Source organism: Vreelandella sp. 21 (assembly GCF_050995515.1).
GTDB classification, from domain to species: Bacteria; Pseudomonadota; Gammaproteobacteria; order Pseudomonadales; family Halomonadaceae; genus Vreelandella; species Vreelandella alkaliphila.
In genome coordinates this window covers 2300188-2530873 of the sequence record NZ_CP194673.1, presented here as the reverse complement: position 1 = coordinate 2530873, position 230686 = coordinate 2300188, and the positions used below count along the sequence as shown (strand labels likewise).

The following is a 230686-nucleotide window of genomic DNA, read 5'->3' as shown; positions in this document are numbered from 1 at the left end:
TGGTCAGCGGTGTTAGAGGTTCTGCTGCCGGAAGGGAAACTTCCGAATTTTGGCTTTGCTGGCCCGGCATTGCTGGTGGTAGATGCTTGCTGCCAGCAGTCTGACGACTCTTCTCAGTGTAAAAGCGCGTTAGCTCAGGCGCTCGTGTTTTTAGAAGCACATTATCCAGGCCATGCTGATACCGCGTTAGCCAAGGCGAATGCGTTCAGTTTATCGAAAGAACGGTTAACCCCAGACACAGATCTGGAGCGTTTGGCGGTAATTAATCGCTATTTTCAAGCCCAGGGATTGCAGCCAATTACCTTGGCTGACCCCGAACAGCCGCTGCATTTGTATAATCTAGCGCCTGACTATTCCGATACTGACTTCGGTGGAGGCTTATCAAGCGGTAGTGGAGCTACTCCTCACCATTCACCTCACACCACTCACCCTTTACCCTTCACTCCTCACGTGAGTGTCATTATTCCGCTGTATAACGCGGAACGTACGATTACGATGGCGCTAACTAGCTTGTTTTGCCAACGCGACGTGCGCTTGGAAATTATCGTGGTGGACGATGCTAGCCCCGATAGCAGCGTTGCTAAGGTCGAACAGCTTCAGAACAGTTTGCCGCCAAATATAGAACTGGTGTTGCTGCGTCACTCCCATAATCAAGGGGCTTACGCTGCCCGTAATACGGGTATGGCGGCGGCCACTGCTCCATTTATTACCACCCACGATAGCGATGACTGGTCGCATCCTCAAAAGCTTTCGCTGCAATGCCGGGCGTTAATGGAACAACCAGCCATAAAAGCCTGTTTGTCTCACTGGGTGCGGGTAACTCCTGAGCTTATGTTCCACCGTTGGCGGTTGGATGAGTACGGCTGGGTGTATCCAAACATGTCGTCGCTGATGTTCCGTCGTGAGGTGTTTGAAGCCCTGGGCTATTGGGATGGGGTAAAGGTCAATGCGGATACTGAATGGCGCTGGCGGGTAGAAGCCGCCTTCGGTGCAGGCAGCGTTAGTGACGTGCTGCCAGGCATACCGCTTTCCTTTGGGCTCGCCGATGGTGGTTCGTTAAGCCAGCATGCCTCGTCTCATTTGGTGAGCCAATTCACCGGCGACCGTTTCCGCTATATGCAAGCGGCAGGGCGCTGGCATCAGTCGGCACAGGAGTTGAAACAGGGGTTGAGACAGGGGTTGAGACAGGGGTTGAGACAGGAGCTGAATATGCCTATCGCGCCTACGGAGCGATTATTTACCGCTCCGGCAGGCATGCTTCGAGAGACGGCTCCTCCGAATCCCCCGCCAAGTGAGTTTGAGCTGGTGAGTGAGTCTGGCTTGTTAGATGCGGGCTGGTACCTTACCCGCTATATCGATTTGCAACAGACGCCGGTAGAGCCGTTAAGCCACTACATGGAAAGTGGTGCAGGCGAGGGGCGTGATCCTGGCCCAGGTTTTTCGACCTCTGGTTATATGCGCCGTTATCTGGAGGTTGCAGAAACTAACCTTAATCCGCTGGCTCATTTTCTAAGTGTGGGGCAGGCAAAGGGTTATCAGCCACTGCCCGAATGGCAGGGTAAGCGGACTTTTGCAAACCGGCCTACCGTAATGCTATGTGCTCATCAGGCGGGCAGTACGCTGTTTGGCGCAGAGCGCAGCCTTCTAGATGTGCTGGACGCGATGGGCGAGTTGCGTTGGAACGTGGTGGTGACACTCCCTGAAGCTAACAACGTGGCCTACGAACAGGCATTGCTAACGCGTTGTCGTGCACTGGTCGTAATGCCCTATGGTTGGTGGCAGATGGGCAAACAAGCCGACCAAACAACGGTAGCCCAGTTTGAAGCGCTACTATCTCGCTATAACGTTAAGGCACTGCATGGCAATACGGCGGTGCTGCATGAGCCATACCTCGCGGCAAAGCGTGCAGGTATTCCTTCCCTTGTGCATGTGAGAGAACTGCCTGCCTTCGATGAGAGCTTATGTGCATTGCTCGGGGCGACGCCGGATGAGCTAGTGAACCACGTGCATCAGCTTGCGGATGTCGTCATCGTAAATTCTCAGTGTGTGGCTGAAGCGTTTGCATTGCCTGGCTCGTCTGCGCGTCTTGCGATCGTACCTAACACCATTGATATGTTGCCCTTGCTTGCACTGCCAGACGTTGACTTTACTCAGAAAAGCGGCGTTCGCGTGGGTATGTTGAGCAGTAATGTGGCTAAAAAAGGTTTGAAAGATGTAGAAGCAATGGCGGGTCATTTATCCACCCTGGCCCCAAGGGTTGAAGTAGTGCTATTTGGTGCGCAAACGCCCGCTATTGATGACCTGCTGCGTCGTCAAACTCAAGGCAAAGCGCCTACTAATATACGTTTTGCGGGCTATGTGGAAAATCCTGAGGCAGCCTTGGCTCAGCTGGATATCGTGGTGAACCTATCTCGTTTCCAGGAGTCTTTTGGCCGTACTGTGTTAGAAGCGATGGCCGCGGCTAGGCCTGTTGTGGCGTATGATTGGGGCGCATTGGGTGAGCTTGTCGTTGCTGCTGAAAATGGCGATGCGACTACTGGCATATTAGTTCCCTTTGGTGACTCATTGATGGCTGCCCAGCAGGTGGCGATGTTGGCGAATGATCCTGACCAGTGCAGGCAGCTAGGGCAGTCTGCTCGACACCGTGCACAAGCGTGCTTTAGCGCCACTGAGCTACGCAAGGCTTTAGCCAGCGCCTACGCACTCATCCAGCGCGATGAATTTTCTGATCTGGTATCGAATGACTAGGGGTTTTATTTGAAGCTTGCGATTGCTGCCATTGTTAAAAATGAATTAGACAGCTTGGTTGAGTGGCTGGCGTTCCATCTTGCGGTGGGGGCCAGCCATTTTTTAATGGCTGATAACGACAGTACTGATGGCACGAACGAATTCTTGTCGGTGCTTGCTGAGCAGGGCCTGGTAACACTGATTTCAGTGCCAACAGGAGAGACGCCTCCCCAGTTGCCTGCTTATCAAATGCTTTTAGAAAAATGCCCTAAAGGCATTGATTTAGTTGCTTTTATTGATGCTGATGAGTATTTGTTGCCGAGTCTTGAAGGGCAAACACTATTGGCGTGGCTAGAAGAGCGCTTTATTTCGCCTGACGTTGGCGCGCTAGGCTTGAATTGGGCCTGCTTTGGTTCCAATGGCGCAAAATTCCGTGAGGATGGGTTAGTTATTGAGCGCTTTACTCAGCGAGCTAATCAGGAATTCGGCCCCAATCATCATTTTAAAAGCGTGGTTCGTCCACGCTATGTTAAGCGCTTTGATAACCCTCACTATGCACGTTTAAAGCGTGGTCATTATATTAATAGCCTGGGACAACCCTTAGTCCCACGTGTAAACCAGCAAGGAAAACCGTGGTTTGGGTTAAGTGAGCATGTCACCTGGGAAGGTGCTCGCATTAACCACTATTTAGTGAAATCAGTTGAAGAGTTTGTGTTGGGTAAATCCAAACGGGGCAGTGCCACAACAGCTAACTATCATAAGCAGCGCGACTATTTTATGCGCCATGATCGCAACGATGTTGTGTGTCATTTAGCTGCTGAACTCGCGCCTAAGGTCAAAAAACAAATGAAATGGTTGCAGCAGCTTGCTGATAAAAAGCAAGCCATTAGCGGCTCGGAGACCAACGAGCAGGCTAGTAAAACAGTTCCTACTGAGCCCTCTTCTGGCTCGGAGTTAACCCGCTGGCTGAAACGCCGCCTAAAAGAGTGGTCTTCCACTACCACAAGCGAACATCCACCCATAGAACGCTGGGCGCTGGATTATCCTTCAGAGCAGCGTGGTTCGCGCTTTCAGCCTTCTGGGCGGGTAGTTCAAGGTTGGCTGCTATTGCCGGAAAGTCTCATAGAAATGCATTCACAAGTTCGCATTGTGGCTGAGTGGCAGTCTGCTTTTGAGCTGTGCCATCCCCTTGAGATTGATCGCCCTGACGTCATTAAGAATATTTTTTGTGTGTCGGCGGACGATCACCCCCAGCGCGTATGTGGTTTTCGTTTTACGGTTCCCCCTAAGCTTGGCAGCTTTCGTTTATGGTTGGCACTTGAGGAAGCGCGTTGGCTACTGCAAGAAGTAACGGTTGATACTCAAGACGTGGAATCCGCAGAGCAACTGAAAGTGTTGCAAGGTAAGCAAGGTTGGCTGTTTTTGGATAACGACACTAATGGTAGCGTTGACCAGTTTATGGGGCGTATGCGCCTGACAAAAGCTGGCATACACGGTTGGGATAATTATCTCCATCAGCTTGAAAATGTTGCTGGTGAATTTCCTTGGGCATTGCTAGTGGCGCCTTCTAAAGAAAGCGTTATGGGGGCAAGCTATCACCCACGTGAAGAGGGCGCTTCTGGTCCCATGCATCAGGTGCTTAGTCTTAGTGCTTCTGATGGGGTGGTTTACCCTGTCAAGGAACTGAAAGCCTTGGGGGATGGAGCGTTTATTCCTACTGATACCCATTGGACCCATCAGGGGGCGTTGGCCGCAACGATTGCGCTAGCGGTGAAGCTGGGTGTCGAAAAGAAGGCCTGCATGGCGCTGTTTAAAAAAGATCGTTATAAAAATAGAGCGATGGGCGGTGATCTCGGTAATAAGCTAACCCCTAAGCAGACATCTAGCGTTGATGTGCTGGTTTCTTTTAGTCATTCTCGCTATAAAACCTACGATAACGGCTTGCCCAACTTTGGCCGACTACTGGTTATTGAGTATCCAGAGGCCTTGATGGCAGGCACGTGTTTGATTTTTGGTTCTTCCTCTAGCTACTCGATGTTTAACTATTTATGCCGTGTGTTTCAGCGCATTGTATTTGTGCATAGCGCGGGCAATGTAGATCCTGACCTAGTAAAAGCGGTTGCTCCAGCGTATTTAGCAACTCAGACCAATGCCCGTTTTGTGGTGCAGATACCGACGGTTACCCATAATCTGGATGAGGTGATTCACCAAAAGTGTGCACAGCTGGACGAGAAGGCGTTTGAAGGTGTTCATGAAAAGCGTATCATCGCATCAAATGATTATCTTCAAACCTTGGGGTTGCTGCGCTGGGAACAGATTGCCAGCAGCCATCTTGTGTAAGTGTTGCCTTGGTGGCGGAATGGGTTAAGGATGGCGATGAGGCAACATATTGTCAGTTTAAAAGAAATGATGGCTGCTATTGGAAGGCACAGTGCTGTGCCCTCTTTTTGGCGGCGTAATCCCAGTATTCGTGTGGCCGCTGCACCTGCCTTTAAAAGTGAAGCAGCAGCAAATGTAAATACGCCCGTAAAGGCAAGTACCTACTGTGTTAGTGAAGGAGAAAAGCCTCTTCCCGGCTGGAATATGCTAGAACTGGACGGGCTAGGGGCAGATGCCCATGGCGCGGCCACGATTCTTTTCTATACCCGTAAAGGCATTCTCGAAACATCCGTCTCGCTGCGCCCTGGTAAGACCACTAAGCGAATTCTTTGGGTGCCGCTTGGGGTGAAAAAAATTGCCTTTTCGTTTCTCGCTAGTGAAGCAGCGTTGGCAAACTTAACGGCAGAGTGGGTGTGGTTAACACCTTGGTTCGCCCGAAGCCGCTTGGCGCGACGGTTGATCAATAACCACGTCAGTTATAAAGGCATGAGAACGCGCGACGTTGTGCGGCACTTTCACATTGAATCCGTTGCCCAAGGCCGCAATTGGCGTCGAATTGCCTTGGCGGAATATAACCAAACCCACGCAAAGCAGCATGTGTCTGAAGATTATGCGCGTTGGGTAAGTACCACCGAGAAAGAGACTGTTGAAGATCCTCAATCGATTATTGCGGGCCTGAAAACCGCGCCGCTATTCTCGATTATCATGCCGGTTACGCTGAGTGATTTAGAGCAGGGTGAAGCGCCTTTCATTGCCACCATTAACTCTTTAAAAGCACAAAGTTACTTTTTTTGGGAAGTCTTTATTGTGCTTTCCGCTGAGATCACCGATGCGCAGCGAAAAGCGTTAGAGCGTTATATTCCCACCACTAGCCGTATCAACTTGATCCATAGTTATCATCGCACCTTGGCAAAGTTAGACCATCAAGGGTTCATTCAAACCCAGGGCGATGGGGTCATGCGAATTAGCTGGGGCGACCAGTTAGCGAAGGAAGCATTATGTCAGCTGGCAAAAGCCTGGAATGATCATCCTGAGGCACAGCTGTTTTATAGTGATGAAGATGTACTGGGAGCAGATGGCAAACGCTGCAAGCCAAATTTCAAGCCTGGCTGGAATCCAGATTTGTTGCTTTCGACCAACTACATTGGTCGTGTAGCGCTCTACAAACGGCGGCTGCTGTGGCAACTGGAGTCTGAGCAGACGGATTTGCTGTCTCATCTGACCAGCCGAGCTGCGGTTGATTATGCACTAGCACTCACCTTTATGATGTGGAAAGTGACTCACGGTAACGAAAAGTCGGTGTGTCATTTGCCTGCCATGTTGTATCACCGTAGTGAAGACTTTCCTCATCCGCTTCACCAGCAGGATGCTATTTCGTTGGTCAGCAGCGTATTGAAGCAGCAAGTGGCTAGCGCAAAAGCGGTAGTACACCCTGGTTTGTTGGAAAGCTCAGTGCGAATTGAGTGGCCAATTCCTAATCCCGCGCCGCTAGTGAGCTTGTTAGTGCCTACTCGTAATGGCGTTGATATTTTACGACCGTGTGTGGATGCCATTTTAGAGCGCACCGCCTACACCCATTTTGAACTGCTGATTCTAGACAACCAGAGTGACTGCCCGGAAACCATTGCCTACATGGATGACGTAGCGAAGCGCGACCCGCGTGTTCGTGTATTGCATTGGGATCATCCGTTTAACTATTCAGCGATCAATAATTTTGGCGCGGCGCAGTCCCATGGCAGCATCATTGGGTTGATTAATAATGATGTAGAACCAGTCAATGAGCATTGGTTAACCGAGATGGTAAGTCAGGCCTGCCGCTCTGAAATTGGCTGTGTCGGGGCTAAACTCTACTACCCAAACGGTATGCTGCAGCATGGTGGGGTAATCCTTGGTTTGGGAGACGTAGCAGGCCATGCGCATCGCTTCTTCCCGCGTGAAAGTGATGGTTACGCTGGTCGTTTGAAGTTGGTCCAGAACTTATCTGCGGTGACCGCTGCTTGCTTGCTGCTGCGCAAGAATGTGTTCAATAACGTGGGCGGCTTAAACGAGAAGAAATTAAGCGTTGCCTATAACGATGTTGATTTGTGTTTAAAGGTTAGGCAAGCAGGTTACCGTAACTTGTGGTCTCCGTTTGCTGAACTTTACCACCATGAGTCTATCTCTCGCGGTGCCGACGATACACCTACTAAACGCGCCCGCTGGCTGAGTGAAGTTGCTTATATGCGCCGTACCTGGGGTAAGCACCTAGACAGCGACCCCGCTTACAATCCCAATTTAACGCTTGTGCATGAAGATTTTTCGCTCAAGTGAGGGGGTAGGGTGAGGAGTTACCACACGCGTTGGGTCGTTCTTAGCGATGGTGGCCTGCCGACTGAAGATATCTACTTTCTTGAGTCGGCTGCTCCGGCAATGCGAACTCAGGGTGCAATGATTGAGCGCGCTGTTACTTCGCGCTCTTTTGGTGCGGCTTGGCGTTATGGCCGCTCTTTTTTACATCAGTATGCGGGCGCAAATGTGTTGCTATGCCGCTCGCTGCCGTTGAGCTGGCTGCGCTGGCTAGAACGGCATCGCCAAGCATTTGGCTATATCGGTTATCTAATTGATGATGATATTGGTGCGGCGGCCAACGATCCCACTTTGCCGCCAGCTTACCGAAAGCGTATGGCGCGCGTTGCTAAGCTTCAGCCCCGTTTAATGGCATTAAGCAATGAAGTAATTGCTTGCAGCGCTGTTTTGGCTGAGCGTTTTCGTCCTCATCACCAGTGCGTATCAGTCTTAACGCCGCCTCTTATTGCTACGCTGCCAATAAAGACTCACTTTGAGTCATCTCCTTCATCCTCAGCACCGTGGCGAATTGGTTTCCACGGTACTAGAGCGCACCTGAATGACTTAATGCACATTGCTCCTGCACTGCAGGCTATTCAGCAAACTCGCAACGACACACAGCTTGAGCTGATGCTGGGTAAGCATACGCCAAAGGCCTTGGTAGAATTACCTAATGTTTTGGCACCAGACCCGCTACCTTGGCACGCTTTTCGCAGTTATCAGGCTAAGTGTCAGCTGCACATTGGTCTAGCGCCGTTATTAAACACACCCTTTAATCAGGGCAAGTCATTTATTAAGTTTCTCGATATAGCTGCGATGGGCGGAGTAGGTGTCTATTCTAATCGTTATCCTTATAACGATGTGGTGAGCGACGGGGTCAATGGGCTGTTGGTAGAAGATGTCCCAGAGGCTTGGCAAGCTGCTATTGAGCAGCTACTTAATAATCCAATGGCGACGGCTAAAATGGCGCAGCAGGCCGCAAAAGACGCCAGTGAAATCGGTAATCCGCAGCGTGCACTAAGGTTCTGGCAAGCGCGTGCGGATTAGCCAAATATTAATCAGGGAGCAAATAGAATGGATGCCATCGTTAAGGCGTTTTTTGATGAAACTCCAGATGCCAACATTGCAAAAGAGCGTGTGGCATTTGGAACCTCAGGTCACCGAGGGCGTGCTACCGATCGCACATTTAACGCTGCGCACATTTTTGCGATTACTCAAGCGGTGGTTGATTACCGCTCTGAGGCAGGCTATCAAGGCCCGATGTTCCTTGGCTACGATACTCATGCACTTTCAAAACCCGCATGGGAGTGTGCGTTGCGGGTGCTGGCCGCCAATAAGGTGCCTGTATTCATTGAAAAAGATAATGGTATTACGGCTACACCACTGGTCAGTCGTGCAATTTTGCAGCATAACCAACTCAATCCTCAGGCAGCACCAGACACTGCGTTAGCCGATGGTTTGATTATTACCCCTTCCCATAATCCACCTGAAGATGGCGGTATTAAGTACAACCCGTCGCATGGCGGGCCAGCGGATACCGAAGCAACAAAATGGATTGAGCTTCGCGCCAATGCCTATTTGCTACGTCAGTTATGTGATATTTCACCGGTGCCGTTAGAGCAGGCGCTGGCGCATGCGCAAGCGTATGATTTTACTGCCCACTATGTAGCTCAGCTGGGCGAGGTGGTGGACATGGCTGCTATCCAAAACGCTAACCTCACTCTTGGCGTTGACCCCATGGGTGGAACAGCGCTGCCAGTATGGCAGGCAGTGGCTGAGAACTATGGCTTGAATCTTGAGGTGGTCAATACATCAACAGATGCCAGTTTCGATTTTATGCCGTTGGATCACGACGGTAAGATTCGTATGGATTGCTCTAGCCCTGATGCCATGGCTAACTTGTTAAAGATCAAAGACCGCTTTGATCTCGCTTTTGGCAACGACCCTGACGCTGATCGCCACGGCATTGTGGATGCCAACGGGTTGATGAATCCGAATCACTTTTTAGCGGTGTGCGTGGACTATTTGATTGGCCATCGTCCTGAGTGGGCGGAAACGCTCAACATAGGTAAGACGCTGGTGTCTTCTTCAATGATTGATAGGGTTGTGGCTGCCCATCAACGTGAGCTTTATGAAGTGCCGGTTGGCTTTAAGTGGTTTGTTGAAGGGCTGCACCAGGGATGGCTTGCCTTCGGTGGTGAAGAGAGTGCTGGTGCGAGCTTGTTAACACGCGATGGAAAGGCTTGGTCTACTGATAAAGACGGCATTGCGCTTTGCTTGTTAGCGGCTGAAATTACTGCGGTCACAGGGAAAACGCCCAGTGAGTACTACCGTTCATTAATCGAACGCTTCGGCGAGCCGTTCTACAAGCGCGTCGATACTGCCTGTACAGCTGAAGAAAAAGCAGCTTTTAAGAAGCTTACTGCTGACAGTGTTACGGAAACCACGTTAGCCGGTGACCCGATCACCGCGGTATTGGTTAATGCCCCCGGCAACGGCGCAGCCATTGGTGGTTTGAAGGTAACAACTGATAATGGTTGGTTTGCGGCCCGCCCCAGTGGTACTGAATCGCTCTATAAAGTGTACGCTGAAAGCTTCAAAGGCTCGCAGCATTTGGACGAGTTAATTGAAAGCGCCACCGCGTTGCTTTCTGGTGTGCTAAAGGGTAAGTAGTGGGCGTTGTCGCATGTTACATAGCCTATTGAATGCACTGATGTAGTAGTGCGTGGTAAGCGAAGCGCACCCGCAAAGGCAGCTATCGGAGTACGAGATTGCTACTCTTACTTAACAATTCTTTGTCATCCTATTGTAAACTCTCGCGTTGAATGTGATGAGGGGTGATTTGGCTTGGCTTTTGCCTTGTATATTTGTCAGGTCATCCCTTAATTTATCAAGGAAGACAATATGAACTCACCGCTTTCTAACGTAAATCCACGTGTTTATACACCCGTAAATGAACTGCATGTGCATGCAGAACATCTTTACGCCCAGTCCTTAAGTGATCTTTTAGGTAATGATTCTGCCTGTGCTCAACAGCGTGCCCGTGCATTGGCATTCACCTTCGGTAGCCTGCATATTGATTTCAGCAAGCAGCGTTTAACGACTGAAACCATCGAGCTTTTAACGGCATGGGCAGAAAGCTGTGGGCTAACTGCTAAACGGCAGGCGCTGTTTGCTGGTGAGCAGGTCAATACGTCTGAAAGGCGTGCTGCCCTGCACATGGCTGCAAGGTGGCCAGCTAACGAAGAGCCGCCAGAGGGGATGGAAAGTGCAGCGGCTTTTTGTCAGCACCAGCGTGAGCGTATGTCGGAGATGGTTAAGCGGGTTCATCGTGGTGAGTGGTATGGCGCCACTGGGCAAGCGATCACCGATATTGTGCATATTGGTGTGGGTGGTTCTGACTTGGGACCAAAACTGATCAGTGAAGCGTTAGCAGATCGCCCCAGTAGCATTAAAGTAGACGTGCATTATGTTTCTACGATGGATGGCGCCCAGCTGCTACCCTTAATGGAGAGCTTAAACCCTGCGACTACGCTACTGGTGCTGGCCTCCAAATCCTTCACTACCGCAGATACTCAGTTTAACGTACGTACGGCGCTTGCGTGGTTAAGTCACGCACTAGAGGTAGATGAAGCGACCGTTTGCCGTTACCAGTTGATTGGTGTGTCATCTAAGCCTGAAAAAATGACAGATTTTGGCATTCCAGAAGCGCAGCAGCTGGTGTTCAAAGAGTGGATCGGCGGGCGCTTTTCGCTGTGGTCGCCTATTGGAATAAGCGTGGCGATGCAACTGGGAGTGGAGTACTTCGATGCTCTGTTGGAAGGGGCGCATGCCATGGATAAGCATTTTCTGGAGGCGCCGTTAGCATCAAATTTACCAGTATTGATGGCCTTGGTAGGGGCCTGGAACTCTCAGTTTTTAAACATTCCTACTCATGCGGTGCTTCCTTATGATGGCCGGTTAAAAAGCTTGCCTGCGTACTTGCAGCAGTTGGAAATGGAATCTAACGGTAAGAGCGTTGGTCTAGATGGCCGGTCTGTTACTCATGCCACCTGCCCTATTTTGTGGGGGGATGTAGGGCCGAATGGCCAGCATGCGTTTTACCAACTTTTGCATCAAGGTAGCCATACGGTTAGTGCTGATTTTGTGGCGGTTGCGCAGCGCCCAGTGGCGGCCTGTGAAAAAGTAACCCGTGCACTTGAAGCCCAAGAGCAATTAACTTTAGCTCACTGTTTAGCTCAATCGCAGCTGTTTGCGTTAGGTGATGATGCAATTCCCCTAGCACTTCGCGGTTATATGGCGCAGGGGTATCGCGGTAATCAGCCCAATTCTGTTGTACTGTTAAAGACGCTGGATGCATGGTCGATGGGCGTCTTGTTAGCGCTTTATGAACACAAGGTCTTCGTCCAATCGGTTTTGTGGAATTTAAACCCCTTTGATCAACCTGGGGTGGAGCTTGGCAAGCAGTTAGCAACAAGCCTTTACCAAACGCTGGCAGATGAGCCGGTTGAGCATCAAAATGTAGAAGATCCGAGTACTACTCAGTTGCTACACAAAGTGAATGAGTGGCGTAAGCAACGAAACGATAAAGGAAGTGGTTAATGACTCAAGTGCGCAAAGCGATTATTCCGGTAGCCGGTTTTGGCACACGCCTGCTACCCATCAGCAAGGCGATTCCCAAGGAGATGGTACCCGTTGTGGATCGTCCGCTCATTCAACACGTGGTGGAAGAAGCGCTGGCGGCGGGTATTAATGAAATCATTCTGGTAACTCGGGCTGGGAAATCAGCCATTGAAGATCATTTTGATGCTCACTTTGAACTTGAGCATTCATTAGCCAGTAAAGGCAAGAGTGCGTTGCTGGAGACACTATCGGCCATTTCACCCAAAAAACTCAAAGTGACCAGTGTTCGCCAACCAAATGCAAAAGGCTTGGGCCATGCGATTTTCTGTGCCGCGCACCTGTTAGACAAAGACGAGCCATTTGCCGTCATCCTTCCTGATGTGCTGGTGAAGCCACAAGTTGGCAGTACGGCTTGTGATCTGGGCAGCATGGTAGAGCGTTGGAATACAAATAGCGCTTCGCAAATCATGGTGGAAGCGGTGCCTAAGGAAGACGTTTATCGTTATGGCATTGTGGACTGTGATGAGCCTGCTGCCGGTGAGAGCGCCAACATGCGCGGTGTTGTAGAGAAGCCGACGCCTGAAGAAGCGCCTTCACGCCTTTCGGTTATTGGCCGCTATGTGCTGCCATATCGCATTATGGAGCTGCTGTGTGACCAGCCACCTGGTGCGGGTAATGAAATCCAGCTAACGGATGCCATCGATCGCTTGATGCAGGAAGGTAAAACCGTACAGGCGTTCCGTATGCATGGCCGCACCTTCGATTGTGGTCATATTGAAGGCTGGCTGCAAGCTAACACTACGCTTGCTCGCGAAGCAGGTTATGACGTGTAAGGTCAACGGCCAATAATATTGCTAAAAGAAGCCGCTCAGTTCACCCTGCAGCGGCTTTTTTCTTGCCATTAACACTACTATTCCCACCGTTCTGTCATTCCCGCATGCCCTTAGCGGGAATCCAGTTTGATTCAGGCGTTCGGTGGCCCAGCGGGTAAGGTCAAGGTGGATTCCCGATAACCCCACTCGGGAATGACGGTTGTGTGGGGAGCCGATATTTTGGGGTCGAGAAGAGCCTTGCCGGGATCTCATGCTCTGGTTCGCTTTGGTAGGTAAGACAGAGAGGGGACCGGCGCTAGCCCTCCTGTCTCTACCTTGTGATCTAAAGTGCTGCGCTTATTCTATGAATCCAGGCTAAAAGTACTAGGTTTTTCGCGCTTACTGATAAAGAAAATTAGGTGATAACTATCTTGACACTGGAGGTTGCTAGTTAAAGATATCAATTTAACTAAATTCCAACCTGTATAGTGAAATCTTATTTGATGCTAAGTTATTCATAAAAAATACAACATGTTGTTCGTTTTTTGAGAGATTGTATTATTTTTGTTTGCTGCAATATTTTTATAATATGTGTTTTTTTGATTCTTGAAGGTATAGCTTCATGTTATAGGTTAATAATCTTAATGGGCTTTCAAGTTATGAGTAATGGCCATAAAATGTTCGGACATCAATAAACAATAAACGGGTGTTCTATGAGCAATATTGACTGGGCTATGATAGCCCTGTATTTCCTGCTTATGATTGGCATAGGGGTTTATAGTGCTTTCAGAGTAAAAGATAGCGATGACTTCGCCGTTGCAGGGAATAAAATAATTTGGCCAGTACTTTTCGCTACGCTCTCTGCGTCTTTTTTAGGCGGCGGTTCAAGTATGGGAAGGGCTGGACAGACTTTTAACGATGGATACGTATTTCTCTTTGCAGCGTCTGGATTTACTATTCAAACATTCCTAACCGGTTGGTTAATCGCACCAAAGTTAAAACGCTATCCCGGCGCTCAAACGTTGGGCGATATAATGGAAGTTCATTATGGTGGGTTTGCGCGTTTGCTTAGTGCGGTTTTATCTTTAGTGTTTTGTATAGGCATACTGGGCGCTCAAGCACTTGCCATCGGTACTATCTTCCAAGCAATTCTAGGCATCAGTATTACTGCTGGAATTTTGATCGGTATGTGTATTGTAATGGTCTACTCGGTGGCTGGTGGTATGTGGGCAGTCATTCAGACTGACGTAATTCAGTTCATGCTTCTAGGCATCTTCTTGCCTGTCACGCTCATCATCGGTCTATATCAGATCGGTGGGCCTGCTGAATTAGTCGCAGCTCTACCAGTGGGGCACTTCAGCGTTATAGGTAGTTATGAAATTGCAACATTTATAACAATATTTGTTGCCTTTATGCTCGGTGAGGCGCTTGTTCAGCCCTATGCCCAACGTGCTTTCTGTGCGCCAGATCCTAAAAATGCGCAGAAAGGGTACATGCTCTCAGGTTTGTTTGGTTTACTTTTCTTCACTATTACAGCCACTCTGGGTCTAGTCGCTGTTGTTCTATTCCCAGATATTGCACCAGATCAAGCACTGCCTACATTAGTCAAGAGTATCTTACCTATTGGTGTCACAGGGTTGGTGTTAGCCGCACTATTGGCGGTAGTTATGTCAACGGCCGACTCTTACTTGAACTCAACAGCTGTTGTCTTTGTAAGAGACATATACTCTAAGCATGTAAATACCAAGGCGACCTCTAAACAGCATTTGAAGATTGAGCGTTGGGTTAGCTTGATAGTGGGCGTTGCCGCTACTCTATTCGCCTTAACAGCGACCTCTATCGTAGATGCTCTACTCATGAGCTATGCGCTATGGGCGCCTACCATGATTATTCCTCTTATCGGTGCGGTTCTATTTGACGTAATGAGTAAACGTGCCGCTATTTCAGCCATCGTTCTTGGTGGAGCAACCACAGCACTATGGAATTGGGGGCCATTTCCGCTTCAGGAGTTAACCGGATTTACGCCTCTACTTGCTGGTGTGTCTGTGAACCTAATAGTTTTTGTACTGCTTGCGATTACTGACAAAAAAGTTATTAGTATCAATACTGTTCTGGGGAGTAAGTCATGATTTTGTACTCAGCGGTTATCTACACTTTCAGCGCTCTATGTATTGCTACTTCTTTATATATTGGGATTGTTAGTCTCAAGTTTTATATAGATGATGCAAAAAATATAAAATAAACAATAGTGCGGATGAGCAATGCTTTTCCGCACTGCTTTTGGAAGAATAAAGTTATGGATTATACTGTCATTGTAGTCGGTGCTGGTGTTGTAGGGCTGAGTAGTGCTATTTCACTTGCAAAGATGGGATATGATACTTGCTTAATCGACAAAGGTCTCCCAGGGGCAGACACATCCTATGGCAATGCGGGTATCATCGCTAATTATGCTGTTATGCCATTAATTACCCCCAGCTTGCGAAAAAACTTAGTACCAATGGTGCTTGATAAAAATAGTCCTCTATCTATTCGTTCAAGCTACGCGCTGAAATTATCGAAGTTTGGTAAGTATTTCTTACGTGCTACGAGGCAGCGAGAATGGGAGTCGAGCGGTTACAGTATGGGGTCAATGATGAAGGATGCCTGGAACTGCTGGGAAAACTTGCTCGATGATGCAGGCTGTGCATCTTTAGTAAAGTCGTCTGGCGTTGTCGTTGCATTTGATAAACCCGGCACCTTTCAGGACTTTATGAAAATTGAAGCACAGTACAAAAAAGCTTTTAATATCCCATACTCTATCTTGAGTAGTAACGAAGTAAAGGAGAATGTCATAGGGCTAAGGAGTCATTATAGTGGTGGCGTTTTTTATCCAGACGCTCGCTTTTCTACTGATCCTTATGAATTAAGTAAAAAACTATTTGACCATTATTTATCTATTGGTGGCAGGTTTCAGAAATCTGAAATTGAAACAGTGCGAACGATAGAGGGTGGGCAAGCTGTCACTGCTAAAGGTGGTGAGTTTTGTGCGAAACATGTAGTTCTTGCAACAGGTACCTTTACCGGATACCTGCTAAAAAAAATGGGGATAGATTTGCCCATCGTATCTGAACGCGGCTACCATGCGATTGTTGACGAGCCAATTGAAATATCTCGGCCTGTAGGGCTAGCTAATCATGGTGTTTTTGCTACTCCTATGAATGGGGGCATAAGAATTGCTGGATTATCAGAGTTTGCGTCGCATAATGCGCCGGTGAACAACGATCGAATAACTCAACTTGATAGGATTGCGAAGCGTCACTTAGGAGCAGGTGTTCGCGAACCATGGGTAGGGGCTAGGTCTACCACACCGGATGGTGTTCCCTATGTTGGTGGTTTGCGGCATCACCCTGGGCTTTGGGTCAATACGGGGCATGGTCACTTGGGGTTGACCCTTGCGGCAGTCACGGCTAAGACTCTTACTAACGAGATAAAGTCAGGCTTTAATATGTTAAATCCACTTTCCCCACACCGACACCTTTAGCAGCCCCACAATATGTTAAATCCCCGACAATTAACGTTGTTTCAAGCGATTGCCATGACTGGAAGTATCAGTGGCGCAGCCAGACAGTTGGGTATATCACAGCCTGCAGCGAGTAACATGCTGGGCAGGCTAGAAGAAACGGTTGGTTTTGTATTATTTAAACGAATGAAAGGTAAGCTGGAGATTACTCCTGAGGGGGCGACACTTCTAATTGAGGTGACGCATGCCTTGGATGTGCTGAATACCTTGGAAATTAGGGTTGATCAGCTAGCCAAGTTAGAGTGTGGAATGCTGACAGTAGGAGCGCTAGGTTGGGTGTCCATGGGGGTGTTGCCTTACGTAATTTCCGAATTTATGCGAGAACATCCTGGCATCAATGTTTCGCTCCAAACGCATGCCTCAACGAAAGTTATAGATGCGGTCCTCGCCGGGCATTTTGACATAGGTGTTGTAGAGACGCCGTCGCCAACACCATCGCTAAGAATAACGCCTTTTCAAGTCAATTTGATTGCCGTGTTGCCCAACAAAAGTGATCTTTTTGAATTGGAAACGTTGACGCCGCAGCATCTAAGTGGTCTTCCACTGGTTACATTAGATCGTAGGCATGCAACAACCCAGCGTTTAGTACAAAATTTTAATTTAGTTGGTGCTGAATGTAATATTGTCGCTGAATCACATCTTTTTTCGCCAGCGTTAATCATGTGCCAGGAGGGTGTGGGTATAGCGATTGTCGCTGAGCATACTGCAAAACAGCACCAAATCGAGAGCCATAGGTTAAAGAAGCTGTCGCCATTAATACCATTTCCTATCTCTGTTATTACTGCAAGATACCGACCGCGATCGCGAATCTCTCATGCATTTGAAAGATATCTGATGCAGTATATGGAGAATATTTCTATTCGTTGTTAGTGCTGGACTTGATTGTTGTAAGAGTTTCTATCTACGATAAATGCTATTTTTTGTTTAATTTTTGATGTTGTAGAGAAAGCGTGCGCCTGGTAAAGAATCCTTCTGTTTAATAAATTGCCAAAGTGAAAATTATCTTTCCTAAGTTTCGGTGAATTACTCCAGTGCGGCATTCGATAAAGCCATTTGTAATGGCAATGGTTGGGGCGGTTGCATAGTAATAATAGTATTAGGCTGCCAAACAACCGGAAGCAGCAGATTCAGTTAGATTCGCGGTAATCCCCCTGTAAAATAATCGTGTTGCTTACGTGGCCATGACGCGGGTGCCTCATTCGTTCGTCCCTCGCGAGATTCGTTACGCCGCGCTACGGTAGGTGCCGTAGGCTGATTTAGAGCGGTGTTTGTAGCGCGGTGTAAGCGTCAGCGCACCCGCGGGGGATTTTGGGTTCGAAAAGCGCCTTGGCTAAAAAATAACATCGACAACAATCATATCGGTGTAGGTACCTGCCGGTGGTGTGTTTTGTCCCGGTAGAATGTTGCCTCGGTAAGTGAAGCCCTGGCTTGTTATGCCACTAGGTGTGCCGGGGTTGGTGTCGGCGGAGGAGGAGGGGCGTCGTTCGCTGCCAGTATTGCCCCAGCGGTCGTTGCCGGTAGTGCCTTTGTAAAGTTGGTATTCCAGGTAGTGGCCATTGTTCTCCATGCGGCGGATGTTGGCAGCAGGATGCTGACCATCGCTCAATCCTACTGAGTAGTCGCTGCCTTTTGTGCAGGTAATATCGATGGTTTGCGTTACTGGGTTGAATCCGGCGACCAGTGGGGAGCTTCCGAAGTTCAGGTCGGGTGCTTGAATGGCGCAGTCTGGAGTGACAGTCAGGTTAATGGTGATGGTGTTGGTGCCCGAGCCGGTACGATAGCTGAGACACACAAGTACACCTAGATTACAGATGCGCCAGTTCCAATTGACAGTCAAGGTGTCGGTGTACGTGCCAGCGGCTACATTGGCCGTGGGTTGGGTGCGAAACTCCATGGGGATGTCGACGCTTTGGCCGCCAAGCAGGCCGAGCAGGTCGATGAGTACAGAGTTGAAATAGTTGTAGGTCGTGTTGAGAAAGATCTCTTCATTCTCTGAGGCCAGCGCGAAGATGCGAAAAGGAATGGCATCACCGCTGGTAACATTGACCAGCTCCCCTTGGTTAGCACTAGTGACCGTTGCGCGAATCCATTGGTCAGACACAACCGCGAGCCCTAGTACAGACCCCTGGCAAACAGCACCCGCATTGGGTTGGGCAGATGTGTCGTGTGGTGTATTAGTGATGGCAAAGGAACTGATGTTACCAAAGTTAGCGCTGGTGCTTGGGCTTACCGTGCACGCCCAAGCCGTAGGAGTAATCAATAACAAAACCAGCAATAGAGCTCCGGCCAGCCAGCGGTGATAGCAGCGATGAGTTGTGAGTGGCATTGGTTGGCGCTCCTCTAAGTACAGGGTTTAGGCCCTAGCTGCTGGATATCATCGATGTGGGTATCAATAGATAGGCTGAGCGCGCACGCGCTACCGTCGGGCAGTGTCACTTGTAATTGGTTGTCACTCTGTAGGCCTTCGAGATACGTCAGTCCATCCCAGCCCACCAGCGCGCTTGAACCGTTGTCAGTGATAACACGAGAGCCTAACGGCAGTGGCTCGCCTTGCCTGTCTAGAATGGCCATCGTTGCGGCAATAACACGTTCAACCGGGAAGCGCAGCAGGTAGCCGCTACCTGGGTTTACCGCTACGCGCTGCTCAATTGTTGGGACATTGAGGTTGGCGGAAAGAACCAGTGGGTCGATCTCGTATTTACCAGCGTAGTAGGCACGGGCCCAGGGGACGAGTAGGTGGCCGCTATCACGGGTATGGCCGACTAATTGATTCTCGTAGCGAACCGGCACGCCTGCCTGGCCATCGGTACTGACGACGACAAATCCATCGCGCACGTAATTGGTCGCGAACCACTGATTGTCCATGTATACCAGCGATCCTCTGGCATCGGCATAGCGTGTGTCATTGTCGTCGGTGCCGAAAATGCCACCTCGTAATTCAGTGGAAGCTCCCCGCCAAGCCACTTCAGCCTGACGGTAACTGCTTTCGGTGTCGCGGTGTTCATAGGCGAGGTTCCAGCCCCAGCCGCCTTGTATGGGTGGGGTGTGGGCATATTGGACTCTGCTGGTCATTCCTCCGTTATTGTCTCGGCGTACGCTGGTGCTTAATGTGCCAGGACGGCTGCTTAGTGGCACTGTTATCTGGGCTAGGGTGTTCCAGCCGCCGCCTATCTCACGGTTGGCAGAGAGCGAGAGATGCATGCGATCCCATAGAGAGCGGTTGTACGACAAGTTAAACAGCTGAGTACGGCTATCGTCACCGGTCTGGATGTCAAAGTAGCCGCCAGCAAGCGACCCATGCGTGCCAAGGTTTAAACCCCCGGTAACCTGGGTAACTTTCCGCTGCGTATTTTCGCGTGTCGCGCTGTGAATGTGGCGAGATAGATCGGTGAAACCAGCCTGCTCTACTTGGTGGCGCAGAGCGATGTTAAAGCGGCGGCTCCGGTAGCGGTATCCGGCCGTGTAGGCATTACCGGTGACGCCTTCGCTGCGGCTTTGGCGGTAGGCTGTCTCTAGCGTGCCTAGCTGCCATAAGCCAAACGTGCCGCCAGCGCCTGCAGTGGTTAAATCGTCGCTAGCTTCAGTTTGCAATTCCATGGTGAATTGATTGTTGATGCCGCGCCGATAGCTGCCGGTGGCGGCCATTCCGCTATAGGCAAAATCACGCTGGCCGAAGTGGCGGCGCGGGGCACCTGCACTGAAACTGAAGGTGCTTAAACCGGGTTGTAGCAGTTCGCTGGAAACGTAAAACGGCAGGCTAGTGGAAACTCGTCTTCCCAGGCTATCGGTGGTCACAATGGTGGCTTCGCCAGCGCCGGTGACCATGGGCATATTGGTGACAGTGAAGGGGCCCGGCGCTAGTTCCATTGAGGATTGCTGCGCGCCATCGATGAACAGATCGAGGGTCGTGGGAATCGCTACTTCGCCGCTGAACTCAGGTAGTGGGTGGGTGATGATATCGGGACGAAGGGCAAAGTTTCGAGAAACATGAATGCCGCCAAGACGAACTGCATTTGTCCAACCCAGTGGTCTGGTGATGACGTCTCCTGCGCTGTACTGAAGCATCCGCTGTTGATCGGCGTACTCCCAGCGGGTGTCGAAGCGCCGGTAGCCGTTGTCTTGTCCACTCTCTCCCGTCACTATCTCGCGGTAAATGCCAGAGGTGCTTAGTGTCCCCGCTGCACCAAACAGTCGCGCTTCGTGCCCTAAGCTGGCAAGTGTCGCGCCACCCTGAGTGTCGCTGATATAAGCGTCGTAGTTAAGCAGTGCGCCAGGACTGGTGTTAAGTGCGAATGTCTCGTTTTGAGATAAATTAGTATGAAACTGATGTGGTAGCCAATGGGAAGGTACTTCCAGATATAGCCGTTGGCTGGGGCTGTGATAGCGCGCTTCTAATTCATCTAATTGGCTGATATTAATGATGTTATCTTGACGCTGCAGGTGTTTATTAGGAAGGCCTAGTTGTTGGAGTACCTCACGCTTGATGAACAGTTCGCCATTCTGCTGGGTAACGTGCTCGATACGCTGGGTGGAGCGTTGATTGACGATGATCTCCAGGTGGAGTTCCGAAACTGCCTGGAGATCACCCGCGCGTGGCGGTGGCGGCAATGCCTGGCCGATAGCAGGAAAAGACACCGCCGTTAAAAGTAAAGCGCAACTGCCCAACATGAGCCATGCCGGGAAATGCCAATGGATACGCGGGAGCATGCTGGCGCCTACTCGGCCGAAATGCGATGACTGACTCCCGAAATATGAGCGCGAAGCTCGCCAGTAGGTCTTATGTTTTGGGGTAGTGGCCAGCGTCGTACCTGCCTGGGCAGTACATAGCCAAGCAGCCCGTTGGTGACTTCGTTGCGCTGCCCTGGTTGCTCAAAGGTAACTTGGCTTAGGCGCACATGATGCTGACCCGCGTTGTGTATTTCTAGTTGCGACTGCCCCTCATGTGTTACGAGTCTCCAGGTTAGGCCGGGGTAGGGGATGTTACTGGAGGCGATACGTTCAGGGGGCAGTGCTCCTTCACCATAAACAAACAAGGGTAGAGAGTAGCGCATTTGTAATTGCACAGCGGCACGAGGCGAGCTTTCTCCTCCGCTATTAGGTGCTAGGGCCGGAATTTCGTCAACAATAATGCGATAGGCTTGCTCTTCGCCAATTGGTGAGGGTTCTTGGCGGATCAGGCGCACCATCTGGCGTTCCCCGGGAGCAATTGCCGTCATGGGTGGGCTACCCACAACGCTTTGTTGAGATTGGTATTGATTTTCTCCTCCTACCTGAGACCAAGCAAAAATCCGCACCTGCATATTGACCGTTTCGCTACCTCTGTTTTCCAGCCAAAGTGCACTTGCCTGCTGGTGACTCTCAATAACAGGGTAAATGGGCCAAATCAACAGAGAGTTAGCTGATGAAGGGCCCGCAAGAAGGCTTAGCAGGATGAAAATACCAATGATGTGGCCGAAGCGCTTTTCCAGCATAGATGTTCTCCTAAATCGAGCTTGTGCCCTTCGCTGCGATGTCACCACTCCAGCGTTAGTACGAGTTCGTCGCGGTAACTATCTGCTGGGCGGTTGCCTGGCAGCGTTAACCTGCCCCAGATGGGGAGGGTAATATCATTAGGACTGGTCGTGGTGTCTAAGGTGATGGGCTGGTCAATACCAATCGCGTTCTGTGAAGCGGCATCCTGGTAGAGTTGGTAGGCCAGCGTTTCGCTGCCATTTTCCCGCTTGAGCTGTCGATCACCATCCGGCTGAAGTCCACCATCAATACGCATGCTTAATGAAATTCCTGGTGTACAACTGAGCGTAAAAGACCCGGAGGCAAGCAGCGATACATTACGCGTTTCCTGTGAAAGCGCTGAGGCGGTGCCAAAGGCTAGGCTTCCTAGTGCCCCAACCTGGGTGCCTGCCGGAGGAACTTCGTTATTGATTAGGCAGCCAGGCGTAATGGTAGCTGAAACCATGAACGTGTCGGTGGGAGAGGCCTGCGTTAGCCCCGCCACTATCATCATCGGGGCGATGAGTCTCAAGCGCCGAGCCATTCGAGAAGCTACCAGGACAGCTCAACATTCAGTGTGTCTTCGTAGGTGCCTGCAGGTAGGTTGCCAGGGTCGCCAAAGGCTCTTCCGTAAAGATCGATTGTCTGGGGAGTGCTGGCGAATGCGCTGAGTATGATGGTGTCGTTTACAGCCAGCGCCTCCGTTCGTGCTGTATCTGTGTACAAGGTGTAGCCGACAAATGCCGTTGCGGCAGTATCTTGCATGGCATGGGTAGCAGGTGAGGCTTGGTTATCATGAAGGCCGCTGAGCAGAGTGAAGGTGGGGGTTACTCCAGGTGAGCAGAGCACTGTAATACCACCTCCTCCAGCCACTTGGGCATCTGCCTGATCGAATAGGGCAGAGTGGGTGCCGAATGCCAAGCTGCCGAAGTCGACTGCAGCGCCTTCTTCCCCATTAACTGAACAAGCGTCTTCAAGAGTAATTGAAGCGTCGATGGTTCCGCTAACGGTCTGGGCTTCTAAAGTGGAGTGAGAGAAAGTGAGTGCGGCAATGACAGTGCCTAATCCAGTGATTCGAGAGTAGCTTGTGCGAGAGTAGTTTAAGGTTAGCATAATCAACTCCTTAGAGATTAATTACTTATAGCGTTGCCCGCAGAAAAGAGCATTTTGCTTTATTACCTCAAGGTCTAACTCAAGACCTGACTCAAGACCTGTCTCAAGAACTAAAATGCTCAGTAATATTTGTTAAAGTTCACGCCTATTTTTAAGTTAGCACGTAATACTAAAAAAGCACCGCTGGAGTATTAGGGAATTAAAAAATGGATAGGCGGCATCAACTGTGTTTAAACACTTACTTAAACTGACTTCCAAGCAGCACTGTCGTTTATTTTTCGTTTATTAGTATTTATTAATTGCACCAAAACTGGGCGGAAAAGCTAGCACTTTAGTCTATTTCTGATGTGTTTCTGGCCTATACCGAACCTGCATAGGGTATGCATATATTCGTTGCCGCAGTTAAATACGTCATCGCTCTGGCCAGCAAATCGACGTTTTTAACTATAAAAGGGTGACTGTATATGCCTTATGTTCACGATACGCTGACACGTTTAGCGAAAAGTAGCCCTGCACAAACTGAGTTTTATCAAGCCACTGAGGAAGTGCTTGAGTGTCTTCGCCCATTGTTCGAACGTGCGCCGCATTACCATCAGCACAGTATTATTGAGCGCATTGTTGAGCCGGAGCGTCAGGTTATGTTCCGGGTGAGCTGGGTGGATGATGCTGGTCGTGTACAAGTCAACAAAGGCTATCGCGTGCAATTTAATTCGGCGCTTGGCCCTTATAAAGGCGGTTTGCGTTTTCATCCCAGCGTGACGTCGGGCACCATTAAATTTTTAGGGTTTGAGCAAATCTTCAAAAATGCGTTAACGGGGTTGCCGATTGGCGGTGGTAAGGGCGGCGCTGACTTTGATCCAAAAGGGAAGTCTGACAACGAAATCATGCGTTTCTGTCAGGCATTTATGTCGGAGCTTTATCGTCATATTGGGCCGCATACCGATGTGCCCGCTGGGGACATTGGCGTTGGTGGACGAGAAATTGGTTATCTATTTGGTCAATATAAGCGTTTAACGGGCCGTTACGAGGGCGTGTTGACGGGGAAAGGCCTAAACTGGGGTGGTTCCCTCGGTCGCAAAGAGGCGACTGGCTACGGTGCGGTTTACTTTGCCGAGAACATGCTGGCAGCTAAAGGCGAAGCTTTGCGTGGTAAAACCTGCTTGGTATCTGGCGCGGGTAATGTGGCGATTTATACGATCGAGAAGCTCTATGAACTGGGTGCCAAGCCCGTTACCTGTAGTGATTCCAAGGGGACTATTCACGACCCTAGCGGTATCGATTTAGGCCTGCTAAAACAGTTAAAAGAAGTCCAGCGTGTATCGTTGGAAAGCTATCTGCATGAGCACCCGGAAGCTCACTATATTTCGGCTCGGGATTACCCGCAGGATGGTCACGCGGTTTGGCGTATTGAAGGCGAGGCAGCGTTCCCTTGTGCGACGCAAAACGAGCTGACCGAAGCCGATGCCAAAACACTATTGGCGAATGGCGTTACCTGCGTGAGCGAGGGTGCTAATATGCCTTCCACCAAAGAGGCGGTAGATGTCTTTTTGGAGGCCAAAATTGCCTATGGACCCGGCAAAGCAGCGAATGCAGGTGGCGTGGCGACGAGTCAGTTGGAGATGGCCCAGAACAGCAGTATGGAGCAGTGGCCGTTAGAGAAAGTTGACCAGAAGCTTAAACAGATTATGGCGGATATTCATCGTCAGTGTGCGGATACGGCAAGTGAGTTTGGTGAACCTGACAACCTTGTATTGGGTGCCAATATTGCGGGCTTCCGCAAAGTGGCCGATGCGATGATTGAGCAGGGCGTTATCTAATCGCTTTTATTAGCTAAACCACATACACTGTTGTGACACAGTCCTTTCCCTCTGGGGAAGGGCTGTTTTCGTTGGTGCGTTTTATGCTCACTAACATCACTATTGATTGCTTTCCAAGGAGAGTAGAGATGGGGCAGCGTCCTTCTATTATCATTAATCGTCTTGATGCTGAACGGCTTCAGCGCCTGATTGATAACGCATCTGAAAAAGACATGATGGTGGCGGAGCTACTGGAAGAGGAGTTGGAGCGCGGAGAGGTGCTTGACCCTCAGGATATTCCTGAGGATGTGGTTAGTATGAACAGCCAGATACGCTTTACTGATCTGACCCGCGAGCGTCAGATGATTCGAACGTTGGTGTATCCTCATGCGCTTGAAAGCGTTGAGGATGGAATTTCGGTGATGGCACCAATAGGCGCAGCGTTAATTGGCTTGCGCGTGGGCGATGTCATTGAGTGGCCGCTACCCAACAACACCGAAGTACGCCTACGCATTGATGCGATTTTCTGGCAGCCCGAGCGGGAGAAGCAGTTCCATCGCTAAGTAAGTAGTGACAAGTAAGTAGTGACTACTCTCCGTCCTGGAGGGGAGTGTTTCATTAAAGCTTTCAAGTACGAACTGATGCCTAATGGCGAACGGGTCGCAAAGCGTGCCAGTTCGCCGTGTCCTTATCACGACTGTCCTTAAATTACTGGCCTTATCACTACTGTCCTATCAGCTCCGCTAGCTGTATCGCGGAAATCTTTACCTCGCGAATTGCTCGCTCACTATCCAGGTCATCCATCGCGACGACCCCAACACACGCTTCCATACCACTACGAGACTGGGTAGTCGGGATGTGCGTGGCTACGCCAACCGCGCCGCGTTGAAGCTGTCCCCGCGTAAGGCTATAGCCATCAGCGCGGGCTTGCTTCACCTCTGGGCTGTCCTCTTCCTTTGGTGCTCGTCCTGCCAGGATTGCGATACCAGCCGCGCCTTGTGTTAATGGATGGCGGCTGCCAACGCGATATCCCACACGCAGCATTCCTTCTTCAGGCTCAGCGACCAGCGTCACCATGCACTCTTCCCCTTGGGCTAGAGAAATAAACGCAGTCGCACGTGTTGCTTTGGCCAGGGTTTTTAACAATGGCAGGGCGACCGTATGGAGCTGAGGTTCAAAACGCGAAGCTAGCAAAGTAATGCCTGCGCCTAACCTAAGGGTGCCTCCCTGTGTGCGGGTAAGCAGGGCATGTGACTCGAGCGTAGCGACGATGCGGTAGGCGATAGTCCTGTGGACTTCAAGCTCCTCAGCAAGCTTAGCAATGCTGATACCTTCATTATGCTCGGAGACTATTTTTAAGGCGAGCAGGCCGCGATCAAGCGTTTGAAGCGTGGACGACATCAGTGGAGAACCTCGAACAGACGTTTGCGTATGGACAATGAAGGACCGACAAGTATGGCGCAGTACCTTGGGGCTGCAAACATGTATTGACGGTGCGCGACACTTCATCTATTTTTTGTTTCTATAATAGATAATTATTGTGCGTTAATAGAGACAAAAATAAAACCAACGTCTTGTCGAGCGTTCCCCCTTGGAGACATCATGACCACACCTGCACGCCAACCCGATAAAATGTCAGAAGGCTGCCCTTTTCATCAGCCAGCTTATGCAACTAGCCATGCAACTAGCCATGCAACTAGCCAAGCAACAGTGACATCACCAACGGGGTGCCCCGTCTCGCGTGATGCTGCTGCTTTTGATCCTTTCGGCGCGTCTTACCAGCTCGACCCCGCCGAGGCGCTACGCTGGTCTCGCGAGCAGGAGCCGGTGTTCTTTAGCCCTAAGCTTGGGTATTGGGTCGTGAGCCGCTATGAGGAGGTAAAAGCTGTTTTTCGTGACAATCTGACCTTTTCGCCCGCTATCGCGTTGGAGAAGCTGACGCCAGCGCCACCCGAAGCGGTAAAAATTCTCGAAAGCTACGGCTTTGCAATGCGTCGCACCATGGTCAATGAGGATGAGCCAGACCACATGGAGCGCCGCCGCCTACTGATGGATGCTTTCCTGCCTGAAAATCTCGAGAAGCATGAGGTATGGGTTCGCGAGTTAGCGCGTAGCTATATGGATCATTTCATCGATAAAGGCCGCGCGGATCTGGTGGAGGAGATGTTTCGGGAAATTCCCATGACCGTGGCGCTGCGCTTTCTGGGGGTGCCCAGCGAAGATGCCAAAGAACTTCGCAAATTCTCTGTCGCCCACACGCTCAACACCTGGGGCCGCCCCTCGCCAGAACAGCAGCTGAAGATTGCTGAAGACGTGGGACAATTCTGGCAAACGGCGCAGGCTATTCTCGATCGCATGCGTGAAGAGCCAACGGGTGAGGGGTGGATGTATGATTCGATTCGTATGCACAACCAGCACCCCGCGATTGTGCCTGAGAGTTACCTGCGCTCAATGATGATGGCGATTTTGGTAGCTGCCCATGAGACGACGGCTTTCGCCACCACGAATGCTTTCCGCATCCTGCTATCGAATCGTGCTTCTTGGAATGATATCTGTGAGAACCCGACGCTAATTCCCAGCGCCATTGAGGAGTGTCTCCGTGCCGCTGGCTCTGTGGTGGCTTGGCGCCGTATCGCTACTGAGGATGCTGACGTAGGGGGTGTGACGATCCCCAAAGGTGGCAAACTGTTGTTGGTACAGGCATCGGCTAACCGTGATTCACGACATTTTGAAAACCCTGACGAGTTTGATATATACCGCCATAACTCAGCAGAGCACTTCACCTTTGGTTATGGTGCGCATCAATGTATGGGTAAGAATATTGCCCGCATGGAAATGCGGATTATTCTAGATGAGTTTGTCCGCCGTTTACCCCATATACATCTCATCGAGGACCAAACGTTCGAGTATCTGCCTAATACGTCTTTCCGTGGTCCAACCTCGCTTTGGGTGGAGTGGAATCCTGAGCAGAACCCAGAGCGTCGTAACCGTGCGGTGTTAGAGAACCCGACGCATTTCCATATTGGTGCGCCTATTAAAGAGGATATTTTGCGTCGGGTTGTAGTCGCTGAGGTGGAGCGTGAAGCCGAGGAAGTCGTTCGGGTCGATCTTGTCGATCCCTATGGCCGTGAGTTGCCGGACTGGTCACCTGGCTCACATATCGAGCTAGTCTCAGGCGAATGGCGGCGCTATTACTCGCTGTGTGGAAAGCGCAATGACCAGCATCGTTTGTCTATTGCTATTTTACGTGAGCCTACGGGGCGTGGCGGGTCATTATATTTCCATGAAATGATCAAACCAGGTGACGTGCTGCATATTGCTGGCCCAAAGAACCATTTTCACCTGGATGAGACGGCAGAACGCTATACCTTAATAGCCGGCGGTATTGGTATTACGCCGATTCTTACCATGGCGGATCAACTTAAGGCATTAGGCAAACCTTACACACTCCACTATTGCGGCGCCGGGCGGCAAACCATGGCCTTTTTGGAGCGCGTCGAGCGTGACCACAGCGAAGCGCTAACCGTTCATGCAAGCGATGAGGGCTGTCGGCTTGATATCTCGACCGCACTTAGTAACGTAGCCAAGGGTGACCAGGTCTACTGCTGTGGCCCTGAACGAATGTTAGAGGCGCTCGAGGTATTGGCGCAGAACTGGCCTGAAGGCGTCTTACATGTTGAGCATTTTTCGGCTCGCTCAAACATCCTTGACCCTGAGCAAGAGCATGCCTTCGAGGTAGTGCTTAGCGACTCTAACGTGACACTTCAGGTCGGGAATGATCAGACCTTGCTTGAAGCACTGACGGCGTTTGGTGTGGATGTGCCAAGCGACTGCTGCGAAGGTTTGTGTGGTACCTGTGAAGTCGCTGTTGTCGAGGGGGATATTGATCACCGTGACGTGGTACTCAGCCGTGCTGAGCGGGCTGCCAGTGATCGTATGATGGCCTGCTGTTCGAGAGCTAAGGGGGATCGTCTTGTTCTCGCTCTCTAATGGCTAACAATTAATAATTAACAAGCAACAACTAAAAACTAAAAACATTAAAACGCAGCACCTTGCACGCCAATCCTGTAATAAACGAGAGGAAATTAATAATGAAAAAACTCGCTACACTGACAACGCTTTCTGCCTTGGTGGCATTAGGCACTTTACAACATGCCGCCGCCGCGACTGAATTACAGATTAGTACTTGGGCGGGCCCTAATCACGGCGTTAACACTATTGTTTGGCCAACATGGGGGAGTTGGGTTGAGGAAGCTACCGAAGGGCGCGTCACTGTTAACGTTGTTCACGATATGGGGCCGCCAGGCTCGCAAATGGAATTAATCGCAGATGGCGTTGCCGACGTTACTTGGCTTTTTCATGGGTTAATGCCGGGGCGTTTCGAGCTGACCAAACTGCCCGAGCTACCCACGTTTGAGGATTTCTCGTCCGAGTCTGCGTCGGTGGCTTATTGGCGCACCCATAACGAGTTCCTAGCCGAGGCTAATGAACACCGAGGGGTTGAGGTGATTGGGGTTGGGGTACATGGGCCGGGTGCGCTTTATCTTACCGAAGAAATTGATAGCCTTGATGACCTAGACGGAAAGCGTGTTCGTATCGGTGGCGGCATTATGGCGGACATTTCGAATGCACTTGAGCTTACCGGCGTAGCACTACCCCCCGCTAGCACTTATGAGGCTGCTACACAGGGCGTTATTGACGGCGCAATGCTAACACTTGAAGGGCTCAAAAGTTTTCGTCTAGCGGAAGTGTTGCCCTACACCGTTCAGATGCCAGGTGGTTTTTATCGGGGGAGTTTCTCGCTGGTCATCAACCCTGATACATGGGCCTCGCTTTCTGAAGAAGATCGTGCGGCCATTGAAGACGTGTCGGGAGAAAGACTCTCTCGCTTGTTTGGCTACATGATGGACGTGGTGGATGAGCGTGGCGTCGAGTTTGCGCAACAGCAGGGCAATACGTTTGTGGAACTGCCGGCCGAAGAACTTGAGCGCTTCCAACAAATAGCCGCAGATCTTCCAAGTCAGTGGGAGGCCGGGGCTAAGGAGCGTGGCGTTAACGGTGAAGCCGCGCGAAGCTTCTTCCTGGAACAGCTCGACGTTGTAGATAGTGAAGAAGGATTGAGTGCTGAGGAAGTGGTTGACCAGAGCATGTAATGTATCCCTGCCCGAGGCGCTGTTTTGCCTCGGGCAACGGGTTATTTTTTCTGTAAGTTATCGACAGAGATCTCAACATCCTGTGGGCGTTGTAGCACGTTAAGCAGCACAATAGCGCGCTCTTCGCCTTTGCAACGTTTGAAAACGGCTTCTAAATCTTTGAAGGGGCCGTCGGTGATCGTCACTTTTTCCCCAGCGCAGAAGTAGCTGTGGCTGCCTTCTTGATGATGCGGCTGTGCGCGAAGGGTATCTACCAAGGCATTCGGTACGGCGATGGGCGTGTTGCCAAAGGTGAGTAGGCGCAGCACGCCGCGGGTAGAGCGAATTGGCCGCCAGTTGCTGACGGTCTGATCCAGCCGAATAAACAGGTAGTAGGGGAAAAGTGGCTCGGTCACCAGGGTAAGTTTGCCTTGGCGCTTACGTTTAGCGTTAAGCACTGCATGGAACACCTCATAACCTTGGTTGGTGAGGTGTTCTGCGGCGCGAAATGATTCGCCGCCTTTGCATTGGATTACATACCAGCAGGGGGTAGCCCGCTCTGCTTGGGTTTCGAACTCCTCCATAAATCACCCTTTGGCGTTTGCGAGCAGTAGCGCGAGTGCATCCAGCGTTTGGTCAACATGGTCTTTCGTGTGTTCACAGGAAAGAAAAAAGCGTAGCCGAGCACTTTTTTCAGGAACCGCAGGATACAGAATAGGCTGCACGTTAATGTGCTGTGCAAACAGCGCATGGGAGAGGTGTGCCGCGAGCGGCGAGCTACCCACAATAACGGGTACGACGGCAGAGCCAATGCTATGACCGGTGTCCATTCCCCTAGCTTGCGCCTGCTCCAGGAAGTAGTGCGAAATTGCCTGTAGCTGGGTAACGCGCTCGGTTTCCTGGGGCATTAATTCCAGTACTTTAAGCGATGGCGCGGCCACTTGAGCGGGCATGCCGACGCTGTAAAGAAAACCGGGTGCAAAGTAGCGCAGTGTTTCGACCAGCGCTTTATTGCCTGCGATATAGCCCCCGCAGCCTGATAGCGTTTTGCTCATAGTGCCCATCCATATATCAACATCGGTTGGGTCAATCGCAAAGTGCTCTCGTAAGCCTAGGCCAGTGTCACCCATGACGCCAAACGAATGCGCTTCATCGACCATCAGCCACGCCTGATGACGCTGCTTCAGTTCAATAAAGCGGGGTAGGTCGGGGATATCGCCATCCATGCTGTAAAGCCCTTCAATGACGACAAGAACGCGTTCAAATTGATGGCGATGACGGCTTAACAGAGCGTCTAGCGCGGCGGGATCGTTATGGCTGAAAGATATACGCTTGGCGCCGGAAAGCTGTGCGCCGACTAACGAGCTGTTGTGGATGTACTCGTCGTGAAGCACAAGGTCTTTCGGGCCCAATAGGTAGCCAAGGGTAGACACATTGGTTGCGTGACCGCTGACAAAAACAACCGCGTCTTCAACACCATAGATGTTGGCGATCGCTTGCTCTAGTTCGCCGTGAATAGGTCGTTCACCCGAGACGACGCGACTGGCAGAGACGGAGGTGCCGTAGTGAGCCGCTGCGTCGGATGCCGCTTGAACAACCCGTGGGTCACCGGAGTAACCCAGGTAGTTGTAACTGGCGAAATTAATGCACTCATGTCCATCAATCACGCTGGTAGCACCGGCGAGGCCGTCATGGACTTTAAAGAACGGGTCTATAAGCCCGAGCTGTTTAGCGCCCTGGCGCATCATGACTAGCTGCTGATAACCCGGGTGGGCATCAAATCGTGTAAAGCGCTCGGGAACAGTCTGAGTTGCCTCGGCGCCTGAGATAGCAGTGGCTTGGGTGCTGGTGGCACGGGGCGTTGGGCGCTTGCGTGCCTGTTCCAGCAGCTGTCGTTTCAGTTCAGAGCGCTTTACGGTCATGGTGTCTCGGTGGTAGATGTTGAAGCCGACTCATTGTTGAGCCCGTCCGCCCCGTGGCGAGCGGCCAGAGAGGCTAACGCATCTTGTGGCGCTTCTTCAACATCATTGTCATGCTGATGTAATTTTTGAATCAGCACACCTGCCAGTTTGTTCAGCGTTGACGCTTCACTCAACACCATCACCGGTACTTGCACGTTCAGGCGGTTCTCGATGGCAGTCATCAATTCAACGCCCATGAGCGAGTCAAACCCCATATCGTATACCGAACGGTTGATGTCGATTTTCTCTTCATCAATCAGCAGGATACTGGCTAGTTCTGCGCGCAGTAGGTCGGTAATGGTGCTATGCAGCTCTTCCGGCGAGAGGTCGGCTAGTAGCGCACTGATATCGTCATCGTGGTCAACGCTGCCATCATCATCGCTGGTGCGGGCAATTTCGTTAAACCGTGGTGCCTGGGCGGTGGGTAAGAAGCGTGCTAGTGCGCCCCATTCAAGTTCAAGAACACCAAGGCTTGGCCCAGGCGTCAGCAGCATTTGTTCGAGTACTTTGAGGGCGTCATCAGAGCGCAGCGCAGAACCGCCTAAGCGCTCTTGCAATGCATCTCGTGTACGCGTATTGCGCGCCAGGAAACCGACATCTTCAATGGCCCCCCAGCGTACGCAGGTAGCAGGAAGACCAGCGGCGCGACGGCGGGCAGCAAAGGCTTCTAGCCAGTGGTTGGCGGCAACGTAATTGGCCTGTCCTGGGTTACCAAATAGCGTAGTCGCTGAGGAGTAGAGCACAAAGAAGTCGAGTGGGATGTCTTGGGTGAGAGCATCCAGGTGACGGGCACCGTCAATTTTAGGAGCCAGCACCTTTTGAATACGCTCGGCATCTAAGTTACGAATCAAGCCGTCGTCGATCACTGTGGCGGCATGCACGATGCCACGCAGCGGGCTAAGTTCGCGTTGCACGCGCGCCATAACGCTTGCTAGCGCATCGTAATCGGTAATATCGCAGGCCGCAGCCAGTACTTTCACGCCTTGGGCTTCAAAGGTTGCGATAGCGGCTTGGGCTTCTTCGCTAGCGGGGCCGCTCCGGCTTAGCAGGATAAGCTGACGTGCGCCCTTGCTGACTAACCATTGAGCCGTTTTTAGGCCAAAGCCCCCCAAACCACCGGTCACTAGATAGCTGGCGTCGGCTGCTAGTGTCATAGCGCCGGTGCCTAATAGCTCGTTACGCGGTGGAGCAATAGGCTGTTCGTAGGTGACCACCACTTTGCCGATCTGGCGTGCTTGCTGCATATAACGGAAGGCATCAATCACTTGGTTGTGACTGAACGCCGTGAACGGCAGCGGGCTGAGTGTGCCATCGTTAAATAGCGCCATCATTTCACCGAACAGGCGTTGGGTGAGGGCAGGCTGCACTTTCATCAACTGGTCAGAGTCGATGCCGAAGTAGCTTAAGTTGTTGCGGAACGGACGTAGGCCAATATGAGTGTTTTCATAGAAGTCCCGTTTACCTAATTCCAGGAAGCGACCAAACGGGCGCAATGCGCGGAGGTTTTGGTTAATCGCTTCGCCTGCCAATGAGTTCAGTACGACATCCACGCCTTCGCCTTGCGTGTCCTCTAGGATCTCTTCAGCAAACGTCAACGAGCGGGAGTCGTAAATGCGCTCTTCACCCATAAGGCGCAGGAAGTCGCGCTTCTCTTCAGAGCCAACGGTGGCGTAGATATCGGCGCCCAGCCACTGGGCAATTTGCAGCGCGGCAATACCCACACCGCCAGCGGCACCGTGAATCAGTACTTTCTCACCGGGCTCCAAGCGCGCTAGATGTTTTAGCGCGTAGTACACGGTGAAGAAAGTGGTCGGTATCGTCGCGGCAGCAGCAAAGCTGACGCCTTCCGGCAGGGGCGCGACGGCATTCTGGCTAGCAATGAGACGGTCGCTGAAGCTGGCGGGTCCAAAGCCCACGACCGCCTGACCGGGCGCAACGTGCTGAACATTGGCACCCACCGCGATAATCTCACCCGAGAACTCAAGCCCTAGAGTCGGGCCAGCGAAGCCATTTTCAATCGCTTCATCAGACAGTAAGCCAAGGGTGTACATGACATCGCGGAAGTTGAGACCGGTCGCTTTGACGCGAATTTCAACGTCATCCGCGCCAAGTTCAGGCAGTGGGCGTGGCCGCCACTGCAGCTGACGCAGTTGCCCTGGTAGGGCAAAGCCCAGCGTCATTGCCTGATGAGGCGCAGCGCTTGCCTGCTTGACTGGGTGAGGAGCGGGCAGGGTACGGAGGCGGGTAGCAAACCGCTCGCCTTCAACCGTTATTACCAGCTCGTTTTCGCTATCTGGCGTAGCAAGCGACGCTGCAAAGGCGTTTAACGTCGCATCGCTGGGAACGTTTGGTAGATCGATCAGTGTGACGCTATGGCCAACCGCTTCATTGGCGAGCGAACGACCAAAGCCCCATAGCGCGGCGTCATCGCCTGTACTGGCAGCCTGGGTCGGTAGCCAAAGCGTGACACGGCTGCCTTGGCTTTCCAGCCCGCTTGCTTCTAATGCCAGTGACCACTGCTGTGCCATGTAGCAGCGTTGGGTTTGAGCGGCGGTTGTACAGCCCTTAAGCCCACGCAGATCAATCACATTGAGTGCGGCAGGTACGTCTTCGCGTTCACCTAGCGCTGTATTTAACAGTGCTTGCGGGGTTGCGTCGCTGACGGTTAGCCATGTGTTGGCGGTGCCTAACCGCTCTGCAAGCTGGGCAGCAAGTGCTTCGTGCTCCGCGTCAGAGACAAGCAAATGGTAGGCCTCTGCTGCCGTTTGCGTCAGCGAGTCATTGCTTGCTGCGTATTGGCCATGCAGTAGGTAAGCACCATTCTCTTCCAGCTCAACCGGCGGCGAAACGCTGAGACCTTGTTGTGCTAACCACTCGACAAGGTTGTCTTGTTCTAGGGCGGTTTGGTCGATGCCGGGTGTCGCCAGTAAGTCATCAAGCCAACGGCTCGGGTGAACACCAATCACCATTACCTGAGCGCCTGGCGCAAGCTGGCCTGGCAGCGCTTCAATCAACTGGCGGGTGCGTTCAGGCTGGGTCACGTCCACGCTGATAAACGCCAGCTGGGCTTTCTCTGCAGGGCTAAGCGTTGGCAGTGAATCTTCCAGTGGCTGAATATCCATCAGCGGGAAACGTTCTTGAAGCTGTTCCGCCTGATGGCGAGCCGTGTCGCTGGTGGTGATGGCGCGGTAGTGGTGCGCATCTTTAGAGATAGTCGTATTCGCTAGCTGTTCGAGCAGTCGCTGGCCCAGAGCGGGAGTACAGGGACCTGCTTCTAACAACTGCAGCCGCTGACCGGTGGGCAGCGTGGCTAGCGTGGCTTCCATTAATGCGCCAAGCTCGGCGGCTAACACTTGCCAGCCGTTTTCGCCGATAAGGACGCGATTAATGCCTGCTAGGTGCTCAGTGGTAATGCCTAGGCTTTCAAGGGTGTCGTTGCCGCTGGACAATTGCTCACGGTGTAGCCCTAAGCGACCCACCATATGAATCGGGGCAAAATAGTCGGGGTAATCCTGTACCAGTAACTGCCAAATGGTTTCCGGTGCGAGCTGATCTTCGCCGGCGTTAACATTAACACCAGTAAAGGCTTCGCTAAGGCTATCGAGCAGCGGTGATACTTCTTGGGCATAGCGTTGGCCGGTGCTGGCGGTAAACGCATCGCTTAGCCCAGCCAGCCGGGCGAGTGCACTGCCTGGCAGCGAAAGCGTCGCCGCGTTTAGCGGAGCAGGCGTTAACTCAACATCCAGGTAGCTAAAATGCTGGTGATGAGCGCGGTTTAAGCGAATCGCCTTGAAGCGGGTTTCACTAAGCACGGCCACGGCGTTACCGGCGGCGTCATACAGTTCGAAGTCGGCGGTGAAGGAGTGGGGCGCGCGCTTACCCATTACTGCTCGCGCCAGCACCGGGGCACCGGCTTCAGCGTTCACCTGGATGCGCCCAACACGAACCGGCACAAAGGCTAGCTGGGCTGCAAACTCGTTGTGTTGAGCTAGCAGCGGAATGAACATCTGAAAAGCACTATCCAAAATGCCCGGATGAACGTGCAGCGTATCGAGCTGCGACTGGACACTATCGGATAGGGTAATTTCACCAATGACGCTGTCGCCTTCAATCCAGCCACGGCTAATGGCTTGGAACGCAGGCCCGTAATGCAGTCCGATACGTTCGGCCATCTGCAAGTGCTCGGCCAGGGTATAGTCTGGCGCGCGGCTTGGCAGGCTTGGTGCTTTTTGGTTGAGCAAGAAGCCGCGGCTTTCGCGCATGCGGCGAGCAACGGCATTTAGCTGCCATTCGCTACCGGTGGCTGGCTCGCGGGAGTGGATGGCTAAGCGGCCGTCGTCTGGATCCAGCGTCAAGCGCATGGTGCGCCCATTGGGCCCATCCAACAGTAAGGGAGCGCGAATCTCCAGCTCTTCAATGTCTAAAAGCGGTGTATCTTTCTGCTGCAGGGCTGCTGCTAGCGTAAGTTCCACAAACCCCGCGCCCGGGAAGACTGCGCCTTCGCCAACGACGTGGTCGGCCAGCCATGGCTGGCGCTTGGTATCCAGCTGGCTTTCCCAGGTGTGATCCTGCTGCGCCAATGGGTAGCCAAGTAACGGGTGCTGATAATAGCGGGAAAGCAACCCTTGGCCATCGTTGGTGCCTTGCACCCAAAGTTGGGTGCGTTGCCAGGCGTAGTGTGGCAGCAGGACGCGCTGGCCTTCTACAGGGAAGAAGTGGTGGCTATCGAGGCTTAACCCGCTTAGCAACAATTGGCCGAGGCAGCGGGTTAAACCATCTGCGCCTGACTTATGCCGTTCAATGGTGCCTAGCACTAATCCGCTACGCTCTTGCTGGCGTAAGGAGTCGTTCATATAGCGACGCAGGATGGGGTGCGCGCCGACTTCCACAAATACGTTGTAACCCTGCTCAATAAGCACCGTAGCGGCGTTGTCAAATAGGACGGGTTCACGAATATTGAGCCACCAGTAATGGGCATCCAGCTGTGTGCCTTCACTGATGGTGCCGGTCACGGTGGACACATAAGGAATCTGAGTGGTGCCTGGACGAATGTCAGCCAGGGCTTCCACGACGCCTGTTTTGATACTGTCCATGGCGGGGCTGTGGAAGGCGTAATCCAGTGGCAGGCGCTTTGCAAAGGTGCTCTGCTCGCTAAGGGCTGCCTCAATGGCGCTTAGTTGGTCACGATCACCTGCTAACGTAATGCCTTTGGGACTGTTAATGCCTGCCAGGCTAATGTTGCTAAATTCGGGTTTTTCAAGCCAGGGAGCGATCTCTTCTGCGCTGATAGCGACAGCCGTCATTTCCCCAAGACCACGGGTTTTGCCCTGGTAGAAACTGCGGTAATAAATAACTTTAACGGCGTCTTCTAACGTTAATGCGCCGGATGCCCAGGCGGCAGCAACTTCGCCAACGCTGTGGCCGAATACGGCGGTGGGCACGATACCCTTGGATTTAAGCCATTCGGTTAACGCGACCTGCAGTGCAAACAGGGCGGGTTGAGCGATTTCGGTGCGCTCAAAGCGACCTTCGCTGGACTCTTCCTGGTTACGGCCCGCAAGCTCGTCACGCAGTGAAAAATCACCATGCTTCTGGAACAGGGTATCCACACAATCAATGGCGTCGCTAAACACGGGTTCGCTGTCTAGCAGGTCGTGACCCATGGTTTCCCATTGGCAGCCGTTCCCGTCGTAAACAAACACTGGGCCTCGGGCGTTAGCTAAGCGCTCCAGTGTCACAACGCTGTTGGTTTCACCTTCAGCAAACTGGCTGAGCGCGCTGGCGGCGGCTTCCGATGTTTGGGCGAAACAGAGCGCGCCAAACGTGTGTTGTTCGCGGTGGCTGTTCAGCGTGTGGGCGGTATCATAGAAAGCATGGTCGCTTTCGCGTAGGAAATTAGCTAGGGCACGGGCATTAGCCGCCAGTGCTTCCTGGCTTCGTGCGCTAATACGAACGGGTAGCGCAGCATCGGGCACTTGGCGAGGTGCTGGTGCTTTTTCGGGGGCACTTTCCAGTATGACGTGAGCATTGGCGCCACCAAAACCAAAGGAGTTGACGCCAATGACCAAGCGGCCCTGTTTTTTGAGCGCTTGAGCTTTGGTGACAACGCTAATGTTCCACTCATCAAATTTGATGCGTGGATTAAGATTGCGTATACCAATGGTGGCGGGCACTTCACGGTGCTGCAGGCTGTAAAGCGCTTTAGCAAGCCCGGCAACGCCAGATGCCGTTTCTAAATGGCCGAGATTACTTTTCACTGAGCCAATCAGAAGTGGTGTTTTACGATGCTTGCCGAGTGCTTCGCCGATAGCCCGGGTTTCAATGGGGTCGCCAACGGCGGTGCCGGTGCCGTGAGCTTCAAGGTAGTCGATCTCGTCCGGCGAAATGCCAGCCTGTTCGTAGGCGCGGCGCATTAATTCAATTTGGGCGCTGGGGTTGGGCACCGTAAGGCCAGATTTGTGGCCGTCAGTGTTAACTGCTGAGCCTGCTACCACGGCCAGGATATTATCGCCATCGGCCACGGCTTGATCATAATCTTTTAGCAAAAACAGCCCAGCACCTTCTGAGCGCACGTAACCATTACCGGCTTCATCGAAGACTTGGCAGCGGCCAGTGGGCGAGAGCATGCTGGCCTTAGAAAAAATAATAAAACCATAGGGGTGCAGGTGCAGGCTGATGCCACCTGCTAGCGCCATATTAGTTTCGCCGCTGCGTATCGATTGGCATGCCTGGTGGAATGCCACCATGGAAGATGAGCAGGCGGTATCCAGCGACATGCTGGGGCCATGTAGATCAAAGACGTAAGAGAGCCGGTTAGAGGCGATGCTTGATGTATTGCCTGTCGCGGTCGAGGCATCAATCGCCGACATGTCATCGGCAAGACGATAGGAATAATCAAGGCTGGCGACGCCAAGGAAAACGCCGCATTGGCTACCGCGCAGGGTGCTGGGCACGATGCCCGCGCTTTCCATGGCTTCCCAGGTAAGTTCTAACAGCATGCGCTGTTGCGGATCCATGTTCGCCGCTTCACGGGGCGAAATGCCAAAAAACTCTGCGTCGAATCCGCTTATATCGCCTAGGCTACCCGCGGCAAACGTGACGCTGGTGCCGGGATGGCGTTTGTCGGGATGCAGGAAAGCATCGTGGCTCCAACGGTCGGAGGCCACTTGGGTGACGAGGTCTTTTTCGGCTTGCAGGTCCTGCCAGAACGTTTCAGGTGTGGTGCCGGGGAAACGATGGGCGGCACCGATAATGGCAACGCGTTTAGTCATTCTTGCTCCTGAGGTTCTGGTTCTGCCTTGATCACATCGCTACTTATATCGCGTCCAAACGCCCGTTTAAATAGGTGGACGCCAAGTTCGTTTGCTTCCAGCATGTACGACGCGCGCTCAATTGGCGGCTGGTCGCATAAATTACGATCTACTTCCGTTGACCATATCATGTACGGGGTGCTGCTAGCAGGAGGCGAATAGTGCCTATATGCGGCAGGCAGTATGGGTACGTGGTCACCGTACCAGCCCAGCAGCCCTGGTCTTATAGCAGAGTTTAGCGCTGCTTTAACGCTTCCGAGCATTTTATCTGATTCACCTAAGTGGTGCAGGTAAACGGCCAAATCGCGTAAATGATGCGGTAGTGGCCACGGCGCTGCTGGCAATGTTGACGCTACTCTGGCCTTTTCCGGTGCTTCTAAGTGTAAAGGGCCGTGATTCTCCATGGTAATAACAAACACAAAGAGTGGCCTATTATCGTTATCTTCAAGCAGGCGTCCAACTCTACGTGCAACGGCTTGGTCACCAATATACTGACCATGCTTATCCTGGCTTTCGAATGCGCGAATGTCGATAAACGTCTCAAACCCTAGTTTGGGAATAACGCTGTCACGCATGTAGAAGGTAGCAGGGTAAGGGTGAACACAAACAGTTCGATAGCCTTGGGCTTTGAATGCACTGGCAATGCTGGGCAGTGTGTGGCGCGACAGCGTACGATAAGGATTAAACTGGCGCGGTCCCCAGGTGTCAGGCGCTATGCCAGTTAAAACGGCGCATTCGGTGCGCACAGTGTTTGCGCCCCATGCGGGCACATTCAGCGCTCCCTGCACGACAGCTTCCTGGCAGGTAGCGTCATAATTCGGCAGTAAGTCAGCGGCAATCTCGCTACACCAGGGGCGAGGATCAAAAAACGATTCACTTTGTACCAGCACAACGTTTGGCTTTGCCGCATCGGCTTCTAGCTCAAGGCTATGTTGAGCAAGTGACTGATGTTGAGAAAGTGGCTGAAAGGGCGATGCGTCGGGCGTGGGCGGTTGGGAGTGTGCCAAGGCGATACCATATGCCCAAAGACTAGAAAATAGTCCCAGCTGATCTAGATCCATGACAGGGTTCAATGAGATTGACGGCAGTTTTCGCCACCCCAGCCAAACGAGTAACGCGCCAGCGGCTATCAGCATTAGGCTATTCATTAGAAATACGGTGCCGCCCCATTGGCGAATTAGCGATGGTTCAAAAACCAAAAAGCTACCAATCGCAACCGCACCGGCGCTGCTGGCAGCAATGGCGAGACCAATGCCGAAAAAAGGCACATACAGACGCGGGTGCAAAATAGCATCCCAGAAGTATTCAAAATCATGGCAAATAAAGGGTTCGTTCAACGTGCGTGATTTAGTATTGCTGGACTGCACGACCACGAGTTGCAGCGATAAGATGAAAACAACAGCAAACCAAGGGCGTTGCAGAAGCAGCATAAAGGCGCCAAACAACAGTAACCAGCTACCAAGGTGCAGCGTGTTTGCGGCTATGCCGCGTTTCCAAAACGGTTGTGGGCGAGGGCTCAGCAGTGCCTCGAACAGCACACTACCTAACAAGCCTACTAAAAGTGGGCTAATAAATGTGGATGATAGAAAGAACTCCACGCTACGCGCCCCCGGTATGATTAAAGCCAAGGCGTTTGATGAGCCATTGAGAAATGCCCGCCGGTAGCACGGCCAGCCACCAAGTACCGAAATTCAGCGGGAAGGGAAAACTGATACGGGCGCGGTTAGCGGTGATACCACGTTGTATGGCGTTGGCGGCCCGCTCTGGCGGCCATTCCCAAGGCTTGGGGCCAGGCATGGCATTGCACATGGCGGAAGTGACGTAGCCAGGCATTACCACGGTCACACCAATGCCATGGGGTTCGAGTAAGCCTCTTAGGCCTTCTCCATAGGCTTTGATGCCCGCTTTGCTGGCGCTGTAGCTTGGTGTTGTCGGTAGGCCGTGCCAGCCCGCCAACGAGCTAATAAACACCAATTGACCGCTGCCGCGTGCTTGCATGGCAGGAACCAGCCGCTGGGCCATTGCAATGGGGGCTTTCAAGTTGACATCGAGTAGCGCTTGAACCTCGTCCCACGGTTCTAGCGTGCTTGCGCTTGGATGAGTATTAATGCCCGCGTTGGCAATCACAATATCTGGAACGTGCTCGGCACATAGCGCATCAAGCCATGCGTTGAGTTCGCTTTCGTCGGTCAAGCTGGCTGATGATAGCGACACCTGTGCGCCTTTTTCTCGACACGCCATCGCCAACCCTTCAAGCGCCTGCTGGTTGCGGCCATGTAGCACCAAGTGCGTTGTAGGGGCTGCATAAGCAAGGGCTAGCGCCCCGCCTATTGCACCGGTGGCACCGGTAATCAATACGCAGCGGGGGGCATTAGAAGAGAAAGAGGTCGTTACATCAACGTTCACACCAACGCTCACAGCAACGTCTCCAGTGGTGAAGGGCAAGCTTCTAGTATACCCGCTGCATTGTTCACCGCTAAATCGATACTGGGTTGGCAGTAAAAACCACCATTAATTTGCGTCGTGTACATCACTGTGTTGCGAAAATAGCCAAAGAGCGCTTGGCTAGGCAGCGGCGGTTGGTGCCAAAACTCGTCTAGAGAGCCTTCGTAGGTGAGGCCCGCTAAATTGTAGATGGGGTCGCTGAGCGCAAAGGTAGGGCACTGTTTTTCAAGGGAAACAATGCCGACCGTGCTGTTTACTGTGACGGTGCCCGTGGCGTGTTTCAGCAATGGATTGAGATTGCCTGACTCCAGGTAAACGATGCGCCCATGTAGGCCGTAAAAATCTTCCAGCCTTTTAATGATGTTCGGGTAATTAACCAGCCCCATATCCAGCGGGTGATTTTTTATACACAGCAGCGCATCACTAGGGGCATGTAGCGCAAATGATCCCATCACGTGATCCATCACCTCTTCCATATTGGCATAAGGTGAGTGGTCGCGAATCTGCGCATCGGTGTTGAGCTGCAGCGGCAACATAAAATAAGGCTTTCCGCCTTCTATAAGATTTTTAATCCGCGCTGCATCGCGCTTTTTCCAGTATCGAAGTAAGGTAAAGCGTTTGGCGTAGCCCGCATACTCCACCGGCGCAGTGATGGGTGCATGGTTACGATAGTGGGGAGCCACCAGGGGATTCGCTAACCCCGCTAGGTGATAGCACATGTCGTGAGCGGCACGGATTTTAAAAGACGAGCGAAAGCGAACCGGTGCAGGGAGTTTGGGCAACGCTTTGCCAGTTTCAAAAAACCACTTGGGGTCTCTGGGCAGCAGCGAGTGACCATTAACACCCTCGCGCTCAAGGGTGACCCAGAAAGGGCGAAAGTAGCCTTCTTCAAAGACGTGGGTGCGAATGCCAGCCGCGGATGCTAAGTCAACCGCGGGGCGGTGAATCGGACGCCGGTCACCAAACAGCACCTGATCGGTAATGTCGTAACGTTGCCACAACGACTGGATATAAGCCGGTAGCTCGCTTAGCGGGCCGCGAAACAAATGGTTCTGGCTGTGGGTGCGCTGCCAGTAGACGATATCGCCAGCGTTGAAGTTAACCTTTACCACGCGGTGACCATCGTCGGTTAGCCGACGGGCGAGACGCTGGTAGAAGGGCGAGCAGACGCCTTGGAGAAATAAGAATGCACGCTTTTGCTTCAACTTAATGACTTCCAATGAATAAGTTACGATAGTAGCGATATAGCCGCTGCTTCCATGTAAGCATGTGTTTTTGAGACTTAACTTGTTCTAATTTAGCCTGCTCCAACAAGCCGACTACCGTTTCAGCATTACATAGCTGCCGAGAGCCGGGATCGACATAGCTTGGGTATAGAAGCAGTGTTCCTGCGACTAGGGCATCCAGTGACAGCACCCGGTTGCGTCGCGGGCAGTGCATGGCATCCTGGGTTAGCCCCCAGCCGGCGTAAAATGGAAGGCCATAGGTGCATACTTGGCGTCGACGAAGTAGCGCTTCAAAGCCAGTGAGCGAGCTCATGGTGTGCACTGCATCAACGCGTGCTAACAACACAGTGATATCGATATGGCTGGCGTCGAGATCATACAGGCGTTTGGCGTTGGTATCGAGTGCTCCGATACGCGCACCGGTAATCACGTCAGGGTGGGCTTTGTAAACAATAAAAGCATCGGGGTTGGTGTCCCGTACGGCGTTTAACAGCGCACTATTAGTACTTATTTCTGGCGAACCTGTGGCAATGGACGCATCGCTTTCTACCTGACCAGGCACCAAAATAATGTGCTTGTTGGCGGGTAATTCAATGGCTTCTTTGCCCGGTACATTATATTTGGAAAGCTTCAATGCGACCAACCGTTCGCGCAGTTGTGCCGCTCGCTCTAATAAGTCATCGCTGAAATCGGCAGTATTCAGCAACGTTTCTAGCTCGCTAGGCTGGCTGGGGTCGTAGTATATGCCCTGGCGATCAATGACCAAAGAGAGTGGCTGGGTGAGGTCTACCCCAAGGCCCACGGAGCGTATAAAGCCGTCCTCCATTCGCCATAGTGCCGCTATATGGTCACGGTGGCGGGCTTTAAAATCATCGTTAATACGGCTGGACCACACCAGCAGATTGGGTTTTTCAACATCCGCTGAGAAAGCGGCTGGCAGCTCTTTTTGATAATCAACCTTTGCCGCGGGGCCAAGGAAATGGCCAATGAAGCGCTTCTTCCATGAAGAGAAGCCACAGGCTAACCACTCACCACGCAGGCGCTCTTGCTGGCGCTTTTGGTCGGCAATCAGGGCAATCGTTTCTTCCAGCGTCGCAGCCTTGCCCGTATAGGGGTTGGCGTATCGGGTGTAACGAAGATAGGCGGCGGCAAATACCTCTTCTAAGCGCCGAGAGACTCTTCTACGTGTACAGCTGAGCTGGTCATGGGTTAACCCCCAGCCCGCATAGAAGGGCAGTCCAAAGCAGTGCACTTGTTTGCCCGCCATCAGTGCTTCGAAACCTAACTGGCTGGTGACGACATAAACGGTTTTAACTCGGTCAAACAGTGCCCAGGGGTTAATGTTATCGCTGATGATATGGCAACGAGGGTGATCGTGAGCGTCTGCTAGATGCCCCTGCTTTTTACCTGCGATAACGTCAGGATGTACTTTAATTAGAATATCGGCATCAGGGTGGTTGTTTATAGCGCACGCTAACATTTGCTGAAAACTGTCTGCATCCGCACCACCATGGTGAATAGAAGCATCACCTGCGGTTTGATCCACGACTAATACATTGTTGGTCCCAGATACAGTGCCAGTCCCAAATACGGTGTCAGTTCCAACATTGTCAGTTCCAGCAACGAGGAACGAGTAATCAGGCGCGTGGTTGTATTTCGATAAGCGATAACGCGATAGTTGCTCAATGCAGCGCGTGGCTTGGGCAAGCTCCTCGGCGTCGAACGTGGCATGATTGAGCCAGTTTTCTAAATCACTAGGTCGAGAGGCGTCATAATAGATGCCCGTGTAATCGACGACCATGCTATGAGGCTGATAGCCTTCGACTCCTAGTCCTAAAGAACGAAGAAAGCCATCCTCAAGAGCGACATACGGTAGGCCATGACGAGCGGCATAATTTCGCGCGCCATCACTTGTGGACTTAAGCCCCCAGCCAATAACCGCATTCGGTTTCGAGCTCAGTGGCCTAATGCGTGAAAAATGCGAGTATTCAGGCAAAAAAGAAGCAAGCGCGTTGATCTTGGTAATACCGGGAGATGTATAGCCTGCTATTAGTTTTGCCATGAAAGAGCCGAATTAGTGTCAAAAACAAGCGGAAATATAAACGCAAATAATTAAAGCGGCGAACATACGTGAAAAGGTCTAGCTTATCAATTAAGCCTAAAGTGGTCTTACGGTAAGAGGGCTTCTTGTTACATAATGATACATATCAACAGTACAACCACATTGAATTTCACCAACGCGCACTTTTTCCTCTATTTTGGTAAGTTATCGGTTTATAACGCGATTGGGATAGGCTCATTGGACGCAAAGGTAGCAAACGTTAATAAGAAGGTGGTGATTGGTACGTCTGGTTCCTACCTGCAAAAGATCGATGTTTAGGGAATCGATGCTGAGTAAATCAATCCTCAGCTCCTTAAAAGGCCGGCTGCTGCTGGGGCTTTTGTGTGCGCTGTTGATACTGGCTGGGTTGGTGCTGGGGATGGCGTGGCAGGTGGGAAAAACCATGGTGCAACAAACCAACATGGCCCACTTGCGCTACGAAGCCGACCTGATTGCAGATGAAGTTACTCAGCAGATTGATCTCCGTTTCCAAGCATTAGAGCGGCTCAGTCAAATTCTTGGAAGCTCAGGTGATCCGGCATGGCTTGGCTATGAGCTACGCAAAAACGACGCACTGCTGGCTTGGTTTGACGCGATTGTTGTTAGTGATCGCAATGGGACCATTGTGGCAGATTGGCCAACGGTTGTCGGGCGAGTGGGCCTTGATACAACAGAGCTTGAATATTTTAAAATGCTCAGAGGCACGCGAAGGCCTTACGTTAGCGAGCCGTTTGTGGGCCGGGCAAGCGACATGCCGATGGTATTAGTAAGTGTGCCCCGGCTAGACAGCGATGGGCGGTTCGCGGGCTTTGTCGGAGGCGTGGTTAGTTTAGATAGCAGTGGGTTATTCAACCGCCTTGCAACCATTCGATTAGGTAGTGAAGGCTATGCTGCGGTTTCTACTGCAACTGGCCAAATGTTATATCACCCGAATAGGGCGCTAATTAATAACGATAGCTTCGATGCAACGGCTATCCCGTTGTTGGACTTAGCGCTCGATGGCTGGCAGGGCGATGGCGTTGGTAAGTTGCTTGATGGCCGAGTTGGTCTACAGTCCTATGCACAGGTATGGTCTGCGAACTGGGTGGTAGGGCTTTATCTTCCTCTAAAGCAAGCTCAATTACCGTTATCTGGTTTTATCCATAAGCTATGGTGGATTTGGTGCGTCGCTGCGGTATTAATGATGCCTGTTTTATGGTGGTTGCTGGCACGTATTTTAACGCCATTAAATCTGCTGGAAACGCAAATTGGCGAAGTAGGGCTTGGCCGCCGTTCGGGCGTTGATCTTGCGACCAATATGCAAGAGCTAAAACAAGTGGCCAGTACCTTTAATCGTGTTGAGAATGAGCGTCAGCTGCTAGTAGGTCACCTTCAAGAGCGTGAAGCATTTTTGGATTCGGTGCTCAATGCCTCGCCCCAAGGAATGTTTGTGGCTGACTTTGGCGGCAACATTACCTATATGAACCCCGCGCTATTAGATATCTTGGGTATTGAGCCTGATATGCCTATGGAAGCCTGGCTTGAGCAAATCCATATAGATGATCGTTCCGGCGCGAAAGATATGTGGATGCATAGCTTAAAAACCGGCAATGACTACGTGCGTCAACTGCGCTTTATACGCAGTGACAAAGAGATGCTTTGGCTTGAGATTCACGCCCGTGTGGTCATGCTTTCCCAGGGTGGGAACTCGCTTGGCTTGGTGGGTGTAGTAAAAGACATTACCGAACGGCGTGAGCAGGAAGCGCTTCAACGTTGGGAAGCCGAGCATGATCCATTGACTGGCTTGCTTAACCGCCGTGGTTTTGATCGTCGTCTTGAAGAGGCCTTTGCCGACTTCCGGAAAACCAGTACACCGTCAGCGCTGCTGCTGTTCGACCTTGATCACTTCAAACCCATTAACGATGAAGGTGGACATGCGTTAGGGGACGAAATGCTGCGCCGTATTGCCCAGGTAGTCGCGTGGGAGGTTCGTCGCAGCGACCACGTGGCACGTCAAGGTGGTGACGAATTCGGGGTGTTGCTGCCGAGTTGTACCTTAGGCCAGGCGCAACGCATTGCTGAATCGCTACGCCAAGCGGTGAGCGAAGTGTCGGTTTCCCATGAAGGCAAAGAGTACACCGTGACGTTGAGTATTGGTGTGACCAGCTTTGATGAGAATGACACTAACTACAACGTGGCACTTTCCCGAGCGGATGCCGCCAGTTACGAAGCCAAAGGGCATGGGCGTGACAGTGTGGTGGTCAAACTGCCAAAGGCACTAGACCCAATGTCGTTATTTGAATAACACGTGGTCTTTGGGTTCGCCTTCTATATTGCGTCTCTTATTCATTCCCATTAGTCGACAAACCCAGAGTGACGGTAGAATATAAGCGTCTGCTTATTCGAATGAGAGGGCTTTCGTGAACCTACTTGAGCTATTTTCCCGCACGCTGGATATCACGTTGCCTGTTTTTGCCATGGTGTTCGTCGGTATCGGCTTAAAGCGCCTAAAGTGGATCGACAGAGAATTTGTCTCTACAGCGTCAGCCCTCGTCTTCAAAGCAACGCTCCCCACGCTGATTTTTTTGAGTTTAATAAAAGCCGATCTAAGCGTTGCATTAGATGTGCCGTTGCTGCTGTTTTTTGCCGCCGCGACACTCGGCCAGTTCCTGATCAGTTGGCTATGGGCGAGCTATCGGGTGCCTAAAGCCGACCGCGGTATTTATGTTCAGGGCGCGTTCCGGGGTAACTGCGGCATCGTAGGGTTAGCACTGGCGGCGGGAATGTACGGTAACTACGGGCTTTCTGCCGGTAGCCTGCTGCTTGGCGTGGTGATTGTAATGTATAACGCACTTTCGGTGGTGGCTCTGGCAGCCTACCAACCTGGGCAATCGACAAATTGGCGCAGCCTGTTAAAGCATATCGTCACTAATCCACTGATTATTTCTGTGATCGCCGCGCTGCCATTCACAGCATTTTCGATTCCACTGCCCAGTTGGCTGATTACCTCAGGCGATTACTTCGCCTCGTTAACGTTACCGCTAGCATTGATCTGTGTCGGCGCCACACTCTCGGTTGCCAGCATGCGCAGCGGCAGCCAAATCGCATTAAGCGCCAGTAGTATGAAAATGATTGTGCTGCCGTTGCTTTCCACGCTAGCAGCGTGGGCGGTGGGGTTCTCTGGAGAGCAGCTCGGGCTGTTATTTCTATTTTTCGCCAGCCCAACTGCCGCCGCCAGCTTTGTGATGGTAAAAGCAATTAACGGCAATGTAGCGCTGGCCGCCAATATCATCGCCATAACCACCTTAATGGCCAGCGTCACCGTCACCAGCGGTATCTTTGTGCTGCGCCTGCTAGGATGGATTTAACTGCGCGGTTGGCTGACACTCACCAACACGCTATACTATGCGCCCCATAAGTCCCTGTAGCTCAGTAGGATAGAGCAGCCGCCTCCTAAGCGGCAGGTCGCAGGTTCGACTCCTGCCAGGGACGCCATATCACTCCCCCTAGTCGCTCCTAATCCTTGATATGGGTCGTCTCCGAGCGCGCGTCCATAAAGAGTTCCGACACAATCTTCCAACAGCCGTCGGATTGACGGCCAAGCAGCTTGAGGGAATAGTTGTGACGGGTGGGCAGTAAGTCGCCCTCAATGGTGCGCTGGCCTTCGATCTGAGTGTAGACCTTGACCGCAACGGCATCTCCGCCAATCGTACGGACAGAAATATCAGGCTGCCCGGCCATTGAGTTATCAGAAAAATTCGAATCGGCAAAGAGCTCGTCTAGATAAGAGATAATTGCGTCGCGCCCTGTAATAGTTCGCCCGAATGCATTAGTCCAATCGGCATCTTCGGCATAGATATCGCTCATGCTAGCAGCATCGCGATCTGCAAACCCTTGAAGCTGTGTCATAAGTAGAGTTTCGATGGCTTTTTGATCTGCATCCATGGCTTGCCTCTTTTAGATAGATTGATATTGATAGAGTCACTACCCAAACAGTGACCACGAACATGACCGTCATCATGAGAATGATAGCGTTTAAAAATTGGGTCAAATAGACCATTGTCTCTTCTAATGGTTTCTACGCTGGTATCCGCCAAATGGCTAGTGACCACGGATGGTTACCATACAAGATTGGTAAGCACTTTGAGATGGTGGCTAGATAAAAGTACGAATGACGGTACGAGCGATTGGTACGAATCTGTAATTTTCACTGAGGTATCGATAGTGACAGAGTGCTTTCAACCAGCTTCGTAATCAACTTGCGGATAACAGGCTTGGGTATTGCTCTTGTATGGGATGTCTCCCTACACTAAATAGCCGCTATGAAAAGGTAGACGGCTTTTCGGAGGCAGGGTGGTAGAAAAGCCCTAACGAATGACAAATGGTATGCGGGAGATTTTTATGATCATAGAAAATTATATTTATCAGCATCTTAAGTGATAGGTTGTGATCCTGTTATGGCCATGTCCTCCCGCTTTATTTTTCCTTTGCCATCTATTTCCATTTCGACATTCAGCCTTTCTTGACTGCCCCGGCTCTACCGGTATCAGGTATGCTCTTGGCTTGCCGTTTCTGCTGCACCTGCTAAGGACATTTCTATGCGTTTTTCTACACCGGTTGTTATTACGTCGCTTGTGATGATGTCTTCGTTGCTGCTGCCTACTTCGCTTTTGGCGCAGGATGCCCATATTGGCAGCGTGCGAACGGAGTTTAGGTTGATCGGCCCGAACAGTACGATTGAAGTGGAGCGCTTTGACGACCCAAAAGTACAGGGGATTTCCTGCTATCTTTCCTACTCTCAGGTGGGCGGGATTTCAGGTGCGGTAGGGCTTGCTGAGGAAGCTAGCGAGGCCAGCGTGGCTTGTCGGCAAACGGGAGAGATCGTCTTCGACCCTGACGAGGTAGACGAGCAAGAGGTCGTCTTTAACCAGCGCCGTTCTGCGTTGTTTAAGAATATGCGCGTGGTACGCATGCACGATGCTGAAACCGAAACCTTTGTGTACTTAACTTACAGCACCAAGCTGGTGGATGGTTCGCCAAAGAACGCGATTTCAGCGGTCCATTACGGTGGGTTTTAAGAAGGCTTAGCGGGGGTTCCCCAGCATCTGTGTCCAAAAGGTGGTATAGCGCGAATCAGCATTGCTGGCCTTGGCCATGCCCATTTCGGTGAAGGTGCCATTCATCATATTGCGGCAATGGCCGCGGCTCTCTAACCAGCCGTTTACCACGGCGGCGACAGATGTATGCCCAGCAGCAATATTTTCATCCACGGCTTACCACGTGTAGCCATGTTGATTGGCGCGTTGCTCAATTCCTGCGCCGTTAGCATCGGTATGGCTAGCGTAGTCGTTGTTGGCCATGTTGCTGGCGTGCATATCGGCAGTGGCCTCCAGCACACGCCTTGATCGCTTTTTGTATAAATCCTGCCCGTAGCCTAGCCATCATTTTCGGTGTCATCCAATAGCTCAGTACAAATACCTCAGTACATGTTTTATTGTATATGCTAAAAATATATTTTGACGTTTTTTATAAATGTAGATATTTTTGTTAGTCATTACGGTTGATGCTGCCTATCTGAAAATGAAGAAGCTGGCTCGCTAGTGCTTTCGGAAGTACAGGCAATGGCGTTGTAGCGAGTTCGTGGGAGGCGCGGCCAGCGTTTGAGAGCACGCTCTAATGTCATGGCAAAAAGGAAAACAAGATGAGTGAGTTACCCGATATTTTGATACCTGACGCATTTATTGGCGGAGAGTGGTGCGGTGCTGACAAGCGCTTTGCGGTCACTAATCCGGCAAATGGTGAGCTATTAGCAGAAGTCCCTGACCTGGATGCTGATGGTGCACGAGCAGCGGTTGCCGCAGCGGAGGCAGCAGGGCCGAGCTGGAAAAAGCGTACTGCGAAAGAGCGTGCAACGCTGTTGCGCGCCTGGTTCGACGCCATCATGGCGCACCAGGAAGACCTGGCTCGACTAATGACGTTGGAGCAGGGCAAACCACTGGCAGAATCCCGCGGTGAAGTGGCGTATGGCGCGTCATTTGTCGAGTTTTATGCCGAAGAGACCAAGCGCATGGCCGGTGAAACCTTACCGGGCCATGGTGTCGATAAGCGCATTTTGGTGTTTCGCGAACCGATTGGCGTTGTGGCCGCCGTTACGCCCTGGAACTTCCCGCTGGCAATGATCACCCGTAAGTGCGCCCCCGCTTTAGCGGCAGGCTGTACGGTAGTTATCAAACCTGCAGAAGCAACGCCACTCACGGCGTTGGCGGTGGCGCGCTTGGCTGAGCTTGCTGGCCTGCCCGCTGGGGTGATCAATGTGGTCACGGCTAGCCAGCCTGCACCCATTGGCGAGGTGTTAACCACCGATCCGCGCGTGCGTAAGTTCTCTTTCACAGGCTCAACGCCGGTGGGTAAAAAGCTGCTTGCTCAGTGTGCCGGTACGGTCAAAAAAGTATCGTTGGAATTAGGCGGTAATGCCCCTTTCATCGTGTTTGATGACGCCGATCTAGACGCAGCCGTTGAAGGGGCTGTTGCCTCCAAGTATCGCAATTCTGGCCAGACCTGCGTGTGTACCAACCGTTTCTTGGTTCAGAGTGGCGTTTACGACGCTTTTGTCGAAAAGCTGGCTAAGCGGGTGGCGCAACTGAACGTAGGCAATGGGCTGGATGATGGCGTTATGCAAGGCCCACTGATCAATCAGGCCGCGGTTGAAAAGGTCGAGTCTCACATTGCTGATGCGCTGGAAAAGGGTGGGCGGTTGGTCTGTGGTGGCAAGCCTCACACGTTGGGCGGTACTTTCTTCGAACCCACGATTATTGCTGATGTGACCGACAATATGCGGGTTGCCCGTGAAGAGACGTTTGGTCCTTTAGCGCCTGTGTTCCGTTTCGAGACCGACGAAGAAGCCATTGCCATGGCGAATGCGACTGAGTTCGGGTTGGCAGCTTACTTCTATGCCCGTGACTACCGCAGAATTTGGCACGTAATGGAAGGGCTGGAGTACGGAATGGTTGCGGTTAACGAGGGCATTCTGTCTACCGAGCTAGCGCCCTTTGGTGGGGTGAAAGAGTCTGGGCTGGGCCGTGAAGGTTCACGTCATGGGCTTGATGAGTTTACTGAGTTGAAATACGTCTGTGTTGGCGGCCTATAAGCGATTTTCACTAATTAACTGAGGAATGCAGTAAATGAAGATGAGCAATGCACAGCTGAATGAGCTTAAACAGAAATATGTCGCTAATGGTGCCGCCAGCCCTGCAACGCAATTTGCGGACCGTGCTGAAAACGCGATTATCTGGGATGCGGATGGTAACCGTATTATTGATTTCGCGGGTGGTATTGGCGTGCTTAATATCGGCCATTGCCATCCCAAAGTCGTCGAAGCGGTTAGGGAGCAGTTGGGCCGGGTGATGCACACTTGCCAAACCGTTATTCCTTACGAAGGCTACGTGAAAGTCGCTGAAAAACTCAGTCAGCTCACGCCTGTGCGCGGCCATGGCAAAGTCATGCTGGTTAACTCCGGGGCTGAAGCGCTAGAGAATGCCGTTAAGATTGCGCGTGCCGCCACCGGCAAGAATAACGTGATCTGCTTCGATGGCGGCTACCATGGCCGTACCTTTATGACCATGGCAATGAACGGCAAAGTGGTGCCTTACTCGGCTGATTTCGGCAGCATGCCTGGGAATGTTTTCCGTGCGCCTTACCCCGTTCCGTTCCATGGGGTAAGCGAAGAAGACGCCATCCGCGGTCTTAAAATGACGCTGAAGACCGATGCCAACCCAAGAGATACCGCGGCTATCGTGATCGAGCCTGTGTTGGGTGAAGGCGGGTTCTATCCTGCACCGGCCAGCTTCCTTAAAGCGGTGCGTGAAATTTGCGACGAGCACGGCATGCTGATGATCGTCGATGAAGTTCAGTCTGGCTTTGGTCGTACCGGCAAGTTGTTTGCCATTGAACACAGTGGTGTTGAGCCTGACCTTATGACCATGGCCAAGAGCATGGCTGGTGGCATGCCGATTTCAGCCGTCGTGGGAACGGCTGAGCATATGGATGCGTGTGGCCCTAACTCGCTGGGTGGCACCTACTCAGGCAGTCCGGTTTCTTGTGCTGCCGTTTTAGCGGTGCTTGAAGTATTCGAAGAAGAAAAAATTCTTGAGAAGAGCCAAGCCTTGGGAGAGGTTCTGGGGCAGCGCTTTACCCAGTGGCAGCAACGCTTTGCCTGTGTCGAAAACGTGCGTCACTTAGGTTCGATGGCGGCATTGGATATCGTTGCAGCTGATCAAACGCCCGACCCAGAACTCGCAGCGGCCATGTGCAAACGTGCCCGGGAGAAGGGGCTTATCCTGCTGTCGTGTGGGCTTTACGGTAATACGCTCCGCTTCTTGATGCCGGTCACTATTGAAGACAGCATCCTTGAAGAAGGGTTGGCGATTGTTGAAGAATTGCTAGAAGAGCTTACAGCTTAATATCTAGCGTCTCATTGGTTAGTTAAGCGCCAATAGAAGCTTTTGTAGAGAGCGTTGATAAGAGTATTGATATATAGAGAGTGTTGATAGAAGCCGGTGCAGCTAGTCTGCATCGGCTTTTTATTTCTTGTTGCATTTGTTATTAAATGCGAGTGGGTGAATACGTTCAAACAGGTGTTACAAATTGTGCTATTATTTTGGCCCATTTTGCGAAATGCATACTCATGAATTCATCTTTCTTCCCAGACGAAAAGGCGGATGCCAAGGAAAACTTGGGTATTCGTGCTTACAAGCTACTTAAGATAGATATTATTAAAGGCATTTTTCAGCCTGACGAAAAATTGCGCATGAGTGTGCTTAAAGCGCGCTATGACCTGGGTATTGGTCCTCTGCGAGAAGCACTTTCCCAGCTTGTTGCTGAGCATCTAGTGGTGGCTATTAGCCAGCGTGGCTATCGTGTGGCACCCATGTCGCTCGCTGAGCTTAACGATATATACGATGCCCGGGCGCAGGTTGAAGCGATGATGTTGGGGCTTGCGATAGAGCGTGGCGATGATGCCTGGGAAGCTAATATCTTGGCAAAGTCTTATCAATTAGCAAAGCTGACGGAAATGAGCTCGACAGAAGGGCTGTTAGATATTTGGGATAGACGACATAGTGATTTTCACACCGCGATGGTCGTTGGTTGTAACTCTCCGCATTTGATGAAAGTGCGCGCTGGGCTGTTTGATAAAGTTCAGCGCTACCGCTTTTTGTGGCTTAAGGAAACTGTGTTTTCTGCTCAAGCCCTTGAAGCAAAGCGCCAAGAGCATGCCGCTTTAGTAGACGCCACCCTTGAGCGCCAGAAGGATAAAGCAGTGGTATTGATGCACGAACACTTGATGTCTCCTGTGCCGATTATTGCACAGGTGATGCGCCAACAAAGTGTGGCGTAAGGCAAGGTAAAAGAATGAATCGGAGAAAGAATAAAAGACAAGGCCCTAATCATTAGGGCCTTTTTAGTTTGGTTTCTGTTGATAGTCGTTTGATACGCTTGTTTAGAACAGTAGGTTGGGCAACCACAGCGCAATACTTGGGAATAGTACGATAAGTGCTAAACCCACTATTTGTAGAGCAACATACGGCAGTGCTGAGCGATAGATATCGACGATAGTAATGGACTTTGGTGCGACTGATCGCATATAGAACAGGTTATACCCGAAGGGTGGTGTCAGATAAGCGGACTGCATACTTATAATAAACAGCACCGCAAACCAGGTAGTATCGAACCCTAAGTCACGTACGATTGGCACATAAAGCGGAATCGTGATGAATAGGATCGCAAAGTCATCGAGAAACATGCCCAGTGCAAAAAAGCTAATCAGCATGATGATGATGACGGTATAGGGCGACAGCGAGAAGTCATTAATAAAATCACTGACGATCATACCGGCGCCTAAGCCCATATAGATACGGCTAAAGAATACCGCGGCAATGGCAATCCAGAGCAACATACCGGTTATTTTGGCCGTGCTGAGCATCGCGTAGCGCAGCAGGCTCCAGTTAAGCCGGCCTCTCAGCGCTGCAATCAGCATGGCACCGCCAGCCCCGACTGCAGAGGCTTCGGAAGGCGAGGTCACCCCTCCGATAATGCAGCCCAATACGGCAGTGACCAAAAGGCCAGGGGCAATAACGTGGCGCAAAGACATCAGCTTCTCTTTGGCACTAAAGCGTTCTTCTACTGGCGCAGCGGGGCCTAGAGAAGGGTTGATGCGGCAGCGTATCAATATATAGGCCATGTAAATAGCGGCAAGCATTAGGCCAGGCACTAAGCCAGCAGCAAATAGCTTTCCTACCGATTCACGGGCCAGAAACGCATAAACAATCATTAAGATGCTAGGTGGGATGAGAAAACCTAATGCCCCACCTGCCATGATAGTGCCGGTGACTAGCCGCTTGTGATAGCCCCGCTTGAGCATTGCCGGTAATGCAATGATCCCTAGGCTGACGGTAGCTGCCCCTGAGACTCCCGCCATGGCAGCGATAAGGGCGCAGATCAAAATGGTGCCAATTCCAAGCCCGCCAGGAAGGCTGCCCATCAGCTTATGCATCATCTCGAAAAGATCATCGGTAATACCGGAACGTTCCAGTACCAATCCCATAAAGATGAAGAGCGGGAGGGCCACCAGGAGAAAGTTATCCATGGTGCTGTATGCCGATGAGAGCAAGAAGTCCAAGCCACCAGGGCCAAACATCATGTAGGCACTTCCCATGCCCGATATCATCAACGCCCACGCTAGCGGAGCGCCTATTGCCATTAGGACGATCATGGAGAGAAACATGATCGCCGTAATTATCATGGGGTCTAAATTTAACATAGGGATACCCTTTGCATGGCATATCCACAAGGACGTGCCGGGGTGTGTCTCTTATTTTTCACGGTAAAACCACGTTGAAATAGAGCGAGGGTTAAGCAGCACTCTGTTTAAACAGAGTCGGGCTGTATTTAGTCAGCGTCGCTAATGTCGTCTCGCGGATCATCATAGGGAATGCCAAGTAAACGCACGATGGCCCTCACTAGCTCTGCTACGCTCTGCAGAATTAGCAATCCAACGGCAATTGGAATGGTCGCTTTTATCGGCCAAAGCGCTGGACGCCAAATGCTTCGGTTGGAATACTCACCAATTAGCCAGGAGCGGTGGGCAAATTCCACGGCCATGGTGAAAAATACGCTCAGCACCAAGATACCCAGTGAGAACACAATCACGTCACACAACGCCTGCATGCGGAAGGGTAGCAGGCGATAGATGACATCACTGCGCACGTGGCTTTGGTGGCGTAAGGTATAGCTGCCAGCCAGGATACTCAGCGCACCGAAGAACATCGTCGCTAGTTCGTGCCCCCACACAGTGGGGGCATTGAGTACATAGCGAGCGACTACTTCATAGAGCAGTACACCGATAATACCTAGCGTCAGCCAAGCGGTGACTCGTCCGACCCAGTCGGAAAGCCCATCCTGAAAGCGTAGATATCGGTTGATCTTACTCACTCAATCTTCCTTGCGCTTTGGCGTTGTTAATCAAGATTTCAACGGCTTGGGCATTTCGCTCAGAGCGTGCCGCCTCTTCTTCCCAAATCGGCAAAGATGCTTCGGCTAAGCGTTTTGAATCTTCTGCTGGCAGCGTGGCGAATTCAAACAGCTCACCTTCATCGATGATGCGTTGGTTGCCTTCTTCCAGCCAGTTGTGAACGTCTTCCAGGTACTGAGCCAGCTCATCTACCAAAATTTGCTGCTGCTCTTCGCTCATCCGTTCCCAAGTGCGAGGGTTGATGAACGCGTTTTCTGTCCAGCCTGGGTTGAGTAAGTTGATATCGGTGTAGTAGCCCGCCACTTCATTAATTCGTAGCTGTTCGTACTCAACAGGGCCTCCGTAAATGGCACCGTCGATAACGCCAGTCGAAAGCGCGACGTAGAGTTCTTCACCTGGAATAAAGGCTGTTGGAATATCAAATTTTTCCAGCACCGTTGCAATGGAGCTGGTTGCGCGGATGCGCATGCTGGAAAGATCTTCCAGGCTGGAAACAGGCTCTCGGGTGACTAGACCATAATCGCTACCAAAGCCGCGGCCAATCAGCTTAACGCCTTGCTCTTCGTAAGCTTCTGCGATGAGCTCATCAAGACCTTGGTTGGCAAATATATCGTGTGCTTCTTCAGCGCTTACCCATGCTCCAGGTAGGCCCCCTTCGATTGTGCCGATACCCACCGTGCCAGGCCAGTAACTACCTACACCATGGCCGATATCAATGCTCCCACGGGCAACAGCTTCGACAAACTGGTCGCTGCTGACTAGCTCGCCGCCACGGAAAAATTGAATGTTGATAGTGCCATCACTCGCTTCACTTACCCGTTCCCGCAAATCAGCTGCAATCTGATCCACTTCGGTGCCATAAAACGTGTGCATGCGTAACCGAACGGTATCGGCATAGAGCGCTTGGCTAGCCATGATGGAAGCGGCGATGGACGTCGCTAGAGCGCATTTCACGGATGTTGAGAGCTTCATAAAACCTCTTTGTTGATAGCGTTTAGAGTTATAGAGGGCATCCATGCTTCAGTTTCGAAACCATGTTGCACCCCCAGTTTAATCACACGCATGGTGCTCAGGCTATAAAAAATTTCTATAAAATCGTCTAACATCAACATTTTTACATTACGTTGACTAATAGCTAGCCAAGCCTAATCTGTGTCGATATGTTGATTTTTTATTTTATTTCAGATGGTTAGTGTGTTTTATGGCAAAGATTTTCTATCAGGTGTATTGGCAAAACGTTGATAAACGGTGTAGCCAACAGACCGTTTAGTCTGTTAACGGCCTAAGCTCTCTTTGGAAAAGCACTTGAAACGGCACTTGAAACGGCGCTTGGAAGTTTTGCTAGCTTTAATTAGCTTTGGCGCTTGAATACACGCAGACTTGAATACACGCAAAGTAGAAAAGTAGAAGAGTTGCGCCCCGCCGACAGTCAGAGCAATCAGCGAAAGATCTTTCCTTCTCATCAGGTTATTGCGTCCTAGTGCTGCTTTTTTTAATAAACGCGGCACCCGCTATCGTTAAGAATTGTTTAGTAGAGGTAGTGTGAGCAGTGGGGTCTTAACAATGAAAACGAATCAAGGATCTGATAATGAAATATCCACTAACCCTGTTAGCTGCCGCTGTTGCTGCCACCGTTACTACTACCAGCTATGCGGCGCCGTTGCTGAGCGACCAAGCATTGCTCGTTGATAGCCCAGAACACTTGAGTGCCAATGCCTGGGTAGAAATCTCGCAATCGGCTTTTGAAGGGAACGTGCGCGGTGTTCTGGAATTATTGGGCGAAGAAGCGGAGCTTTGCGCCATTATGAAAGCCGATGCCTACGGTCACGGCATTGCTAATTTAATGCCTTCCGTGATCGCGTTAGGTATTCCTTGTATTGGTGTGGCAAGTAACGAAGAAGCGCGGGTTGTTCGGGCGTCTGGTTTCGATGGGCGTTTAATGCGCGTGCGCAGTGCGACACCAGAAGAAGTGCGCGGTGCCTTCGATTACGGCATGGAAGAGCTATTCGGGGATATAACAGCCGCCCGCCAAGCATCCAGCGATGCAGCTGAGGCGGGGGTAACACTGCGCTATCATTTGGGTCTGAATGCTGGCGGTATGGGGCGCAATGGCATGGCGCTTGATAGTGAAGCAGGACGCCAGGAAGCGTTAGAGCTTCAAGACTTAGCGTCGTTAGAGCTGGTGGGCATCATGACCCACTTTGCCTTTGAGGACGAAGATTTTGTTCGCCAGGGGCTGGAAGCGTTTCACGAGCAAAGTGACTGGTTAATTGAGACGGCTAACCTGGATCGCGAGGCGCTAACGCTTCACGCCGCCAATTCATTTACCACCATGGAAGTGCCTGAAGCTCGCCTTGATATGGTACGCCCGGGTGGCTTGCTGTATGGCGATCTACCCCATTATGAGCAGTTCAAGCCGGTGATGTCGTTTCGCACGCGGGTAGCATCGGTCAACGATTACGCGCAAGGCAGTGGCGTTGGCTACGATAATGTCAGGGTGTTGGAGCGCGATAGCTTATTGGCGAATTTACCTGTTGGCTATTCTGACGGCTACCGCCGTGTTTTCAGTGACGCTGCCTTTGCACTGGTCAACGGTGAGCGAGTGCCGGTCATGGGAAGAGTGTCGATGAACACGACCATGGTCGACGTGACGGATGTCGAGGGAGTGGCAGCGGGTGATGAAGTGGTGCTTTACGGGCTCCAGGGTGACGAGCGAATTACTATTGGTGAACTTGAAGACCTCAATAGCGCGCTACTCGCCGACCTTTACACGGTGTGGGGAAACTCCAACCCGAAGGTGTTGCGTCCAAGCGATAGCGATACAGGTACAGGTAGTGATAGCGAGTAATTATTGCCAATAAAGGTAGTAATGTACTGTGTTTGCTGACGAAGCCACCCCGCTCAACTGAGCGGGGTGGTTTCGTTTTGGGGGATGGTTATTGCGCTGAAAAGCGGGGGTGCGCGTTATAGGATCATGGCGGCTATCCAGCCAAAGGCAATCAGCGGGATATTATAGTGCAAGAAGGTCGGTACAACGCTGTCCCAGATATGGTCGTGCTGGCCGTCGGCATTGAGACCGGCGGTTGGGCCAAGCGTTGAGTCGGAGGCCGGGGAGCCTGCATCGCCCAAGGCGGCTGCGGTGCCTACCAGCGCCACGGTGGCTAGCGGCGAAAAGCCAAAATTCAGCGCAAGGGGTACGTAAAGTGATGCGATGATTGGGATTGTTGAGAAGGACGAGCCGATACCCATGGTAATGAAAAGGCCCACAAGCAGCATAATCAATGCCGCTAATCCCTTGTTATCACCAATTATCTCTGTAGAACTGCTGACCAGCGCTTCAACCTCGCCACTGGCCTGCATCACACTGGCGAAGCCCGCCGCGGTGATCATGATGAACCCAACCAAGGCCATCATACGCATGCCCTCGGTGAAGATACCGTCCTGTTCGTGCCAGCGGAAGACGCCGCTTAAAGAGAGCAGAGCAAAGCCAAAGATCCCCCCCAGCACCATTGAACCGGTGTAGAGCTGAACGGCCACGGTGCCAACCAGTGCTATTGCCAGTACCGCTTTTTGCCAACCTTTTAAATGCTGGGCCGCTTGTGCTGGGGTTTCATCACCCTTGGCCAGGTCTCGGTCTTGGTAGTTACGCCCTTTGCGATAGCTAAACAATACGGCTACGGCAAGGCCCAATGCCATGCCACCAATAGGAATCACCATTGCCATGGGGACCATCTGACGGGTGATCTCCAGTCCAAATTCGGCACCACTTTCATTGAGGTTGGTGAGCAAAATATCGTTCAGAAAGATAGCGCCAAACCCTACTGGTAACAGCATATAGGGGGCGGTAATGCCGAAGGTAATCACGCAGGCGACGAGACGGCGGTCGAGCTGGAGGTGATTCATTAGCTTCAGTAACGGCGGAACCAATACAGGAATGAAAGCAATGTGTACCGGAATAAGGTTCTGAGAACTGACCGCGGCGGCCAATAGGGCGGCCAGCAGGGTATAGGTCACCATACGGCGACTGCTGCCAGAATCATCAACATGAAAACGCGCAATGGCACGGTTTGCCATTACTTCGGTGATGCCCGAGCGTGATAGCGCGACGGCGAAAGCGCCCAGCACGGCATAGGCCAGGGCCACAGTAGCGCCGTTGCCGAGACCGTCGTTAAAGGCATCAAGGATGGCATTGATGGGCATGCCCGCGTAAAGCCCACCCACCAACGTTGCGACGATTAAGGCAAAGACAACGGAAACGCGAGCCAAGCTGAGGCTGACCATCACTAAAATGGCCAAAACGATAGCATTCATGGATAGCTACTCTTGTCGTTGGAATTGAATGCGAGAGTTTCCCGCCACCCCTCGTAGCGGGAAAACGAGTGTCATTTAACGTTGGCTTGGCAGGGTGCCAGGCCGAATAAGCGGGCTCAAAGCTCTGCTTGCCAACAGCTCGCTTGCGGCTTCAATGTCTGGCGCAAAGAAGCGGTCCTGTTCGTAGTGGGTGACATGTTCACGCAGCAACTGCTTGGCTTGTTCCAGCGGTGCAGTGGTGGTTAAGCCGTGGCGCATATCCAGCCCCTGGCAGGCGCCGAGCCATTCAATGGCGAGAATGCCACGCACGTTATCGGCCATTTCCCATAAGCGTTTGCCAGCCGCTGGGGCCATGGAAACATGGTCTTCCTGATTGGCTGAAGTGGGCAGGCTATCCACACTGTGCGGGTGCGCTAGGGCTTTATTTTCACTGGCAAGCGCGGCTGCAGTTACCTGGGCGATCATAAACCCAGAGTTGACGCCGCCTTTCTCGACCAGGAAGGGCGGCAACTGGGACATGTGTTTGTCCATCATCAGCGAGATGCGTCGTTCCGCCAGTGAGCCAATTTCGGCAATCGCCAAGGCTAAGTTATCAGCCGCCATGGCCACCGGCTCGGCATGGAAGTTGCCGCCGGAGATGATGTCGTCGGTGTCTTCAAATACCAGGGGGTTGTCGGATACCGCGTTGATTTCTACGGCCAGTATGTCGGCAACATGGCGAATTTGGGTAAGCGCAGCGCCCATCACCTGCGGCTGGCAGCGCAAGGAGTAAGGGTCTTGCACTTTATCGCAGTTGGCGTGGGAGTTGCCGATGTCGCTGCTCTCGCCGAGTAAATGTCGGTAGGCCGCCGCCGCATCGATCTGGCCACGTTGGCCACGTACTTCATGAATGCGCGCATCGAACGGTGAGCGCGACCCTAGGGTGGCTTCAACTGTCAGTGAGCCGCAAACCGTGGCGGCAGCATAGAGGTCTTCGGCATCGAACAGGCCGCGTAGCGCGTAAGCCGTTGACACCTGGGTGCCATTGAGCAGCGCGAGACCCTCTTTCGGAGCTAGTGCAATCGGGCTAAGACCGGCGACTTTTAGCGCTTCTTCGGCACTGAGCCACTCGCCTTTGTAGCGTGCTTTGCCTTCACCAATCAGTACCACACTCATATGGGCCAGCGGCGCTAAGTCACCAGAGGCACCCACAGAGCCTTTGAGCGGAATATGCGGATACACCTCGGCGTTAATCAATGCGATAAGGGCATCAAGCACTTCACGACGAATACCAGAAAAGCCGCGTGCCAGGCTGTTAACCTTAAGCACCATGATGAGCCTGACCAGGCTGTCGTCCATCGCTGCACCCACGCCGGTGGCATGGGAAAGTACCAGCGAGCGCTGCAGTGCTTCCAGGTCTTCATCGGCGATACGTGTTTGAGCAAGCAGCCCAAACCCGGTGTTAATACCGTAGACCGTGCGGTTTTCCTCGACCACACGATTGACGCAATCGACGCTTTTTTGGATCGCCTCGTCAGCACTGCTAGGCAGGCTGACCGTGACGGGGGATTGAAAGACCTGGCGCGCTTGCGCCAGTGTCATTTTGCCGGGCTGAATATCGAGATGGGTCATTATTAGTGCTCCTTGTAGTTGTTGAATTAGCTCTTCAGCATCGGCAAGTCGAGGCCGTTTTCACGGGCAGATTGTTTGGCAATGTCGTAGCCTGCATCGGCATGTCGCATAACACCAGTACCCGGGTCGTTGCGCAGCACGCGGCCAAGTCGTGCGTGGGCATCATCGGTGCCGTCGGCGACGATAACTACCCCAGAGTGCTGGGAGTAGCCCATGCCGACACCACCACCGTGGTGTAGCGAGACCCAGGTCGCGCCACCGGCGGTGTTAAGCAGGGCATTCAGCAGCGGCCAGTCGGAGACGGCATCGGAGCCATCCATCATCGCCTCGGTCTCGCGGTTGGGGCTAGCCACGGAACCGGAGTCCAGGTGGTCACGGCCAATCACGACGGGTGCTTTAAGCTCTCCGTTTTTGACCATCTCGTTGAAGGCTTGACCAAGACGCGCACGATCTTTCAGGCCGACCCAGCAGATACGCGCCGGAAGGCCTTGGAAACTGATGCGTTCCCGGGCCATATCCAGCCAGTTGTGCAGGTGCGGGTCGTCGGGGATCAGCTCTTTGACTTTTTGATCGGTTTTGTAAATGTCTTCCGGGTCGCCTGATAGCGCGGCCCAGCGGAAGGGGCCAATTCCTTGGCAGAATAAGGGGCGGATATAGGCGGGTACAAAACCAGGGAAGTCGAAGGCATTTTCAACGCCTTCTTCTTGAGCCATTTGGCGAATATTGTTGCCGTAATCGAAAGTGGGCACGCCCATCTTCTGGAAGTCGAGCATGGCTTGTACATGCACTGCCATCGATTGCTTGGCCGCTTTTACGGTGGCTTGTGGTTGTGATTTACCACGTGCCACGTACTCTTCCCAGGTCCAGCCTGCAGGTAAGTAGCCGTGTAGCGGGTCGTGGGCGCTGGTTTGGTCCGTCACCATATCGGGTTTTACGCCGCGTTTGACCAACTCAGGCAGCACATCCGCCGCATTCGCACACAGGCCAATCGAGACGGCTTTGCCTTCAGCGGTATAGCGTTCGATGCGCGCTAACGCATCGTCGAGATCGTCTGCTTGCTCATCTAAATAGCGCGTGCGCAGGCGGAAGTCGATGCTGGTTTGCTGACACTCGATATTCAGCGAGCAGGCACCAGCCAGGGTAGCGGCGAGCGGTTGAGCGCCCCCCATGCCACCCAGGCCTGCAGTGAGAACCCAGCGGCCTGTCAGGTTACCGTCGAAGTGTTGGCGGCCTGCTTCCACAAAGGTTTCGTAGGTGCCTTGGACAATGCCTTGAGAGCCGATGTAAATCCATGAGCCAGCGGTCATTTGGCCGTACATCATTAGGCCTTTACGATCCAGCTCGTTGAAGTGTTCCCAGTTGGCCCAGGCGGGAACCAGGTTGGAGTTGGCAATAAGTACCCGCGGGGCATCTTTATGGGTTTCAAATACGCCTACCGGTTTGCCGGATTGCACCAACAAGGTTTGCGTATCTTCCAGGCGCTGCAGAGTCTCAACGATTTTGTCGTAGCACTCCCAATCACGCGCAGCGCGGCCAATGCCGCCGTACACCACCAAGTCCTCGGGGCGTTCAGCCACGTCAGGGTGGAGGTTGTTCATTAGCATGCGCAGCGGTGCTTCAGTCAGCCAGCTTTTGCAGCTGAGTTGGCTACCGATGGGAGCAGCAATCTTACGGGAAGCGTCGTGACGTTTATCGTTTGGTAACATGATTTGGTTCCTCTGATTTGGCGGTTTTTTGTTAGTTGATTCGTTAATGCAAGGCGCTAGGTGTCGAGCGCTAACTGAAAGACAATCCGTGCTGCCGCGCGGGCAGTACGGCTATCGATATCGTGATCGGGGTTTAGCTCGGCGAGATCAGCTAAGCGGAGCTTGCCGCTGTCGCGAATGGCCTCAAGCAGTGGTTCAATCAGTGCGAGTGAGACGCCGCGAGCGGCGGGAGCACTGACCCCAGGGGCCTCCCCAGCGGGCAGTACATCCAGATCGATGGTCAGATAGAGGTGATCGCAACGCACCATGAAGCGCTCCAGGTCGCGCCGAATGCACTCAAGGTGTGCCGGTTGAAATTCCCGGTCTTCACGAACCATGACGCCGAGTTCTGCTGCGCGACTAAACAGCGCGCGCGTGTTTGCAGCGCGGCTTACGCCTAAGCAGGCGTAGCGAAACGGCCAGCCGCGCTTGGCGCATTCATCAGCAATTTGCGTAAAGGGGGTGCCCGAAGAGCGCACATGAGAGGGATCGCGCAGATCGAAGTGGGCATCAAAATTGATAATGCCGATGCGTGGTGCTTTTTCACCGTTATCAGCGAGATGCTGGGCAAGCCCCAGCCAACTGCCGTAGGCCACCTCATGGCCGCCACCTAGCACAACGGGAAAGTGTTCAGCCTTAAGTAACGCTGCTAATCGGTCGGCGAGGGCTTGTTGGGCGGTTTCTAGGGCATCGCCTTCGCAGCGTACATTTCCCGCATCATAGGCTGGGCCTGTGCGGTGCCACGCCAGCGGTGCCAGCGCTTTACGCAGCGCCGAAGGGCCTTGTGCGGCACCGGTACGTCCCTGGTTTCTGGCTACACCTGCATCGCTTTCAAAACCTAATAAAGCACAGCCCGGCGCTGCCGTTGGGCTGAGCGGTTGGATCTTTTGATGCCAACGCTCACTGTTGGGCTCAGGGTCTGTTCGGCCCGTCCAGAGTGACATGTCGAGTTCAGTGGCAGTGGCTTTACTGTTAATGGCCATGGGTAAGCACCCCTTGGAACATGCGCTGACGAAGGCGGCCTGGTTGTACGGCGTAAGCGAGCTCGGCGGGTGCATCGATATCCCATACACAGAGGTCGGCTTCTGCACCTTCGTGGATGCGCCCTTTGCCCGATAGGCCTAGCGCAGTTGCCCCATGAGCGGTCATGCCCGCCAGTGCCTCTTGGGGAGTCAGGCGGAACAGCGTGCAGGCTAGGTTGAGCATTAGCGTGGGCATAAACAGTGGGGAACTGCCGGGGTTGGCGTCGGTTGCCACCGCCATCGGGACGCCCGCGGTGCGCAGCGCCGCAATCGGCGGTTGTTGCGTTTCACGGAGGGTATGGAAAGCACCTGGCAGGATTACTGCCACACTACCGGCCTCACGCATGGCAGCGATGCCAGTGTCATCCAGGTACTCAATGTGGTCAGCAGATAGTGCTCCGTGGCGCGCGGCCATGGCCGTTCCGCCCAGGTTAGAGAGCTGTTCGGCGTGTGCCTTTATGGGTAGGCCGTGGGCCTCGGCGGCTGCAAACACTCGCTCGCACTGTTCCACCGAGAAAGCGATTTTTTCGCAGAACACATCAACGGCATCAGCCAGGTCTTCAGCCACTGCTGCGGGGATCATTTCCTGGCAGACAAGATCGATATAGCCGTCGCTGTCATCTTTGTATTCTGGGGGGAGGGCATGGGCGCCCAACAGCGTCGTGACGACGTTGACTGGCAGCATCTTGCCGAGACGGCGCGCGACACGCAGCATCTTGAGTTCATCTTTGACAGTAAGCCCGTAGCCAGACTTAATCTCCACGGTGGTAATGCCGTCGGCAATCAGTGCTTCAAGGCGCGGTTTAGCGAGCCTTAGCAGCTCATCTTCACTAGCCTCACGCGTGGCACGAACGGTACTGAGAATGCCGCCACCGCGTTTAGCAATCTCTTCATAGCTAGCCCCTTCAAGCCGCGCTTCAAACTCTTCAGCCCGAGAACCGCCAAATACAAGGTGGGTGTGGCAATCCACAAGACCAGGGGTCATCACACCGCCACTGCCCATCTCTGTGCAGTTATTGGCGAGTTGCTCGTCGAACTCACTCATGGGCGACAAGGTGATGATGTGTGCCCCTTCGGTAATAACGGCCATGCGGTCGGGCAATGTCCGCAAGCCATCGAAGACGCTGATATCGCGCCAGAGGCGACGATCCGTTGCATTCGGCATGAGGAGCTCCTTTCAAAGGCGATGTGCAAAAATTTATTTTCAAATCTTAATGTATATACAATTAAGGTCAATATGAGCCGATTCGTCAAGCTGCTTGTTACAAAATAGAGGGAAGGGTGAAATGCATGAAAAGATGAGGTTTTGTTGTTTTTGGTATTTTAAACAGTTTGTTATGTGTTTTTTGATGTTAATGAAGACTGTTTTTAGTCTGATTCATTAGACTAATGTCTATTTATATTGGCTGGTGGTGCTCTTCAATTGGTGTGTATATGTATATACATTAAGTGTTGAAGATACGTGGAAGGCTCTTTAAACGCTGTTACATAACAAGAGGCATGCTCATGCTCCCTCCCAATACTACAACCCGTCAGCGGCCCAGCGCCGCGCTGATCCTCAAACTGTTTTTGCCAAGTGCGCTGGGGATTTTGATTTTCTTCGTGCCTGTCGAAATTGGCGGTCGCAGCACTATATTGCTCGATCATATGGTGACCGGTGCCCGGAGCTGGCTAGGAGATGCAAGTGGCTTCTATGCGCTGGCGCTGATTGCCGCTGGGGCTGCGTACCCGTTGATTCGAGGCTACTGGAATCGAAACGTTACCGAGCGCATTTTTACCGCACTAAAATTGCTCGGGGTAATGGCTGCCCTGATGGCGCTGACTGGCTGGGGGCCTGCCTTTCTGCATGAGCCAGATATGCTGCCTTTCCTGTTTGAGAAGCTGGTGATTCCCGTTGGTTTGATCGTTCCTATTGGCGCGATTTTCCTGGCCTTGTTGATCAGCTATGGGTTGCTTGAGCTTATTGGCGTGCTGGTTCAACCCGTAATGCGGCCCATTTGGCGAACGCCAGGACGCTCGGCAATCGATGCGGTCGCTTCATTCGTGGGCAGTTACTCTATCGGATTATTGATTACCAACCGGGTGTATCAGGCGGGGCAGTATTCCGCGCGGGAAGCGGCCATTATCGCCACGGGTTTTTCGACTGTCTCGGCGACGTTCATGATTATTGTGGCGCGCACGCTGGATTTAATGGCGGTGTGGAACGCCTATTTTTGGCTAACGTTATTGATCACGTTTATCGTCACGGCTGTCACCGTTCGTTTGCCGCCCTTATCGCGTATAGATGATAGTGCTGAAGACGGGGAACCTACGGCGGTAGCAGGCAAACGCTTGCTAACGGCATGGCATACCGGGTTGGAAGTGGCCGCCCGCGCACCGGCGTTGCATAAAAGTGTCGCAATTAACTTTAAAGAAGGGCTAGTGATGGCGATTAGCATTCTGCCTTCGATCATGTCGGTGGGTTTGCTAGGCTTGCTTGCGGCTAAATACACGCCGCTATTTGAGTGGCTGGGTTGGTTGTTTTACCCCTTTGTGGCCGTGTGGGGCATTGCTGATGCGGCTGCGCTTGCCCAGGCATCCGCTGCTGGCCTTGCCGAAATGTTTTTACCGGCACTGTTAATGGCAGAAGCGGACTTTGTTTCGCGTTTTGCTGCAGGCGTTGTATCAGTATCCGCTGTGCTGTTCTTCTCAGCCTCAATTCCTTGCATTCTTTCTACGAGCATTCCGCTTTCTGTAGGGCGCATGGTGGTGGTGTGGTTTATTCGCGTTGCATTAAGCTTGATGCTCGCCGTACCCACCGGGTATTTGGTACAAGCGCTTATTAGCTAGGTCTTTACCATATAGGTCTTTACCAGCTAAGTTTTTACCATCTAAGTCTTTATGACGCTTGGCGATGCACCGAGGAGCGCAGCTTGTAGCGGTCGCCTGGATGCAGTAAACGGGCATAGCTGATGAGCTGCTCGCCTGACCACGTGCGTCGTACCATACTCAGGCAGGGGGTTGCGGTATCAATAGCAAGCCAATCGGCAGTTTGCTGGTCGACAAGCACAGCTTCAACAGTGTGCTCTACGTCAGTAATCGGGCAGGCCGCTACCAATACTTCATTGGGTGTGTGCAGTGAGAAGTCGCTGGTTAAGTAGTTGGGTACCCAGCGAGGGTTAACATAACGGTTTTCAAGCTGAATAGGTGTGTCGTCTTCCAAATGCACCAGCAGCGTTTGAAACACGCGGCTACCCAAGCGAACGCCTAGCCGCAAAGCGACTTCGTCATCCGCTTCAATGGCTTCACATACCAGTACGTGATTACTGTAATGGTGCCCCCTGAAGCGCACTTCATCGGCAATGTTGTAGACCTCGACCAGCGACGACTCTGCCTTGCGATCTGTCACGAAGGTACCTAACCCAGGCTGGCGTGTAAGGTAGCCTTTTTGGACGAGATCACGAATCGCTTTATTAGCCGTCATTCGGCTTACCCCAAAATCTCGGGCAAGCTGCTCTTCGGGAGGGATCTGGTGGTGTGCTTGCCAGGCACCGCCCTGGATTTTTTCTAACAGGTGCTGCTGTATTTGCAGATAAAGTGGAGGAGCGCTGGTCATGAAGTGCCTTTCAAATGAATCTAATGTCTAACCATCTCCAGTGTACCTTGTGCAAAGGCCCAGGGCATCCTGTTGCTGGTTGGGCGTGTATTATGTACAAGGATTCATTGGCGTTGCCTGATTCGCTTAGTAATCGTCAGCATCGATAAGAAAGCGCTTATTTTAGGAGTTATTTTGCGCCTTAACTATTCTGGATCACTGCCAGAGCGCGTTGGTTTTTTATTATTACCGCGCTTTTCAATGATGGCATTTTTTTCTGCGGTAGAGCCGTTACGAATAGCCAATCGGATCAGCGGCCAAACGCTGTTTGAGTGGACGCTATTTAGTCGTGATGGTGAGCCTGTCACCGCAAGCAATGGTATGACGCTATTAGTCGATCAGTCGATGGGCGAGGGTCTCGACCTGCCATCGTTGGCGGTGTGTAGCGGCTTTGAGCCTGAAGATCATTTAAGCCGAGCGCTCATTTCATGGCTGCATCGGCTTGATCAAGCCGGATGTGCCCTGGGGGGGTTGGACACCGGAGGCTTTATATTAGCCGCCGCTCAGTTATTGAAGGGAGAGCGAATCACCTTGCACTGGGAGAGCTTGCCGGTATTCCGTGAGCGTTTTCCAACGATTGAAACAACCGACGAGTTATTTGAGATCGGGGAGCGACGTTTTTCCTGTGCGGGGGGAGCCGCAGCCATGGACATGGCCTTAGCAGTGATCGCCAGGCGTCACGGAACCAAGCTGGCGGTTGATGTTTCCGAGCAGCTTATTCACGAGCGTTTACGTAGCCGTAGCGATCAGCAGCGAATGTCGCTAGCTCAGCGTTTAGGCACCCACAATCGGCGTTTGGTCGAGGCCGTTGCACTGATGGAGAGGCATCTAGAAGAGCCTCTTCCATTGGCTGATATTGCCCACCGGAGTGGTGTGTCATCTCGCCAGTTACAGCGGCTTTTTGAACAGCACTTGAATGTATCTCCTCGCCAGTGGTATCAGCAACTTCGCTTACGCCGTGCCCAGCGGTTGTTGACGGAGACCGATATGAGCGTACTTGCCATAGGTGTGGCCTGCGGCTTTACTTCTAGTTCGAGCTTTGCCCGTGCGTTCCGTGCACACTATGGCCGCTCACCGATTGAAGCGCGCCAACAAGCAGATAGTTGAGTGTTCTCGGAGTGACTGTCGCTTTGTGTTTAAGTAATGTCGCTTTGTGTCGTTCCTGCTGCGGCTTAGCAGGCAAACTGATGTCGTATATCGATAAAAGAGGACATTACAATGAAGAACGCACACGGTGGTTTAAAGAGTATTTACACGCTTGGCGCCGCAGGACTGGCAGCGCTTGCGATTGCTGGTCCTGCCGCCGCTGAACTTGACGAAGTAAGTTTGGGCGTCCCCCCTTGGCCAGGTGTCACCGTGAAATCTGAAGTGGCAGCGCAACTGATGGAAGCGATGGGCTATCAAACAAGTCAGCGTGATTTGGCCGTAAGCGTTATTCTTGAGGGGCTAGCGCGTAACGATGTGGATGTTTATCTAGGGGGCTGGTACCCGGTGCAAACCGATATGGTTGAGCCACTGGTTGCTGATAATAAAATTGAAAAGCTGGTCTCCAATATCCAGGGGGCGAACTCTGGCCTGGTGGTTCCTCAGTACGTTTACGATGCCGGTGTGACATCGGTGGCCGACCTGGACGCCTACCGTGACCGTTTCGACGGTGATATTCAGGGCATCGAGGCGGGCACCGGGATTAACACGGCCATTCTGGCAGCTATTGATAATGATATTGCAGGCTTAGGAGACTGGCGTCTGCGTGAAAGCTCCACCGCCGCTATGTTGGCGCAGGCAGAGCAAAAGATGGCGGATGAAGAGTGGGTGGCCTTTGTTGGTTGGGAGCCCCATTGGATGAACGTCAGTTTCGACATAGCTTATCTGGATGATGCCGATGAGGCGGGCATTGCCCAAATTGAGAGCACTGTTTGGACTATCGTTCCGGCCAATATGGCTGAAGATGATCCCCAGCTGCATCGTTTTCTTTCACAGTATGTAGTGGATATTGAGGATCAAAACGCGTGGGTGCATGACTACAGCTATGAGGATCGTCCCGCCAACGAGGTAGCGTCTGAGTGGATTAGCGCTAATTTAGACACGGTAGAGACATGGCTGGATGGCGTGACGACTAAAGATGGGCAGCCAGCGATACAGGCGGTACGTTCGACTTACCAGTAACCAATATTTCGTGTTAACCGTTTGTTAAGCGCTTGGCAAAAATCTTGCCAAGCGCTTTGCATTTCAGGCAGGTCCGCGTGGGCATGCAATGCCGCATGAACCATGTTTTTTGCACAGCGATAGCCTACCGGCATACCGTTGTTCCTCCAGTCCGCAATGGCTTTTTCGAGCGGTGCGGTCAAAGGGTCGTGCTCAACTGAAAGAACCTCAATCTGCGTTTCCGGTGGAAGTGTATCGAAGTGGTTCCCAATCCACGGGCAGTAGGGAATGAGTGACAAGACATCATGTCGGCTAAGTAACGGCGCATCGGCCCCCAGCGTTTGCTGGTTTAGTTTGCCGACCGGCGGATAGATAAGTCCTAGGGGCACGCAACGGTGCAGTAAGGGCGCTAAATCTATGGCTATGCGACCGCCAGCGCTGTCACCTACTACTGCGATGGGCTTTATAACCTCAGCGACCTTGAGGCAGTCTTCTAGCATGTTGTGGTAGCCCGCCTCCGGCGCTAAGCGATAGCTGACACTGATAACGTGGCGCTTTAGCTGCTCTGCAAGGCTTGCTGCAACGCCATGATGGCTGTCGATAGACCCCAGGGTAAATCCCCCCCCGTGAATGTATAGCACTTGGCCAGACTCAGCGGATGCAGGGATAAAGTGTCGGAGGGCTACGCTTTCCCAGGTTTCGTCAGTGATTGTCATGCCTGACGGATTAGGCGGCGCAAACGTTTGACATAATTGATCGTAGCGCTGTCGTGCTACTGCAGGAGAGCCATTTTCGATATCTTTTAAGCCCGCATCGAAGCGGGTTATAAAAGCGTTTATGTCCATTAGCGGCTCCACCAGTCAGTCGTTACTGCGTTGGTTTGATGCTGTCTCTCACTGACAGTCAGGCGCTGCCGTTAAGCACGCCTGATGTCATCGGGATGGTTAGGTCAGCGTCTTTTGCGTCGTCCATCGAGCGTCTCGCGGAATAGCGAAAGTAGTACACCTGCGGTCATCACGAGTACAACAACACTTAGCGGTAAGGCAGCAGCAATAAGCGCTGTTTGCAGTGCGTTCAGGCCTCCGGCAACCAACAACACTGCCGCCACCAAACCAATCACCACGCCCCAGAACACTCGGAAGCGTTTAGGCGGTTCATTGTCACCTAATGATAAAATGGTGGTCAGCACTAACGTGCCGGAGTCTGAAGAGGTGACAAACCAGCTCATTAGCAGAAATACCATCATGGCAGAGAGTATCCAGCCAAACGTGCCGCTGCCGACAATGCCATCAGCCGTGGCAAACAGTGCTGAGGGTAGGTTCCAAGCGTTAACCAGCTCAATAATACCGGCGCTACCTGGGCCATTCGTTGCATATAACTCCTGATACATGGCGTTGCCGCCAAAGATGATCAGCCAAACAAAAATGATCAGGGTAGGTACTAACAGAACGCCCAATACAAACTCGCGTAACGTACGTCCTTTAGAAATTCGGGCGATGAAAAGACCGACAAAGGGAGCCCAGGCTAGCCACCAGCCCCAGTAGAAGATTGTCCAACCCTGTTGCCAAGCGGCGGTTCCTTCCTCATCAGCGTACCAAAGTCCCATGGGAATAAAATTGATAGCGTAGTCGAGCATGGTTTCGCCGAACGCCATGATGAGCCACAGCGTGGGGCCTGCAATTAGGAAAATGCTCACGACCACTAGGGACACCCAGATATTCATCTCGGAGATAAGACGAATACCGCCGCGTACGCCGGATACGGCTGAGAGTATTGAGATAACTGAAATACCCGCGATAAGTATTAACTGGGTATTTAGTCCTGGGTCGACACCTATTAGCCGTTCTAAGCCAACGGCCATTTGGCTAACCCCAAGCCCTAGCGAAGTAGCGACGCCAAAGACGCAGCCGAGCACCCCAAGGATATCAAACAGGTGGCCGATAGGGCCGAAGATGCGTTCGCCTATAAAGGGGTAAAGCGCCGAGCGCAGTGCTAGCGGCAACCCTTTTCGATAAGCAAAATACGCCAGCGACATACCGACAATCACATAGATGGCCCAGCCGTGAAGGCCCCAGTGAAAAACGGTAACGCGTAACGCATCGATAGCGCGCTCGTGACCGATGGCGACGGCACCGGCCATATCGGCATGGGGGTTGTTGGGGTAGCCAAACGCACCGGTATCGTCAAGATAAAAGATTGGCTCTGCGACGCCAAAAAACAGGATGCCAATGCCGATACCTGCTGAGAAGAGCATCGAGAACCACGCAAAGTTACTGAACTCTGGGCGGCTGTCGTCAGCGCCAAGCCTTACGCTTCCATAGCGACTGAAGACAATGAAGGCGCAGACCGCTAGTAGCAGCATCACGGTAATCAGGTAATAACCGCTAAACGTGCTCTCAATCCAGGCGCGTGTTGCTCCGAACACGCTGCCAGCTGTATCTGAGCCAAGCCCGGTGAAAAGTACGAAGAGCAGCACTAGGCCGCTAGCACTTAGCGTCATTCCCTTGTGCATGCCTTGGAAGAAACCGCCTTGGGCGAGCTCTGTCACCATGTAGTCTGTACTGAGTTCGGCCTTGGGTGAGTTGTTATGCGAAGGCGGCGTGGATCGATGAGGGGGAGTTGGCGTAGCGATATGCTTGTCCTCTTGGGCCGGACGTCGGGCCGGCAATCCCGGTCAACCGTCCGTGCTGGCGGACGGTTCTCATTATTTTTAGTTTTGCTTTGCTATGTGGTTTTGCTATTCCGTTTTGCCGTGTCGTTATCGCCGTATGGCAATTGTGCGGTTAGCCAGCTCTGGCCATGTTGATGGCGCTGCTAAAGGTAACGCAGAGATGGCTTCCTCAACGGGGGATGGGAAAGGCGCAGGGCGAGCGGTATCGATATCAATGCCCATCAGCATCTGCTCGCTGGTGGCTAGCAGGTTGCCTGCTTCATCATTCAGCTTGAAAAAGACATGCAGGCGCTTGTTATCGCGATCCAGCAGGGTCAGCTCCACGCCGAGTGGCTGTCCTTCATGGGCCTCGCGGCGATAACAAAGATGCGTCTCAAGGGTGTAAATGGTATAGCCATGGCGGGCACGACCGGAGGTGTCCAGGCCGATATGTTCCATGAGTGCTTCTACCGCAAGTGAGAATACTCGGGCATATTCGGCATCGTTCATATGGCCGTTGTAGTCGACCCACTCCGAGGCAACGCGGCTTTGTAAAATAATCATTAAATACGTCCTTCCAAGCCTTCGGCTTCAGGCCAATATTTTTGTACTAAGCCGAGCAGTTCTACCAGAAAGTCATCACGGCGGCGATCCAGCTCGGCCACTGAGCGACCAGCGGCTTGATGCTCGCAGCCTTCTACCACGCGATCAATAAGCTCGTTGGTAAGCTCGGGAGCTTCAAGCTTTGTCCACGGTAGTTTTAACGCTGGACCGAACTGTTCAAGCATATGGCGCATCCCTGACTCGCCACCAGCCAAATGAAAGGTGAGAAAGGTGCCCATTAGTGACCAACGCAAACCACAGCCGTAGACGACGGCGGCATCTATCTCTTCGGTTGTCGCCACGCCATCATTGACTAGGTGCAGCGCCTCACGCCAGAGCGCTTCCATCAGGCGGTCAGCAATATGCCCCTCAATTTCTCGGCGCACGACCAGTGGGCGCATGGCGAGTGCTTGGTATCGCGCATGAGCACGCTCTAACTCGTCAGGCGTGGTGGCTTCTCCGCCAACGAGCTCCACTAGCGGTAGCAGATAGACCGGGTTAAAGGGGTGAGCCACGATAACTCGCCCAGGAGCATTGTGGCAGTCTTGCTGCAAGTCGCTGGGTTTAAAGCCAGATGTGGAAGAGCCGATAATGACGTGCTTTTCCGCAGCTGAATCCAGCGCCGCAAGCATTTCGCGCTTAAGCTCAAGTCGCTCAGGTACGTTTTCCTGAATTAAGTCAGCGCCAATAACCGCCTCTTCTACACTATCGACGAACCGTAAGCGTTTTGGGTTAGCGCTTTCTGCCAAGCCAAGACGCTGTAAAGAGGGCCAGGCATTGTCAATAAAGGCACGCGTGCGATCGGTTGCATTGGGGTCTGGGTCAAAGGCCACGACATCCCAGCCTTGTGCCAAGGCGCGAGCAATCCAGCCATTGCCAATGACGCCGGTTCCTATCACGCTAAGTTGGCGGCTCATACGTCACCTCCCGCGCTGATATTCCCGGTGTGTGGATCGCGTAGGGACAGGTGAGCGCGTGTCTCTGCAGGTGTCATCACTCGGCCACCAAGGTTGTCGATGACAGTGGCGGCTTTCTCAACTAATTGCCCATTAGTCGCCATTACGCCCTTTTTAAGATAAAGATTATCTTCAAGACCGACGCGGGCATGGCCGCCTAGTAGAACCGCCTGAGCCACCATGGGCATCTGATGTCGACCGATGCCGAAAGCTGCCCACTGAGCGTTTTCTGGCAGTTTATTGCGCATGGTCAACATCGTTTCAGTATCGGCTTCAGCGCCCCAGGGAATGCCCAAGCAGAGTTGATAAAGAGGATCGCCATCGATCAGCCCTTCCTGCTGTAGCTGGCGTGCGAACCAAACGTGGCCCAGGTCGAAACATTCAAGCTCTGGTTTGACGCCAGCAGCCTGCACCAGGCGGGCGTGCTCGCGTAGCCAGTCGGCAGGGTTTACGTAGACCATATCGCCAAAGTTGAGGCTGCCGCAGTCTAGGGTGCAGAGTTCGGGCAAAAGCTCACCGACTGGCTCATGGCGTTGGGCGGGCGTTTGAATGTCCGTGCCGGGGCCACCGCGGGTGGGAGCCTGAGCGTCAGGAATCCAATCTCCGCCTCCACCGGCGGTAATGTTCATGACGATATCCACCTCGGCCTCGCGCACACGCTGCATCACCTCACGAAAATGCTCGAGAGAGTGGCTGATGCCGCCGGTTTTAGGGTCACGTACATGAATATGGGCCACGCTGGCACCGGCTTTTGCGGCGGTAATACAGTCGTTCGCGATCTGTTCGGGCGTGATAGGAACATTGGGGTTCTTGCTTGTGGTGTCACCTGCGCCGGTGACAGCACAGGTCAAAATAACGTTGCGGTTCATTGGCCGCTCCTTGACAGTAGCGATGGAAAACGTACTTAAGTATGGCGAGATAGCGAGATAGCGATTGTCATTAAGCGACGCTAGATGCGCATAAAGCGTCGTTGTTAATTAAACGGAGTTAATGCGATGCAACTTAAGGACTACCAGAAGTACGACGCCACCGGTCTTGCTGAACTCATTCGCCGCCGAGACGTCAGCCAGACTGAGGTATTCGACGCGGCGGTGACTGCGATTGAAACGCTTAACCCATCTCTTCATGCGGTGGTTAGAACGCGCTTCGACAAAGCGAAACACGAGCGTGACCAAGTGTCGGCAAACTCGATATTTGCTGGTGTCCCAACGTTAAGTAAAGATCTATTGATGGCATTAGCGGGTGAGCCGCTGGCATTCGGAAGTTCATCATTATCAGCGTGGTGTCCTAAGCAAGATTCGCTGCTTATTCAGCGTGTGCGGATGGCAGGGTTAGTGGTGGTGGGGCAAACGGCCACGCCGGAATTAGGACTAATGGGGATTACAGAACCTAAGGCATTTCCCCACCCGCAAAACCCATCTCGAAAGGGCTATTCCCCAGGCGGCTCAAGCGGAGGTGCAGCAGCGGCGGTCGCTAGCGGAATGGTGCCTATTGCACTGGCAGGCGATGGCGGTGGTTCTATCCGCATTCCTGCCAGTTATTGTGGTTTGTTCGGTTTTAAACCTTCTCGCGGGCGGGTGCCGTTAGCGCCTGCCCACGGTGAAGTCTGGCAGGGCGCGGTGGTCGAGCACGCCATCACCCGTAGCGTGCGCGATAGTGCAGCGTTGCTAGAACAGATTAACGGCATGGCACCTTCTGGCCCTTACCCAGTGCCGCGGGAAACGGGCTATGTGGATGCCTTATCAGCCTCCACTAAGCCGCTACGCATCGCCGTGTCGCTGGGTAATTTTTTAAGTTACGGACTGGATACCCAATTAAGTGCAGATGTGAAAATAGCCGTTGAGAAAGCCGCTAAGGCACTGGCCGACATGGGTCACGAGGTGGAGTGGTGTGACCCACCGGTTGATGGTGATGCCTTGGCCGACAGTTACCTGACGCTCTACCTTGGCCATTTAGCCGCTGACCTTCAGTGGGTAAGCCAGCAAACCGGTGTGCCGGTGCATCGGTTAGCCATTGAGCCGTCTACCCGCGCCGTTGGTAGGCTGGGCGCTAAGCTTTCGGCAAAAGATTACGAGCTAGCAAAGCGCTATTGGCACGAGGCTGCCGAGCAGATGAGCCAGTTCCACCAGCGTTATGATGCTCTGGTATTGCCGGTAGCCGCGGATACTGCTCCCAAAATAGGCGAGCTTTATCCCTCTGCGGCTCGCGAGCGATTAATGTCTCTGTTAGCGGTTCCTGGTGCATCAGCGCTGGCACTGAAAGCGGGGGTGTTAAAGCACCTGGCGGTGGATGCGCTTAGCCGTACCCCGTTTACGCAATTGGCGAATCTTACCGGCCAGCCTGCTATGTCGGTACCTTTCCATGTGGCGGCCAATGGGTTGCCCGTTGGGGTGCAAGTGGTAGGGCGCCTGGGTGAGGATAAGCAACTGCTACAGCTGGCGGCAGATATGGAGCGACATGGTGATTGGCAGTGTCGTGTAGGCCAACATTGCTGAGTTACGTGGTGTAGAGCTTGCGGTGCGGCAGTTAACCGCTCGATAACCCATTCTTACTCTTCAGCATATAAAAGCCCCGCTGAGGTAATTCATCAGCGGGGCTTTTTGGCGCACTACTGGCTAACAATTAGCGAGATGTAGCGGGCACTTCATCACTGGTGAGTGTTGGCTCGGGCACTTGCTCCATTCGCTGGCGCTCTTGGTCAAGAATCGCTAGCGCCTGCTCTGGGGTAACGCGGGAAGCGGTTGTCACTAGACTTACCATCACGCCTGCTACCAGTGCTACAAGCACCGCCGGAATGCTTGGGTTACCCCAGAAGGCTGTCCAGTCGCTATTGGCGATAATCGTTAAAGAGGTCACCGACGCGCAAATTAGCGTGGCAATCGCGCCCTGCCAGTTGTAGCGGGGCCAGAAGCGTCCGAGCATGGCACTCACAAACAGCCCTGAAAGAATTGTCGAGATCATGCGGGTGATGTAGGTGATGACATTATCCGAGGCTAGTGCGAACAGCAGTGCCAGACCAATGGTTGCTACGAGTGCAATACGTGAAAAACGTACTACATTTCGTGCGGAGGGCGTACGGCCCGTTGCCAGCACATACAGGTCACGAATCAGCGTGGAAACGCCGGCAATCGCATCGGAGCTTGCACTCGACATGGTGGCGGAGAGGCCTGCTACCAACAGCAGTAAGCCCAGTCCAAGCGGCATAATTTCAGTGGCTAGAAAAGGGAAGGCGTAGTTGCTGTTTTCTAGCCCAGGATTAAGCGCGTGGGTGGCCATACCAATAATCGCAGGAATGATCGAAAAGCCCAGGTAGAGCGCGCCTGTAATTAAGAACGAACGGCGTACCGAACCCACTGATTTACCTGAATAAATGCGCTGACGAAAAGAGGGTGTTGCCAGTACGCCGATAGCAATAACGGCGGCAAGAGATAGCGCCGGTAGTCCGCCAATCTGACCAATGCCTAGAAAGCTCGTGGCACCCGCATCCATACCCGCCGTAAGCCCTGAGAAGCCGCCAACCTCTACTAGCGCCAGCACTGCCATCAAGATAAAGCCCGCGAACAGTACGACCGCTTGAATAGTGTCAGTCCATATCACCGCGAAATAACCGCCGACCACGCAGTAAATGCCGAAGCCCAGAGCAACCAGAATACGCGCAGTAGTTAGATCAATACCCGCCATCCAAGAGAGATAAAGGCCACCGCCAAGAATATGGGCGCCCAGCCAGCCTATACAGGCAATATAGATAAGTAACGCGACCACATTGCGCACCAGCCGGTTGGCGCCGACGTAATAGGCGAGTTCCTCGCTCATGGTCATAAAACGCAGCTTACGAACGGGGGCAAAACACACGGCGAGTAGTAAAACTCCAATCGCGCCGCCAATGCCATATAGAGCACCTGCCCAGCCGTTGGCGTAACCGAACCCAACGGCACCCATACTTGAACCAGTACCTACCATGGTAGCAACCGTGGTGCCGACGGTAAGAAAGAGCGGTACGCTTCGCCCGCCGAGTAAGAAGTCGTCGCCGCTGCCCCGTTTGTGTCTTGAAACCCACCAGCCAAACACAATCATGGCGACGATGTAGAGCACAAAGGTGGTAAGGAATAGTTGGCTGTTCATGTTAACCTCTTATCGTTGTTGATCCGGCCGTTGCCGCGGCCGGAGGTAGGCAATGGAAGCGATTACCGCAGGGCTTTTATCTGAATCACGCGGTAATCTGGCGCTGTGCCCTTGCCGGGGTACGGCGCTTTTTTTGTGGTAGTTATTTTTAGGTGCTTAGGCGCGATCAGCGCGGAAGCACTTCACGTCAACCTCAACTTTGCAATCCACCACCAAGTCTTGAACGCTGCAGATGCGTGCCGGTGGGTTGTCGCCAAAGACCTCCTTAAACACTTTGTTGAAAGAGCTGAAATAGCGCGCATCGGTGAGCACGGTGGTGACATGTACGACATCTTCAACGCCGTAACCAGCTTCATGCATAATGGCCAGACAGTTGTTGAAGGCGAGGCGAGTCTGCTCAACAATGCCGCCTTCAACGACTTCGCCATCAGTCATGGGGGTTTGGCCGGAGACGTATAGCCAGCCACCTGCCTCTACAGCGCGGGCAAAGGGCAGCTTCTGACCGCCGGTGCCTACGCCGCCTTCGGTGCCGTATCGCGTAATGCTCATGAGGTTTGCTCCTGGTTGGGTTGAAAGGTGGGAATGGATTGCAAAATGCGCTCTGTTCTGCGCAGCATCCTGCCAGCGCGTTGGTCTGAAATTGTGCCCTGGTGATAGGCGATTTTGCCGTTCACTATGACCATTTCGATGCCTCTAGCGGCCGCAATAGGGGTCTCGTAATTGGCTGTATCTTCAAGAGTTTTCAGATCAAAAAGGGTGAGGTCTGCGTAGGCGCCTATGCGGATCACGCCGCGATCTGTTAAGCCAAAATTAGCTGCCGAAAGGCTGGTCATTTTGCGCACCGCTTCGGCCAGCGGCATTAGCTTTAAATCGCGGCTGTAGTGAGCCAGTACACGCGGAAATGCACCCCAGAGGCGCGGGTGAGGGTGCGGGTCGTTCGGTAAACCATCGGAACCGACCATGGAGAGCGGGTGCGCTAACACTTGCTGCATATCCGCTTCACTCATGTTGTGGTAAACCGCCCCCGCCGGCTGTAATTGCTTGGCAGCGTCTAGCAGTGGCACTTCCCATTCGGCGGCGACCTCTTTTAACGGGCGGCGCGCCTGCTCTGGGTGCGGTGTCGACCAAGTAATGGTGATCTCAATCTCATCTGTCACTTGGCCGAGGTCGAGAGTGGAAGAGCCAGCGGTGTAGGGGTAGCAGTCGCAGTGAGCATGCTGATGTTGGGCGGCTGCCTCTAATTTACCCAACGCCTTACCAGCGCCTCCCCAATTACCCGCGCCTGCGCATTTAAGATGCGAGATCACCAGAGGCACCTGGCCACTGCGAGCAGTGGCAAATGCTTCGTCCATGGCATCTAGCAGACCTGCAAACTCATCACGAAGATGGGTTGTATAGACGCCGCCTGATTTCCCAACGGCGGCCACGAGGGGGGCCATTTCGGTGGTCGGCGCGTGTATCGCGTTGCGGTAGGCAAGCCCCGAACTAAGCCCCAATGCACCTTCATCCAACGCTTGGCTTAGCAACGCTTCCATGTTGGCAATTTCTTCTCGATTCGCAGGCCGGGAAAAGCTATCCATTACCTGGCTGCGTAGACTGGTATGCCCCACCAAGGCGGCGACGTTAATACTTGGTGCGGCAGCGTCCACGGCGTTGGCATAGGCGCTGAAGCTTGGATAGCGAAAGTCTTCTAGCTTGCCCAATAAATTCATGGGGTCGGGAACTTCGCTAGCGAGCGTCACGGGACTCGCGCTGATTCCACAGTTGCCCACCACCACCGTCGTTATTCCTTGTGTCAGCTTTGGCAGCATTTCTGGAGTACGAATAACATTGGTGTCGTCGTGAGTGTGGACGTCAATAAAGCCAGGGGCCAGATAGCACTCTTGTGCGTCAATAATGGTGTTGGCGGTGGCGTAGGGCATGTCACCGATGGCGCAGATACGTTCGCCTTGAATAGCCACATCGGCACGAAAATGGGCTGCGCCGGAGCCATCCAATACGTTGGCGTTACGAATCAGCAGGTCGTAAACCATCTTAATCTCCTAGTGGCTGGCGGTTGTCGCCACCGCGATGGTCATCGAGGCTAAGTTTGAGACGGCGTAATTTAGTTCGTGAACGCTCACGGTGGCGCATGGCAAGTTCAAGCGCTAACACGTCGATGACCGCCAGCATGGCGTAGCGGGAAGCTGAAGGGTGATAGATGAAGTCGGTCTCACGCGAGGTAATTGGTAGCACGATGTCGGATGTTTCGGCTAAAGGAGAATTCATAGCGGTGATGGCAATCACTTTTGCGCCGTACTGCTTGGCAATTTGTGCAGACTCCACCATCTCCGGGGTATAGCCAGTGACTGATAGCACAACGATGACGTCATTCGGCTCTAGGGTTGACGCTACCATGCGGGGCAAGAGTGCTTGAGGGTAAGCGCAGATCGCATAGCCCAGTCTCACTAAACGGAACTGAAACTCTTGACAGAGAATGCTGGAACCGCCTCCTGCGCCAAATACCAATATCTGGCGCGCTTGATCTAGCAGTTCAACCGCGCCTGCCACATCGGCCTGGGCGAGCAGGTCACGGTTAAGCGCCAAGGTCTGCGTGGCAATGTCATACACCACGCTTGAACTGTCTTCGGGGGTCGCTTCTTGTATAAAACGACGACCTGCCGCTAAAGCGCGTGTTAAGCGCGTTTTTAAGTCGCGCACATTCGTGCAGCCGATAGCGCGGGCAAATCGGGTGACGCTGGCATCACTTACCCCCGCGCGCTGGGCGATGTCACCGATGCTTGCTTCGGTGACAAACTCAATGTCAGCAAATATCAGCTCGGCGACTTTCTTTTCAGCTTCGCGTAGGGCTGCAAAGTCAGTGGTAATACGTGACAAGATGTCGATTTCTTGGCTCACCGTGGACTCCTAATGGTTGCCTGATTTAGAAAGTATGTTAGTTTCTAACCTGAAGTCAATAGTTGTGAAAATATCTAACATTGATGTTTTTTTACAAAAGAGGAAATGGGCGAATGCAGACAATGCCATTGGTAATGGATAAAGGCGGTGAGGAATTGGGATCAAACCTGCTATCAGGTGTCAGCCTGCCTACTGCCGTGGTGCATGAAGGCCCACTGGCTCATAACGTAGCGTGGATGCAACGATTCGCTGAGGCTCATGGCGCTCACTTGGCGCCCCATGGCAAAACCACCATGACGCCCGCGCTTTTCCATCGACAGCTCCAGGCGGGGGCGTGGGGTATCACGCTTGCCACTGCACCCCAGTGTCGCGCGGCCTTCACCAATGGTGTCACTCGGATATTGATGGCGAACCAACTGGTTGGTCAGGCCAATATGGCCATCATCGCCAGCCTGATTGAGCAGGGCGCGACGTTTTACTGTGTGGTCGATAGTCAGGAAAACGTGCGTCAGCTCGGGCGTTTCTTTGCTGAGCGTGATTTGAATTTGGCGCTACTTATTGAGGTAGGGGTCACTGGGGGGCGTTGCGGCTGCCGCAATAAGCAGCAGATTCTTTCGCTGGCGGAGGCAATTGCTGATGAGCCAGCGCTTTCACTGGTGGGGCTAGAAGGCTATGAAGGTGTGGTTCACGGGGATAACCCCGAAGCGGGTATTCGTGTTTATGCTCAATATCTGGTGGATGTAGCGGTAGAGCTTGAAGCGGCTGGCCGCTTTGCGGAAGAAAACCCGATCGTAACGGCCTCAGGTTCTGCTTGGTATGACGTGATTGCAGAAGTCTTTGAGGGTGCACCGCTGCAGGGTCTATTTACCCCCGTGCTACGGCCTGGGTGTTATGTCGTCCACGATCATGGGCTTTATCGTGAAGCGCAGTCAGCGGTATTAGACCGCCGACCGGATTTACAGCAGGGGCTTGAGCCTGCTCTGGAAGTGTTTGCCCAGGTGCAGTCGCTTCCCGAACCTGGGCTTGCCATTGTGGCGCTCGGTAAGCGTGATATTGGTCATGACCAGTTACCGATTGCCCTGCGTCGTTTCCGGGAAGCAGGTAGCCCCTCGCAGCCATTGCCTGTGACTGGTTGGGAAGTGACGAAAATTATGGATCAGCACACTTTTGTGCGCCTACCCGAAGAAGCTCTGGATGTCGAAGTCGGTGATATCGTCGCGTTTGGCGCCTCTCATCCCTGCTTAACCTTTGATAAATGGCGCCAACTGCTGTTAGTGGATGACCAGTTAAACGTTAAAGAGCGTTTGGCCACCTACTTTTAAAAGAGGCTCTATGATCGCTCGCCGCGACGTCGCTTACGCGGCTAAGCGCGCAATAGCGGCGGGCAGTTCATGGGCGTGTTGAATACCAATGGCACCCTCGGGGGTAACTTCCTCGTTAGGGAAGTGGTTTAGGTGAATGACGTGCATGCCTGCTGCCAACCCTGCTTCCACTCCCACCGCCGCATCATCAATCACCACGCACTGTTGGGGTGAGTGGCCCATTGCGGCGGCGGCTTGGCGATACAGTTCAGGGTTGGGTTTCCAGACGTTTAAGGTATAGGCGCTAAACAGCCTGTCGCCAAAATGGTGGCTTAGCTCGGTGCTTTCCAGCGCACAGCGAATTTTGGGTTCGGGGCCATTAGACACCACCGCTTTGGGGTGGCTGCTTAACTGCTCCAATGCGGCGGGCATACCCGGTATCGCCACCAGCTCAGCACGCATGCGGGTTTCCATACGTGTCCGCATGTCTGCCTCAAGCTGAGAAAGCTTGCTGTTTTCCAATGTCTGAAAACGACGTTCCAGCGTTTGCACGATTGTCAGGAAACGTACCCCGCGAAATTCATCCATATATTGCTGTGCTGAGAAGGGTAGGTGAAATTCGGGAAGGATTTCACCCATCACCTCGGCAAGTAGTACTTCGCTATCCACCAGGGTGCCATCGCAGTCGAACAGTAAGCAGAGAGGTGTAGACGTGGTGTTAACAGCACTCATCGATATGCTTCCTCGTTGACCAGGCTGATAGGGCGTTCACCCTGAAGTGCCAAGCAAATATTATCCACCGCCCGCTGGGCCATGGCGTCGCGGGTTTCATGGGTGGCAGAGCCGATATGCGGCAGTGCGACCACATTGGGCATCTTCGGTAGCGGTGACGAGGAGGGGAGCGGCTCCTGCTCAAATACATCCAGCCCGGCTGCTTGAATAACGCCGTTTTTCAAGGCGTCTATTAACGCGTTTTCGTCGACGACTTTGCCCCGAGCGATATTGATGAAGATGGCGGAGGGCTTCATCAGCGCGAACTCATTCGCACCAAGCAAATGTTCGGTGTCGGCGGTGAGAGGCACGGTAACACAGACGAAATCGGCCTGGGCCAACAGCTCGTTGAGTTCGCGGCGCTGCGCACCCAGCTCCTTTTCAAGGGCAGGCTTGTGCGATGCATTGGAGTAAAGCACCCGCATATCAAAACCCAAAGCTCCGCGCCTGGCGACAGCCTGACCAATACGCCCAAATCCCACCATGCCGAGAGTTTTGCCATGCACATCGCTACCAAATAGTGCGGGGCCAATGCTGGCCTGCCATTTGTCCGCTTTGACCCACTCGGCTAATTCAACTACCCGGCGCGCCGTGGCCATGATCAGGGCAAAGCCTGTATCGGCGGTGGTTTCGGTAAGCACATCAGGCGTGTTACACAGCATAATGCCGCGCTGGGTCAGTTCCTCAACGGGGATGTTGTCATAGCCAACAGAGACGGTCGCGATGACTTTCAAGTTGGGCGCTGCGTCCAGCAACTGAGGGGTGATTGCCAAGCCGGAGCCGATAATGCCATGCGCTTGCGCTAGGTTGGAAAGCACGTCTTGTTGAGTGAGGTCTAATGGTTTGGATAGCCCAACTAACTGGGCGTGCTGTTCAAGTTCCGCCCATTGAGATGAGCTGAGCCGCCCTAGTACGATGACGCTCTTTTTCATGCTGCCTCCTGTCGCTTGGCTGGTGTTTGCGAATGCTAGTGGCTTAGCGTTGTTCTAGCGCCTGCAGCTGTTGGCGGCTAGGTAATCCTTCCATATCGCCCACTACTTGAACGGCCTGGGCGCCCACCAAGTTGCCGCGGTTCAATGCCTGCTGAGGCGTAAGACCATCTAATAAGGCGCTAATCGCGCCCACTGCGAAGCCATCGCCTGCGCCAACGGTATCGACTACTTCAGCGACTGGTTGACCAGGAACCAAATAACTTTCAAGTGAGCCGTTGATGTTGCCGCGATAGTAGCTACCTTCTGGCCCCAGTTTAATAATGACAGCCTTAACACCGCGCGCCAGATAGAAGTCGGCAATTGCTTCAGGCGATTCGCAGCCAGTGAGCAAGCGCCCTTCGGCCAGCCCTGGCAATACCCAATCGGCACGGCTGGCAAGTTCATTTAAGGTAGTGCGCATGACGTTCTCGTTGGGCCAAAGTGACGGACGCAGATTGGGGTCAAAGGAAATGCTTGCCCCATGAGCACGCGCCTGTTTCATTAAATGACGGGTAAGCTGGCAAGCACTTTCAGATAAGGCTGGGGTAATGCCTGTTGCGTGTAGGTGGGTAAGCGCCTGAAAGTCGACATTCTTAGCATCCTCGATAGAGAGATGGCTTGCGGCACTGCCTTGTCTGAAATATTCAACTCGTGGGTCAGCGCCGTCCTGTGCACGCTCTTTAAAGAGCAGCCCTGTGGGGCGCTGTGAGTCAGTGTGAATATGCTGGCTATCGATGTGCTCAGCTTCCAGTGCTTTGCGAATTAATTGGCCGAAACTGTCATTGCCCACTCGACTTAGCCAGCAGACCTGAAAGCCCAGCCTAGAGAGGCCTATCGCGACATTATTATCGGCACCCGCCAAACGGCGATGAAAGTGCTCAATGTCTACAAGAGGGCCGGGGGCATCGGCGACAAACATGGCCATGGCTTCGCCGAAGGTCAGTATTTTGGGTGCAGAATCAGACTGTGTCATAGGGCGTCTCACTCGTTTTGCTGCTGATTGGGAACGATACCATTTCGAGGTGTCAGTTGTACGGAGTCTCGCAACGCTGCAGGTAAGGGCTGTCCTTAGGGGATGGTGCTACCCCGGGCAATTAGCGTTGGTGAGTGTCGGGCTTGCACGGCGAGCTTGCCTGCGTGCTGGGGAAGCTGATTAAGCAGGCAGGCGACGGCGGCTTGACCAATCGCATCGGTTGGCTGGGCAAGGGTGGTGATGCCTGGCGACACGAGTTCACACCACTCCAACTCATCAATGCCTAGTAAGCCGATTGATCCCATCGTGAGGGCAAGGTGCTGAAAGCTGCGCACCATCGCGAGCGTTACGTTGCCATTGGCGCACAATACTGCCTTGGGAGCGCTGGCAGGCCGCTGGGTAAACTCGGTTAATGTTGGTATGGCTGAATGTTCATCTAGGCTGCTTAGCACTAGCGTCTGGTTGTCCAGGCCTAGGGTTTTTACTTGCTGCTTAAATCGTCTCAGCCGTTCTTGTCGAGCGCTGGCATGTTCAGGCGCTTCACTTACATAAAGCACTGAGCGATAGCCTTGTTGGACTAAGTGATCCAGTGCCATATCAATCGCTTGGGTGTTATCGAGCCCAATAACCTCGGCATCGAGCTGGCGAATTTCGCGGTCAAGAAGCACCAACGGAATACCGCTGTGCATTAATGCTTGCAACTGAGATTCAGGTTGCCCCGCCGCATTGATGATCAGGCCTTCCACTTGATAGGCGGCCAGCGATGCTAGTTGCGTTTGTTCTTGCTCTGGGTCGTTATCGGTATTGCACACGATCAGCGAATAGCCGAGGGCTCGTGCGGCCTGCTCTACGCCATGTACAGCGGCAACAGAAAAAGGGTTACGTATATCAGCCACTAGCATACCCAGCAGCCGTGAGCCTCCGCCTTTTAAACCACGCGCCATGAGATTGGGCTGATAGCCCAATGTGTTAGCTGCCTGTTCAATCTGTGACTGGAGCTTGGGGGTTAGCCGTTCGCGCTCTGAACCGAAATAACGTGAGACGCTGGTTTTGGATGTACCCGCTAATTTGGCAACTTCGATGAGGGTGGCCCGAGATGACGGCATAAGTGGCATGTTTCTTAAATAAATGGGAACGTTCCCAAGTTAGCTGTTTTCGATCTGAAAGACAATACTCGTGGTATGGCTTGGCATCGACACTTAACCCTCGTCGTCTCCACTATCGGAGCAAGCCTTCTGCTCTCAGGCAGGTTAAACTACGCGACTTTGAGTCAACGCTTGGCGCCATGCATGCATCCCCTTAATACATCAACAAGTCATATTTCAAACAGCCATATTGCAAAAGGCTATGAGCTAACTCAGGCGGGAGATCGTTATTTCGATGGCCTGGTCGATAAGTTCTCCCGTTCGCTTTACCAAGCGCCCCGTGGCGAGCTGCGACTGGCGATGCTGGATTATTTGCTGCCGCAAATGCTGCGCCTGACAGCACAGCCAGTACTTGATGTTGGTGGTGGTTTAGGACAACTCTCGGGGTGGTTTGCTGAGCGTGGGCACGCGGTCACCATGGCAGAGCCTTCTCAGGATATGTTGGCCCATGCAAACGCATGGCATGACGAGCGACGTGCTGCAGGTGTTTGGCCACCAGAACAGCTTTGCTATCTTGCCGCGCCACTTCAGTTGCTGCCGCAGCAAGCGCCAGGGCCTTGGCCGCTCATCACCTGTCACGCTGTGCTTGAGTGGTTAGGAGAGCCTGAGCAGGCCGTGCAAACGCTTGCTAGTCTGCTTGCCCCTGGTGGGCAGTTAAGTTTGATGGTGTTTAACCGCGATGCGTTGCGCTTTTCCAACGTCATCAAAGGTAACTTAAAAAAAGCGCTTAGCGACCAGCTTGAGGGTAAAGGTAAGCGACAGCGGTTAACGCCTATCTCACCGGTCACCCACGACGAAGTGTGCCAGTGGGCAGCGAATAACGGCCTGCTCATGGATTCCGTTGCCGGGATACGAATTTTTCAGGATTATTTACGCCATCCTTCTGCAGAGGAGAGTGATCAGGCAACGTTGCTGGCGCTCGAAAAGCAGTATTGCCGCCAAGATCCTCACTGGCGGCTAGGACGCTATTTACTTTATACCTTCACCAAACCCGAGGCTTATGTATGAGCGCGCAACTGCCGGCTTGCCAACTTCTTGAACGTTTCTATGGCCAATCGGCTAACTTATGGCCTGTTGCGCCGCCTGCTGATGCCTGGTTGCAAGCCCATTCCACGGCAATGATCAGTGGTGACGTAGCGCTGCGTGAGCAGTGGGTGGCCAGTGGTAAAGCAGCCGCTAGCCCGTTTGATGCACCCTTTATTCAGCAGGCTGGGCAGGTGGTGCTGTTTTGGCCGAAAGCTCATCAGTTGGGAATCTGGTGGCTAACATGGCTATGTCACGTGTTGCCTGAAAATACTCCGCTTGATGTTGTTGGTGAGCACCAGGGAGGCATTAAGCGCGTGCCTAAGATATTGAGTGAGTTGGGCATGCGCTGCGATAAGCTTGATAACGCTCGTCGTTGTTCATTATTTGCCACTCGTACGGTAGCGATGGAGCAGCCGGATAATGCGTGGCAAACCTTTGAAGCGCTGGATTTAAAACTGGTGAGTCATCCTGGCGTCTTTGGTCACGGCAAGGTTGATGAAGGCACGCGTTTAATGCTCGAAAGCATAGAGACTAGCTTGCCCAAAAAGCCGCTCAACGTGCTGGATGTGGGCTGTGGCGACGGCATTATTAGTGCTTGGCTTGCAGCGCGAGGCCATCAGGTCACCGCTGTGGATGTCAGTGCGTTTGCAGTGGAAGCGTGCCGCCGAACGCTAGCAGCTAACCAGCTTAGTGCTCGGGTGCTTGAGAGTGACGTCTATTCAGCGCTTGGGGGAGAGCAGTTTGATCTGATAGTGAGTAACCCTCCATTTCACCAGGAGCGCGAGATTACCTATAGCCCTAGCGCACGCCTTATTTCAGAAGCGCCCAATCATTTATCGGCCAAGGGGCAGCTTGTGTTGGTGGCGAATGCCTTTCTTCCATACCCTGATGTGCTGGAAAGCACCTTCGGTGGTTTTGAGACCTTGGCAGATAATCGGCGCTTTAAAGTGTATCGAGCCGCTAAATAGCAAGCGCCACTGCTGAGACGACTATTTGCGTCTATGCTGCCAATAGTAAGCCGCGTTTCGGCTTTACGTGTAAAGGAGATGGAAATGACAGGAAGCGTTCGTACGACGGCCGTTATTGGCAGTGCGTTGATCTTGGGCGGTTTGCTGGCGCTGGGGCTCGTGTGGGGAGGCAGTTACTTTAAAGGGGCTGCTGAGGTTTGGCAGCAGTCTTCACGCAGTGTCACCGTGCGTGGCTTGGCCGAGCGCGAAGTGGCGGCGGATATGGTGCTATGGCCACTTAACTATACTGTTAATGCCAATTCGCTTTCTGACTTAGAGCAGCAACTCTCCAGCAATGAGCAGTTAATTCGCCAATTTCTGGAGGCCCGTGGTTTCGATATGGGCAACGTCAGCGTAACGCCACCGCGTATTACTGATCAATTTAGCAATATGTATGGTGGCGAACGCCCAGACGAGCGCTATCGCGCTGAGGCTACGTTGCTGCTACGTACTGATAATGTTAGTGGGGTGATAGAGGCGGTGCCCCAAGCCACTGCTTTGGTACGTCAAGGCGTGCTGTTGTCGCCTAGCTATGAATACAGCACTGAGTTTTTGTTTACTGGCCTAGACGCGATTAAGCCTGAAATGATTGCTGAAGCGACTGCTGATGCACGCAATGCAGCCCAGCAGTTTGCCGAAGATTCTGGTAGTGGTGTTGGGGGAATACGCCAAGCGACCCAGGGCTACTTTTCCATTGAAGATCTCGATAGCTATACACCCCATATCAAGCGAATCAGAGTCGTCACTACGGTAGATTACTCGTTAGAAGAGTAGTCCTTACCGCCTCAAGTAGACGGTGATTTCATGCCCGGATAACGGATCGCCGTGATGGTGTAGAACGTCTCGCCATTGGGTGTGAGTACCGTGATATCGTCGTCTACTTCTTTCCCGAGCAGTGCTTTGGCCATGGGAGCATCGATACTGATCCAGCGCTTTTTGGTATCGATTTCGTCGTGGCCAACAATTCTAAGATGAACCTGCTCTCCGCTTTCATCTTCCAAATCTACGTACGCGCCGAAAAAAACCTTGCTGGTGTCAGCGGGCAGACGATCAACAATCTGCAGTTCGTCCAACCGTTTTGTTAGGTAGCCAATACGCGCAATAACGCGGTTTAACTCTTTCTTGTTATAGGTGTAATCGGCATTTTCACTGCGGTCTCCTTGGGCGGCCGCTTCGCCGACTTTGGCCGAAATGGCGGGGCGTTTAACTCGCGATAAATGGTCCAGGACAGCGCGCAGGCGAGCCGCACCCTCTGCTGTGATCAGGTTGCTCTTAGGTTGTTGGCGCGGGTCTTTCGCTGGATCGCGCCAGCGCGTCATATTTCGGCCTTTCATTGCGTTTTTCACCTCCTCAAAGAGCACCAGCTTACGCTAATGGCAGTGTGGTTAACAAAGCGCTTATTTATTGGCGATTCATTCAAACGTTCGTTACATTATGGGTGTGGGTGATTTCAGACCCCAAAACCAAACGTATTACTTGTTAGAAAGCACAAAAATAAACCAGGAGCTTATTATGCGCACACCCCCTTTTTCTCGGTTACTCATTGCAGCGGCGTTAGGCAGCGCCTTAGCGCTAGCCCCATTAAGTGTGTCGGCTTATGAAGGCGACGTATTCTCGCTAAAAAATCGTTGGGAACACACCGTCACTGAGATGCCAGCTAACGAGCGCGAGAGCACGCTTAAAGCGCTGGCCAGTGAGGCTGAGCAACTGGCTAGCCAACACCCTGATCAAGCGGAAGTATTAATCTGGCAAGGCATCGTGCTGGCTTCCTATGCACGTGAACGCGGCGGGCTTGGTGCATTAGGCACCGCGGGCGATGCCCGCGATGTGCTGGAGCGGGCCATTGAAATCGACCCACAAGGCGGCAATGGCTCGGCTTATGTCACGCTAGGAGCGCTATACGACCGCGCCCCAGGCAGGCCTTTAGGCTTTGGCAACAGCGATACCGCTGAGCGCATGTTCCAGCGCGCGCTAGAGATTCGCCCAGACGGTATTGATGTGAACTATTACTACGCGGCGTTCTTGAAAGAAGAAGGCAATACCCAAGCTGCTCGCGAGCATGCCCAGCGCGCGGTGAATGGTACTGCACGCGAGACCCGTCAAGCATCTGATGAAGCACTGCGTCGAGATGCCGAGGTATTACTCGGCGAGCTGTAGGCTGTTAGCCAAGGCGTCTAGCGCTAAGGTTGATAGAAACGCTAAGGTTGATAGAAACGCTAAGGTTGATAGAAACGCTAAGGTTGATAGGCGCATTGGCATTCCCAGTGGTAAGCATTGATAATAGAACGATTGTTAACACTGGGAGTGCTTCATGGCATCTAGCCCTAATTCATTAGTGCCCGATGCGTCAGCGCCGCCTCAGTTAGGCCGAGACGATGTCGAGCTTATTCAGCGAGAGACCCTTTATCAGGGGTTTTTCCGTTTGGAAGCCTTAGAACTGCGTCATCGTCTGTTTGAAGGTGGTTGGAGCGGCACGATGCGGCGTGAGGTGCATAACCGCTTCGACGCTGTTGGTGTGCTGCTTTACGACCCTGCTCGTGACGCGTTAGTACTTGTCGAACAGTTTCGTGCTGGCGCGATTGACGATCCGCTTTCCCCTTGGAAGTTAGAGTTGGTGGCGGGGCTGGCAGATAAAGACGAATCTCTTGAAGATGTTGCCCGCCGCGAAGCCATGGAAGAGTCTGGCTGCCAGGTTGGCGTGCTGACTAAATTACATACTTATTATCCAAGCCCAGGGGCGTGTAACGAGCGCGTGACGCTATTTTGTGGCTTAGTCGATACCCAGGGTATGGGGGGAATCCATGGCCTGGATGATGAGCACGAAGATATCCGTGTTCATGTGGTGACGTTCCCAACAGCATGGGAACTCCTGGAGCAGGGAAGACTCGATAACGCCATGTGTTTGATTGGGCTACATTGGTTAGCGAGCCAGCGCGCTTCGCTGCGTGCTGCTTCTCATCGAGCAGCGACAATGCCAAGCGAATCTGAAAAGGAGTGAACATGGCTAGAACCGCCTATGTCACCGATTTAAAGTCCCTGCAGGGCGAGTGTAGCGCCAACTATATGCGCATGCTTCGTTTGGTAGGTGATATGGAAAGTGGCCAGCGACGTGATATCGCGCTGCATGGCGATGACCAGCATTTCGGCGATTTACATCTTAAGATTCTGGAGCAGGCGCCCTATACCACGATGGTGGAAGTGACCCAGAGTGGGCCGCTAGATGCGGTTATTGAAGGCCCCAGAATGCGTGTCCATCTCTACCATGATGTACGTATGGCAGAAGTGACTGATTTTCAGCGTGAGCGCCACTTTAGTGGTCGCTATCGTTACCCGAATGCCAGAATGCACCAGCCAGATGAGAAGCTGCAACTGAATCGCTTTCTAGGTGAGTGGCTGGCGCATGGCTTAGCCCATGGTCATGCCTATGATATGCCGGAGTTACCCTGATGCGGCTGGTTCAGATTACCGATTCGCACCTGCATGCCGATAAGGCGGCTCGCTCACGGGCGGGAATTCCGTGGCAGCAGTTTGAGCGTGTGCTGGAAGCAGTGATTGCTGAACGGCCCGACATCGTCGTATTTAGCGGAGATGTAAGCCAAGATGAAACGGCTGCCTCTTATGCGTTGGCATGCCAAGCGCTGGCATCATTGCCGTGCCCATGGTTCTGGATTCCTGGCAATCACGATCAGTTGGCATTCATGCAAGCGGAGCACCCGCTGGTGGAGGAAGTCGACCTGGTCCAATGGCGATTATTGCTGTTGGATACCCATGTGGAAGACCATCCGTATGGCGAATTGGGCGCTGAGCGCTTAAACGCACTGGCTGAGCGCCTAGAAGAAGATGATCGCCCTACCTTGATTGTGATGCATCATCCCCCCGTTGATGTGGGCGCTGTGTGGATGGACGCTATTGGCCTTCAAGATCGCGATGCGTTTTGGCAACTGTTAAACCGCCACCCTCAGGTTAAGATCATCCTGTTTGGTCATGCCCACCAAGCCTATGCCCAGTCGCACCGTACCGCGGATGGCAAGATTGACGTGTATGGTTGTCCTGCCATCGCAGACCAGTTCTTACCCGGCGCAGAGCAGTTTGCGATTGATGAAGCGTCTCGACCCGGCTATCGAATCATTGATCTGCATGGCAGTGATTGGCAGACCTGGATTGAGCGTGTCGCCGTATAGTCTGTGCCTGTGATGACACTGTTAGGCAATAAAGATATAAAAAGATAGTTATTAATTCTTTTGGGTTATTATTGACTCGGCGTTACCCTATCCTCAAATAACCGTCTTTCGGCAACGCTACCGTTAGGCGGCAAATAGCGTTTGCACGTGCAAGCACCGTTTTGTGAGGGAGTAGGTAATGAACCAGTTTTCTGCGACGTCGGCGTCCCAGCGTGAGGTGTCTGCCACACCCGACGCGGCACGTTTGACCCATCTAAAGCAGCTAGAAGCTGAATCGATACATATTATCCGGGAAGTCGCCGCTGAGTTTAGTAACCCGGTCATGATGTACTCCATCGGTAAAGACTCCTCGGTAATGCTGCACTTGGCGCGCAAAGCCTTCTACCCGGGGACACCGCCATTCCCGTTGATGCATGTGGACACCACCTGGAAGTTTCGTGAAATGATCGAGTTTCGTAACCGCATGGCAGAAGAAGCGGGGATGGAGCTGATTGTGCATACCAATGAAGAGGGGCGGGCTGCCAATATCAACCCCTTCGACCACGGTAGTGCGAAATATACCGACATCATGAAAACTCAGGCGCTCAAGCAAGCGCTGGATAAGCATGGCTTTGATGCGGCTTTCGGTGGCGCACGGCGTGATGAGGAAGCCTCGCGCGCTAAAGAGCGTGTCTACTCCTTCCGCGATAAATACCACCGCTGGGATCCGAAGAGCCAGCGCCCTGAGCTTTGGAATGTGTATAACGCCAACGTTAACAAGGGCGAGTCAATTCGCGTCTTCCCACTTTCGAATTGGACCGAGCTGGATATCTGGCAGTACATCTATCTTGAGTCGATTCCGATTGTGCCGCTTTACTACGCCGCCAAGCGTCCTGTGGTTGAGCGTGATGGCATGCAGGTTATGGTTGACGATGATCGCTTGCCTTTGGCACCAGGTGAAGTGCCTGAAGAGAAGTTTGTGCGTTTCAGAACGCTGGGCTGTTATCCACTGACCGGTGCGGTGGAATCAACGGCAGCTACACTGCCCGAGATTATTCAAGAGATGCTGTTGACCAAAACCAGTGAGCGTAGTGGCCGTGCCATTGATCGTGACCAGGTCGGTTCGATGGAGAAGAAAAAGCGCGAAGGCTATTTTTAAGGAGTAGGTCTAATGGCTCATCAATCCAATTTAATTGCTGACAATATCGAGCAGTACCTTCACGAGCACGAAAACAAAGACCTGCTGCGCTTTATTACCTGCGGCAGTGTTGATGACGGCAAATCTACGCTGATCGGGCGACTGCTGCACGACTCTAAAATGATCTTTGAAGATCAACTGGCGGCAATTACCCAAGCGTCTAAAACCAGTGGCACTACCGGTGACACAGTTGATTTGGCGCTGTTGGTAGATGGTTTGCAGTCAGAACGAGAACAGGGCATTACCATTGATGTTGCTTATCGCTTTTTTTCCACCGAAAAGCGTAAGTTCATTATTGCTGATACCCCAGGGCATGAGCAGTACACCCGAAATATGGCTACCGGCGCTTCAACGGCCAGCTTAGCAATTATTTTGATCGATGCCCGTTATGGGGTGCAGACTCAAACCCGTCGCCATAGCTTTATTGCCGATTTGCTGGGTATTCAGCACTTGGTGATTGCGGTAAACAAAATGGATTTGGTGGAGTTCTCCGAGCAGCGTTTCAACGAGATTGTTGATGAGTACCGCGCGTTTGCCACCAACCTTAGCGCGCCGGATATTCGCTTTGTACCCATGTCGGCACTCAACGGCGATAATGTCGTCAACCCAAGTGATCAGACGCCTTGGTATTTCGGCACGGATTATGAAGGTAAAACGCTGATTGAGCTGCTGGAAAGTGTCGAAATCAGTCGTGACCAAAACCTCACTGATTTACGTTTGCCGGTACAGTACGTTAATCGCCCGAATCTAGATTTTCGCGGTTATTGCGGCACATTAGCGGCAGGTATTCTGCACCCAGGCCAGGAAGTAAAAGCGCTGCCATCGGGTAAAACGTCACGGGTTGAGCGAATTGTGACGTTTGACGGCGACTTAAGCGCCGCTTATCCAGGCCAAGCAATAACTGTCACCCTGGAAGATGAGATTGATATTTCCCGCGGTGATTGGATTGTCAGTGCCGACGCCGACTTACCGCTTTCTAATGCGTTCATGGCGGATATTGTATGGATGCATGAAGATGCACTGGCGCCGGGAAAACTGTATGACTTTAAGCTCGCCACCCGAGATCTATCTGGGCAGGTAAGTGCCATCGAGTACCAGATTGACGTTAATACACTTGAAAGACATGCCACTGATTCGCTGGGGTTAAACGCGATTGCTCGTTGTGAGGTAGAGTTAACAGCCGCGATTCCAGTGGATGATTATCGAACCAGCCCTGGTACTGGTAGCTTTATCATCATCGACAGACTGACCAACGTAACGGTTGGCGCTGGCATGATTCGCGGAACAGCCGATGCCCGCGAGCAGGTCAGTGGCGCTACTGATTGGGCAGCCTTTGAGCGTGATTTGAACGCGCTGGTGCGTAAGCATTTTCCGCACTGGGAAGCGAAGGATGTGCGCGACTTGCTGCGTTAACAGGTACTGTTAGTAGGTACTGGTAGCAGGTACGTGAGCTGAATCAAAAAGCCGCCTTGGTCATTGAGATCAAGGCGGCTTTTACGTAAGGAGCAGCGCTACTGTGTGTTAGACGAAGACTGCGCGTTAGGGAAAAATAGCTGTTGGCCGTCGACAGTAAAATCGGCAATCGCTTGCTGTCCTTCTTCAGACACCAGCCACTGGTGCCACTGGGCCGCTAAATCATGCTTCAAGTGCGGGTGTCGCTGTTCAGAAAGCAGCAGAGTGCCGTACTGATTAAACAGCGCATCGTCGCCTTCAAATAACAGTGTTAAGTCTTGCGGGTTTTCAAACGCTACCCAAGTCGCGCGGTCAGTGAATGTGTAGGCGTTCATCCCTGCTGCGGTGTTTAGGGTTGGGCCCATACCGCTGCCTAACTCGCGATACCATTCACCTTGAGGGGTCACCTCTGCATCTTCCCATAAACGCAGTTCGGCACGGTTGGTGCCACTATCATCTCCACGGGATGCAAAGGGCGATTCGCTTTCCGCGATACGTGCAAACGCCTCGGCGACGTTGGCACTACTGCTAATGTCTGCAGGGTCATCGCTGGGCCCGACAATCACAAAGTCGTTATACATGACGTCCAGGCGCTCGCTGGCGTAGCCATCGGCGACAAACTGCTCTTCGCCCGCCGTGTCATGCACCAGCAGGCTATCGGCATCTCCTCGGCGGGCAATCTCAAACGCTTGTCCTGTTCCTACAGCGACCACACGCACATCAATGCCAGTGGCATCGGTGAAGGTAGGAATAATCGCGTCAAATAGCCCTGAGTTTTCAGTGGAAGTGGTTGACGCTAAGGTGATGAAATCATCGTTAGCGAGCAGTGAGGCACTCCACGAGAGGCCTACTAATCCTGAGGTTAATAAGCTAGCGGTAGCCAACGTTGTGGTTTTTTTCATAGGGTTTCTCCTGGGGTTACCAAACAAGTTCGCCGCGAATAAAGGCTCCCGCTTGTGTGGAAGCTGGCGTGTCAAAAAAGTGTTGGGCCTGTGTGTGCTCTAGCACTTGACCGCTATACATAAACACCACCTCATCAGCCAGGCGGCGTGCTTGATGCAGGTCGTGGGTCGTCATAATGATGCGGGTGCCGTTCTGGTGAAATTCATTTACCGCATCTTCAACCGCTTTGATAGCAGCAGGGTCTAGAGCAGATGTAGGCTCATCTAAAAACAGCACGGCAGGGTTAAGTAACCAGGCACGAGCAAGCGCAAGGCGCTGCTGTTCGCCGCCGGAGAGCACCCGGGCAGGACGCTTGGCAAGCGCGACTAAGCCAAATTTTTCGAGTGCCTGCAGGGCCATATGTTTGCGCTGCCGACGTGGCACTCCGCTAACTGCCAGGGCATAGGTCAAATTGTCGATTGCCGAGCGGCGCAGTAGCACCGGGCGCTGGAACACCATGGCTTGGGCAGGCGGCTCTTCCTGCCAACTAATGTGGCCACTACTGGGGGTGAGCAGGCCGTGGGCCAAACGCATTAACAGGCTCTTTCCTGCACCGTTGGGACCCATAATAAGTGTGCGCTGGCAGCCTGAGAGTGTCAGCGTGGAGGGGGCGAGTAAACGATGGCCGCGATGCTCAAAACTGACCTGATCAAAATGCAGCGAAGGCACGGTCGTCATAAGAGACTGGGGATAACTAGCTGGTGGAAAAACAGACGCGTTCATCCTAACCGCCTTTTAGCCGTCTCACTGACCGTGTGAGCCAATGCATTAATCAGCGTTACAAGGCTAAGCAGCACTATGCCTAACCCCAGCGCGAGGGGGAGGTTGCCTTTGCTGGTTTCCAACACAATGCTTGTAGTCATTACGCGGGTGACGCCATCGATATTGCCACCGACAATCATCACTGCACCGACTTCAGCGCTAGCGCGGCCAAAGCCTGCGAGTATCACGGTTAAAAGTCCGAAACGTGCGTCCCACAGTAGAGTAGGCATCATCCGTAGCTGCTTCAGGCCAAGAGAGCGCAGCTGTTCGGCATACTCGTTATGCAGTGTCTCTACTTGCTGGCGAGTAAGCGCGGCAATAATCGGGAATACTAAAATGACTTGTGCAATCACCATGGCCGTTGGCGTAAACAGCAGCCCAAACTGACCTAGTGGCCCCGCGCGGGAAAGCAGTAGATAAACACATAGCCCAGCGACCACTGGGGGAAGACCCATGAGCGCGTTAAGCAGCACGATCAACGCGTTGCGGCCAGGGAAGCGCCAAAGAGCCAGCGCTGCGCCCAGTGGTAATGCCAGTGCACTAGCGAGCAGTACTGCAAGCAGCGATACCTGCAGTGACAGCATCACGATATCGATTAGCCCCTGATCCATGCCCAGAATCAAGGCAAACGCTGTGTAAAAGGGGTTCTCACTTGGGGACATTGCTGTTCGCACCCTCATTTTTGTAATTCAGCATCGTTTTAACAACCGACATCATGTGAGTTCAATCATCTTAGGTGCATCCGCTAGCATAATGTACGCAAACTTGATGTAATGCACTTTAGCCTGAAATATATGCAGCTATATGCAGTAAATTGCGAGGCACATGAGCATGTTAAGGGAATTCCTCACCACGGCAGAGGTGGCCGACTACCTGCGCTTAAAAGAGCGAAAGGTGTATGACTTGGTGCGCCAGGGGCAGATACCTTGCAGCCGCGCTACCGGAAAATTGCTCTTTCCTCGTCAGCATATCGATATGTGGGTGCTTAGCCATTTAGAAGGTGACCAAGCGCTGCGTTCGCCGCTGCCGTTGATAGTGGCGGGTAGCCAAGATCCACTGTTGGAGTGGGCGGTTCGCGAAAGCGGTAGTGATTTGGCTTCACTGTGCCACGGCAGTGGCGATGGCCTGCGCCGTTTGATGGAAGGAAAAGCGATGCTGGCGGGTATTCACTTACTCAACTTTGAATCCGGGCGCTATAACGAGCCAGCGGCACTAGGGCTGGGGGGTGTGCGGGACTTAATCGTGCTGCATTGGGCGAAGCGTCAGCAAGGGTTGCTAGTGGCACCAGGAAATCCACTGGGCATTCAAACGCTTAATGATATTTCTCGGCAGAAGGCTACGCTTGCCCACCGTCAGCCTGATGCAGGTGCGGCTCAATTGCTGCGTTGCCTGCTACAGCGGTCAGCGATTGAACCGAATACACTAAATTTGGCAGCTAACGTTTCGTTGAGCGAAGATGATCTGGCCCTTTCCATTGCTCAAGGTGAAGCGGACGTTGGACTTGGGGTCGAAGCAGCAGCCCACCGTCAACACCTACACTTTATACCGCTAATTGAAGAATCATTTGACTTGGTGATGCACCGCCGAAGTTACTTCGAGCCAGCGGTTCAGGCGCTTATCTCATTTACTCGCCAGGAGCGTTTTATCCAGCGGGCGGGGGCATTGCAAGGCTATGACGTGAGCGGCTTGGGAGAAGTGTTGTACAACGCTTAGCAATATGGCTTTTGGCGGTTGAGGGACACCCGCCATTACGCCACACTGGTGACCGTTTAGCTATTTAACAGAGCCATCACAGGAAGTGAACAATGTTGGGAATGACGCAAAATATAGCGGTTGCCGATGACGTGGCTGAGTGTTTTTCGTGTGGGTGCCAATAATGGCGTGGTACCACCAGTGGGCAAGCTTTGCCAAGCGGTTGGCTCACGTGGTGGCACAGCCGATGAAGCGCGACAGCGGTCATGGGGGGATGATGGTGCACCCCTACCGTGGTTATGGTTCCCAGCAAGAGGTGTTTGTGATGGGGCGCGTGTTTCGTCAGGCCGCATTAGGTAGGGCGATACCTCGGCGAGGTATGTTGCGAGACACTGCAGATGTTGCTCGACGTATCTTTCGACGCGGCCTCGCTAATGCCAAAGTGGATATACGCATTGGCGATAATCAGCTGTGTCTAACGACTGACCGCGACGGTTACTTTGACGCTCACTTGCCGATCAGTACTGCGTTACCGGTTGATGTTTCCTGGCATCGTGCCGATATCATGGTTCATGCTGACGGCCACCCGCCAATCCGGACCAGCGTCGAAGTTTACGTGCCGCCTCCCGAAGCAGACCTGTTGGTGATCAGTGATATTGACGACACCGTCATGTTCACTGGTGTCGCTGAAAAGCTCAAAATGCTGTATCGCTTGTTTGTCCGTAAGCCGCATCGACGCACGGCTTTTCCTGGGGTGGCATCGCTTTATCAGGCGCTGTATCGAGGGGAAACTGAGAAAGCTGAACGGCCTATTTTGTATGTTTCCAGAGGGCCTTGGGCAATCTATGAGATGTTGGAAACCTTCTTTCAACTCAATCGCATACCCGTCGGGCCCATTCTGTTTCTACGCGAGTGGGGGATTTCTCTGCGCCGCCCGTGGCCTCGGCGGGCCGAAGCGCACAAGCGTGATTTGATCGACCGCATGTTAGCGCTCTATCACGATATGCCCTGTATTTTGATTGGTGACAGCGGCCAGCACGACCCAGAGGTTTATACCGAGGTGGTGAAGGCATATCCGACGCGAATCAAAGCGATCTATATTCGTCGGGTTGATAAGGATCCTCAACGGGAAGAGGCGATTCAGCGTTTACGGGATGAACTTGCCCATACTGATTGTGAATTAGTACTCGCTGCTGACAGTATTTTGATCGCCGAACATGCCTACTCTAAAGGCGATATTTCTGCCAGAGGGCTGCAGGCTGTGCAGCGGGATGTAGACGCGCATCACCATGACCCTGAATAGTTGCAGGTGAGTGCGCCTATTTTGTGCTCATGGTAAAACTAAACACGGTTTAGCGGGTCGTTAATTTAGGCTCTTAATCAGCGGTGAGTGTGATCATGGTCATTGTGTTAATCGTATTGGCGCTGGCCATTTTTGTTCTGCCTAACTTATGGGCAAAATGGGTGTTGAAACGCCACACCCGTGGACGGGATGACTATCCGGGTACCGGCGCGGAGCTTGCTGAGCATCTGCTACGCCGTTTGGGTGTTGACGGTGTGAAAGTTGAGCGTAGCGAATTTGGTGATCATTACGACCCGGAATCGCGCTGCGTACGTCTCACCCCGGACCACTATGATGGCCGTTCACTGACGGCGGTGACCGTAGCTGCCCACGAGGTCGGGCACGCTATTCAACACCATGAAGGCTACGCGCCTTTGCTAGCCCGAAGTCGTTTGGTTCAAGTAGCGCAAAAGGCAGAAAAGCTGGGCGCTATTTTAATGATGGCCGCACCGTTTCTGTTTGTGCTCACAAGACTGCCCGGTGGGCTGGCAGCGGTTATCGCCATGGCCGTTATTAGTTTTGGCACCGCCGCGCTGGTGCATCTAGTGACGCTGCCCGTTGAGTTCGATGCCAGCTTTAACCGTGCACTGCCACTGCTTAAAGAGTACGTGCCGCCCTATGACATGCCCGGCGCTCGCCATGTGCTTACCGCCTGCGCGTTCACCTACGTTGCTGCTTCGTTAGCCAGCGTGATGAACCTTGGCCGCTGGCTGGTGATTTTGCGGCGTTGAGATTGGCTAGAGCTTGGGAAGCCACGATGAGTAACAAAAAAGCCGCTCAACATTAGAGCGGCTTTTCAGCGTTATGCGTTGGATGCAGACAAATTACTTCTTAATCATCCGGTAACCAGCCAACAATACCAAAGCACCTACAATAGCGGTCACAAAACTTCCAAAGCTAAAGTCACCCATGGTGCCAAGCCCAACCAGTGAGCCAATCCAGCCACCGACAAAGGCGCCAGCAATACCGAGAAGAATGGTAACGATAAGGCCACCTGGATCTTTACCAGGCATAATCACTTTTGCAATAACACCGGCGATAAGACCGAATAGAATCCATGCTAAAAAACCCATCTTTACTCCTCGATGTTCTATTAGTGAGCACGTCATTATGAACTAGGTGATGACTGGCTGTGTAATTAAGAACTGTTTCATTAAGGCCTATACTGCTGAAAATACGACATAACGTATTCGTATTAGTTTCGGTTGGCGATAATCACCGCTCGACGTGGGGCGGGGTAGCCTTCAATGGTGCGGGTTGGGTCGCTGGGGTCGAGGAAATCCGCTAGCGATTGATAGGTCATCCACTCGGTTGAGCGCTGCTCGTCAAGTGTTGTTAGCGCTTCGTCGACCACTCGCACATTGGTAAAACCGCACCGTTCTAGCCAGTGGCATAGCGCTTTTGAAGAGGGCAGGAAGTAAACATTAGGCATCGCGGCGTAGCGTTCGCCGGGTACAAACACGGTTTGCTCATCGCCTTCCACCACTAGTGTTTCTAGCACCAGTTCACCGCCAGGGGCTAACGCCTCTTTTAGTTGCTGCAGATGCTCAAGTGGCGAAGGACGGTGGTAGAGCACGCCCATGGAAAATACCGTATCGAAAAATCCCAGCTTTTCCGGCACATCTTCAATGCCTACCGGTAGAAACTGCGTGCGGCCGCCGTCGGCATTGCCAACGAAGTGGCGCACCGCCTGAAACTGCCAATAAAAGCGTGGTGAAGGATCAATCACAAGCACAAAGGCTGCGCCTTCTCCGGCCATGCGCCAAGCGTGGTAGCCGCTGCCACCGCCAACATCCAATACCTTACGGTACTTTAGCGGCGCGAGATGCGGGGCGACTCTTTGCCATTTCCAGTCGGAGCGCCATTCGGTGTCGATATCAATGCCACCCAAGCGAAAGGGGCCTTTGCGCCAGGGCGACAGTTTGCGCAGCAGGTTAAAACACTGGCGCTTTTGGCTATCACTCAAAGCGACATCAACGCTCACTGTATCGCTGGTAAGATCGACGTGGCGCTCTTCGGGTAGAACAGGTAGTTTGGCAACTGCCTTCTCCCAGGCGGACAGGTCGCCATGGCGCTGGCGATCTAGCCCATTGGCCAGCTGTTCAGGCAGCTTGGCAAGCCAGGGTGTCAGTGCGGCATCCTGGCTGGCTTGATCTAAAAATGCCTGATAAAGCGCGCGATGATCATCGGGTAACAGCGGCACCTTAATCCTCCTTGAAGGCGATCAGCGAGGTAAAGTTCAAGTACTGGAACCAAGTCATTGAGCGAGGAAAGCCCGCTAGGGCTAAGCGGCCATGTAAGGCATCAAGCGTGTCGGGAATCAGCACGTTTTCCAGCGCTGTGCGTTTTTGGCTGATTTCCATATCGCTGTAGCCATTGGCACGCTTGAAGTCATGGTAGCGCTCGACTCGCCATGCGTTATCCCGCTCATCGGCATCGATGGTTTTCTCCGATAAAATCAGTACGCCGCCCGGTTCAAGGGCATCGTAAAGCCGCTTCAGCAGCGCATCGCGATCGGCAGGGGGCAGAAACTGCAGCGTAAAATTAAGAATGATCATGCCGGAAGGTGCATACTCAAGCGTGCGTATGTCGGCCTCCTCGATCTGCATGGCATGGTCTGGGCACTCTTCTGAAAAGGTTTGCTTGGCCCTAGCCACCATGGCGGGTGAAAGATCCACACCGGTATAACGAAAGGCATCGGCGGGAAGTGCACCCGCCAGTGCCAGGCCGGATGCGCCCAGCGAGCAACCTAGGTCGTAAACGTGAGCGCCATGGCGCAAATGGCGTTGGGCAATTAAGCTCAACATGCCGAGGATTTGCCCGTAACCGGGCACTGAACGGCGGATCATATCAGGGAAGCACGCAACGACCTGTTCGTCGAAGGAGAACCTTGCCACCTTATCTAAGGGTGTTGAAAAGATAGCGTCGCGGTAAGATGCATCACTCATGGGCAAGCCAGGATTATTAATGAGACTGCGTAGTTTACGCGCCCTTGATACACCAGAACAGACCTGTTTATAACAGATTCCTGCTGCATGGAATGGCGCCACAGGAGAAGGCATATGGCTTCAGCAACACGCACAACCCCCGATACACTACCCGCATGGCAGACGTTGAAGCATCATGCTGACACGCTACAACAGGTACACTTAAAAAATTTGTTCGGTGATGATGACAGTCGCTGGTTGAACTTCACGCGCCAAGTGGCAGGTTTAACCTTGGATTTATCTAAACAGCGTTGGGATGATGACACCCTTGAACACTTGCTGGCGCTGGCGCATGAGGCGGGAATGCCTGGGGCGATTGATGCGCTGCTAAGCGGAAAGCGTGTCAACGTCAGTGAAAATCGCCCCGCACTACATACAGCTTTACGGTTACCTGCTGATGCCACGCTTGAAGTAGAAGGGGAAGATGTGGTGGCCGCTGTGCATGACAGCCTTGCCCAAATGGAGTGCTTGGTGCAGCGCTTACAGGCGGGGCAGTGGCGTGGTGCAACCGGTAAGCCGATCCGGCATGTGGTGAATTTAGGTGTCGGCGGCTCGGATCTTGGTCCGTTAATGGTCACCCATGCGCTGGCAGATTATCGTCCAAAAGAGGGGCACCCATTGGACGTGCACTTTGCGTCTACCATGGATGGCTCCCAGCTGGCGGATTATCTAAGTCGCTTTAATCCTGAAACAACCTTGTTTGTTTTATCGTCCAAGTCGTTTACCACTATCGACACGCTTTCCAATGCTAATACGGCCAAAGACTGGCTATTAGGAAAGCTTTCTGAGCATGGCGATCTTCCCAATGCCGCACCATTAAGCGCAGAGTTAATTGTTCGCCAGCACTTCATTGGTGTGTCGGCGAGCCCTGAAAAGATGAGTGAGTGGGGTATTTCCTCAGATCACCAACTGATGTTCTGGGACTGGGTCGGCGGGCGTTACTCCTTGTGGGGCACCATCGGCCTCCCGATTGCGCTCGTCGTAGGTATGGATAACTTCCGTGAACTGTTGGCGGGTGCCCATGCAATGGACTGCCACTTCCGTGATGCACCGATGGAAGAGAACCTGCCAGTACTGCTGGGGTTAGCTGGTATCTGGAACGTCAATTTCCTGGATATTCGTGCCCATTCGATACTGCCCTACGACGGACGCTTAGAGTACTTTGCTGCCTATCTTGAACAGCTTGAGATGGAGTCCAACGGTAAGTCGGTGACGCGCCAAGGCCAAGCGGTGAATTATTCAACGTGCCCAGTGCTTTGGGGGCAGCTTGGTCCCAACGCTCAACACGCCTTTTATCAGTTACTTCACCAGGGCACCCAGCCGGTCGTATGTGATTTTATAGCACCGCTGAAGCGCTACGATGAAGTGGAAGACCCGGATACACGTCGCCATCTAAAAGCACAGCACCGCCTAGCGTTGGCGAACTGCTTTGCTCAGTCACGAGTGCTGATGCTGGGGGATGACGCTCTAGAGGATGAAGGCCCTCGCCCAGAGCACAAGCGCTACCGTGGGAACCAGCCCTCTACAACGGTCCTGTTGGATAAGCTAACACCCTTTACGCTAGGGGCACTGATCGCCCTGTATGAGCACAAAGTGTTTGTACAGGCGGTTATTTGGGATATTAATCCGTTTGATCAGTGGGGCGTTGAGCTAGGTAAGAAAATTGCCACTGACACCCAGGCGATCATTGATGGAGGCGGTGATATTTCCCGTATGGATGCTTCCAGCCGCGGCCTGATTGAGGCGTTTTGGGCGGCAGAGCAGGGGTAGCACGCTATTCTGATTTTCATGGCTGGATATACAGCTTTTTGCTTTTCCGCTATCCTGTGCCCTTTTGTAAGCCGCCAAAGACTCGTTTCAATGAGTTTTGTTTCAGTACGCTTTGTTTTAAGTACTTAAGAGCGGCTGCTAGCGCTATTTTTTTAGGAACCGATGTTACATGACCCAGTTTGATGCCTCCCAGTACGGCGCGAGTTCCATCGAAGTCCTGTCAGGGCTCGAGCCGGTGCGTAAGCGTCCCGGTATGTACACCGACACCTCGCGGCCTAACCACCTCGCTCAAGAGGTTATCGATAATAGTGTCGATGAGGCCCTCGCAGGGCATGCATCGGCTATTAGCGTGGTGCTGCATTCCGATGGTGCCATCGAAGTGCAGGATAACGGCCGTGGCATGCCGATCGATTTGCACCCTGAACATGGCGTGTCGGGCGTCGAGCTAATCTTTACCAAGCTCCACTCGGGTGGCAAGTTTTCCTCCTCCAGCTATCGCTTCTCGGGCGGTTTGCATGGGGTTGGCGTGTCGGTGGTTAATGCCTTATCGCGCCGTTTAGATGTTGAAGTTACTCGTAATGGCGCGCGCCATGCCATGGCCTTTGAGTTTGGCGAAAAAGTCGAAGAGCTACACGAAATTGGTAAAGCGGCGAAAAAAGCGACGGGCACTCTCGTGCGTTTTTGGCCAGATGAGAGCTACTTTGACAGCCCAAAGCTCGCCCTTTCAAAGTTAAAGCACTTGTTACGTGCCAAGGCAGTACTGTGTCCTGGACTGGCGGTTACGCTGGTAGAGCCTGATGGCACCAAAACTGAATGGGCCTATGCCGATGGCTTAAAGGACTACCTGGCTGAAGCTACCGATGGCTATGAAGTGGTACCGAATGAACCCTTTGTCGGCCATTTTAGCGACGATGAGCATGGCGTTGACTGGGCGATTCAGTGGTTGCCCGAAGGTGGCGACGCGTTGTTGGAAAGCTACGTAAACCTGATTCCCACGCCTCAGGGCGGCACGCATGTTAATGGCTTCCGTTCAGGTTTGTTGGAAGCGCTGCGGGAGTTCTGTGAATACCGCAGCCTGTTGCCCCGCGGCATTAAGCTAACCGCCGATGATTTATGGGAGCGAGCCTCTTTTGTGCTCTCGGTGAAAATGCTTGATCCCCAGTTTGCCGGGCAGACCAAAGAGCGGCTCTCCTCACGCACGATTGCGGGCTTCGTGTCTGGGGTGTTGAAAGATGCTTTCTCGCTTTGGCTTAACCACCACATTGAACAGGCTGAACAGCTGGCCGAAATGGTGATTAGCGCCGCTCAGCAGCGCCAGAAAAAGTCCAAAAAAGTCGCCCGTAAAAAGGTGACTTCTGGTCCCGCGCTGCCAGGCAAACTCGCCGACTGTTCCGGCCAGGATCCTGCCCTGAGTGAGCTGTTTTTAGTCGAAGGCGACTCGGCCGGTGGTAGCGCCAAACAAGCACGCAACCGTGAAACTCAAGCCATTCTTCCGCTGCGCGGCAAAATCCTCAACACCTGGGAAGTCGATACCCACGATATCTATGGCTCTCAGGAAGTACACGATATCGCCGTGGCGATTGGTGCCGACCCCGGCAGCGCAGATCTTGAAAAACTGCGCTACCACAAAATTTGTATCCTGGCGGATGCGGACTCCGATGGCCTGCACATTGCGACGCTGTTGTGCGCGCTGTTTGTAAAACACTTCCCCAGCCTGGTGGATGCCGGGCATGTGTTTGTCGCCATGCCGCCGCTTTACCGAATCGACTTAGGTAAAGAAGTGCACTATGCCCTGGATGAGAGCGAGAAAGCCGCCATTCTCAAGCAACTGGCGAAAAAGCGTGGCACGCCTAACGTTCAGCGCTTTAAAGGCTTGGGTGAAATGAGCCCGCTACAGCTGCGTGAGACCACTATGTCGGTAGAAACTCGTCGCCTAGTGCAGTTAACGCTGGAAGAGGGCGATGGCACGATGGAAATGATGGATATGTTGCTGGCCAAGAAACGCGCCGGTGACCGCAAAAAATGGCTAGAAGATTACGGCAATCTCGCTGATGTAGAGGTGTAGTTACAGAGATAGAAGCGTCATCAGTCTGGTTTTAATGACTGTTTTTGCGACTGTTTTCGCAACAGTTGCAAAGCCAGTTATAAAGACCGGAGGGGGGAGCCCAATCTGCTAGGCAAACGTTAACAGGCATTATTACAGTGCCATGCTATTTGGCCGATAGTTGAATAGGTAGCTTACATACTAAGACGCGTAAAAAAACGCTCATAGACAGGGGAATAGCTTTGTTCAACACAATCTCTCGGCAGTTAACGTTGTCTGCAGTGGTGCTCACACTACTAATGGCTGTCAGTATTTACGGCGTGATGGCATGGCGTGGTCAGCCGCTGGTGATCGATGCAAGTCAGTCATTGATTGAGCGTACGGGCGGCTCTATCGTGAATGCGCTGAATGGCCAGCTGGCTCGCGTCGAGGGGAATACCTCGAGCTTAGCGGCGTTGGCCGAGTCGCTTCCTCAAGATGAAGCGATTTACCGGCAAGCACTGCCCAATGTGGTCGATGATAACGGCAATATGACAATTGCCGGAGGCGGTATTTGGCCTGAGCCAGACGCATTTTCGCCGGGTGTCGAGCGCTTCAGTTTTTTCTGGGCACGTAATGCTCAGGGAGCGTTGGAGTTTCTGGATGACTACAACGCAAGCACTATTGCGCCATACCACGACGAAGCATGGTATAGCAGTGCTCGCGATGCGACGCCAGGGCAGTGCGTTTGGTCTGCCGCGTACCGCGACCCAGCGACAGGGGTTGCCATGGTGACCTGTAGTGTTCCGTATTATATCGATGACGCTTTTTCCGGAGTCGCCACCATTGATATGCAGCTAGGCGGCGTGGCCGAGTTTCTTGCAGAAAATGGCGGTGGTACAGGCGGTTACGCCTTTGTACTGGATAATGAGCGCAATGTCATTGACCTGCCGGGGGTAGAGCAAGCCTCTGATGAGATGAAAGGTTTAGCTGACGTTGCTCGTGATATGCCTTGGCTCCAGCCCGTTGTTACGGCGATAACTGCTGGCCAGGAACAAGCGAGTGTCGAAAGCGCAGGCGTGTTAGCAGAAGCTGCAGAGGTGCGCCTATTTGATATGCCACGTACGGGGTGGACGCTGGGGTTGGTAACCCCTAGCGAGCAAGTCACGGCTTTGGCACGCACGTTAACACGTGATCTACTGCTATTTATTGTTCCCTTGTTGGCACTCTTACTGGGGCTTGGGTGGTGGGGTGGGCGTATTTTGCTAGCGCAAATACGCAGCACTACGCGCCAAATCGATCAGCTGGGTCAGGATGACTCGAGTCGAGAGCTAACCATCTATCGCGAGGATGAGATTGGCGAACTGCGCCGTGCTGTTAATCGATACTCGGAGAAGCTACAGCGGCTATTTGGTGATGTGCGGAGCGTGGCCGATGCCATCGCCAGCGAGTCCACTGAAATCGCGGCAGGCAATACGGAGCTTTCTAGCCGAACAGAACAACAGGCGGCTTCTCTTCAGGAAACGTCATCAACGATGGAAGAGATGGCGGCTACGGTGAAACGAAACGCTGATAACGCTCAAGAGGCCGACCTACGGGCAAAAGAATCAGCAGATAAAGTAAAGCGTGGCGGCCAACAGGTATCGAGGCTGGCGCAGTCCATGGAAGCGATCAACGAAAGCTCTGTTGAAGTCGCTTCAATTGTTCAAGTAATCGAAAATATTGCTTTTCAAACCAATATATTAGCGCTGAATGCCTCGGTAGAAGCAGCGCGTGCGGGTGAGCACGGAAGAGGCTTTGCAGTGGTTGCCAGTGAAGTACGTGAGCTTGCCTCGCGCAGTGCTGCATCGGCCAGAAATATTAATGGGCTGATCAAAACCACGTCTGAGCAGATCGCGACGGGCAGCGGTTATGCTCAAGAAGCTGAGTCCGCTATGAAAGAGATTGTAGTTGCCATTGAGGAAGTAACGGCACGCATTAGCGAAATCAGCCAAGCTTCCAGCGAACAAACCAATGGCATTGACGAGATTAACAGTGCGGTAACGCAGATGGATACGGTGACCCAGCAGAATGCGGGCTTGGTTAGCCAGGCCGCAGGGGCTGCTAATGAACTGTCGTTACAGGCCCAGCGCTTAAAAGGCTTGCTGGACGAGTTTCACGGCGGTGCGCAAGCGGTATCCCAGGCTCCAGCACTGTCGAATGCATCGCATGAAAAGTATCAATTAACATAGCGTGCCATGCTAAGTGGCCGCGTGTCCGCTTATCAGCCGCCCCGACTGGGGCGGTTTTGTTGTTAAGGTAGGATATGATCGACATGGATATTCAAGTAGCAGAGGGTGACGTCGAACGGCTGTCCCTGCGCGATTACACCGAAAAAGCGTACCTCGACTACTCGATGTACGTCATTTTAGACCGCGCCTTGCCCAATATTGGCGATGGGATGAAACCTGTGCAGCGGCGTATTATTTACGCTATGCGTGAATTGGCGCTGCACGCCAATGCCAAGTACAAAAAGTCGGCGCGTACCGTCGGTGATGTGCTGGGTAAGTTTCACCCCCATGGCGACAGCGCGTGCTATGAAGCAATGGTGCTAATGGCCCAGTCGTTTAGCTATCGCTATCCGCTGGTGGATGGGCAAGGCAACTGGGGTAGTCCTGATGACCCCAAATCCTTTGCTGCCATGCGCTACACCGAAGCCAAGCTGTCTAAGTTTGCAGAAGTGCTGCTCAGCGAGTTAGGCCAGGGCAACGTGGACTGGACCCCCAACTTCGATGGCACGATGCAAGAGCCGGTAGTGCTTCCAGCGCGTTTGCCGCACGTGCTACTCAACGGCGGTACCGGCATCGCGGTTGGGATGGCAACCGATATTCCACCTCACAACGTGACTGAAGTGGTAGAGGCGACCTGTCACCTGTTGCGGAACCCGGAAGCGACCACTGTCGACCTGATGGAATTTGTACCGGCACCCGATTTCCCCACCGATGCCGAAATCATCACGCCGAAAGAAGACCTGCGCAAGCTCTACGAATCAGGCCGCGGTTCGGTCAAACTGCGCGCTCGCTATGTGCGCGAAGAGACCAACATCGTGATTACCGCTGTGCCTTATCAGGTCAGCGGTGCCAAAGTGTTAGAGCAGATCGCCGCGCAAATGCAGGCCAAAAAGCTGCCGATGGTAGCCGACCTGCGTGATGAGTCCACCCATGAAGAGCCTACTCGCCTGGTGATTGAGCCACGCTCTAACCGCGTGGATGTTGAATCGCTGATGGCGCACCTGTTCGCCACCACGGATTTAGAAAAAAATGTGCGGGTGAACATGAACGTGATCGGCCTGGATGGCCGCCCCCGTGTGATGCCGCTACCCGATATGCTGAGCGAGTGGCTGCGCTTTAGGCGAGCGACAGTGCGCCGCCGCTTAGAGCATCGTTTAGGTAAAGTCGAAGACCGTCTGCATATTCTTGAAGGCCTACTGACGGCTTACCTCGACCTTGATGAAGTGATCCGTATTATTCGTGAAGAGGATGAGCCTAAGCCGGCATTGATCGCTGCGTTTGGTCTTTCTGAGCGGCAGGCAGAGGCGATCCTAGAGCTGCGATTGCGCCATCTTGCCAAGCTGGAAGAGATGAAAATTCGCGGCGAGCAGGATGAGCTGGAGAAAGAGCGCAAGTCGCTGCAAGGCTTGCTGGGTAGTGAAGCTAAGCTAACCACGTTAATTGAAAAAGAGATCCGCGCGGCGGGTAAAGAGCATGGTGATGCGCGTCGTTCGCCGCTGGTTGAGCGTAGTGAAGCAAAAGCGCTCTCTGAAGTAGAGTTGTTAGGCGCTGATCCGATTACCGTCGTGTTGTCGGAAAAAGGCTGGATTCGTGCGGCGAAAGGCCATGATATCGATCCGGAAGGGCTCTCCTATAAGGCCGGCGATAGTTTCCAACTGGCGGCTCGTGGTAAAACCAATCAACCCTTGGTGTTACTAGACGACACTGGCCGCGCTTATACCCTAGCGGCACATAACCTGCCTAGTGCCCGAGGCCAGGGTGAACCCGTTACCGGCCGTGTCAACGTATCGGCAGGTGCGCGCATGGCAGGGCTAATGCTGGCGCCGCCCACCAAACGATACGTATTGGCCAGTGATGGTGGTTATGGTTTTGTCGCGCAGCTTGAGGCGCTGACAGGCAAAAATAAAGCCGGTAAAGCGGTACTGAGTGTTCCCAAAGGGTGCAGCGTTATGGCCCCAGTGGAAGTGCCGGAAGGCGAAGGCCATTGGGTTGCATCGGTTTCCAATGAAGGCAGGCTGCTGCTGTTTCCGTTAGATCAACTGCCTGAAATGGCCAAAGGGAAAGGCAATAAAATGCTCGATATTCCCGGCCCGCGTGCGGCTCGACGTGAAGAGTTTGTGCGCGATATTGCCGTTGTGGCAGAGGGTGGTGAACTCATTATTCATGCCGGTAAGCGTAAGCTAACCCTGAAAGCCGACGATCTCGCGTATTATCGTGGTGAACGCGGTAGGCGAGGCAGCAAACTGCCTCGCGGTTTCCAAAAAGTAGATTGTTTAGAGGCAGGGGAGTAAGTCATGGCAACACGTTATTTGATTCGTGCGACCGGGGTTGCACGCCCAGGGCAGTTAGCTGGCCTGGGTAATGCGTTGGCGGCTGGGCGTGCCCGGCTGTTGGATATTAATCAAAGCGTGACGTTTGGCATGCTCTCTTTGGAAATGCTGGTGGGGCTTGATCAGGACAGCGCTTTGGAAGCCGCTCTTAGTGAAGCAGGAGATACGCTAGGCTTAGACGTGCAGGCAATTGCAGTGAGTGGTGACGACTATCAGCGCTGGAGTGAGCAAGCCAGCCAACCAAGACTAATCTTAAGCCTGCTAGCCCCCAAGCTGCCTGCCGGCATATTAGCTGAAGTAGGATCGCTGACCGCAGAGTTTGGTCTCACTGTTGAGCTAATTCACCGTCTTTCAGGCCGCGAAGCGCTTGAAGGTGACTCGCCTGCTAACGGGGCTTGCGTTGAATGTTGGCTCAGAGGCAGTGATGTAGAGCTAGAAGCCCTACGCGAAAAGGCGCTCGCGCTAGGTGCCCAGCATGGTGTCGATATTGCTATTCAAGAAGATACTATCTGGCGTCGGCATCGTCGTTTAGTGTGTTTTGATATGGACTCGACGCTGATCAAGACTGAGGTGATTGACGAGCTCGCTCGCCGCCATGGGGTCGGAGATGAAGTCGCCGACGTGACCGAACGAGCGATGCGTGGCGAGCTGGATTTTCAAGAAAGCTTCCGCGAGCGTATGAGTAAACTAGCCGGTTTAGACGAGTCGGTCTTAAAAGAGATTGCTGCCGAGCTGCCATTAATGGACGGCGTTGAGCGACTAATGGCGAACTTAAAGCGTTTTGGTTACCGCACGGTGATACTGTCTGGGGGCTTTACCTACTTTGCTCGCCATCTTCAGGAAAAGCTCGGTTTTGACGAAATCCACGCCAACGAGCTGGTCATTGAAAATGGCAAAGTGACCGGCGATGTGAAAGAACCGATTGTCGATGCGCAGCGCAAAGCCGACCTTTTAGAGCAAATTGCGTTACGTGAAGGTTTTACCTTAGAGCAGACCATTGCCGTTGGTGATGGTGCCAACGATCTGAAAATGCTGGCAAAAGCGGGGCTCGGTATTGCATTTCGCGCCAAGCCGATGGTTCGCGCACAAGCTCGTCAAGCAATTTCAACGTTGGGAATTGATGCGGTACTGTATTTAATTGGCTATCGGGAAGCAGATTTGATCGACTGACTGATAGCGCTACCAAGTGAACAGGCGGTGCCTTAGCACCGCCTTAGCCCTAGTTGGCAGTATGAGCGTTAACACCGCCATACTCCGCACGCAGGGCTTCTAGCTTAGCGACCTCATTTTCGCTAAGCGATGGTGAGTTCCAAAGTGGCTCACCTTGCGCGTTATTTATCCCCAGTAGCGTTAAGGTTAGCTGTGAATCGCGTGGAATCTGATCATTACCCCAGGGGCCGAAGCGGTTGGGGGCAAGACTCCATTGTGCGGTTTCACCGGGGGCTAGGCCGCCAGCAATAACATAGTAAAACGTTTCATCTACCCACGCTGTTTCGCGTCCTGGGCTGGTCAATACGCCATGTAAAAATAGTTCTGATACCTCTTGGTCAGAACCATTCGTTACCTGAAGATCAATGACAGGTTCGAATGCGCCATAGGGGCTGGTACTGATGTAGTAATCGGCACTTTCAATGCTCAACTGGGCGCGCTGTTGTTGATCGTGTTCGGCCCGCGCTTGTTTGGTTTCTAGACGATCAAGCGTTTGCAGCGCCTGCTCGCGTTCGCGGGCACGGCGTTCGCGCAGCATTTTATCGGCGCGCTCTATAATCTCATCACCCGTTAGGCCATGCATGTAGGCATTCGCTGACTCGGCAATTTCGGCGGCATTCATACGTTGGGCATTGAGTAAATCGATGCCGCTAAACGATGACATGGCAATGATCGTTAATGCTTGATCAAACTCATCGCGCTTGTAGGCGGGGAGTGAGTCGCGCACTTTCTCAACCGAAACTACGGCGGCTGGCATTGAGCTTGTGTCTATTTTGGGGTCTGAGCAACCCGCTATCATCAACGTGGTTAATGACAGTGCCGACAATCTAAGCAGGCTCCACATATAATTACCTCAAAACAGGCTAACAAAACGCAAGGAGCTTACCGGAAAGTGTCGCTTCCCACTACTATCTCGCGTCGTTGACATATAAAAAGCGCTGGCGTTTCAGCCAGCGCTTAGCGATCAAGAACGGCTGTTCCTGCCTTTTAACCATGTCCCTTGTCGGGGTGCGGGACAGGTTTTTCACCGACTTCTTCTGAGCGGAGTTCTACCGGTTTGCCCTGGGTTTTATCTACGTGCTTGAGCTGCATGTGAAGACCCGTTTTGGCGAGCAAGTGAGCGCTAACCGGTGCGGTAATGAATAAAAACAGCGTGATTAGCAGTTCTTGTACGTCAGGCTTGCCATCGATACTCCAAAAGTAACCCATTGAGGCGACAAGCATGCAGCCTATGCCGAGTGTGGTGGCCTTGGTAGGGCCATGGAGGCGCATGTAGAAGTCTCTTAGGTGAGCGAGACCCAGTGAGCCGATAAAGACGAAAATACCGCCTGCTACCAGCAGTAGTGAAATCAGCGCTTCGACAAAAAACGACATTAGCGCATCTCCTGAGACGTTACAGGGTTCATTCGATAATATCCCCGCGTAAAATGTACTTACATACGGCCACCGTGCTGATAAAACCGAGCATGGCAATTAACAGCGCAGACTCGAAGTAGGTCTTGCTGTTGAGCCACAGTCCCAGCAGTACGATCAGCGCAATCGAATTGACGTACATAGTGTCGAGCGCCAGCACGCGATCTGGCAGGTCGGGGCCAATGGTTAGGCGATAAAGATTCATCAGTAGCGCCATTACCACCAGCGCTAAAGTGATCACGAGTGCGGCGCTTAGCATTCGTAAATCTCCTTAAGGGGGCGCTCATAGCGCTCGCGAATTTGGGCAATTAGGGCGTCCTCGTCGTCTACATCAAGTGCATGAATGAGCAACGATTTTCCATCCATTCTCAAATTCGCTGAAACTGTTCCTGGGGTTAGGCTGATGGTGCTTGCGAGAAGCGTAATAGTGAAACGCTCTTCAAGCATCAGCGGGTATTCAATAAAGTGGGGTTTGACTTTACGCCAGGGGTTAGCAATTAAGTACGCAACTTCGAAGTTTGCGATGACGATATCGCCTAGTACGCGAAACGCAAAACGCAACAGTTTAAGCGGTTTACCAATGCGGGGGCGTGCGTCCCAAAATCGATGGGTCAATAACGGAATAAGGATGGCCAGCGCGCCGCCTAGCACGATCTGACCGAATGCAAAGCTACGCACAAGCAATAGCCATACCAACAGCAGCAGCAGTGACAGTACCGGCGTAGGGAGCCAAGCGCGGGGGGCAATCATTGAGCGTCTCCAGCATCAGGCAGAAGCGAATTAATCAACAGCTGCGGGTTGGCCAACTGCTCTCCCGTGGCCTGGGTATAGCTACTCACGGGCCCTGCAAAGGCGACCATTAGTGGTGCCGCGCTAAGTAGCCACAGCATGCCAATCCATTGGTAGCGAGAGAGGTTGCTGCCGCTTGGGCTGCCACGGTGGCTGCGCCAAAACAGCGTAGAGCCTGCGCGAGAAAGGGCAATTAACGACGCAAGGCTCGTTAATAGTAATAGCGGCCAAAGCCACAGGCGCTCACCACCTTCGGCGGCGTTAAGCATGAGTGCCTTCCCTAACGCGCCGGATAGTGGCGGTAACCCGGCCACGGCAATGGCACCGATAAAAAAGGTAAGCGCTAGTGCATTTCCTTGCACCAATGGTCGGCCTTTAACGATACGCGTGCCGGGTTTACCCCGCTGTAGGCCAATCATCTCCGCTAGCAGGAAAAGTCCGCCGGTAATCAGCGTGGTGTGAATGAGATAATAGAGAAGTGCTGATGTCGCGGCAGGAGAACGCATGCCAATGCCAGCCAGTAGCGTGCCTACCGAAATAAGCACCAGATACGCTATCAGTAGGCGTAAATCACGTGCGGCGATAACGCCAACACCCGCTGCGGCTAGCGTTGCTAGCGCTAACCACCATACCCAGGGCTGTTCCAGTGCGACTAGACCACCTGCCTGATCGCTGAATATCAGCGAATAAACGCGCAAAATCGCGTAAATCCCCACCTTTGTCATAATGGCGAATAACGCTGCCACTGGCGCGGGAGCTGCTGCATAAGCGCGGGGGAGCCAAAAGTAGAGAGGCAAAATAGCCGCTTTTAAACCGAAAACTACCAGCAGCATCAATGCCCCTGCGGTGACTAAGCCTTCGCGCTCAGCGGGTAGATTGGACAGCTTGTGTGCCATATCAGCCATGTTCAGCGTGCCCGTTGCACCATATAAAATGCCCACGGCGATCAGGAACAGTGAGGAGCCCGCTAAGTTAAGCACGACATAGTGAACGCTGGCTTGGATACGTGCTTTACCGCCACCGTGCAGCAGTAATGCGTAAGAGGCCAGGAGTAACACTTCGAAAAATACGAAGAGGTTAAACAGGTCACCGGTTAAAAAGGCCCCGTTAATGCCTAGCAATTGCCATTGAAATAGGCCGTGGAAGTTGCTGCCTTTTTCATCGTCGCCGCCGCAGGCAAAAATGACCGCGCCGACCGCTAAAATAGCGGTGACTAACACCATCAATGCCGACAAGCGATCCAGCACTAGCACCACGCCGAACGGTGGCTGCCAGTCGCCCAGGGCGTAGTAAGTAATGTCACCACTCGCCGCTTGGTTGACCAGCGCTATTGAGACGAACAGCAGAAGTATCGAGGCGACAACGCTGACGATACGCTTATAGCGCACTAAGCCCTGGCGTTGATAAAGCAACAAAATACCCGCGACTAACGGTAGCACCACGGGGAAAACAATCAGATGCTGGATCATTCGTGGTCTTCCTTTTTGCCGTCGACATGGTCGTTACCTACTTCGCTGCGTGCACGCATGGCCAGGATGACCACAAAGGCGGTCATCGCAAAACCAATCACGATCGCTGTTAATACCAGTGCCTGGGGCAGCGGGTCAGCAATGTTCGTGCCTTCATTTACCAGAGCAGCGCCATCCGTGGTTAAGCCTCCCATGGAAAACAAAAATAGGTTGACCGCGTAGGAGAGCAGCGTCAGACCAACCACAACGGGGAACGTACGCCCGCGCAGTGTTAGATAGAGTCCGCACGCAGTTAATATGCCCGTTGTAATGGCATAGAGCATTTCCATTAGTGGGACTCCTTGTTATTAGGCGTACTCGAATCATCGCTTGCTTTGGGTTCGGTGACGGGGCGGTGTGGCGTGGTGACTTTACCCAGGTTGGCCAGAATCATCAGCGTTGCACCTACAACCGCTAGATAAACGCCAAGATCAAAGAGCAGAGCGGTAGCCAGTTCAAAGGTGCCAATCAGTGGTAGCGTAAAATAACCGAATGATGACGTCAGGAACGGATAGCCCAAAAGCCAGCTACCCAGCCCTGTAAGTGTTGCAATGGCAACGCCTACCACGGCCACTGGCTGGAAGGGGAAGTTTAGGCGCTCTTGTGCCCACTCAACGCCGCGTGCCATATACAGCAAGATAAGCGCGACAGCCGTAATCAAGCCGGCGATAAATCCGCCGCCAGGTTGGTTATGGCCGCGTAAGAAGATAAACGCAGAAACCAGCAGCGCCAGCGGCAGTAACGTCATAGAAATCGACGTTAAAATGGCGGGGTAGCGATCAGGCGACCAAACACGACCTTCGCCATCGCTATGTGGGATAAACAACCGTAGTCGGTTTAATAGTTTAAAGATGGCTAGGCCAGCAATGGCCAGCACCGTAATCTCGCCAAGCGTATCGAAACCACGGAAGTCGACCAAGATCACGTTGACGACGTTGTACCCGCCGCCACCAGGTTTACTGTTTTCAACGAAGAACTCAGAAATCGACAGCGTCTCACGTGTCATCACCGCATAGTTAAGGCTAGCCACCACTAAGCCTAATGCGCCTGCCAGTAACATATCCCGTACGTTGCGCTTGGGGCTTGATTCACGCGGCGTTTTTTGGGGTAAGAAAAATAGCGCTAACATCAGCAGTATCATGGTAACAACCTCTACCGATAGCTGAGTCAGTGCTAAGTCTGGGGCAGAAAAGCGTGCAAAGGTGAGGGCAACGAATAAGCCTACGACCGAAAGCATCAGTAGTGAGATTAACCGGTATCGATGGGTAGCCGCCGTTGCTACTCCCCCGAATATCAGCATGCCAGCACCTAATAAAACAATACCATCAATTGGCTGATTGCCTTTCGAGCCAGTTAATCCGTCAATGCTTGCCAAGCCAATGACACCCATCAGTAATGCCGCAAAAAGCAGCCAGCCCATATAGCGCTGAAGAGAGTTGCCTTCAAGCTTTGTGATGAGTTGTTCGGCACGATAACCAAGGGTAACGATAAAGCGTTCAAAGACGCGACGCGCATCAATACTGGGGAATGGTTGCACAAAACGGCGTAGATCCGCATGACGCCAATACAGTGTGATGCCTACAACAAAGGCCAGCCCACTCATCATCAATGGCAAGTTGATGCCGTGCCAAATAGCCAAGTGGAAATCAAGTGGCTCGCCCAATACGGCTTGGGTCGCTAGTTGTAAAATGTCAGTGGCAAAAAAGGCGGGGAAAAGCCCGACTAAGACACAAAGCGCTACGAGGATTTCCACCGGTAACCGCATCAAATGAGGTGGTTCGTGAGGCGCTTTAGGTGTTGCTTCTTTGGCTGGTTTATAAAATACCGCATGTACCAAGCGCAATGAATAAGCCACTGAAAGTATGCCACCTAACGCTGCCAGTGCGGGTAGTAACCAGCTAAGCCCACCTAGTACCGGGGTTGCGAGTGTTTCGGTAAAGAACATCTCTTTGGAAAGGAATCCGTTAAATAACGGCACACCTGCCATGGCTGCAGCGGCCAATGTGGTCAGCAGCGCTGTAACAGGCATCGCCTTTTTCAGGCCGCCTAATTGCTTGAGTTCTCGGGTGCCTGTTTCATGGTCGATAATTCCTGCACTCATAAACAAAGCTGCTTTGAAGGCCGCATGATTCAAAATATGAAACAGGGCTGCTAACACTGCCATCGGGCTACCAATACCCAATAATACGGTGATCAAGCCTAGGTGGCTGACGGTTGAGAACGCGAGAATTCCTTTTAGGTCAGTCTTAAACAGGGCAAACCAAGCGCCGTAGAGTAGCGTGATAGTACCTATGAGTGGCACCACTACGCTCCAAAGCTCGCTGCCAGCAATCGCAGGGTGTAAGCGTGCCATCAGAAAAATACCCGCTTTCACCATAGTGGCAGAGTGCAGATACGCTGAGACTGGCGTTGGGGCCGCCATGGCATGAGGTAGCCAAAACTGGAAAGGGAACTGAGCTGACTTGGTAAATGCACCGAGTAGAACCAGCCCAAGCATCAGCGGATAGCGAGGATCGGCGACGATGGCAGCACCGCTGCTAAGTACATCGTCCATTCGATAGCTGCCGGCCATATCACCCAGCAGTAGGAGACCCGCTAGTAGGGCCAAGCCGCCAGCGCCGGTAACGGTAAGCGCCATGCGGGCACCTTTACGTGCATCACTACGATACGACCAAAAGCCAATCAGCAAAAATGACGAAAGACTGGTTAGTTCCCAGAATAACCAGAGTAAGATGAGGTTGTCAGACATCGAAATGCCCACCATCGATGCCATAAACAGCATCAGAAAGGCATAAAAACGTCCGAATGGCTCATCTTTGTCTAGGTAAAAATGTGCATACAATAAAATTAGCAGACCGATGCCAATAATCAAAAGATTAAACAGCAACGACAAGCCATCTAAACGAAATGCCAGCTCAAGGCCTAGCTCAGGCATCCATGCCGCGTTAAAACGCAGTGCTTCGCCTTTTAACAGGGCGGGGATCTGCAACAGTGTCAGCAGCAGGGCAACAGCGGGCAGTATGCTTGTCGCCAGCGAGCACAGGGTGCGGCCGCGTTTGGCATTTAATGCCGGCACCAGCACGCCTAACAGGGGCAGTAAGGCTATCCACAGCAGTGTCATGGGCTTATCCAGCGCAAAAAATCGTGAAACACCAAGGTGGCAATAGCTACCTGGGTGGCGGAGATACTTCAAGTGAAACAACAGGATATCACTTGTATAGTAAGTACGTGATTTTAGTATAAAGTGATGCCGTTAACCGTTTAGAGACTCCCTGTTCCATGAGTGAACCATTCAATACCTGGCAAGCCCGCTTCGAAAAGCTGCGCTCAAACAAGCTGTTTGAAGGCGCCGTGATTTCCATCATTGTGATTTCTGCCCTGGTAATAGGCGCGAAAACCTATGAGGAAACCTCCCGAATAGAGCAGTGGCTGCTTTATCTTGATATTGCCGTAACCGTGTTCTTTCTGATTGAGATTTTGATCAGAATGGCAGCCGAGCGCAACTTAGTCAGCTTTTTTAAGAAAGGTTGGAATGTTTTCGATTTTCTGATAGTGACCGCTAGCCTTATCCCCATGGACGACTCGGAGATGGTACTGCTGGCACGCTTGCTGCGAATTTTCCGTGTTTTGCGCTTGGTGTCGATGATTCCTGAGCTGCAAATGTTGCTGGGAGCGTTGGTGAAGTCGGTCCCCCGGATGGGCTATGTCGTACTGCTGATGTTTATCATCTTTTATATCTATGCTGCCCTGGGTAGCTTTTTATTCCATAACGTTGACGACTTTTTATGGGGTAACATTTCCGTAGCGATGCTCACGCTGTTTCGCATCGCTACGTTTGAAGATTGGACTGACGTTATGTATGCCACCCAAGAGGTCTATGCTTGGAGTTGGATCTATTATTTGACGTTTATATTTCTTACCGCGTTTATTTTCCTCAATATGATGATTGGTATCGTGCTCGATGTTATGCAAAAGGAGAGTGCGCAGATGGAGTTGGATAGCGGCGAAGGCGACTCAGCTCAATTGCAAGCTCTGCGTAGCGACGTGCATACGTTAAAAGCGCAGCTTGATCGTATGGAGGCTGCCATGGCCCATAAAGGCACTCTATCAGCTTCAAGTGACCAAACCGACCAACCTAATACAGGGTTGCCAAAAACAGATTAACGACAGGAGCGACGTCATGATGTTGTCCGATCCCTCTAAAAAATATCGCCCCTTCGTGGCCGTTGAATTGCCTGACCGCCGTTGGCCTAGTCAGCGTATCGAAATGCCTCCTATATGGTGCAGTGTAGATTTGCGCGATGGCAACCAGTCGTTAATCGACCCCATGGATCAAGAACGCAAACAGCGTTTGTTCGATCTACTGCTGAACGTTGGTTTTAAAGAGATTGAGGTGGGCTTCCCATCGGCATCACAAACTGACTTCGACTTTGTCCGTTCGTTGATTGAGCAGGATAAAATTCCTGATGATGTGACGATTCAAGTGCTGACCCAGGCGCGTCCGCATTTAATTGAACGCACGTTCGAAGCCCTTAAAGGCGCTAAAAACGCCATTGTGCACGTCTACAATGCCACCGACCCGATGTTTCGGCGGGTAGTGTTTAATGTAGATAAAACAGAGTGCGTGCAGATCGCCGTTGATGCCACGGCGCAAATCCGCGATTTAATGGCCGCTAATCCAGAGACTCACTGGACCTTCCAGTACTCGCCTGAGCTATTCACCACCACGGAGATGGACTTTGCGGTGGAAATTGTCGAAGCGGTGATGGATACCTTCGGGCCTAGCATTGATAACCAGATGATCGTTAACTTACCGGCCACCGTCGAAGTCGCAACACCCAATAACTATGCTGATCAAATTGAGTGGTTCTGTCGTCATGTTAAAAAGCGCGACACGCTGATTGTCAGTGTACACCCTCATAATGACCGCGGTACTGGCGTAGCGGCGGCAGAGTTGACGCTAATGGCCGGTGCTGACCGGGTGGAAGGTACGCTTTTTGGCAATGGCGAGCGTACTGGTAATGTGGATATCGTGACGCTTGCGATGAACCTTTATACTCAAGGCGTTCACCCGAACCTGGACTTCTCCAACATTACGCCCATTATGCGCGAGGTCGAGTACTGCAATCAGTTACCCGTCCACCCACGCCATCCCTACGTTGGCGATTTAGTATTTACCGCGTTTTCAGGCTCGCATCAGGATGCGATTAAAAAAGGCATGGCAGATCGTCGTGCTCATCCCGAGGCGCCTTGGGATGTACCCTATTTACCTATTGACCCGCTGGATGTGGGGCGTAGCTATGAAGCAGTAATTCGTGTTAACAGTCAGTCTGGAAAAGGCGGTATTTCCTATCTGCTGGAACAGGAGCACGGCATTGAACTACCGCGTAGGCTGTCGATTGAGTTTAGCCAAGTCGTGCAAGAAGTCGCTGACCGCACTGGGCGCGAAATTACCTCACAAATGATTTACCAGGCGTTTGCTGATGAGTACCTGGAGCAGCATTCGCCGCTGGCGCTGATAAGCCATCGCCTTTCCTCTGAACCAGAAAGCCCAAAAGTTGCGCTTGAAGCGATACTGGAAAGCGGAGGTGAGCGCCAAACAGTAACCGGTGAGGGCAACGGCCCCTTGGCCGCGTTTGTGAAAGCGCTGGTGGCTAGCGGTCAAGAGGTGGAAATAATTGATTACCATGAGCACTCTCGCGGACAAGGGGCCGATGCTGAAGCAATCGCCTATGTTGAGGTGCGCATTGATGGCAAAGCAGTGTTTGGTGTCGGCACCGACGAAAGCATCACCAGCGCGTCAATGAAAGGTGTGCTCAGCGCCATTAACCGTCATCACTCCACCCAAGCGCCGGCTGCCAATGTTACTGCAGAGACGTTAGGGTAAATACCCGATTGAACGTGATCGCTAGCAGACCTATAAGGAGGCGTTGGCCTCCTTATCGTTAGCTAATGTGGTGATGACAGCTAGCATGGTTATGGGAACTACAGCGGCGTCTTACTAGTCTTGCCAGGCACTTCGCGCACTAAGCGTGGCATTAAGAAACCTGGCAAGTGTTCAAGTAACTGCTTAACCAGTGTTTTGGCTTCCTCATCGGGGACGTCAAAATGGGCGGCACCTTGTACGGGGTCGACCACATGCAAATAGTAGGGCAACACTCCCGCTTCAAATAGGCGTTCGGACAGGGTAGCCAACGTGCTGACGCTATCGTTAATTCCGCGTAGTAACACGCTTTGGTTGAGCAGCGTCACACCCGCCTGCTTTAAGCGTGTGCAGGCATCAATGACCGCTTGGTCAATCTCATTGGCGTGGTTAATATGCAGTACCATGACTTTTTGCAAGCGTGTCGCCGCTAGCCAGCCAAGAAGGGCATCATCAACCCGGTCGGGGATCACTACGGGTAGACGTGTATGAATGCGCAGCCGCTTGAGATGCGGAATATTTTCAAGCTGCTCCACCAGCCACGCCAGCTGACGATCGTTGGCGGCCAACGGGTCACCGCCAGAAAGAATCGCTTCATGAAGGGTGGTGTCGGCGCGCAGGTAGTCTAGTGCTTCCTGCCACTGCGCTCTGGAAGGGGAGTTGTCGCTGTAGGGAAAATGGCGTCGGAAGCAGTAGCGGCAGTTGATTGCACAAGCGGGGCTGGCAATTAACAGAACGCGGCCAGCGTACTTATGAATGAGCCCCTTAACAGGCTGATGCTCTGCTTCTTCTAGCGGGTCGGTGACGTAACCTTGCGGTGTTGAGGCTTCATCGCTTACCGGCAGTACTTGGCGGAGCAGAGGGTCATTGGGGTCGTTGGGGGCAATGCGCGTAAGATAGGCGTCGGGAACACAGATCTCAAACAGCTGGTGCCCAGTAGCAGCACCAGGTAGCCAGCTGTCGTCCAAGTTTAAGCGCTTGCACAAAGTGGCTGGGTCGCGAATCGCTTGGGAAAGCTGCCGCTGCCATGACGCGTATATCTGGGTAGACGGGCGCTTATCAGCGATAATAATGTTCTCCTGCAAAAAAGCCCTCCTTCGGGTTATCATGCGCGCACTTATTAGACGACGCTTACAACGACATTATCAACGGCGAAGCATGGCTTCGCGCACTATGTTACTGAAATAAAACACTGAGAGGCATCATGGCGAACTATTCTACCAATGAATTCAAAGGCGGTTTGAAAGTAATGCTCGACGGCGATCCTTGTTCTATCGTCGAGAACGAACTGGTCAAGCCAGGCAAGGGGCAGGCATTTAATCGCGTTAAGCTACGCAACCTGATGACTGGCCGTGTTGGCGAGCGTACTTTCAAATCCGGTGACTCACTGGAAGGTGCCGATGTCATGGATTTGGAGATGGAATATCTCTACACCGACGGCGACATGTGGTATTTCATGAAGACGGATGGCTCTTTTGAGCAGTATGCCGTTGAAAAGAAAGCGTTGGGCGATACTGAGAAATGGCTCAAGGAGCAGGTGCCTTATATTATTACGCTTTGGAACGATAAAGCGATTTCCGTTACACCACCCAACTTCATTGAACTGGAAGTGGTTGAGACGGACCCAGGTTTGAAAGGTGACACTGCCCAGGGTGGTTCTAAGCCTGCCACACTTTCATCAGGTGCGGTTGTGCGCGTACCGTTGTTTATCAACCAGGGTGAAGTGCTGAAGATTGATACGCGCTCTGGCGACTATGTTTCTCGAGCATAAGTGTTTCTCGAGCATAAGTGTTTCTCGTGCCTAAGCGTTTTTCAAACATAAGCGCTGCCGAGTGACCGGTAGTTAGTTAGCCGCGAAAGCATCTACTTTATAAAGCCACGTGATGACCATGCGTGGCTTTATAGCATTGGAGGGGACGTAAATGACGGCTAGCTGGCAGCCAACGGCAAGTATCGAAACGTTGCGCGAGCGTGCGCGCTTACTCGCTGGGGTGCGTGCATTTTTCGCTGAGCGGGGTGTGCTGGAGGTGGAAACACCGATACTGGGGCAGGGTGGCAGCACCGATGTGCACTTAGTCTCGCTCGCTAGCTTGGCGCGTACGGATAAAGGCCAGCGTAGGCTTTGGCTGCAAACGTCGCCCGAGTTTCATATGAAGCGCCTGCTGGCCGCAGGTAGTGGGCCGATATTTCAACTAGCTAAAAGTTTTCGTGATGGTGAAATTGGCAGCCGCCATAATATTGAATTCACTATGCTTGAGTGGTACCGCCCAGGGTTTACCCTGGCACAGCTGATTGATGAGACGACCACGCTGGTTGCTAACGTGCTGCCGAGTTTTGCAGGCCCTGTGGTGCACTATCGTTACCGTGAGCTGTTTCATACCTACTTAGCGGTAGACCCCTTCACGACGTCTATTGAGACATTGCGTACTTTGGCTGCAGAGCGTGGCCAGATGTCGGCAAATGCGCTAACAGAAGAGAGTCGCGATACTTGTCTCGACCTGTTAATGAGCATGGTAATTGAACCAACGCTTGGCCAAAACGAACTGAGTGTTGTGTTGGATTATCCTGCCAGCCAAGCGGCCTTGGCGCGCCGCCATCAAGACGCAGATGGTGAGTGGGTCGCTTCTCGCTTTGAGCTTTATCTCAATGGTGTTGAACTGGCGAATGGCTATGATGAGCTGATTGATGCTGAGGAGCAGCGGCTGCGTTTCAGTGAAGATAATGCTGAGCGTCGCCGTTTAGGTTTACCTGAGGTGGATGTTGATGAGCAATTGCTAGCAGCGCTAGACCATGGAATGCCAGAAAGCGCTGGGGTGGCATTGGGCATAGATCGGCTTATTCAGCTGGCGCTGGGTAAAGCACGCCTGGAAGACGTGCTTACATTTTCAACAGCTAATTGTTAGCACTAATTTCTCGCGTTTTAAGGCTCGCCCAGTGTTTGGCCCATTTGTACCTTGGCGCCTAGCGGATTATCTTCAAAAGTCACCGGCTTGGCAAAGCACATCACCACCGTTGAGCCCAGTTTGAAGCGGCCCATTTCAGCGCCTTTTTCAAGCGTGATGGGTTGCCCGAAACGCATGCGCTGAGGGTGGTCTGAAAGCGGCGTCACTTGGCCTGCCCAGACAGTCTCGATCGCCGCGACGATCATTGCACCTACCAATACCATGGCCATTGGGCCGTGCTGGGTATCGAAAATACACACCAATCGCTCGTTACGCGCAAACAGCCCTGGCACGTAGTTAGCGGTTGCTTGGTTGACCGAGAAGAGCCGCCCTGGCACATAAATCATCTCGCGCAGTGTGCCTGTAACCGGCATATGTACGCGGTGGTAATCTCGAGGAGAGAGGTAAACAGTCGCAAAACTGCCGCCCATAAACTCTTCGGCTAGCGCGCTGTCGCCACCTAGCAGGGTTTGGGCAGAAAACGTGTGGCCTTTCGCTTGTACTAACTGACCTGCCTGTAAACGCCCGAACTGTGACAGGGTGCCATCAGCAGGGCTTAGCAGGCCCTCTCCCAATGGACGAGCATCGGCTTTCAAAGCGCGGGTGAAAAAGTCATTAAACGTTGCATAAGCGGTGGGGTCTGGCTCCAGCGCTTGGCTCATGTCCACATTAAAACGTTTGATAAACGCCTTAATTAACTTGTTCTTCACCGCGGGAGCATCGCACTGGGCAAGCTTACCTGTTAAACGCGAAAGCGCATGGTGGGGGAGCGGGTACTGAATTAGGGAAAACGCTTTTTGGGAAACAGTCACAGTCGTATTTTCACTTCTCAATCGGTGTATCGTCGCGGTTGCCCCATTCGCCCCAAGAGCCCGCATAACCACGTATATTAAAGCCCAGCGCTTTACCGACTAGCCATGTGAAGCTGCTGCGATGATGGCTTTGGCAGTGAGTAGCAATTTCCATTTCGGGCGTTAGGCCGAGCGCGCCTAGTTCGGTCATTAGCTCAGCGTAATCGCGGATACGAAGTGCGCGATTGCGATCCATAGCATTGAGCCAGTCCATGTTGACCGCTCCCGGAATATGACCAAGGTGCTTATTGTTGCCTTTTTCACCATCAAACTCGCCTTTAGAGCGAGCATCCCAAACGGCGAACTGCTTATCTGCGAGCTTTTGTTTGATTTCATCGCAGGTGATTAAGGCGTGCGGGTTTAAGATCTCCGCTCGGTACTCACTTGGTGTTGGGGCGGTGGATTCAGTGCTTTCTGCCAAGCCGGAATCTCTCCAGGCATGGATGCCGCCATTCAAATACGAGTAACGGGTGTGGCCGATTAGTTCCAGTGTCCATAGCAGTCGTGCCGCCCAGCCACCGCCCTCGTCATCATAAGCGACGACGTGAGTATCCCGGGTTAGGCCAAGTGCGCTGAACAGGCGTGAGAGAAATTCAGTGCTCGGCACATCGTTGGGTACCGGTCCTTCGCCACGCATTAGGTAGCGAAAATCAAGGTAAATAGCACCCGGTACATGACCTTGGCGATAGCTATCGCCATTTACTGGTACATCGATAATCAGCAGCTGTGGATTATCCAGGTGTTCTTGAAGCTGCTCGGGCTCAACAATCAGCGGCAGTAGGTTGGTTTCCGATGAATGGCTAGCGGTGCTCATTGACAGCTCCCTATGCTTAGCAATTGATATATCAGGCATCAAGCTAATAAAAATTATGCGTTTAAGCTATCGAGAATGCGCCGATAGCTGGCAAAACGTTCTGGATGGATCTTGCCTGCCTCGACTGCTTCAAGTAAAGCGCAGCCTGGCTCGTTGCGGTGGCGGCAATCTCGGAAGCGGCAATGGCCAATGAACGGATGAAACTCAATAAATCCATCGGTAACTTCCTGCTCATCAAGATGGATTAAGCCAAACTCGCGAATACCCGGTGAGTCAATAAGCTCACCGTCAGCCACTTCGTCACTACTCATCGCATAAAGCCGAGCGGTAGTGGTGGTGTGGGTGCCTTTACGCGAATCTTCTGACAGAGCGCCAATACGCAAAGTTTCATCGGGTAGCAGAAGATCAATCAGTGATGATTTGCCCACGCCACTTTGACCGACAAACACAGATGTTCGCCCTTCAAGCTGCTGGCGTAGATCATCTAAGCCAGCTTCATTAGCAGTGGTGGTGCGCACCACGGTGTAGCCCAGAGAGTGGTAGCGCTCAAGCAGTTCTCCCAGTTTGCCACCATCTTCTGGCAGCAAGTCGGTTTTGTTGAGCACCAGCACGGGGGCAATACCTGTTGCTTCGGCAGCGACCAAATAACGGTCAATCAAATTGGGGTGAGGAGCGGGCTCTACCGCAAAGACGATCAGCAATTGATCGATGTTGGCCGCCACAGGCTTAAGCTGGCCCCGCGGGTCTGGGCGCTTTAGCACGCTGTCGCGCTCCTCGCGGGCCACGACGACGCCAGAGCCGTCCTGGCCTGCTCGCCAAATCACCCGGTCGCCGGTGACTAAGCCATCTAGGTTGGCGCGAAGGTGGCAACGCACGGGCGTACCATCGGCATCGCGCACTTCTAGTGTTCGCCCGAAGTGAGCCATAACTCGGCCTGGTTGTTCGGCACCATATTCGCCAGCGGCAAGTTTTTCAGCGTCTTTCACATCGCGCTTTTCAGCACGTTGGGCACGTTCCGCTTGGACTTTATCGACTCGCCACTGTTGCTGGCGACTTAATTTACGTTTGCTCATGACCACCTGATGCTCGGTACAATAGTGGCATTGTACTCACCTGGGCAGTCTACTGTCCTGTATTGGGTGCTGGTTAAGGCAATATAAGCCACACTTTAACTCTAATCGCCGTATTAAGTGGCGGTACTGGCCAAGGAATGAATGTAATGAGCGAGCAAACAGCTGACAACGCCACCCCGCGAGATGATTTGCTAGTGTGGATAGACTTGGAAATGACCGGTCTGGATCCAAACAAAGAGCGCATCATTGAAGTGGCCACATTGATTACCGATGCCGATTTAAACGTCGTAGCGGAAGGGCCGGTGATTGCGGTGAAGCAGCCTGATAGCCAGCTGGCACAAATGGATGACTGGAATCAGAAGACCCACGGGGAGAGTGGTCTGGTTGCGCGCGTCAAAGCGAGCACTGTGACTACCGCTGAGGCCGAGCAGCAAACGCTCGATTTTCTTCGCCACTATGTGGTCTCTGGCTCATCGCCTATGTGTGGCAATAGCATTCACCAGGATCGGCGTTTCCTTGAGCGTGAAATGCCGGATCTTTGGGCGTTTTTCCATTACCGTAATTTGGACGTGTCGACCGTTAAGGAGTTGGCAAAACGCTGGAATCCAGGTGCCTTAGCAGGATTTAAAAAGCAGAATGTCCATCTGGCAATGGATGACATCAAGGAGTCGATTGCCGAGTTGGTTCACTATCGCAGTACGTTCTTACGCCTCGAAACGGTAACAGATGAAGAGGAGTAAGGTAGTTTAGAAAAGTGGCTAAGCGCCGTCAGTGGCAATTTTCGCCCCGCGCTTGAGGCGCTGCTCCTCAAGCGCCCAAGCCACGTGCTCACGCACTAAACTGCTGGGATAGGCTCTTCTTGCCCACAAGGCTGCCTCTACCGCGCGACTCCAGGGAGCATTGCCCAGGCCGATGGCGAGATTACGCAGCCAGCGTTCGTAGCCAACACGCCGGATGGGGCTGCCTGCTGTTTTATCCAAAAATTCGTCTTCGCCCCAGGCAAACAGGCTAAGGAGGTCGGCGCGGTCAAGGTCATGGCGCGGCGCAAAGTCATCTTCCTGGGTAACGCGGGTGAAGCGAGTGAAAGGACACACCAACTGGCAGTCGTCGCAACCGTAAATACGGTTGCCCATGGCGCGGCGAAACTCCGTGGGTATCGCGCCATGCAGTTCAATAGTGAGATAAGAAATGCATTTGCGCGAGTCGACGACCTTGTCATCTACAATGGCACCGGTTGGGCAGGCGGTTCGACAGGCGCTACAGCTGCCACAGTGTTCCTGAGTAAACGGTGCATCGATAGGCAGCGGCAAGTCGGTATACAGCTCGCCGAGGAAAAAAAGCGAGCCCGCTTTGGGGTTAAGTAACATGGCATTTTTACCAAACCAACCAAGGCCTGCTTTTTGCGCTAAGGCACGCTCCATAACGGGCGCTGAGTCGACAAATGCGCGATAACCAAACGCGCCGACTTGCTGCTCGATTTTTTTAGCTAGTTGCGCCAAACGTTTGCGCATTAATTTATGATAGTCGCGCCCCAGTGCGTAGCGTGAAACATAGGCACGGCTAGGTTGGCCCAGCACTTTTGTACTTTCTACTTCCGCGGGTAAGTAGTCCATGCGCACGCTGATAACTCGCTGGGTGCCAGGTTCAAGCTCCTCCGGGCGGGTGCGCTTGGTACCATGTTTCGCCATAAAGCTCATGTCACCGTGGTGACCTTTTTCAAGCCAAGCATCTAGGTGTTTTTCATGAGCTGCTAGCTGAGTGTCTGTAATACCTACTTGCTGAAAACCTAACTCTCGACCCCATGTTTTGATTAGGGCTGCAAGACGCGTTAAGTCATCATCAGATAGTGAAAAGGTGGTGGAGTTTTGCATGGTAAATCAACGGTAGCGCGTTAAGCGCGCTATGCTAACGCATAAGTGGTTATCAACCTACTAGCGCTCAACTGTCACCAGATTAAGGAGAGATCGTGCCCACGTTAAGTACTTCCTCGCTACGCCCCCTTTATACAGCGGCTCAAGTGCGCGAGCTTGATCGGCGTACGATTGCCGGCGGCATTGAAAGTTTTGCCTTGATGCAGCGAGCAGCCTCCAGTGCATGGCACAGTTTCCGCTCCCGCTGGCCGCATGCACGAAGCGTGACAGTGCTTTGTGGTAGCGGTAATAACGGGGGTGATGGCCATGTGCTTGCGGCGTTGGCCATGCAGTCCGGGCTTAAAGTACAGCGCATCTCACTCAGGCCTTTCGAGGCGTTGACGGGGGATGTTGCTCGCGCTGCCGAGCTGGCATCGGCGGCGGGCGTTGGTTTGGACCAGTGGCAGTCAAGTACCACCTTGGTTGGTGAAGTGATTGTTGATGCACTGCTCGGTACCGGGCTATCGGGTGATGTTGCCGGAGAAATAAGGCCGGTGATTGAAGCGATCAATACGTCGCATCAACCGGTATTGGCGTTGGATATTCCCTCTGGCATCTCGGCAGACACGGGTGCCGTCATGGGGCTGGCCGTCAATGCGGCCTGCACGGTGACGTTTATAGGCGACAAAATTGGCCTGCATACTGGCGATGCACCTGCTTATACCGGCGAAATTGACTTCCGTCCGTTAGGTGTCAAGGCGCAAGCGTTTTTTGATATACCGCCCAGCGCATGGCGTTTGGACGATGAGCTTTTGGGTGAGGTGTTCACGCCGCGCTCCCGTATCAGCCATAAAGGTGATCTGGGGCATGTCGTGGTAATGGGAGGTGCACCAGGGTTTGGTGGTGCGGCGTTGCTCGCTTCTCAAGCGGCCGCGCGTTTAGGCGCCGGTAAGGTCAGCTTGGCAACGGCACCTGAGCATGTGACTGCTAGTTTGATGCGCTGCCCTGAGGTAATGGCCCATGGTGTTCGCGGTGGCGCCGATGCAGGCCAATTGCCTTCCCAGGCAGATGTAATCGTTGTTGGGCCGGGGCTGGGGCAAGAGGCCTGGGGGCAAGCGATACTGCAGAGTGCCTTGAAATTAGATGTGCCATTAATTGTTGATGCGGACGCACTCAACCTGTTGGCCAGCCGCTGGCCTGATGAGCGTCGTAATAATTGGGTATTAACACCGCACCCAGGTGAGGCGGCTCGGTTGCTAGGCTGTTCCGTCGCGGATGTTCAAGCAGATCGTCCAGCGGCTGCCCGAGCCTTACAGCGAGCGCGGGGCGGCGTCGTAATTTTAAAGGGGGCGGGTAGCTTAGTGGCTGGCCCCAGCGGGTTAGTAATCTGCCCCTATGGCAATCCTGGTATGGCCAGCGGCGGCATGGGGGATGTGCTGAGCGGTATGCTAGGTACACTGGTTGCTCAGAACGACAATATGGAGCGTGGAGCGTGGCTTGGGGTGATGGTGCATGCGCTGGCCGGCGATGAAGCGGCTAAAGCAACGGGTGAACGTGGCTTGCTGGCAAGTGATCTGGCATCCTATGTACGAGTGTTAATTAACCCGTGAAGGCGGCCTACATGCAAGTGCAATTGAATAATGAAGTGTCTCACGTTGCCTTTGGTGAGGCATTAGGGCAGGCGCTGCAAGGTCACGGGCGTGTTTATTTAGAGGGCGACTTAGGCGCAGGAAAAACAACATTGACGCGTGGTATATTGCGAGCTTATGGCTACCAGGGGGCGGTTAAAAGCCCTACTTATACTCTGGTAGAACCCTACGAACTGGGGGCGCAGCGCATTTATCATTTAGATCTGTATCGTTTAGCAGATCCTGAAGAGCTTGAGTTTATCGGCGGACGAGATGTGCTTGCCGATGACGCGCTCTGTTTAATTGAGTGGCCGAGCCGAGGTGAAGGTTGGCTCCCCGCGCCTGATTTGCGAGTGACGCTGGAGGTAGCTGATCCTGGTCGCTTGGTTACGCTAACCGCAGAAACTGACTTGGGTGAACGGGTGATCAGCGAGATGGTTAGCAAGCATGGCAGTGAACAGCTTGAAAGTGGTGTGATTCAATGGCTATAAACAGCGCACTAAACTATCTGGCACGCGGTGTGTCGTTTGGCTGTGTTCTTATGGTGGCAGGCGTGTCATCGCTGCAAGCGGCAACGGTAGAGAGCATGCGGTTGTGGGCGGCTCCTGATCATGCGCGTTTGGTGTTTGATTTGACGGCAGCAGCAAACGCTAATGTATTTTCCCTTGAGAACCCGTCGCGGTTGGTCATTGATCTTGATGAAAGCTACCTAGACACCGATGTGTCTACGCTGCCATTGGATGGGAGCGCTATTGATGAAGTACGAACGGGTGTTCGGGACGGCGGTGGACTTCGTGTTGTTCTGGAGCTTAACCGTGAAATATCCCCACGTCACTTTGCATTGCCACCCAACGACCAGTATGGGCATCGCTTGGTGGTCGATCTTGAGTACCCGGGCGAGAGCGCGGTTGAAAACCCTATTGATCCCATCGAGGCGATGATTCGTGACCAAGAAATCCTTGCTCAAAGAGCTAATGCTCAGGCTCGGGCACAGGGGCAGTCACAGGGGCAAGTGGTAGCTGAAGAGGTGGTGTCGCCAGCGGTAGAGCCAACGACTACCGCGGTTCAGCCAGCTCAACCGCATCCGCAACGGGATATTATTATTGCTGTTGATGCTGGGCATGGCGGCGAAGATCCTGGCGCAATAGGTCCTTCTGGAACACGCGAGAAAGATGTAGTGCTGGAGATTGCACGACGTCTTGCCGCAGAGGTAAACGGTACGCGCGGCTTTAAAGCGGTACTCATTCGCGATGGTGATTACTACTTGGGTCTTCGTCAGCGTACCCAGCTTGCTCGGGATCAAAAAGCAGACTTTTTTGTATCGATACATGCCGACGCATTTACGAGTCCGCGGCCCCAGGGGAGCTCTGTTTACGCACTTTCCCAGCGAGGTGCAACGTCTGAAACTGCTCAATGGCTGGCTGATAGCGAAAACCGCTCTGACTTGATTGGTGGTGTTGATGGCAACCTTTCATTGCGCGACAAAGATCAAGTACTGCGAGGTGTGTTGCTAGACCTCACGATGACGGCAACGTTAAACGATTCGCTATCGATTGGTGGCCAAGTGCTCGACCAACTAGGTCGTATCAACCGTCTCCATAAGTCTCGTGTTGAACAAGCGGGTTTCATGGTGTTGAAATCGCCCGATATTCCATCGCTACTTATCGAGGTTGGCTTTATTTCTAACCCTGATGAAGAGCGTCGCCTGCGGGATCCGGTCCATCAACGTGGGTTATCAACGGCTATTTTCAATGGTTTGCGTGATCACTTCGAGCGTAATCCGCCGCCAGCAAGTCTATTGGCATGGCAGCGCGACAATCAGCGTCGTCCGAGCGGTAACGAGTACCGTATTCAGTCGGGAGATACATTGTCAGCTATTGCCGTGCGCCATGGTGTGCCAGTGAATCAACTGAAGCAGGCCAACGATATTAACGGTGACGTTATCCGTGTTGGTCAAGTGCTGCGCATCCCACGTTCATGATTATAGGTTTCCGAGGTGACGGTTGTCTGAATTGATCTCTTCGCCAACGCGCATTCATGTGCTTGATCCTCGTTTGGCAAACCAAATTGCCGCGGGGGAAGTTGTCGAGCGCCCTTCGTCAGTGACGAAAGAGCTGATAGAGAACGCCATTGATGCTGGTAGCCAGCGAATTGAAGTAGAGATAGAGCAAGGTGGCGCTCGGCTTATTAAAGTGCGCGACGATGGCATTGGTATTGGTGAGCAGGATTTGCCTCTGGCGCTTGCTCGTCATGCGACCAGCAAAATCAATAGCCTGGAAGATTTAGAGGGTGTGAGTTCGCTGGGGTTTCGTGGTGAGGCGCTGGCCTCGATCAGCTCTGTCTCGCGACTGGAGCTGATCTCTAATGCCGAAGAGGACCCCCGCCAAGGGTGGCGAGTCGTCGCTGAGGGGCGTGGTATGGAGGCGCGGGTCACGCCTGCGCCACACCCCCGTGGTACCAGTGTCGCGGTACGGGATCTGTTTTTTAATACCCCCGCGCGGCGCAAATTTTTACGCACCGAAAAAACAGAATTTGCCCATGTTGAAGAAGCTTTTCGTCGCCAGGCGTTATCACGTTACGACGTAGCTTGGGTGCTGCGCCATAATCAGAAAGTGGTGCATCAATTGCCACCAGGGGTGACGCCAGCCGCACGCGAGCGGCGCATTGCTTCGCTATTGGGTAAAAACTTTATTGAGCATGCTCGCTACATTGAACGTGAAGCGGGTGGGTTGCGTATTAGTGGCTGGGTCGGCTTGCCCACGTACTCTCGTTCTCAGGCGGATCAGCAATACTTTTTTGTCAATGGCCGCGTCGTTCGTGATCGTTTGGTTGCCCATGCTGTTCGTCAGGCTTATCGCGACGTGTTGTATAACGGTCGTCATCCGGTGTTTGTGCTTTACCTGGAACTTGATCCTGATGTCGTCGACGTCAACGTACATCCAACGAAGCATGAAGTGCGGTTTCGCGATGGTCGGATGGTGCACGACTTCCTTTACTCTAGCCTGCACCATTGTCTTGCTTCTTCTAAGCCTGCTGAAGAAGAACAGAGCACCGCTTGTGGGCATGAAGGTGAAGTAGCAGAGGTAGGTGCTGCGGGCAACACTAATGAGGCCGACGTTCAAACGCCGACTCCCCGTTGGCAGCAGCAAGGCATGGCGCTATCAGACTCACCTGAGCGCCACCCTGGGGCAGAGCGAGTGCGTCGTTTTATGCAGGGCTACCAAGCGCTGCATCCGGATCATGAAGAGTCGCTATTAACGCCGCAGCCAAGCGCGCCAAGCATTAATACATCAAAAGCGACAGAAGTGCGTGAGGTTACGCAGGCGATGCCTGAGCATGATGCAACCACGGCGCCGCCGTTGGGCTTTGCGCTAGGGCAGTTGCACGGTGTTTATATTTTGGCCCAAAACGCGCAGGGGTTGGTGCTTGTAGACATGCACGCTGCTCACGAGCGAATTGTTTATGAACGCATGAAAAACCAACTGGCCGCAGCCGATGGGATTGATACACAGCCGCTGCTGGTGCCAGTTTCCCTGGCCGCCAGTCGCGCCGAAGTGGCAACCGCCGAAAGTGAGCGCGATGCCATTGCCCAGTTAGGCGTTGAGCTAGATGTGGCGGGTCCAGAAACTTTGCTAGTCCGGCAATTGCCAGCTCTTTTGGCTCAGGCAGATCCAGAGACCCTGATACGTCAAATGCTCGAAGAGCTGTCGCGGTTTGGCCGAACTCATCAGGTTGAAGCACGCATTCATGAGTTGCTGTCGACCATGGCATGCCATGGTAGTGTCCGTGCAAATAGACGCTTAACCATTGATGAAATGAACGCTTTGCTGCGAGATATGGAGCGCACTGAGCGAAGCGACCAGTGCAATCATGGCCGTCCAACGTGGACGCAAATGAGTATGAAAGCACTCGACCGCCTGTTCTTACGTGGACAATAGCTGCGTGGTTAGTTAAGACAACGAAGGGAGTGCTAAGAGCAGATGGTTGACACACGCCCCTGGGCGATTTTTCTAATGGGGCCCACGGCAGCTGGTAAAACCGACACGGCGATGGCTCTGCATGAGCGTTTGGGGCATGAGCTGATCAGCGTCGACTCAGCGATGGTATATCGCGGGATGGATATTGGCAGTGCTAAGCCGAGTGCTGCCGAGTTGGCGCGTGCGCCGCATCGTTTGATTGATATTCGTGATCCGTCTGAGCCGTATTCAGCCGCTGATTTTCGGGAAGACGCGCTGCAGGAGATGCGGCAAATCAGCGCGGCAGGCAGCGTGCCATTATTGGTTGGCGGGACGATGCTCTACTTTAAGCGTCTGGTGGAAGGCGTTGCTAACTTGCCTGCCGCAGACACCGCCATACGTCAACGGTTGGAAGCTGTTCGGCAGAATGAAGGGTTGGCAGCGCTTCATCGTATGCTGGCTGAAGTGGATGCCGATTCAGCGCAGCGCATACATCCCAATGATCCACAGCGCTTAATGCGCGCGCTTGAAGTATATTATGTAAGTGGGCGTCCTATGAGTGAGCTATGGGCGGAACAGCAGCCAGAAACCTTTCCCTGGCGGGTGATGTCGATAGCGTTAGCCCCCAGTGATCGCCAATTGCTACACAACCGCATTGCGGTGCGCTTCAAAACAATGTTGGCTGAGGGCTTGATAGATGAAGTAGCCGCCCTCAAACAACGATCTGACATTCATCTTGGCTTGCCAGCAATGAAGAGTGTTGGCTATCGTCAAGTATGGGAGCACTTAGACGGTAAGTACGACGAAAACGAGTTGATTGAACGTGGCGTGATAGCAACTCGCCAGCTCGCTAAGCGGCAGCTTACGTGGTTAAGAAGTTGGCCGTCGCTTACGTGGGTAGACTCACAGCAGCCTGACGTACTGGATAAGGTGCTGAAATTCGTGCGTGAAAGCGGTGCTTAGCGTAAGATAGTGATTTCGTAAGCAAGTGTTTTCGAGTGGCCGGCTGGCTCTTTTGACAACCCCAGGCCTTTCGGGCAACAAGATTGCGGCGCAGCACCAGTAGGGCGCGCCATTTATAACCAACCCCAACGACAGTTTTAGGGAGAGCAACATGTCCAAAGGGCAGTCCCTTCAAGACCCGTACCTGAACATTTTGCGCAAGGAGCGCATTCCGGTCTCTATTTTCCTGGTGAACGGCATTAAATTGCAGGGCCAGATTGAATCATTTGACCAGTTTGTCATTTTATTGCGCAATACCGTCAGTCAGATGGTTTATAAACACGCTATTTCCACGGTAGTGCCTTCGCGCAACGTGCGTTTGCCGGCACAAGATCCAGCCGCGCCCGACGCGGACATCTAACACCGTTGGATAGCTAGAGAGTCCACGAGGTATTGATTGTTTTTTGAGCGCCCAGATGCCGGTGAAACGGCAGTACTTGTTCACGTTGACTTTCATGATGAGCAAGCACGTGAAGACCCGGGTGAGTTCTTAGAGCTCGTGCGCTCTGCTGGCGCAGAGCCCGCGACATTACTCACTGCTAGCCGACAGCGCCCTGACTCCCGAACGTTTATCGGGTCAGGCAAGTTGGAGGAGCTGCGAGCACTGCTCGCAGCTCACCAAGCAGAACTGGTGATCTTCAACCATAGCTTAAGTCCCTCCCAAGAGCGCAACCTTGAGCATGAGCTCAAGTGTCGAGTGCTTGATCGTACCGGTTTAATACTCGATATTTTTGCGCAGCGGGCACGAACCCATGAGGGTAAGCTGCAGGTAGAGCTTGCCCAGCTTGAATATATGTCCACTCGCCTAGTGCGCGGTTGGACCCACTTAGAGCGTCAGAAGGGCGGTATCGGTTTGCGCGGCCCTGGTGAAACGCAGTTAGAAACCGACCGTCGTTTGCTGCGCGGGCGCATTAAGTCGATTCATAAACGGCTCGATAAAGTACGCAGCCAGCGCGACCAGAACCGCCGCGCACGTTCACGTGCCGAGATTCACAGCGTTTCATTAGTTGGCTATACCAATGCCGGTAAATCGACGCTGTTTAACGCGCTTACCAATGCTGAGGTATACGCAGCTGACCAGCTATTTGCCACGCTTGACCCGACACTTCGTCGTCTCGAAATTGCAGACGTTGGCCCTGTGGTGATGGCCGATACAGTTGGTTTTATTCGCCATCTGCCTCACAAGTTGGTTGAAGCTTTCCGAGCAACGCTTCAAGAGGCTGCGGAAGCCTCGCTGTTGGTGCATGTAATAGATGCTGCTGATCCTGATCGTGATGCCAACGTTGAGCAAGTCGATCGTGTACTCAAAGAGATAGGCGCTGATAGCGTGCCTGTTCTCAAGGTCATGAATAAAATCGACCGTCTTGATAGTGCACCGCGAATTGAGCGCGATGGCCACGGCGTTCCTGAGGTTGTGTGGCTCTCAGCTCAGCAAGGGCAAGGCCTTGATTTGCTGCATGAGGCGCTAACCGAACGTTTAGCAAATGATGTTATTGGCTTTTCGCTTACACTGTCTCCGGAGCAGGGTAAGCTGCGTGCTGGTCTACATGAGTTGAACGCAGTTCGAGAAGAATATTTTGATGAGCAAGGACAGTCTGTTTTAGACGTGCGCTTGCCTAGACGTGATTTCAATCAGCTCATGGCTCAACTTGGTGAGCGTGCTAATACCTATTTACCCGTCGCTTTACGCGAAATTGACGAGTGGTAGTCACGTAGGCTGCATCGCATATATAGGCTTAAATATAAATGAGCTTGGGTATGTGAAGCCTATGTGAACTCGGGTAGAAGTATGGTACAAAATTTATATAGTAATAATATTAAAAGCACCGTGCCTTGCTAACTGTGAGGCTAAGTGCAGGTGAACACCTGAGTGGAGAAGATGTATGGCCTGGAATGAGCCTGGTGGTGGCAACCAGCACGACCCCTGGAGCAGTGGTGGCCGACGTGGTAATAACGGCGGTGATCGCGGTGGAAGTAATGGTGGAGGTAATAATGGTGGCAATAATCAAGGTCCGCCCGACCTCGATGAAGCACTAAAGAAATTCCAAGATAAGTTAAACGGAATGCTGGGTGGCGGTGGCAAAAAAAGCAGTGGCGGTAACGGGAGTGGTAAAAGCGGTGGTGGTAAGCCGCGTAACTCTCTAGCGCTACCTGGTTTGCTGGTCGTTGTCGCTTTAGCTATCTGGGCCGCATCCGGTTTTTATCTGGTCGACCAGTCTGAGCGTGGCGTCGTGCTGCGTTTTGGTGAGTATCAGGGCATCGTAGACCCAGGCCTGCAGTGGAATCCGCCGCTAATTGACGATGTTCGTATGGTGAACGTGACCCGTGTTCGGTCAGTTTCCCAAACGCAGTCTATGTTGACGCGTGATGAAAACATCGTTGAAGTGGAAATTTCTGCTCAGTATCAAGTGGCTAATCCCCGTGACTTCGTATTAAACGTACGCGATCCAGCACTTTCTATCGAGAATGCCTTGGACTCCGCCTTGCGTCACGTTGTCGGTGGCACTGACATGATCGACATTTTAACCTCTGGTCGTGAAATTTTAGGTAGCTCTGTGGCAAGCCGCCTTCAATCTTATTTGGATGCTTACGGCGCTGGTATTCGTCTCCAGACAATTAACATTGAGTCAACCTCTGCGCCTGCGCCCGTTATCGATGCTTTCGATGATGTTATTCGCGCACGTGAAGATCGTCAGCGTACGATCAACGAAGGGATGGCCTACGCCAATGCCATTATCCCTGCAGCTCAAGGCCAAGCGCAGCGTGTCGTTGAGCAAGGTCAAGGTTATAGAGAGTCGGTCGTGGCTGAAGCACAAGGTCAGGCTAACCGCTTTAACGCATTGTTGACCGAGTATCGCAACGCGCCTGACATCATGCGTGAGCGTATGTACCTGGATGCGATTGAAGACGTCTTTGGTAATACTCCCAAAGTACTGCTGGATGTAAGTGAAAATGCGCCTTTGATGTATTTGCCATTAGATCAAATGCGTGGCGGTAGCGCTGCTGGCAGTAATGCTTCTTCCAGTAATAGTGGTGATGGTAGTAGTGAATCGATTGATCCGCGGGTGCTTGATTCGTTACGGGGAAGCCAGAGTAGCTCGTCATCCTCGTCATCAAGTAACCCCATTCGCAGGGAGGGCCGCTAAATGATTAATAATCGATCCCTGCTAATCGTAGGTGGCTTGGCCGCTGTGGCTTGGCTAGCTAGTAATAGCTTGTATGTAGTGGATGAAACCCAGCGTGCCGTTAAGCTGCGTTTTGGTGAGGTCATCGAAGAGAATATTCAGCCAGGACTGCATGTCAAAATACCGATCGCGCAAACGATTCGTAAGTTTGATACGCGTCTGCTGACTCTTGATACTGATACCAGCCGTTATCTGACTCTTGAGCAGAAAGCGGTTATTGTCGACTCTTACGTCAAGTGGCAGGTGGTAAATCCCACGCGTTACTACGAGGCGACTGCAGGCGATGAAATGATGGCGATTCGCCTGATTCAGCCGCGCGTAGATGAAAGCTTACGTAACGAGTTTGGTCGCTTGAATCTTCAGGAAATTATCGCCGAACGTCGCGATGATCTGATGACAGGGCCTACCGCTGAGCTAGATGAGCTGATGCGCGATGAGCTTGGTGTGGCGATACGTGACATTCGCATTAAGCGTATCGACTTGCCAGAAGATGTCTCGGCTGCAGTATTTGATCGGATGCGTTCTGAGCGTGAGCGTGAAGCTCGTGAATGGCGTGCACAAGGTCAGGAAGAGGCTGAGCGTATTCGTGCTAACGCTGATCGTCGGCGTCAGGTACTGCTCGCCCAGGCCAATGAGCGTTCTGAAACGCTGCGTGGTGAAGGCGATGCAGAAGCAGCGGCAATTTTCTCCCAGGCTTATGGTCAGGATCAGGAATTCTTCGCTTTCTGGCGCAGTTTGAACGCTTATCGTGAAAGCTTCGCAGGTGATAACAACCTGCTGGTGCTGGAGCCTGATAGTGATTTCTTCCGCTATTTGCGTAGTGCGGTTCCTAGCAACGGAGAGTAGTTATATGTGTGCCCAGCCCCGCAAGGTTATGCAGTCCTAGCGGGGTTCATCTGGCGCACAAACGTGATAGACTTAATTAACCGGGCGTCGCCCGGTTTTTTTGTGGCCCTCATTTCACTAGCGCTTGTCCATGAACGCCTAAAACGCGTCATGATGTAGCTGCTTGTTTGGGCCTTCATTGTCTCGCAGGATTGTTCACATGACCATCGCTGACCGCTGGCTATTGCCCGACGGCATGGATGAGGTGCTGCCGCCTCAGGCAAGCCGCATGGAAGAGCTGCGCCGTGCGCTGCTTGATCTCTACCATTGCTGGGGCTACGACCAAGTAATGCCGCCGCCGGTGGAGTTTTTGGACTCCTTGCTTACCGGTACCGGTACCGATCTAGATCTTCAGACGTTTAAATTAACTGACCAACTAACGGGTCGCATGATGGGGGCATCTGCCGATGTAACTCCTCAGGTGGCGCGTATGGATGCCCACTCCCTGAAGCGGCAAGGGCCGGTTCGATTATGCTACTGCACGAATGTGCTGCGCGCTAAAGCCGACCAGCACCAGGGGGGGAGAAGCCCTGTGCAGGTAGGGGTCGAGCTGTTTGGTCACGCCGGTTTAGAAGCTGACAGTGAAATTATTCATTTGGCACTGGCCAGCTTAAAAGCAGCGGGCGCTGATGAAATTCACCTGGCGCTGGGCCATATTGGCATTTATCGTAGCTTTGTCGAGGCAGCTGCGCTTAGCGATGAGCAGGAGCGGGCGCTGTTTGAAGCACTGGCGCTGAAATCGCCGGGCCAGTTAGCTGAGCTCGTTCACCGTAGTGTCAGCGACCCAGCCTTGGCAGATATGCTGATAGCGCTTGGTGAGCTGCATGGTGATGCAAGTGTGTTAGGGCAAGCACGAGATCGTTTTGCCGGTGCCCCCGCGCCGGTGAGGGCGGCACTTGACCAGTTGGAAGCACTCTATAAAGGTGTATTGGCGCGCTTTGACGTTTCGCTCTATTTTGATTTAGCGGAGCTGCGTGGTTATCAGTACCACACTGGTATGATGTTTGCTGCCTATGTGCCTGGTTATGGCCATGCATTGGCCAAAGGTGGGCGTTATGATGACACTGGCCGTGCTTTTGGTCGTGCGCGTCCGGCGACCGGTTTTTCTATGGATTTAAAACAATTGGCATCCCTGGCGCTGGCTTCACCCAGCCAGGGGGCTGTTTGGGCGCCTGCCCAAGAAGAAGAGTCGCTTAACGCTGCCATTGCTGCGCTGCGTGAGCAGGGTGAACGCGTGATTCAAGCGCTGCCTGGGCAGCGTACTGGGCCGGCGGAGCACAGTTGTGACCGCCGTCTTGAGTTTATTGACGGTCGTTGGCAGACAATGACCCTGACACAAGAGACGAGTGCATAATGGGTAAGAATGTCGTAGTCCTGGGTACCCAATGGGGTGATGAAGGCAAAGGCAAGATTGTTGACCTGCTCACCGAATCAGCCTCAGCAGTGGTGCGCTTTCAAGGCGGTCATAACGCAGGCCATACCTTGGTGATTGACGGTGAGAAAACGGTTCTTCACCTGATTCCCTCTGGTGTGCTGCGTCCAGGTAAAACCTGTGTGATCGGTAATGGCGTCGTATTGTCGCCTGAAGCGCTGATCAAAGAGATCCGTGAGCTTGAAGAGAAGGGCGTGCCGGTACGTGAGCGCTTGCGCCTGTCACCAGCTTGTCCGTTAATCCTGCCTTACCATGTGCGTTTGGACCAAGCACGTGAAAAAGCGCGCGGCATTGCTAAGATCGGCACCACTGGTCGTGGAATCGGGCCAGCTTACGAGGATAAAGTTGCCCGTCGTGGTCTGCGTTTAGGCGATATGCTTCACCGTGAGCGTTTTGCCTCGAAGCTTGGCGAGGTATTGGACTACCACAACTTTGTGTTGGTGAACTATCACGGCGAGCCGGCGGTGGACTTCCAGGAAGTACTGGATACCGCTATGCAGATGGCCGAAGAGCTACGGCCTATGGTCACAGACACCGTTAGTATGGTGCACGATCTGCGTAAAGCCGATGAGAACATCCTATTTGAAGGTGCTCAAGGCTCGCTGTTGGATATTGATCACGGTACCTATCCCTACGTCACCAGCTCTAATACCACCGCTGGCGGAACGGCTACCGGTTCAGGTGTTGGCCCGCTTTACCTGGACTACGTGCTAGGTATCACCAAAGCCTATACCACCCGCGTTGGCTCTGGCCCATTCCCGACCGAGCTTTTTGACGACCATGGCCGTCATTTAGCCGAGCGTGGGCATGAGTTTGGAGCAACCACGGGTCGCGCGCGCCGTTGTGGCTGGTTTGACGCCGTAGCGTTGCGTCATGCGGTGCAGATCAACTCAGTCTCTGGTATCTGCTTAACCAAGCTTGATGTTTTGGATGGCCTGGAAAATATTCGTGTGTGCGTGGGCTATCGTAGTAAAGATGGCGATGTGCTAGATAATCCGGTTGATTCAGAAGGCTACGAAGCTGTTGAGCCGCTGTACCATGATCTACCGGGCTGGAAAGAATCTACCCTGGGCGCCAAGAAAGTTGAGGATCTGCCTGCCAATGCACGTGCTTACATCAGCTTCTTAGAAGAGCAGGTAGGTACCAGCATTGATATTATCTCAACTGGCCCTGACCGTATGGAAACCATTGTCCTGCGTAACCCGTTTGAAGACTAAGCTAGCATTCATGCATAAATAATTTGTGTGTTTGTAAGCTGCTGAGATGATTGAGTAGTTGAAAAAATTGAGTAGCTGAAAAAAGGGGCGATTTAATCGCCCCTTTTTGCTTTTTAGCATCCGTATTAAAACTAGAAGTCGATGCCGCGACGGGCTTGCAGGCCATTGTTAAACGCGTGCCGTACCTCTTGCATCTCTGTCACTGTATCCGCCATTGCCACTAAATCTCGATGAGCATTGCGTCCGGTAATAATCACCGTTTGTTCTTGCGGTCGATTGATCAGTGCTTGCTTAACCGTATCAATATCTAAATAACCGAACTTCAACATGTAAGTAATTTCATCCAGGACAACAAGATAGGTCGCTGGGTCTGCGAGCATTTTTTCAGCTTCTTGCCATACTGCTTGGCAAGCTTGGGTATCTGACTCGCGATTCTGGGTATCCCAGGTAAAGCCCGTGGCCATGATGGCAACACTGAGGTTTGCGTCTTCCTCTAGCCGATTGCGTTCACCGCACTCCCATAATCCCTTAATAAATTGCACGACACCAACTTTATAGCCATAGCCAAGCGAGCGAGTGACGGTGCCCCAGGCGGCAGTCGTTTTACCTTTGCCATTGCCCGTATTTATCAGCAACAGCCCACGCTGCTCGGTAGCGTTGGCCACTTTCTCGTCAACGCGGGCTTTCAGTTTTTCCATCGACGCTTTGTGACGTGCATCGCGATCGCTCATGGTCGGTATCCATCGGTAAGTGATTAAGTAAATGATGGCTAGGTTAATTCATCCAGCGGCAATTTAATATTGCTGTGGTTAAGTTTTGTATAGTTAATGGATAATTCTGTTCAAGTTTTGGGGGTGCCGAAGTTAGCGCTGCAAGACACATTATGTAAGAAATTGGCCGGGTGGGGGCTAGCTGCTCTAGAATAGTGGGTCATGTCTTACTAGGAATGATGCCATGCCCTCATTTGATATTGTGTCAGAGTTTGATCAGCACGAAGCGTCCAATGCTATCGACCAAGCAAATCGTGAAGTGCAGTCGCGCTTTGATTTCAAAGGTGTTGATGCCAGCTTTTCACTTGAAGGAGAGAAAGTTCAGCTTGAGGCTGAGGTTGATTTCCAACTAAAGCAAATGCTCGATGTGTTGCGCAATCGGCTGATTGCACGTGGAATTGATGCCCGTTGTATGGATATTCAAGACCCGGTGTTGTCTGGTGTGAAAGCCCGACAGGAGGTCGTTCTAAAGCAGGGGCTTGATCAGGCTGAAGCAAAAGATGTGGTTAAGCGTATCAAAGCCAGCAAGCTAAAAGTACAGGCTCAGATTCAGGGTGAAAAAGTGCGCGTTACGGGTAAAAAACGCGACGATCTTCAGAGCGTGATGGCGCTTTTACGTGGCGAAGAGGGGCCTGAACTACCATTACAATTTGATAACTTCCGTGATTAATTAACTCGATCGACAGTAATACGATGGTGCAGCGTTAGGCGCTGCCTCATCAAATAATTTATAAGCTTACAGGAGTCACGCACTATGTCTGATCCGCAGCCGGTTTATTTAAGCGACTACCAGCCGCCCGCCTACCTAGTTACCCATACCGAGCTGACGTTTGATCTTGACCCTGCAGCAACCCGCGTAAAAGCACGTCTGCAAATAGAGCGTCATCCAAGCGCTGATTCACAAGCGCCGTTAGTGCTTAACGGTGAACATCTGACGCTGATATCACTCGCTATCGATGGTAGCCCTTTGGCTGATGCTGCGTATCAGTTAACGGATGAGGTGCTGCACATAGCGGATGTGCCAGAGACCTTCATGCTGGAGAGTGAGGTGGAGCTAGCTCCCAGCAGCAATACTGCGTTGGAAGGGCTGTACCAATCTAACGGCATGTATTGCACCCAGTGTGAAGCAGAAGGCTTTCGGCGAATTACTTATTACCCCGATCGTCCTGATGTGATGGCCACTTTTAAGGTAACGGTGATTGGTAACGCCACCAGTGAACCAGTGCTACTCGCCAATGGTAATCCTGTTGATCAAGGTGCATTGGAAAATGGCCGCCACTTTGCGACCTGGGAAGACCCGCACCCGAAACCCTGCTATCTGTTCGCTTTAGTTGCCGGGAATTTGCATAAAGTGGAAGATTCTTTTGAGACTGTGAGCGGTCGCAACGTGACGCTGCAGTTATGGGTCGAGCAAGAAAACCTAGATAAAACCGAACATGCGATGGCCTCTCTTAAGCGTGCTATGGCATGGGACGAACAGACCTATGGCCGTGAATACGACCTTGATCTGTTTATGATTGTGGCAGTGAATGATTTCAATATGGGGGCAATGGAAAACAAAGGGCTTAATATATTTAACTCCGCTGCGGTATTAACTCATCCCAATACCGCGACGGACGCAGCCTTCCAAAATGTGGAAGGGATTGTTGCCCATGAATATTTCCACAACTGGTCAGGCAATCGAGTGACTTGCCGTGATTGGTTCCAGCTCTCTTTAAAAGAAGGCTTTACTGTATTTCGTGATCAGTGCTTTTCCGCCGATACCAACTCGGCTCCCGTTAAGCGCATTCAAGACGTGTCGTTTTTCCGCACTGCTCAGTTCGCTGAAGATGCTGGGCCAACGGCGCATCCGATCCGGCCAGACCACTTTATTGAAATCACCAACTTTTACACTCTGACGATTTACGAAAAGGGTGCAGAGGTTGTGCGCATGCTGCGTAATTTACTGGGTTGGGAAGACTTCCGTCGCGGCTCAGATCTTTATTTTGAACGTTTTGATGGTCAGGCAGTGACCATTGAAGACTTTGTGGGCTGCATGGCTGAGGTGTCTGATGTAGACCTTAGCCAATTTATGCGTTGGTACTCCCAGGCAGGCACGCCTGAAATCGATGCGCACGGTGAATACGATTACGCCCATGGGGAGTATCATCTCACTCTGCGCCAACGTACCCCCGCGACTCCAGGGCAATCAGACAAGCTGCCGTTACACATTCCCGTACGTATGGGGCTAGTGGGCACCAAGTCGGGACAGGATCTGACATTAACACTGTCAGGTGAGAAGCTAGGTAACGACGCTGTTATTCATCTCACTGAAGATGAGCAGACGTTTGTCTTTACTGACGTTGCTGAAGCGCCTGTTCCTTCTCTGCTGCGCGATTTTTCTGCACCCGTAAAGCTACACTTTCCCTATTCGCGTGAAGACCTTGCGTTTTTGCTGACGCATGACAGCGATGGCTTTAACCGTTGGGATGCCGGCCAGCGGCTTGCTATGCTGGCGTTAGATGATCTAATCGCTGCACATCGTAATGGTGTTGAAAAGGTCATGGACAGCCGTGTTGTGGAAGCCTTTAGAACGCTGCTTACCAGCGCTATGAGCGATAAAGCGGTGCTGGCAGAAATGCTGACGCTACCCTCTGAAGCCTATATTGCCGAGCAGCAGCCGATTGTAGATGTGGACGCAATACACGCCGCTCGCGAATTCGTGCGTCAGTCGTTAGCCGTTGCGCTGCGTGATGAATTTGTCGCCGTGTATAAAGCGAACCAAAGCGATAAACCCTACGCGCCAACGCCTGAACAGATCGCCCAGCGTAGCCTCAAAAACGTCGCCTTAACTTATTTAATGGCGATTGAGGACGAAGAGGGCATTACGTTTTGCGAAACGCAGTTTGCTGCGGAACATAACATGACCGATGTTCGTCATGCGCTGACCTTGTTGGTTCATAGTGACCGTGATGATATCGCGTCTCCAGCACTGAAGGCCTTTGGCGAAAAATGGGCACATGACCCGTTGGTTATGGATCAGTGGTTCACCATACAGGTGTCACGCCCGCAGCCAGATGTTCTTGAACGTGTTCAATATCTAATGCAGCACCCAGCATTTTCAATTAAGAACCCTAATAAAGTGCGTGCCCTGGTCGGAGCATTTGCCCAAAATCGGATTAATTTCCATCGTTTAGATGGTAAAGGATACGCGCTGTTAGCCGATGTGGTGATTGAGCTAAATCGCCTGAATCCCGAAATAGCCGCACGGCTGGTGACACCGTTAACCCGTTGGCAGCGTTTCGACGAAGAACGTCAGCAGTTAATGCGCGATGAGCTTGTGCGTATTAAGCAGGAGCCTTTATCGTCAAACGTATTCGAAGTTGTTGAGAAAGCGCTGGCATAAGGTAAGCCAGCGAACTAACCATGGAGAGGGAATGCGCCGGTGACAGATACACAGCAGCACTATTTACTGATTATTAACGGTAAGTCTGCCGGTAACCCGGCGCTGCGCGAAGCTGTTGAAGAGCAGCGCAAGGCAGGGATGTCGATCATCGTACGTTCGACCTGGGAAGGCGGCGATGCCGCTGAGTTCGCTGCCCAAGCGGTCGAGCTGGGCGCTACGCGGGTCATTGCCTGTGGTGGCGATGGTACCGTTAATGAAGTGGTTAACGGACTCATGCGGATTGCTCATGATCTGCGACCAGCACTAGGCATTGTGCCGTTAGGCAGTGCCAACGATTTTGCTACTTCCCTCGGTTTGCCGCTGGAGCCAGGGCCAGCCCTTGAGGCTGCAAGGCACTTGTCTCCATCGCCGATTGATGTGATCAGAATGACCGCTCAGTCAGGCGCAGAAGAAGCGGTTAGTTATTACGTCAACATGACAACTGGCGGATTTGGTGCCGAAATTACCTCATCAACCCCTAAAACGCTAAAGCGCATGTTAGGTGGTGGCGCATACTCCCTAATGGGCGCTTTGAAAGCATGGCGGCACCGTAGTTATTGCGGCACGTTGCATTGGGGGGACCAGCAGCAAGAAGCGTCGTTGTTACTTCTCGCGCTGGGCAATGGTCGCCAATCTGGCGGCGGGCAAGTATTAGCGCCAAGAGCTAAGCTCGACGATGGCCGTTTCGATGTGCTACTGGTCAAGGACTTTTCATCAGCGGCAGAGTTGCCGACGTTGCTGAATGAGTTGCAGCAGTTTCCAGCCGAAGGGCGCTTTGTGCGCTATTTTACCGCCAGCCAGCTGTCGGTAACGACTCAGCCAGATGATGAACCTTGGCCGTTAACCTTAGATGGAGAGGCGCGTCGCTATGAGCGATTTTGCGTCGAAGTAGTGCCGCTTGCGCTGAAAGTGCTGCTGCCGGAAGGGTGCTCACTATTGACGGCTAATGATCGCCACTAAGTGTTTTTTATTATTTGAATCACTGTTAAGGAGAAAATCCAATGGTAAATCGCTTTTGGATGCCGCTACTAGCCAGTCTCGCGCTGCTGCTAAGCGCCTGCGGCGACGCACAGGAAGATACTACGACTACAAATGAGCAGGACACCTCTAGCAGTGACGTGGATGCTCAACAAGCACCTACTGCTGCAGATGGCAGCGAAGAGACGGATGAAGCCGCTAGTGCGGATGATATCGAAGAGGACATTGAAGCGCGCCAAGCGGCAGAGGAGCTAGAGGAAGCAGAGGCACTGAGAGATGACAGTAATGATGCATCGGAAGCCTCAATCTCGCCCAATAACGAAGAGGTGCAGGCGGATGAAGACACGCTTGCAGCGGACCCTGAAGATGCTCTCGATGAAGCCAGTGCTATGCCTGGCGAAACCACTCGTTCAGATGTCGATGACGTTATTGCTGAGACCGAGCGCCGTTTTGAAGAAGCCCAGCGCCGCTTAGATGAGCAGTTTAAAGAAGTCGAGCAGCAGACACCGGCCTTGGAGCCGATGGATGGCGACGCTCCAGCTCCAAGTTGGGAAACGGAGTCCAGCTTACCCGGTACGTCTGACTTAGATGATAATTTGGAAGCTACCGACGTAGATGCGCTGATTGAAGACACTGAGAGACGTTTTGAAGAAGCGCAAAAGCGTTTAGAAGAGCAGTTTGAGGCCCTCGAGAGTGAGCAGCCGATCAGTGAAAGTATAGACAGTGTTGGTGAGGAGCAAGAAGCTGAGCGTGCCCAGGAGTAATGTGCTTACATAATCAGTGAATATGAATAAGGCCCGCTGCATGAGTGGGCCTTGTTTTATTCCTCTGGCGTTAGACCGGACGAATGTTAGAAGCCTGAAGGCCTTTTTTACCCTGTGTTACCTCAAAGCTGACTTTTTGACCGTCTTGCAGGGTCTTGAAACCTTCAGCTTGAATTTCGGAGAAGTGGGCAAATAGATCGTCACCGCCGTCATCAGGAGAGATGAAGCCGTAACCTTTGGTCTCGTTGAACCACTTGACAGTGCCAGTCGCCATCGTCCATATCCTTAACATGCTTAATGATTGGGCAAGCATCCATTGTGAATGCCTGCCAAAATTAATGTAGAAGCAAATAGTTCAGGCGTCCAGTTGCGGACTTAAGATTTTTTAACTTTTGGTGGGCTTCCTCTCATGACGCAAATCGGCTTTATCGATGCTCAGTTTGTCTCGTTCCTTGTGGCGATAACGCTGCTATCAATAAGCCCTGGCGTTGATACGCTGCTTGTCATCCGCAACACTGCCCGCGGTGGTGTTCGAGATGGTGTTGCAACAAGTATTGCTATTTGCTGCGGACTGTTCGTCCATGCGACTATTTCAGCGCTGGGTATTTCACTGATACTGCTGCAGTCGGCCTGGGCATTTCATATGCTAAAACTGGTGGGGGCGGCTTACCTGATTTGGCTGGGTGTCTCCAGCTTGCTGGCGGCGCGTCGTGGCACCCCCTTGCCTGTTCAAGGCGTGATGACAAGCGGCTCACCAGTGCCATTTTGGCAACCTATCAAAGAAGGCCTGCTGTCCAATGTCTTGAACCCCAAAACCGTGGTGTTCTACATGGCATTTTTACCCCAATTTATTTCGCCTTCTGATCCAGCACTGCTGAAATCATTATGGCTTGCGGGGGTTCATTTCGTGATTGCCAATATCTGGCAAATTAGCGTAGTGCTAATGGTGGGTGGGGCAAGTAAGTGGTTGGCCAGCGCTCGTTTTGCACAAACGCTCAATGCCGCTACCGGTGTGGTGCTGGTGGTATTTGGCGTTCGTTTAGCGCTAGAGCAGCGCCCGGTATAACCGGGCGCTGTATCAGTGGAGGGTCTGTCGAGGTTATCGGCTTACAAGCAGCGCGTGGTCATAGCGAACGGCCTGTTCACTCTCACTAAGCAGTGAGACGCCCTCGCTGTTGCCGCCGTTTGCCAGGCTTTCGAAAATGACCCGGTAGCTCAACACGGCTTGTACATAATCTCGGGTTTCCCGGAATGGAATGCTTTCTACAAACAGGTCAAATGATTCCATGCTGTTGTTGCCTAGCCATTGATCTACTCGGCCTGGCCCGGCGTTATAAGCGGCGGTGGCGGCCAACCGATTGCCTTGATAGCGTTCCAGCTTGTCACGTAAGTAGGTGCTACCTAAGCGAATATTAAGCTCAGGCTCTAAAACGCCGTAAGGTCCTGGATCATTTAGCCCCAGTTGACGACTAACTTGGCTTGCCGTGCCTGGCATTAATTGCATTAACCCCCGAGCACCGGCAGGCGAAAGGGCGACTGGGTTGTAAGCACTTTCACGACGGGTAATGGCCATCAGTAAATAAGGGTCGACGCCGGTTATGCGGCCCCAATGTAGGAAGCTATCACGATAAGCCGCTGGGAAACGCCAATCCAGCGCGTCCCACATTTCAGCTGCAATCGTGGTTTGCACTAAGCGAGCATGCCACTGCTGGTGAGCGGCGTAATCGGCGAGCGCCCGCGCCTGATAAGGTGTGCCATTCTGTACGGCATACAGCCACTCGCTGTTGGCTAGACCATCTTCGCCAATACGTAGGAGTGCTTCGGTGCGCTGAACCACCGGCAGGCGTGCCGTTTGTGCCCTGGTAGCTTCGTCAAAATGGTTGCGTTCTAAGTTGAGCTGGTAGGGTTGGTTGAGTTTTTCGGCAGCAGCAAAGCCATAGAAACTTCGGTCGGTTGCTGCTTGTTGGTAACGCGCTAACGCTGCGTCACGATTACCCAGTTGCTCATTGGCCCTGGCTAGCCAGTACTGCCAGCGGCTACTTTCCTGCTGGCTACTAGGCATTTCGGTGATCCAGTGGACGACATCGGTCCACTGTCTTTTGGCCAGAGCGTCGCGAACACGCAGTTCTAATACGCGCTCGCTGTTCAGCGAAGGCAGTACGCTGTCGACCCAGGAAAGGGTGCCAGGAACGTTGCGTACGAGTGCATAAAACGCAAGTTCTTCTTCGATCGCTTGGCGGTCAGTATGGGCTAAGTTGAGGCGTGGCCCAATGGCTTGCCACGTTGAGAAGGCTGCGGGGGTGTTTTCTCGCGTGTAGCGCTGCATGGCGGCTTTATAAAACGCCGCCGTGGCAGCGCATTCAGGGCCAAGACAGGTAGGCGCTGAGGCAAGTGCGCTTGGTGAGTTATTGACCGTTTCGGCTGTATTCAGTGCTGTTTGCCACTGACTGTTCAGTAACCCGCCTAGATAGTTGCTTAAGCGCTCTTCGCCCGCCTGCCAAGCGAGCATTTTACGCTCCCAAATTGCCGTGGCATCAATGGTGCCATCCGCGCGAAGGCGATTGAACAGCGGGTCGCAGGCATCCGGCTGGGAGCTACCTACAAGCCACAGTTCAAGCCCCGCTTCGCGAGCTTCAGCAGGTGCTCTATCCAAGAGAGCAGTGTAGTAGTAACACTGACGAGCAGTGCCTGCTGGTACGCCGTCAGCAACGGCAAGCAGGTCGCCAAATCGACCCGCATAGCCATACTTTGCGATCGCTTGGCCACGCATCCATTCTGATAGCGGTGAATCAGCATGGCGCTCGATAAACTGCAGCACTTGGCTGGGGGCTGCATTAGGCAATTGGCTACGTAGGCGATGGTAGTCAACATAGCCGCTAAGGATATGCCCCTCTATCGCGCGGTCATTGATCTGTTGCCACTGCTGTTGGCGTGCAGCTTCAAGTGCCTCGCGCATCGCTGAGTCAGACGTTGCCCAGGAGGCAGTTGGTAACCCGATGAGCATCGCCGCACATAGGCTGCGAAATGTTAATCGAAATGGCGAAGCTTGCATGGCACTCCCTCTTGCTCGCTAATGGTATCTAGCCGCTATGTTGCTAGAACTGTATTGCTGGGTTGATGATGAACTAAATGTGCAAAAAATGTTCTGACAATTACGATACCTGGAGGATTCAATAACGATGGCACGAATGTCTACGTGGTGGCTGTTTCGACGGCTCAAAACACGTGTATGGGCAGTGAAACGCATTGGCCGAGCACTAAAGCTGTTTCTGCCTATGACGCGTGACGTGCTGCGAGGCAGTTTTCGCCCTATTCCCTGGTCGGCCTTTGGGCTGATGGCGCTAGCACTTGCTTATCTTGTCATGCCTTTTGATCTTATTCCCGACTTTCTCGTAATGATTGGCATTGTTGATGATGTTTTGATCGTAGGTTGGTTACTTAATCGTGTCGATGCCCACCTGTCAGAATATCGTAATTGGAAATATGCAGAAGAAACGCCAGCCGCTTCTTCTCACTCACCTTCTTGAAATCCCGCCGCTTATCCCCATATTGAGTTCACAACCTTTTCCGCTCCTGCCTAACGTTAGGCAGGAGCGCCAAGCACAACGTGATTAATGAGGGCTAAGCGCATGACGACGGCAACCCAGGAAGAAACTCTTGGCTTTCAAACGGAAGTTAAGCAACTCCTAAATTTAATGATTCACTCCCTGTACTCTAACCGGGAGATATTTTTACGCGAGCTGATCTCTAACTCGGCTGATGCCTGTGACAAGCTGCGTTATGCCGCACTTGATAACGATGCGCTTTATGAAGGTGACAGCGAGCTGCGCATTGAAATTGAGCATGATCGCGAGGCTAACACCATCACGCTACGTGATAATGGTATTGGCATGAATCGCGATGATGTCATTGCGAATCTGGGTACTATCGCACGCTCAGGTACCGCAGAGTTCCTTAAGCAGCTCTCTGGCGAGCAGCAAAAAGACGCTAAGTTAATTGGCCAGTTCGGGGTAGGTTTCTACTCTGGATTTATCGTTGCTGATGAAGTAACGGTACGCACCCGCAAAGCGGGCACTGACGCCTCAGCAGGGGTCGAGTGGCGCTCAAAGGGTGAGGGTGAATTCACCGTTGCTGATATTGAGTGTGAACGTCACGGTACTGAAATCACGCTGCATCTTAAAGACGATGCTAAAGAGTTTGCCGATGACTATCGCCTGCAAGGACTAGTGCGCAAATACTCCGATCATATTGAAGTGCCCGTACGCATGCCTAAAACCGAAACGGCGAAGGACGACGAAGGCAACGATATTGAAGGCAGTGAAATCACCACGTGGGAAACGGTTAACGAAGCGACTGCGTTATGGGCTCGTCCGAAAAGCGATGTCACTGAGGACGAGTACAAGGCATTTTACAAGCACGTTGCCCACGATTTTAGCGACCCGCTGACCTGGAGCCACAATAAGGTTGAGGGCAAGCTGGAGTATACCAGCCTGCTGTATGTACCGGGCCGTGCACCGTTTGACATGTTCGATCGTGATGGCGCTAGAGGCGTTAAACTGTATGTTCAGCGTGTGTTCATTATGGACGACGCGGAGCAGTTCTTGCCTCTGTATCTGCGCTTTATCAAGGGTGTATTAGATACTCGCGATCTCTCTCTGAACGTTTCTCGTGAGCTGCTCCAGCAAGACCCCAAAGTCGATAAGATCAAGGGTGCGTTGACCAAGCGTGCGTTGGATATGCTCAAGAAGTTGGCGAAAGACAATGAGCAGTACCAGACCTTCTGGAATACATTTGGCAGCGTGCTAAAAGAGGGGCCAGGTGAAGACGCCGCCAATCGCGAAAAGATTGCTGGCCTGCTCCGTTTTGCTTCAACGCATACCGATACTGCCGCCCAGGAGCACTCTCTGGTCGACTACGTTGAGCGTATGAAAGAGGGTCAGAAGAAGATTTACTACGTGGTCGCCGACAGCTTTAATGCGGCGAAAAATAGCCCTCACTTAGAGATCTTCCGTAAGAAAGGTATCGAGGTGCTGTTGCTATCGGACCGTATTGACGAGTGGCTAATGAGTCATCTCACCGAGTTTGATGGTAAATCGTTTGCCGATGTGGCTAAAGGTGAGTTGGACCTTGGCGATGTGGAAGACGAGGAAGAGAAGAAAGCCCAGGAAGAAACAGCTAAAGCCAAAGAAGACTTGGTTAAGCGCGTCAAAGAAGCGTTAAACGATGGTGTTCAAGAGGTGAAAATTACTCACCGCTTAACCGATTCGCCCGCCTGTGTCGTGCTTCCTGAGCATGAAATGGGCTATCAGATGCGTCGGATTATGGAAGCCGCTGGCCAGCCATTGCCCGAGGTGAAGCCGATTCTGGAGCTAAACCCCAACCATGCTCTGGTGGCGCGTCTGGAAAATGCTGACGGCGACCTGTTTGGCCAGTTGGCGCATATTTTGCTGGATCAGGCGATCATCGCTGAAGGTGGTCATCTTGATGATCCCGCTGCCTATGTTAAGCGGCTTAATAACGTCTTAACGGCTTGATGAATCAGTAGTTGATTGACGCGGCCCGCTTGGATATCCAAGCGGGCCGCTTGTTTTAATAGAGATGATGATAAAGTAAGTGCTAAACGCACGAGACCAATGATCAGGATATCGTCATGGCTGATGAACAGCAGATGAATGTGGCAGTGCTGGGGGGCGGAAGTTTTGGTACCGCTCTGGCGAGTATTGCAGCAGATAATGGCGCAAAGGTGCGCCAGTGGATGCGCGATGAAGCTTTAGTGACGCAAATAAATCACGAGCATCGCAATGGGCGCTATCTACCACATTATGTAATTAATCCCGCCGTCATCGCGTCTACGGATCTTCAATCGGTGCTAGAAGGCGCTGAGTTAGTGCTGATTGCTATCCCTTCCAAAGCGTTTCGCAGTGTTGTTCAGGCTGCCAAACCCTGGTTAACCCCGGAGCAAATTCTGGTCAGTACCACCAAAGGTATTGAGCAAGATAGCTTTTTGCTAATGAGTCAGGTGCTTGAACAGGAAACTGGGTTTCCCCACGTTGGCGTCATAGCGGGGCCCAATTTAGCGTCCGAAATCGCTGATAAGCAGTTGACTGCCACCGTCATTGCCAGCGCCGATGCGCTCACCAGAACGCGGGTGCAGCAAGCGTTAGGCTGTCGCTATTTTCGCGTATATGCCAGTAATGATCGTCATGGCGTTGAGCTGGGTGGGGCGCTTAAAAATATCTACGCCATTGCCGCAGGTATGGCGGCAGCGCTGGGAATGGGAGAGAACACTCGCAGCATGCTGATGACGCGAGCGCTAGCAGAAATGAGCCGCTTTGCAGTTGCACAGGGGGCTAACCCGATGACGTTTTTAGGCTTGGCTGGCGTCGGTGATTTAATCGTTACCTGCTCTTCAAATCTATCCCGCAACTATCGGGTTGGCTACGCCATGGGGGAAGGGCGAGGTCTTGATGAGGCGGTGTCGGCATTAGGTCAAGTAGCTGAAGGGGTAAATACCGTCAAGCTTGTCTGCGCTAAAGCGCGTGAAATGGGTGTTTATATGCCGCTGGCTGAGGGCCTGAATCGCGTGCTGTTTGAAGGTGTTCCGGCTCAGGAGATGGCACGCACTCTGATGATGGGCGAGCAAAGCAGTGATGTGGAATTTATTCTGCCTCGTGAGGCTGTTCAGCAAGCCCACCGTGAAAATGGAGGCAGGAATGCCTAGTGTGCTGGTTATGCGCCATGGTGAGGCTGCATCGGGGTTTCCCGATCAATCGCGCCGATTAACGCCTCGTGGTGAGCTTGAAGCCGAAAAAATGGCCCGCTGGCTGGCCATGCGTATTGAGCAGGGTGAACTATCTTGCCCCACGATTTATGCCAGCCCTTTTGTACGAGCTCAGCAGACAGCTCAGCAGATCTGTGATGCTTTGGGTGTGCAACTTAATACATTGGCGTTTATTACCCCGGAAGATTCACCTAGTGATGTTAGTGAATGGCTGCTAAATCAATCTGCAGATGCTCCGATTATGCTCGTCAGCCATATGCCGCTGGTGGGTGAGTTGGCGGGCCTGTTAGTAGAAGGAGTGCCGAGCCAGGGGATTGGCTTTCCTACCGCCGCCATTGCAGAGCTGGAGGCTGACGTGTGGGCCGCCGGTTGCGCGCAGCTAAAACGCTTTACCCAGCCAAGCCAGTTGTTATAACGCTTATAGACACAAAAAAAGCGGCTGCCGAGGCAGCCGCTATGACACTGCTGTCACTCGTCGGTCGACGTTACAGCAGTGCGTCCAGCTTCTCTTTTAACAAGCCATTAACTTGCTGCGGATTCGCTGTGCCGCGGGATGCCTTCATGACTTGGCCAACGAAGTAACCAATCATTTTGCCGCGTTTCTCTGGCTCAGAATCACGATATTGAGCAACCTGAGCCGGGCTCTCAGCGATAACCTGGTCAATCATCGCTTCAATCGCGCCAGTATCCGTGACTTGCTTCAAGCCTTTTGCGTCAATGACGGCGTCGGCGCTATCGCCTTGGCCATTCCACAATGCTTGGAAGACTTGCTTAGCGGCTTTGCCGTTAATGGTGTCATCCAGTACGCGACTAATCAGCTCGCCGAGCTGTTTTGCGGAAACCGGGCTGTTCTGAATGCTTAGGTTCTCACGGTTAAGTGCACCCGAAAGCTCCCCTTGTACCCAGTTGGCGGCCTGTTTAGCATCGCCGCACACTTGCTGTACTTCTTCGAAAAACTCGGCCATTTCTCGGCTAGCAGACAGTACGTGGGCATCATAGGCCGATAGGCCTAGCTCATTCTGGAAACGCGCCCGCTTGTCGGCAGGAAGCTCTGGCAACTGGCTGCGAAGGTGATCAAGGTAAGCTTGATCTAACACCACGGGTAACAGATCCGGGCAGGGGAAGTAGCGATAGTCGTTAGCTTCCTCTTTGGTACGCATGCTGCGGGTTTCATCGCGCTCAGGATCAAACAGGCGGGTTTCCTGCACGACTTTGCCGCCGTCTTCGATCAGCTCAATCTGGCGTTCGACCTCATAAGCAATGGCGCGCTCAACAAAGCGGAACGAGTTGACGTTTTTAATTTCCGCGCGAGTGCCGAAGGCTTCTTGGCCTTTAGGTCGCACTGAAACGTTAACATCACAGCGCATTGAGCCTTCCGCCATATTGCCGTCGGAAATGCCCAAATAGGTCACAATAGAGTGAATCGCTTTGAGATACGCGGCGGCCTCTTTTGCACTGCGCATATCCGGTTCAGAGACGATTTCCAGTAGCGGTGTGCCCGCCCGGTTAAGGTCGATGCCCGTCATGCCGTGAAAGTCTTCGTGTAGCGACTTGCCAGCGTCTTCTTCAAGATGGGCGTGATGAATACGAATACGCTTGGTCGATTCGTCATCTAGGGTGATTTCGACATCACCTGCGCCGACGATCGGATGATACATCTGGCTGGTTTGGTAGCCCTTGGGCAAATCGGGATAGAAGTAGTTTTTACGGTCGAACACCGATACTTCAGGAATGTCGGCGTGTACCGCAAGCCCAAATTGAACGGCCATGGCCACGGCCTGCTCGTTCAGCACAGGCAGAACGCCAGGTAAGCCAAGGTCAACAGCACAGGCTTGAGTGTTCGGTTCTGCACCAAAAGCGGTGGAGGCGCCGGAGAAAATTTTCGAACGAGTTGCGAGCTGAACGTGCACTTCCAGCCCAATCACGGTTTCCCATTGCATTAGGCGTACTCCTCGGCAAAAGCAGGGCGTTGTAAGTGCCAATCAGTGGCTTGCTGGAACTGGTGAGCCACGTTTAGCAGCTGTGCTTCTGCAAAGTGGGTACCCAGGATCTGCAGACCAACCGGACGGCCATTGGAAAAGCCTGCTGGAACGCTGATGCCAGGAATGCCGGCTAGGTTAACGGCGATGGTGTAAATGTCCTGTAGGTACATAGACACCGGATCTTTCTTGGCGCCAAGATCAAACGCGGGCGTTGGCGATGCGGGCCCCATCAGTACGTCTACGTCTTCAAAGGCGTCCAGGAAGTCCTGTCGAATCAAACGACGCACTTTCTGCGCTTTGGTGTAGTAGGCGTCAAAAAAGCCTTCAGAAAGCGTGTGTGTGCCAATCAGGATGCGCCGCTTCACCTCATCACCGAAGCCTTCCGCACGAGACCGCGTGTAGAGATCAATAAGATCAGCTGGTGCATCGCAGCGATGCCCGAAACGCACGCCATCATAGCGGGAGAGATTCGAGGAAGCCTCTGCAGGGGCGATAACGTAATAAGCCGGAATCGCATAGTGGGTATGCGGCAGGCTCACTTCGCGTACGGTCGCTCCTAATGATTCATATACTTTCACTGCCTCGCGGACCGCTTTTTCGACGTCAGCGTCTAAACCATCGCCAAAGTACTCCTTTGGCAGGCCGATTTTGAGGCCGGAAAGCGGTGCGTTGAGCGTTTCTGTGTAGTCGGGAACGCCGCGGGCAACGCTGGTGGAATCACGTACATCATGGCCAGCAATGACATTGAGCAGATGTGCGCAGTCTTCAGCACTTTTCGCCATAGGGCCAGCCTGATCGAGGCTAGACGCGTAGGCAATAATGCCATAGCGAGAAACGCGGCCATACGTAGGCTTCAAACCGGTGATGCCGCAAAATGCCGCTGGTTGGCGAATAGAGCCGCCGGTATCTGTGCCCATTGCTGCAGGGACAAGGCCTGCCGCTACTGCGGCGGCACTACCACCTGAGCTGCCGCCAGGAACTGCAGTAAGGTCCCAGGGATTTTTTACGGCACCAAAATAGCTATTTTCGTTGGAAGAGCCCATAGCGAACTCATCCATGTTGGTTTTACCCAGGCTAATGGTGCCGGCAGCGTTGAGTTTCTCTACCACGGTGGCATTGTAAGGCGCGATAAAATTATCGAGCATTTTCGAACCGCAGCTGGTTTTCACCCCTTGAGTACAAAAGATATCTTTCAGCGCGAAAGGAATGCCTGTTAGCTTGCCAGCCTTGCCTGCAGCACGCGCATTGTCGGCAGCTTCTGCCTGATCAAGTGCTTGCTCGGCGGTGACAGTAATAAAGCTATTGAGCGTGCCATTAGCTTGCTCAATACGCTGTAAAAAGTGTGAAGTCAGCTCTCGGCTGGAAAGCTCACCGCTTTTCAGGGCGGCGGCAAGCTGCGTTACGGTTTTATCATGCATGACCCGGAAGCTCCGTTCGGGGGCGAATAGAAAGAGCAGAAAATAGCGGCCTGTGCGTGGTAATCTGGCTACTCCACCACGCGGGGTACTAGATACAGGCCATTTTCTACTGCCGGAGCACAGCGCTGGAAAGCGTCGCGCTGGTTAGTTTCCGTGACTTCGTCGGCTCGCAGCCGTTGTGTGGCATCCAGCGGGTGCGCAAGCGGCGCAATGCCATCGGTGTCCAGGCTTTGTAGCTGGTCGACCATGTCCAGAATGCGGCTTAGATCGTCGACAAAACCACTGGCTTGGTCATCGCTAACGGCGAGTCGGGCCAAGTGTGCGGCCCGGCGCACATGAGATTCTTCAAGCGCCATGATCGAATTTTCCTCGCAAACGTGATGGAACATATTCCGCGTTCAGCGGTATACATACGGTCATCTTAAATTCGTCTTGTGTAGCAGACGTAGAAAATAGCCGCAAAAGGTACCACATATTGGCCCTAACGGGCAGTATTAGGCACGACTCGTGCTTGCTGCCAAGGGGTAGCGGTGATACCGTTTGCATCCGCACAGGGTTCCCGGTCTGCACTAGGTAACAACATCCATGTTCAAACGTTTGAGGGGGCTGTTTTCCAGCGATCTGTCGATCGACTTGGGTACGGCCAACACACTGATTTATGTACGCGGTCGTGGCATCGTGCTCGATGAACCGTCCGTAGTCGCTATCCGCCAGTCTGGCAACATGCGCAGCGTGGCGTCGGTTGGTACCGATGCCAAACGTATGCTCGGTCGCACGCCAGGCAATATTACCGCCATCCGCCCGATGAAAGATGGCGTTATTGCCGACTTCACAGTGACTGAGCAGATGCTTCAACACTTTATTCGTAAAGTGCATCAAAGCACCTTCTTAACGCCTAGTCCTCGTGTCTTGGTGTGCGTTCCCTGCATGTCAACGCAGGTTGAACGGCGCGCTATTCGCGAGTCGGCGGAAGGTGCTGGTGCTCGTGAAGTGTTTTTAATCGAAGAGCCGATGGCCGCCGCAATTGGTGCCGGGCTTCCGGTTGAAGAAGCGCAGGGCTCAATGGTGGTTGATATCGGTGGTGGTACTACCGAAATCGCCATTATTTCGCTCAACGGCGTGGTTTATTCAGAATCTATTCGTGTCGGTGGTGACCGCTTTGACGAGGCCATCACTGCGTATGTGCGCCGTCACTACGGCAGCCTGATTGGTGAAGCCACCGCTGAGCGAATCAAAGAAGAGATCGGTTGTGCTTATCCCGGGGGCGAACTGCGCGAAATTGATGTGCGAGGACGTAACCTAGCGGAAGGCATACCGCGTAGTTTCACACTGAACTCCCATGAGATTCTCGAAGCGCTTCAAGAAACCTTGGGTTCTATTGTAGCAGCGGTCAAGAGTGCCCTTGAGCAATCACCACCGGAACTGGCTTCTGATATCGCGGAGCGTGGCTTGGTGCTGACCGGTGGTGGCGCGCTGTTGCGTGATCTCGATAAATTGATCGCCGAAGAGACAGGCTTGCCGGTGATTGTGGCTGAAGATCCGCTCACCTGTGTGGCCCGCGGTGGCGGCAAGGCACTGGAAATGATTGATCAGCATACCTTCGAGTTGCTGTCGAGCGACTGATCGTAGCGGTTTATCGCGGGGGATTGCCTATTAAACCGCTATTTTCGCACGCGTCATTGCCAGGGTATCGGCTATTCTTCTGTGTGCTATTGGCAAGCATTTTAATGTTTGCCGATCAGCGATTTACCCGCATGGAAGATGTGCGTGCCCAAATGACGATGATTGTTGCCCCAATTCAGTGGGTCGTTAGCGTGCCTAGCGATCTACTTAACTGGGGCGCGCTTGCGCTTTCTGACCAGCAAGCGCTCGTCGATGAGAATCGTCGCCTGCGTGAGCAAATTTTGACGCTTTCACATCGTGGTCAGCGGTTGGCTAATCTGACCGCGGAGAATGCCGAATTACGTGATCTTCTGAAGGCAGCTCAGCGTAGAGATATTCCGTACATAACTGCTGAGCTACTGTCGCTAGATAATGATCCTTTTAGTCATCAGATGGTGGTTGACCGGGGGCATCGAAATGGTGCCTATGTCGGTCAGCCGGTGATTGATGCTTTTGGCTTAGTGGGGCAAGTGACCGCTGTGTCGGCGTATTCAAGCCGCGTTCTGTTACTGGCTGATGCGAGCCATGCATTGCCTGTTCAGGTGAACCGTAATGGCCTGCGATTTATTGTGCAGGGAGCTGGTCGTTATGGAAGCGTGAAGGTTTTGCATGTGCCGGATACAGCAGACATTCGCGAAGGTGATCTGCTGACCACATCAGGGTTGGCAGGACGCTTCCCGCCAGGCCATCCCGTTGCTAGGGTCACCGACGTTTATCACGACCCAGGTCAGCCTTTCGCTCAAGTGACCGCAGAGCCCTCTGCTCAGTTGCAGCGTTCACGTCACTTCTTATTGCTGTTCCCGCCGCCCCGTGAAGAGATAGAGGATACTATTTGGGGAGAGGGTATGGAAATTTCAGCCGCTGCACTGCACGCTGCCCAGCGTATTGGTTTGCAGCAGGATGCTGCACGAGAGGTGCAGTAATGGCTAAGACGCCAGTCGTATCACTTATCTTTGTATGGTTTACGCTTGTGCTTGCATTGTGCTTGCAAGTGATGCCTTTAGCAGAGGGGTGGCAGGTATACCGTCCTGAGTGGATAGGGCTAATGCTGATTTACTGGTGCATGCGAACACCGGATAGAGTTGGTGTTTTTCATGGCTTTGTTATCGGCATTCTGATGGATTTGATCGAAGGTACCGCGTTAGGTCAGCATGCTCTGATATTGTCGCTGTTGGCCTTCTTATGCGCCCTGGTTTACCCGCGCTTTCGTGCTTACTCTTTAGTACAGCAGTCTGTTCTCGTGTTGGTCTTATTAGGCTTGGTGCAGTTGATTGAGCAGTGGTTACGCACGCTGACGGGGGATTTTTCAATCCATTTGTCTTTTTTGATTCCATCACTGATCAGTGCTGTTCTGTGGCCCTGGTGGTCTACCATGCTTAAAGCGCTCGAACAGCGTTTAGCTAGCGTGTAATGATTTATAGTTCATGCGGCTGAGCATTTAATAAGCTGCCGGAGTTGCTGTAATGGATAGTTCACGTTCTGCATCGCCGCCTGTGTTATGCCTTGCTTCGGCATCGCCTAGACGTAAGGCGTTGTTAGCATCGATAGGTGTGGCGGTCGAGGTCATGCCAAGTGACGTAGATGAAACGCCGCTCAAGGGTGAATCTGCGCAAGCTTATGTGGAGCGCTTGGCGAGTGCGAAAGCGCAAGCGGCTGTTTCAAGAACAGCCCTTCCTGTGCTGGGTTCAGATACGGCCGTGGTGATTGATGATCAGATATTAGGCAAGCCAATTGATGAGCATGATGCAGCCGTTATGCTTAAGAAGCTGTCAGGGCGTCGTCATAATGTATTAACAGCGGTCGCTGTGGCTGGCCCCAAGGGTGTACTCTCTTGTTGTGTGACAACGGTCGTCAAGATGCGCGTAATCAGTCAGCAGGAAATAGCTGACTATTGGCAAACTGGTGAGCCGGTAGATAAAGCCGGAGGATACGCCATCCAAGGTTTAGCCGCTGTGTTTGTTGAAGAAATTAAGGGCAGCCATTCAGCAGTTGTTGGGCTGCCTCTCTATGAAACAACACGCTTGTTGTGCCAGCAAGGGGTGCCAATCTGGTCGGGCTGCTATCAGCAGAGCTAACCGCCATTTCGCCGCCTGCTGTGTTGGCAAGGATACTGTGACTCAATAAGGAATTTTGCATGAGCGGTGAAGTCCTCATCAATTTAACGCCAATGGAGACTCGCGTTGCGCTGGTGGAAAATGGTGTCTTACAAGAGGCGCTCATTGAACGCTCACGTAGGCGCGGCATTGTAGGTAATATCTACAAAGGCAAAGTAGTGCGTGTACTGCCTGGTATGCAGGCTGCTTTTGTTGATATTGGCCTTGAGCGCGCGGCGTTTATTCATGCCCATGAGGTAATGCCATCAGGGACGCCTAATGATGAGCAGCAGACTATTGGTCAGTTGCTACATGAAGGTCAGGCGCTTGTCGTTCAGGTGACCAAAGATCCCATTGGCACCAAGGGTGCCAGGCTCACTACCCATCTCTCGATTCCTTCACGTTATCTTGTCTATATGCCTGACTCTCCCCATCATGGCGTGTCTCAGCGCATTGAAGATGAGCGAGAGCGGGAGCGTTTAAAAGCGCTGCTCGATAAGGGCATTGACGAGCAGACCGTTGAGGTAACCGGTGGCTTCATCGTGCGCACAGCGGCAGAGGGGGTCGGTAATGAAGAGCTGGCGGGTGACATGTACTTCCTGCTGCGTATTTGGCGCAAAGTCAGTGAGCGTAAAATAACGGCGGCGTCGCCTAGTGTGATCTACGATGACCTGCCGTTATTTATGCGTACATTACGGGATGTCATGCGCGATGATATTGAAAAAGTGCGCATCGATTCCCGCGAGAACTTTGTCAAACTGGTCGAGTTCGCTGAAGAGTTTATGCCAGATGCGGTAGACCGTATCGAGTATTATCCAGGCGAGCGACCCATCTTTGATCTGTATAGCGTTGAAGATGAAATTCAAAAAGCACTGGGGCGTAAGGTTCAGTTGAAGTCCGGTGGCTATCTGGTTATCGACCCGACAGAAGCGATGACCACGATTGATGTTAATACCGGTGGTTATGTCGGTCATCGTAATCTTGAAGAGACGATTTTTAAAACCAACCTGGAAGCGGCGACTGCGATTGCCCGTCAGCTAAGGCTACGCAACCTTGGCGGCATCATTATTATCGACTTCATCGATATGGTGGATGTAGAGCATCAGCGCCAAGTGTTACGCGTGCTTGAGAAAGCGCTAGAGCGTGATCATGCGAAGACGAAGTGCACCGGAGTGACTGAGCTGGGTTTAGTGCAGTTGACCCGTAAACGCACGCGGGAAAGTCTGGAGCAAACCTTGTGCGAGGCTTGCCCAACATGCAGTGGGCGCGGGACGTTGAAAACGCCTGAAACTGTTTGTTACGAGATTTTTCGCGAGATATTGCGCGAAGAGCGTGCCTACAGTGCCGAAACGTATATGGTGCTTGCCTCTCAACCGGTAGTTGACAGACTGTTGGACGAAGAATCTGCGGCGGTCGCCGACCTGGAAACGTTTATTAATAAAACCATTCGTTTTCAAGTAGAGCAACACTACTCCCAAGAACAGTACGACATCGTACTAATGTAATGATAGCGTTACGTTCATTCTCTCGATGGTGCCTAGTAGCGATCGCCTCGTTATTAGGAGGTCTTGCTGTCTTTCTATTATTGGCACGCTTATTAATTAGCCAATCCAGCCTACTAACACCGAAAATAGAAGCGTTATTAGAGGCCCGTGTGGGGGTGCCCGTTACTATCGAGCACCTATCGCTGTCGTTGGCGCGTAACGATCTTGTTTTGCAATTGGAAGGTGTGCATTCAGCGACGCCTGACGGGCAGCAATTAGTATCCCTTGAAAGTGCGCATTTACGGCTTGATGGTTGGGCGACATTGAGAAGTATTGCACCCGTATTTAATGATGCGCGCATCACAGGCCTTGAATTTCATCTATATCAGCAGCGAGACGCTGCTTGGGGCTGGCCTGCACCAGCAGAGCTGCCGATCGTTATGTCTCAGGAGCCTACTGTTGATTTAGCGGCGTTGGACGCCTGGGCAGGTCTTATTCTTCGCCAGCGATTGTGGGTAGATAATACTCGTCTGGTGCTGCATGGAAGCCAACAGGCCGTCACCTTGCACGCGCCTACCTTGCTGCTCAATGGCGATAAGCGGCGAACGCGCTTGGAGGGTGCCGTCACGATCTTAGAATCTCAAAGCGTGGATTCGCAAGGAACAGGGTCTCAAGAAAAGGAGACTCAAGAAGCACAAGCACAAGAAACGCTGCCGGCCATTGCGATGAACGTGGAGATGCAGCCTGGAGAGCAGGGTTTCCGTGATTTTTCAGCGGCGCTCCAATTGGACATGCAACTGGATCATCTAGTGGCACTAGCCGCTGTTTTACGTTCCGATCGCATGCCTTCCCTAGAGCAAATGGGAGGCGAGGTTACGTTGTGGGGTCGCTGGCATGCAGGACGCTTAGATGAGGTTCGCTTGGCTGTCGATGTTCCACAGTTGACCCTGCGCCACGAGATTCAATACGCCGTACTGCAAAACATTCAGGCCAATGGCCTTTGGCGGCGAGACGGTGAGGGCGGCGAAGCATGGCTTAGTGGTGATGCTGAAAACGTCGAGTGGGCGCGTCCAGAAGGTGGAAGTGGTGGCCCAGCCTTACCGCGGCATTGGTACTTATCCCACCAGCCTGATCGATGGGAGGTGCGCACCAGCGCATTTGAGCTGGCTTCTTTGGCGGCTTGGCGCGACTATATTTTGTTGCCTGAATCGCTTACTCGAGTGTTACAAACACTATCACCCCGTGGTCAGGTCCAAGGTTTGCGTTTAGGTCAGCATGAAGGCCATTGGGGGGTTGATGCGGCGTTAACCAATGTGGCTGTGCTGCCTTGGGAGCAAGCACCAGGAGGTGGCCCGTTAGATGCTTGGGTACAGGCAAGAGACTTTCGCGGCAGAGTAACGTTTAACAGTGCTGGAAGCAGCTCGCTTAATTTTCCTGAATTGTTTGAATCACCCATGCTGTTGGGCCATGCCGAGGGTGTGGTGGAGTGGGTGTATGACGGCCCGAGCACCATGATCAGTGGTAGGGATCTACGCCTAGATTGGGATGGTGCCGAGGTGAGTGGGGGTTTTGGTCTGATTGCGGGGGAACAGGGCGGCCAGTTTGGGCTTGATATTGCGTTTGCAAATGTTGATGCGCTTAATTACCCGCTCTCTCAGTGGCTGCCTGTTAAAGCTCTTGAGCCTGAACTTCGTGAGTGGCTATTAACCGATATAGGCGGTGTTGTTCCCCATGGCTCGCTTAAGCTTAGCTTTCCCTTTACTGGGGAAGAGGCTGGTTCAGAAAGTCAGTTTGCAGATCAAATTTCCTCCACGTTGGCCCTCTCTGTCACACAGGGGCGATTACCTATCGCGCCTGAGTGGCCCATGCTTGAGAAGATCGAGGGCAGATTGGTTTGGAAGGATCAGGTGTTGGAGGCGGTTATTCAGCATGCTGAAAGCCAGGGCATTGACGTCTCTGATGGGGTGCTAAAGATGGCTGATGAGACGCTTAATTTGTCGGGAAGTGTCAGCAGTGATAGTGATTCACTGCTGGCGTTTCTCCAGGCGATGCCTGAGATTGATCTGCCTCTGCTTAACGATGTTCGTGCAGAGGGCCGGGTTGAGGGTGACATCGCTTTATCGTTACCACTGAGCGCGCCGGACTCATTGGCGCTGGAGATTAATGCTCGACCAAATTTCACAACGCTTGCTTTTCAGCCTGTCGACATTCCGCTAGAAGATATTCAGGGGGAGATGACGTGGCAGCAGCACGGCGAAAAAAGCGCTTTGCTCGGGCATGTCTCGGGTCTGTGGGCAGGTAATTCCATAGAAGCGGATATCAATGTTCCGGACGACGGTATTGCCTTGGGCGGGAATATTGATGTCGCCACTTTATTTCAACTGGCCAATATTCCCGCTGAGCAAGCTCGCCAGCTGTTTGAGGGGCGTGCCCAGTGGCGTGGGCAGGTCAACCTACAGCCATCACCATCGATCGTCCTTGAAAGCCGCTTGCTTGGTATTACAAGCAGGTTGCCAGCGCCATTTAGCAAGTCCGCTGAACAGCCATGGCCATGGCGGTTAAGCGCTGACTTCGGCAGTGGTCGCTTAACAACACAGTTAGCCGACATCGTTAATGCTCGCGTACAGCTTGATCATGATGAGCTGGCAGGAGTGGTTGCTCTAGGCAGTGCTGCCGCACCGAGTGGCTGGCCAACACAGCCAGGCTGGAGCGTTGTCGCGCAGGTTGATGAGTTGCCTCTTGATGACTGGCAGGAGGCGTTGTCACCGTTGATGCAGGCGTCATCTTCGTCGAATGGCGATAGTGAGGATACGCCAATATCAGTAATGCTTAGTACGCCTTGCGTGCATTTCCGTGATGCGTGTTTTGGTCGCTTAGAAGCGACAGGCAATATTGAAGGAAAGCGCTTGGCTATGCAGTTAAGCGGTGACCTTGTGTCAGGTCGAGTGAATTATCAGCCCGGTAGCGCGCTGCCGCTTGATATCGCTATCTCGTCGCTGGAAGTAGATCGGCTATTTGATATGCCCGCTGCAGCGCATGACAGCAGTGCGCCGACACCAGGCTCTTGGATGGATGCTGTCGAAACTCAGCACGCCACGCCAACTGCTATACCAGAATGGCTTAACCAGTTGCCGGATGGCCGGCTCAGACTAGCCGATATTGGCGTTGGCGAAGGACGTTTTGGACCGTTAACCGCTTATTGGCAAAGCCAGGACCAACGTTTTACTCTTTCCCCGGTCGGTCTGACATTAGGGCAGCTCTCTGCCCGCGGAGAATTGGTATGGGAAGGCGACGCTAACAATAGCCATACCCGCGCTGATGTTTCTATACAAGGTGGTGATGTGGGCACTGCGTTAGAGCGTCTAGGCCAGCCAATAGCCATGCGCAGCCGTTCCACGGATGTTAGCGCAACGCTGGCATGGCCAGGCGCTCCCTGGCAATTTGAATTAAGTCGGGCGGAAGGCGATATTCGTACCGATGTACGTGATGGGCGCTTTGTGACGCTGGAATCTACACCGGCTCGCTTGGTTGGTCTGCTTAATTTTGACAATATACTGCGTCGTTTGCGTTTCGATTTTTCGGACGTGACGGGACAAGGAACTGCATTTGATCGGGTGCATGGCACGGCAGATGTCGCCGCGGGTCAATTACTGCTGCGCGGTCCACTTTCCATTGAAGCGCCATCTACCACGCTAACCCTGACGGGAAGCGTCAATCTTATACAACGTGAACTTGATCAGCGACTAGGCGTCACACTACCTATTAGCCAAAGCTTGCCTCTCGCAGCCATAGCCGTAGGTGCTCCGATTGTAGGTGGCGCTCTTTTTGTAGCGGACCAGCTTTTTGGTAGCGCGTTAGATCAAGCAACCACTATTCACTATCGCGTGCGAGGTCCGTGGACGTCGCCGCAGATCACTCTAGAAGGCCCTTAATGACCGCACATAAGAGCGATGTAAATACCGCTGTTTCCATTTTGTTGACACCAAGTGGCCTGGATTTGGATGCCCTTGATACAGGGCTGTCTTATGCCCTGGGGGCCGGTATTGATTATGCCGATCTCTACTTCCAGCGTACTTGGCAAGAGGGGTGGGTGTTGGAAGATGGTGAAGTAAAAGAAGCCAGCTATAACATTGATGGCGGCGTTGGTGTGCGCTCCTTAGCAGGTGAAAAGACAGGCTTTGCCTACTCCAATCAAATTACCGCAGATGCGCTAATGGATACTGGCCGTACAGCAGCGGGCATTGTGCGTAGTGGTAAGCAGTTACCTGGGCAGCCGGTAGTGGCTGTCAGCGCTGCCGGTCGTTATGCAGGACTTGATCCGTTGGCGGGGCTTACTGCTGACGAAAAAGTGGCAATGTTAAAAGAAGCAGACCGCATCGCGCGTGCAGCTGACCCCTGTATTAGCCAAGTGAGCGCCTCATTGTCAGGCACTTATGAAGTGGTGTTAGTGCGTGCCAGTGATGGCACCTTAGCGGCAGATATCCGCCCATTAGTCCGTTTTAATGTGAGTGTTATCGCGGCTAAAAATGGTCGGCGAGAGCGAGGCGGTGCTGGGGGCGGCGGTCGTTACTCCATGTCCAGGCTGCGAGATGAGAACGTAGCGGAACGCTATGCGAAAGAGGCTGTTCGCCAAGCCTTAGTTAACCTAGAGGCAGTCGATGCACCTGCTGGTCAAATGCCGGTTGTTCTCGGCGCTGGCTGGCCAGGTATTTTGCTTCATGAAGCGGTGGGCCACGGGCTTGAAGGCGATTTTAATCGTAAGGGTAGTTCAGCGTTTGCAGGGCAGATGGGGAAACGTGTTGCGGCGAAAGGTGTGACGGTCGTCGATGATGCTACCGTTGCTGATTGCCGTGGTTCGTTAAGCGTGGATGATGAAGGCACGCCAGGGCAATACACGCCGCTGATTGAAGACGGTATTTTAACTGGCTATATGCAAGATAAGCTTAATGCACGGTTAATGAATATGGCGCCAACGGGTAATGCGCGGCGTGAATCTTTTGCCCATTTGCCGATGCCGCGTATGACCAATACTGTCATGCTGGCAGGCCAAGATGAACCTGCCGACATTATCAAAAGCGTTAAGCGCGGTATCTATGCGGTCAGTTTCGGTGGTGGTCAGGTCGATATTACATCAGGCAAGTTCGTTTTTTCAGCCAGCGAAGCCTACCTCATTGAAGATGGCAAAATTACTGCGCCTGTTAAAGGGGCTACCTTGATTGGCAACGGTCCTGAGGCAATGGGGCGTGTTTCAATGATTGGCCATGATATGGAAATGGATACAGGTATCGGTGTCTGCGGCAAAGAGGGGCAGGGTGTGCCGGTAGGCGTCGGTCAGCCCACCCTTAAGCTGGATGAGCTGACGGTCGGCGGCACTCAGTCTTCGTGACTTGATTGTCATCACTTGGTCTTGATGACTTGGTCTTAATGACTTGGTCCTTATGAACTAGCCTTTATGGCCCAGTCATTGAGACATATAGGGGTTAGAGTGCCAGCGTATCGCGTAAGTGTTTGAACAGCTTGCGCGAGCTGGTCGGTGGTTTACTTTGCTCACGCTCTTTACGCGCATTGCGCACTAGTTGTCGTATTACCTGACGGTCAGCGTTAGGGTATTCCGCCATAAATAGATCGACAGCGCTGTCGCCTTCTTCGACTAACCGATCGCGCCATTTTTCTAGCCGGTGAAAGGCATGATCGCGCTGCTCTTTTTCCTGCTCGATAGCGTCGAAGACACCCTGTATGGCAGTAAGGTCTTCTTTGCGAATAAGCTTGCCCACATATTGCATATGGCGACGGCGGCCTTCATGGGAGCGGATGCGAGAGGTTTCTTCTATGGCGCGTAACATGTCGTCAGAGAGCGGGAATTTTGCGCGCTCGGCTGGTTTCATCGCGATAAGCGTTTCGCCAAGCGCCTGGAGAGCATGCATTTCCCGCTTGAGCTGAGACTTACTAGGGCGCTCTTCTTGTTCATCAATATCGAGGGGTTCGGGGCGTTGCTTAGGCATACTAGAACTCACTAATTAGTTTCGTTTGCAGCATTATATCAGGCTGCGACCACAACATTGATCCGCCAATGCGATTCAGGCGAAAAGGAGGCCAAAATGGCACAAGCATTTGATGCAGCGGCCCAGCAGGTGCTGTTAACCCGGCGTGCTGAAGAGGCGCTTGCGCTGGCAAAAAAATTAGGCGCAGATGCTGCTGAAGTCGGCGCTAGTGTAGATCAAGGCCTTGGGATAAGCGTGCGTCTTGGAGAGGTGGAAACTGTCGAACTTTCACGTGATCAAGGAATTGCCATTACGCTATATGTTGGGCAGCGCAAGGGCAGCGCCTCGTCTACCGATGCCAGCAGCGCGTCAATTAAAGCCACGGTAGAGAAAGCCCTGGCAATTGCCCGTTATACGGGGGAGGACCCTGCCGCAGGGTTAGCAGATGCGTCGCTAATGGCAACTGACCTACCTGACCTTAAAGTGCATTATCCATGGTCGTTGACGACTGATGAAGCAATCGATTTGGCGCTGGCATGTGAGAAAGCGGGGCGTGATGTTGCGGGAATTCATCAGTCGGAAGGCGCTTCGCTATCCAGTGGTGAGGGAGTGCGAGTTTACGCTAACAGCCACGGTTTCCTCGGCACCCAGAAAGGCAGTAGTCATTCACTTTCCTGCATGCTGATTGCACAGGATGAGAAGGGCATGCAGCGCGATTACGATTATACCTCGGCACGTAATCCCGCCATGCTTCGAGATCCCGCGGAGGTTGGCCGCGAAGCGGCGTCACGCACGCTACGTCGGTTAGGCGCTCAACGGCCGCCAACAGGTACCTTTCCGGTGCTGTTCGACCCGTCACTTTCCAGCGGCTTAGTAGGTCACTTGATGGGGGCGTTGGCAGGTGGGGCGCTTTATCGCGAATCCTCTTTCTTATGTGATCGTTTAGGTAGCCAGCTATTCCCGAGCTGGTTTGGCTTGGAAGAGCGGCCTATGGAGGTGGGTGCGACGGCTAGCTCGCCGTTTGATGCTGAAGGCGTTCAAACTCGCAACAATCGCTTTATTGATCAGGGTAGTGTGGCTAGCTATATGCTGTCTGCTTACAGTGCGCGGCGTTTAGGTATGCAATCTACAGGTAATGCAGGTGGGGCACGCAATTTACGTTTGTTAGCGCCGCTGACGCCCCGAGATGATTTGCTGAAGCAGATGGGGCGTGGCATTTGGGTGACTGAGCTAATGGGACAGGGGGTTAACGGCGTGACTGGCGACTATTCGCGAGGTGCTGCCGGCTTTTGGGTTGAAAATGGTGAAATACAGCACCCTATCGAGGAGTTCACTATTGCCAGTAATTTGAATAGCATGTTTGCTGGCTTGGTCGCAGTCGGTGATGACATCGATACCCGTGGCAGTATTCACACGGGTAGCTGGCTAATTGATGCAATGACCGTCGCTGGTAACTAACACCTTAGCTAACAGCTCAGTTAACACGTTGGCTGATGCTGTTTTAATGATGTCAGTGGTATTCACTGATGTTAGTGCTCTTCGTCAAAACGTGCGTCGAATAGTGCTTCAATGGCCTCTAGTGCTTGTTCGGCGTCGTCGCCTTCCGCATGGACTCTAAGTTCAGTGCCACAAGGGGCGGCCAGCATCAATAACGACATAATGTTGGCCGCATCAGCCATTTGCTGTTGTTTGTAAACGTGAATGTTGGCCGAAAACTGTTGGCTACACTTGACGAGTTTTGTCGCTGCACGAGCATGAAGGCCGCGCTGATTAGTGAGTGTTAAGGTTCTTTCTGGCACTCTGGTTCCTTTTAGCCGAGTGGGGTCGTGAAGAAAAGGCGTTGCTTATTGCGCGTTTGTTGAAGGCTCGGATGTGGAGGGCTGCTGTTCACTTAGGGTGTACTGCAGGCCTAGCTCACGATGACGGAGTTGAACCTCTCCCGCTTGTTTCACCAGCATTTGTGCCAGTTGTTCCACCATATAGACAGAACGGTGCTGCCCGCCGGTACAGCCAATAGCAATAGTCATATAACTGCGCTGGCTATTTTGGTAAGCGGGTAGCCACTTTTCCAACCATGTCTGGATATCATTGCGCATTTCTTCTACGACGGGATATCCCTTAAGAAAGTTGATGATGTTCGCGTCACGCCCAGTGTATTGGCGCAGCGTAGGGTCCCAGTAGGGATTTGGTAAGCAGCGCACGTCAAAGACGAGATCAGCGTCAAGTGGGACGCCACGTTTATAGCCAAATGACTCTAGTGTCAGCGTTAATCTATCTTCACGCTGTTGGGCAACCTGATCCGTTATTCGGCGGCGCAGGTCATGAACCGACAGACGCGATGTGTCGATCATCAGGTCGGCAAGATCACGGATGTCGAGCAGGGTTTCTTCTTCTTTATTGATGGCCTCTTCAAGCGTCATGTCACTATCACGCGTAAGAGGGTGGCGACGACGCGTGGCTGAGTATCTCTCAAGAAGAATTCGCGCATCGGTGGTTAGATAGATAACCTGGAAGTGAATGCTTTTCTGACGCAAAGATTCAAGCATTTTTGGCAGCTGCTTTAGCGCAGCTGGTAAATTACGCGCATCGATACTTACCGCTAGTTGAGGGCGTGCCCCTTGCTCGCGAAGCTCATCCACAAGGGAGCCGAGTAACATGGCGGGCAAATTATCGATGGCACAATAGCCAAGATCTTCTAACGCTTGTAAGGCGATAGATTTACCGGACCCTGAACGGCCGCTAATGATCACCAGTTGCATAGAGTTTCTCTTGGCATGCCAATAAAAATGGAGGTAAACGTTAAACTAGTAGGCAGTGTCTAGCGGTGGACCATTTAGGTAACAGGTTGTTCACGAATTTTTGCTGTAATAAGGTCCAATAGCTCACGTTGGCTAGCCGCTCTACGAAGCTGCTGACGTGTGTCAACGTTGTTCATGATGGACGCCACTTGCCCTAATAAGGCTAAGTGCGTGTCGTCCGCCTCTTCGGGCACTAAAAGTACGAAAACAAGGTCGACGGGGTCGCCATCAATAGCATCGAAATCTACTGGCTCAGCTAACTTTAAAAAACCAGCGATAGGCGAGCTGCAGTGAGGGCTACGGGCGTGAGGAATAGCAACGCCGTTGCCTATTCCAGTGCTACCCAAACGCTCACGACCAATCAGGCGGCTGAAGACTTCTTGGCTATCTAGGCTTGGCGTGTTTTGCGCAATAAAGGTGCTGAAAAATTCCAGCACCCTTTTTTTGCTGCCCCCGGGGACGTCATACAGCACGCGCTCCGGGGGAAGAATAGTTTCCAACGTCATTGAGTTAACGCACGCCAGCGCCTTGGGCGCGAGCTTGTGCTTTTTCCTTGTGTTTAACGAGTTGACGATCAATTTTGTCCGCTAGTGCATCAATCGCAGCGTACATATCGTTGTCTAATGCTTCTGCGTGTAGATCGGCACCTGCAGCATGCAGGGTGCAGGCAGCTTGCTGGCGCTCCTTTTCAACAGATAAGGTCACTTGTACGGTGGTGATATTGTCATAATGGCGCTCAACGCGTTCCAGCTTCTCATTTACATAGTCACGCAAGGCGTCAGTCAGATCTACGTGATGACCAGTGATATTTACTTGCATTGACGTGCTCCTTATCCATCGGACTGTTCTTCGATTGTAACCCTTTTTGCGCTATTGCAAAGCCCTTAGACAGACTTTGTTCGTTAGCACTGTTTTATTAGCGTAAACGGCGGCGTTCGCTTGAAGAGGGTATACCCATCGACTCGCGATATTTGGCCACCGTTCGCCTTGCCACATTAATGCCACCCTCTTCCAATAGCGCCACGAGGCGGCTGTCTGAGAGAGGTTTCCCGGGCGGTTCATCTTGCACCAGTTTTTTGATTCGAGCGCGGATGGCGGTGCTGGAGTGACTGTCACCGCCGTCCTGGCCACTTACTTGGCTTGAAAAGAAGTATTTGAGCTCAAACACTCCGCGCGGAGTATGAATGTATTTCTGGGTGGTGACCCTGGAAATAGTGGATTCATGCATTTCTACGGCGTCTGCGATATCGGCTAAAATCAGCGGTTTCATGGCTTCTTCGCCGTGTTCCAGAAAGCCTATCTGGCGAGCTATGATTTCTCGGCCCACCCGCAGTAGCGTATCATTTCGACTTGAAAGGCTCTTGATGAGCCAGCGAGCTTCTTGGAGATGCTCTTTTAAAAATTGGTTATCTTGGCTCTTGTCAGCCCGTTTGATCAGGCTTGCGTAGTCAGGTTGAATGCGCAAGCGCGGCAATGCCTCAGGATTTAGCTCCAGGTGCCATCCTTCGTGGTCATGGCGTACGACTAAATCTGGCGTTACATAGCTGTCATCAGTGTCGCCAAAGGCACTTCCTGGGCGAGGATCAAGGCTGCGGATCAAGCGGATGACATCATCAAGCTGCTCATCATCTAGACTTAACCGCCGCTTTAGCAAACGCACATCATCCTTACCAAGCGCTTCCAGAAATTGACGCACTAACCGCTTGGCAGGCATAAGCAGCGGTGTATCTTCCGGTAGTGAGGCGAGCTGCAGCATTAAGCACTCCCGCAGGTCGCGAGCAAATACACCGGTGGGCTCAAACTGTTGAAGACGAAGCAAGGTTGTTTCAACTTCACGCTGGCTAAGGCCTTCATGCCCTTGGGCTTTAAGTCCTTCGCGAATGTCATTGAGAGGCTGGGTTAGGTAGCCGTTGGCATCCAGTGCATCGATGAGGCTTTCAGCAATGGCGTGGTCGCGTGGTGAAAAATCTGTCATGGCGAGTTGCCAAAGTAAGTGGCCATGCAAACTTTGACCAGCGGCTTGACGCTCAAAGTCAGGCCCCTCGCTGCTGGCACCATGGCTACCAAGGTCTTGATAAGTGTCTGACCAGTCACTGTCAGTTGAGAGTTCGTTAGGAATGCTTTCGGACCATTCAGCTTCCTGGTGTTCACTAACGGCCTGTTCGCCGAACTCATCTTCCTGCTCAAGCATTGGATTGGCATCAAGTGCTTGCTGAATTTCTTGACGGAGGTCCAGCGTTGATAGCTGTAACAGGGCGATGGCCTGCTGCAGCTGAGGTGTCATGGTCAGCTGTGTACCGATACGCAATTGAAGAGAAGCTTTCATGACCATCTGAGAACCGCTCGTTAATCAGAAAGCTCCACCCTAGTGCGAGTTATGGCTTGGTGCAAGTGCAATAAGTATGCCACCACTACTATTTTTTCTACAGATGGCTGTTTACAAGCGGAAATCAGCCCCCAAATAAACGTCTCTTACCCGCTGGTTGTTGAGAATTTCCTGAGGGGGGCCACTGGCGATGATATGGCCGTCACCTACAATGTAAGCAATATCGCAAATATCCAGTGTTTCCCTGACGTTATGATCAGTGATCAGCACGCCGATATGGCGCTTTTTGAGGGCTCGAATGATCGTTTTAATATCGCCCACTGAGATTGGATCAACGCCGGCAAACGGCTCATCAAGCAGGATAAAGGCAGGCTCGGTCGCGAGGGAGCGGGCAATCTCAACACGTCTACGCTCTCCGCCCGAAAGACTCATGCCGAAGTTGTCACGAATGTGCGTGATGTGAAAATCTTCCAGTAGCGACTCAAGGCGCTGCTCCCTGGCGCTACGATCGAGCTCTTTGCGGGTTTCCAGGATTGCCATGATGTTGTCGGCGACGGTAAGTTTGCGAAAAATAGAGGCTTCCTGAGGCAAGTAGCCAATACCAGCCATTGCACGTTCGTGCATGGGGGCATGGGTTAAATCAAGCTCATCAATGCCAACCTTTCCCGCATCAGACTTAACCAAGCCGACAATCATATAAAACGATGTCGTTTTGCCTGCGCCATTGGGGCCTAGTAGCCCTACCACGCTGCCTTGAGATATCTCTAGGTTAATATCCTTAACGACACGGCGGCGTTTATAGCTTTTAGCTAAGTGTTGGGCATAAAGTGTTTTTATCGGCGCGGTTTCTGATGCTGATTCTGAGGCTGTGGTTTGAGGTGCGGGCTCTGCGTTATTGGTCGCCACTGGACACTCCTATTGTTCCGGCTGAAGAGTCATGCGGATACGTTGTGGCTCACCACCACTAACATCAGAACGCGCCTGAACCACACCTTGGTCGATAAAGTACTCTAATCGCCCACCTTCAAAGCGATCTGCTTGCTGGGTCAGTTCCGCTTGGTCAATGAGCTCTACCCGACGCTCGGCAACATGATAAATAATACGTTTTGCCCAGCCTTCCATTGGGCTAGCTTGGTCTTCGAGCTGGTTACGTATGTAGGCTCGTCCACCGGTTGCAATGGCACGCGATAGCTCGCCAGCATCGTTGCGCTGAATCTCAACGCGATCGCCGCGCAGTTGCATATTGCCCTGCCGAATATCGACGTTGCCTGAATACACTGCGGTGCCTGCGCGTTGATCGAGATCTAAACGGTCAGCCTCTACTTCTACGGGGGCTTGGCTTTGTGCCATAACCGGTAGCGCTGCCGCTGAAATGGGTAGCGCAATGACGAAGAGTGCCGTGCGAATAAGAACGTTCATCGCGACTCCTACTGAGAACGAGTGGCAGGCGGGTGAACGCCGCGCACGTTATTGGTTAAGCGGATCTGGCTATCATCCAGCCATACATCCATACGTGAAGCGTCAATGCGCTGGGGCGGTTGCTGAAGTATGGTTTCGGCATCGCTCCAAGCATGACGGGTGATGCCATCATAGTGTAATAACTCAGTATTCAACTGCCAGCCCTCATCAGGTGCAAGTAATTGGGCTGAACCAGCTAGCGTGAGCGCCTGCGTGTCAGTATTTAGGGTGCCGGTCTCCGCCGTCGCTAGCCATTGACGCTCTTCGCTATCAAATAGTGTCGCCCTGGGGGAGAGGACATCTGTCATCGCCGTTTGAGGGGTATGAACTAAGCGTGGCGTCGTCAGCGACTGCTGGATGGCTCCGGTGTCACCAAACAGAGTAATTTCTGCATTCTCTAGTACATGGCCGGGCTCTTGAGCACGAGCCTCTGCGTCGATTGATTGGTCTTGAGGGCCGCGTGGATCCAGCCATACCAGTACGCCACCTAAGGCAAACACCATGATGGTTATCCAAATGCGTTTTTTAACCCAAAAGCGCATTACGATTGGCCGTGTAGGTACGTATCTAAAACAGCATCCCAATGGCCTTGAGACATCAATAAGGTATCGCAGATTTCACGTACAGCGCCGTGGCCACCAAGCCGATCGGTGATCCAGTCAGCGTGAGTATGCATATAATCAGGAGCATTAGGGACGGTGATGCCTACGCCAGAACGTTTAATTGGAGCAAGGTCTGGTAGGTCGTCACCACAATAAGCAACCTGCTCAAGCGTGATGTCTAGGCGTTGGCAAAGCGCGCGTAGCGTAGTGAGTTTATCCTCGCACCCTTGATACACATGGGTAATTCCCAACGACGCAGCACGTTGGCTGACCATGGGGGAATCACGCCCAGTAATTAAGGCAACATGGATTCCGACGCGTTTCAAAAGTTTGAGGCCGTGGCCATCTTGGGTATGAAACGCTTTGATTTCGATGCCGTCAGCTTGAAAATAGAGGCGGCCATCGGTAAGTACGCCGTCAACGTCAATGGCAAGCAATTTTACGCGGCGAATCCGGTCTTGTAGAGCGTCAGGTAGGGCCATGAAGCCTCCGTATTATTAATGTTTGAAAAGATTGATTAAATGACACCGCTAGCAAGTAAGTCATGCATATGTAGCGCGCCAATGGGGCGCTGCTGATCATCCACGACCGCCAGTGCGGTGATTCGACTGTCTTCCATGATGCGTACCGCTTCAGCTGCTAACACATCGGGACCGATACGTTTTCCAGGACGTGTCATCACATCATCAACTAGGACGTCACGTAGGTCATGAAACTGATCCAGCGTTCGGCGTAAGTCACCGTCGGTATAAACGCCGGCAAGGCGTCCTTCGCTATCGATTACGCAGGTAAAGCCCAACCCTTGGCGAGTAATTTCCAAGAGTGCGTCCCGTAACGGGCTGCCTAATGCTACTTGGGGGAGGCGTGATCCGTTGTGCATTAAATCCTTTACACGCAAAAGTAGGCGTTTGCCGAGGCTTCCACCTGGGTGTGAAAGCGCAAAATCTTCCGCGGTGAAGCCCCGTGCTTCTAATAATGCCACGGCTAAGGCATCACCTAAGGCAAGTGCTGCTGTGGTTGAGCTGGTCGGCGCTAAGTCGAGAGGGCAGGCTTCGCGCTCAACGCCGCTATTAAGGTGAGCATCGGCGTGTTTGGCTAATGTGGAACCAGGGCGTCCAGTCATGCTGACAAGGGGGGTTCCTAGGCGTTTCAGCAGCGGAAGCAGCGCAGTGACCTCTGCGGTTTCGCCAGAGTTCGAAAGTGCTAGTACAACATCTGCGCGGGTGATCATGCCGAGATCGCCATGACTGGCTTCACCTGGGTGTACAAAAAAAGCAGGCGTGCCGGTGCTTGCCAACGTTGCAGCCAGCTTGCCCGCAATATGGCCGGACTTACCCATGCCGGTTACCACTACGCGGCCCTGGCAGGCGAGGATAAGTTCACAAGCGTGGTCAAAGCTCTCATCAAGTTTTGCCTGAAGTCCACCGATAGCGGCCTGCTCAATTTGCAGTGTGCGCAGCGCACTTTCACGCAGTGGGCTAGGTGTCGATAGTGGCTGGCGCATGAGGGCATCTCTTTTCATAAGCGGTCAAAAGTAGGTCGGTAAGAATAACATCTTGGCGCGGTTTGTAGGTAAGGCGCGTATCCTACTCCTCAGCGCGGTTGCAATGAGCGCATCTGTTACTGTGAGTAGCGTTAAGTTACGATGTTCGATAATATTTCGAAAACACTGTTTTTTAAACTGTCTGTTCTTTATAAACTAGCTGTTTTTTTGAATTATCTGTTTTTAACTAACTAATGCGTAGCCAGCATATATTAATGCTGTTGCGGCAAGACGACCATCAAGGCCAGCCAGCCCATGACCGATGCTCCCTTCATCGAAATTGAAGATTTGTACTTCTCGCGGGGTGATCATGATATTTTTCGCGGAATCAACATGACGATTTCGCGAGGCCAGGTAACGGCTATCATGGGGCCAAGCGGTACCGGAAAGACGACCCTTTTAAAGCTAATTGGTGGGCAATTAACGCCTGACCGGGGGCGAGTGTTAATCGACGGTCAAGATGTGCATCGCCTGTCGCGTAAGGCCCTGTTTACGCTGCGTAAGCGCATGGGTATGTTATTTCAGAGCGGCGCACTGTTTTCAGATCTTGATGTATTTGAAAACGTAGCGTTTCCGCTTCGGGTGCATACTGACTTGCCTGATCCTATGATACGCGATCTAGTGCTTCTTAAGTTACAGGCAGTGGGTTTGCGCGGGGCTAGGCACTTGTCGCCAGCTGAGCTTTCGGGGGGTATGGCAAGGCGTGTGGCGCTGGCACGGGCGGTAGCGCTTGATCCAGAGTTAATCCTTTATGATGAGCCTTTTGTCGGGCAAGACCCCATTTCTATGGGGGTGCTTGTACAGCTAATTAAACGGCTGAATCAGGCACTGTCGCTTACGTCAGTGATCGTTTCGCACGATATCAAAGAGACCCTCAGCATTGCGGATTATCTGTACCTCATTGCCGATGGGCAGGTGGTAGCCTCTGGCACGCCAAGAACCTTAGATACGAACCAAGATCCCCGAGTAAGCCAGTTTATCCATGGTGAGCCAGACGGGCCGGTGCCGTTTCACTATCCCGCTGAGACACTTTACCGCGATATTCTAGGCCAAGCCTCTGCAGGGAAGGTGCGTTAAATGCAATCAAACATTAAACATGCTATTTCGCATGTCGCTCGGCTGGGGCAAAAAGGGTGTGATGCCTTAGAGTCGTTAGGGCGTGCAGGTGTCTTTCTTGCCCAGTCGGCAGTAGGGGTACCTTCTCGGGAAGGGTGGTCGTTGTGGCTGCGCCAAGTGCACTTTGTCGGTGTACTGTCTCTGGCTATTGTACTGGTGTCAGGGCTGTTTATAGGCATGGTGCTTGCGCTGCAGGGGTATACCATATTGGTTGATTTTGGGGCAGAGCAGGCGCTTGGCCAGATGGTTGCTCTTTCGCTTCTTCGAGAGCTAGCGCCAGTGGTCGCTGCGCTACTGTTTGCAGGGCGCGCGGGCTCTGCGTTAACGGCGGAAATTGGCCTGATGAAGGCGACTGAGCAGTTAACCAGCATGGAAATGATTGGCGTTGACCCTCTGCGCCGGGTTGTGGCGCCAAGGTTGTGGGCAGGTTTTGTTGCGCTACCTATTCTTACCGTTGGTTTTAGCGTAGTGGGGATTTGGGGGGGCTATTTGGTTGGCGTGGAATGGCTGGGGGTTTTTGAAGGCTCTTACTGGAGCAATATGCAGGCTAGTGTTTCGTTTGTTGATGATATTGGTAATGGAATAATCAAAAGCCTTGTATTTGCAGTAGTCGTCACCTGGATTGCGGTGTTCCAAGGGTATGACTTAGTGCCTACCTCTGAAGGTATTTCGCGTGCGACAACCCGCACGGTGGTGTATTCATCGCTTGCTGTTTTGGGGCTGGATTTTGTATTGACCGCCGTGATGTTTGGCGGCCTTTAATGGGTGGAGCAATAACATGAAGCGCAGTAAAACCATGGAGTTTGGTGTTGGCCTGTTTATGCTTGCGGGCATTCTGGGGCTTGTTTTTTTGGGCTTACGCGTAAGTGGCATGACGCTTTCAACATCTTCCGACACGTTTCGTCTCGAGGCCAGTTTTTCCAACATTGGCAGCCTGAAACCACGTGCGCGGGTCACCATGGCCGGTGTTACTGTGGGACGGGTAGAGGCTATTGAGCTTGATACCGAGTGGTATGATGCGCGGGTGGTGTTGAGCCTCGATAGTGATCTTGAAGGCCAGCTTTCACAAGATTCTACCGCAGCTATTTTGACGGCTGGGCTGCTCGGTGAGCAGTATATTGGCCTGAGTGTTGGCGGCGCTCCTGAAGTGCTTGAGGAGGGGGATGTTATTCGTGATACCCAGTCTGCCCTGGTGCTCGAAGAACTTATCCAGCAATTTGTATCCAATATGGTTACTAACTAAGCACCGTGGGTGCTGTCAGTTGTCATGAGGTGATTTTAATGAAAGAAAATAGCGTAATGTTGGCCCGTCGTTTGCTTTTTTTGTTGACGCTAGCGGTCGTTCTGCTGCCTTTTGCTGCCCAGGCCCAGTCGAAATCGCCAGAAGCGTTGGTTCGTGAAAACGTCAATGAATTCATGGAGCAGATTAACGGTAGAGAAGATTATTACGCCAATAATCTTAATGAGCTTAAGGCGTTAGTCAACGATAGCCTGAATGATGTAGCGGATTTTCGTTATATTGGCGCTAGCGTGATGGGAAGCTACTTTCGCAACGCAACGCCAGAACAGCGTAGTCGGTTCGCCGATGTTTTTCGTCAAACCCTGATCGACACGTACACGCGTGGTCTCGTGACCTTTGATTACGATGAGTTGCGAGTGTTGACCGACCAGCGCGGTCAGCGCTATGAAGATCAAGCCAGTGTTGATATGGAAGTTGTTGCCACAAATGGTCAGATTTACCCCGTTAGCTACAGTCTGCGACTTTCAAATGGTGAGTGGAAAGTGGTCAATGTTATTGTTAATGGCATCAATTTAGGGCTGACCTTCCGTAATCAGTTTGATCAGTCGATGCGCGAAAATAACCGAGACTACGATGCAGTCATTCGTAGTTGGTCGCCTGAAATTGGTGTCGACGAGCTTGAGCAAGGGGGCAACGCGTGACGACGCTGTTATCTATGCCCCATGTTTCGCTGATTGCGCAGTCTTGCGCGTTGGCTGTTCAGGGTGATCTCAATGTCAATGCAGCGGCCGATGTGGCCGCTGCAGGCGTTAAATGGCTTGAAAGTGCTCGATTAACTGATGTTGTTCTCGATTTTTCAGGCGTTTCAAAGGCAAGTAGCGCGGCGATTAGCGTTCTGTTTGAATGGCTGCGTGCGTGTCACTCGCTAGACATTGTCGTTACGTCGATTGCATTGTCTGCTCCGCTTGAGCGTTTAACGTCGCTCGCTGAACTCGACGCGCTAATAGGTTCGCCCAACGCTGAAGTGTGAGTGCTCGTCTAGCATCGCCAAGCGTGTCGCTTTTCTTTATCATGTTCTCCTGTTCCTCACTAATTCAACGTCCTCCCTATTTCAATTACCTAATTCAATGGCCCAAAGGAGTTTCCTGTCTTATGCAACCCAACGAGGTAAAAGCACTGCTTGAGTCCCGCATCGATGGATGTGATTTTCATATCCAGGGTGAAGGCTGCAATTTTCAGGTGATCGCGGTTGGCGAAGCTTTTGAAGGTCTTTCTCCTGTAAAGCGTCAGCAACTGGTCTATGCGGCGCTAAATGATGAAATTGCATCTGGCGCTCTGCACGCCATTAGTATCAAAACGTTTACTCCGGCGCAGTGGCAAACTGCACCGGAAAACGCATAGTAGCGGCTTCTCTATGGATAAATTAATCATTACCGGCAATGGGTCGGTAGATGGCGAAGTGTGGGTGAGTGGCGCTAAGAATGCGGCGTTGCCAATTTTGTGTGCCAGCCTTTTGGCAGATGGTCCGGTCATTATTGGTAATTTGCCTCATTTGCAGGACATCACTACTACGCTGGAGTTGCTAGGACGAATGGGCGTTGAACCTGTGATGGGTGAGAAACTCAGTATCCAGCTTGACGGCTCTCAGGTAACGCAGTGTCATGCTCCCTACGAGCTCGTTAAGAAGATGCGCGCCTCCATTCTGGTGTTGGGCCCGTTGTTAGCACATTTCGGTAAGGCAGATGTTTCTCTACCAGGCGGGTGCGCAATTGGTTCACGTCCGGTGGACTTGCATATCCGTGGTCTTGAGGCGATGGGCGCAGAGATCCGCGTTGAAGCGGGTTATATTCGTGCCCGAGTTGATGGACGCTTGAAAGGAGCCACTATCTTCTTTGATACAGTGACGGTAACGGGTACCGAAAATCTGTTGATGGCGGCAACCCTTGCTGAGGGCACCACTATTCTTGAAAATGCTGCGCGCGAGCCGGAAATTGTCGATCTCGCCGAGTGTTTGATCAAGATGGGAGCTAATATTCGCGGGCATGGTACTGACACAATCGTGGTTGAGGGCGTTGCGACGCTGCACGGCTGCGAGCACGATGTCATGCCTGATCGTATTGAAACGGGTACTTTCCTGGTGGCAGCTGCCATGACGGGTGGTCGCGTGAAAGTGAAGCGCACCCGTGCCGATATTTTAGAAGCGGTGCTTGCGAAGCTTGAAGAAGCGGGTGCTGAGATTACCAATGGCGATGATTGGATCGCTTTGGATATGCACGGTAAGCGCCCAAAGGCGGTTAATATTCGCACTGCGCCCTATCCTGCATTTCCTACCGATATGCAGGCCCAGTTTGTGGCGATGAATGCTGTCGCTGAGGGGCATTCCCGGGTAGTGGAAACCATCTTTGAAAACCGCTTTATGCACGTACAAGAGCTAAACCGGATGGGGGCGAATATTGCCCTTGAAGGTAATACGGCACTGATTGAAGGCGTAGAAAAGCTTTCAGGTGCGCCGGTAATGGCTACCGACCTTCGTGCGTCAGCATCATTGGTGATCGCGGCAATGATGGCTGAAGGTGAAACGCTTGTAGATCGTATTTATCATATCGATCGTGGTTATGAGTGCATTGAGGAAAAATTACAGCTGCTGGGTGCGCGCATTCGCCGTATTCCTGGCTAAGCCATGTTATTAACCATTGGCCTAAATAATGAGTAAGCAACTGATTTTGGCCCTTTCAAAAGGGCGTATTCTGGACGAAACGCTGCCGCTGTTGGCAGATGCGGGAATTACTCCGGCAGAAGATTTGGGTAAAAGCCGTAAGCTGTTGTTTGATACTAATTTGCCAGATGTAAAGTTGGTGATTATACGGGCAACCGATGTGCCGACCTATGTGCAGCTGGGTGCCGCAGATGTAGGTATTGCGGGTAAAGACGTTCTGCTTGAGCATGGGGCTGAAGGTCTATACGAGCCCCTAGACTTGGATATCGCTCGTTGCAAGCTGATGACTGCTGGTGTGACAGGTCAGTTGCCTGCTGAAGCGCGTCGTCGTGTAGCTACTAAGTTTGTAAATGTAGCGAGGCGTTACTATGCAGAGCAGGGTATTCAAGCCGAAGTGATCAAACTCTACGGGGCGATGGAACTTGCTCCGCTGATGAATTTGGCCGATGAAATTGTTGATATCGTTGATACCGGCAATACGCTACGCGCCAATGGCATGGAGCCTCGAGAGCTCATTGCCCATATCAGCACCCGCCTGGTGGTTAATAAAGCCGCCATGACCATGAAGCATGATCGTATTAAGCCATTGTTAGCCCGCCTGGAAAGTGCGGTTAAAAAGCGTCAGACTCAGCCTATTGAATGACACGAGGTTTACCATGAGCGATAAGTCCACAGCCACCATTGCCCGTCTCTCGACTGTTGATGGGGCATTCCATCAGCATTTAGATGCGCTGCTGGATTGGGAAGGGGTGTCTGATAAGGCAGTACAGGCTCGTGTTGAAGAGATATTGGCAGATGTTAAACGGCGAGGTGACAGTGCGGTGGTTGAGGCGACAAATCGCTTTGACCGCCTGTCAGTCGAGAGTATGGAGCAGCTACGCCTATCTCCTGAGCAACTGAAAAAGGCCTTTGATGGTCTGCCTGCTGAACAGCGTAATGCGCTGTCAGCCGCCGCTGAGCGCATTAAGCGTTATCATGAGCGCCAGAAGCCAAGCTCGTGGCAATACGAAGAGGCTGATGGAACGGTGCTGGGCCAAAAGGTCACCCCGCTGGACCGCGCAGGTATTTATGTGCCAGGCGGAAAAGCCGCTTATCCTTCATCGGTATTGATGAATGCTATCCCTGCCCATGTGGCTGGTGTGCGCGAGATTGTGATGGTTGTGCCGACTCCGGACGGTGTGTTGAATGATCTTGTGCTGGCAGCTGCGCATCTGGCGGGCGTCGATTATGTGTTCACGATTGGTGGCGCACAGGCGGTCGCAGCGCTTGCCTATGGCACGGAAAGCGTTCCGCGGGTAGATAAAATCGTAGGGCCTGGAAATATCTACGTGGCGACTGCTAAGCGCGCGGTATTTGGTCAGGTTGGTATTGATATGATTGCCGGCCCCTCTGAAATCATGGTGGTGTCTGACGGCCAGACAGACCCAGATTGGCTGGCGATGGACTTGTTTTCCCAGGCTGAGCACGACGAGGATGCCCAGGCGATTTTTGTTAGTTGGAACGCTGCGCATCTCGAAGCCGTAGAGGCTGCAATCGAACGATTATTGCCGACACTTGAGCGTGAAGATATTGCCCGTGCTTCGCTGCAGCGTCGTGGGGCATTAATCCTATGTCAAGATCAAGGCGAAGCCATTGAATTGATCAACCGTATTGCTCCAGAGCACCTTGAGCTCTCTGTAGAGGCGCCCGGCGACTGGCTTGATGACGTGCGTCACGCTGGGGCTATCTTCATGGGGCGGCATACTTCGGAAGCTCTGGGTGACTATTGTGCGGGGCCGAATCATGTGCTGCCCACGTCTGGAACAGCCCGTTTTTCATCGCCACTGGGGGTGTATGATTTCCAGAAACGCTCCTCCATTATTCACTGCTCGCCTGACGGAGCGTCTGAGCTTGGCAGAATAGCCTCTGTACTTGCCCGAGGCGAATCACTGACGGCCCATGCTCGTTCAGCGGAGTATCGTATTAACGATTGAGTCTTGTTTGAAAAAAGCGCCGTCTGAACAAGCCGCTGATAACCATCAGAGCGACTTACGAGTCGCTCTGATGCTCTCCTGATGTAGCATTAATGGGTACCGGCCGCTCACCTACTTCCAGTGTCATGTCCATGCGCTCACCGCTTCGTACGATCGTCAGCGGTAGTTTCGTGCCGGGTGGAATGGAAGCAATCGCGCTCATTGTTACCCGAGCATCCAAAATCACTTGACCGTCAATAGACAGCAGAACATCGCCGGGCTGTAAGCCTGCTTTAGCGGCAGGCCCGTCTTTCACGACGCCAGCGACGATCACGCCTTGAGGGGTTCTTAGCCCAAACGATGCGGCCAGCTCGCGGGAGAGTGCTTGTGCTTCTATGCCAAGCCAGCCGCGTATGACGCGACCGCGGGTAACCAGTTCATTCAAGATGCTGTGGGCAAGGTTGGCTGGAATCGCGAAACCAATTCCTTGTGATCCCCCTGACCGTGAGAAAATAGCTGTATTAATGCCTACTAAGGCGCCGTCAGGGTTGGCTAATGCGCCCCCGGAATTGCCTGGATTTATCGCGGCGTCGGTTTGAATGAAGTCCTCGTAGGCATTTAAACCTAAGTGGCTGCGCCCCGTTGCGCTAATAATGCCCATGGTAACGGTTTGCCCAACACCGAAAGGATTGCCGATAGCGAGTGCTACATCACCCACGGCTACCTGTTCTGAGTCAGCAAGTTCGATCACTGGCAAGTCATCAAGGGTAATGCGTAATACGGCAAGGTCGCTTTCTGGGTCAGTGCCAATTACCTCGGCAAGTGTTTCCCGACCATCGCGAAGTGCTACCTGTATTTGATCGGCGCCATTAATGACATGGTGATTGGTTAGCACGTAGCCGTCATGGCTGACGATAACGCCAGAACCCAGGCTCGACAGCATTCGCTGATGAGTGGTTGCATCGTCGCCGCTGAAGAACTGCTGGAAAAAAGGATCAGACATTAATGGATGCTGATCGCGTTCAACAATGCGTGATGAATAGATATTGACGACGGCTGGCGCCGCTTGATTAACGGCGTTGGAGTAGCTTGCAGGCCCTTGGTTGCGGTTGAGCGGTTCTGCTTGGCGAATCTCAGGAGCAGGTCGATTGGCTGCCGACTCTCCGCTAGTAGGCACCAGCGAAGAGGGGGGTTCGACCGTTGCGGGTGGCGTTTGCCGAAACGGATTGGGCAAATACTCTGGGAAAGCAAGTAGCACCAAGGCAGCGAGCAATAACCCGGTGATAATTGGCCATATATAGGGCAGCACAGAGCGGTGCATGCGAAATTTCCTCAGCGGGTGATAGTCTAAATGTTCGTGAGGTTCGCGATAACGCGAAGCGAGATTTACAATAGTTCCATCGTAACACTTTATTGAGATGTTCCTCACGATAGCCTGTTAATCGGTTAAGGAGTCAGTGTGATCCATCGCGACCAACTAGTTGCTGCTTGCGACCATCAATTGCGGTCATCGCAATTTAAAGATTTTACCGTTAACGGCCTTCAGGTGGAGGGGCGTGACACTGTAACGCGGGTGATGTCAGGGGTGACGGCATGTCAGGCGTTATTGGAGGAGGCGGTCGCTTGGCGAGCGGACATGGTGTTAGTGCACCATGGTTATTTCTGGAAAAATGAACCGGTAGCTATTACCGGCATGAAGCAGAAACGTATTAAAACACTGCTGGATAACGAAATGAGCTTGCTTGCTTACCACTTGCCATTAGATGCGCATGCAGCGTTTGGCAACAATGCCGAGCTGGCCAAGCGTCTGGGGTGGAAGGTCGAGGGATGCATTGATGGTGAGCTTGGCGAAGGGTTGTTGTGGTCCGGCCGGTTGGCTGAGCCGCTAAGCGTTGCTGAGCTGGGAGGTCAATTGGCTGCAGTGCTCCATCGAGCGCCTTTAGTGGTCGAGTCGCCTTTAGTTGGCTCTGTGGAGCGGGTCGCATGGTGCACTGGAGGTGCTCAAGACATGATTACGGCGGCTTACGATGCAGGGGCGCAAGTTTTCGTGTCTGGGGAAATATCAGAGCGCACGACGCACTTGGCTAGAGAAATGGGTATTCATTACATCGCGGCTGGTCATCATGCGACTGAACGTTTTGGTGTCCAGGCGCTGGGTGAGTGGTTGGCGAGTGAGTATGGTATAGAGCACCGATTTGTCGATATCGATAATCCCGCCTAGCGTTAACTTGTGCAAAGCATCCGCATCGGTTGGCTATGCGGATGCTATTTGTCATGCAGGTGCTTTAAAAGCAGTTAGCCTTGCTGTTTCTTAATAACGAGGAGGTTGAGGTGTGGCTGTGTCATGCTCATTCAAACTGCTCTTCAAGCCAAAGTCTTCAGATAGCGTACCGCTTTTGCCATCTGCATAATCACGCGGAGTGTTAACATCACCTTCGTCCTCTGTGTTAGGCGCGAGTTTGTTTGTGGAAGGTGTAATGGCCGTTTCCAGTCTCCATTCAGCAGCTTCGCTGTCTATTTGCTGTTCTAGCCGATCAGCTTCCTGGCGAATATTAATGATGTGCTGCTGGATGCCGGTGAGGTGGCTTCCCATGCCTTTCTTAAGCTCGGCTATTTGATGTTCACGCTCAAGTAAAGCCTGCTTTAATGTGGCGTGGTCACGTTGGCTTTTGCTGAACAGGCGATAACACGCTAAGCCGATAACAAATCCAATAACGAGACCGATAATCGCAAAAGTGAATGGCGAGCTTGCTTCCACAGTATTCTCCCTAGAGATGATGCACGCCACCAAGCGCATGGCGGGGTTTGACAAATAGTTTAACAAACAGCTTAACAAAGCGTGACCATTATAGGCGCGTATCCGTCGGTTGGGTCAATCCGCTCATGCGCTTAGTTATTATGCAGCGTATAATATTCCTTTTTTATTAGGGCAGGCTGTGTTCTTACAACGTCACAGTTTCGTTCACGATGTGTGCTGTGGGAGCGAGTTGATGTCATCATTATCTGCACGTCAAGACAGTGAGCAGGCGAGCCGATTAACGCCTTTTGCGCGGTATCAGGAAGACTTAAAGCGTGACGATTTCCAGTACGACCCTGCTCAAGAGCAGGCGGTTAAGCATCTTCAGCGCCTTTATGATGAGTTATTAGCCATACCCGCTAGTGCTCCTAAAACTGTAGTTGCTAACAAAGGGTTAAAAGCAAAAGTTGCCGGGCTGCTGGGTAAAAAGGTCAGCGCCGGCGGGCCAGTGCTGCCGGAGGTTAAGGGGCTCTACTTTTGGGGAGGCGTGGGGCGTGGGAAAACGTATCTAGTTGATACTTTCTACGAGGCGCTGCCGTTCCCTGAAAAAATGCGCACCCATTTTCATCGTTTTATGCAGCGTGTCCACAATGAGTTGACTCACTATAAGGGCGAAAAGAACCCTTTGACGCTGATTGCTGGCAAGTTCGCTGCTGAGGCGCGCGTCATCTGCTTTGATGAGTTTTTTGTCAAAGACATTACCGATGCAATGATCTTGGCAAATTTGCTTGAGGCATTGTTTGAGCGTGGCGTGGTGTTGGTGGCGACATCCAATATAGTGCCGAACGACCTTTATAAAGATGGGTTGCAGCGTGCACGGTTTGTTCCTGCCATTGAGCTAGTGAATCACCACTGCGAGGTCGTCAATGTCGATTCTGGTGTTGACTACCGTTTGCGTGCCTTGGAGCGGGCTGAGATTTTTCATGCACCGCTTGATAAAGCGGCCGAGCAGGAGCTAAGCAGAAGCTTCAGAGAAATAGCCGGTCATGAAGGTGAGGAGGGGGCGCCTCTTGAGATTAATCATCGCGTTTTAAAGACGCGCCGACTCCACGACGATGTGGCATGGTTTGAATTTGTCGAACTCTGTGATGGGCCGCGTAGCCAGAATGATTACATTGAGCTTGCCAGAGAATTTCATACAGTTTTGGTATCTAACGTCACTCAGATGAATGTCAAAACAGACGATCAGGCTCGCCGCTTTATTAATATGGTTGACGAGTTTTATGATCGCGGGGTTAAGCTGTTGATGTCGGCAGAGGTGCCAGTTGAAGCGCTGTATCGCGATGGTAAGCTGACCTTTGAATTTCAGCGGACGCTGTCGCGTCTGCAGGAAATGCAGTCTAAAGAGTATCTGGCGCTACCCCATAAGCCCTAGTATCGGGTACTCCGATAAGTACGCTGCAAGCAAGAATAATATCAATAAGAGCGATATCAATAAAAAAGAGTGGCGGTACTTAACTTGCGGTGATACTTGCTGTAGAATGCCGCCTCGCTGCATGTTGCTGGTTTTTTCTGGCAACCAAAAAAAATAGGGATGGTGCTTCATCGCTTACGTAGCGGTGTAAGCTACCCAACACACTTAATCTGGTGATTTTATCCATGAAGACGTTCAGTGCTAAGCCGCAGTCCGTCCAGCGCGACTGGTACGTAGTCGACGCTACGGACAAAACGCTCGGTCGTCTGGCAACCGAGATTGCTCGCCGCCTGCGTGGCAAGCATAAGCCCGAATTTACTCCTCACGTTGATACTGGCGATTACATTGTTGTTATCAACGCTGAAAAAGTCCACGTAACCGGCAACAAGGCGAAGGCTAAAACCTACTATCGCCACACTGGTTACCCGGGCGGTTTGCGCTCTATGACATTCGACAAAATGCTTGATCATGCCCCTGAGCGCATTATTGAGTCTGCCGTTAAAGGCATGTTGCCGAAAGGTCCTTTGGGTCGCGCCATGTACTCAAAATTAAAAGTGTACGCCGGTGCCGAGCATCCGCATGCTGCCCAACAGCCGCTTGAACTGAACATCTGAGGAAATCTTCGCCATGACACAGCAGTATTACGGTACCGGGCGCCGCAAGACTTCCACCGCTCGCGTGTTTATGAAGCCGGGCTCTGGCAAAATTACCGTCAACGATAAAGATCTTGACCTTTATTTTGGTCGTGTAACTGGTCGTATGGTTGTTCGTCAGCCGCTTGAGTTGACTGAGACGCTAAATCAGTTTGACATATTTGTCACTGTTGCTGGCGGTGGTGGTTCCTCTCAAGCAGGTGCCATTCGTCACGGTATTACTCGCGCCCTGATGAACTACAATGAAGATCTGCGTCCAACGTTGCGCGCCGCTGGTTATGTAACCCGCGATGCTCGTCAAGTTGAGCGTAAGAAAGTCGGTCTGCGTAAAGCACGTCGTCGTCCGCAGTTCTCTAAGCGTTAATTTTACGCTATGCGGCAAAAGCGCCCAGGTCAAAGACCTGGGCGCTTTTTATTGGAATATCAAAAAATTATAACGCTTATACCACCATGGTCACGGGCGGTTGTTCTTGTGCAGAGCGCTTTGTTTTTTTAACATAGAGCGTATTTGATATTCGTCGTCGCAAGACGCCTTTGCGGCGGAACGGGTAAGCTGATGGGAGAAACCAGAAATGGCAGATAACGGCGTAAACAAAGGTCGGCGCCGTTTCCTTGTAGGCGCCACCTCCGTTGTGGGGGCGGTGGGCGCTGTCGGGGTTGCGGTCCCCTTTGTGGCTTCTTGGCAGCCTAGTGCCAAGGCAAGAGCGGCAGGTGCGCCTGTTCAAGCTGATATATCGAAGCTTGAGCCTGGGCAGCGTATGACCGTTGAGTGGCGTGGTCGGCCGATTTGGATTATTAATCGTACGCCGGAAATGATCGAGCGAACGGAAGCGTTAGGTGCCGACAGTTTAGCGGATCCTAATTCGGAGGTGCCGCAGCAGCCAGCGTATATCCAGGGTGACTTGCGCTCTATCAAGCCAGAAATAGGCGTATTGATTGGTATCTGTACGCATTTGGGTTGTTCGCCCCTGTTCCGGCCTGAGCCGAATGCTGAAGGGGTGGGGGTTGATAATTGGCCGGGTGGTTTCTTCTGCCCATGTCATGGCTCTCGCTTTGACTTGGCCGGTCGCGTGTTCAGTAATGTACCTGCGCCGACTAATCTTGAGGTTCCACCCTACCGCTTTGAAAATGATGACATTATTGTCATCGGCGAAGATGAGGAGGCTGCCTAATGGGTAATCCGAATAAAGCCAAGGCGGAAAAGGGCCTCATGCGTTGGGTAGACGATCGCTTCCCTGCTACTCAGATGTGGCAAGAGCATCTTTCCAAATATTACGCGCCTAAAAACTTCAACTTTTGGTATTTCTTTGGCTCATTAGCGCTGTTGGCGTTGGTTAACCAAATCTTGACCGGGGTTTGGTTAACCATGAGCTTTAACCCCTCTGCTGAAGGTGCATTCGATTCTGTCGAATACATTATGCGTGATGTGGAGTGGGGGTGGTTGATTCGCTATATGCACACCACCGGCGCTTCTGCCTTCTTTCTTGTCGTCTATCTGCATATGTTCCGTGGTCTCTTGTATGGTTCCTACAAAGCGCCTCGCGAATTAGTGTGGGTGTTTGGTATGACTATTTATCTGGTGCTAATGGCAGAAGCCTTTATGGGCTATTTGTTGCCATGGGGTCAGATGTCATACTGGGGTGCTCAGGTTATTATTTCGCTGTTCTCAGCGATTCCTGGCATTGGTCCCGATCTGGCTCAGTGGGTGCGTGGTGACTTCCTGATTTCAGGCATTACCCTCAACCGTTTCTTTGCACTGCATGTGGTTGCTTTGCCAATTGTTATTTTAGCGCTCGTCGTGCTGCATATTATTGCGCTGCATGAAGTGGGTTCAAATAACCCTGATGGTATTGATATTAAGCAGAAGAAAGATGAGGCGGGCGTGCCGTTAGATGGAATTCCCTTCCATCCTTACTACACGGTAAAAGACTTGGTGGGTGTTGCGGTATTCCTGTTCGTTTTCTGTGTGGTGGTGTTCTACTTCCCAGAAGGCGGCGGCTACTTTATTGAAAAGCCAAACTTTGATCAAGCTAACCCGCTACAAACACCTGATCATATCGCGCCCGTTTGGTATATGACGCCTTTCTATGCCATTCTTCGCGCCATTACTTTCTCGGTGTTCGGCTTAGACGCCAAGTTCCTTGGTGTTATATTCATGGGGGCTGCAATTGCGATATTGTTTGTCCTTCCATGGCTGGATCGTAGTCCGGTACGCTCAATGCGTTATAAAGGCTGGATGTCGAAAACCATGCTGACGCTGTTTGCTATCAGCTTTGTCATCCTTGGTGTTTTGGGTGTGTTGCCATCGACAGAGGGCAGGACGCTACTAGCCCAGGCGTGCACCGTGATTTATTTCGCCTTCTTTGTCTTGATGCCGTTCTACACCAAGCTGGAGAAGACTAAACCCGTTCCGGAAAGGGTGACTGGCTAATGAAAAAGTATCTTTTTGGACTCCTTTTCGCCTTAGTGCCAGTAACTGCAATGGCTGCCGGTGGTGCGAGTGTCCCGCACTCGATGGATCCTGATCTGCATGATCAAGCCTCGCTGCAAAATGGCATGAAGCTCTATGTTAACTACTGCATGGGATGCCATTCGCTTAAGTATCAACGCTTTGCTCGTGCGGCTGAAGATCTGGGGATGCCCCAGGATTTGGTTGAAGAAAATCTGATTTTCTCCTCTGATCTGGCGTTTAATGATCAGATGCATATTGCAATGAATAGTGGCGATGCTGAATCTTGGTTTGGTGCTCCGCCGCCCGATCTATCGCTAAAAACGCGTGTGCGTGGAGCGGATTGGATCTACTCCTATCTGCTTGGCTTCTACAAAGATCCGAGCCGCCCCACCGGTGTTAACAACACGGTATTTGATCTGGTTGCGATGCCTAACGTGTTGGAGCCTTTGCAGGGCGTACAAGAGCTGGTGTGCTCAGAAACTGATCATCCGGTGGCGGGTCAGTCACCCGATCCTTTGTCGGGTAAGTACCAGTCTTGTGATGTTCTGCAGGTGACCCAGCCAGGTTCCATGGAGCCTGCTGAGTTTGAGGAAGCGATGTATGATCTTACTAACTTCCTAGCTTATGTGGGCGAACCCTCAAAGCTTCAAGCTCAGGCGCTGGCACCTAAAGTGCTGATCTTCATTTTCATTTTTGGTGTGATTGCCTACTTGCTTAAGCGTGAGTACTGGCGAGATGTTCACTAATAATTAAGTGATGAATGGCATGTCGGGCGCACGGCGGAAGCCGTGCGCCCTTTGTTTATTTAGTCAGTCGTAATGCAAAGCGGGTTACCATCCCATAAGCTAGCGCTGGCGTGTTATTATCAAAGATTGTTTTGATGCGAGGATGCTTTCATGGGTGTTGTGGCCAAGCGGTCGTCGATGATCTTTTACTCTGGTAATGATGATCATTTTAGTCATCGTGTGCGCATTGTTCTGGCTGAAAAGGGGGTGGCGGTTGATATCGTTGATGTCAGCGACGAGCGTCCACCTGAAGAGTTAGCAGACCTCAACCCGTACAACAGCGTGCCTACGCTGCTAGATCGTGACTTAGTGCTTTATGAATCTAAGGTCATGATGGAGTATCTGGATGAGCGTTTCCCTCATCCTCCTCTGCTGCCTGTTTATCCGGTGGCGCGGGCGCAAAGCCGTTTGTGGATGCATCGTATTGAGCGCGAGTGGTGCCCAATGCTGGAGCAAATACGCACCGGTGGTAAAAAAGAAGCGGAAAAGGCGCGTAAAGAACTGCGCGAAAGCCTCATTGGGATTTCGCCTATCTTTGAAGATATGCCTTACTTTATGAGTGAGGAGTTTACGCTTGTAGACTGCTGTTTAGCGCCGATTTTATGGCGTTTGCCTGATCTGAATATCGAATTGCCTGAAAAGCAGGTAAAGCCTCTGTTGGGCTATATGTCGCGGGTATTCGAACGCGAAGCGTTTAAAGCATCTTTAAACGAGCGTGAAAAAGAGATGCGCGCTTGAATTCATGCTGCCTCTTCTCCTTAATCGGGTAAGGGGCATATTTGTCAGGAGGAGGGAGTCTTATGAAATCGAGCCGTCCCTATCTCGCCCGAGCTCTCTATGAGTGGTTGTTGGATAATGAGTTAACGCCTTATGTGGTGGTTGATGCTACTCAGCCAGGCGTGGAAGTACCGCGGCAGTTTGTTCAAAATGGACAAATTGTGTTGAATGTAGCGCCGACCGCTGTGCGTGACCTGTTTATGGAAAATCAGGCCATGGGGTTTAACGCTCGCTTTGGTGGCCAGCCTATGCAGGTAATGATTCCTACGCCTGCGCTTATCGCGATCTACGCTCGTGAAAATGGTGCTGGTATGGTGTTTGGGCATGAGCCAGAGCTGGATGCGGCAGAGTTTGATGATGCCGAATTAGATGGCGATTTTTCAGACGCTTTTGATGAATCGTCCAAGCCTGAGTTAACGGTAACAGAGCCTGTCCCTGAAAAAGAGGGTGACGTTTCTGCACTATCGACTAAAAAGGCTAAGAAAAAGCCGACGCTACGCGTGGTTAAGTAGCGTGGTTTTTAGCTAAGTGGTTAACTTATGCTCTTGAGCGACGGTTTTTCTTAGTAAAGCAGTTGGTGAATAAAAAACCTCGTCTCGGTGAAAAGCCGAGGACGAGGTTTTTTTATGACAGTGTGTTTAATCAATCGATATAGTCAAAGACTTTAACGATTCGCTGAATGCCGCCAACCGCGGATACCGCGTTAGCAATTCGGTTACCTTCATCTCGAGTCACCATGCCCATCAGATACACAGTCGCGTTTTCGGTGGTGACTTTCAGTTTTGATGAGTCGATGCGATCATTGGTGGCGAGTTGGCTCATCACATTGGTGGTTAGCCAGGTATCGTTTAGGCGTTGGCTAGCGGGTAGGTTTGCAGCAATACTGAGTTCGTTGTGTACTTGGTCTACGCCTCGTAGAGAGCTGGCGACTTCACCTGCTTTATTGCGTAGTTCCTCGCTAGGTACTTGCCCTACCAGAAGTAGTGAGCCGTTATAGCTATGCGCCCTGATGCGTGCATCCCTTAAGCGGGCATCTGAGCGTTCCAGTGCACGTGGTGCTTCACGTTCAATAGTTGTGTCAATGGCTTCAACATCACTGCTGCGCTGACCATAATTGGAAGGGTTAGATGCTGCGTTATTTGCACATCCAGTAAGTAAAATAACGCTCAGTGTCACAACGGCAGTCAGTTTGTATAAAGAATAGCGTAGGACCATGGCGATGACTCCTTTCAAAATGTAAAGTCAGTAGGTGTTAATCTACCCGTTTGATTGTGTCTGTGCAGTTTGATCTGCTCAGTTTAATTTGTTTTGTGCTGACTATTTAGTCGACTCCGCCAAAGAGCTGTTCGTCAATTAAATCACATAAGCAGTGGATGACGAGTAGGTGAACCTCTTGAATGCGTGCAGTGGATGTTGCTGGAACGCGAATCTCACAGTCATCCTGGCCTAGTAGTGACGCCATATCGCCTCCATCTCTGCCAGTCAGCGCGACAACCGTCATATCGCGGTCATGGGCCGCCTGGATGGCTTGAACGATATTGGCTGAGTTGCCGCTAGTGGAAATGGCTAATAAGACATCGCCGGGCTGGCCTAGCGCCCTGATCTGCTTGGAAAACACTTCATTATAACTGTAGTCGTTGGCGATCGAGGTAAGTGTTGAGGTATCGGTTGTCAGTGCTAGTGCGGGTAGGCTTGGGCGCTCACGCTCAAAACGATTCAATAGCTCGGACGAAAAGTGCTGGCTATCGCCTGCGCTGCCGCCATTGCCGCAGGCGAGAACTTTACCTTCGTTAACTAAGCACTGAACCATCATTTGGCTGGCGACTTCGATAAAAGGCGGCAGCACTTCGCTGGCATATGTCTTCGTGTCTATGCTGGCGTTAAAGTGATTAAGTATGCGTGATTGAAAGTCCATTAGGGCTTCCTAGGTAAAGGTATCAGTAAGCATCAAAAGCCGCTTTTTCCCACTGGAATTCAAGCGTGGGAGGCGTGCCTGTGATCGCTAGGATATCAAAGCGACACGGACTTGAAACAGCATGCCGAGCGATATAGAGCTTGGCTGCTCGTATTAAGCGGTGTCGCTTCTGTGCAGTGACGGTCTCTAAGGGGTGGCCGTAACGGGTAGTGGTGCGATGTTTGACCTCGATAAAGACCAGGATATCCTGGTCTTTCATCACAAGATCAAGCTCACCACCTTTAACGTGATGATTGCTAGTGACAAGTGTTAAGCCATGTTGCTGCAGCCATTGAGCGGCTAATTGCTCAATGGCTGCGCCCCGCGTCCGTGCTGTTTGCGGTGTATTGGGATTCTGATAACTATTGGTCATCGTTCAGTAGGCCGGGAATCAAAATGGGTGAAGGCACGCCATTTTGGAATTTCGCCCACGGTAGTTCTCGATAAACCCTGCCATCATCTGATAAGCGAAGAGTGCCAGTGCTTCCATTCATGCCGTCAAGGGCTGATAAGTCTGATAGGCGAATGCCAAGCTCGTAAGCATCCACGCCCATTGCCATCAGGCGGAACATTGACGCGTCTGACTCGTTGCGAAGCTCTGCATATGTCGAATAGAAGGGCAGCGCTTCTTCCCCGCCAACTGCTGCGTCAGGGATTTGCCATGGAATATCGATAAACATCACATCATTTAGGTCTTGGTCTAAACGTGTCTGTAGACGCCCTTCATGAAGGTGGGAGGTAGCATAAACAGGCAGGTTGGGGGCGTAGTAGTAGTCCATGGTCGGCGGCACTTGGCGCGCGTACTCGGGAAGTGCTAGTAAGAATAGTGCATCAATGTTCCCTAGGCGGGCGCGATCGCCGCTGACATTTAGGGCTGTTTTGACTGCGTTAGCTACGGCGCTGCTAGGGTTGTAGCGGACGGCATTGGTGATTTCACCACCTTGACTTTGCCACTCATTCCAGAAAGCTTCACCTACGCGGCGTCCCCAGGCATTGTCGGGCACCATAATAGCCATTTGACGATGGCCGTCCTGAAAGGCTCGGCGAGCTGCTTGGCGGGCTTCATCTTCAGCGGATAAACCGTACTGAAGGAGTTGAGGTGCTTGATTGCTTGCGCTGTTGCCATAGTTCAGAGCCAGTGTCGGTAGTGGTACACTATTGCGCTGCTCAAGTTGAGTGACTTGACCTTTGTCAATTGGGCCAATCAAAAGTTGGGCATTCATCTGCTCTGCGCGTTGGTAAATTTCATCTAATGAATATTGAGACGCATTGATGAAATTAAGTTGTACATTATCTCCGCGCAAGTCGTGATGACGGCGCATGGCAGAAGCGATAGCGTTAGCCACGCTACTTAGTGGGCCAGATTCTGGTAAGGCCACTGCTATGCGGCGTATTTCGACACCCTCTAATTCAGGTATGGATACTTTCGTATATTCAGCCTGATCCAAGGCTTGGCGTGCCCACTGCTGCCGTTCTGCAAGGGTTTCTTGTTGGTTTGCCTGCATGGGGAGTTCGTCGTCAAGCACCTGGGTCGCGCGCAGGACCGCGCGGGGGTTGTCCATGCCACGAGCAAGTTCAGAGAAAAGCATTGCCCAGCGCACCCGATCCGATTCTGAAAGCATGTTTTCATCAACCGCATCGGCTGCGTCAAAAGCATTTTCGCGTTGCCCTTGTCTAGCAAGGATATTAGCCGCTTCCAGTCGCGTCTTGGCAGCTTGCTCAGGTGCTTGCTGCTCAGCTTGACTAAGTAGTCGGCTGGCATCCTGGTCAGGGACGCGGTCAACCACACTTGGGGATTGCATAGCGCACCCTGTAATCAGAAGCGCCATGAAGGCAGTGGCTAGTAATCCACGTATTGACTGTTTCATGTATCCTTCCTTAGTTTCCATTTGCGCTGCCGTCGCTCAATGAGCAGATAAATTTACCATTGCACAAGCATGGCGCACCGTCAGTGCAGGCTATTAACAAATCGGGAGTCACGATGACACACCAGCATCCGGGTATATTGTACGTGGTTGCAACACCAATTGGGAATTTGGAAGACTTATCGCCACGCGCTGCTCGGGTATTAGCGGAGGTATCACGTATTGCTGCGGAGGATACACGCCACAGCGGCCGCTTGTTGGCGCATCTAGGCATTAATAAGCCGATGCTCTCATTGCATGAGCATAATGAAGCACGGCGAGTCGATACGCTGGATAGTTACTTAATGGCGGGGGAAAATGTTGCCCTAATTAGTGATGCGGGGACGCCGCTTATATGTGATCCGGGGTTCGTGTTGGTAAGAGAGTTGCGATTGCGGGGTAGGCAGATTGTGCCGCTTCCTGGGCCTTGTGCGCTGGTCAGTGCACTTTCAGCGGCTGGGTTGCCGACTGATAAGTTTACATTTGGTGGGTTTTTGCCATCTAAGCCAAGTGCGCGACGGCAAGCGCTTGAAAAATGGCAGTGTCGAGAAGAAACGCTGGTTTTTTACGAGTCACCTCACCGTATTGAGCACACGCTCGAATCGTTATGTGAACAAATGCCTGAGCGAGCGGTTGTTCTGGCGCGAGAATTGACCAAAACGTATGAGACTTTTTTGCAGGGCTCGCCGTCATCATTGCTGGATCAGCTTAGGCAAGACCCTAACCAAGGTCGTGGAGAGTTTGTCGTAATGATCGCTGGGGCGCCGCCCGTTGTTCAAAGCGATGAGCAATCTATTGCTGCTGATGAGTTGCTTAAAGCCATGCTAGCAGAGGGGGTTGGCGTCAAGCAGGGGGCAGCCGTTGCTGCAAAAATGCTAGGCGGCCGAAAGCAGGAGTGGTACGCAAGATTGCAAGCATTGAAAGGTGGGCATTGAGGCGACGGCGGGGCGCTGGTATGCTTGCCGCCGGAGTTGGCCAGACAGTCGCCGCTAACACACTTGTAAAAGTGTGTTGGGGGAGGAAAGTCCGGGCTCCATAGGGCAGAGTGCCAGGTAACGCCTGGGCGGCGTAAGTCGACGGAAAGTGCAGCAGAGAGTAGACCGCCTAAGCCTTTCGAGGCCGGTAAGGGTGAAAGGGTGCGGTAAGAGCGCACCGCGCGCCTGGCAACAGTGCGTGGCATGGTAAACCCCACTCGGAGCAAGACCAAATAGGGATCCAATGGCGTGGCCCGCGCTGGATCCGGGTAGGTTGCTTGAGCGCTGTGGTGACGCAGCGCCTAGAGGAATGACTGTCCACGACAGAACCCGGCTTATCGGCCGACTCCCCATTTCCATAAAAGGTGCGCCGTTCGCACCTTTCTTAACACTGTGTGAGATTAACATGCCTTCTCCTGACGCTGACCAGGTTACTTCCCATTTTCGCCACACCAGCGTCTTATTAGAAGGGGCGGTAGATACACTTGTTCATAATCCCGATGGTATTTATTTAGACGGTACGTTTGGGCGAGGCGGGCACTCCCGCGTCATTCTTTCGCGCTTGAGCGAACAAGGTCGTTTAATGGCCATGGATCGTGATCCTCAAGCAATAGCAGCCGCTAAAGATATCGATGATCCTCGTTTCGACATAACGCAGCGAGAGTTCGCTCGGTTAGTTGAATATGCACAAGAGCAAGGGGTTTACGGAAAGCTTTCAGGTGTATTGCTAGATATTGGTGTTTCTTCCCCGCAGTTAGATGATCCAGAGCGAGGCTTTAGCTTTATGCGCAACGGTCCTCTTGATATGCGTATGGATCCTACTCAAGGAGAGAGTGCCGCTGCGTTTTTAGCCCGTGCTAGCGAAAATGATATTGCCAATGTGTTTAAAACCTATGGTGAAGAGCGTTACGCAAAGCGCTTGGCACGAGCCGTTGTTACTCGACGTGTGGAAAAGCCTTTTACGCATACTGTTGACTTGGCCGAGGTGTTAAAAGAGGCTCACCCTGCTTGGGAAAAGGGTCGTCACCCAGCGACCAAAGCGTTTCAGGGGCTGCGTATTTATTTAAATGGTGAGCTCGATCAACTGGATGCAGCGCTTGAGGGGGCATTGGAAGTGCTGGCTCCTGGTGGGCATCTGGTTGTGATTAGCTTCCACTCGCTTGAAGATCGTCGTGTAAAACGCTTCATTCGTCACCATGTGCGGGGTGATACGCACTTGCCACGAGGCGTGCCTATTCGCGATGATCAGCTAAATCGCCGTCTTGAAGCCTTGGGTAAAGGAATACGCCCAAGTGATGAAGAGGTGGAAGCTAACCCTCGGGCGCGCAGTGCCGTCATGCGGGCCGCCCGTAAACGAGTGTGATCATGAGCATGGATCGGATAGAGCGTTGGGCGTCAACGCTGCGCACCGAATGGCCTTTCAAGCTACGTTTTCGAGCTTGGCCGGTTATCCTTATCGTGCTGTTCTTGGCGTGTGTCGTGACCGGTGGTTTAGTGGTTGCCACCACGCATATGACGCGAGTGCAGTATGCGCAGCTACAGCAGTTAGAGCAGGAAAAAAATCAGCTGCAAACCGAGTGGGGGCAGCTGCTATTGGAAGAGGGGGCGTGGTCTACTCCAGCCCGTGTAGAGCAAATTGCTACGGAACGGCTTGAAATGCGCATTCCCGATGTGAATGATGTCGAGGTGATTCGACCATGAAGCGCGAAAGTCGGGGAGGGATATCCCGTCAAATGCCTATTGCGCCGCCATTAGCTGGCGGACGCTTTTTATTTATTCTCATTATTGTAATGCTTGCGTCAGCCATTTTAGTCGGCAGGATTACGCTGCTTCAGGTAATTGATCGCCCGTTTTTACAGAGCCAGGGCGATGCCCGTACGCTTCGCCATGAGGCAATACCCGCACACCGCGGTATGATCACTGATCGTAATGGTGAACCTCTGGCTATTTCTACGCCTGTTGTAACACTTTGGGCGAATCCTCAAGAGCTACCTACCGATGCCATTCAGCGAGTAATGCTGGCGCAAGCTTTAGGCATGTCGCTCGATGACTTTGAATCCCGTGTCTCTCGATATAGCAGTCGAGAATTTATGTACCTTCGTCGTCAAATGACGCCCGATGCGGCCCAGCGCATACTGGATTTACGCACGCCTGGTGTTTATCAGCAGCGTGAATACAAGCGTTATTATCCAGCCGGTGAAGTGGCGGCGCAGTTGCTGGGTGTTACCAATGTGGATGATGTGGGGCAAGAGGGGCTAGAGCTCTCCTATCAGCCTTACTTAGCGGGGCATCCTGGACAACGCCGAGTCATAAAAGATCGACGAGGTCGTTTAGTTCGTGAGCTCGGAGTTATCCGTGAAGCGCAACCTGGCGGTGAGTTAACGTTGGCGATTGATCAGCGTATTCAATATATGGCCTACCGTGAATTGCGCGCTGCTGTCGCTGAGCATGAGGCGGACGGTGGAGTGTTAGTAATGCTCGATGCGCGCACAGGGGAAGTGTTAGCAATGGCTAACTTGCCTTCTTACAACCCGAATAACCGCGCTGGGTTAGATCCGCGAGGTTTACGCAACCAGGCACTGGTTGATGTGTTTGAACCAGGGTCTGTTATGAAGCCTTTGGCAATGGCTGCAATACTGGAAAGTGGTGTTGTAGATCGTGATGCTATCGTTGACACCTCGCCTGGCTGGATGCGCCTGGATCAGTTCACTATTCGAGACTTCCGTAATTATGGCGATTTAGATTTAGCGGGGATTCTAGAAAAATCTTCAAACGTTGGTATGTCTCGTTTAGCGCTACAGCTAAGCGATACGGCCATTTGGGAAAAATACAATCAGCTAGGTCTTGGACAAGCACCGGGAACCGGCTTTCCTGGTGAGGCGACAGGCAGTTTGCCAGCGCCAGTTCGCTGGTCTCGAAGTGAACGAGCGACGCTCTCCTATGGTTACGGTCTCTCTGTTTCAGCGGTTCAATTGGCCAGTGCTTACACTGCGCTAGCCAATAATGGCGTGCGTTTGCCGCCCTCGCTGTTGAGGCTTTCTGAGCCTCCTCAGGGGAGTCCTGCTATATCGCCCACAGTGGCCAATGATTTGCTGAATATTTTAGAAACGTCGGTCGCCGCCTATACCGGTGGTCGCCGAGCGCGCGTTGAAGGCTATCGTGTGGGGGGGAAAACAGGCACGGTGCGTAAAATAGGGCAGCAAGGTTATACCACTGATGCTTACCGCAGTGTTTTTGCGGGGATTGCGCCTATTTCCGACCCGCGTATTGTTACCGTCGTTATGATTGATCACCCTCGCGCTGGCCAATTTTATGGTGGAGCAGTGGCTGCTCCGGTGTTTTCTAGCGTTACAGGTAATGCCCTACGTTTGCTGGACGTGCCGCCCGATCACGAGGTCGAGTAGCATAAGGAGATTGCATGAGGTTGTCCCCAGAGAGTCTATGGGTTGCGCTAAAGCAGGTTTGGCCTAACGCTGTATTACCTGAGGAGTTGCCTAAATTACCAGAGCAGCTTCGCTTAGTGACGGATACGCGTAAGTTAGCGATGGGCGATGTATTTGTGGCTATTCCTGGTAGTCAGCGTGATGGTTATGAGTTTGTTGACCAAGCATTGGCGGCAGGTGCATCACTCGTTTTGGCGCACACGAAAGAAGGTGGTGTTTCTCTGGACGGGCAAATACTTTATTTGCCGCATCTGTCTATGCGACTTGGTGAGCTAGGTCGCACACTGTTTTCTGTTCCCGAAGACCTCCAGGTGATTGGGGTGACGGGCACCAATGGGAAAAGCTCTGTTACCCATTACATAGCAGCGTTAAGCGAATTGCTTGGCAAGCCTGCTGGAGTGATCGGGACATTGGGTGTTGGTCGCCTTGGCCAATTGGTCGACACAGGCCTTACTACGCCTGGTTCATTGGCAATGCAAGAAACCTTGGCTGATTTAGCTAACCAAGGAGTGAAGCGTGTGGCGCTTGAAGCGTCTTCGCATGCCCTTGAGCAACGCCGTTTAGACGCAGTGAACGTCGCCGCAGGCGTATTCACCAACCTGACGCGAGATCACCTTGATTACCATGGCAGTATGGCGGCTTATGCCGCTGCAAAAGCAAAGTTGTTCCGGCGTTCTGAGCTTGTACTTGCGGTCGTCAATGCAGATGATCCACTTGCGCGGCTAATGCTGGCAGGCTGCGATAGCCGTGTGCGTGTTTTGGCAGTAGGCGACGATGAAGCAGTGACGCTGCGCGTGATTGGTTGGCATCCCCATGAATATGGTCAACAGGCTCTTGTTGCTACGCCGGAAGGTGAAAAAACGCTTAATCTCGGTTTGATGGGGCGGTTTAACCTAGACAATGTGCTGTTAGCCATTAGTGTACTTTATGGGTTGGGCGAGCCTTTAGATCAGTTGTTTGAGTCGGCAACTGAGTTGAGCCCAGTGCCTGGGCGTATGGCGTTATATCGCGAGGTTGATGCGCCCAGCGTTGTTATCGATTATGCCCACACGCCGGATGCATTAGCTAATGCTCTTGAAGCGCTGAAAGAGCATTTAGGGAGCGCTGGAAAACTATGGTGTCTGTTCGGTTGTGGTGGTGAGCGTGATACGGGAAAGCGAGCTGAAATGGCTGCTGTAGCAGAGCAGCGAGCTGACCACGTGATCGTTACTGACGATAATCCGCGTACGGAGTCTGCCGAGCAAATTCGCCAACAAATTATTTCGGGCTTTTCTGCTGCGGCTGCCTTTACGGAAATAGGTGATCGTAGTCAGGCAATTTGTCATGCGGTTCAGCATGCTGATACCCAGGACGTTATCTTGGTGGCTGGAAAAGGTCATGAGGCCTATCAGCACATCGGTAACGTGCGTCATGACTATCAAGATAGCGAACAAGTGATTAAAGCCTTCAAATTTAGGGCTGCCATGTGATGAACTGGTCGTTAGCTAGTATTGCCTCAGCACTAAAGCTTTCTGTCCCGCAAACTTTATGCGAGTTGTCGGTCACAGCGGTAATTACCGATACGCGTCATATTGTGCCTGGGTGTCTGTTTGTGGCTTTGAGGGGGCCACGTTTTGATGGCCATGATTTTATTGAGCAGGCGCTTGAGAAAGGCGCTGCAGCTGCTCTGGTTGAGCGCCCGGTAAGCAGTTTGCTTCCTCAGCTAGTATGCGCAGACACGCGTTTGGGCCTTGGCCTGCTGGCGCGGGCTTGGCGTGAACATTGTAAACTGCCGCTGGTGGCTGTCACCGGCAACAGCGGTAAAACAACCGTTAAAGAGATGACGGCTGCGCTACTTTCTCCATTAGGCGGTGTGCTTGCTACGGTGGGCAACTTAAACAATGACATTGGTGCGCCGCTGACATTGCTGCGTTTAGCAACGCACCATCAGGTAGGTGTGATTGAACTAGGGGCTAACCATTTGGGCGAAATTGCCTGGACCAGCCAGTTGACCTCCCCTAATGTCGCCATCATTACCAATGTAACAGGCGCACATGTCGGAGAGTTTGGCGGTATGGGGCAAATTGCCCAAGCCAAAAGCGAAATATTAACCGGGCTAGTTGAAGATGGTATTGCGGTGCTAAATCGCGATGACTATTACTTTGAATTTTGGTCAGCCTGTGCGGGAAGCAAGAAAGTTGTAAGCTACGGCTTACATGGCGATGCGGACGTTCACGCGTCCGCACTTTCGTGCGACTCTTTGGGGCGGTATGCTTTTACGCTTGTTGAGCGTGGCCAAGTGCTGGGCGACGTCCAACTGCCCTTGATTGGTAAACATAATGTGAGTAATGCTTTGGCGGCTGCTGCAGCGGCTCTCGCATTAGGCGTTACACCAGAGCAAGTAGTGACGGGGCTATGCGAATTGTCCTCATTATCTGGTAGGTTAAGCATCGTCCCCGGTGTGCGCAATACGACGTTGTTAGACGACACGTACAACGCAAATCCTGGTGCTGTGAAAGCGGCGTTGGATGCGTTAGCGAACTTTCCTACACCGCGCTGGTGCGCGCTTGGCGCAATGGGGGAGTTGGGTAGCGAGTCTCATGCCCTACATGCTGAGATCGGTCATTACGCTGCGTCACTGGGTATCGATACATTGCTGACTTTTGGTGATGCTGCCCGTTCAGCAAGTGAAGCCTTCGGTCGCGGGCTGCATTTTGACGACCACGAGACGCTAGTGCGTCATGTTATTAATACTCTGCCGCCTAACACCACACTGCTGGTGAAAGGATCGCGTAGTGCAGGCATGGAAAATGTCATTGCTGCGCTACGTGCGGATGAAACAAGGTAAGCGCCGTTCATGTTACTTCACTTGGCGAATTTTCTAGCCCAATATCAGTCTGCTTTCCAAGTTTTTAACTATTTAACCTTACGTGTCATTCTCGCAGCGCTAACGGCCCTTATGCTATGCCTGTGGCTTGGGCCCTGGGTTATACGCCGGTTAGTGGAGGGCCAGATTGGCCAAGCGATTCGTGATGATGGCCCTCAATCTCATTTGTCTAAAGCAGGTACGCCCACTATGGGTGGGGCAATGATATTGTTGGCTATTGCTATCAGTACGCTGGTCTGGGGCGATTTGACCAATCATTATGTTTGGGTGGTGCTACTGGTCACATTAGGTTTCGGGGCTATTGGCTGGGTCGACGATTATCGCAAGGTTGTCGAAAAGAACCCGCGTGGATTACCCGCTCGTTGGAAGTATTTCTGGCAGTCGGTGGTGGGTATTGGCGCTGCTTTGGTGCTTTATCTCACGGCCGCCACACCGGCTGAAACTAGCTTATTGATCCCGATGTTTAAAGATGTCGCGTTGCCGCTTGGCGTGTTCTATATCGTGTTGACCTATTTTGTGATCGTTGGCAGCTCTAACGCAGTCAATCTCACGGATGGTCTTGATGGCCTGGCGATCATGCCCACTGTACTGGTGGCAATGGGCTTGTCCGTATTTGCCTATGCAAGTGGGAATGCTGTGTTTGCCAACTATTTACATATTCCTTTTATTCATGGCACCGGCGAGTTGGCTGTTTTCTGTGCCACTATTGCTGGTGCGGGCCTGGGTTTTTTGTGGTTCAACACTTATCCCGCTCAGGTGTTTATGGGAGATGTAGGGGCGCTGGCGCTAGGTGCCGCACTAGGCGTTGTCGCCGTTATAGTGCGCCAAGAAATTGTGCTGTTTATTATGGGCGGTATCTTTGTGCTTGAAACGGTCTCGGTGATTCTTCAAGTTGGCTCTTATAAGCTTACCGGTCGGCGTATTTTCCGTATGGCGCCGTTGCATCACCACTACGAGCTGAAAGGTTGGCCTGAGCCGCGGGTAATTGTGCGTTTCTGGATTATTACCGTCGTACTGGTGCTGTTAGGGTTGGCTACGCTTAAAGTTCGATGATTAGCAAAGTAATAGCGGCAGTGTTGCCACTATTAGCGTGATGCACAAAGGAGCCGGTCATCGTGCGAGTCGCAAATGGAGTCACCGTTGTTATTGGCCTGGGGATTTCTGGGCAAGCTATTTGTCGGCATTTGGCGCGTCAAGGCGTGCCATTTATGGTAGCAGATACGCGAGCAGAACCTCCGGGGCTACACGCTTTTCAGAACGAGAACCCCAATGTTGAGGTTTATTGTGGTCCGTTAACGGCGCTTGATTTTACAGATGCCTACGAAGTGGTTGTCAGCCCTGGTGTAGATCCTCATTCGCCAGGGCTTGATGGCTTGCTAGAGCGTTATAATCCAGCAACGGGGGAGCCCGTGCTGGTAGGTGAGATTGCTTTGTTTGTTCGCGCGGTGAATGCGCCGGTCGCCGCTATTACTGGCTCTAATGCCAAGTCAACTGTTACGACGTTACTCGGCGAGATGGCTAGAGTTGCTGGTGTTAAAGCTGCGGTGGGTGGCAATTTGGGTACGGCTGCATTGGATTTATTAGCTGAATACCCAGATGCCGAGCTTTACATCCTTGAACTCTCAAGTTTTCAGCTGGAAACAACGCCTCATTTGGGTGCTAAAGCGGCTGCTTTTTTAAACCTCTGTGAAGATCATTTAGATCGTCATGGAGATATGGTGGGTTACCGCCGCGCTAAGCAGCGTATTTTTCGCGGTGCACAATCAGTCATTGTCAACGCGGATGACGCGCTCACTTGGCCAGAGTCGCCTGTTGATCATGTAGAGCGTTTTACGGCCTTCGCACCCGCAGCTAATGACTGGGGAGTAGTTGAAAAAGGTGGCGAGTTAACGCTGTTCCAAGGTGATACTGCTTGGCTTAGCACAGAAGCTCTCAATATGGCAGGGCGACATAACTATGCCAATGCACTAGCAGCATTGGCAATGGGTAAGGCGTTGGGCTTCGCAAAAGCACCGATGTGCCAAGCATTAACTGCTTTTAAGGGGCTGCCCCATCGTAGTGAAGTTATCGCTCGTATCAATGGCGTTATGTGGGTGAATGATTCAAAAGGCACTAACGTTGGCGCTACGCTAGCCGCGATTCAAGGCATTAGCGCGTCGCTGACAGGGAAAGTAATATTATTGGCCGGTGGTGTCGGTAAAGGTGCTGATTTTACCCCCCTGGCAATGCCATTAGCAGAGTGTGCCAAAACTGCGGTGCTATTTGGCGCTGACGCACTCCGTCTTGAAGCCGCTTTGTCATCTGCTGTTCCAGTGCATCTAGTACACGATTTAACTCAAGCTATGGAAGTGGCCTGGGAAATAGCTGAGCCCGGCGACTGTGTATTGCTGTCACCCGCCTGCGCAAGCCTAGATCAGTTTGTTAATTACCAAGCGAGAGGCGATGCCTTTCGGGATTGGGTTGAGCAAAAGCATAAACAGCATAATCACTCAGGAGAGAGGTTATGAGCCGAGTACAGCGTATCCGCGATACTTTGACAACGCGACATTTACCCTCCGATGTGTGGTTGATCGCCGCCGCCGTAGCGTTAGCTGGGTTAGGCTGGGTGATGGTAAGTTCAGCATCGGTAGGTCTGCTGGAAAACAGCTATCACTACTCTCGGCAGCATGGCATTTTTCTACTCCTGGCTATATTGGCTTGTTTTTTTATGCTGTGTGTTCCTTTGGAAGCATGGCGGCAAAACGCAGCGCTAATTTTGCTAGTGAGCATTATCATGCTAGTGCTGGTGCTCGTGATTGGTCAGGAAGTTAACGGCAGCAAACGCTGGATTTCACTGCCTGGCCCCTTACCGAGCCTGCAAGTTTCGGAGCTTGGAAAAATCGGTTTGATTTTTTACATGGCCGCCTTCATGTCTCGCTTTACCTATGATCTGCGCCAACGTGCATTAAGTATGTGGCGACCTTTAGCGGTGCTTGCCATTCCGGCAGGGCTGCTTTTTCTTGCTCCCGATTTTGGCGGCATGGTGGTATATACCGTGTGCGTTATTGGTATGTTAATGATGAGCGGCGCTTCACTTACCTTGCTATTTGGTAGTGGTGGCGTATTGGCTGTTGGTGCCGTCATGATGGTCGTTATGGAGCCTTACCGCTTAGCGCGCTGGACGAGCTTTTTGGACCCCTGGGCTGATCAGTTTGCGACTGGCTATCAGCTTACCCAGGCGCTGATTGCTTTCGGTCGTGGGCATGTGACCGGTACTGGTTTAGGTAATAGTGTGCAAAAACTTCACTACCTGCCTGAAGCTCACACAGACTTTATTTTTGCTGTCATCGCAGAAGAGCTTGGCATGATAGGGGCCATTCTCGTTGTACTACTATTTACCTTGCTCATTACCAGGGCGATGTTGATTGGTCGTCGCGCAGAATTGGCAGGCCATTTATTTGGTGCCTATGTCAGCTATGGCATAGGTTTCGTTATCGCAGCTCAGGCATTTATCAATATGGCGGTAAGCTCGGGGCTGTTGCCAACGAAAGGGCTAACATTGCCGTTGATTAGCTATGGCGGTTCAAGTTTATTGGTAACCGGTATGATGATTGGCTTGTTGTTGCGCGTAGATGCAGAGACGCGTCACCGTCCGCGTCGTGTATCAACACCCTATAAGTCACGCCATGAACCTCGGTTACCGTAACTACTCAAGGAGTTGTTTGTGACGACGAACGCACGTCGACGCATTTTAATTATGGCGGGAGGTACCGGAGGTCATGTTATTCCGGCGCTTTCATTAGCACGTTCGCTCAAAGCCCACAATGTCGACGTTGAATGGCTGGGAAGCCCAAGAGGGATCGAAAATCGCCTAGTGCCAGAAGCAGGTATTACGCTTCATACCATCGACATAAGCGGTCTGCGTGGCAAAGGAGTAGCTGGCTGGCTGAAGGCACCGCTGAACCTTTCCCAAGCCGTACTGCAAGCGCGAAAGGTAATTCGCCGCTTCAATCCTGATGTGGTGGTTGGGTTAGGTGGCTTTGCCAGTGGCCCTGGTGGGCTGGCGGCGTGGCTTTCCAGGGTGCCATTAGTGATACATGAACAAAATGCTATTGCTGGGCTGACCAATAAAGTGCTCTCGAAATTGGCGACACGCACTTACGCGGCGTTTGCCGAGGCTTTTGGTGACAAGGCAGAAGTGATTGGCAATCCGGTGCGAGAAGATATTGCTGCACTGGGTGAGCATCCAAGAAGTGATTCTGAACTGGCCGTTCGTCCGCTGCGGTTATTAGTTGTTGGTGGCTCGCTAGGGGCGGTCGCATTGAATGAACGTTTACCGCCCGGGTTGGCGGGCTTGCCTCCAGAGCGACGCCCTGATGTTCGCCATCAAGCGGGCAAAGACCGAGATGTGGCGACGGCAAGCGCCTACGTCGAGCATGGAATTGTGGCAGATGTCACTCCTTTTATTGACGATATGGCGGCTGCGTATAAGTGGGCAGATTTAGTCGTTTGCCGTGCCGGAGCGCTAACAGTGGCAGAGCTTGCCGCAGCTGCAAAGCCCGCCTTGCTAGTGCCGTTTCCATTTGCTGTTGATGATCATCAGCGAGTCAATGCTGGCGTTTTAGTAAAGGCCGGGGCGGCACTTTGTGTCACACAGTCTGAACTGACCCCCGAGCGATTAACACACTATTTAGATGAGCTATTAGTCCCGAGCGTTTTGTCAGATATGGCTTCTAAAGCCCGCCAAGCGGCTTGCTTAGAGGCGACTGAGCGTCTTACAAAGGGATGTTTAGCGCTGGTTAAACAAGGAGAGACTGCGTGACCGACTCTATTAATAATACGTTGCACTCAGGTGTCCGTCCAAGCGGCCCTGGTATGCGCCGTATTAAGCGTTTGCACTTTGTTGGTATCGGTGGCGCAGGTATGTGTGGAATCGCGGAGGTGCTCGCGAATCAGGGTTACAGCGTCAGCGGTAGCGATATGAAGGCATCGAATGTTGTTGAGCGCCTTCGTCAGTGTGGCGTTAACGTTGCTATCGGTCATGCTGAAGAGAATGTGGTAGGCGCTGACGTCGTGGTTGTCTCCAGCGCCATTGATGCAACAAATCCTGAAATCCGTTGGGCTCATGAGCATCGTGTGCCCGTGGTTAGGCGTGCTGAAATGCTGGCCGAACTAATGCGCTTTCGCCATGGTATTGCTGTCGCAGGAACCCATGGCAAGACGACTACAACCAGTTTGACGGCAACGCTGCTGGCGGAAGGCGGATTGGATCCCACCTTTGTGATTGGTGGAAAACTCACCAGTGCTGGCGCTAACGCTCGGTTGGGGGAGGGTGATTATCTAGTCGCTGAGGCTGATGAATCGGATGCGTCTTTTCTTCATCTTCAGCCAATGGTCTCTATTGTGACGAACATAGATGCAGACCATATGGCGACCTATGGTGGGGATTTTGAGCGCTTAAAAAGCACATTCATCGAGTTTCTGCATAATTTGCCGTTTTACGGGCTGGCAGTGCTGTGTATTGATGACGCTAACATTCGGTCGATGCGTGATCAGGTGAAGCGTCAGTTTGTCACCTACGGTTTCGATGAAGATGCTGATTACCGCATTGTGGACTTCACTCAGCAAGGCGGTGAAGTCTCGTTCACCGCAGTGCGTCCTGGGGAAGCTGCTCCATTAGCTATTCGGCTAGCAATGCCTGGTCGCCATAATGCGTTAAACGCTATGGCGGCGATTGTTGTAGCAACGGATGCTGGGGTCAGCGACGATGCCATTCTTCGTGGGCTTGCAAGTTTTGCTGGTGTAGGGCGCCGTTTTCAAGTGCATGGCCACTTCAGCGCCCCCAAGGCTGATGGCGAGATCATGTTAGTCGACGATTATGGGCACCATCCCCGTGAAGTTGACATGGTCATTCAGGCGGTTCGTGCAGGTTGGCCGGATCGTCGACTGGTCATGTTGTACCAGCCGCATCGCTACAGTCGCACCCGCGATCTTTATGAAGATTTTGTTCGTGTGCTTTCTCAAGTGGATACGCTCGTTCTATTGGATGTTTATAGCGCTGGGGAAGCCGTGATTCCAGGCGCCGAAGGCCGCACCCTTGCTGGGTCTATTCGTCAGCGAGGAGAAGTCGATCCAGTGTTCGTTGAGCATAAACAGGAGCTACCTGCACTGTTAAGCAAACTTCTGCGCCCTGGGGATATCTTTATTACTCAAGGTGCCGGTGATGTGGGTGGTATTTCGCTGCGTTTCGCGCAAGCCAAGTTGGCGCTAGATAAGGTAGAGCTATGAGTACAGCAATGTCATTGAATGACCCCTTGGCACGCGTTGTTGTTGTTTATGGCGGTACTTCAGCAGAGCGCGAAGTGTCGCTTAAAAGCGGTGCAGCTGTGCTTGACGCATTAAAGCGTCAAGGTATCGATGCCATTGGCTACGATCCAAAAGAAGAGGGTTTGGTAGGGCTAGAACGCCTTGCCCCAACGGCTGTTTTTGTGGCTCTTCATGGTCGTGGTGGTGAAGATGGTACGCTGCAGGGAGCGCTAGAGCTTTTAGGGCTGCCTTACACCGGCAGTGGGGTGCTGGCGTCAGCGTTAGGAATGGATAAGCAGCGTACGAAGCAGGTTTGGCAGGCTGTAGGGTTACCCACACCTGAAAGCATCATGCTCAGCGACACATCTGATTGGTCTATGGTGGTGTCGCAATTAGGTTTACCAATGATGGTAAAGCCTGTTCACGAAGGTTCCACGCTGGGGATTAGTATCGTTAAAAGCCAGGAAGCATTAGAAGCTGCTTATCACGAGGCGGCGAACTATGACGCCCGTGTTATGGCTGAGCGGTTCATTGTAGGTGAAGAGTATACCGTTGCTCTGCTTGGTAATGACGTGTTGCCGGCAATTCGTGTCGAAGTCCCAGGCGGTTTTTATGATTACGAAGCGAAATACATTGCTAACACTACTCAGTATCACCTGCCCAGTGGCTTAGCATCTAGTGATGAGCAGGCCTTGGCGGAGCTATGCAAGAAAGCGTTTGATGCTGTAGGTGGCGAAGGCTGGGGGCGTGTAGATGTGATGCGCGATGCGATGGGCAAGTTTTGGCTCATTGAAGTTAATACTGTGCCAGGAATGACGGATCATAGTTTAGTGCCTCAAGCGGCAGCGCATGCGGGCATAGAGTTTGATCAGTTGGTGTTGAGTATATTGAATACTGCGGTTCAACGCAGCTGCTCATGAAGAAGCGTAATGCGTGGTTAGGCCTCATATTGCTGACACTGTTGCTCGGTGCTGGTGGGCGTGCCTTATGGCTATGGTTAGATAAGCCTATTGAGCGTGTGTCTATTCGTGGCGAGTGGGAGTATGTGAGTGCTGATTACCTCCGTACTCAGCTAGCGCCGCTCGTTCAAGAGGCAACTTGGCTCTCGGCAGATTTAGGTGAGTTGCGTAGGCGTGCGTTGAGAATTGGCTGGCTGAATGAGGTTAGAATTTCCAGAGAGTGGCCAAATGCACTTGTATTTGAGCTGGTAGAGCAAACGCCAGTGGCCCGCTGGAACGATGATTTTCTACTTAACCCCAAAGGTGAGTCGTTTGCGTTTGCGCCACTAGGCGTGCCTCAAGGGCTTCCTGATTTGGCTGGGCCGACGGGAAGTGGTGAAGAGGTGCTTACCTATTATCGCCGCTTAACGCCTCATTTCCAGGGATTATCGTTGTCACTTTCTCAATTGCGCTTAGAGCCCCGTGGTGCATGGCGGCTCCAGTTAAGCAATGGTGCCTGGGTAATGTTAGGAAGACGTCAGCATGAAATCCGACTAGCTCGTTTGTCGGCATCGTGGCAGCGTGAGCTTGCTCAGGTTGGGGAACATATTCGCTATATCGATTTGCGTTACCCCAATGGTGTTGCAGTTGCCTGGCACGGAGAAAGTGACTTTGCAGAAGAGAATGAGTAACAAGCGACTTACAATGTGCAAAAAGTAGGTAAATGTAAGTGGTTGCCAACAGCGAAAAGCCATGAATAGGGTTTAAATCGCACACAAAGGCGATTATCGTAGGCGTGCGCTAGTCGTATTGTCAGTATTGTTTCTATACTATGTTATAGCTGATGTTTTTTTATGGGCTTTTTTATTTAATTACGATCAGCATTTGGCTTGATATTACGGTAGGCGTCAATGTTATTACGTGTGATTTTGTATCGCCGTTTTAACAATGTTGGCGCAGTTACGACTAACAAGTTTTTTTAAAATTTTTCTAGGAGATTATCCGACTCATGGCAGGCTCACCCAACGCATCCAATATGGTTGTCGGGCTGGACATTGGAACGTCCAAAGTCGTCGCGATAGTCGGTCAACCCACCGATGACGGCGGGATTGAGATAGCGGGTATCGGCTCTCATCCATCACGCGGCATGAAGCGTGGTGTGGTCATTAATATCGAATCAACAGTGCAATCTATTCAGCGCGCCGTTGAAGAAGCGGAATTAATGGCTGGTTGTGATATTCACTCTGTCTATGTCGGCGTTGCTGGTAGCCATATCAGTTCAATGAACTCAGACGGCGTGGTTGCGATTAAAGAAAGGGAAGTCACACCATCCGATATTGAGCGCGTTATTGACTCAGCCCGCGCACGTGCGGTCTCGGAAGGGCAGCGTGTATTACATGTATTGCCCCAAGAGTTCTCAATCGATGCTCAAGGTGGTATCCGTGAACCTTTAGGAATGTCAGGCGTTCGTTTAGAGGCGCAGGTTCACCTTGTGACAGCGGCATTGAACGCCGTTCAAAATATTGAGAAATGTGTTCGGCGATGTGGTCTGGCCGTTGACGCAATTATTCTTGAACAGCTAGCTTCTAGTATGGCGGTGCTTACCGAAGACGAGCGAGAATTAGGCGTTTGTATGGTGGATATTGGTGGGGGGACCACTGATATGGCCATTTTCAGTGAAGGTGCCATTCGCCATACTGCCGTTATACCGATAGCGGGCGACCAAGTCACTAATGACATAGCAATGGCATTGCGCACGCCAACGCAGCATGCCGAAGAGATTAAAGTTAAATACGCTTGCGCACTGACACAGCTAGCGGCAAGCGATGAAATGATTAAAGTTCCCAGCGTAGGAGATCGTCCGGCTCGTGATTTATCGCGACAGGCACTTGCTGAAGTGGTTGAGCCGCGTTACGAGGAACTATTTACGTTGGTGAGAGACGAATTACGCCGTAGTGGCTATGAAGATATGGTGGCTGCTGGTGTTGTGCTCACTGGTGGCACCTCGCGTATGGAAGGGGTTAGCGAATTGGCAGAAGAGATTTTTCATATGCCTGTTCGTATTGCATGTCCGCAAAATGTCAAAGGGTTGGCTGATGTGGTACGCAATCCAATTTATGCAACAGGTGTGGGTTTACTGCATTATGCATTGCAAGAAGCGCGACATGGGCAAGGCCTAGAAAGCCACGGGGAAGTCGTTGCTGCGCATAAAGGGCGCAACGAAGTCGTCAGGCGTGATATCAAGGAAGGTCAATCGGCGCTGGTAAGAATTAAAGGCTGGTTCAAAGGAAATTTCTGACAGGGCCGCAAGCGCGGTTCAGGAGACGGGGCTTATGTTCGAATTGGTAGATAACGCACCCTCGAGCAGTGCGGTCATCAAAGTGGTCGGTGTTGGCGGTGGCGGTGGCAACGCGGTCAACCACATGGTCGAAAGTAATATCGAAGGCGTTGAGTTTATCTGCGCTAACACCGACGCTCAAGCGCTTAAGCGAGTGTCTGCAAAAACAGTCTTGCAGCTTGGTGGTGAAATCACCAAGGGGCTTGGGGCCGGTGCCAATCCTGAAGTCGGCCGCCAAGCAGCCATGGAAGACCGTGATCGCATCGCTGAGTTATTAACCGGTGCAGATATGGTATTCATCACGGCTGGCATGGGTGGTGGTACAGGTACCGGCGGTGCGCCTGTCGTTGCTCAGGTTGCCAAAGAGTTAGGTATTTTGACGGTTGCTGTGGTAACTCGGCCCTTCCCGTTTGAAGGGCCGAAGCGCATGCGCGCCGCAGAAGAAGGTATGAAAGAGCTTTCTGAGCACGTTGATTCGTTGATCACTATTCCAAACGAAAAACTGCTTTCTGTGCTAGGAAAGAACGCCACACTGCTAACCGCCTTCAGCGCTGCTAACGATGTGTTGTTGGGAGCCGTTCAAGGTATCGCAGAGTTGATTACCAGTCCGGGCATTATTAACGTCGATTTTGCTGATGTACGCACCGTTATGTCAGAAATGGGCATGGCGATGATGGGCACAGGTGGAGCAACTGGCGAAAATCGTGCTCGCGAAGCGGCTGAAAAAGCCATTCGTAGCCCGCTGCTTGAAGACATTGATCTGCACGGTGCTCGCGGTATTTTGGTTAATATTACTGCCGGTCCCGATTTGTCGATCGGTGAGTTCAATGACGTAGGCGCTACAGTTCAAGAGTTTGCCTCTCAGGAAGCGACCATTGTGGTGGGTACCTCTATCGACATGGAAATGTCCGATGAGCTGCGTGTGACCGTGGTGGCTGCTGGGCTGGATGGTAACAAAGGTAAAGTTGCTTCACGTGAGCCAGTGCGTCGGTCTGCTGCTGAAGCGTCATCAGATTACCGCAAGTTGCAACAGCCAACTGTCATGCGTCAGCAGGCAACGGCGCGTAAAGAAGCGCCTGAGCCAGCTGCGAAGCCTCGTTCCGAGAAGCGTCGCACCCCTGATGCAGATGACTATTTGGACATTCCCGCATTTTTACGCCGTCAGGCAGATTAACTGACGCTATCGGGGTCATTGAAACAGTAAACGAGAGTTTTATTGGTTAAAACGCTCGTTTGCTGTTAAAGTGAACACTGTTTCTTAACCTTCTTTCCCCTAGCGGTACTTGTCGGCACTTTTGCCGGTGACCGCCGTCATTAGAGTTCGACCACTGCCCATGATCAGACAACGCACATTACAAAACGTCATTCGCGCTACCGGAGTGGGTCTGCACTCTGGCAAAAAAGTCCACTTGGCTTTGCGCCCGGCGCCAGCTAATACCGGAATTGTGTTTATCCGGACCGACCTGGAGCCTGTGGTTCACGTACCGGCCCGTGCCGAATTGGTGGAAGACACCACATTATGCACTGCTCTTTCTTACAAGGGTGTGAAAGTCGCGACGGTCGAGCATTTGATGTCGGCATTTGCTGGATTGGGCATTGATAATGCCTATGTCGATGTAAGTGCGCCTGAAGTGCCTATCATGGACGGCAGCGCCAGCCCTTTTGTGTTCTTAATTCAGTCGGCGGGCATTTTAGAGCAAGATGCGCCTAAGAAATTCATTCGAATTAAGCGCCGCGTTGCCGTCAGTGATGGCGATAAAGAAGCCGTTTTTTTGCCGCATCAAGGCTTTAAAGTTTCTTTTGCAATTGACTTTGATCACCCTGTGTTTGAGCAGCAAAAACAAACTGCGTTGATCGATTTTTCAACGACGTCGTTTGTTAAAGAGGTTTCTCGTGCACGTACCTTCGGGTTTATGCGCGATCTCGAATTTTTACGCTCCAATAATCTTGCGCTTGGTGGTAGCTTAGATAATGCTATTGTTGTGGATGACTACCGCATCGTGAACGAAGGTGGTCTGCGTTACGACGATGAGTTCGTCAAGCATAAAGTGCTGGATGCTATTGGTGATTTGTACCAGCTGGGCCACAGTTTGATTGGCGAGTTCCAGGGTGTTAAATCGGGACACGCGCTCAACAACCAGTTGTGCCGCGAGCTATTGGCGCAGCCCGACGCCTATGAAATCGTCACTTTTGAAGAAGATAAAGCGGTTGCGCCTATCTCTTACTCGGCACCTGCAATGGCATAGATTGAACGCTTGTTGGGCGGGTGAGTAAGCATACAGCAATAGTAAAAAGCACCGCTTTAGCGGTGCTTTTTGCGTATTGGCACTGGCAATACGTGGCTATGAATGTTTGTCATCTGAATGATTAGGTGCATGCGCCGCAAGGCGCTCCAGGGCGTTTTTAAGTGAGGGGTTGTCAGTGTCTTTAGCGCATTCGGTCAGCGTTTTTCCTGCATTTTCTGAGAGGGTGCGCGTGTAGCGTTTGGGGCTTTCAATTGGCCGAACGGGCCGCACTTTCAGGGTAAAGCCGGTAACGCTTTCAAACCCTGGCAATTGATGCAGTAGGGTTAGCAATCGCGGCTGTTCATAGCGTAACCACGTTAACCAGCTTGCTTGGCCACTTATTAACGTCAATCGGCCGTCCCGAAAGCCCCCGACGAAAATATGCTCACGCATTGCTTCAGGAAGGTGGGCGCGTAAATGACGCTGAGCCTGATCAATTAAGCGGGACTGTCGCATAAGCTGTCCAGCGCTGCCCGACTTGGTCAGCAGTTGGGTAATGGGCTGTGCGCGGGATCGCTTAACCTTTATACTCATTAACTTGATTCCTGGAACGTTGCTGGCTGCGCCACACTCACGGTTGCCACCAGCGTTCTGTATTGTCTTTTAATTGATAGAGCCTAACACGCTCGGGAGCCAGTCCACAGCATGTCATCAACGCCAGATGTTTTGTCTGCTTCGCCGCGGCGGCAACGCCGAAATGGCCTAGCGCGTTGGTGGCTGGCAGGCCTCTTAGTGAGCTGTTTGTTACCTGCTAGTTTACATCCTTCAGATGCATTTCGTAGTGGTGAACGCGGCGTCATCATCTGCTTTTGGGTACCCGCAATGCTGCGTGCCCAATCTGAATGGATCGCTAAGAAGCGCTTTGCGCTGCGCCGCTGGGTAAGAAAAAAAGCGCGTATCCATCCTGTCGTCTTGCACTGTTCCCGCTACTTTCTTCATATCCCACGTCGATTGGTTGCCGCGATTGATGTGCTGACCCCTCGTGGCCCGCCAGCTCAGCTGTCCGTTTACTAAATTTACCCTTATTTGCCTTATATAAAGGGCGCGCCTGAATGGAGCGCTCGTGAAGATTTGGAACTTTCATGATTAATAATTTGTTACGTAAAGTCGTTGGCTCTAAAAATGATCGCGACGTTAAACGCATGCAAAAAAGTGTGCTCAGTATTAACGTTTTAGAGCAAGCGCTTGAAGGGGTGAGTGACGCTGAGTTGCAGGCAAAAACAGGGCTGCTCCGTCAAAAATTAGCAGAAGGCGCGTCTGTTGATAGTTTATTGCCCGAAGCGTTTGCCGTCGTGCGAGAGGCCAGTAAGCGGGTAATGAAAATGCGCCACTTTGACGTCCAGATGGTCGGTGGCATGACGTTGCATCGTGGCCGTATTGCGGAAATGAAAACCGGTGAGGGTAAAACCCTGGTGGCGACGCTTGCCGTCTATTTAAATGCGCTGCCAAGCAAGGGTGTGCATGTTGTCACCGTTAACGACTACCTTGCTCGCCGTGATGCTGAGTGGATGCGGCCCTTGTATGAGTTTCTTGGGCTATCGGTAGGCGTTATCTATGCTGGTCAAACGGGTGAAGAGAAGCGCCATGCCTATCAGTGTGACATCACTTACGGCACTAACAATGAGTTTGGTTTCGACTATCTGCGCGACAACATGGCATTCGCGCTTGAGGATAAAGTGCAGCGTGGTCTGCATTACGCCATTGTCGATGAAGTTGACTCTATTTTAATTGATGAGGCCCGTACGCCGTTAATTATCTCAGGCGCAGTGGATGAAAACACTGATTTGTATGGCATTGTGAATCGCCTGGCTCAACAGTTAGAGCAAGGTGAAGCCTCTGAGGACAGTGATGCGCCGGTCACGGGAGATTTCCTGCTTGATGAAAAACAAAAGCAGGTAGAGCTTACCGAGCAGGGGCATAACAAAGTTGAAGAGCTAATGCGTGCCGAAGGGCTGTTGGGCGAGGGCGAATCGCTTTATGCCGCACAAAACCTAAACTTGCTTCAGCATATGCATTCCGCGCTGCGCGCACGGCATCTTTATCATTTAGACGTTGACTACATCGTATCTGAAGGCCAGGTCGTCATCGTTGATGAGCATACTGGGCGTAGTATGCCGGGACGCCGTTGGTCAGAAGGGCTTCACCAAGCGGTTGAAGCGAAAGAAGGGGTGACGGTTCAGCGAGAGAGCCAGACACTGGCATCGACTACTTTCCAGAACTATTTCCGTTTGTATGAAAAGCTCGCAGGTATGACCGGCACCGCTGATACCGAAGCGTTCGAATTTCGGCAAATTTATGGCCTGGATGTGGTCGTCATTCCAACGAACCGACCGCTTGCTCGTAAAGATCTGAATGATTTGGTTTATCTGAGTGCGGAAGAGAAATACGAAGCGATTATTAAAGATGTGAGGGCCGAAACCGAAGCGGGACGCCCTGTTCTAGTCGGTACTGCTTCGATTGAAACCTCTGAGTACCTAGCTCGCCTTATGCGCGAAGCTGGCCTGGCGTTTAATGTGCTGAATGCTAAACAGCACCAAAGCGAAGCAGAAATCATCGCTCAAGCAGGTCGTCCTGGCGCCATTACTATTGCAACGAATATGGCGGGTCGTGGTACCGATATCGTCCTGGGGGGGAACTGGGAAGCAGAAGCAGCTAAGCTGCAAAATCCTACCCAAGAACAGATTGATGCTCTCAAGGCGGAGTGGCAGAAGCGTCATGACGGTGTTTTAGAAGCGGGTGGTTTGCATGTGATTGGTTCTGAGCGCCATGAGTCCCGTCGTATTGATAACCAGTTGCGTGGTCGTGCGGGACGTCAAGGTGACCCAGGCTCTACACGCTTCTTCCTCTCGTTAGAAGACAGTTTGATGCGTTTGTTTGGTTCTGACCGAGTGAAGCGCTTGATGCTGGCTCTCGGGCTAGAACGCGGTGAGGCGATTGAGCACAAGATGGTGTCTAATGCTGTTGAGCGCGCCCAGAAAAAAGTAGAGGGGCGTAACTTTGATATCCGCAAGCAGTTGCTCGAATACGATGATGTCGCTAACGACCAGCGCCGAGTTATCTACGAACAGCGAAATGAAATTCTTTCCGCTGATGAGGTTTCCGACGCCGTTATCGGTATTCGTGAAGAAGTCATGGAAGATGCCATCAGTGATTATGTGCCACCTCAGAGCCTGGCTGAGCAGTGGGATTTGCCTGGGTTAGAGGCGCATCTTAAAACTGAATTCAATCTTGATGCTCCTGTTACCCAGTGGGCGGCAGAGGATGAGCGCTTCAGTGAAGAGAAGCTGCGTGAGCGTTTACAAGCGATGCACCGCGATGCGTATCAAGCCAAAATTGAGGCTGCTGGTGCCACGTTGATTCGCCGTTTTGAAAAGCAAGTAATGCTCCAGGTATTGGATACCCGTTGGAAAGAGCATCTTCAGTCGATGGATCACTTGCGTCGCGGCATTCATTTGCGTGGCTACGCCCAGAAGAACCCTAAGCAAGAGTACAAGCGAGAGTCCTTCGAGTTGTTCCAGCATCTGCTAACGAACATCAAAGCTGACGTTACGCGTATTTTAAGCCATGTTCAGGTCCGTCAGCCTGAAGAGGTTGATGCGTTAGAGCAAAAGCGCCGTGAAGAGTCAGTACGTGAACGTGCGACAGCAGCAAGCCGCCACGACGACCCTAATGCCCAGCAGGACGATGTTTCACAGGAAGCGCCAGGGACTGATGGTCGTCCGCTGCGTCGTGAAGGACCGAAAGTAGGGCGCAATGATCCGTGCTCATGTGGGTCCGGTAAAAAATATAAGCAGTGCTGCGGAAAACTAAGCTAATCACGCGTGGCGAAATTGAGCGCAAAGGAGAAAAACATGGCGGTGGGAAATCTTGCTTTTCCGGAATTGCCACCCCTTAATGGGGTGCGCCTGGGTAGTGCAATGGCAGGTATTAAAAAGCCGGATCGCCGTGATGTTGTGGTGATTGAGCTACCTGAAACTGCCACGGTAGCTGGGGTTTTTACTCGTAATGCGTTTTGCGCTGCCCCAGTGGTCGTTGCGAAAGCGCATCTTGAAGCGTGTACAAGCGCAGGGCGTGTGCCTCGCTACTGGCTGGTAAATACTGGCAATGCCAATGCTGGTACTGGCGCATCAGGCTTGCAGGATGCTTATGCCAGCTGTGAAGCGCTTGCTGAGCAAATGGGCGTTGATAAAAGCCAGGTCTTGCCCTTTTCAACCGGCGTGATAGGTGAACCTCTGCCCATGACGCGCCTGCTTGCCGGTATACCCCATGCGCTAAATTCCTTAACGGATACTAGCCTTGCTTGGCAGCAAGCGGGTGAGGGAATTCTAACCACGGATACCCGTGCCAAGGGCGCAACGGCAACCGTTTCAATTGGCGATCAGCAGGTCACGATCAACGGTATTACCAAAGGTTCAGGCATGATTAAGCCTAATATGGCTACCATGTTGGGCTTTGTGGTAACGGATGCGGCGATTGCGCAGCCGTTGTTAGCAAGTTTGTTACGTGAAACGGTAGATCACTCCTTTAACTGCATCACTGTCGATAGCGATACATCAACCAACGATGCGTGCATGTTGGCAGCGACAGGTACCGGCGCTCGCATCGAAAATGAAGAGCAGGTGGCCATTTTCCGCAATGCGCTGCAATGCGTCATGACCGAGCTTGCTCAAGCGATTATTCGTGATGGTGAAGGGGCAACTAAGTTTGTGACGCTCCAGGTGGATGAAGCGACCACTCGGCAGGAAGCCTTGGATGTCGCTTTTACCGTTGCTCATTCGCCGCTGGTGAAGACTGCGCTCTACGCTTCTGATGCTAACTGGGGGCGTATTCTAGCCGCTGTTGGGCGCGCGCCGGTTGAGGCATTCGATGTTAATCAAGTCGTGATTGATTTAGGTGACGTTCGCTTGGTTGAACAGGGCGGCCGTGCCGACAGTTATACAGAAGCAGCGGGCAGCGCTGTCATGGCGCAGGAAGAGATCATCATTCGCATTAATTTGGGCCGTGGTGAAGAGAGTGCCACTGTGTGGACCTCGGACCTATCTCATGACTATGTGACTATCAACGCGGATTACCGTAGCTGAAGCGCACTGAAAAGTAGCCAAAACAGTTGCAGTGACGTGCTAATGCAGCGAGATAGCGTCGTCTTTGGTTAGGGCGGCGCGCAAAAAGTGGGTAAAGACGTAATGAGTGTAATGGTAAAACGACGAGTTCATGTCGCGGCGGCTGCAATGATCAGCGCCGATCAGAAGCGGGTGCTGATTGCGCGTCGGCCCTCTAATGTCGATCAAGGCGGCCTATGGGAGTTTCCTGGGGGCAAGCTGGCGCCTTATGAAACAGGGTTGGAAGGTCTCAAGCGTGAGCTTCACGAAGAGCTTGGCGTCGAGATTGTACGGGCTCGGCCACTTATCCGCGTTCATCATGAGTATCCTGATAAGCACATCCTGCTAGATGTTTGGCAAGTCCAAGAGTTTGCAGGTGAGCCGTTTGGCCGCGAGGGGCAGGCTGTGCGCTGGGTGCCTATGGAAGAGTTGGTGAACTATCCTTTCCCTGCCGCTAACTTGCCTATTTTGCGTGCGGTGATGTTGCCCACTGATTACCTGATTACCGGCGAAGAAGCTGACGAAGAGCGTTTCGATAGCTTGTTAGAAAGAGCGCTTAGTGAAGATGGTGTCAGACTCGTACAGCTGCGGGCAAAAAATCTTGATGAAGCGGCATACATTGCCCGTGCTGAGCGCGCGCTGCGCCTTTGCCGTCAGTACGATGCGAAGCTGTTGCTGAATGGAGAGCCTGCACTACTTGACGCTGTTGATGCTGACGGTATTCATTTAACCAGCGCACGGTTAATGGACCTTGAGCGTCGCCCGATTGCAGAAAATAAATGGCTCTCGGCGTCGACTCACGATCAAAAGCAACTTTCTCAGGCTGCGGTTTTGGGTTGTGATTTTGTCACGCTGTCGCCGTTGCGCACTACGCCTTCGCATCCTGAAGTGGCGCCACTGGGGTGGCATGACTTCCAGCAGCTAGTGGAACGTGCTGGTATGCCGGTATTTGCACTGGGTGGTATGACACGTTTTGATGCTAACCATGCACGCGCTGTTGGCGCTCAGGGAATTGCGTCTATTCGTGATTTTTGGAAGTAAAGCCAAAGCCAATCGCCACACGTTAGCATTTTGAACGCTGCGCCTGCTCTCGATGAGAGCAGGCGTCTATGTTTTTACCAGCTTATGTTTTTACCAGCTTGTGTTTTTATCAGTCGAGATTGGTTATCTAGCGAGTGGGTTATCAATCGCGATAGCGGCGTGTTAAGTCACCGTAAGCATCAATGCGGCGGTCGCGCAAATAAGGCCAAATACGCCGAGTGTTCTCGCTACGCGCCATATCGATGTTGACGACTAGTTGCTGCGTCTCTTCACCTGCATGCGCTAGCATTTCTCCCTGTGGGCCGCATACAAAACTTCCTCCCCAAAACGCAATGCCGTTACCAACGCCAGAGTGGTCGGGTTCAAAGCCGACTCGGTTAGCGACCAGCACGGGCAGCCCGTTAGCGACGCCATGGGAGCGCTGTATAATTGTCCAAGCATCTTTCTGGCGGGCTTTTTCAGCGTCATCATCACTTGGATCCCAGCCGATGGCCGTGGGATAGAGAAGCAGCTCCGCACCACTTAGTGCCATTAAGCGTGCCGCTTCCGGGTACCATTGATCCCAACAAACCAGAATACCTAGCCGCCCAACAGAGGTGTCAATAGGCGTGAAGCCTTGGCCACGTCCGTCGTCAGAATCACCAGGGGTAAAGTAAAACTTTTCGTAAAAGGCCGGATCATCTGGGATGTGCATTTTACGGTACTGTCCTACACGTCCTTTTGCGCGGTCATAAACGACGGCTGTATTGTGGTAAAGCCCCGCCGCGCGCTTTTCAAACAGCGACCCCACCAGCACAATATTCAGCTCCTTGGCTAGTTCGGCCAGGTGCTGACCAGTAGGGCCGTCTAGTGGTTCAGCCAAATCAAACAGTGCAGGGTCTTCGTACTGGCAAAAGTAGTGCGTGGCATGCAGCTCCTGAAGCAACACTAATTGTGCGCCTTGGCTAGCAACTGAGCGTATGCCTGCTTCGCTGGCAGCAAGGCTACGTGCTTTATCTGGCCACGCTGGCTGTTGAACAATACCGACGGTTAAGCTGTTAGACATGATGGCTCCTTAGGATTGACTAAGCGCAGGGGCAAGGGTGCCTTTCGGTAGCTGCATGGTTAAACAGTGAAGGCTGCCATGCTGGCGAATGATGCTATTACACTCGATAGGAATCAGGGTGTGTTCTGGAAAGGCAATACTCAACGCTTGCAGCGCGACCAGATCGGCGGGATCGCCGTAAGTGGGCACCAGTACGGCATTATTGATAATTAAAAAATTAGCGTAGGTAGCCGGGAGACGATGACCATCTTCAGGATCAAAGCAGGCTTGTGGCCACGGCAAAGCAATTAATTGGTAGGGCTCGCCGTTGCGTTGGCGAAACGCCATGAGCTCTTGCTCCATTGCGTTTAGCGCTGGATAGTGAGGATCGGTCGGGTCGTCGCAGCGGACATATGCAATGGTAAAGGGATTGCAAAAGCGCGCGAGCGTATCAACATGACTGTCAGTATCGTCACCTTCAAGATGCCCATTTGCTAGCCATAGGACTCGATCGACGCCAAAATCTTCCGCTAACTGGGCTTCAACATCCGTACGCGAAAGCGACGGATTGCGGTTGGGGTTCAGTAGGCAGGCCTCAGTGGTTAGCAGTGTGCCCTCTCCGTCGGTTTCAATCGCGCCGCCTTCTAGCACCATGCTGCGTGGAGCGATGGGGCAGGTCCACACCCCTGCATCATCCAGCCACTGAGTGAGGCGATTGTCATGCTCGGCAGGAAATTTACCGCCCCAGCCAGTAAACGTGTAATCCAGCATGAGTGGCTGCTGCGCTTCGTCCACCACGGTGATCGGCCCATGGTCTCGGGCCCAAGTGTCATCCGTGGGAGCGACAATGAGCATCAGTTGTTGTTGGGCAATGCCATAGGCCTCAAACGTCTCAGCCAAGCGGCGCTGGGTGGTGTCATCAGGAACGCTGATTAACACGCGCTGATAGCGTGTCGTGGCAATCACGATACGCTCAAGTGTTGCTTCGATGCGCGATAACAGCGGTGCCCAGTCGCCGTCTGGGCGGGGCCAAGTCAGTTGCAAGCCGTCTTGGGGGGACCACTCGGGCAATAAACGGTAAGTCTTGTTAGCCAACGTCACGAATGCTCTTAATAGTCGAAAAAATCCTTGCCCTAACGACAAGAAGAATGGGCGCAATTTAGGGGCTTGCTTAGCAACATGCAAGCGTTACCGTGCTTGAGGGAACGGTAGGCAGACTTGTTACTCTAACGCAGCGTTCGTACATGCACCCATGCTAAAAAAACCGTACCATGGACGCTTATTACTAAGGAATGATGCCATGCTTGATCGTTTGCCTTTTCTGGTGGGGCTGCGCTACGTGCGCGCTAAACGCCGGAACCACTTTATTTCATTTATTTCGCTAACTTCAATGCTGGGGTTAATGCTTGGCGTGGCAGTGCTCATTCTTGTGCTGTCGGTGATGAATGGTTTTGATCACGAGCTCCGTACTCGAATTTTGGGAATGGTGCCTCACACTAAAATTGAATCACAAGCAGGGTTAGTTGAGTGGCAGGCGTTAGCAGAACAGCTTGTTGAGCGAGAGCGAGTCATTGGTGCAGCGCCTTATGTTGAACAGCAAGGAATGTTTTCAGCGGGTGGTAGAAACCAAGGCGCTATGGTGAATGGCATCCATCCAGACTGGGAAGATCAAGTGTCGATTATTGGTGAGCATATGCGCCAAGGTCAGCTTTCTGATCTGGTGCCTGGTGAGTGGAACGTAGTGCTGGGGTCTATGCTGGCACGTCGGTTGGGCGTTGGGGTAGGTGATCGCGTCACGCTACTTGTTCCAGAGGCATCGATTACGCCTGCGGGGGTTTTTCCAAGACTCAAGCGATTTACTGTTAGCGGTATCTTTAGTGTAGGCGCTGATTTAGACGCTAATCTGGCCTATGCCAATATTGAAGATATGCAAACGTTAGCGCGCCTGGGCGACGCGGTGGGTGGCCTACGGCTGGAGCTAGATGACCTGTTCGTGGCTGGCAGTGAAACGCAAGCGATCGTTAACGAACTTGGCGCAGGGTACCGCGGTACGGATTGGACTGCTTCCCATGGCAGTCTATTTCAAGCGATACAGATGGAAAAGCGCATGATTGCATTGCTGCTTACGGTCATTATTGCCGTTGCCGCGTTTAATATAGTGTCTACGCTAGTGATGGTAGTGACCGATAAGCGAGCGGATATTGCCATTTTACGAACCATAGGCGCCACCCCACGTTCGATCATGGGGATTTTTATCGTGCAAGGGCTCACCATCGGTCTGATAGGTATTGCGATTGGCGTTACTGTGGGTGTTCTCCTGGCACTGACTATCTCTGATTTGATCAGTTGGTTTGAAACAACTTTCGGTATTCAGTTCTTGGATGCCGGGGTTTACTTTATTAGTGACTTGCCCTCTCAACTGCAGTGGGGTGATGTGCGTGATATTGTCATCGCTGCCTTTGGTCTGACCTTCCTCTCGACGCTTTATCCCGCTTGGCGGGCCGCTCGGGTTCAGCCTGCCGATGTACTGCGTTATGAATAAGGAAGCAACGATGACCTCAAGTACACAGCACTCAACAACAGTTATGTTGGAATGTAACAGCCTGACACGGGTATATAGCGAAGGCCCTCAAGATCTTACCGTATTAGATCAGCTTGAGCTTAAGGTACATGCTGGAGAGCGTGTTGCCATTGTAGGGAGCTCAGGCTCGGGTAAAACAACGCTGTTAAACCTGCTAGGAGGGCTCGATCGGCCTAGCGCTGGTAGCGTAGTGATTGCTGGTGAGCCGTTAGCCGGTCTTAACGAAGCGGCACTAGGCCGTTTTCGAAACCGCTATATCGGCTTTGTCTATCAGTTTCATCACTTGCTAGCTGAGTTCACTGCGGTAGAGAACGCCGCGCTGCCGTTAATTATTCGTGGCCAGTCTAAAAAGGCAGCGGAGCAGCGCGCTATGCAGCTGCTTGAGCGGGTGGGCATGAAGGCGCGGGCTGATCATAAGCCTGGCGAGCTTTCGGGTGGTGAGCGTCAGCGGGTGGCCATTGCTCGTGCGTTAGTGACAGACCCTAGTCTTGTGCTGATGGATGAGCCTACTGGGAACCTTGACCAAACCACGGCAAGTACCATATTAGCGCTTATGGACGAATTGGCTAAAGAGAGCGCCTGCGCGTTTGTTATTGTGACTCATGATGTCAGTTTGGCTGCCCATCAGGATCGGGTATTAAGGCTGGATAGTGGGCAGTTAATTGAGCAGAACAACGACTAATACCCTAGGGGGTTAGTCGTCGAACTCTGATTCAATACAAGCTCGGCGCTGCCGTCTCTTCAGGCGGCGGCGCTTCCAGTGATGGGAAACATGCCAGCGCCAAATTAGCCGTATGACGATATTGGCAATCATGGCTAATAGTAAGGCAGAAATTAATGATCCAAGCATTAGCGGTGGCAGGATGTCGTGCATTTGTTCTGCAATCCAGGGTGTTGATATGCGCGATGGCGCCTCCCTTACTGGTGCTTCTAACAGAAACGTGCCAATCCGATAATTAAAATAAAAAATAACCGGCATGGTGAGCGGGTTCGTAATCCACACCAACCCTACTGAAAGTGCCAGGTTGCAACGGCTAAATCTTGCCCCTAGTGCTGCAACTACCATTTGAAACGGTATAGGCAGCATGGCGCAAAAAAGCCCCACGCTGAACGCGTTTGCGACGCTTCGACGTGTTAAAAGCCATAACCCAGGATCCGCAATTAACGGCGCAATAAAGCGTAGTGAGCGCTGTCGCCTTAATGTGTCGGGTTTTGGCATGTAGCGCTGCAGGAAACGGCGCGGCATGTCAGGTACTCTTTCAATTGGTATATCCTATTATCCATATAGCAGCGTGCTTCGGCTATGGCGTGGGTATGAATGACCCAGTTCCAAGGAGGGGATATGCAATTAGGCGCTGCACTACCTGCTGCCTTGGCAGCATTGATGGGTGCGCTAGCAGCGTGGTTAAGCGGTCCTGAAGCGCATCTACAGGTTCTCTTGCCTAGTGTGTTGGTGGTGGCGCTTTTCGGGGTTGTTTTTCGCCGTAGCTTATTAATTTGGTTGGTTATTTCAAGCTGGGTTTTTATCAGCGTGCAGCAAGAGTGGGGGTACCGTTTGCCATCTGGGCTCAGTGGTGAAGATGTCACTCTGCAGGCTCGAGTAATCAATGTTCAAACGGAAGCGGGGTCATCACGCATACGTCTGGCAGTTGAATCCTGCCTCTCTCCTGAAGGGCTTCCGAGCTGTAGCGCACTGCGTAGCGTGCGAGTAAGTGCCTATGGCAACCAACGCTACCTCGTTGGGGAGCGTTGGCGGATGACGCTGCGGCTCCGCCCTCCCAGTGGCTTTACTAATCCACATACGTTTAATTTCCAGCAGTGGTTGTGGCGCGAAGGCATACATGCAACGGGCTATGTGCGGCAAGAGCCTACGCCGGAACGCTTGTCGGGGGCTACGCAAACACTTCGTCAGAAAGCAATTGAAACGCTGTCTAGCCAACCGTTGCATGAGCGAACTCGACGCTGGCTTGCGGCGCTAACGCTGGGT

General features: G+C 52.4%; 201 protein-coding genes, 1 tRNA gene and 1 other RNA gene (2 of these 203 running past the window's edge). 119 read left to right on the top strand and 84 right to left on the bottom strand.

Annotated elements, in window-relative coordinates; all coding sequences use genetic code 11:
• The 10 genes from ACN06F_RS11825 to ACN06F_RS11780 form a co-directional block, all read left to right on the top strand.
• Positions 1–2748 carry the 3' portion of a glycosyltransferase gene (locus tag ACN06F_RS11825; protein WP_433923963.1) on the top strand. It extends 399 nt beyond the left edge of the window, so only the last 2748 of its 3147 coding nucleotides appear in the window; the start codon falls outside the window, past its left edge; its stop codon occupies positions 2746–2748.
• A 9-nt stretch (positions 2749–2757) separates the two neighbouring features.
• Positions 2758–5067, top strand: coding sequence for a glycosyltransferase family 2 protein (locus ACN06F_RS11820; protein ID WP_433923962.1), 2310 nt, complete (start codon positions 2758–2760; stop codon positions 5065–5067).
• A 36-nt stretch (positions 5068–5103) separates the two neighbouring features.
• Positions 5104–7416: a glycosyltransferase family 2 protein gene (locus ACN06F_RS11815; protein ID WP_433923961.1), complete on the top strand. Its 2313-nt coding sequence runs from the start codon at positions 5104–5106 to the stop codon at positions 7414–7416.
• A 9-nt stretch (positions 7417–7425) separates the two neighbouring features.
• Positions 7426–8478 carry a glycosyltransferase family 1 protein gene (locus tag ACN06F_RS11810; RefSeq protein ID WP_433923960.1) on the top strand — a complete coding sequence of 351 codons (1053 nt, stop codon included), beginning with the start codon at positions 7426–7428 and terminating at the stop codon, positions 8476–8478.
• A gap of 27 nt (positions 8479–8505) precedes the next feature.
• On the top strand, positions 8506–10104 hold the full coding sequence (pgm, locus tag ACN06F_RS11805) for a phosphoglucomutase (alpha-D-glucose-1,6-bisphosphate-dependent) (RefSeq protein ID WP_433923959.1): 1599 nt from the start codon (positions 8506–8508) through the stop codon (positions 10102–10104).
• Positions 10105–10335: 231 nt separating this feature from the next.
• The gene (pgi, locus tag ACN06F_RS11800; RefSeq protein WP_433923958.1) at positions 10336–12033 is read left to right on the top strand and encodes a glucose-6-phosphate isomerase; all 1698 of its coding nucleotides are present in this window, start codon (positions 10336–10338) and stop codon (positions 12031–12033) included.
• On the top strand, positions 12033–12887 hold the full coding sequence (locus tag ACN06F_RS11795) for a UTP--glucose-1-phosphate uridylyltransferase (protein WP_038485883.1): 855 nt from the start codon (positions 12033–12035) through the stop codon (positions 12885–12887). The genes pgi (ACN06F_RS11800) and ACN06F_RS11795 overlap by 1 nt, the downstream gene beginning before the upstream one ends.
• A gap of 692 nt (positions 12888–13579) precedes the next feature.
• Positions 13580–14995 carry a sodium:solute symporter family protein gene (locus tag ACN06F_RS11790; protein ID WP_095603264.1) on the top strand — a complete coding sequence of 472 codons (1416 nt, stop codon included), beginning with the start codon at positions 13580–13582 and terminating at the stop codon, positions 14993–14995.
• 167 nt (positions 14996–15162) lie between these two features.
• Positions 15163–16386 carry an NAD(P)/FAD-dependent oxidoreductase gene (locus ACN06F_RS11785; RefSeq protein ID WP_433923957.1) on the top strand — a complete coding sequence of 408 codons (1224 nt, stop codon included), beginning with the start codon at positions 15163–15165 and terminating at the stop codon, positions 16384–16386.
• Between the two features lie 12 nt (positions 16387–16398).
• Positions 16399–17295 (top strand): LysR family transcriptional regulator, encoded by an 897-nt coding sequence (locus tag ACN06F_RS11780; RefSeq protein ID WP_433923956.1) that lies wholly within the window; start codon positions 16399–16401, stop codon positions 17293–17295.
• A gap of 460 nt (positions 17296–17755) precedes the next feature.
• On the opposite strand, the gene ACN06F_RS11775 is transcribed toward ACN06F_RS11780, so the two are convergent.
• Genes ACN06F_RS11775 through ACN06F_RS11755 form a run of 5 tightly spaced genes read right to left on the bottom strand, consistent with a single transcriptional unit; the run spans position 17756 to position 23028 of the window.
• Entirely contained in the window at positions 17756–18751 is a 996-nt protein-coding gene (locus ACN06F_RS11775) for a Csu type fimbrial protein (protein ID WP_433923955.1), read from the bottom strand.
• Between the two features lie 14 nt (positions 18752–18765).
• Positions 18766–21132 carry a fimbria/pilus outer membrane usher protein gene (locus ACN06F_RS11770; protein ID WP_433923954.1) on the bottom strand — a complete coding sequence of 789 codons (2367 nt, stop codon included), beginning with the start codon at positions 21130–21132 and terminating at the stop codon, positions 18766–18768.
• Between the two features lie 8 nt (positions 21133–21140).
• On the bottom strand, positions 21141–21896 hold the full coding sequence (locus ACN06F_RS11765; RefSeq protein ID WP_433923953.1) for a fimbrial biogenesis chaperone: 756 nt from the start codon (positions 21894–21896) through the stop codon (positions 21141–21143).
• 41 nt (positions 21897–21937) lie between these two features.
• Complete coding sequence (locus ACN06F_RS11760) at positions 21938–22447, bottom strand: Csu type fimbrial protein (protein WP_167541180.1); 510 nt, start codon at positions 22445–22447, stop codon at positions 21938–21940.
• A gap of 20 nt (positions 22448–22467) precedes the next feature.
• Positions 22468–23028, bottom strand: a complete 561-nt coding sequence (locus ACN06F_RS11755) for a Csu type fimbrial protein (RefSeq protein WP_433923952.1) — start codon at positions 23026–23028, stop codon at positions 22468–22470.
• A 464-nt stretch (positions 23029–23492) separates the two neighbouring features.
• Between ACN06F_RS11755 and gdhA the strand changes: the two genes are divergently transcribed.
• Together gdhA and rnk are read left to right on the top strand one after the other, a co-directional pair.
• Complete coding sequence (gdhA, locus tag ACN06F_RS11750; protein WP_038485870.1) at positions 23493–24845, top strand: NADP-specific glutamate dehydrogenase; 1353 nt, start codon at positions 23493–23495, stop codon at positions 24843–24845.
• Between the two features lie 128 nt (positions 24846–24973).
• A complete protein-coding gene (rnk, locus tag ACN06F_RS11745; protein ID WP_095603255.1) occupies positions 24974–25387 on the top strand; it encodes a nucleoside diphosphate kinase regulator in 414 nt (137 codons plus the stop codon).
• A gap of 160 nt (positions 25388–25547) precedes the next feature.
• On the opposite strand, the gene ACN06F_RS11740 is transcribed toward rnk, so the two are convergent.
• Entirely contained in the window at positions 25548–26225 is a 678-nt protein-coding gene (locus ACN06F_RS11740; protein ID WP_038485865.1) for an IclR family transcriptional regulator, read from the bottom strand.
• A 201-nt stretch (positions 26226–26426) separates the two neighbouring features.
• Between ACN06F_RS11740 and ACN06F_RS11735 the strand changes: the two genes are divergently transcribed.
• Complete coding sequence (locus tag ACN06F_RS11735; RefSeq protein ID WP_433923951.1) at positions 26427–28814, top strand: cytochrome P450/oxidoreductase; 2388 nt, start codon at positions 26427–26429, stop codon at positions 28812–28814.
• Between the two features lie 101 nt (positions 28815–28915).
• Positions 28916–29977 carry a TRAP transporter substrate-binding protein gene (locus ACN06F_RS11730; protein ID WP_038485862.1) on the top strand — a complete coding sequence of 354 codons (1062 nt, stop codon included), beginning with the start codon at positions 28916–28918 and terminating at the stop codon, positions 29975–29977.
• Positions 29978–30018: 41 nt separating this feature from the next.
• On the opposite strand, the gene rfaH is transcribed toward ACN06F_RS11730, so the two are convergent.
• Genes rfaH through ACN06F_RS11695 form a run of 7 tightly spaced genes read right to left on the bottom strand, consistent with a single transcriptional unit; the run spans position 30019 to position 44960 of the window.
• Positions 30019–30540: a transcription/translation regulatory transformer protein RfaH gene (rfaH, locus tag ACN06F_RS11725; RefSeq protein WP_433923950.1), complete on the bottom strand. Its 522-nt coding sequence runs from the start codon at positions 30538–30540 to the stop codon at positions 30019–30021.
• Positions 30541–30543: 3 nt separating this feature from the next.
• A complete protein-coding gene (locus tag ACN06F_RS11720; RefSeq protein ID WP_433923949.1) occupies positions 30544–31878 on the bottom strand; it encodes an aminotransferase class I/II-fold pyridoxal phosphate-dependent enzyme in 1335 nt (444 codons plus the stop codon).
• Positions 31875–39188 carry a type I polyketide synthase gene (locus tag ACN06F_RS11715; protein ID WP_433923948.1) on the bottom strand — a complete coding sequence of 2438 codons (7314 nt, stop codon included), beginning with the start codon at positions 39186–39188 and terminating at the stop codon, positions 31875–31877. Before ACN06F_RS11715 ends, ACN06F_RS11720 begins: the two co-directional genes overlap by 4 nt.
• Entirely contained in the window at positions 39185–40825 is a 1641-nt protein-coding gene (locus tag ACN06F_RS11710) for an LTA synthase family protein (RefSeq protein WP_433923947.1), read from the bottom strand. The genes ACN06F_RS11715 and ACN06F_RS11710 overlap by 4 nt, the downstream gene beginning before the upstream one ends.
• 1 nt (position 40826) lies before the next feature.
• The gene (locus tag ACN06F_RS11705) at positions 40827–41645 is read right to left on the bottom strand and encodes an SDR family NAD(P)-dependent oxidoreductase (protein ID WP_231657177.1); all 819 of its coding nucleotides are present in this window, start codon (positions 41643–41645) and stop codon (positions 40827–40829) included.
• A complete protein-coding gene (locus ACN06F_RS11700; RefSeq protein WP_095603250.1) occupies positions 41642–42877 on the bottom strand; it encodes a capsule biosynthesis protein in 1236 nt (411 codons plus the stop codon). Before ACN06F_RS11700 ends, ACN06F_RS11705 begins: the two co-directional genes overlap by 4 nt.
• A gap of 1 nt (position 42878) precedes the next feature.
• Positions 42879–44960 (bottom strand): capsular polysaccharide biosynthesis protein, encoded by a 2082-nt coding sequence (locus ACN06F_RS11695; RefSeq protein WP_433923946.1) that lies wholly within the window; start codon positions 44958–44960, stop codon positions 42879–42881.
• Between the two features lie 325 nt (positions 44961–45285).
• Here ACN06F_RS11695 and ACN06F_RS11690 point away from each other — a divergent pair, with 325 nt between their 5' ends.
• The 3 genes from ACN06F_RS11690 (at position 45286) to ACN06F_RS11680 (ending at position 48473) form a co-directional block, all read left to right on the top strand.
• Entirely contained in the window at positions 45286–47283 is a 1998-nt protein-coding gene (locus tag ACN06F_RS11690) for a sensor domain-containing diguanylate cyclase (RefSeq protein ID WP_433923945.1), read from the top strand.
• Positions 47284–47398: 115 nt separating this feature from the next.
• Positions 47399–48346: an AEC family transporter gene (locus tag ACN06F_RS11685; RefSeq protein ID WP_095603246.1), complete on the top strand. Its 948-nt coding sequence runs from the start codon at positions 47399–47401 to the stop codon at positions 48344–48346.
• Positions 48347–48396: 50 nt separating this feature from the next.
• Positions 48397–48473, top strand: a tRNA-Arg gene (locus ACN06F_RS11680).
• Positions 48474–48494: 21 nt separating this feature from the next.
• Here ACN06F_RS11680 and ACN06F_RS11675 read toward each other — a convergent pair.
• A complete protein-coding gene (locus ACN06F_RS11675; protein ID WP_038485832.1) occupies positions 48495–48923 on the bottom strand; it encodes a YybH family protein in 429 nt (142 codons plus the stop codon).
• 653 nt (positions 48924–49576) lie between these two features.
• Here ACN06F_RS11675 and ACN06F_RS11670 point away from each other — a divergent pair.
• On the top strand, positions 49577–50056 hold the full coding sequence (locus tag ACN06F_RS11670; protein ID WP_095603245.1) for a CreA family protein: 480 nt from the start codon (positions 49577–49579) through the stop codon (positions 50054–50056).
• Positions 50057–50062: 6 nt separating this feature from the next.
• Here ACN06F_RS11670 and ACN06F_RS11665 read toward each other — a convergent pair whose 3' ends face one another.
• The gene (locus tag ACN06F_RS11665) at positions 50063–50248 is read right to left on the bottom strand and encodes a CAP domain-containing protein (protein WP_433923944.1); all 186 of its coding nucleotides are present in this window, start codon (positions 50246–50248) and stop codon (positions 50063–50065) included.
• A gap of 3 nt (positions 50249–50251) precedes the next feature.
• Entirely contained in the window at positions 50252–50374 is a 123-nt protein-coding gene (locus tag ACN06F_RS11660; RefSeq protein ID WP_433923943.1) for a hypothetical protein, read from the bottom strand.
• 305 nt (positions 50375–50679) lie between these two features.
• Between ACN06F_RS11660 and ACN06F_RS11655 the strand changes: the two genes are divergently transcribed.
• The 3 genes from ACN06F_RS11655 to csiR all read left to right on the top strand — a co-directional run bounded on the left by ACN06F_RS11655 (position 50680) and on the right by csiR (position 54372).
• Entirely contained in the window at positions 50680–52125 is a 1446-nt protein-coding gene (locus ACN06F_RS11655; protein ID WP_433923942.1) for an NAD-dependent succinate-semialdehyde dehydrogenase, read from the top strand.
• A 40-nt stretch (positions 52126–52165) separates the two neighbouring features.
• Positions 52166–53437 carry a 4-aminobutyrate--2-oxoglutarate transaminase gene (gene gabT, locus ACN06F_RS11650; RefSeq protein WP_433925117.1) on the top strand — a complete coding sequence of 424 codons (1272 nt, stop codon included), beginning with the start codon at positions 52166–52168 and terminating at the stop codon, positions 53435–53437.
• A 224-nt stretch (positions 53438–53661) separates the two neighbouring features.
• On the top strand, positions 53662–54372 hold the full coding sequence (gene csiR, locus ACN06F_RS11645; RefSeq protein ID WP_433923941.1) for a DNA-binding transcriptional regulator CsiR: 711 nt from the start codon (positions 53662–53664) through the stop codon (positions 54370–54372).
• Between the two features lie 102 nt (positions 54373–54474).
• Here csiR and ACN06F_RS11640 read toward each other — a convergent pair whose 3' ends face one another.
• The 3 genes from ACN06F_RS11640 to dctP form a co-directional block, all read right to left on the bottom strand.
• Entirely contained in the window at positions 54475–55794 is a 1320-nt protein-coding gene (locus ACN06F_RS11640; protein WP_038485824.1) for a TRAP transporter large permease, read from the bottom strand.
• Between the two features lie 128 nt (positions 55795–55922).
• A complete protein-coding gene (locus tag ACN06F_RS11635; RefSeq protein WP_038485821.1) occupies positions 55923–56465 on the bottom strand; it encodes a TRAP transporter small permease subunit in 543 nt (180 codons plus the stop codon).
• Entirely contained in the window at positions 56458–57477 is a 1020-nt protein-coding gene (gene dctP / locus ACN06F_RS11630; protein WP_095603242.1) for a TRAP transporter substrate-binding protein DctP, read from the bottom strand. Before dctP ends, ACN06F_RS11635 begins: the two co-directional genes overlap by 8 nt.
• A gap of 616 nt (positions 57478–58093) precedes the next feature.
• Between dctP and alr the strand changes: the two genes are divergently transcribed.
• Positions 58094–59353 (top strand): alanine racemase, encoded by a 1260-nt coding sequence (alr, locus tag ACN06F_RS11625; RefSeq protein ID WP_433923940.1) that lies wholly within the window; start codon positions 58094–58096, stop codon positions 59351–59353.
• A 116-nt stretch (positions 59354–59469) separates the two neighbouring features.
• Here the strand turns inward: alr and ACN06F_RS11620 are convergent, their stop codons facing one another.
• The 5 genes from ACN06F_RS11620 to hutI form a co-directional block, all read right to left on the bottom strand.
• Positions 59470–60816 carry a Na+/H+ antiporter family protein gene (locus ACN06F_RS11620; protein WP_095603240.1) on the bottom strand — a complete coding sequence of 449 codons (1347 nt, stop codon included), beginning with the start codon at positions 60814–60816 and terminating at the stop codon, positions 59470–59472.
• A 75-nt stretch (positions 60817–60891) separates the two neighbouring features.
• Complete coding sequence (gene hutH / locus ACN06F_RS11615; RefSeq protein WP_038485808.1) at positions 60892–62427, bottom strand: histidine ammonia-lyase; 1536 nt, start codon at positions 62425–62427, stop codon at positions 60892–60894.
• A 26-nt stretch (positions 62428–62453) separates the two neighbouring features.
• Complete coding sequence (gene hutU, locus ACN06F_RS11610) at positions 62454–64133, bottom strand: urocanate hydratase (RefSeq protein ID WP_433923939.1); 1680 nt, start codon at positions 64131–64133, stop codon at positions 62454–62456.
• 56 nt (positions 64134–64189) lie between these two features.
• Positions 64190–65155, bottom strand: coding sequence for a formimidoylglutamase (hutG, locus tag ACN06F_RS11605; RefSeq protein WP_433923938.1), 966 nt, complete (start codon positions 65153–65155; stop codon positions 64190–64192).
• Positions 65145–66359 (bottom strand): imidazolonepropionase, encoded by a 1215-nt coding sequence (gene hutI, locus ACN06F_RS11600; protein ID WP_433923937.1) that lies wholly within the window; start codon positions 66357–66359, stop codon positions 65145–65147. Before hutI ends, hutG begins: the two co-directional genes overlap by 11 nt.
• 341 nt (positions 66360–66700) lie before the next feature.
• On the opposite strand from hutI, the gene ACN06F_RS11595 reads away from it, so the two are divergent.
• The gene (locus ACN06F_RS11595) at positions 66701–68023 is read left to right on the top strand and encodes a YjiH family protein (protein ID WP_253485577.1); all 1323 of its coding nucleotides are present in this window, start codon (positions 66701–66703) and stop codon (positions 68021–68023) included.
• Between the two features lie 49 nt (positions 68024–68072).
• Here ACN06F_RS11595 and hutC read toward each other — a convergent pair whose 3' ends face one another.
• Positions 68073–68789 carry a histidine utilization repressor gene (hutC, locus tag ACN06F_RS11590; RefSeq protein WP_038485798.1) on the bottom strand — a complete coding sequence of 239 codons (717 nt, stop codon included), beginning with the start codon at positions 68787–68789 and terminating at the stop codon, positions 68073–68075.
• Between the two features lie 174 nt (positions 68790–68963).
• Between hutC and ACN06F_RS11585 the strand changes: the two genes are divergently transcribed.
• Both ACN06F_RS11585 and ACN06F_RS11580 read left to right on the top strand, forming a co-directional pair.
• Complete coding sequence (locus ACN06F_RS11585) at positions 68964–69935, top strand: GlxA family transcriptional regulator (protein WP_120386726.1); 972 nt, start codon at positions 68964–68966, stop codon at positions 69933–69935.
• Between the two features lie 111 nt (positions 69936–70046).
• The gene (locus tag ACN06F_RS11580) at positions 70047–70994 is read left to right on the top strand and encodes an ABC transporter substrate-binding protein (RefSeq protein WP_433923936.1); all 948 of its coding nucleotides are present in this window, start codon (positions 70047–70049) and stop codon (positions 70992–70994) included.
• Here the strand turns inward: ACN06F_RS11580 and ACN06F_RS11575 are convergent.
• The 5 genes from ACN06F_RS11575 to ACN06F_RS11555 all read right to left on the bottom strand — a co-directional run bounded on the left by ACN06F_RS11575 (position 70985) and on the right by ACN06F_RS11555 (position 76051).
• On the bottom strand, positions 70985–71818 hold the full coding sequence (locus ACN06F_RS11575) for an alpha/beta hydrolase (protein WP_287705990.1): 834 nt from the start codon (positions 71816–71818) through the stop codon (positions 70985–70987). The genes ACN06F_RS11580 and ACN06F_RS11575 overlap by 10 nt on opposite strands.
• 104 nt (positions 71819–71922) lie before the next feature.
• On the bottom strand, positions 71923–73524 hold the full coding sequence (locus ACN06F_RS11570) for a BCCT family transporter (protein WP_433925116.1): 1602 nt from the start codon (positions 73522–73524) through the stop codon (positions 71923–71925).
• A 207-nt stretch (positions 73525–73731) separates the two neighbouring features.
• Complete coding sequence (locus ACN06F_RS11565; protein ID WP_038485783.1) at positions 73732–74187, bottom strand: thioesterase family protein; 456 nt, start codon at positions 74185–74187, stop codon at positions 73732–73734.
• On the bottom strand, positions 74187–75143 hold the full coding sequence (locus ACN06F_RS11560; RefSeq protein ID WP_120386729.1) for an L-carnitine dehydrogenase: 957 nt from the start codon (positions 75141–75143) through the stop codon (positions 74187–74189). Before ACN06F_RS11560 ends, ACN06F_RS11565 begins: the two co-directional genes overlap by 1 nt.
• On the bottom strand, positions 75140–76051 hold the full coding sequence (locus ACN06F_RS11555) for a 3-keto-5-aminohexanoate cleavage protein (RefSeq protein ID WP_433923935.1): 912 nt from the start codon (positions 76049–76051) through the stop codon (positions 75140–75142). The genes ACN06F_RS11560 and ACN06F_RS11555 overlap by 4 nt, the downstream gene beginning before the upstream one ends.
• Positions 76052–76177: 126 nt before the next feature.
• Here ACN06F_RS11555 and ACN06F_RS11550 point away from each other — a divergent pair, with 126 nt between their 5' ends.
• On the top strand, positions 76178–77677 hold the full coding sequence (locus tag ACN06F_RS11550; protein WP_433923934.1) for an amidase: 1500 nt from the start codon (positions 76178–76180) through the stop codon (positions 77675–77677).
• A 127-nt stretch (positions 77678–77804) separates the two neighbouring features.
• Here ACN06F_RS11550 and ACN06F_RS11545 read toward each other — a convergent pair whose 3' ends face one another.
• The 4 genes from ACN06F_RS11545 to ACN06F_RS11530 form a co-directional block, all read right to left on the bottom strand.
• Positions 77805–79304, bottom strand: a complete 1500-nt coding sequence (locus ACN06F_RS11545) for a sodium:solute symporter family protein (RefSeq protein WP_038485770.1) — start codon at positions 79302–79304, stop codon at positions 77805–77807.
• Positions 79305–79460: 156 nt separating this feature from the next.
• On the bottom strand, positions 79461–79853 hold the full coding sequence (locus ACN06F_RS11540; RefSeq protein ID WP_038485767.1) for a RidA family protein: 393 nt from the start codon (positions 79851–79853) through the stop codon (positions 79461–79463).
• Positions 79850–81337 carry an N-acyl-D-amino-acid deacylase family protein gene (locus tag ACN06F_RS11535; RefSeq protein WP_433923933.1) on the bottom strand — a complete coding sequence of 496 codons (1488 nt, stop codon included), beginning with the start codon at positions 81335–81337 and terminating at the stop codon, positions 79850–79852. The genes ACN06F_RS11540 and ACN06F_RS11535 overlap by 4 nt, the downstream gene beginning before the upstream one ends.
• A 1-nt stretch (position 81338) precedes the next feature.
• Positions 81339–82202, bottom strand: a complete 864-nt coding sequence (locus ACN06F_RS11530; protein WP_193085702.1) for a MurR/RpiR family transcriptional regulator — start codon at positions 82200–82202, stop codon at positions 81339–81341.
• Between the two features lie 113 nt (positions 82203–82315).
• On the opposite strand from ACN06F_RS11530, the gene ACN06F_RS11525 reads away from it, so the two are divergent.
• Positions 82316–83524: an amino acid deaminase gene (locus ACN06F_RS11525; protein WP_193085703.1), complete on the top strand. Its 1209-nt coding sequence runs from the start codon at positions 82316–82318 to the stop codon at positions 83522–83524.
• A 33-nt stretch (positions 83525–83557) separates the two neighbouring features.
• On the opposite strand, the gene ACN06F_RS11520 is transcribed toward ACN06F_RS11525, so the two are convergent.
• The 4 genes from ACN06F_RS11520 to ACN06F_RS11505 all read right to left on the bottom strand — a co-directional run bounded on the left by ACN06F_RS11520 (position 83558) and on the right by ACN06F_RS11505 (position 87324).
• Positions 83558–84235 carry an HAD family hydrolase gene (locus ACN06F_RS11520; RefSeq protein ID WP_193085704.1) on the bottom strand — a complete coding sequence of 226 codons (678 nt, stop codon included), beginning with the start codon at positions 84233–84235 and terminating at the stop codon, positions 83558–83560.
• Positions 84232–85206, bottom strand: a complete 975-nt coding sequence (locus tag ACN06F_RS11515; RefSeq protein ID WP_433923932.1) for a 2-hydroxyacid dehydrogenase — start codon at positions 85204–85206, stop codon at positions 84232–84234. Before ACN06F_RS11515 ends, ACN06F_RS11520 begins: the two co-directional genes overlap by 4 nt.
• A 43-nt stretch (positions 85207–85249) precedes the next feature.
• Complete coding sequence (locus ACN06F_RS11510) at positions 85250–86218, bottom strand: sugar kinase (protein WP_433923931.1); 969 nt, start codon at positions 86216–86218, stop codon at positions 85250–85252.
• 95 nt (positions 86219–86313) lie between these two features.
• Positions 86314–87324 carry a LacI family DNA-binding transcriptional regulator gene (locus ACN06F_RS11505; protein ID WP_433923930.1) on the bottom strand — a complete coding sequence of 337 codons (1011 nt, stop codon included), beginning with the start codon at positions 87322–87324 and terminating at the stop codon, positions 86314–86316.
• Between the two features lie 183 nt (positions 87325–87507).
• On the opposite strand from ACN06F_RS11505, the gene ACN06F_RS11500 reads away from it, so the two are divergent.
• The 3 genes from ACN06F_RS11500 (at position 87508) to ACN06F_RS11490 (ending at position 90170) form a co-directional block, all read left to right on the top strand.
• Positions 87508–88371: a methyltransferase domain-containing protein gene (locus ACN06F_RS11500; RefSeq protein WP_433923929.1), complete on the top strand. Its 864-nt coding sequence runs from the start codon at positions 87508–87510 to the stop codon at positions 88369–88371.
• Entirely contained in the window at positions 88368–89357 is a 990-nt protein-coding gene (locus ACN06F_RS11495; protein WP_433923928.1) for a methyltransferase, read from the top strand. The genes ACN06F_RS11500 and ACN06F_RS11495 overlap by 4 nt, the downstream gene beginning before the upstream one ends.
• Positions 89358–89441: 84 nt before the next feature.
• Entirely contained in the window at positions 89442–90170 is a 729-nt protein-coding gene (locus ACN06F_RS11490; RefSeq protein WP_038485737.1) for an SIMPL domain-containing protein, read from the top strand.
• A gap of 11 nt (positions 90171–90181) precedes the next feature.
• Here the strand turns inward: ACN06F_RS11490 and greB are convergent, their stop codons facing one another.
• Complete coding sequence (gene greB / locus ACN06F_RS11485) at positions 90182–90730, bottom strand: transcription elongation factor GreB (RefSeq protein ID WP_084183742.1); 549 nt, start codon at positions 90728–90730, stop codon at positions 90182–90184.
• Between the two features lie 178 nt (positions 90731–90908).
• Here greB and ACN06F_RS11480 point away from each other — a divergent pair, with 178 nt between their 5' ends.
• The 6 genes from ACN06F_RS11480 to cysN all read left to right on the top strand — a co-directional run bounded on the left by ACN06F_RS11480 (position 90909) and on the right by cysN (position 96167).
• Positions 90909–91553 carry a tetratricopeptide-like helical gene (locus ACN06F_RS11480; RefSeq protein WP_038485734.1) on the top strand — a complete coding sequence of 215 codons (645 nt, stop codon included), beginning with the start codon at positions 90909–90911 and terminating at the stop codon, positions 91551–91553.
• Between the two features lie 154 nt (positions 91554–91707).
• Positions 91708–92394 (top strand): NUDIX domain-containing protein, encoded by a 687-nt coding sequence (locus tag ACN06F_RS11475; protein ID WP_038485731.1) that lies wholly within the window; start codon positions 91708–91710, stop codon positions 92392–92394.
• Between the two features lie 2 nt (positions 92395–92396).
• The gene (locus ACN06F_RS11470) at positions 92397–92843 is read left to right on the top strand and encodes a DUF1249 domain-containing protein (protein ID WP_009721899.1); all 447 of its coding nucleotides are present in this window, start codon (positions 92397–92399) and stop codon (positions 92841–92843) included.
• Positions 92843–93577: a phosphodiesterase gene (locus tag ACN06F_RS11465; protein WP_433923927.1), complete on the top strand. Its 735-nt coding sequence runs from the start codon at positions 92843–92845 to the stop codon at positions 93575–93577. Before ACN06F_RS11470 ends, ACN06F_RS11465 begins: the two co-directional genes overlap by 1 nt.
• Positions 93578–93755: 178 nt before the next feature.
• Positions 93756–94715, top strand: coding sequence for a sulfate adenylyltransferase subunit CysD (cysD, locus tag ACN06F_RS11460; RefSeq protein WP_433923926.1), 960 nt, complete (start codon positions 93756–93758; stop codon positions 94713–94715).
• A gap of 12 nt (positions 94716–94727) precedes the next feature.
• The gene (cysN, locus tag ACN06F_RS11455; protein WP_089037580.1) at positions 94728–96167 is read left to right on the top strand and encodes a sulfate adenylyltransferase subunit CysN; all 1440 of its coding nucleotides are present in this window, start codon (positions 94728–94730) and stop codon (positions 96165–96167) included.
• 98 nt (positions 96168–96265) lie between these two features.
• Here cysN and ACN06F_RS11450 read toward each other — a convergent pair whose 3' ends face one another.
• From ACN06F_RS11450 to ACN06F_RS11440, 3 genes are read right to left on the bottom strand one after another with little or no spacing between them, the layout of a single operon-like run.
• On the bottom strand, positions 96266–97108 hold the full coding sequence (locus tag ACN06F_RS11450; protein WP_433923925.1) for a substrate-binding domain-containing protein: 843 nt from the start codon (positions 97106–97108) through the stop codon (positions 96266–96268).
• A gap of 16 nt (positions 97109–97124) precedes the next feature.
• Positions 97125–97871 carry an ATP-binding cassette domain-containing protein gene (locus tag ACN06F_RS11445; protein WP_433923924.1) on the bottom strand — a complete coding sequence of 249 codons (747 nt, stop codon included), beginning with the start codon at positions 97869–97871 and terminating at the stop codon, positions 97125–97127.
• The gene (locus tag ACN06F_RS11440; protein ID WP_433923923.1) at positions 97868–98572 is read right to left on the bottom strand and encodes an ABC transporter permease; all 705 of its coding nucleotides are present in this window, start codon (positions 98570–98572) and stop codon (positions 97868–97870) included. The genes ACN06F_RS11445 and ACN06F_RS11440 overlap by 4 nt, the downstream gene beginning before the upstream one ends.
• Positions 98573–98735: 163 nt before the next feature.
• On the opposite strand from ACN06F_RS11440, the gene ACN06F_RS11435 reads away from it, so the two are divergent.
• From ACN06F_RS11435 to ACN06F_RS11425, 3 genes are all read left to right on the top strand, one after another.
• The gene (locus ACN06F_RS11435) at positions 98736–99623 is read left to right on the top strand and encodes a helix-turn-helix transcriptional regulator (RefSeq protein WP_232482825.1); all 888 of its coding nucleotides are present in this window, start codon (positions 98736–98738) and stop codon (positions 99621–99623) included.
• A 163-nt stretch (positions 99624–99786) separates the two neighbouring features.
• Positions 99787–100905 carry an App1 family protein gene (locus ACN06F_RS11430; RefSeq protein ID WP_038485704.1) on the top strand — a complete coding sequence of 373 codons (1119 nt, stop codon included), beginning with the start codon at positions 99787–99789 and terminating at the stop codon, positions 100903–100905.
• A 95-nt stretch (positions 100906–101000) separates the two neighbouring features.
• Complete coding sequence (locus ACN06F_RS11425) at positions 101001–101675, top strand: zinc metallopeptidase (protein ID WP_095603218.1); 675 nt, start codon at positions 101001–101003, stop codon at positions 101673–101675.
• Positions 101676–101768: 93 nt separating this feature from the next.
• On the opposite strand, the gene ACN06F_RS11420 is transcribed toward ACN06F_RS11425, so the two are convergent.
• From ACN06F_RS11420 to cmoA, 3 genes are all read right to left on the bottom strand, one after another.
• Positions 101769–102017, bottom strand: coding sequence for a GlsB/YeaQ/YmgE family stress response membrane protein (locus tag ACN06F_RS11420; protein WP_038485698.1), 249 nt, complete (start codon positions 102015–102017; stop codon positions 101769–101771).
• A gap of 122 nt (positions 102018–102139) precedes the next feature.
• Positions 102140–103147 carry a tRNA 5-methoxyuridine(34)/uridine 5-oxyacetic acid(34) synthase CmoB gene (gene cmoB, locus ACN06F_RS11415; protein ID WP_433923922.1) on the bottom strand — a complete coding sequence of 336 codons (1008 nt, stop codon included), beginning with the start codon at positions 103145–103147 and terminating at the stop codon, positions 102140–102142.
• 1 nt (position 103148) lies between these two features.
• Complete coding sequence (gene cmoA / locus ACN06F_RS11410) at positions 103149–103892, bottom strand: carboxy-S-adenosyl-L-methionine synthase CmoA (protein ID WP_038485692.1); 744 nt, start codon at positions 103890–103892, stop codon at positions 103149–103151.
• Positions 103893–104006: 114 nt separating this feature from the next.
• Between cmoA and pgi (ACN06F_RS11405) the strand changes: the two genes are divergently transcribed.
• The 5 genes from pgi (ACN06F_RS11405) (at position 104007) to serB (ending at position 113494) form a co-directional block, all read left to right on the top strand.
• A complete protein-coding gene (gene pgi, locus ACN06F_RS11405; RefSeq protein ID WP_433923921.1) occupies positions 104007–105701 on the top strand; it encodes a glucose-6-phosphate isomerase in 1695 nt (564 codons plus the stop codon).
• Between the two features lie 169 nt (positions 105702–105870).
• Entirely contained in the window at positions 105871–107766 is a 1896-nt protein-coding gene (gene parE / locus ACN06F_RS11400; RefSeq protein ID WP_095603217.1) for a DNA topoisomerase IV subunit B, read from the top strand.
• Between the two features lie 221 nt (positions 107767–107987).
• Complete coding sequence (locus tag ACN06F_RS11395; protein WP_120386745.1) at positions 107988–109955, top strand: methyl-accepting chemotaxis protein; 1968 nt, start codon at positions 107988–107990, stop codon at positions 109953–109955.
• Between the two features lie 74 nt (positions 109956–110029).
• Positions 110030–112285, top strand: coding sequence for a DNA topoisomerase IV subunit A (parC, locus tag ACN06F_RS11390; protein ID WP_231657136.1), 2256 nt, complete (start codon positions 110030–110032; stop codon positions 112283–112285).
• A gap of 3 nt (positions 112286–112288) precedes the next feature.
• The gene (serB, locus tag ACN06F_RS11385) at positions 112289–113494 is read left to right on the top strand and encodes a phosphoserine phosphatase SerB (protein ID WP_038485677.1); all 1206 of its coding nucleotides are present in this window, start codon (positions 112289–112291) and stop codon (positions 113492–113494) included.
• Positions 113495–113543: 49 nt separating this feature from the next.
• On the opposite strand, the gene ACN06F_RS11380 is transcribed toward serB, so the two are convergent.
• The 7 genes from ACN06F_RS11380 to ACN06F_RS11350 form a co-directional block, all read right to left on the bottom strand.
• On the bottom strand, positions 113544–114377 hold the full coding sequence (locus ACN06F_RS11380) for a DUF6694 family lipoprotein (RefSeq protein WP_433923920.1): 834 nt from the start codon (positions 114375–114377) through the stop codon (positions 113544–113546).
• A 143-nt stretch (positions 114378–114520) separates the two neighbouring features.
• Complete coding sequence (locus ACN06F_RS11375; RefSeq protein ID WP_038485670.1) at positions 114521–114907, bottom strand: Na+/H+ antiporter subunit G; 387 nt, start codon at positions 114905–114907, stop codon at positions 114521–114523.
• A 28-nt stretch (positions 114908–114935) separates the two neighbouring features.
• Positions 114936–115205: a K+/H+ antiporter subunit F gene (locus ACN06F_RS11370; protein WP_038485667.1), complete on the bottom strand. Its 270-nt coding sequence runs from the start codon at positions 115203–115205 to the stop codon at positions 114936–114938.
• Positions 115199–115696 (bottom strand): Na+/H+ antiporter subunit E, encoded by a 498-nt coding sequence (locus ACN06F_RS11365; RefSeq protein WP_038485664.1) that lies wholly within the window; start codon positions 115694–115696, stop codon positions 115199–115201. Before ACN06F_RS11365 ends, ACN06F_RS11370 begins: the two co-directional genes overlap by 7 nt.
• A complete protein-coding gene (locus tag ACN06F_RS11360) occupies positions 115693–117204 on the bottom strand; it encodes a monovalent cation/H+ antiporter subunit D (protein ID WP_433923919.1) in 1512 nt (503 codons plus the stop codon). The genes ACN06F_RS11365 and ACN06F_RS11360 overlap by 4 nt, the downstream gene beginning before the upstream one ends.
• Positions 117201–117533, bottom strand: a complete 333-nt coding sequence (locus tag ACN06F_RS11355) for a Na+/H+ antiporter subunit C (protein WP_038485658.1) — start codon at positions 117531–117533, stop codon at positions 117201–117203. Before ACN06F_RS11355 ends, ACN06F_RS11360 begins: the two co-directional genes overlap by 4 nt.
• A complete protein-coding gene (locus ACN06F_RS11350; RefSeq protein ID WP_433923918.1) occupies positions 117533–120364 on the bottom strand; it encodes a monovalent cation/H+ antiporter subunit A in 2832 nt (943 codons plus the stop codon). Before ACN06F_RS11350 ends, ACN06F_RS11355 begins: the two co-directional genes overlap by 1 nt.
• Before the next feature lie 158 nt (positions 120365–120522).
• Here ACN06F_RS11350 and ACN06F_RS11345 point away from each other — a divergent pair, with 158 nt between their 5' ends.
• On the top strand, positions 120523–121407 hold the full coding sequence (locus tag ACN06F_RS11345) for an ion transporter (protein ID WP_038485652.1): 885 nt from the start codon (positions 120523–120525) through the stop codon (positions 121405–121407).
• 16 nt (positions 121408–121423) lie between these two features.
• Complete coding sequence (leuA, locus tag ACN06F_RS11340) at positions 121424–123130, top strand: 2-isopropylmalate synthase (protein ID WP_193085723.1); 1707 nt, start codon at positions 121424–121426, stop codon at positions 123128–123130.
• Between the two features lie 98 nt (positions 123131–123228).
• Here leuA and epmB read toward each other — a convergent pair whose 3' ends face one another.
• Positions 123229–124251: an EF-P beta-lysylation protein EpmB gene (gene epmB, locus ACN06F_RS11335; RefSeq protein WP_193085724.1), complete on the bottom strand. Its 1023-nt coding sequence runs from the start codon at positions 124249–124251 to the stop codon at positions 123229–123231.
• Between the two features lie 119 nt (positions 124252–124370).
• On the opposite strand from epmB, the gene efp reads away from it, so the two are divergent.
• Together efp and epmA are read left to right on the top strand one after the other, a co-directional pair.
• A complete protein-coding gene (efp, locus tag ACN06F_RS11330; protein WP_038485642.1) occupies positions 124371–124937 on the top strand; it encodes an elongation factor P in 567 nt (188 codons plus the stop codon).
• A 151-nt stretch (positions 124938–125088) separates the two neighbouring features.
• Positions 125089–126069 carry an EF-P lysine aminoacylase EpmA gene (gene epmA, locus ACN06F_RS11325; protein ID WP_433923917.1) on the top strand — a complete coding sequence of 327 codons (981 nt, stop codon included), beginning with the start codon at positions 125089–125091 and terminating at the stop codon, positions 126067–126069.
• A 17-nt stretch (positions 126070–126086) separates the two neighbouring features.
• Here the strand turns inward: epmA and asd are convergent, their stop codons facing one another.
• Genes asd through rsgA form a run of 3 tightly spaced genes read right to left on the bottom strand, consistent with a single transcriptional unit; the run spans position 126087 to position 128846 of the window.
• Entirely contained in the window at positions 126087–126920 is an 834-nt protein-coding gene (gene asd, locus ACN06F_RS11320; protein WP_433923916.1) for an archaetidylserine decarboxylase, read from the bottom strand.
• Between the two features lie 10 nt (positions 126921–126930).
• Entirely contained in the window at positions 126931–127773 is an 843-nt protein-coding gene (locus ACN06F_RS11315; protein WP_038485633.1) for a sulfurtransferase, read from the bottom strand.
• Between the two features lie 53 nt (positions 127774–127826).
• On the bottom strand, positions 127827–128846 hold the full coding sequence (gene rsgA / locus ACN06F_RS11310) for a small ribosomal subunit biogenesis GTPase RsgA (protein WP_198349143.1): 1020 nt from the start codon (positions 128844–128846) through the stop codon (positions 127827–127829).
• Between the two features lie 146 nt (positions 128847–128992).
• Here rsgA and orn point away from each other — a divergent pair, with 146 nt between their 5' ends.
• Positions 128993–129586 (top strand): oligoribonuclease, encoded by a 594-nt coding sequence (gene orn, locus ACN06F_RS11305; RefSeq protein WP_038485627.1) that lies wholly within the window; start codon positions 128993–128995, stop codon positions 129584–129586.
• Between the two features lie 18 nt (positions 129587–129604).
• Here the strand turns inward: orn and queG are convergent, their stop codons facing one another.
• The gene (gene queG / locus ACN06F_RS11300; protein ID WP_433923915.1) at positions 129605–130717 is read right to left on the bottom strand and encodes a tRNA epoxyqueuosine(34) reductase QueG; all 1113 of its coding nucleotides are present in this window, start codon (positions 130715–130717) and stop codon (positions 129605–129607) included.
• Between the two features lie 95 nt (positions 130718–130812).
• Here queG and ACN06F_RS11295 point away from each other — a divergent pair, with 95 nt between their 5' ends.
• From ACN06F_RS11295 to ACN06F_RS11245, 11 genes are all read left to right on the top strand, one after another.
• Entirely contained in the window at positions 130813–132306 is a 1494-nt protein-coding gene (locus ACN06F_RS11295; RefSeq protein ID WP_433923914.1) for an NAD(P)H-hydrate dehydratase, read from the top strand.
• Between the two features lie 11 nt (positions 132307–132317).
• Complete coding sequence (gene tsaE, locus ACN06F_RS11290) at positions 132318–132815, top strand: tRNA (adenosine(37)-N6)-threonylcarbamoyltransferase complex ATPase subunit type 1 TsaE (protein WP_038485618.1); 498 nt, start codon at positions 132318–132320, stop codon at positions 132813–132815.
• 50 nt (positions 132816–132865) lie between these two features.
• Complete coding sequence (locus ACN06F_RS11285) at positions 132866–134305, top strand: N-acetylmuramoyl-L-alanine amidase (RefSeq protein WP_051626579.1); 1440 nt, start codon at positions 132866–132868, stop codon at positions 134303–134305.
• Positions 134306–134327: 22 nt separating this feature from the next.
• Entirely contained in the window at positions 134328–136262 is a 1935-nt protein-coding gene (mutL, locus tag ACN06F_RS11280) for a DNA mismatch repair endonuclease MutL (RefSeq protein ID WP_433923913.1), read from the top strand.
• Positions 136263–136304: 42 nt separating this feature from the next.
• Positions 136305–137243, top strand: a complete 939-nt coding sequence (gene miaA, locus ACN06F_RS11275) for a tRNA (adenosine(37)-N6)-dimethylallyltransferase MiaA (RefSeq protein ID WP_231657126.1) — start codon at positions 136305–136307, stop codon at positions 137241–137243.
• A 151-nt stretch (positions 137244–137394) separates the two neighbouring features.
• A complete protein-coding gene (gene hfq, locus ACN06F_RS11270; RefSeq protein ID WP_009099947.1) occupies positions 137395–137643 on the top strand; it encodes an RNA chaperone Hfq in 249 nt (82 codons plus the stop codon).
• Positions 137644–137679: 36 nt separating this feature from the next.
• Positions 137680–138990, top strand: coding sequence for a ribosome rescue GTPase HflX (hflX, locus tag ACN06F_RS11265; protein WP_038485605.1), 1311 nt, complete (start codon positions 137680–137682; stop codon positions 138988–138990).
• Between the two features lie 175 nt (positions 138991–139165).
• Entirely contained in the window at positions 139166–140428 is a 1263-nt protein-coding gene (gene hflK, locus ACN06F_RS11260) for an FtsH protease activity modulator HflK (protein WP_038485602.1), read from the top strand.
• Entirely contained in the window at positions 140429–141313 is an 885-nt protein-coding gene (gene hflC / locus ACN06F_RS11255; RefSeq protein ID WP_038485599.1) for a protease modulator HflC, read from the top strand.
• A 199-nt stretch (positions 141314–141512) separates the two neighbouring features.
• Complete coding sequence (locus tag ACN06F_RS11250) at positions 141513–142706, top strand: ATP phosphoribosyltransferase regulatory subunit (RefSeq protein ID WP_038485596.1); 1194 nt, start codon at positions 141513–141515, stop codon at positions 142704–142706.
• Positions 142706–144001: an adenylosuccinate synthase gene (locus tag ACN06F_RS11245; protein ID WP_433923912.1), complete on the top strand. Its 1296-nt coding sequence runs from the start codon at positions 142706–142708 to the stop codon at positions 143999–144001. Before ACN06F_RS11250 ends, ACN06F_RS11245 begins: the two co-directional genes overlap by 1 nt.
• Before the next feature lie 131 nt (positions 144002–144132).
• On the opposite strand, the gene cobO is transcribed toward ACN06F_RS11245, so the two are convergent.
• Positions 144133–144732 (bottom strand): cob(I)yrinic acid a,c-diamide adenosyltransferase, encoded by a 600-nt coding sequence (gene cobO / locus ACN06F_RS11240; protein ID WP_038485592.1) that lies wholly within the window; start codon positions 144730–144732, stop codon positions 144133–144135.
• Between the two features lie 223 nt (positions 144733–144955).
• Between cobO and ACN06F_RS11235 the strand changes: the two genes are divergently transcribed.
• The 4 genes from ACN06F_RS11235 (at position 144956) to ACN06F_RS11220 (ending at position 149937) form a co-directional block, all read left to right on the top strand.
• On the top strand, positions 144956–145441 hold the full coding sequence (locus ACN06F_RS11235; protein WP_038485589.1) for a YajQ family cyclic di-GMP-binding protein: 486 nt from the start codon (positions 144956–144958) through the stop codon (positions 145439–145441).
• 84 nt (positions 145442–145525) lie between these two features.
• Positions 145526–148156: an aminopeptidase N gene (gene pepN, locus ACN06F_RS11230; protein ID WP_433923911.1), complete on the top strand. Its 2631-nt coding sequence runs from the start codon at positions 145526–145528 to the stop codon at positions 148154–148156.
• Positions 148157–148195: 39 nt separating this feature from the next.
• Positions 148196–149155: a lipid kinase YegS gene (gene yegS / locus ACN06F_RS11225; RefSeq protein ID WP_095603192.1), complete on the top strand. Its 960-nt coding sequence runs from the start codon at positions 148196–148198 to the stop codon at positions 149153–149155.
• Between the two features lie 41 nt (positions 149156–149196).
• Positions 149197–149937 (top strand): hypothetical protein, encoded by a 741-nt coding sequence (locus ACN06F_RS11220; protein ID WP_120386762.1) that lies wholly within the window; start codon positions 149197–149199, stop codon positions 149935–149937.
• 70 nt (positions 149938–150007) lie between these two features.
• Here ACN06F_RS11220 and ACN06F_RS11215 read toward each other — a convergent pair whose 3' ends face one another.
• Positions 150008–150211 carry a cold-shock protein gene (locus ACN06F_RS11215; protein WP_009721950.1) on the bottom strand — a complete coding sequence of 68 codons (204 nt, stop codon included), beginning with the start codon at positions 150209–150211 and terminating at the stop codon, positions 150008–150010.
• Positions 150212–150346: 135 nt separating this feature from the next.
• Between ACN06F_RS11215 and ACN06F_RS11210 the strand changes: the two genes are divergently transcribed.
• Complete coding sequence (locus ACN06F_RS11210) at positions 150347–151003, top strand: LysE family translocator (protein WP_038485575.1); 657 nt, start codon at positions 150347–150349, stop codon at positions 151001–151003.
• A 33-nt stretch (positions 151004–151036) separates the two neighbouring features.
• Here the strand turns inward: ACN06F_RS11210 and ACN06F_RS11205 are convergent, their stop codons facing one another.
• On the bottom strand, positions 151037–152989 hold the full coding sequence (locus ACN06F_RS11205; RefSeq protein WP_038485572.1) for a transglycosylase SLT domain-containing protein: 1953 nt from the start codon (positions 152987–152989) through the stop codon (positions 151037–151039).
• 127 nt (positions 152990–153116) lie between these two features.
• Between ACN06F_RS11205 and ACN06F_RS11200 the strand changes: the two genes are divergently transcribed.
• The 4 genes from ACN06F_RS11200 (at position 153117) to sixA (ending at position 157133) form a co-directional block, all read left to right on the top strand.
• On the top strand, positions 153117–153464 hold the full coding sequence (locus tag ACN06F_RS11200) for a YkvA family protein (RefSeq protein WP_038485568.1): 348 nt from the start codon (positions 153117–153119) through the stop codon (positions 153462–153464).
• A 102-nt stretch (positions 153465–153566) separates the two neighbouring features.
• Positions 153567–155471: a molecular chaperone HtpG gene (htpG, locus tag ACN06F_RS11195; protein ID WP_038485565.1), complete on the top strand. Its 1905-nt coding sequence runs from the start codon at positions 153567–153569 to the stop codon at positions 155469–155471.
• A 116-nt stretch (positions 155472–155587) separates the two neighbouring features.
• Positions 155588–156658 (top strand): NAD(P)H-dependent glycerol-3-phosphate dehydrogenase, encoded by a 1071-nt coding sequence (locus ACN06F_RS11190; protein WP_038485562.1) that lies wholly within the window; start codon positions 155588–155590, stop codon positions 156656–156658.
• Positions 156651–157133 (top strand): phosphohistidine phosphatase SixA, encoded by a 483-nt coding sequence (gene sixA / locus ACN06F_RS11185; RefSeq protein WP_120386763.1) that lies wholly within the window; start codon positions 156651–156653, stop codon positions 157131–157133. Before ACN06F_RS11190 ends, sixA begins: the two co-directional genes overlap by 8 nt.
• A gap of 70 nt (positions 157134–157203) precedes the next feature.
• Here sixA and gatB read toward each other — a convergent pair whose 3' ends face one another.
• From gatB to gatC, 3 genes are all read right to left on the bottom strand, one after another.
• Positions 157204–158658 (bottom strand): Asp-tRNA(Asn)/Glu-tRNA(Gln) amidotransferase subunit GatB, encoded by a 1455-nt coding sequence (gene gatB, locus ACN06F_RS11180; RefSeq protein WP_083005853.1) that lies wholly within the window; start codon positions 158656–158658, stop codon positions 157204–157206.
• Positions 158658–160118, bottom strand: coding sequence for an Asp-tRNA(Asn)/Glu-tRNA(Gln) amidotransferase subunit GatA (gatA, locus tag ACN06F_RS11175; RefSeq protein ID WP_433923910.1), 1461 nt, complete (start codon positions 160116–160118; stop codon positions 158658–158660). Before gatA ends, gatB begins: the two co-directional genes overlap by 1 nt.
• A 68-nt stretch (positions 160119–160186) precedes the next feature.
• Positions 160187–160474, bottom strand: a complete 288-nt coding sequence (gene gatC, locus ACN06F_RS11170) for an Asp-tRNA(Asn)/Glu-tRNA(Gln) amidotransferase subunit GatC (protein WP_038485550.1) — start codon at positions 160472–160474, stop codon at positions 160187–160189.
• A 229-nt stretch (positions 160475–160703) separates the two neighbouring features.
• Here gatC and ACN06F_RS11165 point away from each other — a divergent pair, with 229 nt between their 5' ends.
• From ACN06F_RS11165 to tldD, 7 genes are read left to right on the top strand one after another with little or no spacing between them, the layout of a single operon-like run.
• The gene (locus ACN06F_RS11165; protein WP_009721960.1) at positions 160704–161741 is read left to right on the top strand and encodes a rod shape-determining protein; all 1038 of its coding nucleotides are present in this window, start codon (positions 160704–160706) and stop codon (positions 161739–161741) included.
• A gap of 23 nt (positions 161742–161764) precedes the next feature.
• Positions 161765–162703, top strand: a complete 939-nt coding sequence (gene mreC, locus ACN06F_RS11160; protein WP_038485547.1) for a rod shape-determining protein MreC — start codon at positions 161765–161767, stop codon at positions 162701–162703.
• Entirely contained in the window at positions 162703–163191 is a 489-nt protein-coding gene (mreD, locus tag ACN06F_RS11155; protein ID WP_038485544.1) for a rod shape-determining protein MreD, read from the top strand. Before mreC ends, mreD begins: the two co-directional genes overlap by 1 nt.
• Positions 163192–163243: 52 nt before the next feature.
• The gene (locus ACN06F_RS11150; RefSeq protein ID WP_038485541.1) at positions 163244–163855 is read left to right on the top strand and encodes a Maf family protein; all 612 of its coding nucleotides are present in this window, start codon (positions 163244–163246) and stop codon (positions 163853–163855) included.
• 59 nt (positions 163856–163914) lie between these two features.
• Positions 163915–165378 (top strand): ribonuclease G, encoded by a 1464-nt coding sequence (rng, locus tag ACN06F_RS11145; RefSeq protein ID WP_433923909.1) that lies wholly within the window; start codon positions 163915–163917, stop codon positions 165376–165378.
• Entirely contained in the window at positions 165378–169289 is a 3912-nt protein-coding gene (locus ACN06F_RS11140; protein WP_433923908.1) for a YhdP family phospholipid transporter, read from the top strand. Before rng ends, ACN06F_RS11140 begins: the two co-directional genes overlap by 1 nt.
• On the top strand, positions 169289–170743 hold the full coding sequence (gene tldD / locus ACN06F_RS11135; RefSeq protein WP_038485532.1) for a metalloprotease TldD: 1455 nt from the start codon (positions 169289–169291) through the stop codon (positions 170741–170743). Before ACN06F_RS11140 ends, tldD begins: the two co-directional genes overlap by 1 nt.
• 94 nt (positions 170744–170837) lie before the next feature.
• Here the strand turns inward: tldD and yjgA are convergent, their stop codons facing one another.
• Positions 170838–171359 carry a ribosome biogenesis factor YjgA gene (yjgA, locus tag ACN06F_RS11130; RefSeq protein WP_038485529.1) on the bottom strand — a complete coding sequence of 174 codons (522 nt, stop codon included), beginning with the start codon at positions 171357–171359 and terminating at the stop codon, positions 170838–170840.
• A gap of 96 nt (positions 171360–171455) precedes the next feature.
• On the opposite strand from yjgA, the gene pmbA reads away from it, so the two are divergent.
• Positions 171456–172796: a metalloprotease PmbA gene (gene pmbA / locus ACN06F_RS11125; protein WP_433923907.1), complete on the top strand. Its 1341-nt coding sequence runs from the start codon at positions 171456–171458 to the stop codon at positions 172794–172796.
• A 71-nt stretch (positions 172797–172867) separates the two neighbouring features.
• Here pmbA and ACN06F_RS11120 read toward each other — a convergent pair whose 3' ends face one another.
• The 10 genes from ACN06F_RS11120 to ACN06F_RS11075 all read right to left on the bottom strand — a co-directional run bounded on the left by ACN06F_RS11120 (position 172868) and on the right by ACN06F_RS11075 (position 180026).
• Positions 172868–173137: an HPr family phosphocarrier protein gene (locus tag ACN06F_RS11120; RefSeq protein WP_038485523.1), complete on the bottom strand. Its 270-nt coding sequence runs from the start codon at positions 173135–173137 to the stop codon at positions 172868–172870.
• 45 nt (positions 173138–173182) lie between these two features.
• Positions 173183–174097 carry an RNase adapter RapZ gene (rapZ, locus tag ACN06F_RS11115; protein ID WP_038485520.1) on the bottom strand — a complete coding sequence of 305 codons (915 nt, stop codon included), beginning with the start codon at positions 174095–174097 and terminating at the stop codon, positions 173183–173185.
• Between the two features lie 74 nt (positions 174098–174171).
• A complete protein-coding gene (ptsN, locus tag ACN06F_RS11110; protein ID WP_038485517.1) occupies positions 174172–174642 on the bottom strand; it encodes a PTS IIA-like nitrogen regulatory protein PtsN in 471 nt (156 codons plus the stop codon).
• Between the two features lie 4 nt (positions 174643–174646).
• Positions 174647–174955, bottom strand: coding sequence for a ribosome hibernation-promoting factor, HPF/YfiA family (gene hpf / locus ACN06F_RS11105; RefSeq protein ID WP_009721972.1), 309 nt, complete (start codon positions 174953–174955; stop codon positions 174647–174649).
• A gap of 97 nt (positions 174956–175052) precedes the next feature.
• Positions 175053–176468, bottom strand: coding sequence for an RNA polymerase factor sigma-54 (locus ACN06F_RS11100; RefSeq protein ID WP_433923906.1), 1416 nt, complete (start codon positions 176466–176468; stop codon positions 175053–175055).
• Positions 176469–176573: 105 nt separating this feature from the next.
• Positions 176574–177299: an LPS export ABC transporter ATP-binding protein gene (gene lptB, locus ACN06F_RS11095; RefSeq protein ID WP_095603314.1), complete on the bottom strand. Its 726-nt coding sequence runs from the start codon at positions 177297–177299 to the stop codon at positions 176574–176576.
• A gap of 78 nt (positions 177300–177377) precedes the next feature.
• Positions 177378–177881: a lipopolysaccharide transport periplasmic protein LptA gene (gene lptA / locus ACN06F_RS11090; protein ID WP_038485507.1), complete on the bottom strand. Its 504-nt coding sequence runs from the start codon at positions 177879–177881 to the stop codon at positions 177378–177380.
• Positions 177882–177889: 8 nt separating this feature from the next.
• Positions 177890–178462, bottom strand: a complete 573-nt coding sequence (gene lptC / locus ACN06F_RS11085; protein WP_174412721.1) for an LPS export ABC transporter periplasmic protein LptC — start codon at positions 178460–178462, stop codon at positions 177890–177892.
• Positions 178462–179004, bottom strand: coding sequence for a KdsC family phosphatase (locus ACN06F_RS11080; protein ID WP_038485504.1), 543 nt, complete (start codon positions 179002–179004; stop codon positions 178462–178464). Before ACN06F_RS11080 ends, lptC begins: the two co-directional genes overlap by 1 nt.
• 35 nt (positions 179005–179039) lie before the next feature.
• Complete coding sequence (locus ACN06F_RS11075; RefSeq protein WP_038485501.1) at positions 179040–180026, bottom strand: KpsF/GutQ family sugar-phosphate isomerase; 987 nt, start codon at positions 180024–180026, stop codon at positions 179040–179042.
• Between the two features lie 294 nt (positions 180027–180320).
• On the opposite strand from ACN06F_RS11075, the gene ACN06F_RS11070 reads away from it, so the two are divergent.
• The 9 genes from ACN06F_RS11070 (at position 180321) to hisD (ending at position 187110) form a co-directional block, all read left to right on the top strand.
• Positions 180321–181142, top strand: coding sequence for an ABC transporter ATP-binding protein (locus ACN06F_RS11070; RefSeq protein WP_038485498.1), 822 nt, complete (start codon positions 180321–180323; stop codon positions 181140–181142).
• Positions 181143–181943 (top strand): lipid asymmetry maintenance ABC transporter permease subunit MlaE, encoded by an 801-nt coding sequence (gene mlaE, locus ACN06F_RS11065; RefSeq protein ID WP_038485495.1) that lies wholly within the window; start codon positions 181143–181145, stop codon positions 181941–181943.
• A gap of 16 nt (positions 181944–181959) precedes the next feature.
• Positions 181960–182424, top strand: coding sequence for an outer membrane lipid asymmetry maintenance protein MlaD (gene mlaD, locus ACN06F_RS11060; RefSeq protein ID WP_433923905.1), 465 nt, complete (start codon positions 181960–181962; stop codon positions 182422–182424).
• Between the two features lie 38 nt (positions 182425–182462).
• Positions 182463–183122 (top strand): MlaC/ttg2D family ABC transporter substrate-binding protein, encoded by a 660-nt coding sequence (locus ACN06F_RS11055; protein WP_038485488.1) that lies wholly within the window; start codon positions 182463–182465, stop codon positions 183120–183122.
• Complete coding sequence (locus ACN06F_RS11050) at positions 183119–183451, top strand: STAS domain-containing protein (protein ID WP_433923904.1); 333 nt, start codon at positions 183119–183121, stop codon at positions 183449–183451. Before ACN06F_RS11055 ends, ACN06F_RS11050 begins: the two co-directional genes overlap by 4 nt.
• Before the next feature lie 122 nt (positions 183452–183573).
• Entirely contained in the window at positions 183574–183822 is a 249-nt protein-coding gene (locus tag ACN06F_RS11045; protein WP_038485481.1) for a BolA family protein, read from the top strand.
• A gap of 13 nt (positions 183823–183835) precedes the next feature.
• Entirely contained in the window at positions 183836–185098 is a 1263-nt protein-coding gene (gene murA, locus ACN06F_RS11040; protein WP_433923903.1) for a UDP-N-acetylglucosamine 1-carboxyvinyltransferase, read from the top strand.
• Between the two features lie 28 nt (positions 185099–185126).
• A complete protein-coding gene (gene hisG / locus ACN06F_RS11035) occupies positions 185127–185780 on the top strand; it encodes an ATP phosphoribosyltransferase (protein WP_038485475.1) in 654 nt (217 codons plus the stop codon).
• 13 nt (positions 185781–185793) lie between these two features.
• Positions 185794–187110: a histidinol dehydrogenase gene (gene hisD / locus ACN06F_RS11030; RefSeq protein WP_038485472.1), complete on the top strand. Its 1317-nt coding sequence runs from the start codon at positions 185794–185796 to the stop codon at positions 187108–187110.
• Positions 187111–187165: 55 nt separating this feature from the next.
• On the opposite strand, the gene ACN06F_RS11025 is transcribed toward hisD, so the two are convergent.
• Positions 187166–188410 (bottom strand): Do family serine endopeptidase, encoded by a 1245-nt coding sequence (locus tag ACN06F_RS11025; RefSeq protein ID WP_433923902.1) that lies wholly within the window; start codon positions 188408–188410, stop codon positions 187166–187168.
• Between the two features lie 138 nt (positions 188411–188548).
• Here ACN06F_RS11025 and ACN06F_RS11020 point away from each other — a divergent pair, with 138 nt between their 5' ends.
• On the top strand, positions 188549–189310 hold the full coding sequence (locus ACN06F_RS11020; RefSeq protein WP_038485466.1) for a Nif3-like dinuclear metal center hexameric protein: 762 nt from the start codon (positions 188549–188551) through the stop codon (positions 189308–189310).
• Positions 189311–189400: 90 nt separating this feature from the next.
• On the opposite strand, the gene ACN06F_RS11015 is transcribed toward ACN06F_RS11020, so the two are convergent.
• On the bottom strand, positions 189401–189847 hold the full coding sequence (locus ACN06F_RS11015; protein ID WP_038485463.1) for a ZapG family protein: 447 nt from the start codon (positions 189845–189847) through the stop codon (positions 189401–189403).
• A gap of 232 nt (positions 189848–190079) precedes the next feature.
• On the opposite strand from ACN06F_RS11015, the gene zapE reads away from it, so the two are divergent.
• The 8 genes from zapE to ACN06F_RS10975 all read left to right on the top strand — a co-directional run bounded on the left by zapE (position 190080) and on the right by ACN06F_RS10975 (position 196479).
• Positions 190080–191261 (top strand): cell division protein ZapE, encoded by a 1182-nt coding sequence (gene zapE / locus ACN06F_RS11010; RefSeq protein WP_433923901.1) that lies wholly within the window; start codon positions 190080–190082, stop codon positions 191259–191261.
• A 224-nt stretch (positions 191262–191485) separates the two neighbouring features.
• Positions 191486–191914: a 50S ribosomal protein L13 gene (gene rplM / locus ACN06F_RS11005; protein WP_009721993.1), complete on the top strand. Its 429-nt coding sequence runs from the start codon at positions 191486–191488 to the stop codon at positions 191912–191914.
• A 13-nt stretch (positions 191915–191927) separates the two neighbouring features.
• Entirely contained in the window at positions 191928–192317 is a 390-nt protein-coding gene (gene rpsI / locus ACN06F_RS11000; protein ID WP_038485457.1) for a 30S ribosomal protein S9, read from the top strand.
• A gap of 208 nt (positions 192318–192525) precedes the next feature.
• Positions 192526–193125: a ubiquinol-cytochrome c reductase iron-sulfur subunit gene (gene petA, locus ACN06F_RS10995; protein WP_038485454.1), complete on the top strand. Its 600-nt coding sequence runs from the start codon at positions 192526–192528 to the stop codon at positions 193123–193125.
• Positions 193125–194384, top strand: a complete 1260-nt coding sequence (locus ACN06F_RS10990) for a cytochrome b (protein ID WP_038485451.1) — start codon at positions 193125–193127, stop codon at positions 194382–194384. Before petA ends, ACN06F_RS10990 begins: the two co-directional genes overlap by 1 nt.
• Positions 194384–195151 (top strand): cytochrome c1, encoded by a 768-nt coding sequence (locus tag ACN06F_RS10985; protein WP_433923900.1) that lies wholly within the window; start codon positions 194384–194386, stop codon positions 195149–195151. Before ACN06F_RS10990 ends, ACN06F_RS10985 begins: the two co-directional genes overlap by 1 nt.
• A 150-nt stretch (positions 195152–195301) precedes the next feature.
• Positions 195302–195928 (top strand): stringent starvation protein SspA, encoded by a 627-nt coding sequence (gene sspA / locus ACN06F_RS10980; protein ID WP_038485445.1) that lies wholly within the window; start codon positions 195302–195304, stop codon positions 195926–195928.
• A 62-nt stretch (positions 195929–195990) separates the two neighbouring features.
• A complete protein-coding gene (locus tag ACN06F_RS10975) occupies positions 195991–196479 on the top strand; it encodes a ClpXP protease specificity-enhancing factor (protein WP_253485522.1) in 489 nt (162 codons plus the stop codon).
• A gap of 130 nt (positions 196480–196609) precedes the next feature.
• On the opposite strand, the gene ACN06F_RS10970 is transcribed toward ACN06F_RS10975, so the two are convergent.
• From ACN06F_RS10970 to ACN06F_RS10955, 4 genes are all read right to left on the bottom strand, one after another.
• Positions 196610–197182, bottom strand: a complete 573-nt coding sequence (locus ACN06F_RS10970) for a BON domain-containing protein (protein ID WP_038485439.1) — start codon at positions 197180–197182, stop codon at positions 196610–196612.
• 106 nt (positions 197183–197288) lie between these two features.
• Positions 197289–197882 (bottom strand): phosphoheptose isomerase, encoded by a 594-nt coding sequence (locus tag ACN06F_RS10965; protein ID WP_038485436.1) that lies wholly within the window; start codon positions 197880–197882, stop codon positions 197289–197291.
• A 22-nt stretch (positions 197883–197904) separates the two neighbouring features.
• Complete coding sequence (locus ACN06F_RS10960; protein ID WP_038485433.1) at positions 197905–198294, bottom strand: YraN family protein; 390 nt, start codon at positions 198292–198294, stop codon at positions 197905–197907.
• A complete protein-coding gene (locus ACN06F_RS10955; protein ID WP_433923899.1) occupies positions 198284–199789 on the bottom strand; it encodes a penicillin-binding protein activator in 1506 nt (501 codons plus the stop codon). The genes ACN06F_RS10960 and ACN06F_RS10955 overlap by 11 nt, the downstream gene beginning before the upstream one ends.
• Before the next feature lie 113 nt (positions 199790–199902).
• On the opposite strand from ACN06F_RS10955, the gene rsmI reads away from it, so the two are divergent.
• From rsmI to lpxC, 17 genes are all read left to right on the top strand, one after another.
• Positions 199903–200760 (top strand): 16S rRNA (cytidine(1402)-2'-O)-methyltransferase, encoded by an 858-nt coding sequence (gene rsmI, locus ACN06F_RS10950; RefSeq protein WP_198349128.1) that lies wholly within the window; start codon positions 199903–199905, stop codon positions 200758–200760.
• A 32-nt stretch (positions 200761–200792) separates the two neighbouring features.
• Positions 200793–201153, top strand: an RNA gene (gene rnpB / locus ACN06F_RS10945) — RNase P RNA component class A.
• Between the two features lie 52 nt (positions 201154–201205).
• On the top strand, positions 201206–202162 hold the full coding sequence (gene rsmH / locus ACN06F_RS10940; RefSeq protein ID WP_038485424.1) for a 16S rRNA (cytosine(1402)-N(4))-methyltransferase RsmH: 957 nt from the start codon (positions 201206–201208) through the stop codon (positions 202160–202162).
• Between the two features lie 2 nt (positions 202163–202164).
• Entirely contained in the window at positions 202165–202500 is a 336-nt protein-coding gene (ftsL, locus tag ACN06F_RS10935; protein WP_038485421.1) for a cell division protein FtsL, read from the top strand.
• Positions 202497–204203, top strand: a complete 1707-nt coding sequence (locus ACN06F_RS10930; protein ID WP_038485418.1) for a peptidoglycan D,D-transpeptidase FtsI family protein — start codon at positions 202497–202499, stop codon at positions 204201–204203. The genes ftsL and ACN06F_RS10930 overlap by 4 nt, the downstream gene beginning before the upstream one ends.
• Positions 204204–204217: 14 nt before the next feature.
• Entirely contained in the window at positions 204218–205711 is a 1494-nt protein-coding gene (locus ACN06F_RS10925; RefSeq protein ID WP_231657114.1) for a UDP-N-acetylmuramoyl-L-alanyl-D-glutamate--2,6-diaminopimelate ligase, read from the top strand.
• Positions 205711–207069 carry a UDP-N-acetylmuramoyl-tripeptide--D-alanyl-D-alanine ligase gene (locus ACN06F_RS10920; protein WP_433923898.1) on the top strand — a complete coding sequence of 453 codons (1359 nt, stop codon included), beginning with the start codon at positions 205711–205713 and terminating at the stop codon, positions 207067–207069. The genes ACN06F_RS10925 and ACN06F_RS10920 overlap by 1 nt, the downstream gene beginning before the upstream one ends.
• A gap of 9 nt (positions 207070–207078) precedes the next feature.
• Entirely contained in the window at positions 207079–208161 is a 1083-nt protein-coding gene (gene mraY, locus ACN06F_RS10915; protein WP_038485409.1) for a phospho-N-acetylmuramoyl-pentapeptide-transferase, read from the top strand.
• A gap of 59 nt (positions 208162–208220) precedes the next feature.
• Entirely contained in the window at positions 208221–209615 is a 1395-nt protein-coding gene (gene murD, locus ACN06F_RS10910; protein ID WP_198349276.1) for a UDP-N-acetylmuramoyl-L-alanine--D-glutamate ligase, read from the top strand.
• Entirely contained in the window at positions 209612–210793 is a 1182-nt protein-coding gene (ftsW, locus tag ACN06F_RS10905; RefSeq protein WP_095603158.1) for a putative lipid II flippase FtsW, read from the top strand. Before murD ends, ftsW begins: the two co-directional genes overlap by 4 nt.
• Before the next feature lie 18 nt (positions 210794–210811).
• Entirely contained in the window at positions 210812–211909 is a 1098-nt protein-coding gene (gene murG / locus ACN06F_RS10900) for an undecaprenyldiphospho-muramoylpentapeptide beta-N-acetylglucosaminyltransferase (protein WP_084183740.1), read from the top strand.
• Positions 211910–211962: 53 nt separating this feature from the next.
• Positions 211963–213375 carry a UDP-N-acetylmuramate--L-alanine ligase gene (murC, locus tag ACN06F_RS10895; RefSeq protein WP_095603312.1) on the top strand — a complete coding sequence of 471 codons (1413 nt, stop codon included), beginning with the start codon at positions 211963–211965 and terminating at the stop codon, positions 213373–213375.
• On the top strand, positions 213372–214313 hold the full coding sequence (locus ACN06F_RS10890; RefSeq protein WP_038485397.1) for a D-alanine--D-alanine ligase: 942 nt from the start codon (positions 213372–213374) through the stop codon (positions 214311–214313). The genes murC and ACN06F_RS10890 overlap by 4 nt, the downstream gene beginning before the upstream one ends.
• On the top strand, positions 214310–215023 hold the full coding sequence (locus ACN06F_RS10885; protein ID WP_038485394.1) for a cell division protein FtsQ/DivIB: 714 nt from the start codon (positions 214310–214312) through the stop codon (positions 215021–215023). The genes ACN06F_RS10890 and ACN06F_RS10885 overlap by 4 nt, the downstream gene beginning before the upstream one ends.
• Positions 215024–215340: 317 nt before the next feature.
• Positions 215341–216630, top strand: coding sequence for a cell division protein FtsA (gene ftsA, locus ACN06F_RS10880; RefSeq protein ID WP_038485391.1), 1290 nt, complete (start codon positions 215341–215343; stop codon positions 216628–216630).
• Between the two features lie 34 nt (positions 216631–216664).
• Positions 216665–217843, top strand: coding sequence for a cell division protein FtsZ (ftsZ, locus tag ACN06F_RS10875; protein ID WP_038485387.1), 1179 nt, complete (start codon positions 216665–216667; stop codon positions 217841–217843).
• Between the two features lie 160 nt (positions 217844–218003).
• Complete coding sequence (gene lpxC / locus ACN06F_RS10870) at positions 218004–218915, top strand: UDP-3-O-acyl-N-acetylglucosamine deacetylase (RefSeq protein ID WP_038485384.1); 912 nt, start codon at positions 218004–218006, stop codon at positions 218913–218915.
• A 96-nt stretch (positions 218916–219011) separates the two neighbouring features.
• Here the strand turns inward: lpxC and ACN06F_RS10865 are convergent, their stop codons facing one another.
• Positions 219012–219488, bottom strand: coding sequence for a DUF721 domain-containing protein (locus ACN06F_RS10865; RefSeq protein WP_038485381.1), 477 nt, complete (start codon positions 219486–219488; stop codon positions 219012–219014).
• A 111-nt stretch (positions 219489–219599) separates the two neighbouring features.
• Between ACN06F_RS10865 and ACN06F_RS10860 the strand changes: the two genes are divergently transcribed.
• The 4 genes from ACN06F_RS10860 (at position 219600) to ACN06F_RS10845 (ending at position 225094) form a co-directional block, all read left to right on the top strand.
• The gene (locus ACN06F_RS10860) at positions 219600–219968 is read left to right on the top strand and encodes a hypothetical protein (protein WP_038485379.1); all 369 of its coding nucleotides are present in this window, start codon (positions 219600–219602) and stop codon (positions 219966–219968) included.
• 68 nt (positions 219969–220036) lie between these two features.
• Positions 220037–222769 carry a preprotein translocase subunit SecA gene (gene secA / locus ACN06F_RS10855; RefSeq protein WP_038485376.1) on the top strand — a complete coding sequence of 911 codons (2733 nt, stop codon included), beginning with the start codon at positions 220037–220039 and terminating at the stop codon, positions 222767–222769.
• Between the two features lie 36 nt (positions 222770–222805).
• Positions 222806–224035, top strand: a complete 1230-nt coding sequence (argJ, locus tag ACN06F_RS10850; RefSeq protein WP_038485373.1) for a bifunctional glutamate N-acetyltransferase/amino-acid acetyltransferase ArgJ — start codon at positions 222806–222808, stop codon at positions 224033–224035.
• 111 nt (positions 224036–224146) lie between these two features.
• The gene (locus ACN06F_RS10845) at positions 224147–225094 is read left to right on the top strand and encodes a Nudix family hydrolase (protein WP_038485369.1); all 948 of its coding nucleotides are present in this window, start codon (positions 224147–224149) and stop codon (positions 225092–225094) included.
• A 142-nt stretch (positions 225095–225236) separates the two neighbouring features.
• Here the strand turns inward: ACN06F_RS10845 and ACN06F_RS10840 are convergent, their stop codons facing one another.
• The gene (locus ACN06F_RS10840; protein ID WP_198349124.1) at positions 225237–226139 is read right to left on the bottom strand and encodes a carbon-nitrogen hydrolase; all 903 of its coding nucleotides are present in this window, start codon (positions 226137–226139) and stop codon (positions 225237–225239) included.
• A 9-nt stretch (positions 226140–226148) separates the two neighbouring features.
• Positions 226149–227219 (bottom strand): agmatine deiminase family protein, encoded by a 1071-nt coding sequence (locus tag ACN06F_RS10835; RefSeq protein ID WP_415965535.1) that lies wholly within the window; start codon positions 227217–227219, stop codon positions 226149–226151.
• A 199-nt stretch (positions 227220–227418) separates the two neighbouring features.
• Between ACN06F_RS10835 and ACN06F_RS10830 the strand changes: the two genes are divergently transcribed.
• On the top strand, positions 227419–228660 hold the full coding sequence (locus tag ACN06F_RS10830; protein ID WP_198349122.1) for a lipoprotein-releasing ABC transporter permease subunit: 1242 nt from the start codon (positions 227419–227421) through the stop codon (positions 228658–228660).
• A 10-nt stretch (positions 228661–228670) separates the two neighbouring features.
• Positions 228671–229381: an ABC transporter ATP-binding protein gene (locus tag ACN06F_RS10825; RefSeq protein ID WP_198349121.1), complete on the top strand. Its 711-nt coding sequence runs from the start codon at positions 228671–228673 to the stop codon at positions 229379–229381.
• A gap of 12 nt (positions 229382–229393) precedes the next feature.
• Here the strand turns inward: ACN06F_RS10825 and ACN06F_RS10820 are convergent, their stop codons facing one another.
• Positions 229394–229945, bottom strand: a complete 552-nt coding sequence (locus tag ACN06F_RS10820) for a DUF2062 domain-containing protein (RefSeq protein WP_198349120.1) — start codon at positions 229943–229945, stop codon at positions 229394–229396.
• 96 nt (positions 229946–230041) lie between these two features.
• On the opposite strand from ACN06F_RS10820, the gene ACN06F_RS10815 reads away from it, so the two are divergent.
• A protein-coding gene (locus ACN06F_RS10815) for a DNA internalization-related competence protein ComEC/Rec2 (RefSeq protein WP_198349119.1) crosses the window boundary here: on the top strand, positions 230042–230686 show its beginning. It continues 1623 nt past the right edge of the window; 645 of the gene's 2268 nt are visible here — the first part of the coding sequence; it begins with the start codon at positions 230042–230044; its stop codon lies beyond the right edge, outside the window.

Excerpts from the sequence above, each read along its gene's own strand:
- ACN06F_RS11815 (WP_433923961.1), top strand. The coding sequence starts at position 5,104 with ATGAGGCAACATATTGTCAGTTTAAAAGAAATGATGGCTGCTATTGGA.
- pgm (WP_433923959.1), top strand. The coding sequence starts at position 8,506 with ATGGATGCCATCGTTAAGGCGTTTTTTGATGAAACTCCAGATGCCAAC.
- pgi (WP_433923958.1), top strand. The coding sequence starts at position 10,336 with ATGAACTCACCGCTTTCTAACGTAAATCCACGTGTTTATACACCCGTA.
- ACN06F_RS11795 (WP_038485883.1), top strand. The coding sequence starts at position 12,033 with ATGACTCAAGTGCGCAAAGCGATTATTCCGGTAGCCGGTTTTGGCACA.
- ACN06F_RS11790 (WP_095603264.1), top strand. The coding sequence starts at position 13,580 with ATGAGCAATATTGACTGGGCTATGATAGCCCTGTATTTCCTGCTTATG.
- ACN06F_RS11785 (WP_433923957.1), top strand. The coding sequence starts at position 15,163 with ATGGATTATACTGTCATTGTAGTCGGTGCTGGTGTTGTAGGGCTGAGT.
- ACN06F_RS11780 (WP_433923956.1), top strand. The coding sequence starts at position 16,399 with ATGTTAAATCCCCGACAATTAACGTTGTTTCAAGCGATTGCCATGACT.
- ACN06F_RS11775 (WP_433923955.1), bottom strand. The coding sequence starts at position 18,751 with ATGCCACTCACAACTCATCGCTGCTATCACCGCTGGCTGGCCGGAGCT.
- ACN06F_RS11770 (WP_433923954.1), bottom strand. The coding sequence starts at position 21,132 with ATGCTCCCGCGTATCCATTGGCATTTCCCGGCATGGCTCATGTTGGGC.
- ACN06F_RS11765 (WP_433923953.1), bottom strand. The coding sequence starts at position 21,896 with ATGCTGGAAAAGCGCTTCGGCCACATCATTGGTATTTTCATCCTGCTA.
- ACN06F_RS11755 (WP_433923952.1), bottom strand. The coding sequence starts at position 23,028 with ATGCTAACCTTAAACTACTCTCGCACAAGCTACTCTCGAATCACTGGA.
- gdhA (WP_038485870.1), top strand. The coding sequence starts at position 23,493 with ATGCCTTATGTTCACGATACGCTGACACGTTTAGCGAAAAGTAGCCCT.
- rnk (WP_095603255.1), top strand. The coding sequence starts at position 24,974 with ATGGGGCAGCGTCCTTCTATTATCATTAATCGTCTTGATGCTGAACGG.
- ACN06F_RS11740 (WP_038485865.1), bottom strand. The coding sequence starts at position 26,225 with ATGTCGTCCACGCTTCAAACGCTTGATCGCGGCCTGCTCGCCTTAAAA.
- ACN06F_RS11735 (WP_433923951.1), top strand. The coding sequence starts at position 26,427 with ATGACCACACCTGCACGCCAACCCGATAAAATGTCAGAAGGCTGCCCT.
- ACN06F_RS11730 (WP_038485862.1), top strand. The coding sequence starts at position 28,916 with ATGAAAAAACTCGCTACACTGACAACGCTTTCTGCCTTGGTGGCATTA.
- rfaH (WP_433923950.1), bottom strand. The coding sequence starts at position 30,540 with ATGGAGGAGTTCGAAACCCAAGCAGAGCGGGCTACCCCCTGCTGGTAT.
- ACN06F_RS11720 (WP_433923949.1), bottom strand. The coding sequence starts at position 31,878 with ATGACCGTAAAGCGCTCTGAACTGAAACGACAGCTGCTGGAACAGGCA.
- ACN06F_RS11715 (WP_433923948.1), bottom strand. The coding sequence starts at position 39,188 with ATGACTAAACGCGTTGCCATTATCGGTGCCGCCCATCGTTTCCCCGGC.
- ACN06F_RS11695 (WP_433923946.1), bottom strand. The coding sequence starts at position 44,960 with ATGGCAAAACTAATAGCAGGCTATACATCTCCCGGTATTACCAAGATC.
- ACN06F_RS11690 (WP_433923945.1), top strand. The coding sequence starts at position 45,286 with ATGCTGAGTAAATCAATCCTCAGCTCCTTAAAAGGCCGGCTGCTGCTG.
- ACN06F_RS11675 (WP_038485832.1), bottom strand. The coding sequence starts at position 48,923 with ATGGATGCAGATCAAAAAGCCATCGAAACTCTACTTATGACACAGCTT.
- ACN06F_RS11670 (WP_095603245.1), top strand. The coding sequence starts at position 49,577 with ATGCGTTTTTCTACACCGGTTGTTATTACGTCGCTTGTGATGATGTCT.
- ACN06F_RS11655 (WP_433923942.1), top strand. The coding sequence starts at position 50,680 with ATGAGTGAGTTACCCGATATTTTGATACCTGACGCATTTATTGGCGGA.
- gabT (WP_433925117.1), top strand. The coding sequence starts at position 52,166 with ATGAGCAATGCACAGCTGAATGAGCTTAAACAGAAATATGTCGCTAAT.
- csiR (WP_433923941.1), top strand. The coding sequence starts at position 53,662 with ATGAATTCATCTTTCTTCCCAGACGAAAAGGCGGATGCCAAGGAAAAC.
- ACN06F_RS11640 (WP_038485824.1), bottom strand. The coding sequence starts at position 55,794 with ATGTTAAATTTAGACCCCATGATAATTACGGCGATCATGTTTCTCTCC.
- dctP (WP_095603242.1), bottom strand. The coding sequence starts at position 57,477 with ATGAAGCTCTCAACATCCGTGAAATGCGCTCTAGCGACGTCCATCGCC.
- alr (WP_433923940.1), top strand. The coding sequence starts at position 58,094 with ATGAAATATCCACTAACCCTGTTAGCTGCCGCTGTTGCTGCCACCGTT.
- ACN06F_RS11620 (WP_095603240.1), bottom strand. The coding sequence starts at position 60,816 with ATGAATGCTATCGTTTTGGCCATTTTAGTGATGGTCAGCCTCAGCTTG.
- hutH (WP_038485808.1), bottom strand. The coding sequence starts at position 62,427 with ATGACCCATCTCGATATTCAGCCCGGCAAAATGACACTGGCGCAAGCG.
- hutU (WP_433923939.1), bottom strand. The coding sequence starts at position 64,133 with ATGTTACCAAACGATAAACGTCACGACGCTTCCCGTAAGATTGCTGCT.
- hutG (WP_433923938.1), bottom strand. The coding sequence starts at position 65,155 with ATGGCCATTAACAGTAAAGCCACTGCCACTGAACTCGACATGTCACTC.
- hutI (WP_433923937.1), bottom strand. The coding sequence starts at position 66,359 with ATGCCGAATGCAACGGATCGTCGCCTCTGGCGCGATATCAGCGTCTTC.
- ACN06F_RS11595 (WP_253485577.1), top strand. The coding sequence starts at position 66,701 with ATGCTCCCTCCCAATACTACAACCCGTCAGCGGCCCAGCGCCGCGCTG.
- hutC (WP_038485798.1), bottom strand. The coding sequence starts at position 68,789 with ATGACCAGCGCTCCTCCACTTTATCTGCAAATACAGCAGCACCTGTTA.
- ACN06F_RS11580 (WP_433923936.1), top strand. The coding sequence starts at position 70,047 with ATGAAGAACGCACACGGTGGTTTAAAGAGTATTTACACGCTTGGCGCC.
- ACN06F_RS11575 (WP_287705990.1), bottom strand. The coding sequence starts at position 71,818 with ATGGACATAAACGCTTTTATAACCCGCTTCGATGCGGGCTTAAAAGAT.
- ACN06F_RS11570 (WP_433925116.1), bottom strand. The coding sequence starts at position 73,524 with ATGGTGACAGAGCTCGCCCAAGGCGGTTTCTTCCAAGGCATGCACAAG.
- ACN06F_RS11565 (WP_038485783.1), bottom strand. The coding sequence starts at position 74,187 with ATGATTATTTTACAAAGCCGCGTTGCCTCGGAGTGGGTCGACTACAAC.
- ACN06F_RS11560 (WP_120386729.1), bottom strand. The coding sequence starts at position 75,143 with ATGAGCCGCCAACTTAGCGTGATAGGAACCGGCGTCATTGGCAATGGC.
- ACN06F_RS11555 (WP_433923935.1), bottom strand. The coding sequence starts at position 76,051 with ATGAACCGCAACGTTATTTTGACCTGTGCTGTCACCGGCGCAGGTGAC.
- ACN06F_RS11550 (WP_433923934.1), top strand. The coding sequence starts at position 76,178 with ATGCAACTTAAGGACTACCAGAAGTACGACGCCACCGGTCTTGCTGAA.
- ACN06F_RS11545 (WP_038485770.1), bottom strand. The coding sequence starts at position 79,304 with ATGAACAGCCAACTATTCCTTACCACCTTTGTGCTCTACATCGTCGCC.
- ACN06F_RS11540 (WP_038485767.1), bottom strand. The coding sequence starts at position 79,853 with ATGAGCATTACGCGATACGGCACCGAAGGCGGCGTAGGCACCGGCGGT.
- ACN06F_RS11535 (WP_433923933.1), bottom strand. The coding sequence starts at position 81,337 with ATGGTTTACGACCTGCTGATTCGTAACGCCAACGTATTGGATGGCTCC.
- ACN06F_RS11525 (WP_193085703.1), top strand. The coding sequence starts at position 82,316 with ATGCAGACAATGCCATTGGTAATGGATAAAGGCGGTGAGGAATTGGGA.
- ACN06F_RS11520 (WP_193085704.1), bottom strand. The coding sequence starts at position 84,235 with ATGAGTGCTGTTAACACCACGTCTACACCTCTCTGCTTACTGTTCGAC.
- ACN06F_RS11515 (WP_433923932.1), bottom strand. The coding sequence starts at position 85,206 with ATGAAAAAGAGCGTCATCGTACTAGGGCGGCTCAGCTCATCTCAATGG.
- ACN06F_RS11510 (WP_433923931.1), bottom strand. The coding sequence starts at position 86,218 with ATGACACAGTCTGATTCTGCACCCAAAATACTGACCTTCGGCGAAGCC.
- ACN06F_RS11505 (WP_433923930.1), bottom strand. The coding sequence starts at position 87,324 with ATGCCGTCATCTCGGGCCACCCTCATCGAAGTTGCCAAATTAGCGGGT.
- ACN06F_RS11500 (WP_433923929.1), top strand. The coding sequence starts at position 87,508 with ATGCATCCCCTTAATACATCAACAAGTCATATTTCAAACAGCCATATT.
- ACN06F_RS11495 (WP_433923928.1), top strand. The coding sequence starts at position 88,368 with ATGAGCGCGCAACTGCCGGCTTGCCAACTTCTTGAACGTTTCTATGGC.
- ACN06F_RS11490 (WP_038485737.1), top strand. The coding sequence starts at position 89,442 with ATGACAGGAAGCGTTCGTACGACGGCCGTTATTGGCAGTGCGTTGATC.
- greB (WP_084183742.1), bottom strand. The coding sequence starts at position 90,730 with ATGAAAGGCCGAAATATGACGCGCTGGCGCGATCCAGCGAAAGACCCG.
- ACN06F_RS11480 (WP_038485734.1), top strand. The coding sequence starts at position 90,909 with ATGCGCACACCCCCTTTTTCTCGGTTACTCATTGCAGCGGCGTTAGGC.
- ACN06F_RS11475 (WP_038485731.1), top strand. The coding sequence starts at position 91,708 with ATGGCATCTAGCCCTAATTCATTAGTGCCCGATGCGTCAGCGCCGCCT.
- ACN06F_RS11470 (WP_009721899.1), top strand. The coding sequence starts at position 92,397 with ATGGCTAGAACCGCCTATGTCACCGATTTAAAGTCCCTGCAGGGCGAG.
- ACN06F_RS11465 (WP_433923927.1), top strand. The coding sequence starts at position 92,843 with ATGCGGCTGGTTCAGATTACCGATTCGCACCTGCATGCCGATAAGGCG.
- cysD (WP_433923926.1), top strand. The coding sequence starts at position 93,756 with ATGAACCAGTTTTCTGCGACGTCGGCGTCCCAGCGTGAGGTGTCTGCC.
- cysN (WP_089037580.1), top strand. The coding sequence starts at position 94,728 with ATGGCTCATCAATCCAATTTAATTGCTGACAATATCGAGCAGTACCTT.
- ACN06F_RS11450 (WP_433923925.1), bottom strand. The coding sequence starts at position 97,108 with ATGAAAAAAACCACAACGTTGGCTACCGCTAGCTTATTAACCTCAGGA.
- ACN06F_RS11445 (WP_433923924.1), bottom strand. The coding sequence starts at position 97,871 with ATGAACGCGTCTGTTTTTCCACCAGCTAGTTATCCCCAGTCTCTTATG.
- ACN06F_RS11440 (WP_433923923.1), bottom strand. The coding sequence starts at position 98,572 with ATGTCCCCAAGTGAGAACCCCTTTTACACAGCGTTTGCCTTGATTCTG.
- ACN06F_RS11435 (WP_232482825.1), top strand. The coding sequence starts at position 98,736 with ATGAGCATGTTAAGGGAATTCCTCACCACGGCAGAGGTGGCCGACTAC.
- ACN06F_RS11430 (WP_038485704.1), top strand. The coding sequence starts at position 99,787 with ATGGCGTGGTACCACCAGTGGGCAAGCTTTGCCAAGCGGTTGGCTCAC.
- ACN06F_RS11425 (WP_095603218.1), top strand. The coding sequence starts at position 101,001 with ATGGTCATTGTGTTAATCGTATTGGCGCTGGCCATTTTTGTTCTGCCT.
- ACN06F_RS11420 (WP_038485698.1), bottom strand. The coding sequence starts at position 102,017 with ATGGGTTTTTTAGCATGGATTCTATTCGGTCTTATCGCCGGTGTTATT.
- cmoA (WP_038485692.1), bottom strand. The coding sequence starts at position 103,892 with ATGAGTGATGCATCTTACCGCGACGCTATCTTTTCAACACCCTTAGAT.
- pgi (WP_433923921.1), top strand. The coding sequence starts at position 104,007 with ATGGCTTCAGCAACACGCACAACCCCCGATACACTACCCGCATGGCAG.
- parE (WP_095603217.1), top strand. The coding sequence starts at position 105,871 with ATGACCCAGTTTGATGCCTCCCAGTACGGCGCGAGTTCCATCGAAGTC.
- parC (WP_231657136.1), top strand. The coding sequence starts at position 110,030 with ATGATCGACATGGATATTCAAGTAGCAGAGGGTGACGTCGAACGGCTG.
- serB (WP_038485677.1), top strand. The coding sequence starts at position 112,289 with ATGGCAACACGTTATTTGATTCGTGCGACCGGGGTTGCACGCCCAGGG.
- ACN06F_RS11380 (WP_433923920.1), bottom strand. The coding sequence starts at position 114,377 with ATGTGGAGCCTGCTTAGATTGTCGGCACTGTCATTAACCACGTTGATG.
- ACN06F_RS11375 (WP_038485670.1), bottom strand. The coding sequence starts at position 114,907 with ATGTCGTTTTTTGTCGAAGCGCTGATTTCACTACTGCTGGTAGCAGGC.
- ACN06F_RS11370 (WP_038485667.1), bottom strand. The coding sequence starts at position 115,205 with ATGCTAAGCGCCGCACTCGTGATCACTTTAGCGCTGGTGGTAATGGCG.
- ACN06F_RS11365 (WP_038485664.1), bottom strand. The coding sequence starts at position 115,696 with ATGATTGCCCCCCGCGCTTGGCTCCCTACGCCGGTACTGTCACTGCTG.
- ACN06F_RS11360 (WP_433923919.1), bottom strand. The coding sequence starts at position 117,204 with ATGATCCAGCATCTGATTGTTTTCCCCGTGGTGCTACCGTTAGTCGCG.
- ACN06F_RS11355 (WP_038485658.1), bottom strand. The coding sequence starts at position 117,533 with ATGGAAATGCTCTATGCCATTACAACGGGCATATTAACTGCGTGCGGA.
- ACN06F_RS11350 (WP_433923918.1), bottom strand. The coding sequence starts at position 120,364 with ATGACACTGCTGTGGATAGCCTTACTGCCCCTGTTAGGCGTGCTGGTG.
- ACN06F_RS11345 (WP_038485652.1), top strand. The coding sequence starts at position 120,523 with ATGAGTGAACCATTCAATACCTGGCAAGCCCGCTTCGAAAAGCTGCGC.
- leuA (WP_193085723.1), top strand. The coding sequence starts at position 121,424 with ATGATGTTGTCCGATCCCTCTAAAAAATATCGCCCCTTCGTGGCCGTT.
- efp (WP_038485642.1), top strand. The coding sequence starts at position 124,371 with ATGGCGAACTATTCTACCAATGAATTCAAAGGCGGTTTGAAAGTAATG.
- epmA (WP_433923917.1), top strand. The coding sequence starts at position 125,089 with ATGACGGCTAGCTGGCAGCCAACGGCAAGTATCGAAACGTTGCGCGAG.
- ACN06F_RS11315 (WP_038485633.1), bottom strand. The coding sequence starts at position 127,773 with ATGAGCACCGCTAGCCATTCATCGGAAACCAACCTACTGCCGCTGATT.
- rsgA (WP_198349143.1), bottom strand. The coding sequence starts at position 128,846 with ATGAGCAAACGTAAATTAAGTCGCCAGCAACAGTGGCGAGTCGATAAA.
- orn (WP_038485627.1), top strand. The coding sequence starts at position 128,993 with ATGAGCGAGCAAACAGCTGACAACGCCACCCCGCGAGATGATTTGCTA.
- queG (WP_433923915.1), bottom strand. The coding sequence starts at position 130,717 with ATGCAAAACTCCACCACCTTTTCACTATCTGATGATGACTTAACGCGT.
- tsaE (WP_038485618.1), top strand. The coding sequence starts at position 132,318 with ATGCAAGTGCAATTGAATAATGAAGTGTCTCACGTTGCCTTTGGTGAG.
- ACN06F_RS11285 (WP_051626579.1), top strand. The coding sequence starts at position 132,866 with ATGGTGGCAGGCGTGTCATCGCTGCAAGCGGCAACGGTAGAGAGCATG.
- miaA (WP_231657126.1), top strand. The coding sequence starts at position 136,305 with ATGGTTGACACACGCCCCTGGGCGATTTTTCTAATGGGGCCCACGGCA.
- hfq (WP_009099947.1), top strand. The coding sequence starts at position 137,395 with ATGTCCAAAGGGCAGTCCCTTCAAGACCCGTACCTGAACATTTTGCGC.
- hflK (WP_038485602.1), top strand. The coding sequence starts at position 139,166 with ATGGCCTGGAATGAGCCTGGTGGTGGCAACCAGCACGACCCCTGGAGC.
- hflC (WP_038485599.1), top strand. The coding sequence starts at position 140,429 with ATGATTAATAATCGATCCCTGCTAATCGTAGGTGGCTTGGCCGCTGTG.
- ACN06F_RS11250 (WP_038485596.1), top strand. The coding sequence starts at position 141,513 with ATGACCATCGCTGACCGCTGGCTATTGCCCGACGGCATGGATGAGGTG.
- ACN06F_RS11245 (WP_433923912.1), top strand. The coding sequence starts at position 142,706 with ATGGGTAAGAATGTCGTAGTCCTGGGTACCCAATGGGGTGATGAAGGC.
- cobO (WP_038485592.1), bottom strand. The coding sequence starts at position 144,732 with ATGAGCGATCGCGATGCACGTCACAAAGCGTCGATGGAAAAACTGAAA.
- ACN06F_RS11235 (WP_038485589.1), top strand. The coding sequence starts at position 144,956 with ATGCCCTCATTTGATATTGTGTCAGAGTTTGATCAGCACGAAGCGTCC.
- pepN (WP_433923911.1), top strand. The coding sequence starts at position 145,526 with ATGTCTGATCCGCAGCCGGTTTATTTAAGCGACTACCAGCCGCCCGCC.
- ACN06F_RS11220 (WP_120386762.1), top strand. The coding sequence starts at position 149,197 with ATGGTAAATCGCTTTTGGATGCCGCTACTAGCCAGTCTCGCGCTGCTG.
- ACN06F_RS11215 (WP_009721950.1), bottom strand. The coding sequence starts at position 150,211 with ATGGCGACTGGCACTGTCAAGTGGTTCAACGAGACCAAAGGTTACGGC.
- ACN06F_RS11210 (WP_038485575.1), top strand. The coding sequence starts at position 150,347 with ATGACGCAAATCGGCTTTATCGATGCTCAGTTTGTCTCGTTCCTTGTG.
- ACN06F_RS11205 (WP_038485572.1), bottom strand. The coding sequence starts at position 152,989 with ATGCAAGCTTCGCCATTTCGATTAACATTTCGCAGCCTATGTGCGGCG.
- ACN06F_RS11200 (WP_038485568.1), top strand. The coding sequence starts at position 153,117 with ATGGCACGAATGTCTACGTGGTGGCTGTTTCGACGGCTCAAAACACGT.
- htpG (WP_038485565.1), top strand. The coding sequence starts at position 153,567 with ATGACGACGGCAACCCAGGAAGAAACTCTTGGCTTTCAAACGGAAGTT.
- ACN06F_RS11190 (WP_038485562.1), top strand. The coding sequence starts at position 155,588 with ATGGCTGATGAACAGCAGATGAATGTGGCAGTGCTGGGGGGCGGAAGT.
- sixA (WP_120386763.1), top strand. The coding sequence starts at position 156,651 with ATGCCTAGTGTGCTGGTTATGCGCCATGGTGAGGCTGCATCGGGGTTT.
- gatB (WP_083005853.1), bottom strand. The coding sequence starts at position 158,658 with ATGCAATGGGAAACCGTGATTGGGCTGGAAGTGCACGTTCAGCTCGCA.
- gatA (WP_433923910.1), bottom strand. The coding sequence starts at position 160,118 with ATGCATGATAAAACCGTAACGCAGCTTGCCGCCGCCCTGAAAAGCGGT.
- gatC (WP_038485550.1), bottom strand. The coding sequence starts at position 160,474 with ATGGCGCTTGAAGAATCTCATGTGCGCCGGGCCGCACACTTGGCCCGA.
- ACN06F_RS11165 (WP_009721960.1), top strand. The coding sequence starts at position 160,704 with ATGTTCAAACGTTTGAGGGGGCTGTTTTCCAGCGATCTGTCGATCGAC.
- mreD (WP_038485544.1), top strand. The coding sequence starts at position 162,703 with ATGGCTAAGACGCCAGTCGTATCACTTATCTTTGTATGGTTTACGCTT.
- ACN06F_RS11150 (WP_038485541.1), top strand. The coding sequence starts at position 163,244 with ATGGATAGTTCACGTTCTGCATCGCCGCCTGTGTTATGCCTTGCTTCG.
- rng (WP_433923909.1), top strand. The coding sequence starts at position 163,915 with ATGAGCGGTGAAGTCCTCATCAATTTAACGCCAATGGAGACTCGCGTT.
- ACN06F_RS11140 (WP_433923908.1), top strand. The coding sequence starts at position 165,378 with ATGATAGCGTTACGTTCATTCTCTCGATGGTGCCTAGTAGCGATCGCC.
- tldD (WP_038485532.1), top strand. The coding sequence starts at position 169,289 with ATGACCGCACATAAGAGCGATGTAAATACCGCTGTTTCCATTTTGTTG.
- yjgA (WP_038485529.1), bottom strand. The coding sequence starts at position 171,359 with ATGCCTAAGCAACGCCCCGAACCCCTCGATATTGATGAACAAGAAGAG.
- pmbA (WP_433923907.1), top strand. The coding sequence starts at position 171,456 with ATGGCACAAGCATTTGATGCAGCGGCCCAGCAGGTGCTGTTAACCCGG.
- rapZ (WP_038485520.1), bottom strand. The coding sequence starts at position 174,097 with ATGCAACTGGTGATCATTAGCGGCCGTTCAGGGTCCGGTAAATCTATC.
- ptsN (WP_038485517.1), bottom strand. The coding sequence starts at position 174,642 with ATGACGTTGGAAACTATTCTTCCCCCGGAGCGCGTGCTGTATGACGTC.
- hpf (WP_009721972.1), bottom strand. The coding sequence starts at position 174,955 with ATGCAAGTAAATATCACTGGTCATCACGTAGATCTGACTGACGCCTTG.
- ACN06F_RS11100 (WP_433923906.1), bottom strand. The coding sequence starts at position 176,468 with ATGGTCATGAAAGCTTCTCTTCAATTGCGTATCGGTACACAGCTGACC.
- lptA (WP_038485507.1), bottom strand. The coding sequence starts at position 177,881 with ATGAACGTTCTTATTCGCACGGCACTCTTCGTCATTGCGCTACCCATT.
- lptC (WP_174412721.1), bottom strand. The coding sequence starts at position 178,462 with ATGCGCTTTTGGGTTAAAAAACGCATTTGGATAACCATCATGGTGTTT.
- ACN06F_RS11080 (WP_038485504.1), bottom strand. The coding sequence starts at position 179,004 with ATGGCCCTACCTGACGCTCTACAAGACCGGATTCGCCGCGTAAAATTG.
- ACN06F_RS11075 (WP_038485501.1), bottom strand. The coding sequence starts at position 180,026 with ATGCGCCAGCCACTATCGACACCTAGCCCACTGCGTGAAAGTGCGCTG.
- ACN06F_RS11070 (WP_038485498.1), top strand. The coding sequence starts at position 180,321 with ATGACCGATGCTCCCTTCATCGAAATTGAAGATTTGTACTTCTCGCGG.
- mlaE (WP_038485495.1), top strand. The coding sequence starts at position 181,143 with ATGCAATCAAACATTAAACATGCTATTTCGCATGTCGCTCGGCTGGGG.
- mlaD (WP_433923905.1), top strand. The coding sequence starts at position 181,960 with ATGAAGCGCAGTAAAACCATGGAGTTTGGTGTTGGCCTGTTTATGCTT.
- ACN06F_RS11055 (WP_038485488.1), top strand. The coding sequence starts at position 182,463 with ATGAAAGAAAATAGCGTAATGTTGGCCCGTCGTTTGCTTTTTTTGTTG.
- ACN06F_RS11045 (WP_038485481.1), top strand. The coding sequence starts at position 183,574 with ATGCAACCCAACGAGGTAAAAGCACTGCTTGAGTCCCGCATCGATGGA.
- murA (WP_433923903.1), top strand. The coding sequence starts at position 183,836 with ATGGATAAATTAATCATTACCGGCAATGGGTCGGTAGATGGCGAAGTG.
- hisG (WP_038485475.1), top strand. The coding sequence starts at position 185,127 with ATGAGTAAGCAACTGATTTTGGCCCTTTCAAAAGGGCGTATTCTGGAC.
- hisD (WP_038485472.1), top strand. The coding sequence starts at position 185,794 with ATGAGCGATAAGTCCACAGCCACCATTGCCCGTCTCTCGACTGTTGAT.
- ACN06F_RS11025 (WP_433923902.1), bottom strand. The coding sequence starts at position 188,410 with ATGCACCGCTCTGTGCTGCCCTATATATGGCCAATTATCACCGGGTTA.
- zapE (WP_433923901.1), top strand. The coding sequence starts at position 190,080 with ATGTCATCATTATCTGCACGTCAAGACAGTGAGCAGGCGAGCCGATTA.
- rplM (WP_009721993.1), top strand. The coding sequence starts at position 191,486 with ATGAAGACGTTCAGTGCTAAGCCGCAGTCCGTCCAGCGCGACTGGTAC.
- rpsI (WP_038485457.1), top strand. The coding sequence starts at position 191,928 with ATGACACAGCAGTATTACGGTACCGGGCGCCGCAAGACTTCCACCGCT.
- petA (WP_038485454.1), top strand. The coding sequence starts at position 192,526 with ATGGCAGATAACGGCGTAAACAAAGGTCGGCGCCGTTTCCTTGTAGGC.
- ACN06F_RS10990 (WP_038485451.1), top strand. The coding sequence starts at position 193,125 with ATGGGTAATCCGAATAAAGCCAAGGCGGAAAAGGGCCTCATGCGTTGG.
- ACN06F_RS10985 (WP_433923900.1), top strand. The coding sequence starts at position 194,384 with ATGAAAAAGTATCTTTTTGGACTCCTTTTCGCCTTAGTGCCAGTAACT.
- sspA (WP_038485445.1), top strand. The coding sequence starts at position 195,302 with ATGGGTGTTGTGGCCAAGCGGTCGTCGATGATCTTTTACTCTGGTAAT.
- ACN06F_RS10975 (WP_253485522.1), top strand. The coding sequence starts at position 195,991 with ATGAAATCGAGCCGTCCCTATCTCGCCCGAGCTCTCTATGAGTGGTTG.
- ACN06F_RS10970 (WP_038485439.1), bottom strand. The coding sequence starts at position 197,182 with ATGGTCCTACGCTATTCTTTATACAAACTGACTGCCGTTGTGACACTG.
- ACN06F_RS10965 (WP_038485436.1), bottom strand. The coding sequence starts at position 197,882 with ATGGACTTTCAATCACGCATACTTAATCACTTTAACGCCAGCATAGAC.
- ACN06F_RS10960 (WP_038485433.1), bottom strand. The coding sequence starts at position 198,294 with ATGACCAATAGTTATCAGAATCCCAATACACCGCAAACAGCACGGACG.
- ACN06F_RS10955 (WP_433923899.1), bottom strand. The coding sequence starts at position 199,789 with ATGAAACAGTCAATACGTGGATTACTAGCCACTGCCTTCATGGCGCTT.
- rsmI (WP_198349128.1), top strand. The coding sequence starts at position 199,903 with ATGACACACCAGCATCCGGGTATATTGTACGTGGTTGCAACACCAATT.
- rsmH (WP_038485424.1), top strand. The coding sequence starts at position 201,206 with ATGCCTTCTCCTGACGCTGACCAGGTTACTTCCCATTTTCGCCACACC.
- ftsL (WP_038485421.1), top strand. The coding sequence starts at position 202,165 with ATGAGCATGGATCGGATAGAGCGTTGGGCGTCAACGCTGCGCACCGAA.
- ACN06F_RS10930 (WP_038485418.1), top strand. The coding sequence starts at position 202,497 with ATGAAGCGCGAAAGTCGGGGAGGGATATCCCGTCAAATGCCTATTGCG.
- ACN06F_RS10925 (WP_231657114.1), top strand. The coding sequence starts at position 204,218 with ATGAGGTTGTCCCCAGAGAGTCTATGGGTTGCGCTAAAGCAGGTTTGG.
- ACN06F_RS10920 (WP_433923898.1), top strand. The coding sequence starts at position 205,711 with ATGAACTGGTCGTTAGCTAGTATTGCCTCAGCACTAAAGCTTTCTGTC.
- mraY (WP_038485409.1), top strand. The coding sequence starts at position 207,079 with ATGTTACTTCACTTGGCGAATTTTCTAGCCCAATATCAGTCTGCTTTC.
- ftsW (WP_095603158.1), top strand. The coding sequence starts at position 209,612 with ATGAGCCGAGTACAGCGTATCCGCGATACTTTGACAACGCGACATTTA.
- murC (WP_095603312.1), top strand. The coding sequence starts at position 211,963 with ATGCGCCGTATTAAGCGTTTGCACTTTGTTGGTATCGGTGGCGCAGGT.
- ACN06F_RS10890 (WP_038485397.1), top strand. The coding sequence starts at position 213,372 with ATGAGTACAGCAATGTCATTGAATGACCCCTTGGCACGCGTTGTTGTT.
- ACN06F_RS10885 (WP_038485394.1), top strand. The coding sequence starts at position 214,310 with ATGAAGAAGCGTAATGCGTGGTTAGGCCTCATATTGCTGACACTGTTG.
- ftsA (WP_038485391.1), top strand. The coding sequence starts at position 215,341 with ATGGCAGGCTCACCCAACGCATCCAATATGGTTGTCGGGCTGGACATT.
- ftsZ (WP_038485387.1), top strand. The coding sequence starts at position 216,665 with ATGTTCGAATTGGTAGATAACGCACCCTCGAGCAGTGCGGTCATCAAA.
- lpxC (WP_038485384.1), top strand. The coding sequence starts at position 218,004 with ATGATCAGACAACGCACATTACAAAACGTCATTCGCGCTACCGGAGTG.
- ACN06F_RS10865 (WP_038485381.1), bottom strand. The coding sequence starts at position 219,488 with ATGAGTATAAAGGTTAAGCGATCCCGCGCACAGCCCATTACCCAACTG.
- ACN06F_RS10860 (WP_038485379.1), top strand. The coding sequence starts at position 219,600 with ATGTCATCAACGCCAGATGTTTTGTCTGCTTCGCCGCGGCGGCAACGC.
- secA (WP_038485376.1), top strand. The coding sequence starts at position 220,037 with ATGATTAATAATTTGTTACGTAAAGTCGTTGGCTCTAAAAATGATCGC.
- argJ (WP_038485373.1), top strand. The coding sequence starts at position 222,806 with ATGGCGGTGGGAAATCTTGCTTTTCCGGAATTGCCACCCCTTAATGGG.
- ACN06F_RS10845 (WP_038485369.1), top strand. The coding sequence starts at position 224,147 with ATGGTAAAACGACGAGTTCATGTCGCGGCGGCTGCAATGATCAGCGCC.
- ACN06F_RS10840 (WP_198349124.1), bottom strand. The coding sequence starts at position 226,139 with ATGTCTAACAGCTTAACCGTCGGTATTGTTCAACAGCCAGCGTGGCCA.
- ACN06F_RS10830 (WP_198349122.1), top strand. The coding sequence starts at position 227,419 with ATGCTTGATCGTTTGCCTTTTCTGGTGGGGCTGCGCTACGTGCGCGCT.
- ACN06F_RS10825 (WP_198349121.1), top strand. The coding sequence starts at position 228,671 with ATGACCTCAAGTACACAGCACTCAACAACAGTTATGTTGGAATGTAAC.
- ACN06F_RS10820 (WP_198349120.1), bottom strand. The coding sequence starts at position 229,945 with ATGCCGCGCCGTTTCCTGCAGCGCTACATGCCAAAACCCGACACATTA.